This window comes from Chryseobacterium sp. CCNWLW53 (assembly GCF_037083525.1).
GTDB lineage: Bacteria > Bacteroidota > Bacteroidia > Flavobacteriales > Weeksellaceae > Chryseobacterium > Chryseobacterium lathyri.
The window spans coordinates 702,946-868,760 of the sequence record NZ_JBAOJR010000002.1 but is presented as its reverse complement, the minus strand read 5'-3'; the positions used below and the strand labels follow the sequence as shown (position 1 = coordinate 868,760).

The 165,815-nt window shown below is 36.9% G+C and carries 161 protein-coding genes and 1 other RNA gene (1 of these 162 running past the window's edge); 59 read left to right on the top strand and 103 right to left on the bottom strand.

What is annotated here, in order from left to right; genetic code table 11:
• Window positions 1-298 precede the first annotated feature (298 nt).
• Window positions 299-757: a hypothetical protein gene (locus V6R96_RS08985; RefSeq protein WP_336389749.1), complete on the top strand. Its 459-nt coding sequence runs from the start codon at window positions 299-301 to the stop codon at window positions 755-757.
• Between the two features lie 65 nt (window positions 758-822).
• On the opposite strand, the gene V6R96_RS08980 is transcribed toward V6R96_RS08985, so the two are convergent.
• Window positions 823-1,854 (bottom strand): aminotransferase class I/II-fold pyridoxal phosphate-dependent enzyme, encoded by a 1,032-nt coding sequence (locus tag V6R96_RS08980; protein ID WP_336378696.1) that lies wholly within the window; start codon window positions 1,852-1,854, stop codon window positions 823-825.
• 85 nt (window positions 1,855-1,939) lie between these two features.
• Between V6R96_RS08980 and V6R96_RS08975 the strand changes: the two genes are divergently transcribed.
• Window positions 1,940-2,593 (top strand): metal-dependent transcriptional regulator, encoded by a 654-nt coding sequence (locus V6R96_RS08975; RefSeq protein ID WP_336378695.1) that lies wholly within the window; start codon window positions 1,940-1,942, stop codon window positions 2,591-2,593.
• Window positions 2,594-2,631: 38 nt separating this feature from the next.
• Here the strand turns inward: V6R96_RS08975 and V6R96_RS08970 are convergent, their stop codons facing one another.
• The 4 genes from V6R96_RS08970 to V6R96_RS08955 all read right to left on the bottom strand — a co-directional run bounded on the left by V6R96_RS08970 (window position 2,632) and on the right by V6R96_RS08955 (window position 6,974).
• Window positions 2,632-3,798 (bottom strand): aminotransferase class V-fold PLP-dependent enzyme, encoded by a 1,167-nt coding sequence (locus V6R96_RS08970; protein WP_336378694.1) that lies wholly within the window; start codon window positions 3,796-3,798, stop codon window positions 2,632-2,634.
• Between the two features lie 135 nt (window positions 3,799-3,933).
• Window positions 3,934-5,073, bottom strand: coding sequence for a hypothetical protein (locus V6R96_RS08965; RefSeq protein WP_336378693.1), 1,140 nt, complete (start codon window positions 5,071-5,073; stop codon window positions 3,934-3,936).
• Between the two features lie 27 nt (window positions 5,074-5,100).
• Window positions 5,101-6,003, bottom strand: coding sequence for a TssN family type VI secretion system protein (locus V6R96_RS08960; RefSeq protein ID WP_111960989.1), 903 nt, complete (start codon window positions 6,001-6,003; stop codon window positions 5,101-5,103).
• Window positions 6,004-6,056: 53 nt separating this feature from the next.
• Entirely contained in the window at window positions 6,057-6,974 is a 918-nt protein-coding gene (locus V6R96_RS08955; protein ID WP_336378692.1) for a type VI secretion system baseplate subunit TssG, read from the bottom strand.
• Window positions 6,975-7,371: 397 nt separating this feature from the next.
• Between V6R96_RS08955 and V6R96_RS08950 the strand changes: the two genes are divergently transcribed.
• The 3 genes from V6R96_RS08950 (at window position 7,372) to V6R96_RS08940 (ending at window position 10,525) form a co-directional block, all read left to right on the top strand.
• Window positions 7,372-8,163: a S1/P1 nuclease gene (locus V6R96_RS08950; protein ID WP_111960987.1), complete on the top strand. Its 792-nt coding sequence runs from the start codon at window positions 7,372-7,374 to the stop codon at window positions 8,161-8,163.
• Between the two features lie 348 nt (window positions 8,164-8,511).
• Complete coding sequence (locus V6R96_RS08945; protein ID WP_099767369.1) at window positions 8,512-9,378, top strand: RNA polymerase sigma factor RpoD/SigA; 867 nt, start codon at window positions 8,512-8,514, stop codon at window positions 9,376-9,378.
• Between the two features lie 553 nt (window positions 9,379-9,931).
• A complete protein-coding gene (locus V6R96_RS08940; protein WP_336378691.1) occupies window positions 9,932-10,525 on the top strand; it encodes a hypothetical protein in 594 nt (197 codons plus the stop codon).
• Between the two features lie 114 nt (window positions 10,526-10,639).
• Here V6R96_RS08940 and V6R96_RS08935 read toward each other — a convergent pair whose 3' ends face one another.
• Window positions 10,640-11,206, bottom strand: coding sequence for a hypothetical protein (locus tag V6R96_RS08935; RefSeq protein ID WP_111960984.1), 567 nt, complete (start codon window positions 11,204-11,206; stop codon window positions 10,640-10,642).
• Window positions 11,207-11,636: 430 nt separating this feature from the next.
• Between V6R96_RS08935 and V6R96_RS08930 the strand changes: the two genes are divergently transcribed.
• Window positions 11,637-12,677 (top strand): glycosyltransferase family 9 protein, encoded by a 1,041-nt coding sequence (locus V6R96_RS08930; RefSeq protein WP_336378690.1) that lies wholly within the window; start codon window positions 11,637-11,639, stop codon window positions 12,675-12,677.
• A 72-nt stretch (window positions 12,678-12,749) separates the two neighbouring features.
• Entirely contained in the window at window positions 12,750-13,511 is a 762-nt protein-coding gene (locus V6R96_RS08925) for a lipopolysaccharide kinase InaA family protein (protein ID WP_336378689.1), read from the top strand.
• 59 nt (window positions 13,512-13,570) lie between these two features.
• Here V6R96_RS08925 and V6R96_RS08920 read toward each other — a convergent pair whose 3' ends face one another.
• The 5 genes from V6R96_RS08920 to kdsA form a co-directional block, all read right to left on the bottom strand.
• Window positions 13,571-16,360 (bottom strand): multicopper oxidase domain-containing protein, encoded by a 2,790-nt coding sequence (locus V6R96_RS08920; protein ID WP_336378688.1) that lies wholly within the window; start codon window positions 16,358-16,360, stop codon window positions 13,571-13,573.
• Between the two features lie 89 nt (window positions 16,361-16,449).
• A complete protein-coding gene (locus V6R96_RS08915; RefSeq protein ID WP_336378687.1) occupies window positions 16,450-16,923 on the bottom strand; it encodes a DUF3347 domain-containing protein in 474 nt (157 codons plus the stop codon).
• Window positions 16,924-17,038: 115 nt separating this feature from the next.
• Window positions 17,039-17,419 (bottom strand): HYC_CC_PP family protein, encoded by a 381-nt coding sequence (locus V6R96_RS08910; RefSeq protein WP_336378686.1) that lies wholly within the window; start codon window positions 17,417-17,419, stop codon window positions 17,039-17,041.
• 199 nt (window positions 17,420-17,618) lie between these two features.
• A complete protein-coding gene (locus V6R96_RS08905) occupies window positions 17,619-19,823 on the bottom strand; it encodes a TonB-dependent siderophore receptor (protein ID WP_111960979.1) in 2,205 nt (734 codons plus the stop codon).
• 44 nt (window positions 19,824-19,867) lie between these two features.
• The gene (gene kdsA, locus V6R96_RS08900) at window positions 19,868-20,677 is read right to left on the bottom strand and encodes a 3-deoxy-8-phosphooctulonate synthase (protein WP_111960978.1); all 810 of its coding nucleotides are present in this window, start codon (window positions 20,675-20,677) and stop codon (window positions 19,868-19,870) included.
• A 159-nt stretch (window positions 20,678-20,836) separates the two neighbouring features.
• Between kdsA and V6R96_RS08895 the strand changes: the two genes are divergently transcribed.
• The 3 genes from V6R96_RS08895 (at window position 20,837) to budA (ending at window position 23,428) form a co-directional block, all read left to right on the top strand.
• Window positions 20,837-21,739 (top strand): AraC family transcriptional regulator, encoded by a 903-nt coding sequence (locus V6R96_RS08895; RefSeq protein WP_336378685.1) that lies wholly within the window; start codon window positions 20,837-20,839, stop codon window positions 21,737-21,739.
• Window positions 21,740-21,809: 70 nt separating this feature from the next.
• Entirely contained in the window at window positions 21,810-22,592 is a 783-nt protein-coding gene (locus V6R96_RS08890) for a glucose 1-dehydrogenase (RefSeq protein ID WP_336378684.1), read from the top strand.
• A 2-nt stretch (window positions 22,593-22,594) separates the two neighbouring features.
• Window positions 22,595-23,428, top strand: coding sequence for an acetolactate decarboxylase (gene budA / locus V6R96_RS08885; protein WP_336378683.1), 834 nt, complete (start codon window positions 22,595-22,597; stop codon window positions 23,426-23,428).
• A 71-nt stretch (window positions 23,429-23,499) separates the two neighbouring features.
• Here budA and V6R96_RS08880 read toward each other — a convergent pair whose 3' ends face one another.
• From V6R96_RS08880 to V6R96_RS08870, 3 genes are all read right to left on the bottom strand, one after another.
• On the bottom strand, window positions 23,500-24,030 hold the full coding sequence (locus tag V6R96_RS08880) for a DUF1697 domain-containing protein (RefSeq protein WP_336378682.1): 531 nt from the start codon (window positions 24,028-24,030) through the stop codon (window positions 23,500-23,502).
• A 99-nt stretch (window positions 24,031-24,129) separates the two neighbouring features.
• Complete coding sequence (locus V6R96_RS08875; protein WP_111960974.1) at window positions 24,130-25,611, bottom strand: hypothetical protein; 1,482 nt, start codon at window positions 25,609-25,611, stop codon at window positions 24,130-24,132.
• A 105-nt stretch (window positions 25,612-25,716) separates the two neighbouring features.
• The gene (locus V6R96_RS08870) at window positions 25,717-29,202 is read right to left on the bottom strand and encodes a DUF2723 domain-containing protein (protein WP_336378681.1); all 3,486 of its coding nucleotides are present in this window, start codon (window positions 29,200-29,202) and stop codon (window positions 25,717-25,719) included.
• Window positions 29,203-29,424: 222 nt separating this feature from the next.
• Between V6R96_RS08870 and V6R96_RS08865 the strand changes: the two genes are divergently transcribed.
• The 5 genes from V6R96_RS08865 to V6R96_RS08845 all read left to right on the top strand — a co-directional run bounded on the left by V6R96_RS08865 (window position 29,425) and on the right by V6R96_RS08845 (window position 35,914).
• The gene (locus V6R96_RS08865) at window positions 29,425-30,462 is read left to right on the top strand and encodes a PLP-dependent cysteine synthase family protein (RefSeq protein ID WP_111961053.1); all 1,038 of its coding nucleotides are present in this window, start codon (window positions 29,425-29,427) and stop codon (window positions 30,460-30,462) included.
• A gap of 81 nt (window positions 30,463-30,543) precedes the next feature.
• A complete protein-coding gene (locus V6R96_RS08860) occupies window positions 30,544-31,815 on the top strand; it encodes a pyridoxal phosphate-dependent aminotransferase family protein (RefSeq protein WP_174772319.1) in 1,272 nt (423 codons plus the stop codon).
• Between the two features lie 75 nt (window positions 31,816-31,890).
• The gene (locus tag V6R96_RS08855; RefSeq protein WP_336378680.1) at window positions 31,891-32,778 is read left to right on the top strand and encodes an EamA family transporter; all 888 of its coding nucleotides are present in this window, start codon (window positions 31,891-31,893) and stop codon (window positions 32,776-32,778) included.
• Between the two features lie 64 nt (window positions 32,779-32,842).
• Window positions 32,843-33,625, top strand: a complete 783-nt coding sequence (locus tag V6R96_RS08850) for a hypothetical protein (RefSeq protein ID WP_336389748.1) — start codon at window positions 32,843-32,845, stop codon at window positions 33,623-33,625.
• A 99-nt stretch (window positions 33,626-33,724) separates the two neighbouring features.
• On the top strand, window positions 33,725-35,914 hold the full coding sequence (locus tag V6R96_RS08845) for a radical SAM protein (RefSeq protein ID WP_336378678.1): 2,190 nt from the start codon (window positions 33,725-33,727) through the stop codon (window positions 35,912-35,914).
• Between the two features lie 69 nt (window positions 35,915-35,983).
• Here the strand turns inward: V6R96_RS08845 and V6R96_RS08840 are convergent, their stop codons facing one another.
• Window positions 35,984-37,144, bottom strand: a complete 1,161-nt coding sequence (locus V6R96_RS08840; RefSeq protein WP_111961058.1) for a hypothetical protein — start codon at window positions 37,142-37,144, stop codon at window positions 35,984-35,986.
• Between the two features lie 610 nt (window positions 37,145-37,754).
• Between V6R96_RS08840 and V6R96_RS08835 the strand changes: the two genes are divergently transcribed.
• Window positions 37,755-38,369 (top strand): AraC family transcriptional regulator, encoded by a 615-nt coding sequence (locus tag V6R96_RS08835; RefSeq protein WP_157963386.1) that lies wholly within the window; start codon window positions 37,755-37,757, stop codon window positions 38,367-38,369.
• Between the two features lie 67 nt (window positions 38,370-38,436).
• On the opposite strand, the gene V6R96_RS08830 is transcribed toward V6R96_RS08835, so the two are convergent.
• The 3 genes from V6R96_RS08830 to atpD all read right to left on the bottom strand — a co-directional run bounded on the left by V6R96_RS08830 (window position 38,437) and on the right by atpD (window position 41,212).
• Complete coding sequence (locus V6R96_RS08830; protein WP_111957929.1) at window positions 38,437-39,258, bottom strand: hypothetical protein; 822 nt, start codon at window positions 39,256-39,258, stop codon at window positions 38,437-38,439.
• Window positions 39,259-39,338: 80 nt separating this feature from the next.
• The gene (locus V6R96_RS08825; protein WP_111957931.1) at window positions 39,339-39,620 is read right to left on the bottom strand and encodes a F0F1 ATP synthase subunit epsilon; all 282 of its coding nucleotides are present in this window, start codon (window positions 39,618-39,620) and stop codon (window positions 39,339-39,341) included.
• An 83-nt stretch (window positions 39,621-39,703) separates the two neighbouring features.
• A complete protein-coding gene (gene atpD / locus V6R96_RS08820; RefSeq protein ID WP_111957933.1) occupies window positions 39,704-41,212 on the bottom strand; it encodes a F0F1 ATP synthase subunit beta in 1,509 nt (502 codons plus the stop codon).
• A gap of 206 nt (window positions 41,213-41,418) precedes the next feature.
• Between atpD and V6R96_RS08815 the strand changes: the two genes are divergently transcribed.
• Complete coding sequence (locus tag V6R96_RS08815; RefSeq protein WP_111957935.1) at window positions 41,419-42,339, top strand: bifunctional riboflavin kinase/FAD synthetase; 921 nt, start codon at window positions 41,419-41,421, stop codon at window positions 42,337-42,339.
• Here the strand turns inward: V6R96_RS08815 and V6R96_RS08810 are convergent.
• Entirely contained in the window at window positions 42,336-42,689 is a 354-nt protein-coding gene (locus tag V6R96_RS08810; protein ID WP_336378677.1) for an MmcQ/YjbR family DNA-binding protein, read from the bottom strand. The two genes, V6R96_RS08815 and V6R96_RS08810, sit on opposite strands and share 4 nt — an antisense overlap.
• A gap of 97 nt (window positions 42,690-42,786) precedes the next feature.
• Here V6R96_RS08810 and V6R96_RS08805 point away from each other — a divergent pair, with 97 nt between their 5' ends.
• Window positions 42,787-43,443, top strand: coding sequence for an NAD(P)H-binding protein (locus V6R96_RS08805; RefSeq protein WP_111957940.1), 657 nt, complete (start codon window positions 42,787-42,789; stop codon window positions 43,441-43,443).
• A 120-nt stretch (window positions 43,444-43,563) separates the two neighbouring features.
• Here V6R96_RS08805 and V6R96_RS08800 read toward each other — a convergent pair whose 3' ends face one another.
• From V6R96_RS08800 to V6R96_RS08750, 11 genes are all read right to left on the bottom strand, one after another.
• Window positions 43,564-44,139 carry a glutathione peroxidase gene (locus tag V6R96_RS08800; RefSeq protein ID WP_111957942.1) on the bottom strand — a complete coding sequence of 192 codons (576 nt, stop codon included), beginning with the start codon at window positions 44,137-44,139 and terminating at the stop codon, window positions 43,564-43,566.
• An 84-nt stretch (window positions 44,140-44,223) separates the two neighbouring features.
• Window positions 44,224-44,886, bottom strand: coding sequence for a histidine kinase (locus tag V6R96_RS08795; RefSeq protein WP_111957944.1), 663 nt, complete (start codon window positions 44,884-44,886; stop codon window positions 44,224-44,226).
• 78 nt (window positions 44,887-44,964) lie between these two features.
• Complete coding sequence (kdsB, locus tag V6R96_RS08790; RefSeq protein WP_111957946.1) at window positions 44,965-45,687, bottom strand: 3-deoxy-manno-octulosonate cytidylyltransferase; 723 nt, start codon at window positions 45,685-45,687, stop codon at window positions 44,965-44,967.
• A 247-nt stretch (window positions 45,688-45,934) separates the two neighbouring features.
• Complete coding sequence (locus V6R96_RS08785; RefSeq protein ID WP_111957948.1) at window positions 45,935-47,188, bottom strand: pyridoxal phosphate-dependent aminotransferase; 1,254 nt, start codon at window positions 47,186-47,188, stop codon at window positions 45,935-45,937.
• A gap of 20 nt (window positions 47,189-47,208) precedes the next feature.
• Window positions 47,209-48,117 (bottom strand): hypothetical protein, encoded by a 909-nt coding sequence (locus V6R96_RS08780; RefSeq protein WP_336378676.1) that lies wholly within the window; start codon window positions 48,115-48,117, stop codon window positions 47,209-47,211.
• A 10-nt stretch (window positions 48,118-48,127) separates the two neighbouring features.
• Window positions 48,128-49,843 (bottom strand): phospho-sugar mutase, encoded by a 1,716-nt coding sequence (locus tag V6R96_RS08775; RefSeq protein ID WP_336378675.1) that lies wholly within the window; start codon window positions 49,841-49,843, stop codon window positions 48,128-48,130.
• Between the two features lie 72 nt (window positions 49,844-49,915).
• On the bottom strand, window positions 49,916-50,617 hold the full coding sequence (locus V6R96_RS08770; RefSeq protein WP_336378674.1) for a GIN domain-containing protein: 702 nt from the start codon (window positions 50,615-50,617) through the stop codon (window positions 49,916-49,918).
• Window positions 50,618-50,624: 7 nt separating this feature from the next.
• Entirely contained in the window at window positions 50,625-51,353 is a 729-nt protein-coding gene (locus V6R96_RS08765; RefSeq protein ID WP_336378673.1) for a DUF3667 domain-containing protein, read from the bottom strand.
• An 18-nt stretch (window positions 51,354-51,371) separates the two neighbouring features.
• Window positions 51,372-51,746 carry a hypothetical protein gene (locus V6R96_RS08760; protein ID WP_223559391.1) on the bottom strand — a complete coding sequence of 125 codons (375 nt, stop codon included), beginning with the start codon at window positions 51,744-51,746 and terminating at the stop codon, window positions 51,372-51,374.
• Window positions 51,747-52,118: 372 nt separating this feature from the next.
• On the bottom strand, window positions 52,119-53,069 hold the full coding sequence (locus V6R96_RS08755; protein ID WP_111957962.1) for a glycosyltransferase family 2 protein: 951 nt from the start codon (window positions 53,067-53,069) through the stop codon (window positions 52,119-52,121).
• A 16-nt stretch (window positions 53,070-53,085) separates the two neighbouring features.
• Window positions 53,086-53,685, bottom strand: coding sequence for a DUF4199 domain-containing protein (locus tag V6R96_RS08750; RefSeq protein WP_336378672.1), 600 nt, complete (start codon window positions 53,683-53,685; stop codon window positions 53,086-53,088).
• 130 nt (window positions 53,686-53,815) lie between these two features.
• Here V6R96_RS08750 and ffs point away from each other — a divergent pair.
• An RNA gene (ffs, locus tag V6R96_RS08745) (signal recognition particle sRNA small type) lies at window positions 53,816-53,913 on the top strand.
• A 103-nt stretch (window positions 53,914-54,016) separates the two neighbouring features.
• On the opposite strand, the gene V6R96_RS08740 is transcribed toward ffs, so the two are convergent.
• From V6R96_RS08740 to gyrA, 6 genes are all read right to left on the bottom strand, one after another.
• Window positions 54,017-54,703: a metal-dependent hydrolase gene (locus tag V6R96_RS08740; RefSeq protein ID WP_336378671.1), complete on the bottom strand. Its 687-nt coding sequence runs from the start codon at window positions 54,701-54,703 to the stop codon at window positions 54,017-54,019.
• 209 nt (window positions 54,704-54,912) lie between these two features.
• On the bottom strand, window positions 54,913-55,359 hold the full coding sequence (locus V6R96_RS08735; RefSeq protein WP_223559387.1) for an SRPBCC family protein: 447 nt from the start codon (window positions 55,357-55,359) through the stop codon (window positions 54,913-54,915).
• A 16-nt stretch (window positions 55,360-55,375) separates the two neighbouring features.
• Window positions 55,376-56,305, bottom strand: a complete 930-nt coding sequence (menA, locus tag V6R96_RS08730) for a 1,4-dihydroxy-2-naphthoate octaprenyltransferase (protein ID WP_223559386.1) — start codon at window positions 56,303-56,305, stop codon at window positions 55,376-55,378.
• A gap of 91 nt (window positions 56,306-56,396) precedes the next feature.
• Window positions 56,397-57,233 (bottom strand): 1,4-dihydroxy-2-naphthoyl-CoA synthase, encoded by an 837-nt coding sequence (locus tag V6R96_RS08725; protein WP_111957974.1) that lies wholly within the window; start codon window positions 57,231-57,233, stop codon window positions 56,397-56,399.
• A gap of 156 nt (window positions 57,234-57,389) precedes the next feature.
• Window positions 57,390-58,415, bottom strand: coding sequence for a tetratricopeptide repeat protein (locus V6R96_RS08720; protein WP_223559385.1), 1,026 nt, complete (start codon window positions 58,413-58,415; stop codon window positions 57,390-57,392).
• A gap of 28 nt (window positions 58,416-58,443) precedes the next feature.
• Window positions 58,444-61,032: a DNA gyrase subunit A gene (gyrA, locus tag V6R96_RS08715; protein WP_111957978.1), complete on the bottom strand. Its 2,589-nt coding sequence runs from the start codon at window positions 61,030-61,032 to the stop codon at window positions 58,444-58,446.
• 147 nt (window positions 61,033-61,179) lie between these two features.
• Between gyrA and V6R96_RS08710 the strand changes: the two genes are divergently transcribed.
• A complete protein-coding gene (locus tag V6R96_RS08710) occupies window positions 61,180-61,494 on the top strand; it encodes a DUF4286 family protein (RefSeq protein ID WP_111957981.1) in 315 nt (104 codons plus the stop codon).
• Window positions 61,495-61,537: 43 nt separating this feature from the next.
• Here the strand turns inward: V6R96_RS08710 and V6R96_RS08705 are convergent, their stop codons facing one another.
• From V6R96_RS08705 to V6R96_RS08695, 3 genes are all read right to left on the bottom strand, one after another.
• Complete coding sequence (locus V6R96_RS08705; RefSeq protein WP_111957983.1) at window positions 61,538-61,771, bottom strand: hypothetical protein; 234 nt, start codon at window positions 61,769-61,771, stop codon at window positions 61,538-61,540.
• A gap of 171 nt (window positions 61,772-61,942) precedes the next feature.
• The gene (locus V6R96_RS08700; protein ID WP_111957985.1) at window positions 61,943-62,437 is read right to left on the bottom strand and encodes a GNAT family N-acetyltransferase; all 495 of its coding nucleotides are present in this window, start codon (window positions 62,435-62,437) and stop codon (window positions 61,943-61,945) included.
• 5 nt (window positions 62,438-62,442) lie between these two features.
• Window positions 62,443-62,955: a DUF421 domain-containing protein gene (locus V6R96_RS08695; protein ID WP_111957987.1), complete on the bottom strand. Its 513-nt coding sequence runs from the start codon at window positions 62,953-62,955 to the stop codon at window positions 62,443-62,445.
• A gap of 128 nt (window positions 62,956-63,083) precedes the next feature.
• Between V6R96_RS08695 and V6R96_RS08690 the strand changes: the two genes are divergently transcribed.
• Complete coding sequence (locus V6R96_RS08690) at window positions 63,084-63,632, top strand: DUF3828 domain-containing protein (protein WP_111957989.1); 549 nt, start codon at window positions 63,084-63,086, stop codon at window positions 63,630-63,632.
• A gap of 49 nt (window positions 63,633-63,681) precedes the next feature.
• On the opposite strand, the gene V6R96_RS08685 is transcribed toward V6R96_RS08690, so the two are convergent.
• Window positions 63,682-63,816 (bottom strand): bacteriocin-like protein, encoded by a 135-nt coding sequence (locus V6R96_RS08685; protein ID WP_111957991.1) that lies wholly within the window; start codon window positions 63,814-63,816, stop codon window positions 63,682-63,684.
• Window positions 63,817-64,013: 197 nt separating this feature from the next.
• Here V6R96_RS08685 and V6R96_RS08680 point away from each other — a divergent pair, with 197 nt between their 5' ends.
• The gene (locus tag V6R96_RS08680) at window positions 64,014-64,493 is read left to right on the top strand and encodes a hypothetical protein (RefSeq protein ID WP_228452666.1); all 480 of its coding nucleotides are present in this window, start codon (window positions 64,014-64,016) and stop codon (window positions 64,491-64,493) included.
• 36 nt (window positions 64,494-64,529) lie between these two features.
• Window positions 64,530-64,910, top strand: a complete 381-nt coding sequence (locus V6R96_RS08675; protein WP_111957995.1) for a hypothetical protein — start codon at window positions 64,530-64,532, stop codon at window positions 64,908-64,910.
• Between the two features lie 46 nt (window positions 64,911-64,956).
• Here V6R96_RS08675 and uvrA read toward each other — a convergent pair whose 3' ends face one another.
• The 5 genes from uvrA to V6R96_RS08650 all read right to left on the bottom strand — a co-directional run bounded on the left by uvrA (window position 64,957) and on the right by V6R96_RS08650 (window position 72,934).
• Window positions 64,957-67,788, bottom strand: a complete 2,832-nt coding sequence (uvrA, locus tag V6R96_RS08670; RefSeq protein ID WP_223559381.1) for an excinuclease ABC subunit UvrA — start codon at window positions 67,786-67,788, stop codon at window positions 64,957-64,959.
• Between the two features lie 260 nt (window positions 67,789-68,048).
• Entirely contained in the window at window positions 68,049-68,978 is a 930-nt protein-coding gene (locus V6R96_RS08665) for a DUF3829 domain-containing protein (protein ID WP_336378670.1), read from the bottom strand.
• 27 nt (window positions 68,979-69,005) lie between these two features.
• Window positions 69,006-70,889, bottom strand: coding sequence for a type VI secretion system baseplate subunit TssF (locus V6R96_RS08660; RefSeq protein ID WP_223559380.1), 1,884 nt, complete (start codon window positions 70,887-70,889; stop codon window positions 69,006-69,008).
• A 25-nt stretch (window positions 70,890-70,914) separates the two neighbouring features.
• A complete protein-coding gene (locus V6R96_RS08655) occupies window positions 70,915-71,355 on the bottom strand; it encodes a GPW/gp25 family protein (protein WP_111958003.1) in 441 nt (146 codons plus the stop codon).
• Window positions 71,356-71,518: 163 nt separating this feature from the next.
• Window positions 71,519-72,934 (bottom strand): APC family permease, encoded by a 1,416-nt coding sequence (locus tag V6R96_RS08650; RefSeq protein WP_111958005.1) that lies wholly within the window; start codon window positions 72,932-72,934, stop codon window positions 71,519-71,521.
• A 143-nt stretch (window positions 72,935-73,077) separates the two neighbouring features.
• Here V6R96_RS08650 and V6R96_RS08645 point away from each other — a divergent pair, with 143 nt between their 5' ends.
• The gene (locus tag V6R96_RS08645; protein ID WP_111958007.1) at window positions 73,078-73,587 is read left to right on the top strand and encodes a DUF4920 domain-containing protein; all 510 of its coding nucleotides are present in this window, start codon (window positions 73,078-73,080) and stop codon (window positions 73,585-73,587) included.
• 81 nt (window positions 73,588-73,668) lie between these two features.
• Here V6R96_RS08645 and V6R96_RS08640 read toward each other — a convergent pair whose 3' ends face one another.
• A complete protein-coding gene (locus tag V6R96_RS08640) occupies window positions 73,669-74,778 on the bottom strand; it encodes a M14 family zinc carboxypeptidase (RefSeq protein WP_336378669.1) in 1,110 nt (369 codons plus the stop codon).
• Between the two features lie 839 nt (window positions 74,779-75,617).
• On the opposite strand from V6R96_RS08640, the gene V6R96_RS08635 reads away from it, so the two are divergent.
• Window positions 75,618-76,154, top strand: a complete 537-nt coding sequence (locus tag V6R96_RS08635; protein ID WP_336378668.1) for a helix-turn-helix transcriptional regulator — start codon at window positions 75,618-75,620, stop codon at window positions 76,152-76,154.
• A 61-nt stretch (window positions 76,155-76,215) separates the two neighbouring features.
• Here the strand turns inward: V6R96_RS08635 and V6R96_RS08630 are convergent, their stop codons facing one another.
• The 34 genes from V6R96_RS08630 to atpB all read right to left on the bottom strand — a co-directional run bounded on the left by V6R96_RS08630 (window position 76,216) and on the right by atpB (window position 108,790).
• Window positions 76,216-77,232 carry a T9SS type A sorting domain-containing protein gene (locus V6R96_RS08630; protein WP_336378667.1) on the bottom strand — a complete coding sequence of 339 codons (1,017 nt, stop codon included), beginning with the start codon at window positions 77,230-77,232 and terminating at the stop codon, window positions 76,216-76,218.
• A gap of 225 nt (window positions 77,233-77,457) precedes the next feature.
• Complete coding sequence (locus tag V6R96_RS08625; protein ID WP_223559376.1) at window positions 77,458-78,624, bottom strand: proline dehydrogenase family protein; 1,167 nt, start codon at window positions 78,622-78,624, stop codon at window positions 77,458-77,460.
• Between the two features lie 64 nt (window positions 78,625-78,688).
• Complete coding sequence (locus tag V6R96_RS08620; protein WP_336378666.1) at window positions 78,689-79,618, bottom strand: UbiA family prenyltransferase; 930 nt, start codon at window positions 79,616-79,618, stop codon at window positions 78,689-78,691.
• A gap of 10 nt (window positions 79,619-79,628) precedes the next feature.
• Window positions 79,629-80,555, bottom strand: coding sequence for a mevalonate kinase (locus V6R96_RS08615; RefSeq protein ID WP_111958398.1), 927 nt, complete (start codon window positions 80,553-80,555; stop codon window positions 79,629-79,631).
• A 204-nt stretch (window positions 80,556-80,759) separates the two neighbouring features.
• Complete coding sequence (locus V6R96_RS08610) at window positions 80,760-82,250, bottom strand: MFS transporter (RefSeq protein WP_111958019.1); 1,491 nt, start codon at window positions 82,248-82,250, stop codon at window positions 80,760-80,762.
• Window positions 82,251-82,356: 106 nt separating this feature from the next.
• Window positions 82,357-83,535 (bottom strand): acetyl-CoA C-acyltransferase, encoded by a 1,179-nt coding sequence (locus tag V6R96_RS08605; protein ID WP_336378665.1) that lies wholly within the window; start codon window positions 83,533-83,535, stop codon window positions 82,357-82,359.
• A 56-nt stretch (window positions 83,536-83,591) separates the two neighbouring features.
• Entirely contained in the window at window positions 83,592-84,005 is a 414-nt protein-coding gene (locus V6R96_RS08600; protein WP_336378664.1) for a hypothetical protein, read from the bottom strand.
• A complete protein-coding gene (locus V6R96_RS08595) occupies window positions 84,002-84,406 on the bottom strand; it encodes a hypothetical protein (RefSeq protein WP_336378663.1) in 405 nt (134 codons plus the stop codon). The genes V6R96_RS08600 and V6R96_RS08595 overlap by 4 nt, the downstream gene beginning before the upstream one ends.
• 149 nt (window positions 84,407-84,555) lie before the next feature.
• On the bottom strand, window positions 84,556-85,647 hold the full coding sequence (locus V6R96_RS08590) for a hypothetical protein (protein ID WP_336378662.1): 1,092 nt from the start codon (window positions 85,645-85,647) through the stop codon (window positions 84,556-84,558).
• Window positions 85,648-85,731: 84 nt separating this feature from the next.
• Complete coding sequence (locus V6R96_RS08585; protein ID WP_336378661.1) at window positions 85,732-86,448, bottom strand: hypothetical protein; 717 nt, start codon at window positions 86,446-86,448, stop codon at window positions 85,732-85,734.
• Window positions 86,414-86,968 (bottom strand): RNA polymerase sigma factor, encoded by a 555-nt coding sequence (locus V6R96_RS08580; RefSeq protein ID WP_111958047.1) that lies wholly within the window; start codon window positions 86,966-86,968, stop codon window positions 86,414-86,416. Before V6R96_RS08580 ends, V6R96_RS08585 begins: the two co-directional genes overlap by 35 nt.
• A gap of 117 nt (window positions 86,969-87,085) precedes the next feature.
• A complete protein-coding gene (locus V6R96_RS08575) occupies window positions 87,086-88,468 on the bottom strand; it encodes a nucleoside permease (RefSeq protein WP_111958049.1) in 1,383 nt (460 codons plus the stop codon).
• A gap of 20 nt (window positions 88,469-88,488) precedes the next feature.
• Window positions 88,489-89,088, bottom strand: coding sequence for a bifunctional nuclease family protein (locus V6R96_RS08570; RefSeq protein ID WP_111958051.1), 600 nt, complete (start codon window positions 89,086-89,088; stop codon window positions 88,489-88,491).
• A 188-nt stretch (window positions 89,089-89,276) separates the two neighbouring features.
• Window positions 89,277-90,224 (bottom strand): electron transfer flavoprotein subunit alpha/FixB family protein, encoded by a 948-nt coding sequence (locus tag V6R96_RS08565; protein ID WP_223559369.1) that lies wholly within the window; start codon window positions 90,222-90,224, stop codon window positions 89,277-89,279.
• 100 nt (window positions 90,225-90,324) lie between these two features.
• Window positions 90,325-91,071, bottom strand: coding sequence for an electron transfer flavoprotein subunit beta/FixA family protein (locus V6R96_RS08560; protein WP_336378660.1), 747 nt, complete (start codon window positions 91,069-91,071; stop codon window positions 90,325-90,327).
• A gap of 153 nt (window positions 91,072-91,224) precedes the next feature.
• Window positions 91,225-91,929, bottom strand: a complete 705-nt coding sequence (locus V6R96_RS08555; protein ID WP_336378659.1) for an SDR family oxidoreductase — start codon at window positions 91,927-91,929, stop codon at window positions 91,225-91,227.
• Between the two features lie 149 nt (window positions 91,930-92,078).
• Window positions 92,079-92,996, bottom strand: a complete 918-nt coding sequence (locus tag V6R96_RS08550) for a T9SS type A sorting domain-containing protein (protein ID WP_336378658.1) — start codon at window positions 92,994-92,996, stop codon at window positions 92,079-92,081.
• A 139-nt stretch (window positions 92,997-93,135) separates the two neighbouring features.
• Complete coding sequence (locus V6R96_RS08545; RefSeq protein ID WP_336378657.1) at window positions 93,136-94,515, bottom strand: dipeptidase; 1,380 nt, start codon at window positions 94,513-94,515, stop codon at window positions 93,136-93,138.
• 77 nt (window positions 94,516-94,592) lie between these two features.
• Window positions 94,593-95,258, bottom strand: a complete 666-nt coding sequence (locus V6R96_RS08540) for an OmpA family protein (RefSeq protein ID WP_336378656.1) — start codon at window positions 95,256-95,258, stop codon at window positions 94,593-94,595.
• A gap of 136 nt (window positions 95,259-95,394) precedes the next feature.
• Window positions 95,395-96,543, bottom strand: coding sequence for a class I SAM-dependent methyltransferase (locus tag V6R96_RS08535; protein ID WP_336378655.1), 1,149 nt, complete (start codon window positions 96,541-96,543; stop codon window positions 95,395-95,397).
• Window positions 96,544-96,665: 122 nt separating this feature from the next.
• A complete protein-coding gene (locus V6R96_RS08530; protein ID WP_336378654.1) occupies window positions 96,666-97,106 on the bottom strand; it encodes a DinB family protein in 441 nt (146 codons plus the stop codon).
• 5 nt (window positions 97,107-97,111) lie between these two features.
• Window positions 97,112-97,561 (bottom strand): hypothetical protein, encoded by a 450-nt coding sequence (locus V6R96_RS08525; protein ID WP_336378653.1) that lies wholly within the window; start codon window positions 97,559-97,561, stop codon window positions 97,112-97,114.
• A 13-nt stretch (window positions 97,562-97,574) separates the two neighbouring features.
• Entirely contained in the window at window positions 97,575-98,735 is a 1,161-nt protein-coding gene (locus tag V6R96_RS08520) for a methylmalonyl-CoA mutase family protein (RefSeq protein WP_336378652.1), read from the bottom strand.
• A 208-nt stretch (window positions 98,736-98,943) separates the two neighbouring features.
• Window positions 98,944-99,300: a septum formation initiator family protein gene (locus V6R96_RS08515; RefSeq protein ID WP_111958073.1), complete on the bottom strand. Its 357-nt coding sequence runs from the start codon at window positions 99,298-99,300 to the stop codon at window positions 98,944-98,946.
• A gap of 1 nt (window position 99,301) precedes the next feature.
• Window positions 99,302-99,916, bottom strand: coding sequence for a uridine kinase (gene udk / locus V6R96_RS08510; RefSeq protein ID WP_111958075.1), 615 nt, complete (start codon window positions 99,914-99,916; stop codon window positions 99,302-99,304).
• 119 nt (window positions 99,917-100,035) lie between these two features.
• Window positions 100,036-101,874 carry a T9SS type A sorting domain-containing protein gene (locus tag V6R96_RS08505; RefSeq protein ID WP_336378651.1) on the bottom strand — a complete coding sequence of 613 codons (1,839 nt, stop codon included), beginning with the start codon at window positions 101,872-101,874 and terminating at the stop codon, window positions 100,036-100,038.
• 129 nt (window positions 101,875-102,003) lie between these two features.
• Window positions 102,004-102,309 carry an ATP-dependent Clp protease adaptor ClpS gene (locus V6R96_RS08500; protein WP_111958079.1) on the bottom strand — a complete coding sequence of 102 codons (306 nt, stop codon included), beginning with the start codon at window positions 102,307-102,309 and terminating at the stop codon, window positions 102,004-102,006.
• 10 nt (window positions 102,310-102,319) lie between these two features.
• The gene (locus V6R96_RS08495) at window positions 102,320-103,678 is read right to left on the bottom strand and encodes a hemolysin family protein (protein WP_111958081.1); all 1,359 of its coding nucleotides are present in this window, start codon (window positions 103,676-103,678) and stop codon (window positions 102,320-102,322) included.
• 103 nt (window positions 103,679-103,781) lie between these two features.
• Complete coding sequence (gene atpG / locus V6R96_RS08490) at window positions 103,782-104,648, bottom strand: ATP synthase F1 subunit gamma (protein WP_111958083.1); 867 nt, start codon at window positions 104,646-104,648, stop codon at window positions 103,782-103,784.
• 73 nt (window positions 104,649-104,721) lie between these two features.
• The gene (gene atpA, locus V6R96_RS08485) at window positions 104,722-106,299 is read right to left on the bottom strand and encodes a F0F1 ATP synthase subunit alpha (protein WP_336378650.1); all 1,578 of its coding nucleotides are present in this window, start codon (window positions 106,297-106,299) and stop codon (window positions 104,722-104,724) included.
• An 18-nt stretch (window positions 106,300-106,317) separates the two neighbouring features.
• Window positions 106,318-106,857 carry an ATP synthase F1 subunit delta gene (atpH, locus tag V6R96_RS08480; protein ID WP_111958087.1) on the bottom strand — a complete coding sequence of 180 codons (540 nt, stop codon included), beginning with the start codon at window positions 106,855-106,857 and terminating at the stop codon, window positions 106,318-106,320.
• A gap of 2 nt (window positions 106,858-106,859) precedes the next feature.
• Entirely contained in the window at window positions 106,860-107,357 is a 498-nt protein-coding gene (locus V6R96_RS08475; protein WP_111958089.1) for a F0F1 ATP synthase subunit B, read from the bottom strand.
• Window positions 107,358-107,440: 83 nt separating this feature from the next.
• Entirely contained in the window at window positions 107,441-107,632 is a 192-nt protein-coding gene (gene atpE / locus V6R96_RS08470) for an ATP synthase F0 subunit C (RefSeq protein WP_040994829.1), read from the bottom strand.
• 57 nt (window positions 107,633-107,689) lie between these two features.
• A complete protein-coding gene (gene atpB, locus V6R96_RS08465) occupies window positions 107,690-108,790 on the bottom strand; it encodes a F0F1 ATP synthase subunit A (RefSeq protein ID WP_336378649.1) in 1,101 nt (366 codons plus the stop codon).
• 622 nt (window positions 108,791-109,412) lie between these two features.
• Between atpB and ffh the strand changes: the two genes are divergently transcribed.
• A complete protein-coding gene (gene ffh / locus V6R96_RS08460; RefSeq protein ID WP_048504315.1) occupies window positions 109,413-110,774 on the top strand; it encodes a signal recognition particle protein in 1,362 nt (453 codons plus the stop codon).
• Window positions 110,775-110,838: 64 nt separating this feature from the next.
• Here ffh and V6R96_RS08455 read toward each other — a convergent pair whose 3' ends face one another.
• The 5 genes from V6R96_RS08455 to V6R96_RS08435 form a co-directional block, all read right to left on the bottom strand.
• On the bottom strand, window positions 110,839-111,492 hold the full coding sequence (locus V6R96_RS08455; RefSeq protein WP_111958093.1) for a porin family protein: 654 nt from the start codon (window positions 111,490-111,492) through the stop codon (window positions 110,839-110,841).
• A gap of 83 nt (window positions 111,493-111,575) precedes the next feature.
• Window positions 111,576-112,238: an outer membrane beta-barrel protein gene (locus tag V6R96_RS08450; RefSeq protein ID WP_111958095.1), complete on the bottom strand. Its 663-nt coding sequence runs from the start codon at window positions 112,236-112,238 to the stop codon at window positions 111,576-111,578.
• A 412-nt stretch (window positions 112,239-112,650) separates the two neighbouring features.
• Window positions 112,651-113,148, bottom strand: a complete 498-nt coding sequence (locus V6R96_RS08445; RefSeq protein WP_111958097.1) for a hypothetical protein — start codon at window positions 113,146-113,148, stop codon at window positions 112,651-112,653.
• Between the two features lie 139 nt (window positions 113,149-113,287).
• Window positions 113,288-113,953: a porin family protein gene (locus V6R96_RS08440; protein WP_336378648.1), complete on the bottom strand. Its 666-nt coding sequence runs from the start codon at window positions 113,951-113,953 to the stop codon at window positions 113,288-113,290.
• Window positions 113,954-114,076: 123 nt separating this feature from the next.
• The gene (locus V6R96_RS08435) at window positions 114,077-115,033 is read right to left on the bottom strand and encodes a PhoH family protein (RefSeq protein ID WP_336378647.1); all 957 of its coding nucleotides are present in this window, start codon (window positions 115,031-115,033) and stop codon (window positions 114,077-114,079) included.
• Between the two features lie 138 nt (window positions 115,034-115,171).
• Here V6R96_RS08435 and V6R96_RS08430 point away from each other — a divergent pair, with 138 nt between their 5' ends.
• The 7 genes from V6R96_RS08430 (at window position 115,172) to rplI (ending at window position 121,195) form a co-directional block, all read left to right on the top strand.
• Window positions 115,172-115,999: an S-adenosyl-l-methionine hydroxide adenosyltransferase family protein gene (locus V6R96_RS08430; RefSeq protein WP_111958103.1), complete on the top strand. Its 828-nt coding sequence runs from the start codon at window positions 115,172-115,174 to the stop codon at window positions 115,997-115,999.
• 63 nt (window positions 116,000-116,062) lie between these two features.
• Window positions 116,063-117,379, top strand: a complete 1,317-nt coding sequence (locus V6R96_RS08425; protein WP_336378646.1) for a dihydrolipoamide acetyltransferase family protein — start codon at window positions 116,063-116,065, stop codon at window positions 117,377-117,379.
• 382 nt (window positions 117,380-117,761) lie between these two features.
• Window positions 117,762-118,115, top strand: a complete 354-nt coding sequence (locus V6R96_RS08420; protein ID WP_111958107.1) for a hypothetical protein — start codon at window positions 117,762-117,764, stop codon at window positions 118,113-118,115.
• A gap of 150 nt (window positions 118,116-118,265) precedes the next feature.
• A complete protein-coding gene (locus V6R96_RS08415) occupies window positions 118,266-119,618 on the top strand; it encodes a chloride channel protein (protein ID WP_336378645.1) in 1,353 nt (450 codons plus the stop codon).
• 213 nt (window positions 119,619-119,831) lie between these two features.
• Window positions 119,832-120,173 (top strand): 30S ribosomal protein S6, encoded by a 342-nt coding sequence (gene rpsF, locus V6R96_RS08410; RefSeq protein ID WP_034706729.1) that lies wholly within the window; start codon window positions 119,832-119,834, stop codon window positions 120,171-120,173.
• A 31-nt stretch (window positions 120,174-120,204) separates the two neighbouring features.
• Window positions 120,205-120,507, top strand: a complete 303-nt coding sequence (gene rpsR, locus V6R96_RS08405) for a 30S ribosomal protein S18 (protein WP_034706728.1) — start codon at window positions 120,205-120,207, stop codon at window positions 120,505-120,507.
• 169 nt (window positions 120,508-120,676) lie between these two features.
• Window positions 120,677-121,195, top strand: a complete 519-nt coding sequence (gene rplI, locus V6R96_RS08400; RefSeq protein WP_111958111.1) for a 50S ribosomal protein L9 — start codon at window positions 120,677-120,679, stop codon at window positions 121,193-121,195.
• A gap of 257 nt (window positions 121,196-121,452) precedes the next feature.
• Here rplI and V6R96_RS08395 read toward each other — a convergent pair whose 3' ends face one another.
• Complete coding sequence (locus tag V6R96_RS08395; protein WP_111958113.1) at window positions 121,453-122,256, bottom strand: AraC family transcriptional regulator; 804 nt, start codon at window positions 122,254-122,256, stop codon at window positions 121,453-121,455.
• Between the two features lie 137 nt (window positions 122,257-122,393).
• Here V6R96_RS08395 and V6R96_RS08390 point away from each other — a divergent pair, with 137 nt between their 5' ends.
• The 4 genes from V6R96_RS08390 (at window position 122,394) to V6R96_RS08375 (ending at window position 128,031) form a co-directional block, all read left to right on the top strand.
• On the top strand, window positions 122,394-123,731 hold the full coding sequence (locus tag V6R96_RS08390; protein WP_336378644.1) for a TolC family protein: 1,338 nt from the start codon (window positions 122,394-122,396) through the stop codon (window positions 123,729-123,731).
• 5 nt (window positions 123,732-123,736) lie between these two features.
• Window positions 123,737-124,783, top strand: a complete 1,047-nt coding sequence (locus V6R96_RS08385) for an HlyD family secretion protein (RefSeq protein WP_336378643.1) — start codon at window positions 123,737-123,739, stop codon at window positions 124,781-124,783.
• A gap of 279 nt (window positions 124,784-125,062) precedes the next feature.
• A complete protein-coding gene (locus V6R96_RS08380) occupies window positions 125,063-126,625 on the top strand; it encodes a hypothetical protein (RefSeq protein ID WP_336378642.1) in 1,563 nt (520 codons plus the stop codon).
• A 44-nt stretch (window positions 126,626-126,669) separates the two neighbouring features.
• Window positions 126,670-128,031 carry an aldehyde dehydrogenase gene (locus tag V6R96_RS08375; RefSeq protein WP_336378641.1) on the top strand — a complete coding sequence of 454 codons (1,362 nt, stop codon included), beginning with the start codon at window positions 126,670-126,672 and terminating at the stop codon, window positions 128,029-128,031.
• Window positions 128,032-128,067: 36 nt separating this feature from the next.
• On the opposite strand, the gene V6R96_RS08370 is transcribed toward V6R96_RS08375, so the two are convergent.
• The gene (locus tag V6R96_RS08370; protein WP_336378640.1) at window positions 128,068-128,640 is read right to left on the bottom strand and encodes a thioredoxin family protein; all 573 of its coding nucleotides are present in this window, start codon (window positions 128,638-128,640) and stop codon (window positions 128,068-128,070) included.
• Between the two features lie 80 nt (window positions 128,641-128,720).
• Here V6R96_RS08370 and V6R96_RS08365 point away from each other — a divergent pair, with 80 nt between their 5' ends.
• From V6R96_RS08365 to V6R96_RS08355, 3 genes are all read left to right on the top strand, one after another.
• A complete protein-coding gene (locus V6R96_RS08365; protein ID WP_336378639.1) occupies window positions 128,721-129,605 on the top strand; it encodes a lysophospholipid acyltransferase family protein in 885 nt (294 codons plus the stop codon).
• Between the two features lie 5 nt (window positions 129,606-129,610).
• Window positions 129,611-130,591, top strand: coding sequence for a glycosyltransferase family 2 protein (locus V6R96_RS08360; protein ID WP_336378638.1), 981 nt, complete (start codon window positions 129,611-129,613; stop codon window positions 130,589-130,591).
• A 163-nt stretch (window positions 130,592-130,754) separates the two neighbouring features.
• On the top strand, window positions 130,755-131,309 hold the full coding sequence (locus tag V6R96_RS08355) for a 3'-5' exonuclease (protein ID WP_111958131.1): 555 nt from the start codon (window positions 130,755-130,757) through the stop codon (window positions 131,307-131,309).
• 75 nt (window positions 131,310-131,384) lie between these two features.
• On the opposite strand, the gene apaG is transcribed toward V6R96_RS08355, so the two are convergent.
• From apaG to V6R96_RS08335, 4 genes are all read right to left on the bottom strand, one after another.
• Window positions 131,385-131,774 (bottom strand): Co2+/Mg2+ efflux protein ApaG, encoded by a 390-nt coding sequence (apaG, locus tag V6R96_RS08350; protein WP_111958133.1) that lies wholly within the window; start codon window positions 131,772-131,774, stop codon window positions 131,385-131,387.
• A gap of 77 nt (window positions 131,775-131,851) precedes the next feature.
• Window positions 131,852-133,108 (bottom strand): 2-oxoglutarate dehydrogenase complex dihydrolipoyllysine-residue succinyltransferase, encoded by a 1,257-nt coding sequence (gene odhB, locus V6R96_RS08345; protein ID WP_111958135.1) that lies wholly within the window; start codon window positions 133,106-133,108, stop codon window positions 131,852-131,854.
• Between the two features lie 41 nt (window positions 133,109-133,149).
• On the bottom strand, window positions 133,150-135,966 hold the full coding sequence (locus tag V6R96_RS08340) for a 2-oxoglutarate dehydrogenase E1 component (protein WP_111958137.1): 2,817 nt from the start codon (window positions 135,964-135,966) through the stop codon (window positions 133,150-133,152).
• A 124-nt stretch (window positions 135,967-136,090) separates the two neighbouring features.
• Window positions 136,091-137,131, bottom strand: coding sequence for an SRPBCC domain-containing protein (locus V6R96_RS08335; protein ID WP_111958139.1), 1,041 nt, complete (start codon window positions 137,129-137,131; stop codon window positions 136,091-136,093).
• A 241-nt stretch (window positions 137,132-137,372) separates the two neighbouring features.
• Between V6R96_RS08335 and V6R96_RS08330 the strand changes: the two genes are divergently transcribed.
• Window positions 137,373-137,507 carry a hypothetical protein gene (locus V6R96_RS08330; protein WP_262901789.1) on the top strand — a complete coding sequence of 45 codons (135 nt, stop codon included), beginning with the start codon at window positions 137,373-137,375 and terminating at the stop codon, window positions 137,505-137,507.
• Between the two features lie 45 nt (window positions 137,508-137,552).
• Here V6R96_RS08330 and V6R96_RS08325 read toward each other — a convergent pair whose 3' ends face one another.
• Genes V6R96_RS08325 through glgB form a run of 4 tightly spaced genes read right to left on the bottom strand, consistent with a single transcriptional unit; the run spans window position 137,553 to window position 142,790 of the window.
• Window positions 137,553-138,821, bottom strand: a complete 1,269-nt coding sequence (locus V6R96_RS08325; protein WP_336378637.1) for a glucose-1-phosphate adenylyltransferase — start codon at window positions 138,819-138,821, stop codon at window positions 137,553-137,555.
• Between the two features lie 14 nt (window positions 138,822-138,835).
• On the bottom strand, window positions 138,836-139,372 hold the full coding sequence (locus V6R96_RS08320; protein ID WP_336378636.1) for a hypothetical protein: 537 nt from the start codon (window positions 139,370-139,372) through the stop codon (window positions 138,836-138,838).
• Between the two features lie 4 nt (window positions 139,373-139,376).
• Window positions 139,377-140,783, bottom strand: a complete 1,407-nt coding sequence (locus V6R96_RS08315) for a glycogen/starch synthase (RefSeq protein WP_336378635.1) — start codon at window positions 140,781-140,783, stop codon at window positions 139,377-139,379.
• A 57-nt stretch (window positions 140,784-140,840) separates the two neighbouring features.
• The gene (glgB, locus tag V6R96_RS08310; protein WP_336378634.1) at window positions 140,841-142,790 is read right to left on the bottom strand and encodes a 1,4-alpha-glucan branching protein GlgB; all 1,950 of its coding nucleotides are present in this window, start codon (window positions 142,788-142,790) and stop codon (window positions 140,841-140,843) included.
• A 203-nt stretch (window positions 142,791-142,993) separates the two neighbouring features.
• On the opposite strand from glgB, the gene V6R96_RS08305 reads away from it, so the two are divergent.
• The 9 genes from V6R96_RS08305 to V6R96_RS08265 all read left to right on the top strand — a co-directional run bounded on the left by V6R96_RS08305 (window position 142,994) and on the right by V6R96_RS08265 (window position 152,672).
• A complete protein-coding gene (locus V6R96_RS08305) occupies window positions 142,994-144,115 on the top strand; it encodes an alpha/beta hydrolase-fold protein (protein ID WP_111958149.1) in 1,122 nt (373 codons plus the stop codon).
• 4 nt (window positions 144,116-144,119) lie between these two features.
• Window positions 144,120-145,535 carry a leucyl aminopeptidase family protein gene (locus V6R96_RS08300; protein WP_336378633.1) on the top strand — a complete coding sequence of 472 codons (1,416 nt, stop codon included), beginning with the start codon at window positions 144,120-144,122 and terminating at the stop codon, window positions 145,533-145,535.
• A 140-nt stretch (window positions 145,536-145,675) separates the two neighbouring features.
• On the top strand, window positions 145,676-146,887 hold the full coding sequence (locus V6R96_RS08295) for an ATPase (RefSeq protein WP_336378632.1): 1,212 nt from the start codon (window positions 145,676-145,678) through the stop codon (window positions 146,885-146,887).
• Window positions 146,888-146,916: 29 nt separating this feature from the next.
• Window positions 146,917-147,630: an alpha/beta hydrolase-fold protein gene (locus V6R96_RS08290; protein WP_111958155.1), complete on the top strand. Its 714-nt coding sequence runs from the start codon at window positions 146,917-146,919 to the stop codon at window positions 147,628-147,630.
• 58 nt (window positions 147,631-147,688) lie between these two features.
• The gene (locus V6R96_RS08285; RefSeq protein ID WP_111958157.1) at window positions 147,689-148,642 is read left to right on the top strand and encodes a RimK family alpha-L-glutamate ligase; all 954 of its coding nucleotides are present in this window, start codon (window positions 147,689-147,691) and stop codon (window positions 148,640-148,642) included.
• 32 nt (window positions 148,643-148,674) lie between these two features.
• On the top strand, window positions 148,675-149,793 hold the full coding sequence (locus V6R96_RS08280; RefSeq protein WP_111958159.1) for a carboxylate-amine ligase: 1,119 nt from the start codon (window positions 148,675-148,677) through the stop codon (window positions 149,791-149,793).
• A gap of 35 nt (window positions 149,794-149,828) precedes the next feature.
• The gene (locus V6R96_RS08275) at window positions 149,829-150,662 is read left to right on the top strand and encodes a glutamine amidotransferase-related protein (protein ID WP_336378631.1); all 834 of its coding nucleotides are present in this window, start codon (window positions 149,829-149,831) and stop codon (window positions 150,660-150,662) included.
• 182 nt (window positions 150,663-150,844) lie between these two features.
• Window positions 150,845-152,029 (top strand): hypothetical protein, encoded by a 1,185-nt coding sequence (locus tag V6R96_RS08270; protein WP_336378630.1) that lies wholly within the window; start codon window positions 150,845-150,847, stop codon window positions 152,027-152,029.
• A 145-nt stretch (window positions 152,030-152,174) separates the two neighbouring features.
• Window positions 152,175-152,672: a MepB family protein gene (locus tag V6R96_RS08265; protein ID WP_336378629.1), complete on the top strand. Its 498-nt coding sequence runs from the start codon at window positions 152,175-152,177 to the stop codon at window positions 152,670-152,672.
• Window positions 152,673-152,887: 215 nt separating this feature from the next.
• Here the strand turns inward: V6R96_RS08265 and cphA are convergent, their stop codons facing one another.
• Window positions 152,888-155,518 carry a cyanophycin synthetase gene (gene cphA / locus V6R96_RS08260; RefSeq protein ID WP_111958167.1) on the bottom strand — a complete coding sequence of 877 codons (2,631 nt, stop codon included), beginning with the start codon at window positions 155,516-155,518 and terminating at the stop codon, window positions 152,888-152,890.
• 196 nt (window positions 155,519-155,714) lie between these two features.
• Here cphA and V6R96_RS08255 point away from each other — a divergent pair, with 196 nt between their 5' ends.
• From V6R96_RS08255 to V6R96_RS08245, 3 genes are all read left to right on the top strand, one after another.
• Window positions 155,715-156,605 (top strand): cyanophycinase, encoded by an 891-nt coding sequence (locus V6R96_RS08255; protein ID WP_373426874.1) that lies wholly within the window; start codon window positions 155,715-155,717, stop codon window positions 156,603-156,605.
• 101 nt (window positions 156,606-156,706) lie between these two features.
• Window positions 156,707-157,549, top strand: a complete 843-nt coding sequence (locus tag V6R96_RS08250) for an isoaspartyl peptidase/L-asparaginase (RefSeq protein ID WP_336378628.1) — start codon at window positions 156,707-156,709, stop codon at window positions 157,547-157,549.
• Window positions 157,550-157,646: 97 nt separating this feature from the next.
• Window positions 157,647-157,883, top strand: coding sequence for a YtxH domain-containing protein (locus tag V6R96_RS08245; RefSeq protein ID WP_111958171.1), 237 nt, complete (start codon window positions 157,647-157,649; stop codon window positions 157,881-157,883).
• Between the two features lie 90 nt (window positions 157,884-157,973).
• On the opposite strand, the gene V6R96_RS08240 is transcribed toward V6R96_RS08245, so the two are convergent.
• The 6 genes from V6R96_RS08240 to V6R96_RS08215 form a co-directional block, all read right to left on the bottom strand.
• Entirely contained in the window at window positions 157,974-158,765 is a 792-nt protein-coding gene (locus V6R96_RS08240) for a class I SAM-dependent methyltransferase (protein WP_336378627.1), read from the bottom strand.
• A 68-nt stretch (window positions 158,766-158,833) separates the two neighbouring features.
• Window positions 158,834-159,478 (bottom strand): GNAT family N-acetyltransferase, encoded by a 645-nt coding sequence (locus tag V6R96_RS08235; protein ID WP_336378626.1) that lies wholly within the window; start codon window positions 159,476-159,478, stop codon window positions 158,834-158,836.
• 16 nt (window positions 159,479-159,494) lie between these two features.
• Window positions 159,495-160,034 (bottom strand): PH domain-containing protein, encoded by a 540-nt coding sequence (locus V6R96_RS08230; protein ID WP_223559329.1) that lies wholly within the window; start codon window positions 160,032-160,034, stop codon window positions 159,495-159,497.
• A gap of 194 nt (window positions 160,035-160,228) precedes the next feature.
• The gene (hisS, locus tag V6R96_RS08225; RefSeq protein ID WP_336378625.1) at window positions 160,229-161,578 is read right to left on the bottom strand and encodes a histidine--tRNA ligase; all 1,350 of its coding nucleotides are present in this window, start codon (window positions 161,576-161,578) and stop codon (window positions 160,229-160,231) included.
• A 123-nt stretch (window positions 161,579-161,701) separates the two neighbouring features.
• Window positions 161,702-162,157: an HRDC domain-containing protein gene (locus tag V6R96_RS08220; protein WP_223559328.1), complete on the bottom strand. Its 456-nt coding sequence runs from the start codon at window positions 162,155-162,157 to the stop codon at window positions 161,702-161,704.
• A 14-nt stretch (window positions 162,158-162,171) separates the two neighbouring features.
• Entirely contained in the window at window positions 162,172-162,504 is a 333-nt protein-coding gene (locus tag V6R96_RS08215) for a single-stranded DNA-binding protein (protein ID WP_048504355.1), read from the bottom strand.
• Window positions 162,505-162,675: 171 nt separating this feature from the next.
• Between V6R96_RS08215 and V6R96_RS08210 the strand changes: the two genes are divergently transcribed.
• The 5 genes from V6R96_RS08210 to V6R96_RS08190 are packed head-to-tail and all read left to right on the top strand — an operon-like array spanning window position 162,676 to window position 165,123.
• Window positions 162,676-162,873, top strand: coding sequence for a hypothetical protein (locus tag V6R96_RS08210; protein ID WP_336378624.1), 198 nt, complete (start codon window positions 162,676-162,678; stop codon window positions 162,871-162,873).
• A gap of 37 nt (window positions 162,874-162,910) precedes the next feature.
• Entirely contained in the window at window positions 162,911-163,219 is a 309-nt protein-coding gene (locus V6R96_RS08205) for a hypothetical protein (protein WP_336378623.1), read from the top strand.
• Window positions 163,220-163,235: 16 nt separating this feature from the next.
• The gene (locus V6R96_RS08200) at window positions 163,236-163,838 is read left to right on the top strand and encodes an HPP family protein (protein WP_336378622.1); all 603 of its coding nucleotides are present in this window, start codon (window positions 163,236-163,238) and stop codon (window positions 163,836-163,838) included.
• Window positions 163,839-163,842: 4 nt separating this feature from the next.
• Window positions 163,843-164,187 (top strand): hypothetical protein, encoded by a 345-nt coding sequence (locus V6R96_RS08195; RefSeq protein ID WP_111958185.1) that lies wholly within the window; start codon window positions 163,843-163,845, stop codon window positions 164,185-164,187.
• 27 nt (window positions 164,188-164,214) lie between these two features.
• Complete coding sequence (locus tag V6R96_RS08190) at window positions 164,215-165,123, top strand: TIGR01777 family oxidoreductase (protein ID WP_336378621.1); 909 nt, start codon at window positions 164,215-164,217, stop codon at window positions 165,121-165,123.
• Between the two features lie 47 nt (window positions 165,124-165,170).
• Here V6R96_RS08190 and V6R96_RS08185 read toward each other — a convergent pair whose 3' ends face one another.
• Window positions 165,171-165,527 carry a MarR family transcriptional regulator gene (locus V6R96_RS08185; RefSeq protein ID WP_336378620.1) on the bottom strand — a complete coding sequence of 119 codons (357 nt, stop codon included), beginning with the start codon at window positions 165,525-165,527 and terminating at the stop codon, window positions 165,171-165,173.
• 112 nt (window positions 165,528-165,639) lie between these two features.
• On the opposite strand from V6R96_RS08185, the gene V6R96_RS08180 reads away from it, so the two are divergent.
• Window positions 165,640-165,815 carry the start of an excinuclease ABC subunit UvrA gene (locus V6R96_RS08180; protein ID WP_336378619.1) on the top strand. Its footprint extends 2,077 nt past the window's final position, so only the first 176 of its 2,253 coding nucleotides appear in the window; the start codon lies at window positions 165,640-165,642; its stop codon lies off the right edge, out of view.

The following is a 165,815-nucleotide window of genomic DNA, read 5'->3' as shown; positions in this document are numbered from 1 at the left end:
GAATTTTTCTGGTTAGATAACTTAACGGAGGAAAACCTGATTTCCAAAAGTATCGCAGACGTTCTCTGCGACAAAGCGCCAAGAAGAAATAATAGGATATTCAATGATAATCATTCATTATATAATGCTCAATTAAAAGAATAATTTTCTTTTTTTATGTTTGAAATAAATTTTTATTTACTGTAAATAGTAGTTAATATTTAAATACTATTCCTAATTTAGTACATTGAAATTTGAATTTATAATAACATTAGGTATGAAAAAATTAATCTTACTAGGGTCATTATCGGTTTTTTTTATGAATTGTAATAAAAAAACAGAAACACCGGCTCCAAAAACTGAAACTGATACAGCAGCTGTCATTGAGCCTGTAGTAGACACACTTGGGCCAAAATCATTCTGCTATATTGGTGTTACAGGAAAAGACAGTGTTTTTGCCTCTATTGATGATAACCTGGGAACCATTACCGGAAAATTAGCTTATAAAAACAATGAAAAAGACAGCTCTAAAGGAGATATAACCGGCTTTAAATCAGGAGACACCCTGAGATTAACTTATGAATTTCAGTCTGAAGGAACAAAAAGCAAAAGAGATATCTTCTTTATTCAGAAAGACAATACTTTAACAGAGGGAATTGGTGATCATAAAGAGGAAGACGGACAGTCTAAGTACGCTGATGAAAAAAAGATCAGCTATAAGGACGGGCAAAAACTGGAAGCTGCAGACTGCAAAGTGGTTGTAAAAGCTTTAAAATAATATAAAAATTAATTATACTACATTATTGAAAAAGGTGGCCTTGAAATTCTCAGCCACCTTTTTTATTAAAGCTCTTTCCGGATGATCTCTATAAAACGTTCTACCGCTTCATCCCCTGTATTCCAGGAAGTAATAAGGCGAATGGCAGAAGAATTTTCATCCATCTTTTTCCAGACAAAAAATTCAAAATGTTCTGACAGGATTTTAATAAGATCATTATTCATAACAGGAAATATTTGATTTGTATAAGTATCGGCAAGAAACTCTACTCCTCTTTCTTTCAGGGCATTTTTAATCTTCATTGCCTGCTGGTTGGCATGTTTTGCCAGATCAAAATACAGATCATCTTTCATCAGTTCCATAAACTGAATTCCAAGAAGGCGTCCTTTGGCAAGTAATGCTCCTTTCTGCTTGATATTAAATGCAAAATCCGGTTGTAAAACCTGATTATTAATGACAATAGCCTCTCCTATCAATGCTCCGTTCTTTGTTCCGCCCAGGTAAAAAATATCCGTCAGTTCCGCTACTCTTTCCAGCGTAAGATCACTGATTTCAGAAGTAAGACCATGCCCCAGCCTGGCCCCATCCATAAACAGATACAGCCCGTTCTGGCGGCAAAAATCAGAAAGCTCTTCCAGCTCATCAGCCATATAAATTGTTCCCAGCTCCGTAGAATTTGATATATACACCAATTTTGGCATGACCTGATGCGGAATATTGCTGTGGCTTTCCAGTACCGGAACAATGTCTGAAGGCTTAAGTTTACCGTCTGCAGTTTCAATGCTTAAAACTTTGTGACCTGTAGCTTCAATAGCTCCTGTTTCATTATTCAGAATATGGCCCGGTGCTGCAGATATTACACATTGATATGGCCTCAGAACCGAAGAAATCACAATCAGATTGGCCTGTGTCCCTCCGGAGACCAGATAAACTTCTGAATCCGGCTTATTAATTTTTTCTTTGATCAGTTTTTTTGCCTGCAGAGAATATTCATCTTCACCGTATCCGGCCTGCTGCTCAAAGTTAGATTTTAAAAGTGCTTGTAGAATATTCGGGTGACATCCCTCGGAATAATCGTTTTTAAAAGAAAATTTCATAGGGTAAAATTAAAAAAAGTTAAAATAACAAGGCCCGATTTTACATAATATTTTGTTAGATTTGTATTGAAAATCATCTAACATTTTGAGAACAACATTAACAGAAGAAAATTATCTGAAGGCTTTGTTTCATCTAGTTGACAATGAGGGGAAAGTGACAATCAATGAGCTCAGCAAATTTTTAAACGTAAAAATGCCGAGCGTCAATAACATGATGAAGAAGTTTGCCGACAAAAAATGGGTTGTCTATGAAACATACAAGCCCCTGCTAGTGACAGAAAACGGAAAACGTGAAGCTGCACTGGTAGTACGCAAACACAGGCTTACCGAAATGTTCCTGGTAAAAAAGATGAACTTTGGCTGGGAAAATGTTCACGAGATCGCAGAACAGCTGGAACATGTCCATTCACAGATTTTTTTCGATAAAATGGACGAAATCCTGGATCATCCTAAATTTGATCCCCACGGAGAGCCTATTCCTGATAAAGACGGAAATATTATTGCACAGGATCTGCAAAAACTGAGTGCTTGTAAAGTTGGAGAAACGGTAATATTTGCTTCGGTTACACTTTCAGATGATGGCTTTTTAAGCTATTTAAATGAAAGAAAACTGCTTCTGAACACTAAGATCAAAATCGTTAAAATTGAGGATTTTGATAAATCAATGACCATAGAGATTGGAAATTCTAAAGAAATACTCAGCAGAAAAGCCTCAGAAATAATACTGGTGAAGAAATAGGATATGATGGTGGCTTCGGGATCCTCAGCCACCAGGTCCTAATATTCCAACATTTTTATCACACTTTCAATTTCATCAACAGTATTAAAGTAATGCGGCGACAGACGAATAGCCCTATCCAGGTTTTTCAATGTAAAATCAATGAGTGCATTGCTTTTATTACTTACTGAAAAATACACATTGTTCTCTTTCAGTATTTTATAAATATTTTCAATATTACCATCTGGGGCACAGAAAGTAACAATACTGCATAAGTTGTTGCCCTGATCCAATATTGTGAAACCCTTATTATGAAGCCCGGCCCTTAAACTTTCCGCCAGTTTTCTATTGTAGTTTTCGATATTCTGCAGACCAATTCCGTTTGCATATTTTAAAGCTTCTGTAAATCCTAAAAGCGAACTGATGGAAGTTTCCCAGTGTTCAAATCTTTTTGCAGTTTTAAGCAGTTTATAATCATCGAATTCTGTCCATTCTGCACCTGCCATGTCCAAAAATACCGGAGCCATATTCCTTTCTAAAACCCTGTCCGAAACATATAAAAATCCTGTTCCTCTAGGCCCTCGCATGAATTTCCTGCCTGTTGTAGTCAGGAAATCACACCCTATTTTTTCAACATTCACAACCAGCTGGCCAATGGACTGGCAGGCATCAACAAGGTACAATACATCATACTGGCGACAGATTTTACCTACTCCTTCCACATTCTGGATCAATCCGGAATTGGTCGGAATATGGGTGACCGCAACGAGTTTCGGATGGTATTTTTTGATTAGATGTTCAAGGTCTTCCAGATCCAGCTCATGGTCGGAAAGATTTTTCATCCTAATCAGCTTAACTCCCCGTTTTTTCTGCAGTGAAAAGAAAGCCATCTGATTCGAGATATAATCGTCATTGGTTGTAATAATACAATCCCCATCCTGAAATTCAATGCTGGACAGGGCTTTAGCGTAAGCATCGGTAGAACTGACCGTGAAAGCAATATTATCGGGTTGAGTATTGATGAGCCTGGCTGCTTCTGTATAGAACAGGCCGAGCCTACCCGTAGTCCTTTCTGCTGCACCATAAGCGCCATGCTGCTGTTCCAAAAAAATATAATCAGTCATTGTTTTAACTACAATTTCCGTCATCAATGATCCTCCGGCACTGTTTAAAAATATTTTATCTGCACAGCCAGCCGTGTCTTTTCTTATGGTATTTAGATCCATGTTCTATTTTATTTGGAAAATCTTTATTACCTATGTGAACTGATAACTTGTCGATTACATTCTACATCTTTTGATATTTTAAGCATAAAAAATCCCGAAAATTTCAGTCCGGGATTTATATTTTTAGTCATTTTATTAATCTAAAACACTCCAGCCTCTTTTTGGGTTGGTATTGGAAGAAACTTCCTGTTCGTTAACGATGATGTTTTCTTTTCTCTGACCGATATAGTCAAGCTCGCTTAATTTAGAGAAAATAATTTCCAGGCTGCGTAGCATCTGCTGAATATACAATAATGGCTCTCCGCAATTATGATGGTCATAATTAGTTTCTGCTACAATAGAAAGCTGATTCAATAAGGTATGCGGAGCAATTTCACTCCACTCCAGGCTATAGTTAAGCATTTCTTCCAGCTCTGCAGGAACAAGAAGCTGAGTTGAATTGTAAAGATGAAGGGCTAATTTTGCAAATGCTTCGATCAAAAATACAGGCGGCTGCCACGGAATAATGTTTCTGAACTGGAAATACATATCCCCAAAGGTATTCACCATGGTTGTACACAAAAATTTAACGTTCTGTGCCAATGCTGTATTTTGGTTTTTGTGAGATGCTTTCTGAATAATCTTAAAGGCATACTGCTGCAGGTTTCCTATTGATTTTGCATAGCTGCTGTAGTAATCTATCAACGCAGGATGGCTCTGGATAGAGGTACACGGCGGAATAAAATTAGAATCTACCTGTGCGATATTGGCTCTTAAATCTACTTTTCCGATAATAAGGTAATTTCCTCCGGAATAGCTGCTGTTCAGTGAAGTAACTGGAAGAAGCTCGATGTGATGATTCGGCTGTGCGTTTGGATGACGGGGCGGAATTTCCTCCGGGTCAATATCCCCAAAAGGTACCTTATCAAAAGGATTTACAGAAATCAGGATATAATAATCACCATCTGCCTGCTCCTCGCTCATAGATTTTGCCAGTGACTTCACGCTTACTCTCCTGTCGCTCAAATCGATGCGATAACCCGCCATAGTAACGGCGCTGCATCTTTTGATCACAAGTTGCACGTCATTGGTAGCAGTATTATGAACATCAAATATTGTTTTGTCCGTAAATTCATTAGAAATAGGCAAAAGTCCATAATTATATGTGTTGATTCCCAGTGAGCTGGAATCTCTTATCGTGTCAATTAAAAAATTATCCTGATCATTAAGGTGTCTCTGGGAAACTTTCATCCCGTCTACCCAATTGATCGCAAAATGCTTAATAGGCTGTATCATAGTTAATACTTTTTAAATTTTCTGTGATTATGATTTTTTCAATACTCCTTCTTCCTCATGCTGAATCACTCTTTTGCAGATTACCACTTCATTTTCTGAAATGCTATTCGTAGAGATATCCTGGTCGAAATCAATATATTTTCTAAAGCTGAAAAACGATTTTTTGGTGTAAAAAATCCAGTAATAAGGCTCTTTTTCTGTATCTGAAAGATGAATAATAGAATTGGGATTTTTATGATTATAGTCGTCCACTACCCTGTAGAACCAGTCTCCGAAAGTAACTCCGGTCGGAAGGGTTTTGGCTTTGATCCTAAATCTGTTTGCATCTTCAAGATTTTTGCTCAATTCAACATTTAATACCATTAATCGGTCAAAATCTGCCCCTTCAAAGTCCGGAAGTTTTTGGTCAGGAGAATATCTCCAGGTTTTATAGATATCAAAAGGAATGCTTATAAACTGTACGTAGCAGTAATAAAATACCATTGGAACAACAAAGATCAGCATACTTGTGGCAGCCATTACAGCATAGCCTGCGCCCTTACTTATCCAGTTAAAGATCAATGTAAATAAATATCCTCCGAAAGCAATACACGTTAATGAAAGTATGGATTCAAACAAAATGCTCATTCCTACAGAGTCAATATGCTTTCTGAAATACCTGTGCAGTAAATTAACATGAATAATACCAAAAATAAGATAAATAACCTGTGCAATAAGGTACCAGTAAGGATTAAAGAGGTTTTTTGCAAAACCAAAAAAGCCTGGTAATGCAAGACATAAACCGCACAGAAGGACATATATAATAATTACTTTAATTTTGATCGCAGGTTTGTTTCTTCTGATAATCCCAAGAATGACCATCAAAATCACTGCGATTAAAGGCATTAAAATATACCTTAAAAAAATACCTTTTACTGATGAAATTTCCATTAGTTTCTTTTCAAATTTATACTTTGTTGGTAGTTGTAAATATAATAATTATTTTAGAGAAATGTAGAGTATCCGAGACGGCTGGCATTTCTTTCATCGTCCTCAAGACTAAATGAATATTCCTCTTTTTCGGTAATAAAATTTTCCTCCACGTCTACCGTTACCGGAAGAAAATAATCATATAAAGCCTGCAGAATATTTCTGAACGGGCTTCCGGAAATATACTTTTTCACTTCTGTATAAGGAATCGGGCCTATGTTCACTACCCAGTTCCGCTGTCCGTCCATATGTCTTCCGCTGGGAATATAGGTAACCCCCAGTTTTGAGTTTCCTAACAGCATGGAATCGTCATTTCTTTCTATCCTGTCAATAATATTCGGGGCAAAAGTAACCTCCACCGGTACCTGAAGGAAAGCGGTAATACATCTTTCAAACCATTTTTTATCCCCTCTGATCTGGTGAAAGAAAGGTAAAATATAAATAAAAATATAGGCATTCTGCTTATCAAGCAATTTTATAAGAGGCCAGAGCTCGCTTACTGTGTCCAAAAGGGTATCGGTACTGCTTGAAATATCAAATTCAGATTCCTTAAGCAGAGAACTAATTTCCGTAAAAAAGACTTCAAGCTCGAAAGGACGGAAAAATTTCCTCGCATCCTCCTCCACTTTTTTCTGCTTCCGAATTTCACGCACCACAGAATCTACATTCTTTCTAGAAGCTCCCAGAGACGGCGGATGAAACAGCCCTTCCGGAAGATAGTCATAAATACCCTCTCTATAGGTTTCTATGGTGAACACTTCCTCATCAAATCCCAAATAGCTGCTTGAAATACTTTTGATATCCTTAAGGTAAGCCCTGTCATTGATCCCGATTCGTTCTATAAATATATTGCTTACTGCCCGCTGATACTTCAAAAGATTTACCGCTACGGCTTCAGCTTTGAAGTCGGTCTGCAACTTATTGTAATACATGTCTACAATATTATTCTCATGCATAGTGTTTCCTGTGATTATGACTTGTAAAGATAATATATCTCATAAGTTTGAAAAAATAATTTGGCAATAATTTTATTTTAAAAATACTAATTTATTGGCACTAAAAGGAATATTCCATGACAAATTCCGTAAAAATACGGTAATAACGGCTCATTCATGTTTGAGATCGCAGGTTTAAAGTTAAATTGATCAGCTGATAGGCAGACTTTTACACCTGTTTTTTCTGTATTTTTAATATTATTTAGAATTTTGTCCCCCATTTATTTATTTAGATTAATTTTTATTAACATTTTTTGAAACAAGAAAATGATGATAATTGATACAGGTTCGGAAACCGGGACGTATCTTTGCAGCTTGTAAAATGTTATTTATAATGAAAAGTATTTATTCTAAAATTCTGATTTTAGCATTCATTTCATCTTCACTTTATTCTTACGCATGGGGGCTTACAGGGCACCGCGTCATTGCAGAGATCGCAGAAAACCATCTGTCGGGTAAGGCAAGAAGAGAAATAAGAAAAATAATGGGTAAAGAACGTCTTGCCTATTGGGCAAACTGGCCGGACTTCATTAAATCTGATACTACAGGAGTCTGGAAACAGGCTTCATCATGGCATTACGTAAATATTGATCCTCAGTCAGATTTTAAAGCTTTTGGCCAAAACCTGAAAATGCAGGCAGGTCCAAGCCTTTATACTCAGATAAACACTTTATCCAGCCAGATTAAAGATGAAAAAACCTCAGAAAAGGACAGAAAAATTGCCCTGATCTTCCTTATTCATATTATGGGAGACCTTTCCCAGCCTCTTCACGTAGGAAGAGCCGAGGACCTTGGAGGAAACAAAATTAATGTAACCTATTTCGGAGACAAAACCAATCTTCATTCTGTATGGGATGGAAAACTGGTAGATTCACAGAAATACAGCTATACGGAATATGCCAATCTTTTAGACATCAAATCTAAAGAAGAAGTCAAGCAGATTCAGGCCGGAACCGTAGAAGACTGGCTGTATGATTCTCATAAAATAGCGAACAAAATCTACGCACAAACTCCAAACGATTCAAAATTATCGTACGACTATCAGTATAAATTCAATGATACGCTTGAAAGACAGCTTCTTTACGGAGGTCTTAGACTGGCCAAACTGTTGAATGATTTGTTTTAATGGTTTGAGTTTCCAGTTGCTGGTTGCTGATTAATAATTCAAATCATAAAAGGATTTTTAATTTTTTATGATTTATTCTTCAATATAAAAGCGGGATTTCGGTCTCGCTTTTTTATTAAGCCTGAGATTTAGGCTAAGATTAAAAAACTACCATTCAATCTTTATACCTGCATACCCCCGTCTGGTATCTGACATCTCTCATCCTGATTCATGGCTCTTGGTTCTTGGTTCTTTACCTTCAATCCTGACCTTCCATTACTATATTTAAAAAATAATTAAAACTGGTGTAACCTTTTTATCACTTCATACGTATAATATATAGTAACTCTTTTTTGAGGATAAAAATAGATGAGACAATTAAAAATCACTAAGCAGGTAACCAACAGGGAAACTGCTTCATTAGACAAGTATTTGCAGGAAATTGGTAAAGTGGAACTGATCACTGCGGACGAAGAAGTAGAACTGGCACAAAAAATACGTGCAGGCGACAGAGCAGCACTTGAGAAATTAATCAAAGCCAACCTTCGTTTCGTAGTTTCTGTATCTAAACAATACCAAAACCAAGGTCTTTCTTTACCCGATTTGATTAATGAAGGTAACCTGGGACTGATGAAAGCAGCAAAAAGGTACGATGAAACTAGAGGTTTCAAATTTATCTCTTATGCGGTTTGGTGGATTCGTCAGTCAATTTTACAGGCTCTGGCTGAACAGTCAAGAATTGTAAGGCTTCCGCTGAATAAAATCGGCTCCATCAACAAAATTAATAAGGCATACGCTCACCTTGAACAGGAAAATGAAAGACCACCTTCTCCGGAAGAATTGGCTGAAGTTCTTGACATGAGCGAGGAAGATATTAAAGAATCTATGAAAAACTCCGGAAGACACCTGTCCATGGATGCACCTTTAGTAGAAGGTGAAGATTCTAATCTTTATGATGTATTGCGTTCAGGAGAATCTCCAAGTCCAGACAAAGATCTGATGCTTGAGTCTCTTCAGATTGAAATCGAAAGAGCATTGAATACTTTGACGCCTCGAGAGGCTGATTTAGTAAGATTGTATTTCGGACTGAACGGGAAACACCCGATGACTTTAGAGGAAATCGGTGAAACTTTCGATCTTACAAGAGAGAGAGTTCGTCAGATTAAAGAAAAAGCAATTAAGAGACTAAAACATAATACCAGAAGTAAGATCCTTAAATCTTATTTAGGTAAATAATTTTTAGCGTAAAAAACAAGTAGCGGAGTCTGTTTTCAGGCTCCGTTTTTTATTTTTGTATTATGAATACAGATGTTTGCTTTTTGATCGGAGGAATTATTTTATTCTTTATCTTAATTAATGTCCTACTCTATTTTTATCATAAAATAGGCATGCACTTTTTTTCAGGATATAAAAGGCAGAAACTATACTTCAATCAAAAATATTGAAACAAATATTAAAAGCTATTCAAAAATAGGGGCAAAACTTACCTACTATAAAGCAGAAATCGTTTTTTTAGATCATGAGATCTTTATTATACCTTTTAATAAACCCATTTTACAATTAATCCATAGTCCTGAAAATTTTCCTTACGTTTCTCTACGATTTAATACTTCTTTTAAGGAAATACGAAATGATATACTGGAAATAAAAGGAGATACGGGCCTGGGAAATTTTAAAATTACTTTGAATTTTAAACACAAAAACTTTGATTTACATTCAGTTGTATAAAGAATGTAACAATCTTTAAAGTATGTTCAACTAATAAGAGATAAAACCAAATCTAAAAACTATGAAAAAAATACTTTTCGCCTCTGCTTTAGGCCTATCACTGCTTTCTTGTAAAGAAAATAAGTCCAGAAATGCTCCAGCTGTAGAAAATGCCGTTGACAATGCAGAATCATCTGTTTCCGGTTCATTAAAGAGCTATCGTAAAGGAAATATGGTTGACCAGATTTATCATGAACTGATCAAAAACGATCAAAGCCTGAAAACCCTGGATAACAGGATTATAGAAATAAATGAAGAAAGCAGTAAAGTTCTGGCCGTTTATGGTGAGACCCTCCAAAAATCCGAGTCTTTTTATGCTGATGCCTATTATCAAGCCGGTACCATTGAAGATTCCCTTTTAAAACAACAGCTTGAAAAAGAAATCAAAATAAGCTCCGACAATTACAACCAGAAAATAAGCAAAGTAAAAGAGTTGATCAACAAAGTGAATACAAACAATGATCACATCACCAATCTGTACACTGCGTTCAAAATCAGGAAAGCGCTTCTCGAAATTGAAAAATATCAAAATGCTCACCCGATGAAAACGGACAACCTGGAAAGCTTCATTAAGAAACAGGATCAATTACTGAGTGAGCTGAAAAATATAAAGTAATGGATTATAACCACCAAATTGCTAGATACGAAAGAAGTAACAGGTTCAATAGTTTCATAAAAAAGGCTGTCCGAAAAATGGGCAGCTTTTTTGTTGGCAATTTTCTCAAAAATATTATTTTTTTTCTTTATTCAATTTCTGATATTGTTTGAAATAGTTCGTGAATGATTCACTTTCCTTAGGATTTGACTTCTGCCAGGCCTTTAATGCCTCGTTCTGCTCTCTATAGTTAAGGAATGTTTGAGTATCTATGATCATATTTCCCTGTGTCTTTATTTCCTGCAGCACATCAGTTCTTATTTCCTGTTTCGTCCGGACACTCTCCTTATACCATTTCACTCCTGAAAGAGCACTGAAAATTCCAAGTCCCCATCCAGATAAAATAACAAATAGGGAAACATATAAAAGAGGCTTGTAATGGTTGAAATAATCTTTGTACGTTTCAAGCTGCCGAAGATCCTCCGGAGAAATTCCAACCTTTACATTTCCAACTTTTTCCTTAAGCTCTTTCAGATTTTGTTCTACGAAATATTCTGTTCGTTTTAGCTTTTCATCCATAATGGATACTCCGGAGCTCAGACTTTGAAATTCTTTGTACAAAGATTCCGTTTTGATCTTGAGTTGTTTCATTAGCTCCATAGAGTTGAGCCCTTCCGTACCAAAGTTTTGATTTTCTTCCATAATTGATTTTATATACTTAGGATAGAACTATGAAACCTCTGTAAAGCTTTTTTACAGCATCCGTTTCAGTAGCACTGGATTTTATGCAATTATTTTGATAAAATTTTAATCAAATTCTTATAAATAGTAAAATTAAATAATATAGCTGAAAATAAATATCACAAACAATTGAATACTATTAAAATAAAACTCATTGACAATTCAAAATTCAAATATAGCCGTTATCAATCACTAAAATATGGATTTTTTACGTTTAGTCTATAAATTAGATATAATAAATCACTTTAACATGAACATCAGTTAATATAGATCTATATATTAAATAGATTTAATAAAAAATCAATAATAAAGATATATTAAAATCTATTTGATACTTTTTATTTAAAATCGCTAATCCTGACAAAAACAAAATAAAATATCCTGGTCTTATATGAAAGTACCGAAAAAACTTAATGCCGTCAGAAGAAAATTCATGCACAGCATTACAAAAAATATAGGCAAATCAAGCTCTTCTACCGTAAATGCCCAAAACACAACGATAAAAAGAATATTAATCTCCCGTCCAAATCACAGACTAGGAAACCTTTTATTGCTTACACCCATTGTTCAGGAGGTTACCAATTCGTTTCCGAATGCCAGGATTGATCTGTTTGTAAAAGGAGGCATCTCTCCCACTGTTTTCAAAAACTATGGGAGTGTTGATCAGATTATCCAGCTTCCCAAAAAGCCCTTTAAGAATTTGTTTAAATATGTAAATGGCTGGTTTACTCTGCGTTGTAAAAAATACGATCTGGTGGTTAATTCTACAAACGGTTCGTCATCAGGAAAGCTATCCACCAGGCTGGCCAATGCCAAATACAAATTCTATAGCGAATGGGATGAGGAACTTCATCTGAAACATCCTGATTATGAGCACTCAGCGAAAAATGTGATATATAATCTGAGGAAATTCCTGACGCAATTGGGATTTAAAGAAAACACTAGCAAAATACCCTATTTAAATATAAAATTAGATCAGGATGAAATAGAGGATGGTAAAAAAAAGCTATTTCAAATCTTCAATAACAACAACAAAACAATCTGCCTGTTTACCAATGCTACAGGCGATAAATGCTATTCTGAAAACTGGTGGGGCTCTTTTTATGATCATCTGCAATCTGAATTTCCTGACTATAACTTTGTAGAGCTTCTGCCCGTAGAAAATATTTCCAAATTAAATTTTAAAATACCTACTTTCTACAGTACCGACATCCGGGAAATGGGCGGATTTATTGCCAATACCTGCATTTTTATCGCTGCTGATAACGGAGTGATGCATTTAGCAAGCGCATCAGGAACGCCAACGCTAGGTTTATTTTCCGTCACCAATGAAAATATGTACAAGCCTTACAATGATAAAAGCTTTAGCGTAGATACCAACCAGCTCAATGAAAATGAAATATCAGATCTGATAAAAAAAGCACTTCAATGATGACTATAGACCAATATAGAGCCGCATGAACTTAATGAAATTTGAATATATTAATACTGCCCAAATGTTACTATGAACCTTATCGTTGCAACAGATTACGCCCATTACGCAGCTGATGTGCTCCGTATTATAAAGAATTTTCAAAATGAAGGGAACTTAATAGGGCCCGGAACCAGAAATATTGTAAAGTGGATCATTATCAACAATATGACACTTAATTTTAAATCATTTAAACAGCATAATATAATTAACAGGCATGTTTACAAATTTTACCGGAAATCCAAAGCAAAACGCTCTTTCGAGTATGCCCATTTGCTGATCTCTAAAAATTTCTATACTCCGAAACCTATTGCATATGTGGAATTTCACGACTGCATTGGGTTAACAAACAGTTACTATATAAGCGAGCAGCTGGAAGACGGGTTTACATTGGAGGATGTATTTCTCAACAAAAGTTCCTTTGAAGACTGGCAGGAAATTGTTAAAGGATATACTTTATTAATCTATCAGTTACATGACCAGGGAATTGAATTCATTGACAACTCTCCCGGTAATTTTTTAATAAAGAAAATCGACAATGAATACCGCTTTTTTCTAGTAGACTTAAACAGAATGAATTTTCACGACAGATTTGAAATTCCTGACAGGTTCAAAAATTTTTCGCGGTTAACCAATGATCCGGAAATCCTGCAAATCATATGTAAGGAGTACTCACTGTTATCGGGAATATCGCAGGAACAATGTCTGGAACAAATTATTAAAGCTACAAACAGGCAAAAGACTAAGCGTAAAATAAAAAAAGTGTTGAAGTTTTATAAATATTTTCTAAAATAGTACTGCTTATAGAATTCTGGATAAAAACAAAAGGTTGCCAAAAAATGGCAACCTTCTTATTAATAGGTGAAAGTAAGTCCTGCTCCCCAACCCATTTCATTATCATAATTTCCTGAAACGGATAGCCATTTCTGTAAAATATATCTCAAACCGGTTGAGAATTCTCCGTCTGAGTTCAGAGAAAAATTTCCTCTTATTCTTCTGGAAATCGGAATATCTTCCCTGCTTAGTTCCAGCAATACTTTTCCGTTCTGGTCTACACTTGCATCTGCTGTAATCAGCATGGGTAAAAGATACTGTACCCCAACCATGAAAGCATATTTGTCTTTTGAAGCTTTCTGCTGTCCAAACCAGGTTTTCTTACCATGGAATTCCATGCCCATATCTTCGGCCATCTGTCTTTCCATGATCTCATGATTTTTTTGAATCCTGAAACCGGCATATGGAAGGGCCCATTGGAATTTCCCAAGGAATCTTCCGACTTTTATACTTCCTTCAAAATGATCAAAATCCCAGTTGGAATGAAACTCGTTCAGGTTGGCCCATCTCGGTCCGAACATAGTCATCGTTTCTGCATGTATTTTATTGCTTGCTATATCCAGCATAGCCATGGAACTGATCATTTTATTGTCTTTCAGAAAGTTTTTCCAGGCCAGTTTTCTGTCCGGTAACTGTGGATTGGGTTTTGAATTTTCATAGCTGAATATTCTTCCCATTCCGGCCATCATATGGTATAAAATATGGCAGTGGAAAAACCAGTCACCATCCTGATTCGCAGCAAACTCAATTGTATTGGTTTCCATTGGCATGATATCCACTACGTTTTTCAGCGGGGAATATTCTCCTTTTGAATTGATCAGTCTGAAATCGTGTCCGTGAAGGTGCATCGGGTGACGCATCATCGAATTGTTGTACATGGTAATTCTCAGAATTTCCCCTTTTTTTACAAGAATTTTATCTGTTTCCGTTACTGTTTTGTTATCCAGTGTCCACAGGTATTGATTCATGTTTCCTTCCAGGGTAAACTTTAGCTCTCTTACATTTTCATCAGGGAGAATAGTCTTTTCGGGAGATTTTAAAAGATTGTATGACAGCCTTTTGATCGATTTTTCTTCCTTCATATCCATTCCCGAATGTTGGGAATGATCTTCCTGCCTGCCTTGATCATCTTCTTTGGTTTTGACTCCCATCATTTCATTCATGTGCTTCATTGTCATTTTCCTTTGGCTTTCAGGAAGTTCGGGATACATCACTTCATTCATGTCCATCATCTGGTTGCCCATCGTCATATTCATTGGTTTCATATTCCCACTCATTTCCATCATTCCGTTCATCATTTTCATTCCTTCAAAAAGCATCAGCCTCGGCAGATTAGGCGCTTCTACTTTTTCACCGGAACCCAGCCACAGTGAAGCGTGTCCTACCCTGTCTTCCGATGTGGAACGGAATTCAAAACTTTTATTCTCAGGAATGGTTACCTCAATATCATAAGTTTCGGAAACCCCGACGATGAGACGGTCAACTTCTACCGGAACTACATCATTTCCGTCATTTCCTATTACTTTTATTTTTCCGCCACCGTAATTCAGCCAGAAATAGGTGGATGATCCGCCATTGGCAATTCTTAATCTCACTTTATCGCCGGCTTTCAGATTGGAATAATCAGAGCTTGGAAGTCCGTTGATCAGGAATTTATCGTAATAAACGTCACTCACATCCATAGCCTCCATTCTTTTCCATTCATTCAGGGCTTTTGTTCCAAAATTGCCGGATTTAATGGCTTCCCAATAACTCTGTACTGCATTTTTCTTAATCGCATACCAGTCTGTGTTGGCCATATGAAGTCTTCTTGCGATTTGCATCGGGTCTTCATCGCTCCAGTCTCCTAATAATACTGGTATTTCAGCATTATACAATGGTTTCGGATCTCCTTCTCTTTTATTAAATACCAGAATTCCGTTCATTCCGATCTGCTCCTGCAGTGCCTCATGGGAATGGTACCAATAGGTTCCGTTTTGGGATATTCTGAATTTATATAAATGAGTTTCCCCGGGTGTTACAGGTTTTGTGGTAAGGTATGGAACCCCATCCTGCTCATTGGGAAGGATCACACCATGCCAGTGAAGTCCTGTATTTTCTTTGAGCATATTGTGAAGATAGATCTCAGCTGTATCCCCTTCCGTAAAATATAAGGTGGGAGCCTGCAGTTTTCCGTTGATCGCAATCGCTCTTCGGTTTTTTCCTGTAAAATTGACAACCGTATCTTTTACATACAGATCATATCTCACTGTTTTTCCACCAAAAGTTACTTTTCCGTTTTCCGAGTTTCTTTTGAATACAGATTGATCTGTTTTCGTCTCTTCCACAACAGCATGCTGATGGTTCTCTTTTTCTACCAGTTCCATTCCGCATTTTGGACACTTTCCCGGTTTGTCTGAAGTAACTTCAGGATGCATGGGACAAGTGTAGACAGCAGCATGCTGAGATTTTGATTGAGACTTAGAAGCTTTAGGCTGAGGATTAAGTTTTGTTTCAGGTCTATCTTTTCTGACTTCCTGAACCTTTGGCTTTGCAATAACCTTTACCTTAGCCTTAGGCTGAATTTTAGTTTTATCCTTATGGGTCTTAATTTCTGCAGGCTTTTGTACTGCTTTCTTTTCGGGCTGTGGCGTAGCTTTCGGTTTTACCACAACGGTTTTCTTCACCAGCGTCATTTTGCACTTCGGACAATCTCCGGGTTTGGAAGATACTACCTCAGGATGCATGGGACAGGTATAATAGGTTTTCGTTGTTTGCGCGAAAGTAAAAACAGAGAACAAAAGCACCAGAAATATGATTAGCTTTTTCATAATATTCCGAACTTTAAAAAAGATGCATAAATTAAAGTAAAATATAACTTAAGATATACAACCTATTGTTTTAGAATTAAATACAATAATTATTTTATTTCTGACTTTACACTTCCGCAAGAAAGCATAGATTTTCCGTAGTAAGGATTAACGATTTGTTTTTCATCGCTTAACCAACTGGAATCAGCCATTGGGCAATATTGTACGTAAACCGGTTTTTCTGAAAGCTTAAATTCTTTTGTTAAAGCAATCATATTCTCAGAAAGGTTGGAAAAGGTTTCTCTCTGCGCTGTAATATTTCGGGCATCAGAGATTACTGTGGCATCTTTTCTTAAAATATTAAGGTTACCTTCAGAAACCATTTTATAATCAACTGCTGAGGCTGTTTTGATAAATTCTGCCGCTGCTTTTGAGGTTTTATCCGCATCGTCGGAAGCCAAAGCTGATTTAATGGCAATATAACTCTGATACAGTTTTGTAACCTGAGCGTCTTTTTTAGACTGTGCAGAAAGTGAAATGATTGAGAATAAAGATAATGCTGCTGTAATGATATACTTTTTCATTGTTTTAAATTTTAGAATTAATTTTTAATAAAGAATAATTGAAACGCATGATGCGTTGAGCCGTGTTGTCTACGAAGGAATGATCATCTGATTCATACCAGACAACAGACGGATCTTAAATTCTAAAATTACAATGATTGATATAGATAGGAACAGGCCTGTATTCAGGTGGCCCGTTGATTCTTATCTGGGTAAATTTTGTAGTCGAAAAAGATTTGTCAACAAAGAAAAACTGGTGTTGTGGTAAATCCGGAACAATCTGACTTAAAAAATTAATCATCAGCAGATCAGATTTCTGAGAATCATCTACTTTTACGACCTTAATTTCAGTTTTACAGCATCCTTTTTTTTCTTTGACACCACATTTGCCACAAATATCTGAGGTTTTCTGGCTTACAGAAACAAATTCCTCCATACAGAAATGTACGCTGAAAGCTGCTCCGGAAAAGAATCCAAAGTAGAAAATCGAAAACAATATGGCAAGAATCTTTTTCATTGATAAGACAAAGGTAAAAATATCCCGGACACCACTGTTATAAAATTCTGTATACTTGTTATAAAATTCTGCTTAATAAAAAAGCTTCTGAATATTCAGAAGCCTTTTTTATTTTTTACTCTCACTGATTTTACAGATTGATCAGATTTTAATTGTTTAGCAAATTCTAATTTCTAAAATCTAACTTCTAACCTCTATTCTACAGTTTGAATTCAAGTTTTACATTAAAGAAACGTCCTGTAAGACGTACCGGGACTGGATACATTACACTTGAATTATAATCTGTGATCCATTGATTGGCAACGGTATTATTAATGTTAAATGCATTGAAAACCTGAACCCCTAAGGTTAATTCTTCAAAATTACCCCAGAAACCGGAACGTTTTTTCTTGTCTTTGGAATCAATGAATACTTTTGAAAGTCCTAAATCCACTCTTTTATAAGCAGGTAATGTTTTCTGGTACTGGTAAGGATCGGTAAAAACAGGTGCGCCGTTCGGAAGTCCCATAGCATATACCAAGGTAAGGTTGACACGCATCGATGGAAATTTAGGCATATAATCCTGATAGAACATCGCAAATCTGAATCTCTGATCGGTAGGTCTCGGAATATTTCCTCTTCCGTCAATATTTTCGTATACCCTAGCATAACTTGCAGATAGCCACGAATCTACACCCGGAACAAATTCCCCGAATAACCTGGTATCAATTCCATAGGCATATCCTGAAGCATTATTTTTTCCTGAATAGCGGATTCTTACATTATCCATATAATAAGGAATCAGATCATCCATTTTCTTATAATAGGCTTCTGTAGTCAGCTTAAATGGTCTGTCATACATGTAGAACTCATAGTCGTTGGCAAGAATTAACTGTATGGAACGCTGAGATTTTATGTCGGAATTGAAATTTCCGTCAAGATCTTTGATCTCTTTGTAGAAAGGAGCCTGGTAATAGATCCCTCCGGAAAGTTTGAAAAGCATATCCGTATCCCAGTCAGGCTTTATCGCAAACTGAAATCTTGGTGAAAAGATCGTTTCTTTATTGAAGCTCCAGTTTGAAACTCTGGCTCCGGCATTAAGGAATACTTTGCTGGCTCCCCAGTAAAATTTCTGGGAATACTGTGCATAAGCAGACAGTCTTGAAGGTTCTATTTTATTTTTCCCTGCAATCTGGTAAAACAGCTCCAGATCTCCCGATTCTCCTGTCCGGGGATCATCAATAGGACGCGGAATACTGTATCCTGCATTGTCTACCAACTTCCATTCGTTGGTATTGTCATTCAGGTTTTCTTTTTCGTATTTAAATCCGACTTCAATGTCGGTATTAATATTCGGAGAAAATTTTGCTCTGAACTGTGTTCCGTAAGTTCTTACAAACAGGTCATTCCTCGCATGTTCTATCTGCCCGCCACCATCAAAAGAAGGGTTGGGTGCTCCTGTCACAATATCAAAAGTCTGGATCTCATAGCTTGAAGCAATAGAATAATATTCTTTTTCTCTGTTCTGATACGCAAAACTGTCCAATGTAAATTTCCATTGGTCCGAAGGCTTATAGTTCAGGGAAAAAGTTCCCATCATATTTTTGTACATATCCTGCTCCCTTCCACCATAACCAATGTTTACCGTAATTGGCTGCTGAAGGCTTCCAAAAGTGACGCTCTTGGCTTTTGGAACCATTTCATAATCATTCTTAGAGTAATACCCAATGAATGACATGGAGAATTTATCGTTGAGATGATAGTTGATATAAGACTGGAAATCCCAATAGGTAGGGTTAAAATCCGTATCCTCATTCAGGGTATTCAGGACAAGGTTAGTATTTCTGTATCTTCCTGAAAATAAAGCAGTCAGTTTTTTATTCTTAGAAGCCAAACCGGCTGTTAATCTTCCGCCAATCAAACTTGCTTCTCCTGAAAGTTCAAATTTTTCAGGTTCGCGGTAGTAAATATTCAGTGCTGAAGACATTTTATCGCCGTATTTCGGCTCGAATCCTCCGGCAGAGAAATTGACCGTCGAAACCATATCAGGATTGATGATACTCATCCCTTCCTGCTGTGAATTTCTGATCAGAAAAGGTCTGTAGATCTCAATATCATTGATGTAGATAAGGTTTTCATCATAGTTTCCGCCACGTACCATATATTGGGAAGACAATTCGGTATTAGAGTTTACGGAAGGAAGGGTTTTAAGAAGACCTTCAATTCCTCCCCCTATGGTAGCGATTCCTTTTGCATCTTTTGCGGAGATTTTTACATTGGTAATGTCATTTGTTTTCCCGATCACTTTTTTCTGGAAAACGACTTCCTCAATATCGGTTACTCTATCCGCAGTATCTTTTTTTCTGTTTTGAGAGAAAATAAGCACGGGAACCATAAGGCTTAGTGGTAAAACTAGTTTTTTCAAAAGAAATATTTTAAGAATTTCTAAAAATAGGGATTTTTTAACAATTACAAAATCGATTCTCTAATTCTTGTTAATTTCTGTAACAAATCTTCCAATAAATCTAATCTTAACATGTTGGCTCCGTCTGACAAAGCGGTTTCCGGTGTAGGATGGGTCTCAATAAAGATTCCGTCTGCTCCTACAGCAATCCCTGCTTTGGCTACCGTTTCTATAAGATCGGGTCTTCCACCTGTAACTCCGGAACTCTGGTTAGGCTGTTGCAATGAATGGGTAACGTCCAGGATAACCGGTGCATACTGTCTCATGGTAGGAATACCTCTGTAATCTACAATCAGGTCCGTATATCCGAAGGAATTTCCTCTTTCAATAATAGCCACTTTCTGGTTATTGGAGTCTGTAATTTTCTGAACAGCAAATTTCATAGATTCAGGAGAAAGGAACTGCCCTTTTTTCAGGGTCACACATTTTCCGGTTTCTGCCGCAGCCACTAAAAGGTCGGTCTGGCGTACTAAAAATGCAGGAATCTGGAGTACATCAACGTACTGTGCAGCCAGCGCAGCATGCTCATTTTCATGAATATCTGTTGTAGTAGGAATATTAAAGGTCTCTCCTACTTTTCTAAGAATTTCCAGAGATTTTTCTTCACCAATAGTTGTGAAAGAATCTACACGGCTTCTATTTGCTTTTTTAAAGCTACCTTTAAAAATATACGGGATATTGTATTTGTCTGTTAAGCTTATTACTTTTTCTGCTATTCTCAATGCCATATCTTCGCCTTCAATGATGCATGGACCGGCAATAAGGAAAAAGTTTTTTGAATCTTTGTGATGAATATTATCTAAATACTGGATCATTTTTATGTAAATTAAAAAGTTCAGTAAAAATACTTATAAAGTTTCAGAATCGGAAATTATTTGAAAGCTTTAACCATTCCTAGAATTAGGACGAAATTTTAATTATTCATCTACTTGAAATTGTCCTGCTTATGTTTTATTATTTTATAACTTTATACTATGAAACCGAGAGAAACTTTGGAAGAATTTTATATTCTGCACGGAAAAGAACATGATCAGGATGCTCACTGCAATGTATACCGCAGAGAGGATTTTGAATGCAGCAAGAACTTAAAACCTGTTTACCGCAGAGATTTTTATAAAGTATCCATGATGTGCAAAGGAACAGGCATATTAAGTTATGCTGATAAATTCATCAAAATTGATAAGCCTTCGATTGTATTTCTCAACCCGTTGGTCCCTTATTCCTGGGAGCCTACCTCTTCAGTACAGACCGGCTATTTCTGTCTTTTTACAGAAGAATTTGTAAGCTCTGAACTTAAAAATGAGAGTCTGTCTCAATCGGTTTTATTTAAAGCAGGAGGAGATCATGTGTTTTTTCCTGATGAAGCCAGCATACAACTGTTGAAAAATGTATATGAAAACATGCTGAATGAGGCTCAGTCGAATTATGATAATAAGTACAGCCTCCTCAGAAATTACATACAGATCATTATGCATGAGGCAATGAAGATACACCCACCTCAAACGTATGCTCAACATTCGAATGCTTCCGAACGCATCAGTATGTTATTTTTAGAACTTCTGGACCATCAGTTCCCGGTTAGTTTGGATAATGTCATGCTACTAAAAAATGCAAATGAATTTGCTACCCAGCTGAACATACATACTAACCATCTGAATAAAGCACTTAAAGAAGCAACAGGTAAAACTACCTCAGAATGGATTGCCGGACGGATCATGAAGGAAGCAAAATCTTTACTCCAGTTCAGCAATTGGAGTGTCAATGAAATTGCTTATTGCCTGGGGTTTGAGCATTCTTCCAATTTTATTATTTCCTTCAAGAAAAAGACGGGAGATTCTCCTAATCAGTTCAGAAAAAGAATCCTTTCCAAATCATAACCTTTGATTTGTTCTGCATAACTATTTTATTCCAGTACCGCCGAACTTTGTGTCATCTAAATAACAAATTATGACACATCCAACTTTTCAAGGAAAAACAGCACTCATTACGGGAGGTACTACAGGCATTGGGCTGGCTGCTGCGGAATTATTTTTAAAAAATGGTGCACAGGTCGTTATTGTCGGCCGTAGAGAGGAACAGGGAAATGCGGCTATAGAAAAACTGCGCTCAATAGATCACAAAATACATTTTGTACAGACAGATGTTTCAAAGAGCGATCAGGTTCAGCATCTGATTAATGAAACCGTCAGACATTTCGGAAAATTGGATGTAGCATTCAATAATGCCGGAATTGAGGGGCAGTTTTCAACGATTGACAATACCTCTGAAGAGGAATATGACAGGGTTATGAACATCAATACAAAAGGCGTATGGCTGGCCTGCAAATATGAAATTGAACAGTTTAAAAAGCAGGGAACCGGCGGAACAATTGTCAATACTTCTTCATGGCTGGCCAGAGGAGCATCTTCCGGTTCAGCCATTTATTCAGCAAGTAAAGCTGCAATAGATGAGCTAACAAAAGCCCTGACCATTGAAACGGCATCTGAAGGTATACGGATCAACAGTATCCAGCCGGGATATATCCGTACTCCCATGTTTGACAGATTTTTTCCGGGAGACAATGCTGACGAAGCAATAGAACCATTTAAAAAGCATGCTCCGATAGGACGTTTTGCAGCTCCTGAAGAAGTGGCGGAACTGGTTTTGTGGCTCAGCAGCCCTGCAGCTTCTTTTATAATGGGCGAAAGTATTCTGGTAGACGGAGGTTTAGCCATTGGAGGACAACGATAAAAATGAAAAATATCTTTTATTTCATTTTATGGGCAGCAAGTAATCACTTCAATGCCCAGCAGACGGATCACAGCAATTCTTTACTCAAAAATCCAGCAACAGATCACACAATGGAATCATTAAAACACAATCACCTGTACCAGTATGGGATTGCAGAGGCATTTATAGGCGGGCTTTACAAGGGAACACTTTCTCTGGAAGATTTGAAATCAAAAGGTGATTTTGGATTGGGAGCACCTGATATGCTGGACGGAGAGCTTACGATATTGGATGGAAAAGTATATCAAACGAAGGCTACAGGCCTGACTATTACACCCGGCGACCAGTTTAAAACATCTTTGATTTTTGTTACTTTCTTCAAACCGGATCATATTTTCACCATTAAAAATAAAGTAGATTATCAATCGGCTTTACGGGAAATAAGTAATATTCTTTCACATAAAAATTCAATGTTTGCCGTAAAAATAACGGGGAAATTTACCCATGTGAAAACCAGAGCTTTCCCTCCTGTGGAAAAAGAACCGTTTCCTGCTTTAACTTCTATTGCTGATAAACAAAAAATATTTGACTTTTCGGATACCGAAGGTACTCTGGTTGGTTTTTATCTTCCTGAATATTTAAACGGGATCAACGTCAAAGGTTTTCATTTCCATTTTATCTCATCAGATGGAAAGCAGGGCGGCCATGTCCTGGATTTTGAAGGTAAGAATTTAAAAGCAGCAGTAGCCGTATTGAAAAGTTTCAACCTTGAAACTTCTGACAATAAGGATTTCCAAAATTTTCAGTTTCAACAGAAAAATAATGAATCTTTAGAACGTTTGGAGCAGAGAAGATAATCCGGCTCCATTCAAATACTTTTTAAATCTTAAAAGCAGGTTTCATTAAGATAATATGGAGCCTGTTATTTTTATACTCCCATTTTTTTCAAAATCTTTTCGAAAGTATTAATGTTGCGGCTGGTGAATTGATCTTTAAGGCTTTTCTTTCCCAGAATTTTACCAAAAGAAGAATCTAAAGTATTTCCTTTCGGGACCTGCCAGTAAAATATTTCTCCAACAATCTCCGCTTTCTCGTTTTCAGTTTTGGAAGCAGCTTCGAATTCTGTCATCAAAACATTTTCTATTCCCGGATTTCCTACAAAAGCATAGATATGCAGATCATCCTTTTTCTCAAAAGGAATGCTGTTCCAGAAAACCTGTGTTTCTTCCTGCGATTTTATGAATAAGAAAGCGTCGTAAGAAAAACGATCAGACATTGCTTTTTCTAAAATTTTCTTTAAATCTTCTGTGTTTTTATCAGAAGTGAATACAATATTTCCCGAGGCTAATATTGAACTTACATCCAACATTCCGGCGTCTTTAAAAACCTGGCATACATCAGCCATTTTCATATTGGTTCCTTTTACGTTGACACCACGGAGAAAAGCACAGTATTTCATATTTTTAGGAATTAGATAAGTATTAGGTTGCAGGGTTTTAAGGTATAAGAGTTTGTACTTCTTCCCTCTTTTCCATCAATCTTTAAATTATTCAATCTTTTAATCATTCTTAATATATAAATTATAATCCGTTCCGGATGGCTTAAGATGATAAATCTTTTCCAGGATAGGATTATCGCTTTTCAGATTGTCTTTTATCCTGAATTCTTTCATTAGCTTATAATGTGTCTGGTAGTACACAGCATCATTTCCTTTAAATAAGTTCTTGTAGGAAAGAAGATATTTTGGTTTCCTGCTTTTTACGGTATTGATCCAGTAATGGGCTTTGTCTTTTTTTATTTCCGTCTGGATCTGCTTGTCTACCAATCCTACTTCATCAATCGTTTTTAATCCTGAAAAATAAGGTACATAGCCCGCAGGTTCCAAAAGTATCCACTGGCTTTTATCTTTCTCGAAAGTATCCAAAAACAGTCCTATCTCTCTGCGGTAATTCCACTCTCCATGTCCTGTGGCAATGGCATGCATAGTTTGGAAAGCCAGCATTGGAACTATATAAAATACTACTAATAAGGATAGCCATACATTTCTCCTCTCTTTCTGCTCCAAAACAAAAATAAGAATGGGAACAAAAAGCAACAGCTGTGGCACCCAATAGTACCAGTCAAATAAGCTTTTTTGGGAGATAAAAATAATTTGCTTTACCCAACCGAAAATAAAAATCATCCATAAGAAATAATTCCTCTTTTCTCTCTGTCTTACAAGATAAATAAAGCACAGCAACTCAAAGATTAGTATAATGATGGTTACCGGATTGAAGTTTCCGGGAAGTTTTAGCATTCCCCAGAAATTGCCGAAGCTTACCAGAAAGTAATTGAGGTTTTGTGCAAAAGTAAAATCATGTTCATAAAGAAGTTTTTTGGCCACAATGGTATTATTAACCAGCTCTCCAAAATACAGCCAGTTAAAAGACAATACAGATAAAACACCTAACATTCCTCCAAAGACATATTGCCATCTGATTTTTCTGTTCCAAAAAATATCGACAAGAAATACAATTCCAAGAAAAATAACCGTATCAATCCTTGTAAACATAATCAAAACCGGCAAAAGAATCAGTGCCCATCTTTTGTTTTTACTGAAACCGTAATACAGAAGCGCCATTTCCAGAAAGAAAAGTATCCCGTATTCCATTCCAAGAATAGAAATTTTAATGGAAGGCGGCAATATTCCGATTAAAAATATAAAAATAGCTTTATGCCACGCATTCTTAAGGGTCAGATGCGCAAGAAGCAATGTTCCTATGGTAAAAAGTATGGAATTGAAGGTCAACAGGGGTTCAATAAAATATTCTTTTCCTAAGATCAGATTGAATATATAAGACACAAAAACATACAGATGTGTGGTAGAAGCTGAAATTTTGGTCTCTCCGTTGAAACCTATTACACCATAATCTAACAGGTTTTGGGCTACCCTCCAGGTAATGAATGCATCTTCCTGAATATAGTGAGTCAATAAAAAAAGAAGTTTAAAAACAACCGTAAAAATCACGGCATAGATTGGGAGTCTATTATTTTGAGCCATCACGCATTTTTAATATCACAAATATAATCTTAAATTTATGAATCCAATGACAAAAAAAAACGGAACTAAAAGTCCCGTTTTTTAAAATATTTTATTAATATTTTTTTATTGTGTTGCTTTAATAATTGCTGTAGTGATCTGCTCCTCTTTTTCTTTTGAATAGGTAGAATCAAAAGGTTCCATCACATCGAACAAATACTGGTAAAAAGGTGAAATCTTCTGGATATTTTCAGATTCTTTCCTTGCCTTTTCTTTACCCATCTGCTGAAGATCTTTGAGGAAAGTGTTGAACTTCTTATCAATCGGTTCTATAGATTTTACCAGGTAAGCATATGCCTTTTCATCCTGTCCCAATTTCTTATAAGCATCTGTAACAGCAGCTACCACAAGAGAATATTCCATTGGTTTGGATCTCATCTGTCTTCTTGCAAAATTTTGATCAGCCGGTGAAAGACTCAGATAGTAATCGTACTCTTCAAAAATACCTTTTTTCAGGATTTCTGCCAGCTGCAGACCTTTTTTCTCCTGTCCTGCAATGATATATCCGGTGACCATAGAGCTTAATGAACGTGGATCATTAAATTTCTCAGCAGGAATTTCTTTTGAGGCAAGGTCTAATAATTCTATAGCTTTAGCTTTCTGTCCTTTTAACGCCAATGCTGAAGCTGCTCTGCTTGCTGACATTCTGTAGCTCATAATGTTCGAAGTAGCAGTTTCATCAAAATGAGTATTCAGGTCTTTAAAATTCCCCCATCTGAAGTTCTTCACAACATTATATAAAGAATTAGTATCCACTCTTCCCATATCTCCATCTGCGTTCTCCTTGGTATGGATAGGAACTAATCTATAGCTGAATCCATCAAACTGAAGGTATTCATTCAGGTAGAAAATATTTTCACTGTCATAAATTCCTCCTGATGAGAAGCTAATAGGACGCTTCCAGTCGAAATTGGCCAGCATATCCAGCATGATCAGGTTATTTTTATATAGCGTGTTTCCTTTGTAGGTAATCATGATCTGGTTCACTACATCCGGAAGATCCGCCTGGGTGATAATTCCTGCTTTTAATGCATTTTCTTTGTTAACCGGAAGAATGAACTTGTTTACCGGAAGAATATTATATTTCTCAAACTTTTCTTCCCCGAAGTACATTTTTAAAAGCTCATCTTTTTCGGGAGATTTGAATTTGATAAAGTCAACAGCCTCTTTCAATGTCAGTGAATCCTGTGTAAGGTATTTTCTGAAAGCTCCGAATTGTGTATCAGGGACACCCTGTTCTTTCAGCATAGAGAAAACTCCTTCCCAGTCTTCTTTCTTCATCATGTAGATCTGGTCGTTTACACCGTCTCTGTAGTCCTCGTGAGTCAGTTCACTTGGAATTCCTGCTGCATTATATGTTTTTCTCTTTACCTGATCTAGGTTCCACGGAGTTGAAGCAAGGGTAAAGTTAACCACCTTCACATCATCTCTGAATCTTTCCGTTTCCTGGATAGCCCATACCGGGTACGTGTCATTATCTCCATAAACGAATAAAATATCGTTTTTAGGAAGTGATTTTAATACTGAATAGGCATAATCATAAGCGGTATATCTGTTGCTTCTGTCGTGTACATTATAGTTCTGGAAACCCATCATAAAAGGGACACCCAATAAAACTACTCCTAAAGCGATGTTTGCTCCGTTTGATTTTATCTTAGACTGGATAAACCATAAGATAGCTCCGGCTCCAAGGCCAATCCATATTGCAAATGCATAAAAGGACCCCACCATCGCATAATCTCTTTCTCTCGGTTCGAAAGGTTTCACGCCTGTGTAGAAAATAATTCCGACACTTGTTAAAATAAATAATGAAAGCAGTGCATAGAATCTTCCAAAGTCCCTGTTAAGCTGGAAAAAGAAACCGATCAACCCTAAGATTAAGGGTAAAAAGAAGAATTTAACCGTACTTTCATTCTTGAATTTTGCAGGCATTTTATCCTGGTTTCCAAGCAGTGCATTATCGATGAAAGGAATTCCGGAGATCCAGTTTCCTTTAGTGTTTTCCATATTTCCTTCAAGATCATTTTGTCTTCCCACGAAGTTCCACATCAGGTATCTTACAAAATAATACCCATTCTGGAATGTAATGAAATAGTCCATATTCTGAGCCAGTGAAGGCTTCTGAACATTGATCAGGTTGTAAGGTTTCACTTTCAGGTAATCAGCTGCCGTAATGGATTTGTCTTCATATTTTGCTCTCAGTTCATCAAAGATCTGTTTTGCCTCAGGATTGTCTGCTACATCTTCATTGGCATAATTGAAGGTAAAGTCAGGAGCTCCGTACATAGAAATGTAGTTTGCCATTACGTCTTTATCTTCATTAAACATTCTTGGCATTAAGCTGATCTGAGACTGGCTGAATGTATAATTGAACCGGTCCCCGGTTTTTCTGTAAGTTCCGGTTTTTTCATCTTTTTCATAGATTTCTCCGGTTTTCTTCGTTTTGAAGCTTCCGTCTTCATTTTTCTCAATTCCGTTAGCATCAAGGAAAGCGGTATAGTTTTGACCGTAGATAGTCGGCCAATCACCGTACTGCTCCCTGTTATAATAGTCCAGCATACCAATGGCAGTATCAGGATCATTAAGGTTCATCGGTGGATTCGCATTCGCTCTGATAGGAATAACCATCCAGCATGAGAATCCAATGATCATATAAACCACTGACAATGCAGCCGTCTGATATATATTTTTCTTTGCTCTTCTGGCATATTTAATCAGGAGATAAGATATTACAACCATCAGAATAAATGCTACTATCGTTCCTGAATGGAAAGGAAGTCCAAGCCCGTTCACAAAGAATATTTCCAGTCTTCCGAACATCGTCATGATCAATGGGAAGATAATTTTGAAAACAATGATCAGGATTCCCAGTGTGATTGCGTTGGCCCAGATAAAGTTTTTCCAAGTAAATTTATAATTTCTTGCATAGTATACCAGACATACCGCCGGAACTGCAAGCATCCCCATCATATGAACCCCTACTGAAAGTCCTAATACAAAGAAAATAAGGATGATCCATCTTTCACTGTCTTTCGCCAGGTATTCATTTTCCCATTTGGTAATGAGCCAAACGAGTAAAGCAATAAACATAGAAGCCATAGAATATACCTCTCCTTCTACAGCAGAAAACCAGAAAGTATCTGAAAAAGTAAAGCATAATGCTCCTACAGCTCCTGCAAAAAGGATGGAGATTTCCTGGTGTTTTGTAATTTCATCAAAATCCTTGTTCAGCAGCCGTCTTACAAAATGGGTAATCGTCCAGAATAAAAATAAAATCGTCAGCGCACTAAACAATGCAGACATCGCATTAATTACGATAGAATAATTTTCACCTTTCCCTAAAGCAAAAATGGCTGCCACGGCACCCACAATCTGGAATAAAGCGGCTCCGGGAGCATGCGTTACTTCAAGTTTTACAGCTGAGGAAATATACTCGCCGCAGTCCCAGAAACTGAAATTGGGTTCTATGGTCGACAAGTACGTGAAAAATGCAATGACGAAAATCACCCATCCTAAAACGGTGTTCCATTGCCTAAAAGTCCAATTTTTCATAGTATTAAATCAATTACGCGAAAATAAGGCTTTTATACCATTCTGTGGTGTTTTTAACAAAATTTAAAAATTTTGGCGTAGTATTTGCGATTGTACTTCAGCTAAGATTGCAAATCAAAAAATAAATTTTGCTGAATCGCTGGCTTGAAATCAAACAAAAGTTTAGTAATTATTTATTTTTTTGTATTTTTGCGGTCAGATTTTTATTGAAAATAACAAATAATGAGTAATGTTTACGATAATATTCTTGGCCTAATAGGAAATACTCCTATGGTGAAGCTTAATACTGTTACAAAAGATATTCCTGCAACCGTTTATGCCAAGTTAGAATCATATAATCCTGGACATTCCACAAAAGATAGAATAGCACTTCATATTATAGAAAATGCTGAACAAAAAGGTTTATTAAAGGAAGATTCTGTAGTTGTAGAAACTACTTCAGGAAACACCGGATTTTCTATAGCGATGGTCTGTATTATTAAAGGATATAAATGTATTCTGGCGGTAAGCGACAAAACGAAGCCCGAAAAGATTGCCTATTTGAAAGCATTAGGGGCTACGGTATACATTTGTCCTGCCAACGTGGCTGCAGATGATCCCAGATCTTATTATGAAGTAGCTAAAAGAATAGCTTCAGAAACGCCAAATTCAGTTTACATCAATCAATATTTTAATGAATTGAATATTGATGCACACTACCAGACTACCGGTCCTGAAATTTGGGAGCAGACAGAAGGTAAGGTTACCCACCTCTTCGCCTGCACTGGAACGGGTGGAACATTGTCCGGTTCGGGTAAATTTTTAAAAGAAAAAAATCCGGATATCAAGATTATTGGTGTGGATGCTGATGGTTCTATCCTGAAGAGCTACCACGAAACAGGAGAAATCCATAAAGAAGATGTTCATCCTTATCAGATTGAAGGAATGGGGAAAAACTTGATCCCTGCTGCCCTGCTTTTTGATAAAGTAGATGAGTTTGTAAGGGTAAATGATGAAATGTCTGCCTACAGAACCCGAGAAATAGCCCTTAAAGAAGCTATTATGGGAGGATATACCACGGGAGCCGTAACCCAGGCGCTGATTCAGTATGCACAGTCTCACGAGCTTACCAAAGATGATATTATTGTCCTGATCTACCCTGATCACGGATCAAGGTATATTACTAAGGTATACAGTGACAAATGGATGGCCGAACAAGGTTTTGTAAATAACTGTGTACACAATTACGATGAAGTTTTCAAGACAGAATTCATTAAATAGATTTAAATAAACCACGATACAAATCAAGCCTTTTGTGTTTTACAGGAAAGGCTTTTTTACTTAAAATTACGATACAAAATGTTGGATATTTTTGAAAGAATAAAAGAAAATCCAGGACCTCTTGGACAGTTTGCAGATTACGGAGAAGGGTATTTCATTTTCCCGAGATTAGAAGGACCTATCGGCCCAAGAATGCAGTTTCAGGGAAAAGAAGTGATTTTCTGGAGTGCTAATGACTATTTAGGATTATGCAACCACCCCGAAGTGCTGGAAGCTGACGCTAAAGCCGCTGCAGAATATGGGATGTTCTATCCTATGGGAGCCAGGGCAATGTCCGGTGAAACAGAACAACACCTTCAGCTGGAAAGAGAACTGGCAGATTTTGTACAGAAAGAATCAGCATATTTATTGAATTTCGGCTACCAGGGAATGGTTTCTACTATAGATGCTTTAGTGAGCAGAAACGATGTGATCGTATATGATGTAGATTCGCATGCCTGTATTGTAGACGGTGTAAGACTTCACTCCGGAAAAAGATTTACCTACAGACATAATGATATTGAAAGTCTTGAAAAAAACCTTCAAAGAGCAACCAAAGTAGCGGAAGAAACCGGAGGTGGTATTCTTGTGATTACGGAAGGTGTTTTCGGAATGAGAGGTCAGCAGGGAAAACTTAAAGAGATCTGCGATCTTAAATCTAAATACAGCTTCAGACTTTTAGTAGATGACGCACACGGATTCGGGACTCTTGGAAAAACAGGAGCCGGAGCTGGTGAAGAGCAGGGATGCCAGGATCAGATTGATGTATACTTCTCTACTTTTGCTAAATCTATGGCTGGTTTCGGAGCTTTCCTTGCGGGAAATAAAGAAATCATCAGATACTTGAAATTCAACTTAAGATCTCAGATTTTTGCTAAATCTCTTACAATGCCAATGGTAATCGGAGGTTTAAAAAGACTGGAACTTTTAAGAACCAGACCGGAAATTAAAGCCAAGCTTTGGGAAAATGTAAATAAATTACAAAGCGGACTTAAAGAAAAAGGATTCAATATTGGAGATACAAACACCTGCGTAACACCAGTAATGATGCAGGGAACTCCGGTGGAAGCCACACTTCTTGTAAAAGATTTAAGAGAAAATTACAGGATTTTCACCTCTGTAGTGGTTTACCCGGTTATTCCGAAGGGAATGATCCTGTTGAGATTAATTCCTACCGCTTCCCATACGGATGCAGAAATTAATGAAACATTAGCTGCGTTTGAAGCCATTCATGATAAATTAGTAAGTGGTTACTATAAAGAGCAAGAACAAAAACTTCTGCAGGAGCAGGGTTTAAGTTTTAAGGCGATTTAATGAAAAGATAAAAACCACTGAAAATTTCAGTGGTTTTTTTATTACATATTCATCCTATCAAATTTGTGATTAAAAATGAAGTTCAAGGGTTATTTGTTAGGCATACTGTCGTCCGTCTCATTCGGGCTGATCCCTATTTTCATCCTGCCGCTGAAGCAGGCCCATTTCTCTATGGATATTACGCTGTTCTATAGATTTTTGTTTTCTGCCTCAATGGTTGGCGGATATCTGCTGTATTCCGGAGAAAGCTTCAGGATCAATAAAAAAGAAGCTCTTATCCTTGCTGTTCTGGGAGTCTGCTATGCCCTTTCTTCAGAATTTTTGTTCATTGGGTATGATTTTCTTACCCCGGGGATTGCCTCTACCGTCCTTTTTATTTATCCGGTTATTGTAGCTTTGATCATGTTTTTCTTTTATAGGGAAAAACTCACAAAACTTTCTATAATCTCTCTGTTTTTAGCTTTTGCAGGGGTTATTGTTTTATGCTTAAAAGAAAATGGTCTGGAGATTAATTTTGCAGGTCTTGGAATTGTGATGCTGAGCTCATTATTTTATGCACTTTATATGGTGATCGTTAATAAATCTGATCTTAAAGTATCAGGATTCAAGCTCTCATTCTACTCCATGCTTTGTACTTCAGCATTTTTTATGGTAAAAGCTTCTGCTGAAGGTGAATCTTTTGCCATCCCTTCCGTATCCATCTTTTTAAATTTTATTGTTTTTGCTTTTCTCACCACCGTTATTTCAAGTCTGTGTTTGGTGTATGCTATAAAATATATCGGGTCCACGCCAACTGCTATTTTAGGAGCATTGGAACCTGTGGTTGCAGTGATGGTAAGTGTCTTCATGTTTCATGAAAAATTTACGGTAAATCTTCTCATCGGTATTACGCTTATCCTTTTAGGAGTAACCTTTAATGTTATTGCAGACAACAGAAAGTCGAAGCTTACTCAGCTCACATAAAGTGACTGGCTGACAATTAACTGTTCTATAACAATTTTTTATATTATATTTACTCAACAAACTGATGAGCAAATACAATATGCGAATTATTCCGAAGATCGTTTTTTCTCTTATTACAAGAATATTTTTATGTACAGCTTTGTTGTTTTCGGAACCTGTATCATGGCAGTTTAGATTTCTATGCGTGATCATTTTTTGTATTCCCTGGATAAGATTTTTCATGAATGATTTTGACAGGAAAAATATTGATCTGTATCTTAGGTATAAGCTTCTGTTTCTTACCACCCCTGTTTTATATGCCCTTATCCTTTGGAAATTTTTTGAATGGTATCATTTCAGTTTAATTACCCAGTTAATTTTATTCCTTTTACCGGTAATAGTAAGTTTTTTTATTAAAACGAAAAGTAAAGATATTTCAGGCAACACTCAGAACATCCTACAGACAATGAGTTACTATTGTATTCCGTTCTTTTTAGCGGTCAATATATCTTTTGATTTTTCCAAACCATCATCGAAAGAATATTTTATTACCGATAAAGCCAGTCCTATAGAAGAAAAATGGGATTCAGAAGGTTACTATAAAATTACGAACTATCAGTTTAAGGTTATTCCAAAAGAAAAAATGAATACTATTGAAGTTAAGAAATATAACATTCCTGCCAAATATAAAAACAATTATGAATATTTGAATTCATATTATTTAAAAGAATCTCCAAAATCTCTTACCATATATGTAAACCGCAAAACGTATCATAAATTTGGAAAAGGAAATTATCTTGATATTGAAACCTACTCCGGATTATTTGGGATAGAATGTACCTATTATCATTGGAAACTTAAGCACTAATCACTAAGCTTTATAAAGAATTAAAAAATACTTTTAAACTTTCCTGCTTAGCTTTTTCATTTTAGATGAATTTAAAATAACTTTGCAAAAATTTCCTGTTTGAAAGATCTTCTTCTCATTACTCCGCCTTTTACCCAGCTCAATACTCCTTATCCGGCAACAGCTTATATAAAAGGCTTTCTGAATACCAAAAATATTTCCAGCTACCAAGCCGATCTGGGACTTGATGTTATTTTGGAGTTATTTTCGAAAAACGGACTTGAGAAAATTTTCAGCACAAAAATCAATCATCAGGAACTCTCAGAAAATTCACAACGGATTTATGCATTACGGGAAGAGTATTTAAGAACAATAGATCAGGTGATTCCTTTTTTACAGGGAAAAACCCCTACGCTGGCCAGACAGATCTGTAGCATGAATTTTCTGCCGGAAGCCTCCCGTTTCAACCAGCTGGATGATATGGATTTTGCATTTGGTAATATGGGGCTTCAGGATAAGGCGAAGCACCTGGCTACCCTATATTTAGAAGATCTTTCTGATTATATTATTGAAAATATTGATTCGGATTTCGGATTCAGCAGATATGCAGAACGTCTCGGAAAAAGTGCCAATTCTTTTGATGAGCTGTATTCAAAACTGTCAAATAATCCAACCTTTATTGACAGCTTTACCCTTAAAATTCTTCAGGAAAAATTAGAATTAGTTCAACCAAAATTGGTATGCTTTTCAATCCCGTTTCCAGGAAATCTGTATGCCGGATTCAAATGTGCCCAGTTCATTAAAAAAAACTATCCCCACATTAAAACTGCGATGGGTGGCGGTTTCCCCAATACCGAATTGCGGGAAGTAAAAGATCAGAGAGTTTTTGAATTTTTTGATTTTATCACTCTTGATGATGGTGAGCTTCCTCTCGAGCTTCTTTACAACAACTTGCATATTTCAGAAGAAATCGCAGAGTACAAGAGAACATTTTTAATTGAAAATCAAGAGGTTACTTATAAAAATAATTCTAAAAGACACGATTATAAGCAGGCAGATATCGGTACACCAGATTATACAGACTTAAAATTAGACCAGTATATTTCAGTGATTGAAATTGCCAACCCAATGCACAGTTTATGGAGTGACGGAAGATGGAACAAACTGACCATGGCCCACGGATGCTACTGGGGAAAATGTACATTCTGCGATATTTCTCTGGACTATATCAAAATCTACGAGCCTATTTCTGCTAAAATTTTAGTGGACAGAATGGAGGAGCTCATTAAAACAACAGGTGAAACGGGATTCCATTTTGTGGATGAAGCTGCACCACCGGCATTGATGCGGGAAGTTGCATTGGAAATTCTTCGCAGAAATCTTGTGGTTACCTGGTGGACCAATATCCGGTTTGAGAAAAGTTTCACCCGTGATTTATGTTATCTGTTAAAACTTTCGGGATGCGTTGCCGTTTCCGGAGGGCTGGAAGTGGCCAGCGACCGGTTGCTACAATTGATAGATAAAGGTATTTCTGTAGAGCAAGTTGCAAAGGTAACAAGAAATTTCACGGAAGCCGGAATCATGATTCACGCTTATCTGATGTATGGCTACCCTACTCAGACTGTCCAGGAAACAGTAGACTCTTTGGAAATGGTAAGGCAGATGTTTGAGATGGGAATTCTCCAAAGTGCTTTCTGGCATCAGTTTGCTATGACAGCGCATTCACCTGTCGGAATAAATCCTGAGGAATTTGGAGTGACTCCTCTGAAGCAGAAAATTCTGTTTGCCAACAATGATATTGATTTTAAGGATAAAACCGGAATCGATCACAGCCAGTTCAGCTTTGGATTGAAAAAATCTCTTTTTAATTATATGCACGGAATCAATTTTGAATTTCCGCTTCAAGAATGGTTTGATTTTAAAATTCCTAAAACAACAGTTCATCCTGATTATATTCATGACTGCCTTCTGGATGATACCCAATTCGGCTTTAAAGGCAACTCTAAGGTTGTTTTCCTGACTAAAAACGTAATCGCTGAGAATCGCATAAAAAATAAAAAGAAATACTCCGGTGCATATACGCTTCTTACATTCCATTTAAAAACCAACATTGTAAAGATAGATCTGGAGCAGGATAAAGCAGAATGGCTGATGAAAGTGCTGGAAGAAAATTCTATAGAAAACCCTAAAAAAGTTACAGCTCAACAGCTTAAGAATCAGTTTGAAGAAAATTTTGAAGATTTTGAATTATTCTGGTTTTCAAAACCAATTCAGCAGCTTAAAGATAATGGTGTGATTTTGAGTTTATAAATATTCATTAGAAAGCCTTATTTGTCAAAAAATAACAAATAAGGCATAAGATATAATAAATATTTGTGCTTAATTGGTAGAACGTACCTGCTCTATTCTAAGAAAGGCTTTTGTTGTCGTACAAGTACCTCCAGGACAATTTGTTGCATTTGCAGGCCCAAAATTTGCAGCTCCCATCATAAATGTTAAAATATACATAGTTTGATCTGATGCACTAGTAGTTGTCCAGGTATATCGTCTGTATTCCGGAGAACCAAAATAAATATCCGGATCTCCCCATGCATCAGTAATAGCTCCTCCCATACTTGTACCACTTCCTCCTCCGTTTCCATACCAAACACCTTGCGCCGGAAATGTCATCCCATTATTACCATATACAATCTGGCCATTTGTTACATATTCAGTTGCACCATTCCACATAATAGTTGGAGTACCGGTGTTACTTCTTATCTGTAAATCTGCTAGATCAAATCCGTTATTGGGAGGAGTATTAGAAACGACCACTCTTACCGAAAATTTTCCATCAGGGGAAGTCAGAATTCTATCATAACCTGTTGAAGGATCGTTGGTTAATTTTAGTGGTCCTATAGTTGCTGCAATTTTTATTTCTGCAATATCTTGTCCTCCTACTGTAGCATTGCAACTTCCCGTATAAAATGGTACTGTGGTGCTGTTAATAGGTATTGTAGTAGTTGTAGGAGAAGTAATGGTAGGCGTTCCTGATACAATAAATATGAGTTCTCCAGCTCCGATTGCTAATTTTCCTGCCTGTAATTGAAAACTTAATCCATTTACTGTAACAGGACTACCTCCAGGATAGGCTCCTCCATTTCCTCCAACATATGAAACCTTCAAAATACCCGTGAAAGGGACTCCTGTCGTATACATTGATGGACTTAATATTGCAGTTGTACAGTCTATATTGGAAACAGAGGGAGCTACAGAAGTAGAATTATCTATAATTCTCCACTCTGATCCATTCCAAAAATAATATCCTTTAGAAAGAGTGGTTCCGCTATTGTAAACCAATAAACCAGCAGCTTGTCCCAATGCTCCATCCAGATCCATCGTTGATGAAGTAAGATTAATTCTTGGTGCTAAAAATCCTTTATTGGATGAGACTACATCTAATACAGAAGAAGCGTCTGGACTTACAGTATTTATTCCTACATGTTGTGCAGAAATTAAAGAAACCGTAAAAATGGCAGTTGAAATAAATATTTTTCTCATTGTAAATTTGTATTATTTATTAAGTTAAAAATTATAGAATTACATTATGACTGATATTTTAGCTTTTGTTTTGTAAAACTATAGTAAAGTTTGGAATAAAAATGCTCATCTATAAGCGTAATACAGGTAATCATTTAACACTTATATTCCTATAAATCAACCTGATAAAAAATACATTTAAGTAATACTGAATAAATGAATAAAATAAATCCTATTTTAGTGTTTTAAAATGAGTTAAATACTGTTAATTTGTATTAAAATAGAAATAACTATGATCAAGTCTGATATATATAAAAAATCCGTAATAAATTTTATATATTCATACATTATAATTGGATTTGGTCTTCTTAGTTTATTTTGGCATATAAAATTGGAATATTATATACTAATTTTCTCACTTTTATCAATTATAGTAAATATTGTAATTTTAATATTCATATATAATCTTGAGTATAATATAATCCGATTATTCATAAAACCTTACTTGATATTATCTTCTATAGCGATATATTTTATTTTAATTTTATTTTGGAATCATAGTCCACTATCACTTATATGGTATCTTATTTTTCCAGTGGCAGTGTACCATTTCTACTCCATACGTACTGTTTTGTATTGGACTGTTTATATTGCGTTTCTAATTCTCCTTACGTTCTTTGGAAATTATTGTTTTGATGTTCCTAAACTGGCTATTTCAAAAAATAACCTATTCATTATTAATGTTTTTACATTACTGTCAGTAATTTATTTTATCTCGTTTTTCTTATACTATAAGCATAAAATTACATTTCATGATATTTCTGAAAATAAAGAAACAGATCATATTATAACTGAAAATGAACTAATTGTATCTAGGATTTCCAATTCTGAGGCTACTTATAAAAAAATTTATGATGATATTATTACTCTGTTTGAAAACGATAAAATATATTTAGATACAAACTTTAATATTTCTACACTTGCTGAGATTTTAAATACAAATGTTTCCTATGTTTCACGTACTATTAATTCTACAGCGGGTTCTAATTTCAATACTTTTTTAAATACTTATCGTATTCAATATATCAAAAAGTTGATGCACGATGATGATTATGACCGTTATAAACTAACCTACCTATATACTCAGGCAGGTTTTAAAAATCAATCGACGTTTAATAAAGTTTTTAAAGATTTAGAGGGAGTTACTCCTACAGAATATATTCAAAAGTTAAAAGAAAATATATAATAAAAACTCGCGAAAAATTAATTTTCGCGAGTTTTATATATTCATTTAAGATTAATAAAAAGAGTCTTTATTTCTCAGCTCCTTCCTTCTTAACCTGCCCTACAACTACTTTTTCCTGAATTTTAATAAAACTAGGATCCATAATAGCCAACCTTTCCGCAATTGCTTTATAAGTAGGAAATTTTAACAGAGAAGCCCTGCCGGACATTTCCCTGTAGATGGTAAAAATTTTTCCGTTAGCTGTTTTGATCTGCTTTGTTGTGGTAATATATTTTCCAATATATTTACTTTTAGCATCATATACCTCAATATCTATGAAGGTTTTATCGGTAATGGTATCTTCAGAACCAAAACTTACCGGAAGATTGGTAAAATATCCGACAGGAATGCCGTTGCTAATGATCTCTCCTACTTTATTAACTTCAATGTTGAGCTTATCAATTTTACTTCTGGTAGTATAGGCATCTTTGGTTTTGGTATCCAGCTTTCTTTTAGGAATATTTTTAAATATATCATCCAGGTTTTTAATATTGATTCCTTTATTATCAATAATCTTCAGACCTTTAATAGAAGTATAAACTGCTGATTTTTCCTCTCCGGAAAATGCTGACGGAGAAATATAGTCCATTTCTATTGTCTTATCCCTGTTGTAAACCCTGTTCAGTTTTATATAACTGTCTCTTACGGAATCCACTATACTTTTATCTACGAATTCTATGGTATACATCGGGGTCTCGTTCAGATCCATGAACGTATAGATACTGGATTTGTTGGAGATCTTGGCAACATGAACGCCATCAAGACTTATGATGCCTCTTTTGGTTTTGAAATTTTGGGCATTACACAAAATTGCCAGAACGGTAAAGAATATGATTGTACTTTTCTTCATAGAATCAGACTTTTACACAACATAAAAAAAGTGTAACCAAAGTTACACTTTCTTGAAAATATATTTAGCTTTTCATTTAATTATTCACAAAGGATGATTCCTTTATCATGATTAAATTCTACAACACCGCTTTTGATAGGGTAAGAAAAAACAGAATCTTTCTCATTTTCTTTAGTAAAGTTTTTAGCATAAGCTTCACCCACTGAAGATGTGAAAAGCTTTACTTTACCTCCGATCAAAGAAGAAACAATTGCTGCGTGATTTTTCATAATGTGGAATTCACCACTTTTTCCCGGCAACAATACAGAGTCTACTTCTCCTTCAAAAACTACGTATTCTGGTGTTAAAATTTTTATATTCATATTTCTTAGATTAAAGAGAAAAGAGAAAAGAAAAAAGAAAGAGACCATGTCTTTGTTCTTTTTTCTTTATTCTATTTATCTAGTTAAGCGTTTTCAGCTAACATTTTTTGTCCAGCCTCGATAGCTTCCTCGATGGTTCCTTTTAAGTTGAACGCAGCTTCCGGTAAATGGTCTAGTTCACCATCCATAATCATGTTGAATCCTTTGATGGTATCTTTGATATCTACCAATGATCCCGGAATACCTGTAAACTGTTCAGCTACGTGGAAAGGCTGAGATAAGAATCTCTGAACTTTTCTGGCACGGTAAACTACTGATTTATCTTCTTCAGAAAGTTCTTCCATACCAAGAATTGCGATAATATCCTGAAGCGCTTTGTATCTCTGAAGAATTTCTTTTACTCTCTGAGCACAGTCATAATGTTCATCACCGATAATTTCCGGAGCAAGGATTCTTGACGTAGAAGCCAATGGATCCACCGCAGGATAAATACCCAATGAAGCAATTTTTCTGTCTAGTACCGTAGTTGCATCCAAGTGAGCAAACGTAGTTGCAGGAGCCGGGTCAGTTAAGTCATCCGCAGGTACGTAAACTGCCTGTACTGAAGTAATTGAACCGTTTTTAGTAGAAGTAATTCTTTCCTGCATCGCTCCCATCTCAGAAGCAAGAGTCGGTTGGTAACCTACCGCTGACGGCATACGACCAAGAAGTGCAGATACCTCAGAACCAGCCTGTGTAAAACGGAAGATGTTATCTACGAAGAAAAGTACGTCTCTACCTTGTCCGCTTTCACCACCGTCTCTGTAGTACTCAGCCAATGTAAGACCAGAAAGTGCTACTCTGGCTCTTGCACCTGGCGGCTCGTTCATCTGTCCGAAAACGAATGCAGCTTTAGATTCTTTCATAGCTTCTAAGTCTACTTTAGAAAGATCCCAACCTCCGTTTTCCATAGAATGCATGAAATCATCACCATATTTAATAATTCCTGATTCAAGCATCTCTCTCAAAAGGTCATTTCCTTCTCTCGTTCTTTCACCTACTCCGGCAAAAACTGAAAGACCTCCGTGTCCTTTTGCAATATTGTTAATCAACTCCTGGATCAATACTGTTTTACCTACACCGGCACCACCAAACAATCCAATCTTACCCCCTTTTGCGTAAGGCTCAATAAGGTCGATTACTTTAATACCTGTAAATAAAACTTCTGCAGAAGTTGAAAGTTGATCAAATTTTGGAGCTGGTCTGTGAATTGGCAGACCACCTTCTTTAGAAATATTTTGAAGTCCGTCGATAGCATCCCCAACAACGTTGAATAGTCTTCCGTTCACAGCTTCACCAATTGGCATTGTAATAGGATTTCCGTATCCGATTACTTCCTGCCCTCTTTGAAGACCGTCTGTAGCATCCATTGCAATACATCTTACTGTATCTTCACCAATATGCTGCTCTACTTCTAAGACTACTTTTTCACCGTTTCCTTTTGTAATTTCTAACGCGTCATAAATACTTGGAATTGCTTCCACATCTGTGAAGACAACGTCGATTACCGGACCAATAATTTGAGAAATTTTACCTTTAATTTGGTTTGCCATTGCTAAATTTTTTCTTGGTGCAAATATAATGATTCTTCATAAACCTACAATTGGTAAAAAAAAGATTTTTATCATACTTTTTTGTTAATGTACCAATATAACAATTTACCAGTCTAGCAATTATTTCTCCGCAAAAAATATTGGTACATTGTTATATTGATACATTGTTACATTATGTATATATTTGCAGTCAAATTTTTTCCGTTTTGAAAGTTTTCAAGAATTTTAAAGATTATTCCTCCCAAAAGCCTTTAGCATTGTCTCTGGGAATGTTTGACGGAGTACATCTCGGGCACAAAAGTATTATCGATGAACTGATTAATGTGGGTACAGAGAATAATCTGGAGACAGCGATCCTTACTTTCTGGCCGCATCCGCGTTTTGTTTTTAACCCGAATGAAGATCTTAAGCTTCTGAATACGTTGGATGAAAAGAAACAGCTGATCGAAAAATACGGAATCAATCATTTGTTCCTGAAAGAATTTGATGAAGAATTCAGAAACCTTACAGGTGAAGAGTTTGTACGTCAGATCCTCATTGACAAACTGAATGTTAAATACCTTATTATTGGTTACGACCATTCATTCGGAAAAAATAAGAGCGGAAATTTCGAGCTTCTTCAAAAGCTTTCCAAAGAACTGGATTTTGTTGTTGAACAGATGGAAGCGATCAATCTCCACGAAAACAATATCAGCTCCACGAAAGTACGCAATGCTCTTCTGACAGGAAATATTAAAGAAGCCAATGAAATGCTTGGTTACTCCTACTCTGTTTCCGGAACCGTTGTTCATGGGAAAAAAATTGGAAGGACAATTGGCTATCCTACAGCTAACATTGATGCTGAATCTATTAAACTTCTGCCTAAAAAAGGAGCTTATATTGTAGAAACCGAAGTAAAAGGCCAGCAATATAAAGGAATGCTCAGCATTGGTACCAATCCTACTGTAAACGGAGAAAAATTAACCGTTGAAGTCTATATTCTTGATTTTGAAGGCGATATTTATGATGAAAAGATCACGGTAAGATTCAGGGATTTTCTTCATGACGAGATCAAATTCGAAGGCCTTGAAAAATTAATTGAGAGGTTGGATGAAGATAAAAGGCTGACCCGGGAGTTTCAATTCTAATTATTTATAATTTCTTCTTTTGCTTTTTTCGTTAATGAATTAAAAACCAATTCATAAGACTGATCTATTAACTTATAGATAAGATCTCTTTTCAAACCATCAACCATGACAGAATTCCAATGGGTTTTATTCATGTGAAATGCGCCTGTGATCTGCGGATGCTGTTCTCGGAGTTCTGCGCTCCACTCAGGGTCAGTTTTTACGTTGATGCTCAATGGCTGTCTTTCAAGTCCCATTAATAAAAACATTTTTGTCCCTACTTTCATCACAAGGGTTTCGTTATCAAAAGGAAAAGTTTCTGTAACTCCTTTTTTAGCCAGGCAGTAATCTAAAATTTCGTTGGCATCCATGGATTTTATAAATGATAAGTGATAATGATTATTGATATTAATTTCAAATGTAGTAAATTTAAGAAAGAAAATACCATCTATATAAATCACAAATATTATGAAAGCTTTGGTTATTGGCGCAACGGGCGCTACAGGAAAGGATCTGGTAAAACAGCTGCTCAGCGATAAAGAGTTTGAGGAAGTCGATATCTTTGTAAGAAAGCCTGTGGATATCCAGAATGACAAGCTGAAAGTTCATGTGGTTAATTTTGAAAAGCCGGAAGAATGGAAAGATAAAGTGAAGGGTGACATTGCATTCTCATGCTTAGGAACAACACTGAAAGATGCCGGAAGCAAAGAAGCCCAGAGAAAGGTAGATTTTGATTATCAGTATGAATTCGCCAAAGCAGCGAAGGAAAATGATGTGGAAGATTATATACTGGTTTCGGCATATGGAGCAAACCCCACATCTAAAATTTTCTATTCTAAAATGAAAGGTGAGCTGGAAGAGGCTGTGAAACAACTTCATTTTAATAAGATCACTATTTTTAAACCAGGAATGCTGGAAAGAAAAGATTCGGAAAGAACCGGAGAGGTTCTGGGTAGCAGAATTATAAAATTTGCCAATAAGCTGGGACTGCTGGAAAGTCAGAAACCTTTGCCTACTGATATTTTAGCAAAAGCTATGATTAATTCATCCAAAATAAAAAGTAATGGTTATTCCAGTATTAAACTTGGGAATATTTTCTGTTTTGCTGAGAAAAGCAACGACTAGAAGCAGACAACTTGAATTATAAGCGCTTCGACTCCGCTCAGCATGACATTTCTAATACTATCTGTATTTTTCTAAGCTGTCACACTGAGCGGAGCCGAAGTGTTGTTTTTATAATTTATCTTACTTCAAATGCTTCGTAATAGCATCGTCTGTAGGTTTTGTAGTACTTATGAAAGTATCGATCAGCTTTCCGTTTTCATCGAGCAGGAATTTCGTGAAATTCCAAAGGATGGTAGTGTTTTTTACCCCGTTTAAATCTTTTTCCGTTAAATATTTAAAGATAGGAGCTGTATCATCTCCTTTTACAGAAACTTTAGCCGCCAAAGGAAAAGTTACTCCATAATTTTTCTGGCAGAAAGCACCGATCTCAGTATTGGTTCCGGGCTCCTGACCTCCGAAGTTATTGGCAGGAAAACCTACAATAACCAGTTTGTCTTTATATTCTTCATACAGCTTTTCAAGATCTGCATATTGTGGAGTAAATCCACATTCTGATGCTGTATTGACAATAAGGATCTTTTTTCCTTTAAAGTCTGCAAAGTTAATCTCCTTACCATCAAGGCTTTCAACTTTAAAATCATATATTGTTTTTCCCATAAGTTCTTTGGTTTTAGATTGAGAAATTTCACTTTTCTGATTGGTACAGCTCTGTAAAAATGCTACAAAAGAAAGCAGCCATAAGAAAATCTTTTTCATTCTTATAATTTTAGTTGGCAGTTTTGCCGCGGTTATTTTCCAAAATATAATGCCGAATATTTTAAATAGGCATTATTTTCTTAATTAAAATTTAAATGTATTGGCAGGAAAAACTTTATTGACATCTATCCTGTTTAAGATCATAACGAAGTCTCCATCTTTTTTAGTACTTGAAGATTCAATTCTAAAAGGCATTGACAGATTTCCTACTTTCTTGTAATCGGCATATACCAACGTTTCATCTTTTTTGATTTCTTTTAAAAGCATATACGTTTTTACATCAAAGTAATAGATGTTCTTATTTACATTTTTGGTAAGCTCCACTTTGTGACAGTAGATCTCACCTACTTTTTCTTTTCCTGCATATTTAGCATCAAAACCTTTATTTTCCCAGTCAATGAAATCATTATCAAAGCTTTCAGGTATGTATTCAGGGTATACCTGAAGTTTGTTGGCTGCATAATTCATTGCGTATCCTCTAGTACCATCAAAACCTTCAATGGCTGTTTCCTTTCCACCGATACTGATCACCGTTTTGGTAAGATTGGGACGCTGCTGGTAAATTTTTATAGGGTATTCATCTTTGATCCCTAAAATCACTTTTCCCTGTAACAGTACTGAATTTAAAAGCTTCCAATTCGTTAATCCTCCGGACAGTTCAATATTTTTGTCTATAATTTCTTTTGCGGTCTGCGCAAAAGACAACTGCGAAAGTATCAGTACGAATACTAAAAGTAATTTCTTCATTAATCTTATTTATTTCAAATATAAGGGGAATTGCGCGAAAAAACAAAAGGTGATGAGCAATGCTTTCACCATCTATTCTCAAATTAATTTCCGTGCTTTTTCCAGATCTTCGGGAGTATCGATCCCCACTCCGATGAAATTGGTTTCTATTAACTTAATCTTCATCCCGTATTCCAGATAACGGATGCATTCTATTTTTTCTGATATTTCAAGTGGTTTCATTTCCAGTTTGGAGAACTGAAGTAAGGCATGTTTTCTGAAAGCATATACGCCAATATGCTTAAAATAGCTAATGTCATAAGAGATTTCCCTATGGAAAGGAATCACGGAACGGCTAAAATAAAGGGCAAAACCGTTGTTATCCGTAATAACTTTTACATTATTCGGGTTTTCAATTTCTTCTTTTTCTGTTAGTCTGATTTTTAATGAAGCCAGAGAAATTTCCTGGTTAGTATCATCCTTGAAAACGTCGATAAGCTGTCTTAACGGCTCTAATTTAAGGAAAGGCTCATCGCCCTGAACATTAATCACGATATCGCAGTCGATGTTCTGTACGGCCTCCGCAATACGGTCGCTCCCGGTTTCATGCTGTCCGGTCATAACGGCTTTTCCACCATTTTTCACAATTTCATCAAAAATAATTTCAGAATCCGTAGCTACAAATACTTCATCAAACAGTCCCGTCTCGGCAACATTCTGATAGGTAGTCGTGATCACTGTTTTTTCACCTAACATCTGCATCAGCTTTGCCGGAAAACGGCTTGCTTCGTAACGGGCAGGAATGACAGCTATGATTTTCATTTATTATAAATTATGAGTTATGAATGATTAATTGATATAATTTGCTAAAAAGATAATTCCTAATGTTGAATAACTCAACAACTTGGTTTCCAGGAACGGCCTTTTTGGAAGTTTCATTAATAAAAACTAAATTTTTTCCGTATTTCTTATCTTCAAAAAATCGCTTCGACTACGCTCAGCGTGACACTTAATAATAACTTATACCGTGCCGTGTTAAGTGTAGCCGAAGCATATATATTTTTCTTAATTATTTTAAAGCATTCAAAGCATTTTCAAGCTTTGGTAGCATTACTTTGATCTCGTCAACCGCTAAACCTCCCACAGAAGCACGGAACCAAGGCTCAGATTTTGCCTCTCCGAATGCTGAGAATGGTACAAGAGCAACTCCGGCATCATTAATTAAGTAGAATACAAGGTCAGACGAATTTTCAATAACAGATCCGTCCGGTTTTGTTTTTCCGATATAATCTAATCTGATGGTAAGGTACAGAGCTCCCATTGGTTCAATACTTTCCACTGCCAATCCTTTTCCTTTTAAGTCCTGTATTCCACCGTGAAGAACTTTTAAGCTTTCTTCCAGTTTTCCTTTAAAATCTTCTACGAAAACATTTACATTGTCAGGGTTTTCAAAGAATTTCGCGGTAGCTTCCTGTTCAGGCTTCGGTGCCCAGGCTCCAACGTGCGTTAACAGAGCTTTCATTTTATCTAAAATATGAGACGGACCGAATCCCCACCCTACACGTACTCCCGTTGCAGCAAGGCATTTGGAAATACCGTCGATATAAATGGTATATTCTTTCAATTCAGGGAAAAGAGAAACCGGATCTACGTGCTGTGCACCGAAAGTAAGATTAGAATAGATCTGATCATACATCAGGTATAATGGTTTTTCATCTTCCCCTCTTTTTCTGTTTTCTTCAAGAACCAATTCGCAGATAGCTGAAAGCTGCTCTTTTGTAAACATTGTTCCTGTAGGGTTCAGGGGTGAACACAGTGCCAAAAGAACTGCACCGCTTAAATGTGGTCTCAGATCATCTGCTGTAGGAAGGAAGTTGTTTTCAGGGGTAGTCTTAACTTCTACAGCCTCTGCAGAGGTAAGGTAAGCGTAATGGTTGTTGTTCCATGATGGTGTAGGATATACTACTTTATCACCTTCATCTACGATTGTTTTATACACCGCGTAGATCAACGGTCTTGATCCGGCAGTAATTAAAATATCGTTCGGTGAGTAATCCAGGTTCCATCTGTTTTTCAGGTCTTTGGAAACTTCTTTTCTTAAAGATAAAAGCCCGTTGGCCGGCGGATAATTTGTCAGATTATTCTGATATGCCTTCTGAATCTCTTCCTTCAGCAGTGCCGGGATAGGATAGAGATTAGAATTCAGGTCACCAATAGTAAGATTGGCAATTTCTGCTCCTTTTGCTTTTAAATCATTTACTTCATTACCAATTTTTACAATTTCAGAACCAATCAGGTTCGCCGCTAATTTTGAAACTTTCACTTTATTTTTATTTAAATTTACTAATAATCGTTTTCCACGTTCATTTTCTCACGAATCTGATCAACAGGTACCTGAGCATCAAAAAGAGCCAGAAATTCCTGAACCCTTTTTGCGGTATATGAATTAGGATATTTTTTTATAATCCTTTTATATTCATTCCTGTTTTCTTCGTATAATTTTCCGTCTGCTGTTTCATACGTTGGGGTATTGTCCATTCCGTACAGATAATCATGCAGGTAATTGTTGTAATCTTTTTTCACTGTTTTCAGGAGCTGGCTTTCGGGATATTTCTTCATAAAATTTTCCCAGAATATCAATCTTTCTCCCAGTTCTTTCCAACTAATGATCAATCCGGCATCCGCAGCATAGTTCTCTTTTGCTTCTATTGCCATCTGAGCAATATAAGAATTGTAGTCCGGGGTTACCTTATTTTTAAATATGGTAAAATAATGATCAGGCACAGACCAGATTTCGGTGTAACCTTCTCCTACTTCCCTGAACTCCAATCCTTCTTTCTTAAACTGAGCTGCGAGCTTCTTTATATTTTCCGGAAACTTGTAGCTGTCGCTGCCGGAATCATAATAATTGATATATTTATCCAGAATATCGGTATGCAGTCTGCTCAGGCCTTCAATATATTTATTCCTTACTTCAACGTAATCTTCGTACACCTTATTATTCTGCTCCGGACTTCCGGCTGCTATTTCTCTTTCTGTTTTAGATTGATAATACTGAAGCGCTTTTATATAATCCTCCGTTGTATTTTTTGGAGAATAGGCTGTATCAACTGGTTTAAAAAGATCTTCTTTTATTTCTGTTTTGGCAACTGAATCATTAACTGCTTTTACTTCTGTCGTTTTAGAAACCTCTTTTTTGCAGGAAAAAACAAGTACAGAAAGCATACAGACCGCAAAACTCTTTTTTATCATTCCTACAAATTTAGTCCAGCTTCAGATCTTTTCTTACGTCCTCTATTTTTGCTTCTAATGATTTTAATTTATCTTTAAAGTCAGCTTCAGAAGTAACCGTATCTTTTACAGAAATATAAAATTTAATTTTCGGTTCTGTTCCTGAAGGCCTTACGCAGACTTTAGTTCCGTCCTGAGTATAATAAATGAGTACATTCGATTTCGGAATATCATTCATTACTTTGGTTTCATTCTTTGAAACGGAGAAACTGGTCTGTTCTTTAAAATCCTTCACTTCTTCTACCAGTGATCCTGCCAATTCTTTCGGTGGGTTTTCGCGGAAGTTTTTCATCATGTTCTGAATTTCTTCAGCTCCTTCTTTTCCTTTTCTGACAATATTGACCAAGCCTTCATAATACATTCCAAGATCCTGATAAATCTCGATCATGTATTGGTACATTGTTTTCCCGTTAGCCTTACACCATGCTGCAATTTCGCAGGCTAAAACAATACTTCCACAGGAATCCTTATCGCGGACAAAATCTCCGGTCATAAAACCGAAACTTTCTTCACCACCGCAGATGAATTTCTCTCTTCCTTCTGCCTCACGGATCATTTTTCCGATCCATTTAAATCCTGTAAGTCCAACTTTACAGTCAACTCCGAATTTCTTTGCAATATCAAAGAAAATATCTGAAGTCACAATCGTAGAACCAATAAATTCCTTCCCTATAATCCTTCCCTGCTTTCTCCATTCATTTAAAATATAATAAGTAAGAATTGTATTCGTTTGATTACCATTCAGAAGCTGCATTTCGTCATCAAGGTTTCTTACGGCAATTCCTAATCTATCCCCATCCGGATCTGTTCCGATCACGATATCTGCATTGGTAATTCTTGCCAGATCCATAGCCATTTCAAGTGCTGCAGGTTCTTCTGGGTTCGGAGATTCTACCGTGGTAAAATTACCGCTCGGGATCATCTGTTCTTTTACAAGATCTATCTTTTTGAATCCTGCTTTTTCCAAAGCCTTTGGAACCGTAGTATAAGTTGTTCCGTGGATAGAGGTAAAAACAATATTTAAGTTCTCTTTTCCTACATTCTGATAGGTTGAATTTTCAATACAGGCATCAATATACACATCGTCCTGCTCTTCCCCGATCCATTCGATCAGGTCATCATTTCCGCTGAATTTAATTTCTTCGAATTTTACAGAATATACTTCATTGATAATTGCTTCATCATGTGGCGGAACAATCTGCGCCCCATCATTCCAATATACTTTATAACCATTGTATTCAGGCGGATTATGTGATGCGGTTAATACAATTCCCCCGTTACATTTTTTGTCTCTTACAGTGAAAGACAATTCCGGGGTTGGTCTGTGATCTTTGAAAAGAAGCACTTTAATTCCATTTGCGGTTAAAACATCGGCAACCAGTTTCCCGAATTCTTTTGAATTATGGCGTACATCGTAAGCAATGGCCACTTTAATTTCTTCTCCTTTAAACTGTTGAAGCATATAATTAGCCAGCCCCTGTGTAGCCTGACCTAAAGTATATTTATTCAAGCGATTGGTTCCTACTCCCATGACACCTCTCATGCCTCCTGTTCCGAATTCCAGTTCTCTGTAGAAAGAGTCCTCGAGATCCGGAGAATTGCTGTCAATTAAGGTTTGTACAGCATCTCTTGTTTCTTTATCGAATGTATCACTTAACCAAAGTTTCGCTTTTTCTAATGTTGTCATATGTGTATTTTGCTCTTTTATAGTTTTGTAAAGTTCCAGTTTTAAATTTAGCAGTTTTTCTAACCCTCCAAATTAATCCAATTTCTTATTTTCAACCTTGGTCGTCTTATCAATTTTGAATGCACGAATCGGGTTATTGTAGTAGATAAATTTTGCCGTGTTCTGAATATTTCCTTTTAAAGAATCTTTTACATTAACTTCTGCATAATTCCCATTTTTAGAATCGATATTCAGGTTCTCTATTTTCCAGTACGGCGCGATCAGACTTGCTGTGTCAGAGATCTTTATCACTGCATTTTTGGTAAGTCCCAAAAAGTTGGCGCGGCTTCTGTTCTGCATTTCTACTTCTGCTCTTCTCGTGTTCACTGAACCCATAAAAGTAGCATAATTTTTTAAATTAAGCCTAAAATTATCGGTCTTAATTTCACTTGAAATATTCATTTCTACAGAATCTGCCACTGAAACTTTTTCAAGGTTATATTTTGAATAGATGGTCACGTTATAAAAATCCACCCCTTTTGTTCCTCTATTTTCTTTGATAATAAGAGTCTTGTCTTTAACATCAACATCCAGATTACTGGCTACGTTTGGGTAAGTTTCGATCTCTACAAAATTTTTAGCCCCTCTGGCATAAAAGACACGAAATTTTCCTTCCAGGTCCAGGTTAACAAATTCTGAAACATCTACATCTTTCCTTTCAATATTTCCTTTCGGAGAAACTTTTCCACAGGAAACCGCCGCTACAAGTAAAAATGGGTATACTATTTTTTTCATATTCAAATTAAAGTATTCTATATAAAATCGCGATGATGACAAGGCTCTCTATTCCCATCAAAACATACAGTAATGATACTCTCCAAAGCAGACCAGGTTTTGAGTATGATTTTTTAAATGCATTCCAATACGTAACTGCCGGAAAGAGAATGAAAAGAATAAATGAAGCCTTCTCCAAAATACCGAAAATCTTCGCTGCGGGTTTCCACAGGCCTATAAGACTTACCGTATCATTAAACAAAAATATGATTAAAATTCCTAACAGGCTTACTGTTCCGATGATAAAATGCTCGGCAATATTCAATTTCATTCTTTTGAAAATGAAATAGGCATTGGTCCCGAGTATGGGAATGATGACAAAAAGGATTGTTTTGGAGTATCGGGAGAAAAATTCAAAGATTTTTGAGCTTTCTTTCTGAATTTCGTTCGGATTCAAATCCAAATAAAAATGCATGGTTAAGACATTGAATCCAAACAAAATAAGCAACAAAGAAAATAGATTATAGTACTTGATTCTTTTACCTGAAATATAATCCATTGCCATTCTGCCGGGTCTAAATAAAACATGCTTCAGGCTCCGGAAAAACCTTTCTTCTATATGCCAGATTGATCCTAAAATATCAGTTTTAATCAATGAACGAGGAGTTATTCTTGCTGTATCTGCCTTTTGCCCGCAATGAGAACAAAACTCATCGGAAATTTCATGACCACAATTCAGACAACTTTTTGGGTTCATTATAAAAATTCTTACATTTTATTTTTTTCTGTAAAACCAGGTTTTCGGATCCTTTCCTGCCGACAGCAATAAATAATTTTTGCTTAAGTAAGAAATATTCATTGCAACAGTATCCAGACCAGGATATTTCATCTTCAGTATTTTATTTTTTCTTTGATAACTTCCTTTTTCTTCCATTGAGGTAAAGGAATTGCCTTTATCAAAAGTCAAAGTTCCTGTTCCGTATCTGGAATTATTTTCTTTGGATTTTAAACTATCAATTTCAGTTACCACTCCATCATATAAATCTATGAATTCCCAGGAACCCAGAAGTTTTGATGATCCGCAGGAAGACAGTAAAAGAATAGAAAAACTTATTAAAATGAGTTTTACCGGCTTGTTTTGTGTTGCCAATTTTATAAATTACACACAAATATAAAGAAAAATAGCTTCGGAAATGGTTCTGCGATTGTGTTTTCTGCCAATATTTTATATTATCTGATTTGTTGAATTATATTGGCGTAATGGTTTGAGTTTTCGCAAGGGCGAGAGGGTTTTCACCTACTTTGTGCTGTCAAGGCACTAGGATTTATCTGCGATAAAATGGATTAATGCTCAAATAAACCCTGTTGAAAATCTTTGATTTCCTTGCGTCCTAACAATAAGTAATAATGTAAGGTCGCAAAGACATTTGTTCTTTCCAGTACAAAAAAAGACATAAAAATCCCCGGATAGTTTAGATCTTCCCGGGGATTTTATTAGTTTAATGATGGTGTATTTAACGTATTAAATCACTTCATCAATATTATAATTCTTATGTTCCCTGTTGGTTCTGATGATCATTTCTCCTAAGAATCCGGCTATGAAAAGCAGAGTTCCCATAATCATCATTGTCAGAGCAATATAAAACCACGGATTGTTTGTAATCAAATGTCCGTAAATTCCTCTTGCTACATCGATCAGTTTTGAAATTCCTAACCAAAGTGCCGAAAGAAATCCCACGATAAACATCACAGTTCCCACCGCCCCGAAGAAATGCATGGGTCTTCCTCCGAATCGACTTACAAACCAAAGGGTTACCAGATCCAGAAAACCTCTGATAAATCTTTCGGTTCCGAATTTTGAGGTTCCGTAAGGTCTTGCCTGATGCTGTACCTCTTTTTCCGTAATTCTTCTGAATCCCGCATTAGCAGCCAGTACAGGAATATACCGGTGCATATCTCCATATACATCAATTGATTTTACAACCTGCTTTTTATAGGCTTTCAGACCACAATTGAAATCATGAAGATAGACTCCCGACACTTTTCGTGCTGCTGCATTGAACAGTTTTGACGGAACATTTTTCGTCATTACGTTATCAAAGCGTTTCTTTTTCCAGCCTGAAACAATATCGTAATTATCTTCAGTGACCATTTTATAAAGTTCAGGAATTTCTTCGGGAAAATCCTGTAAATCAGCATCCATGGTAATCACCACTTCTCCGTTCGTTCTTTCAAAAGCAGCATGAAGAGCCTGAGATTTTCCATAATTCCTGGAAAACTTTATTGCATGGATCTGGGGATGCTGAACCTTCATATTTTCAATGATGCTCCACGACAGATCGGTACTTCCGTCATCTACAAACCAGATTTCGTAGGATAAGCTGTTGGAATAACAGACATTATCAATCCTTGAAAAAAGTTCTTCCAAAGAGTCCTCTTCGTTTAATAACGGAATAACTATAGATAAATTCATTTAATTTTAATAAAAATTATTCTTGATTTTCGGTTTCCTGATACACGGATCTCGTTCTGAAAAACGCTCCAAAAAACACTGACAAAACTACGTAAAATATAAGAATTGCTGCAAAATATCCTGAAAAATGACTGGCAGTAAGCATATCTTTTCCTTTAATGGCTTCCGGAGAAAAACTTGGCAGCCTTTCCTTGTACTTTTTGTCTAATTCATCAATGTCTTTTTGATGTTTCAGGATTTTTCTTGCAGACTGATACTCAGTATCCAATTCCGTTTTCTGTCTCTGCACATACTGGTAATTCAGCAGTTTTTTAGCATCAGTATCTACGAAATTAAGGAAAGCGTAAATGCTGAAAATAGAAAGAATTCCTCCGATAAACATCGGAATAAATGCTCTTGAGAACGCATCTTTAAAGCTTACGACCCTATTTTTGTTCCAGAAAGATTTTACGGACCAAAAAGCACCACCTGCATATAAAATAGGCAGAATAAATGCATTGATTTTCAGAGAGATGTCAAAATAATTGATACCTGAGAAAAAGTAATAGGCTACAAAAAAGATGATCATTGTAGCGATAAAAAGTATAATTCCTAATGTTGATGGACTTTTCGTCATGTTAGATTTTTTAGAAAAAGTTGAAAAATTATTGCCCTAAATTCCAGCCGTTTAGCTTTATTACTGCATTTTTTCGACTAATTTTCTTTAATAATATTTTGAAGTTTATAAATTATTCCTACCTTTGCAACGGCAAGTCCTAAACAACCAGCTCCTGAGAACCCTCCAGGGTGGGAACACAGCAAAGGTAATTGGTCGTAGCGGTGTGATTTAGGTAGCTTGCCATTTTTTTTGATTTAAGTTGAAGTAAGGTAATTGGAAGATTATCTTTTTTTGTTTCCATACTTTTCAGCATTTCCATTCTAATTTCCAGATTACCTTTCATTTTTATTTAAAATTCAAACTCCTCTCCCAGTTTAGGAAGAACAAGTTCTACATTTTTATCTGCAAAATGTTTCAATGCACTTTCATGGTTGATCTTAATGGCAGGGAATGTATCGAAATGGCATCCGATCACTTTTGGAGTTTTTAGTAATTCTGCTGCTGCAAAAGATGCTTTTCTTGGGCACATCGTGTAGTGGCTTCCGATGGGAAGGATAGACAGGTCAATATTCCCGAAAAGTCTTGGGAAAAGCTCCATATCAGCCATTACTCCGGTATCTCCGGCCAGATAAATGTTCTTACCTTCAGGAAGTCTGAAAATATATCCTACCGGAACGCCTCCATAGCTTCCATCCGGGAACGAACTTGTATGGTGAGCCGGTACCATGGAAATTTTAAGATCGTCGATTTTTGCCGATCCTCCTAAGTTCACATCGTCTTTGTTTTTTGCAGTTTTAAAATAAGCACAGACCTCAGGAACACCAATAACTGTTGCTTCCGGATGAAACTGTAACACTTCCTCTACATCAGCAATATGATCACCGTGAGCATGAGTCAATAAAATATAATCGATCTTCTGAGCCGATATATCAAAGCCGGATTCCGCTTTTTTGTAATTGTAAAAAGGATCGCTTAAAATTGTTTTGTCTTTGTATGTAAACAAAAAACAGTTTTGTCCTAAAAATTGTATTTTCATTTTAATGATTTATTAATTAATTTTTAAACATTCAAACACAAATAGCTCAAATATTTTTCACGAATAACACTATAAAATATTAGTGAAAATTTGTGCAAACATTGGTGTTATTTGTGTTTTATTTAAACGCAAAGAGTGCTAAGATTTTTAATAAACTAAATGTTTTTAAATTCGCAAAGGCGTTAACTCAGCGAAGGTTTTATGTCAGATTATTTCTGTGGAAATTTATCCTCAATCAATCTTAAATTAATTCCATGTTCTAAATAAGCTTTGCAACCATCGAGAACTGTCGTAAAACCGCCAGTATTATCATTAATTACTTTTAAAAGGTCTTCACCCGTCTGGCTGAACCCATAGCTTTTAATAACAACTAGAATTCCTTTCTCCATTTGTTTGAACTCATAATCTACATGTACTGACGGATCTCCCCACTCTGTTTTTATCAGCTGGTTTGGAATAATCTGGTGAACTTTTACTTCAGATTTTGCGCCATACATTTCCCACTCCCAGGTAATCGTTTTACCCTCCTCCAATTTTCCGGTAGATTTTGTAAACCAGAAATTGGTAGTCACTTCAGGATTGATAAATGCCTCAAAGACATCTTCAATCGGTTTTCTGATAAGCATTTGAGCTTCAACGTAGCTATTTGAACTCATAGTAATGGAAATTTATTTATTTAAAAAAATTAAGCCCAATTGCTGTAAGAACCGCCATGGTAAAGGTAAGGATACCCACCTGTTTCAAGAATGGATCCAAGTCTTTAGGCTCTTTTACAGACATGATTTTCCTTCTGAGCTTAGCAAATGGAATTAACAGGATCATTACAATGAAAACGTAATAGTTTTGAGACTGTATGAAACCATTTAATCCTAAAAATATAAGAATTAAGACCAAAGGAAGCTGTAACAGGACCATTTCGTAAATCATTGCATTTTTGAAACCTATCCTCAATGCAAAGCTGTTTTTCCCAGACAATCTGTCACTTTCTATATCTCTCATATTGTTAAGATTAAGAACAGCCATACTCATCATTCCTACTGCTGTTCCGGGTAATAGCATATCCCAGCTGAAAGTTTTTGTAAACAGAAAATAACTCCCGCAAACCGAAACTAAGCCAAAAAATACAAATACAAAAAGATCTCCCAATCCCATATATCCGTAAGGTTTTTTTCCAACTGTATAGCCAATTGCCGCCAGAATACAGGCTACTCCCAATCCTATGAAAATATAAAATTCATTCATATAATTGGGGATGAAAGCGATGTATAAGAGTGCAATTGTGGCAACAAAGGATAATGCAGAAAAAAGGATTACCGCATTTTTCATTTGCTTTGCCGTAATTTTTCCTGAAGCTACGGCTCTGGATTCTGCTTCATTTATTCTTTTGGCATCAGTTCCTTTTACGCCATCCCCATAATCATTGGCATAGTTTGATAAAATCTGGTATAAAAGGGTTACCAGAATCGCCAGAGCAAAAATTTTCCAGTCCCAGGTACCTCCTTCTCCGTAAAGTCTCCATTTTGCAATGAAAGCTCCCATTATAATTCCGCTTAAGGAAAGCGGTAAAGTTCTTAGCCTCGCGGCTTTTATCCAATCTGACATAAATATTTAGATGTTAGATAATAGAAGTTAGAAGTTAGATTTAAAAACCATATAAGTTTACTATCTAATTTCTAACCCCTAACTTCTTATTTTAAGATATCCATTGATTTTCTCCGAAGTCTGGCTTTCTTTTTTCAAGGAATGCATTTCTTCCTTCCTGCGCTTCTTCTGTCATATATGCCAAACGGGTCGCTTCTCCTGCAAACACCTGCTGGCCAACCATTCCATCATCTGTCAGGTTCATTGCGAATTTCAGCATTCTGATAGAAGTTGGTGATTTTGCTAATATTTCCTGTGCCCATTCATAGGCTGTATCTTCTAATTCGGCATGCGGGATAACGGCATTGACCATTCCCATTTCTAAAGCTTCCTGAGCAGAATAGTTTCTTCCTAAAAAGAATATTTCACGGGCTTTTTTCTGACCAACCATTTTCGCCAGGTAAGCGGATCCGTATCCACCATCAAAACTCGTCACATCAGCATCGGTCTGTTTGAAGATAGCATGTTCTTTACTTGCCAGAGTAAGATCGCATACCACATGAAGTGAATGCCCTCCTCCTACTGCCCATCCCGGAACAACAGCGATCACTACTTTCGGCATAAAACGGATCAGACGCTGAACTTCAAGAATATTCAATCGGTGTCTTCCGTCTTCGCCTACATATCCCTGATGTCCTCTTGCTTTCTGGTCGCCTCCACTACAGAAAGCCCAACCACCATCTTTGGCACTTGGACCTTCTCCTGAAAGCAGGACAACCCCTATTGAAGAGTCTTCATAAGCGTCATAGAAAGCGTCATACAGTTCTGAAGTGGTCTTGGGTCTGAAGGCATTTCTTACTTCCGGTCTGTTGAAAGCAATTCTTGCTACCCCATTACATTTTTTATAGGTAATATCTTCGTATTCTTTGGCGGTTTTCCACTCAATCATCTTATAAAAATTTTTCCCAAAGATACGGAATTACAGAGAATTTTCAGGGTGAAATTTAACGATAATTAAGGTGAAAATAAAAGCATATTTCAGATCAAAAAATAAAAAACCGGAACATTTCTGCTCCGGTTTCATTTATAATTTAACTAAGAATTATTATTTTGCTTTTGCTTTAAGCTCAGCTTCCTTAGCTTTCAGATCTTTAATTTTATCTGTATTTTTTGTTACGATATAGATCTCTTTTAATGCAGTAAGGGCATCAAGATTTTCCGGTGCTGCTTTGTACCATCCTTCAGCATATGGAAGTGCCTTAGTAAATCTTTCTCTTCTTGCATCGATTAGTTTAGTCGCTTCTTCAGGCTTATCTTTTCTTGTTGCGTTAATCTGCTCTACAATTTTGGAATCGTCTCCAATTATTGTATAAACAAGGTTCTGATAGGCATTATCAAAGTCAGGTTTAATCTCGATAGCTTTCTTGAATGATGCAAGTGCATCCTCCACTGTTGCAGGATTTTTAGACTGCATTACTCCAAGGTTATACCAGTTGGTAGCATCATTAGGATTTTTAGCCAGCTGCTCTTTAAGTGCTCCGATGAATTTTTCCGTATTTCCAGAATCATAATAAGCTGTAGCCTGAGCTTCTTTAAGTTTGGCATTATTTGGATATTTTGCCAAACCTTTTTCAATAATTGTCAATGCTTCATTAGGCTTCTTTGCGTTCATAAGCAAAGTCGTTAATGTTTCATACAGTTCCGGCTCAACACTTGGTGTTTGCTCTGTTTTGAAATCTGAATAATCAGGATTCTTTTTCATAAGCTCCCAAGTAGCTTTGTCTAAATTCACTACCTGACCAGACTTTTTCTCTTTCGCAGTATACGTTGTCTGAACTCCTGTAAAACCTGAATTGATAAGGTCTGTATATATTTTGATGGATTCGGTGCTGTTATTTGCCAAAGCATAGCTCAGACCTGCGTAATACATATATATCTTATCATCCTGGCCATTGGTTTTTAATAAGTTATAAACTTCTAAAAACTTAGGCGCGGCAACGGTATAATTTTTTGCATTATATGCATCCATTGCAGCTTTGTTCGCTTCCTGCAGCTTGGCATTTACATCGCCCTTCTGACCGAAAACGAAAGCAGAAGCTACGATTGCTATACCTAAAATGAGTTTCTTCATAATAACTATATTATATTAATTGTACGTTTTATTCTTCAGAATCAGAATTCTCATTTTCTCCGGCCGGGTTTTCTTTTTCAGCCTGTGGTTCTGTATTGTTTTCTTGGTTATCTGCTACAATTCCTGTCCCTTCTGCATTTTCTTCAGAGTCTTCTTCTGCTACCTCTTTATCCATTTCTACTTTTGCAATGGCTGCAATTTCGTCATTTTTCTTAAGGTTAATCATTTTTACTCCCTGGGTATTTCTTCCCATTACTCTCATTTCATCCATATTCATTCTGATGGCAACACCGGACTTATTGATGATCATCAATCCGTCTTCGTCTGTCACATTCTGAATAGCGATCAGATTTCCTGTTTTTTCGGTAATGTTCAGGGTAATAACTCCTTTTCCTCCTCTGTTGGTGATTCTGTAGTCTTCTACAGCAGTTCTTTTACCATATCCTTTTTCAGAAACCACAAGAACTGTCTCTTTTTCTACATCATTCACAACAATCATACCAATTGCCTCGTCATTATCGTCCATAGTGATACCACGTACCCCAATGGATCCTCTACCTACTTCTCTTACTTTTTCTTCAGGGAAACGGATACATTTACCATTTTTAGTTGCAATCATGATCTGAGAAGTACCATTGGTAAGGTATGCACCCAATAATTGGTCATTATCTCTGATTTCGATAGCATTAACCCCATTAACTCTTGGTCTTGAGTACGCTTCAAGAGAGGTTTTCTTAATGGTTCCATTCTTGGTCACCATCACTACACTCATTTGGTTTACGTATTCAGCGTCTTTCAGGTTATTGGTTCTGATGTAGGCTTTGATCTTGTCATCCTGCTCAATATTGATCAGGTTCTGTACTGCTCTTCCTTTGGATGTTTTTGACCCTTCAGGAATTTCAAATACTCTTAACCAGTAACATCTTCCTTTTTCTGTGAAAAACAGCATATACTGGTGGTTGGTCGCAGAAACAATATATTCAAGGAAATCTTCATCCCTTGTAGTTGCTGCTCTATTCCCTACACCACCTCTGCTCTGAATTTTGTATTCAGAAAGTGAGGTTCTCTTAACATATCCTGCGTGTGAAATGGTAAGAACTACGGCTTCATTCGGGATAATATCCTCAATAGACATTTCTCCTCCTGAATAGTCGATTGCAGTTCTTCTTTCGTCACCATATTTTTCTTTGATTTCAAGCAATTCTTCTTTGATGATCTCAAATCTTCTCGGTTCATTGGCTAAGATATCTTCCAGGTTCATGATCTCTTTCATGATCGTGTCATATTCATCACGGATCTTGTCAAGTTCCATTCCTGTAAGACGTGCTAATCTTAGATCAAGAATGGCCTGAGCCTGAATGTCAGAAAGTTCAAATGCTTCGATCAAGCCTTCTTTTGCTGCCTGAGGGTTAGCACTGTGACGGATAATAGAAATGGCTCTGTCTAAAGAATCCTGAGATCCTATCACTTTCATGAAACCTTCCAAGATGTGAGCTCTCTCTTTTGCTTTCTTAAGCTCGTACTGAGTTCTTCTCACAATCACTTCGTGTCTGTGCTCTACGAAATGGTGGATGATATCCTTTAAATTCAGCTGTTCCGGTCTTCCTTTAACCAGCGCAATATTATTAACGCTGAAAGAAGTCTGAAGTGCTGTATATTTATATAGTAAGTTTAGGACAACATTAGGAATAGCATCATTTTTCAGTTCGTAAACGACACGCAGACCATTTCTGTCCGATTCGTCTCTGATCTCATGAATTCCTACAATCTTGTCATCTTTTACGAGTTCCGCAGTTCTGGCGATCATATCAGCCTTGTTTACCTGGTATGGAACTTCAGTAACGATAATAGCATTTCTGTTTCCGATTTCTTCGAAATTCACTTTTGCTCTCAGCACTACTCTTCCTTTTCCTGTATGGAAGGCATCCCTTACTCCATCGTAACCATATATAATACCTCCTGTAGGGAAATCCGGCGCTGTAATATGGTGCATTAATTCATCGATAGTAATCTCTCGGTTATCGATATAAGCACAGATTGCATCAATAGATTCTGATAGGTTGTGCGGTGCCATATTGGTCGCCATACCTACTGCAATCCCGGAAGTACCATTGACTAAAAGGTTAGGAACTTTAGTAGGCAGCACGGTAGGCTCCTGCATACTGTCGTCAAAGTTATTCTGAAAATCAACAGTTTCTTTGTCCAGATCTGAAAGAATCTCATCAGAAATCTTTTTCAGTCTTGCTTCGGTGTATCGCATTGCCGCAGGCGGGTCTCCGTCCATTGAACCGAAGTTACCCTGCCCATCCACCTGGGGATAACGCAAGCTCCATTCCTGAGCCATTCTCACCATTGCATCATATACTGAAGAGTCTCCATGCGGGTGATATTTACCCAAAACATCCCCAACGATTCTTGCAGATTTTAAATATTTTCTATTAGAAAAAACCCCTAATCCATACATACCGTAAAGTACTCTTCTATGAACGGGTTTCAGGCCGTCTCTTACGTCCGGCAACGCTCTTGAAACGATAACCGACATCGAATAATCGATATAAGACGATTTCATTTCATCAACAATGTTGATAGGAATCAGTCTTTCTCCTTCTTTTTGCATAAACAAATTTATTATAATGACAGTCAGACCTTTAGCTGTGCGTCTGAAAATTATTTATTTCCAATTTTTATTAACGGGCTAATTTACGAAATTTTTACCGATTTTTGCACTAGAATTTATCCACAAAATCTTAAAAATTCATAAAATATGAGCTTATTGAGTATAACTTTCCACTGTACGAAAAACAATATCGAAGAATGGGAAAATTATATTGATGAAACACTGGTGCTGATGGCGGAAAACCTTATGGATGTCAATAAATATATTCTTTCTGAAGTACACAGTGATTATATTGAAGAGGGGAAGAATTATAACTTGCTTCTGATGTTTGACAATGATGATCTCAGAGAGGATTTTATCAAAAGTGAAATGCTCAACATTTCGGAAAGAATTGAGAAAAAATTCGGAACGGAAATAATGATCTTTAATACATTCCTGAATCCAAAAAAATCAAGATTTTAATACAAATCAAAAGCCCTGAAAAATCAGGGCTTTTTTATTTTTCTTAATCTCTGTGTCGTTTGTGTCCTTTGTTTTTATGATGATGACCTCTGTTGTCATAATCATAATAATACACTCGTTTTTTCACCTGTCCCGGAGCATAGTATCGTGCACTTCCTCCATACACTTTTTTAGCTTGTCCCGGCGGGAGTCTCCTTACATGATGATCATGCACCACACATGATGTCATCATAAACATAACGGTTAACACCCCTACAATTTTCATTAAACCTTTCATATTTTCCACTTTTTCAAATTTCAATAGGGAGATAACAAGGTTAGTGCCAAAGTACACCGGAGCATTTTTGAAAGGGAAGCTTACGGGGTTTGAAAGCCAATATTTTTAGAACAAAAGTGATTTATTTAATTAAAAATGAAAGATTTAAAGAATTGTCCGGTTCTCTTTTATTTATTCTATACTGTCACTTCGCTTTTCGAACAGTACGACATCTTTCCACTGTCCGTTTAGCTTTCCAATTTTTTTTCTGACTCCCACGGTTCTGAACCCGTTTTTTTGGTGAAATCTTATAGAAGCTTCGTTTTCGGGAAAGATGCTGGCCTGAAGAGTCCAGAAACCATGGCTTTCGCTGTCAAGAATCATCTTTTTCAGCAGAACTGATCCTAAGCCTTTTCCCTGATACGTGTTGTCAAAATAAATGCTCACTTCAGCTACTCCTTTATAACATTCTCTTTTGCTTACCGGCTTCAAAGCGCACCACCCTACTATTTCATTGTTTTCATTCTCAAGTACCCAACGGCAATCGTTGAAATATTCCATATTCCAGGCTTCGGCAGTAGGAACTTCTGTTTCAAAAGTGGATACCCCTCCGTCTAATCCCTGCTTATAAATTTCCAGCACTCTTTTTTCATCACCGGGAAGCATTTCTCTTAATTCGTAATTCATTCTATTTAATAGTATTTTCTTTTATTTTTTCTTTTGATTCTTGAATAGTGGGTCTGCTTTTCTTTCTCATCTTCTGAAATAACGCTTATATTACCATCAACTTCAAGAATAGAAAGCTTAACATCTCTTATTTTCTCCACGCCGTGTTCTCTTATGGCTTCTTCCAGCTCATCACGGGTGATCTTCACCCTGTTCAGAGCAGTCTGGTCTATTACCCCATCTCTGATCAGGATTACAGGGTCTTCTTCCATAAATGTTTCGAATTTCCGGTTGGAGAACATGAGCCGTTTTAGAATAAAGTTTGCCGCAAACAGAACGAGGGCTGCAATAAGACCACCCTGTAGAGAGGTATTCTGCCCCACCATTGCATTCTGAACCGCATTGGAAATAAGAAGGAGCAGAACCACATCTCCTGCATTAAGCTGGGAAAGCTGGTTTTTACCAAAGAGACGGATAGCGATCACCATAAAAAGGTAAACGCAAAGGGAACGTACTACAACATCAAGAATAGGATTCACAGATCATATTTAATAATCAAATGTATTAAATTTTATGATTGGCTGTTTAAATTATTTTTAGGCTTAAGAAACAAGCTGACAGAATAAAAGATGGCACATGATTTGACCATTGAATTTAAATTTTATTGATGAAAAAAATCTTTCTATGCTTAGGAATTTTTCTCTTTTTAGCAGCCTGCAAAAATAATGGATCCCGTGCAAATTCGGCCGAAGAAACCTCTGTTATACAAAAGGTCAACGAGCTTTACCGTTTATATGGAGGCTCAAATGATGCTCTTTATAATAAACCCTTCTCTGACAGCCTTTTTTCTCCGGAACTCAAAAGAACACTTGAAGAGGCTTTGAATGCTTCTAAAGCTGATATTGAAAAGGTAAAACACAGTGATCATCCGGATGAAAAACCATTATTGTTTGAAGGAGCTGTTTTTTCAAGCTTATATGAAGGATACAACAGTTACAAAATAAAATCCGTTGTTATCAACCCTTCGGGTACCTCAGCGGATGCGGCGGTTACTTTTGAATACATGATGTCTCAGCCTAAAGTTATATGGACCGACAAAGTACATTTGATAAAGTCCGGCCAGGAATGGAAGATTGATAACATCAGCTTTGACAGTATTGCAAATTCGAAAGATCTGAAATCAAGCCTGAAGAATTTTGCTCAAAGCGTGAAATAATCATTAAATCTGATCATAAAAAAAGCTGCTCTAAAGGCAGCTTGAATTTTTAAGGACATTGAGAAATATGGGCTTCACTACACACTGTTTTATTGAGTCTTTCACAAAATACACAATAAATTACAGGTGCACCCCCATACACTGATTTCAATTCATTCTTGTTAAGTTTCTTTAAATTTTTCATATTGTTTTAATTTGTTTGACAAATATAGAACGTTTTTCCTGAACATTTATTATGTTTTGCACTTAAAATCTTCATTATTTATAAAAATTTTAAGAAATTACAAACAATACTTTAATATCATATATCTTTATGGTGAAATATTATTTATAATATATTATGTATCTTTAAATAAACCAAAACAATAAAATAATATTAAAATGATCACACCAAAAGGAGCCCAGGTCGGGCAATTCGAACCAGCGAAAAAATCACTGATATCCAATGGCCTTCTTTCCGGGCAGGACGAGATGGCCAATTACAACAAGGGCGTATGCCACGATGTGGTAGCTTATGCCCTGTATATGAGAGGTGCAACCATATCTCCGGATGAACTTGTACAGTTCCGTGCACAGGGATGGCTCAATAAATTCAACTATCCTGCAGGCGATAAGTGGGATGGTTATGCTATAATTCCCAAAGGAAAAGCCATTGGTTTTTACAGACTAAGAGATAAAACGTGGTTCCATTCGGCTGTCACTACCGGAAACGGTGCGGAGATCAGATCCGTGAACGGATTTTCACTAGGTACGGCATGGTCTGTTCCTGTAGACATGAAATGGGTTCTGGGTAAAAAGAATGAAGACGGAACCTTCAACTACGACGGTACAAAAATAGAAGTTTATATATCCTCTCTATAATTGGTTTGATCAATCCATCTATCAAAGGAATTGTCAATGCTAAAACCTGTTAATATTGAAGAGCGAAAACCTGTATGGATCGCTCTATCTGATTTTTATCTGGATACAGAACTTCAGGATTTTAATTTTCAATATATTGTTAAAACAATTCTGGAAAGCCCGTATTCTTTTGACGATGTGAAAACCATTAATATATATGAAGTCTTTCCTGTTTTACAGCCCAATCTGTTACAGGCAGCAGGTGAATGGGCCGGATTTAATGAAAAATGGCTGCTGGAAGCCATTACAGATTACCTTAAAACAAAAACCGTTTCTGATAACGCAATGATCAGCACCAATTATAAAAAATATGCTTGGATGCAGGAAGACTATTGGCAGAAGCTTGAAAGCATTTACAACGAAATGCAGGAGAAATAAAAAAGCCACAACAAGTATTGTGGCTTTTTATATTCAATTTTAATTATTATTCTAATTCTCTTTTTAGAAACTTACCGGTCAAACTCTTCTTAGATTTCACAATCTCTTCAGGAGTTCCCTGAGCTACGATCTGGCCACCGTGTTTTCCTCCTTCCGGTCCTACATCGATAATATGGTCTGCCAATTTGATCACATCCATATTATGTTCGATGATGATGAATGAGTTTCCTAATTCTACCAGCTGGTTAATGGCATCCATCAGGATCTTTACATCTTCAAAGTGAAGCCCCGTCGTCGGCTCATCTAAAATATACAATGTATTTCCAGTCTGTCTTTTCGAAAGTTCTGTAGCCAACTTGATACGCTGTGCCTCTCCTCCTGAAAGTGTTGTCGACTGCTGTCCAAGCGTGATATAACCTAATCCTACATCCTGAAGGGTTTTTACTTTAGCAAAAATCTTAGGGATCGGCTGGAAGAAATCTACCGCTTCACCAATCGTCATATCCAGAACGTCGGAAATAGATTTTCCTTTGTAACGTACTTCCAGGGTTTCTCTGTTGAAACGTTTTCCATTACAGGTTTCACAATGTACGTATACATCGGGAAGAAAGTTCATTTCAATTACTTTCAGCCCACCACCCTGGCAGGTTTCGCATCTTCCGCCTTTTACATTGAATGAGAATCTTCCCGGCTTATAACCACGGATTTTACTCTCCGGAAGTTCAGCAAAAAGGTTTCTGATGTCTGTAAACATTCCTGTATAGGTTGCAGGGTTTGATCGCGGAGTTCTTCCGATCGGAGTCTGGTCTACGTCTACAATTTTATCAATATGATCAAGCCCTTCAATCTTTTTGTATGGAAGAGGCTCCTGAACGGCTCTGTAAAAATGTTTGTTCAGGATCGGATATAAGGTTCCGTTGATCAGGGAAGATTTTCCGCTACCTGAAATTCCTGTTACTACAACCAGTTTTCCTAACGGAATATCCAGGGTAACATTTTTAAGGTTATTTCCAGTAGCTCCTTTTAACAGTATATTTTTACCATTCCCAGCTCTTCTTTCCGCAGGAACTGCTATCTTTCTTTTTCCGTTGATATAATCTGCCGTAATGGTATCTGCTTTCAACAGGTCTTTCGGTTTTCCCTGCCAGAGTATTTCTCCACCAAATTTTCCGGCTCTCGGACCAATATCCAATACCTCATCGGCCTCCAGGATCATATCTTTATCATGCTCTACAACAATGACGGAGTTCCCAATATCTCTAAGGTTTTTCAATGAATTGATCAGTCTCTCATTATCTCTCTGGTGAAGCCCAATACTTGGTTCATCCAGAATATACAGAACATTCACAAGTTGTGACCCGATCTGCGTGGCAAGACGTATCCTCTGGGATTCTCCGCCTGAAAGGGTTTTAGAGCTTCTGCTTAAGCTCAGATAATCCAAACCTACATCCAGAAGGAACTGAAGTCTTGTTTCAATCTCTTTTAAGATTTCGTAGGCAATGATTTTATGTTTTTCTGAGAATTTATCTTTAACGTCGGATAGCCATTCTTTTAAATCGGATAAGCTTAAAGCATTTACCTCAGCGATATTTTTTCCGTCAATTTTAAAGCTTAAGCTTGCAGGCTGAAGACGGGTTCCGCCGCATTCCGGACAGGTTTCTTCAGTGGTAAAATGCCTTTCCAGCAATACTGCCTCGTAAGATTCTCTTTCTTCAATGATCTCTTCCATAAAAGTGATCAGACCATCGAAGCTTATTTTTATCTTTTTGGTAATCCCTGCGTATTTCAGATCTTTATTAAATTCCTTATGGCATCCGTTGTAGATATAGTCCAAAGCCTCGTCCGGAATATCCTTCATAGGTGTTGCCATGCCTAATCCGAAGATCTCAAGGATATTTTTGATCTGTGAGAGTATCCATTTGTTGGATTTAATATCTTCCAGCGGTAACAGTCCGCCCTGGTTAATGGAAAGCTTAGGGTTTTCAATAAAGTAATCTGTATTGATCTTTTTGATAGTCCCCAAACCTTTACATTCCGGACAGCTTCCTTTCGGAGAGTTAAAAGAGAATGTATTGGGTTCCGGAAGTGCCAGTGAATGTCCTGTTTCAGCATCCATCAGATTTTTCGAAAAATATTCTATATCTGTGCCTCCCAGTTTCTGGATTCCGATGATCCCTTCGCCCATCTCAATTGCGGTACGCAGGGATTTTTCCATTCTGGATTCGGAAGCATTTTCACCGATGATCCATCGGTCGATCACAATGTCTATATCGTGGGTTTTATAACGGTCCAGCTTCAGATCATATTCTATATCCTGCAGCTCACCGTCAATCCTTGCCTGACCGTAGCCTTTTTTTGCCATCTGTACAAAAAGCTCATGGTAATGGCCTTTTCTGGAACGTACTACAGGCGCAAGAAGCATTATTTTTTCGCCTTTATAATTTTCCTTGATTGTGTCCAAGATCTGGTCTTCCGTATAGCTTACCAACCTTTTTCCACTGGAAAGAGAGTATGCATCGGAAACTCTTGCATATAACAAGCGTAGATAATCATACAACTCAGTTACGGTTCCTACGGTAGACCTCGGATTTTTATTGGTGGTTTTCTGCTCGATGGCAATTACGGGAGAAAGACCTTCTATCTTATCTACATCCGGTCGTTCCAGACCGCCCAGAAACTGGCGCGCATATGCCGAAAATGTTTCGATATAACGACGTTGCCCTTCGGCAAAGATGGTATCAAAAGCCAAAGATGATTTCCCACTGCCGGAAAGCCCGGTAATTACTACCAGCTCGTTGCGAGGAATCTTTACATTAATATTTTTAAGATTGTGTTCACGTGCTCCGTAAACTTCTATATATTCTGTTGATTTACTCATAATTTGGGGTGATCCTGCCTGAAAATCACAATGTGCAAAATTACGGAATTTTATGGAATTGTATGAACCTGAAAGATTTTATTAAACTTTAATTTTAGTTAAATTTTTAAGGTTCTGAAATGATTAATTCTTCATGAATTTCGTTCATAAATTTTATTTATGCTCTGCGTGATACTGCTGATATTAACTATATTCCTATTCCCGCAAATAAAAAAGACTGATACATTGCATCAGTCTTCTGTTATAGGTTCATACCTTTTTTATTTCACAAATGAATTGTAGGAGTTCAGTACAGATTCATAGGAAGAATCGATCTGCTGGATATCGCTGTCTGAAATTTTTCCAGAGCCTTTAGCATCACGAATCAGTTTTCTGTAAGTATCCAAAAAGCTGGACGCACTTTTATTAAAGCTTTCAAACAATGTTTTTTTGTAAGAATACTGCGGATCTTTCACATTGAATTCTAATTTTGAATTGGCTTCTACTGCTTTGGCAAGCTCATCATATTTTTTCTGAGCTTCCGCTTCGTTGAATTTTCCTGAATACTGCTTATCCAGTACATCAATATTAGAGTCCAGGGAGTTCATTACGCTTTTGGAAGAGATGATATATTCTTTCATAGGATGGTCTTTCAGAACCACTTCTTCTGCCGCATCTGTTGCAGGTTTGATCTTCGCCACTACATTTTCTCCCGAGGTAAATAAAGCCTGGGCTTCGGTTTCAATATCCTTTGTTATGGCCTCTGCTTTTGCTCCTTTGTCATCTTTATAGTCTTCAGAATTCATATAGGATTTAAGCTCTTCGAACTTTTTCTCTATACTTTCCTTTTTAGCTTTATAGGTATTGAAATCGGCTTCTATTGCTGCCTTGTCTTTTCCAAAACCTGACGGTATTTCTTTGATCTTGCTGAATGAGTAATCCATAGAACCTATTACTGGCATTATCATGGCATTTCCGCCTTTTGCTTTCGCTACGGCTCCATCTGCGTATCTCAGAATACTTTCTATATGTTTGGATGTATTCTTATAAGAATCCAAAAAGTTGTTATTGAAATCGATGATAGCATTCGCTTCGTCAGCACCACCAAGGTTCAAAACGGATTTACCCAGTTTACTGACGTCTTTTTTACAGCTGATCACACTGACTGATGTGAAGGTCAGGGCCATAGCAAGGACAATAATCTTTCTCATATTTTATAGTTTAAGTTTAGTTATAATTTATATTTCGTCAAGATCAATATCTTCATTGCTTATTTTTACTACATATTCGATTCCGTCAATCGCTTTCGAAATGATTTGGTTTCTAAGGATATTGGCCATATTTTCCCAGTAGGCCCTTCCATAGAATGAATAATTCTGAGGAATGATTTCTATCTCAACGGTTCTTACAAAACCTTCTTTTGGGCGGTTGCTGATCATGGTTCCTCTTCTTACCCTTACTTCTTTTACCTCATCTTTCAGGACCATTCTGCAGTAGTTTTTAACATCTTCGAGAGAAATGATCTTGTCTCTTGTGGTTAGGGCATATCTGTAAGCCTGAATACTGTCTGTTCCTTTCTGTTCTTCAGAACCGCCTATAGTTTCTGTGAGGAGTACAACAGTCTGTGATTTTAATTGATTAGAAAGTTCTGTTCCGGGACGCATATGGTTGGCCAGTGTGCAGTGTGTCACCCAGAATGAGGCATATGTATGGTCTGTTTTTTCTACAGGCTCCATAATGACGTAATTCAGTTCCTGTCTGATATTTCTCTTCGCATTGTTCACTTTCTGAACCATCGTCTTCATTTTATCTGACATTTCACTTAGCACTCCTTTGACATTATCCCTGTTTAACAGTGAAAATGCAGCAATTTCATCTCTTGTCAGTTCCAGAACATTGGCGATCATATCTACGGCATTTCTATTGGTGAAACGCTCCATTCCGCCTTTTCTTACTGTATACAATCCTTTTTTAAGATCATCGGCAGGAGTAAAAGGAATCTCCGTATATTTTCTTCCGTCTCCATCCTGAACTTCATCCACATACAGGAAATGTTCGCCTTCGTCTGTAACGAGAGGAATATTGTTTCCCATGATATCCAGGCTGTATTCTGTCTTCTTCCAGCCTCTGTTGTAAATAGGGAAAGCATTCATTACAAATGAAAAATTATCTAAGATCTCCGCAGAAAACTGCGGCGGGAATTCAAAGGTAAGCCACAAATAGCGTTTGTCTCCGATCTGCTTTCTGATCTCTTCTTTTTCGTTGAGAAAGTCTAAATTTTGTGGCAATACGCCAGGCTCCGAAAAGAGGCTGCTTGAAAGTCCGGTGATCTCTATGAATTTATGACGGTAAATACTTTTGATATCTTCAATAACTTTATTCCGGATCGACTGTTCTCTGAACATCTGTTCGTATCCGTCCTGCTGGCTGTTCGTAAGATAACTCAATCCCTCTCTTACAAACAAAGGATTCCCATTACTGGTAACGGTAATATAAGGAAGCAGTTTGTAGACGAAATCTATATGCTCAAAAGCAGGATTGGAACAGAATACGCTGATGTATTTAGGGAAATTTTCAGTGGCATATCGGCTTACATCCACTCCTATTGTAATCTTTCTGTAGTCTTCAGGTTTTCCCTGAAATCTTGCTACCGGTATTTTATTCAGCCTGTCATCTACACTATAGCAGGTATTTCCTACAAACATTATTGCCGTCTGTATTTTATTAATTCTTACATTTCCTACGGGTGTAAAGGGAATATTAAGCTGTTTATCCGATTCTGATTTTACCGTTGATGTCATCTGCTTGCGGAAAAAGAATTCGGTATGTTCCAGTAGGACTTCCGAAGATTCGTAAGGCAACGTAAAGGCAACCGCATGGGCCGGAATCGGATGGGTATAAATGGAGGGTGTCAGAAGTTTTGCCAGTTTCTCAAGGATTCTTGCATTGACTGTCTGAATCTCGTTATTAGCCTTAAAAACTTCTGTACTGAATGCGTCTATCAGTAGTTTTACAAAAGGGTCCAGAGACTGCGGGCTTTTCAGTCCCCACACTTTGGTGGCGTTCTGAAGCATTCTTGCCTTTACAGATTCTTTGGAATATATATTTTGATCTAAGTTCATAATTTTTTCTTGCTGTTAAAAACAATTAGTCAATAGACATCGGGCTTAAAAATAATTCTGTAGAAAAACTGAAACGCTCTCCTGTTGCCTCCATTTTTGCATTGATGGCAATTCTTACTTTCTTTTTGATCTCTGTATGTTCTTTGGTATCGTAGCTGTGCTCTACAAATTGGATGTGGGCATCAATCTGCGGGTTCACGATGCGGGGCTCATATTCCTGAATCTGCCTTCTGAGGCTTTTAATGAAAACGCTCTCCCAAACGGCACTGGTGACTCCATTGTCGAATTCCAGATTCCATACGTCGTTTCCATAATTGTCATCATATCTGTTTTCGCCTTTTTTAGTGGTGATCAGCAACATGATATTGTGCGCAATGCTTTCGCCCATGTCGCAGATATCAATACTTCCTCCTTCAGTCATGAGTGTTGAAGGCACGAAAGGCATTCTGTAATTTGGTGTGTCCATAGTCAGCTTCTTATTTTACATAGTCTAGTTTTCTTAAAAAGAACTACCAAAATACACATTTTCATGAAATAAATATGAAAAGAAATCAAAAATCTCATTGAAAAAAGGGCTTCCAAACGAATTTGAGAGCCCTGATATATTATAGAAACGGTTGAATCTTAACCTATTGATCTGTCTGCTTTTTCCTGTTGATGAAATAATACACAGGAAGTCCCAGGAGCACCATTAAAAATCCGGGCCATGTATATTGCTGTTTGTAAATCAGGAGAAGTACACAAAACCCTGTTCCTATCAAGAGATAGATAATAGGCGTTACCGGGTAAAGCCATGTTTTATAAGGTCTTTCAAGGTCCGGCTTTTTGATTCTTAAATAAATAACTCCGAAAACCGTAATCATGTAGAACAGAACGATCACAAAGGAGATCATGTCCAGAAGATTACCATACTGTCCGCTAAGGCATAGCACCGAGGCCCATATTCCCTGCATCCATAAAGCATTTTCCGGAACTTCATTTTTATTATTTTTCTCTGCAGATTTAAAAAACATTCCGTCTTTTGCCATAGTTTGAAACACTCGGGCTCCAGCCAGAATCAGCCCGTTGTCGCACCCGAAGGTAGAAACCATTACAAGAACTGCTATAATGATGGTGCCTGCACTTCCGAAAATATTCTGTGAGGCTGCCACCGCAACCCTGTCATTGGCTGCAAAAGCAATACTGTCCCTGTCCAAAGCATTCAGGTATACATAATTGACTGCCAGATAAAGGATCATCACTGCAGAAGTTCCATAGATCATTGATTTGACAATATTTCTCTTAGGATTTTCAACTTCTCCGGAAACGAAAGTTACACTTTCCCAGGCTACCGAACTGAAAACAGATCCTACCATGGCTGCTGCGATGCCTCCGAGCAGGGTCATTCCACTAATTGGTTCCCAGCCTTCTTTTAGAAAATTACCGCTTATATCTTTTTTAAGGTTATTAAATGAATCAAAACCCAGGCTGAAATTTTCAGCTAAATGCGAAAAATCAACTAGAATAAATCCAACAGCAATTAAGCCCAGTAAAGCAATGATTTTTGAACCTGTAAATACATTCTGAAGCAACTTTCCGCTCTGTACACCTCTTGTATTAATATAAGTAAGTAAAAGGATAACGGCTATTGCCAGAATCTGTATCCATGTGATTTTGAATTCTCCACTCTGGAAAAGAGGAGCTGCATCATTCAGTGACGGAACCAGATAAGCGGTGAATTTACCGAAAGCCATTGCTACTGCGGCAATAGTTCCTGTCTGGATTACCGTAAACAGGCCCCAGCCGTACAGAAATCCCATCTTTTTCCCAAAGATCTCTTTGAGATAGGTATACTGCCCGCCAGCTTTTGGAAACAGCGCAGAAAGCTCTCCATAGCTGATTGCCGCTGCTACAGTCATCACTCCGGTAATGATCCAGACTACGATCAGCCAGAAACCGGATCCCAGGTTCCGCATCATATCGGCACTTACAATAAAAATTCCGCTTCCAATCATAGATCCCATTACCAGCATAATGGCGTCCCAAAGTTTCAGTTTTTTCTGCATAGTCAAGTATAGGCATCAAATATAAACAAATCTGAGATTGATTTTGATATTTGTTGAAAATTTACTGCATCACCTGCTTTTTATCAAGTTTTTATCGAATTGTTATTCAATTTTAATTAGTACTTTTGGAAAAAATATTAAAAATGAAATTCAAAGCTATATTATTTGCAGCAGCTGTAAGTATTTCTACTTTAGCTTTTGCACAGGAGACATCACAGAAAAAGTCTGGACCACCGGAAGGAAGTGCTATTGTAGGTGACGCATATGGAGCCGGAGTAACTTCAGAGTCTAAGGCCATCACAGTTGATAAACTGAGCAAAAAACTTAAGAAAGACAATAAAAAAGTTGAAAACGTAGCAGTTAAAGGAAAAGTAACTGATGTATGTGAGAAAAAAGGATGCTGGCTTACCATCCAGACTGAAGATAATTCTCAGTTTTTCGTAAAAATGAAAGATTATGCATTCTTTGTTCCAACAGCTTTAAAAGGTAAAAATGTTGTATTGGAGGGTACTGCAGAAAGAAAAGTAACTTCAGTAGACGAACAGAAACATTATGCTGAAGATGCTAAGAAACCTCAGGCTGAAATTGATGCCATCACGACTCCTAAAGAAGAGATCAGGTTCGTAGCCAATGGAATTAAAGTGGTAAACTAATCCTGTATATACTATCAAAAACGTCCTCAGGAAGTAATACCTTTTGAGGACGTTTTTATTTTATGAAAATCTTAAGCTTTTCTAATCTTCTATTGTAAATTCTACAGGCGCATCCAGTTTCGGATATTTGGTAGCAGATACAAATCTTTTCCCTGTACAGTCTATTTCCAGCCAGCCTTTTCTTTTTTTCACATCTCCCACTTCCATCACAAAAGGTACGAATGATATTTCATCCTTACCTTCTTCCATAATTTCGCGGTACTGAACTGCAACATCCAAAATGCATTCATGGTCTGTATTCAGCTTTACATTTCTGTAAATAATATCATAATGTGTTTCCTGGTTTTCGGGAATTTCAAGATATTTTTCCCACCCTTCTGTATCCGAATTCAGCTCACTGATTGCTTTTAAAGCATAATATAAAGCAACCGTATAGTATTTTCTGGTTCCTTTTCTTGTATAATCATCTACGAAATGTCCGCCCTCAAATAAAATAGTAGGCATTCCGGCCTTAATGAAGTTGTCGCCTGTAGAGGTAGGATAAAACTCATCAGAATATCTGCCGATCTGATTCGGAATTAATTCTTTTAAATGATCATACATTCTTCCAATTACAGCCATGCATTTCTTCCTGTTATCCGTTATCGTACGTTCTTCATTTTCAGAGGGAGCCAAAAAAGAAAGCGTTGCCGGATGTATTCCGTCTGTCGTAAAAATAGTCCTCTGTTCATGTAGGTTTAGTGCATAATCATATTTTTTTGAGGCCACTACTTTTTTAAGGAATTTAATTTCCGTACTCGATTCATTATGAAAATCTCTATTCAGGTCAATATCTGCAGCATTTAGTCTTGTCCATTTTTCTGAGCCATCAGGATTGAGCATAAAAATAAAATCCAGCCTGATTTTACTGAAAAGATCTTGCTTCATTTCGGAATTCTTATCCAAAGTTTCCAAAAGGTCAAGCATGGCATGACTGGCATTGGATTCATTTCCGTGCATCTGTGACCATGCAAGAACATTAATAGTTCCCGTTCCTAGGCTTAACTGATAAATAGGCTTGTCTAAATAGGATCTTCCAATCTCCTGAATATAATCGCTGAGATTGGCCTGTAAGTAAGAAAATAATTTTTCAGGAGAAATATAGCGGTTTGAGAAATTAGGATTCGGAGAATAGAGCTGTTCAAAATTCATTATAAATAATTTACAAGAGTCAAATTTAATGATTTTTAGGCAAAAAATATCAGTTAACATTTGTAACTTTATTAAACAATGACAACTGCCATTTTGTCTGTGGATAAGATTGTTAATTGAAAATATGATATTTATAGATATGTAAAACATTTAAATTCAGTAACTTATAAAGCTTACATCAATTACATTTAGAATCTTACTTTAAGTGAATAAAAGCCTATTAATCAGTAAATAGGTATAATATTGCTAAACAAGATTAATGTGGAAAACTTCGTTAATTAAATACATATACAAATGTAAATTGCTGTTTTTTTGTATTTATCCAAGAAATTCAATCTAAATTTAACTATCATATGACCTTCATTACTCTTATCAGAAAATAAGGATTTATTAGTAAACAAAGTTTTAATATATTTATCCATAAAATACTATTAATAAGTTACTTACGATTATAATTTACGTTTGTATACAGCAAATAAAGATCTTTTACTGCTTAAAATCTTTTATTTCTCAGTAAATATGCTATACTTCTGAATATATTTTAAAACACTACTAATCATTGATTTAGCATATAATTAATAGACAACCCCTGAATATTGGAGACCCAACAAAACAGAAGGTTTCAAAGTAATTAATCAAGGAAATTTATCAGCTTAAAATGGTGTTTACTTTGTTAAATAGAGTTATAGTGGAAAGAGAATTATTATAAACAGCTCTATTTAAGTTTATTATATCCATTTACATATGTATATTTATAAAATTAAACTTCGTTTACTTATGTAATTTGCATATGTGAATTTTATTATTTACATTTGTAACATAATTGACAACTTATTTTTATGAGTTTAAACGAAAGAATTTCAAAAGTTATTGAGTATTCCAACCTCAGCCCTTCCGAGTTTGCAGATGAGATTGATGTACAGCGTTCTTCCATTTCGCATATCACTTCCGGAAGAAACAAGCCGTCTCTGGAATTTATTATAAAGATAAAGTCAAGCTTCCCGGAAATCCTTTGGGACTGGCTGGTTACGGGTGAAGGTGAAATGCTGAAATCCGAATTACCGGAAGTAAAACCTGCTTCAGAAGAAAAACCGGAAGATGAAAAAGGGAAACCCACTCCGCTACCCGATCTGTTTACGATGATGAAGGATGATGAAGCTTTCGGAGCTGAAGAGGAATCTGATACTCTGAAAGAGAGCCCACGAGAATCGTTTATACCACCCCCATATAAGACTCAGGAAAATTTATCCAATTCTCAGCGATTAGAAAATACTAATGATAAAATATTAAGCCAAGTTATTGGTAATCAAGAAAATAAGATAAAAAGGATTGTACTCTTTTATGAAAACGGAAAATTTGAAAGTTTTGAGCCATAAAAAACCCGGTCAAAGAAAATGGCCGGGATAAAAAATAGTTGAAGAAGAAAACTAAAGCTTACTACTTTATTAGTTTTGTAATTTTTGTATGTCCCCCTTCATTCTTGATCTTCAGAATATAATTTCCTTTTGGCAAATCTGAAACACTATACTCTTCGGAACCTTTCAAGGTCCTTACTATTTTTCCGGAAACATCCATAATTTCCACACTGCTTATTCTGAGCCTTTCAGGATTATTGATTCTGAAATGGTCTTTTACCGGATTAGGATATACCTGGATCCTGTTGTCATACTGCATGGTTTCCTGTGTACCTAGCGTAGTCGCTGTAAATGTAATAACAAACGGCATATCTAAAGGGACATCAGGAGCTGAAGTAGGGTTTCCGGCATCAACTAGAGAAGTCCACGTTCCTAAAATGGCATCAAATTGTTTAGCATTAAAGGCAGGAAGTCCCCGGCTTCCAACAATTGTAACCGGTGGTAAAAAACCTGCATTAGCCATCACCACATTCTGCAGCTGGTACTTTATCCAGTATGTTCCGGCTCCCAGAGTAACAGGGGTATTGGCTGTTATTTTCCATATTTTTCTAGTGGTACCAGGAACTGCTGCTGCAGGTACGACAGTATTTCCAGTTCTGTACATGGTAGCATCTACTCCTGCAGAAAACCTGTTGGTAGTATCATCTCCAAATACACTTGTTGCCCCTGCTACGGAAGGGTCCGAATTGAATATGTTTACTCTTACTGTATTAAAAGGAGCCGTAGTTCCTGCATAATTCGTCTGATAGGCAAAAAAATCTATGGTTGTAATCTGCCACGAACTTCCGGCGGGAACAGTAAAATCATCAGCAAGAAAAAAACTCGCCGCAGCTGAACTGGATGTTCCGCCCAAACCAAGGCTGGTATTGGATTCTGTAGTATTTCCTGTATTATTCTGAAGTTCAGACCATGTGTATCCGGCAGGTGCTGCCGTTCCACTTTTAGAAGTAGCTCCGGTACTTAAACCTCCGTTATTATAGGTTTGTGCTATGCCAAAATTAGCCGCTATAAAGGCAGCAATAAGTAATGCTTTTTTCATAATATTAGTTTTTAATGGTTTCAATCAAATATAACCAATAACAATGAATAAAACAATATATATTAAATATTTATATTATATAATTAATAGATATGTAAATATTGTAAATTATAAACAATATCAAAATGATGGTACTTATAATAGATACAGTTCTTTTTCACATACATATAGCAAATTAAAAAGACCTGCAGTTTCTGCAGGTCTTTTTGTATATTTTATAAAATATTATTTCTTTCTTCTTTCCAATTCTTTCTTGATGAGACCTAGTTCTCTTCCGGTTTGTCCGGCTACAGAAGTGTTTTCTCTGGCTCTCCTTGTAAGATAAGGCACAACATCCTTTACTGGACCGTATGGAAGGTATTTAGCTACATTATAGCCTTTATCTGAAAGGTAGAAGGTAATATTATCGCTCATTCCGTAAAGCTGTCCAAAGTAGATGTGAGGATTTCCATTTTCAAGCGCCTTGGATTTCATTTTATCCATAACCAGTTCTGATGAGATCTCATTATGAGTTCCAAAGAATGCAGATACTTTATCCAGATGATTCATTACAAAATCAATTCCGGCATTATAATTCTTGTCCGAAGCCTCCTTATTAGGCTGTATAGGATCCGGATATCCTTTTTCTTCTGCTCTGGCTCTTTCCTTTTCCATATAGGCGCCACGCACAATCTTATATCCTATGAAATAGTTCTTTTCTCTGGCTTTCTGAAGATGAGCTTCCATATACTCCAGTCTTCCGGTTCTGTACATCTGGATGGTATTCCAAACAATTGGCTTTTCCCGGTTGTATTTCTCCATCATTTCTTCACAAAGTTGGTCTGCTGCATCCTGCATCCAGGTCTCTTCAGCATCTACCATTACTTTTTTGTCATGCTCATGGCAAAGACCGCATACCTCATCAAATCTTCTTACAACTCTTTTCCATTCCTCTTTCTGACTTGAAGTAAGTTCAGCTCCACTTCCTACCGCTTCATACAGGTCAATTCTTCCAAAAGCAGTCGGTTTGAATACAATAAAAGGAATAGCAGGATTTCCCACAGAAAATCTAATGATATCTTTGATCTCTTTACATACCGCATCAAAGGTTTCCTCATCCTCTTTACCTTCGATAGAGTAATCGAAAATACTTCCCACTCCTCTTTTGAAAAGCTGTTTTACCGCTTTCATACTTTCTTCACGGGTCTCACCACCACAGAACTGTTCAAACAAAGTACTTTTTACAATTCCGGTCACGAAAGGAAAATTATTGTGAACCGTAAAATTAAGAACAGAAGTTCCAAGACTGGTAAGAGCGGGCTGTTCAATCATTTTAAACATCCAGTACGCCTTTCTCAATTGTGCATCAGACTTGTCTGCAAATGCTACTTTAGTATCGTTAAAAATGGGCATTCCTTTTTATTAAATTTAGTTTTGCAAAGGTAATAATAACCTCAGTTTATTTAAAGAAAATTTTCTAGAATTTGCTTTCGATTCCGTTCAGGAGCATTGCCATAATTCCTACAAAAACCCAAAATCTTAATATATTGAGTGTGAAGAACTTACTCCTTCTGGTAGATTTAAGCAAAAGGTAAATACAGAAGATCATTACGAATAAGCCTCCGGTAAAGTAATATGCCATAAAACCTGATATCCCTGTTTTGGTGATTAGTTTCATGGAAACGGCCATTGTGGTAATCAACAGGGAAATGATTATGATCTGGGTATTTTTATTTTTAAAATAGTTGGGAATGGTTGTATATCCGAATGCTTTGTCTACACTTTTTGTAAGCATATCTTTCACAATATCGATACACAGAAGGATCAGAAAAAGGAAAATAGCCATCAGCAATACCTTTTTGGAAAAGGTTTCGTAATACACCATCATTCCGAAAAAAGGATAAAGGGTTAGGCTTACAAAAGTAAGATTGTTAATGATCAGTAACCGGCTTAACTTATGACTGTAAAACCACATGAAGAACTGGTATACAAGAAAAAAAACAAAAACCTTATGGGAAATCATCCATGCGACCCCAAGAGAAATCGCTGTCAGAGCAAGGTAAGCATACAAAAAATATTTCTGCTTGATAAAGCTTTGGATTCTGGTCCGGAACGGTTTTACCACATGGTCTTTTTCCAGGTCATAAAACTGATTGATGATTCCACCCGCCAGAATAGTTATAACGGTGCAGAAAATAATGCCATGTACCTTAAAATCGAAGACAAATTTACTGAACGTTTCATCCTGATTGAAGAGAAAAAAAGTAGATACATACAGGGCAAATGTATGGAGTGCCGCAACAAAAAAACGGGCACCTATCAGAAAACCCACGAATTGTGATAATCTGTAAAATATAGATTTAGAGATATAGTTTTTAGATTGGAAAGTTTCTTTTTCAGAATTCATTCCAACCTGTTTAAAATCTGTAAATCACTTCTTTTTGGAAGCCTTCAAGCATTTTTTCTGCTTTTGCATAGTCTTTAGTGAAACCCAGGATATATCCGCCACCGCCGCTTCCGCAAAGTTTCAGATAGTAGGCATTAGAGTCAAGCCCTTTTTTCCAGATGTTGAAAATACTTTCAGGAATCATCGGACGGAAATGTTCATATGCCCAATAGGAAAGCTTTTTCAGGTTTCTGAAGAAAGGATTCATGTCTTTTTTAAGGAAAGATTCAATGCATGCATTGTTGTAACGGATGAATTCTTCTTTCAATGTTTTTCGGAAACCTTCAGTTTTCATTTTTTCAAAGAAAATCTGTATCATAGGCCCTGTTTCTCCTGTAATACCGCTGTCGATAAGAAATATGGCTCCTTTTCCAGCTTCCCCTTCCGGGATGGAAACCCTATCGAGGTTTTCTTTATTCTCGATAAGGATCGGAAGGTTCATATAGCAGATCAGAGGGTCCATTCCTGAACTTTTACCATGGAAATAGCTTTCCATTTCTCCAAAAACGGTTTTTAATTTTTTCAGATTGTCTTTTGAGATTTGTTCAGGATCCAACTTATTGAGCGCATATTTTTCAAAAATAGCAGCTACCAAAGCTCCTGAACTTCCTACGCCGTATCCCTGGGGAATATTGGAATCGAAGAAAAGTCCGGATTCAATATCATTTTTAAAGCTTTCGATATCTAATTTAAAATCATCAGAAAGGTCAAGCGTTGCAAGGAAATCAGAGTATTTCTGCAGATGTTTGTTCGATTTAAGTTCAAATTCAGAACTCAAATCTGAGAATTTCAGGGTTCCTTTATAGAAACTGTAAGGTACTACAAGCCCCTGGGAGTCTTCAATCATCCCATATTCTCCAAAGAGAATTATTTTTGCATAAAATAGAGGGTTCGTCATTTTGACAATAAATCTTTTTGCAAAGTTAAAATTATTCCGCTGAATATAAGCAAAACTTAAGCCGAATTCCAATTTATTTAAGCAGAAAACGTTTTTCAGGCTTTTCTCACTACAAAGAGCGGAAAACCATTTTATCCGCAGACAGCAAAAAGCCTGAAAGATCAGGCTTTTATGATAGTTTAATTAATTTTTATTGATAGTTGATTATAAAGTATCTCTTTCTTTCCGCATATTAACTTTAAGAAACCGGATCAGAACAAGTCCTGCCGCGAAAAATAAAGTCATCGAAAGGGCTGCGATACGCATATTATTAAAATGTTCAATCAGTGTTGCAAAGATGAACGTTCCGATAATGATCGCAATTTTTTCCAATACATCATAGAAGCTGAAATATGTGGTATTTTCCATAGAGTCTTCAGGCAGAAGCTTTGAATAGGTTGATCTTGACATAGCCTGAAGTCCACCCATTACCAATCCTACTACTGCTGCCACTCCATAGAACTGATATTCTACCGTAGGATTTTCTTTGTTCAGGAAATAGGCCCAAAGACACGCAACAATCCAAAGTACGATAGCGATAGAAATCACGTTTCTGTTTCCTATTTTTCTTGATAACCTGGAGAATATAACTGCTCCGATAATCGCTTCGATTTGAATAACCAAAAGGGTTCCGATCAGTTTATCCTGAGCCAGGTTGATTTCACTTTTTCCAAATAACGTAGCCATCAGGAAAATAGTCTGCATTCCGACACTGTAAAAAAAGAAGCTGGAAAGAAAGAATTTTAGGTTTCTATCCTTAAACAATACTCCACCTACTTTGAAAAGCTCATGAAAACTTTCTTTGGCAATGTCTTTATAAAAGCTCATATTGTCTTTAAGAACCTCAAAGAAACCACCCTGTTCTTCATGTTTTTTAAAGATATTCTTATAATTTAAAAGAACAAGATCTTTAGGCAGTTTTTCTTTAACATCTCCAAACTGAGGAAGATGTTTGAAAGTATACTGGGAAAAACCAAACCACCATGCACCGGTCAACAGGAAGCTTATTCTTGTAAATAAAAGCTGCTGTGCCGCTCCTTTTGCAAAAACCTGAATAAGTACCAGACAGATCACCACAAGAACGACAGAGCCTATATATCCGTAAACATATCCTCTTGCAGACAGCGCATCCTGTTTATCCCGGGTTGCAATATCGGGCAAAAATGAATTATAAAATACCAAACTTCCCCAGAACCCGACACTCGCCGTAATACTGAATAGAAGGCCTAAAAATACATTATGCATTCCCGTAAACATAGCCAATCCCATACATGAAGTTGCGCCAAGATAACAGAAAAACTGAAGGAATGATTTTTTGTTTCCGATAGTATCCGCTAATGAGGATAGGAACGGAGAAAGCAGCACTACAATAAAAAACGATATGGTCAGTGAATATCCGTACACAGCATCCGGCTGGTATTCTTCTCCGAAAATCTTTATCATGTGCCTTACCGGAACATCAATCCATGATTTTGTTTCTTCCACATACTCCTTTTTCTCATAAGCAGTTGTCAGTATGGAATAGTAAATAGGAAAAATAGTAGAGGTAATAACCAATGAGTAAACAGAGTTCGCCCAGTCGTATACAGCCCAGGCTTTCATAATCCTTGGATTATTCTTTATGTTTTGAGGCTGTTGATTCTCAATTTCAGACATTTCAAATAAATATTAGTAGCACAAAAATAGAAAAACCATTAAGAAATCGATTAGAATTTAGAAAAATTATCGATTCCTTAATGGTAAAATATTCTTCGAGAGAATATTACATATTTTCAATCACGATAGCAGAAGCTCCTCCACCACCGTTACAGATAGCTGCAGCACCGTATTTTGCATTATTCTGCTTCAATACATTAATCAGTGTTACGATGATTCTGGATCCTGAACTTCCCAGCGGATGTCCAATGGCTACTGCTCCACCGTTTACGTTTACTTTGGACGCATCCAGACCTAGAATTTTGTTGTTGGCAAGCCCTACTACAGAGAATGCTTCATTAAATTCAAAGAAATCAATATCAGAAATTTCTAAACCTGCTTTTTTAAGAGCAATTGGTAAAGCCTTTGCAGGAGCAGTCGTGAAGTTTTCAGGCTCCTGAGCTGCATCAGCATAGGAAACGATTCGTGCTAGAGGCTTTAAGCCTAATTCTTCCATTTTTTCCTTAGAAACAAGGATTAAGGCAGAAGCACCATCATTTAATGTAGACGCATTGGCAGCGGTTACTGTTCCTTCTTCTTTCTTGAATACGGTAGGAAGCGTTGCAATTCTGTCAAAATTTACTGCTTTATACTCTTCATCTTCAGAAAAAATTACCGGATCTCCTTTTCTCTGAGGAATTTCAACAGGAACCACTTCTTCAGTAAATTTTCCTTCGCTCCATGCTTTTGCTGATCTTTTGTAAGATTCTATAGCAAAATTATCCTGATCTTCTCTTGAAATACTGTAATCTACAGCACATTTTTCTGCACAAACTCCCATATGCACTTTATTGTACACGTCTGTAAGGCCATCCAGCACCATTCCGTCCTGCATTTTGATATCGCCTAATTTAGTGGCAACTCTTGCATTATAGTAGTGTGGAACAAGCGACATATTCTCCATACCTCCGGCAACAATTACTTCTGCATCACCTGCCTTGATAGCCTGCGCTGCCATAGTTACTGCTTTCATTCCAGAAGCACATACTTTATTGACTGTAGTAGAAGGGGTCTCAACAGACAGCCCTGCACCCAAAGCCACCTGACGGGCCGGGGCCTGGCCTTCTCCTGCCTGCAGTACATTTCCCATATAGATCTCCTGAACATTCTTAGGATCAAGACCGATTTTATTTAATGCTCCTTTTACAGCAGCAGATCCCAACTTTGTAGCAGGAACGGTTGAAAGGCTTCCCATAAAACTCCCGATAGGTGTTCTTACTGCGGAAACGATGAATACTTCTTTCATGTGTATTATATTTACTTTTTTTAACAAATGCTGCCTTCCGACTGCATTATACTATTCTATTTTTTTGCTTTTATATAAATAACCTCATATTGGCTATTTTCAATTTTGGAATGTATTTTCAGGGCGTTATCCTGAGTTTCTACAATTTTATTGCTGAAAACATCTCCTATACGGATACGGCCATCATTGACTGTCTTATCCAGCACGATCGCTTTATAATTGCAGTCGTCCACAAAAACCAGAGAGGATTTTATGTAGTCTTTACCATTATTGAAATATTCGGTCTGAATATTATCTTTAATGGTCATATACCAGATTCCCGCGGGATAATTCGGGCGAAGGAATTTCCCTTCTCTTATATTTTTACATTTAGCCGGCTGATCCGGTTTGTCAAATGCTGTCTTTTGAGACTTAGCCTGAGAAAATATCAACATCAATAAAGCTGCTGATCCTAATTTTAAATGCTTCATATTTGTGTCCGTTGATTTATTTTTTTATTTCCTGCAGCGAAAACCATAAGGAAAGCGCCTAAAAATTCTATAACCCAGCCCCATCTCAGCTTTACAACTCCTGCAAAAGCTTCTCTCCATGATTTGAACGGCAGAAAGCTGAAGTATTCCAGAGACTGCATCTTTACGGCAACGAGTGTAAATGCAAATAACAGAATCAGCAACACTCCAAAGAACCTTACTACTTTCACACTGTTATTGACAATACCAAAAACTGCACATGCGGCAAAGATCCAGCATGCAATAGCCAGATAATGATCCAGTTTCCAGTAATTCCAGTTTCCAATAATGGGAACATGAACAAGAGGAAGAAAACTACCCGCCACCACTAATAATAATCCTAATAACTGAATATTTTTCATATTTACTAAAGTGCCAAAATACAAAAAAAAACACACTTTTAAACAGTGTGTTTTAAAAACGGATGATTCCTTTACAAACATTTGTTAGCCTCAATAAAAATTAATTAAAATTAAATTATTTTCAATAAATATTCGATTTTATTGCTGAATTAGAAAATGATATTTACGAATTCTATGCCGAGCTGAACTCCATATTTATTCTTCAGAATAGCCCTGTCATTGAATACGGGTGTAAAATCTTTCTGAACAAATACTTTAAGACCTCCATAACTGATCCCGAATTTTCCACCGACGATAAAATCGTTCACTCCATGCATTATTCTTTCTCTTTCTACAATCCTTCTGGAGTTTTCATTTGAATATTTTATGTAGTTCACACTTCCTACTTTCACACCGCCATAAATCCCCATTACCAGGCTCAGTTGTCTTTTTTTGTTATCAAGATACTGAACCCCGTCATATTCTGTATATTTTGGATTCAATACAAATCTTAAATCTACAGGAATGTATAGGTATGTAATGTTGAATTGGGTTTTCTTTAAATTCCCCCTGTCAAAATCATCTACGAACAAAGCGTTGTCTTCCTGCTTAAAAACTTTTCCGTATTTGGGAACATACTGGTCGAATCTGACTCCTAAACCAACCCGGTAAAATACAGGACTTTTAAAGCCTCCGATCTGGTCCTCATATCTGATTGCCATCTCTGAAGAGTTGATGATGGTGTTCCTGGTATCAGAATCTTTATTGTAAAAGTTAAAAGGTTCATTTTTTGAGGTCAGGCCTGCTCCCATTATACTGCCGGATAATTCTACCGTCTGTAAGGACTGTTTTGGATTTTTTGTCCCCTTTTGCCCCAATTTCATATTAAGACCATTAAATCCCAGCCACATTTCGTTTTTATTTGTACTGTCCCGATCCATAAAAACAGCATTTCTAACCATTTCTGTTGTCGCAGCCTGCAGTTCGCTTTGCTGGGCATCTACTTTTTCATTAATCGTTTGTTGATATTTTGAAGCAATTTCGGAGCGTTTTTTCTGCTTTTCCTCCGTTGTGATTTTATTATCTTTAAAATCTTTATCAACGATGTCCAGCTCTGCATTCATTTTGGATTTCTCTGAAACCACAATGCTGTCAATTTTTTTCGAATAGAGTTTAATCTGCAGATTCATATCCGGTTTTTCCTGAGCCGCACTGTATGTAAAAGCCATTACAGCAGCCATAAAGATCAACTTTGTTCTCATATTTATTTTATTAATTTTAAACAATATTTTAGCTCTGTCCCTGTTTCAGGCCAGTATTATTTGGATTTTATAAAAAATTCAGTTTTATTTGGATTCCAGATAGACCGTTACTCCCAAAACGGTTACATTGCCTACATTCGGAACAATATTATCAAATTTGAAAGCTCCTAATTTACGTTCATCCTTACTGGCTTTTTTCCGGGCTTTATCAAATTCTCTGCCCAAAAGAAGTTCATCAGGATTGATATAGTTTGATTTTGATTTCTTCACTTCTGCAAGTAAAGGAGGATTTGGCATCACAGTATTCTCCGCTTTTTCATTGTTAATGATATTATTTTCCGGTTGAATAACTATATTTTGCCCTTCTTTATGTTCGGCAATCTGAGTATCGTTCGATCTTCTTTCTCTTTTTGGAATTAATGCATGATCAGAACTAAATTTTTCCAGATTTTTGTTTACAATTTTTACTGTATTCTCCCGGATAGGCTCATTCGAAATAAGTCTTTGATCTTCCAAGCCTGCATTTATAGGATTTACTGTCTTTTTAAGAGTTTTTTTAACAATATAATCTGTTTGTTTACTCTCAAATTTTGTTTTATAATTGTTATAATAAATAAATGTTCCTGCAGAAATAAAGAGCAATACAGCAGCAGCATACTTCCACCACTTAAAAGACCGGTTTAACGGCATATCAGGTGTATTATCCAACTTCTGGTCTAATTTATCCCAAAGATCTTCAGAAGGCTTAATTTCGAGTCTTTCGTAGTCAGACTTTAACTGTTTCAGTATCTCTTTTTTCATTTTCTTCTGCTTTTAAAAATTCTGTAAGCCATTTTTTGGCTTTGCTTAGCTGGCTTTTACTTGTTCCCTCTGAAATATTCAGCATTTTTGCGATTTCCTGATGTTTTTTTTCTTCAAAAACATATAGATTGAAGATCAGCCTATACCCTGCCGGCATCTTTAAAAATATTTCTTCAATATTGATTTCTTCCAGCCGTTCATTTATATCTTCATCAGAATACTCGTCTGCAATTTCTATATCGGCATAAAGAATATTCCTGTTCTTCCTGACAAAACTGATAGAATCATTGACAACAATTTTTCTCAGCCAAAATGGAAAGCTTTTCCAGTCTCTGCATTCGTCTAGCTTGGTAAAGCATTTCATAAACGCGCTGATCAGGATATCTTCTGCATCATGAAGATTATTCGTATAAGAATTTGATATGGCAAGCATTTTAGCCGAAAACATTTCGTAAAGAGCCTTTTGGGCCATCCGGTCCTGCTTTTTAGCCAGTAAAAAATTCTTTTCGAGGTTCTCCATGTATCGGTTTTCTAACTATAAGACGGAATTTATTCTAAAAGGTTGCCTGAAAATAAAAAAAATTGCACTTTCTTTCAAAAAGTGCAATTTAATATTTTAATAATCAGATCAGTAGAATTAGTGTTTTACTGAAGAAACTTCTTCCGGATTGTGTTTATGTCTGAATAAAACAGCAAAGAAAATGGCCAGGATCAATGCATAAATTGCAAATGAGAGCCATATATTCTGCCAGTCTTTTACCATGACCACAGATGAAAGCGTTCCGTCAGCATTCACTGCTGAATTGAAGCTGTTTTTAAGGATTTCCAGGAAAGTAGGATTATCAGCTGTTGTGTCAAGATAAGCAGATAAATCCGAAGCATTCGTAAATTTGTGCGTGAAAAATTTATCGATAGCCCAACCTGCAATATAGCTTCCGAAAAGAGCACCAAAACCATTGGTCATCATCATAAATAATCCCTGAGCAGATGATCTTATCTTTTTATCAGTCGTTGTTTCTACGAAAAGAGAACCGGAAATATTAAAGAAGTCAAATGCCATTCCGTATACGATGCATGAAAAAATGATCAGTGAAAGCCCAAATCCATCAGGAACCCCATAAGCAAAGAATCCGAATCTAAGCACCCAGGCCAACATAGACATCAACATTACTTTTTTAATTCCAAATTTTCTTAGAAAGAATGGGATTGCCAAAATAAATAGTGTTTCCGAGACCTGCGAAATCGACATGATAATCGTAGACCTCTGTACTACAAATGAGTCTGCATATTTGGGGAAGTGTGAAAATTCACTTAAGAATACATCTCCGTAAGCATTAGTCAGCTGAAGTGCTGCTCCCAAAAGCATTGAAAACAAAAAGAACAAGGCCATTTTATAGCTTCCGAAAAGCTTAAATGCATTAAGGCCTAATTGTTCAGATAATGGAGCATTTTTATCAATCAGCTTCTGAGGCGGACATTTTGGTAAAGTCAGAGCATAGATTCCCAGAAATATCGCAATAGCCCCGCCAATATAAAACTGTCCTTCTGTAGCCTTGTTTCCTGTAAGATTGGTAATCCACATCGCTACAATAAACCCGATAGTTCCCCACACCCGGATAGGCGGAAAATCTCTCACGACATCCAGATTACTGTTTTTCAGGATCGTGTAAGAAATAGAGTTTGCCAGGGCAATGGTAGGCATATAAAAGCACATCGCCAGAAGCATTAGCCAAAAGAAAGAATTAGGATCTGCGGAATGAGGCAATACAAAAAGGATAACCCCATAAAGGATATGCAGTACAGAAAATATACGTTCTGCATTCACCCAGCGGTCGGCAATAATCCCGGTAATGGTCGGCATAAAAATAGAAGCTATTCCCATGGTTCCGAAAACGGCCCCAAACTGGGTTCCGTCCCAGTGTTTTGTACCGAACCAAAAATTAGCCATCGTAATCAGCCATGCTCCCCAAACAAAAAACTGAAGAAAGCTGAGGATGGTAAGTCGTAATTTTAAATTCATAGTTTAGTATAAGTGTTCTTTTAATCAATTCTCTTTTTCCTCCTTTTAATTTCTTCCTGAATTTCCAGAGCGGTATCAAAATCTTCTTCCTTTACGGCTTCATCCAGTAATTTTTGCAGCTCTTCCATAGATACTGCTTTTAAATTATCTTCAGACTGCTCGGTTTCGGAGAACGGCTGTTCTTCTTTTGAAACATCTTCCAGCTCAAGAAGAATTCCCGCTTCATTAAGTACCTGCTGAGTGGTAAAGATAGGCGCATCAAATCTTACTGCCATTGCTACCGCATCAGAAGTTCTTGCATCCAGGATCAGCTCTTCATTATTAGCTTTATTTTTGAAATTAATATTAGAAAAAAATACGCCGTCTACGATCTGGTAAATAATCACTGAAACCAATTCATAATGGGCAGAAACTATAAATTTTGTGAATAAATCATGGGTAAGCGGACGGGGCGGATGGATGTCTTTTTCCAGTCCCAGCGAAATAGACTGAGCCTCGAAATTTCCTATAACAACAGGTAATTTTATATGTGATTCTTCATGTTCCAATAACAAAGCGTAAGCCCCCGATTGGGTCTGGCTGTACGATATTCCGCGAATAATTAGCTGCTTATAATCCATAGCTACAAATATAAATTAATTTTTTATTGTAGGTTTCACTTTTAGACAAAAATAAAAGCCCGGAAGCCGAGCTTTTATGCTATTGTTGATAAGTGTCAAAAGTCAATAGTGAATTTTGCTTCGCAAGTGAATTAATTTATCTGAAAAATTGACAAGCGTAGCGTATTGACTATTAACCATTCACTATTCTATCCTTTAATTGCTTTAATTTTCTCTGTTAATGCAGGAATAATCTGGAATGCATCTCCTACTACTCCATAATCCGCAGACTTAAAGAATGGTGCTTCAGCATCATTATTAATAACTACGATGGTTTTAGAAGAGTTTACCCCGGCTAAGTGCTGAATAGCTCCGGAAATACCTACTGCAATATAAAGATTAGGTGAAATTGCTTTTCCTGTCTGTCCTACGTGCTCTGTGTGAGGTCTCCATCCGATATCAGAAACCGGCTTGGAACATGCAGTAGCAGCCCCAAGAACATTAGCAAGATCTTCAATCATTCCCCAGTTTTCAGGACCTTTCATTCCTCTTCCTGCAGAAACTACCACCTCTGCTTCTTTAAGGTCTAATTTCCCTGAGCTCTGCTCGTGAGAGATCACTTTAGTATCTTCATTAGCTACTGATAGATTTTTAACTTCTTCTGATCCTGATACAGCGCTTTCTTTTACACCGAAAGCATTTTGAGAAACTGTGATGATCACCCCATTTCCTTCAGCTTTTGCATGCATAAACCCTTTTCCTGAAAAAGCTTTTCTTTTTACCTGGAACGGAGAAAGGCTTTCAGGAGCTTCCAGTACATTGGTAATCAAAGAATAGTTCTTCATTACTGCAAGCATAGGAGCGATAGAAGAAGCATCTGTAGTGTGAGGGAAAACGATAGTGTTTCCGTCTGCCACTTCACTTACAGCCTGAGCGAATGCCTTTGCTGAAAAGCTTTTAAGACCTTCATCTTTTACATTGATAACGTTTGATGCTCCATATTTGTACAATAAATCTGAAGAATCTGTTGGGTTTACAGAGATTGCCGTAACGGTATCTCCCGCCTGGTCTGCAACTGCTTTAGCATAAGAAACGGCTTCAAAAGCTGCTTTTTTGTAAACTCCATTTATATTTTCTGCGTATACGAATACTGCCATTTTTTTTAAATTTAAAGATTAAAAAATTTAAGGATAAAAGATTGGAAATCAGATCAGGGCTCAACATATGTCCCTGTTTCAGCTTCTTTCTTTTAAATTTTTAGATTACTTTAGCTTCTTCGTGAAGTAATCTTACCAATTCATCCAAATTGTCAGGAGAAACCATTTTTACAGCAGCTCTTGGCGGCACGCTGTCATAAGTTACTCCCTGAACTTTCACCTCAGAAGAAGCCGGCTCTACTACCTGTAAAGGCTTCGTTCTTGCAGACATGATCCCTCTCATATTCGGGATGATAAGATCTTTTTCATCTACCAATCCTTTTTGTCCTGCGATTACAGCAGGTAATTTTACTGATATCGTTTCTTTTCCGCCTTCAATTTCTCTTACAGCTGTAGCTTCGCTTCCGTTTATATCTAAACCTACAGATGCATTGACGAAAGGCTGATTTAACAGCTGAGCGACCATTCCTGGTACTGAACCTCCGTTGTAATCGATAGATTCTTTTCCGCAAAGGATAAGGTCATATCCTCCGTTCTGAGCTACGGCAGCGATTTCTTTCGCTGTAGAATAGCTGTCTTTAGGATCAAGGTTTACTCTCACGGCATCATTGGCACCAATAGCTAATGCTTTTCTGATCACTGGTTCTGTAGCAGCATCTCCTACGTTGATCACTGTTACAGTTGCACCCTGAGATTCCTGAAGTTTAACTGCTTTTGTCAACGCAAATTCATCTAAAGGATTGATTACCCACTGAATTCCATTTTTGTCGAAGGCAGATTTATCTGCCGTAAAGTTAATCTTGGAAGTAGTATCCGGAACACTACTGATACAAACTAATATTTTCATGTGTACTATTTTATTTTTTCCCTTTTAGGCATAAAAAACCTTAGTGTTTTATGCTGAGATTTTGTTACATTTTACGTTGCTAATATAATTAAAAAATATATTATGCATGCATAATACTTATTTTTTTACTATTCAATACATTAAATGCATTTACTAGGCTGGTTTTGTTGCCCTAAACTCTATTTTGCTAGGCAAAACACGTGGATTCATTTTTAAAATATCCAGGACCAGATTCCCCATATCTTCGGGCTGGATCTTCCAGCTGTCTTTTTCTGAGGGAACATTTCCGTTAAAATTGGTAGCTACCGATCCCGGCATAATAACCGTCGATTTGATATTGTATTTTCTCAGATCAATCATTGCCGCCTGAGTAAATCCTACGACTCCAAATTTAGATGCATTGTAACCTGTTCCGTTTTCAAAGAAATTGGCACCTGCCAGACTCGAAATCGTGATATAATAGCCTTGCGTCTTTTTTAATTCTTTCACAGAAGCTTTTAATGTGTAGAATACGCCTGTCAGATTGGTTTCTATCATATCATTCCACTCTTCGGCAGTCAGTTCATCTACAGGTTTGAATATTCCCAATCCTGCATTGGCAATTACAAAATCCAGCCTTCCGAATGTCTCAGTAATATATTTTACAGCCTCTTCTTCACTTTCAAGGCTTCTTACATCTGAAACAATCCCCAAAACATTCTTTGAATATTTCTTAAGTTCTTCTTCAGCTTTTTCAACATCATCTCTTTTACGTCCTGAAAATGCTACTGAAAAACCGTTTTCCAATAATATTTTCGCTATTCCGAAACCTATTCCTTTGGTTCCTCCAGTTATATAAGCTACTTTATTTTCTGACATATTATTAATTTTAATGCTCTAAAATAACAAAAACGCTTCAATTGAAGCGTTTTATATAGACTAAGATTTGTCAGGTATTTCTATAATTAATCTATAACAAAATAATTTATCTGAAAAATAATGAAAACTAATTTCATACAAAACTCAACCTATTTTTTTATAAATTTCTCAGAGAAATTACCATTTTCAGTTCTAATATTGATGAGATAAGTGCCAGCAGGAAAACTTCTAACATCAATTTTATCATTTTCTACCATCGACTGAACCTTTTTGCCAGCCGCCTCATAGATTTCAATGTTTTTTATCTTAGAAGAAGCATTTATTTTAATAAAATCTGAAGCAGGATTAGGATATACAATTACCTTATTCTTATTTACAGTACTATTTGCTACAGATAATAATGCCTGGTTATATACTTTAACATTATCAATATAGGCTGTTCCGTCTGCATTATCGTGTACGAAACGCAACTGGTTTATATCCATTGATTCTACTGCAATACCGGAATAGATCAAAATCCCGTTCAGATAGTATTTAACATCTGCAGCGGTTCCTACAACTGCAATATGGTACCAGGAATTCGGCTGCCACGTTCCCAATGCAGTGTCCATTACAGGATTTCCTGATAGTGTTTTCAGAACTTTAATTCCACCGGAATTATCAAAATCGAGTCTGACAATATATTTTTCGTCAGCGCTGCTTACTCCCTGAAAGCTAAAAATCGATCCATTAAGCTGGGACATATTGATATCGAAAGAAACCGTAAAACCGTTGTAGGGAAGCAATACAGGAAGATTATCAAATGCGCCGATGATAGGAATGGATTGGGTTCCATAAGTGTTTTCTTTTACAATCTTCAGAGAATTAATTCCGTCTGATGCATTATCCATAGAAATGATCTGGTTAAGCACGTTCGGGGGCATATCACCGGTTGGCGTGCTGATCCAGGTCCCCTGACCATGGATATTCCCGGTATAAAATCCATCTGAATATTCAAACGAAATGATCTGCTGCGCAAAGGAAAACACTGAAAACAAGCAGAATGCGACAGAGTAGTTTTTTTTCATAGTAATTATTTTAGGTTGAACTAAAAATAATCACATACATTAACTAAAAAAATATCATTTGATAGGGATATTACCATAAAAAAACGTAAAGCGCTCCGATTTTGGAACGCTTTACTGAATATGATTATAAAATATTTAATTATTTTGAATAGTTCTCGAAGAACAGCGGAATACTTTCAATTCCTTTATAGAAATTAAACAGCCCGTAATGTTCATTCGGTGAGTGAATTGCATCTGAATCCAGCCCAAAACCCATTAGCACAGACTTAGCGCCCAATACCTTTTCAAACATCGCCGTGATCGGGATACTGCCTCCACTTCTGTAAGGAAGAACTTCTTTACCAAATGCAGTTTCCATAGCCTTCTTAGCCGCTAAAAACTCTTTAGTATCACTTGGTAAAACATATGGCATTCCTCCGTGGTGAGGTGTTACTTTTACTTTAACATTCTCAGGAGCAATTTTTTCAAAATATTTTGTGAATTTTTCCGTGATCTCTTCAGGAGTCTGATAAGGAACCAGACGCATTGAGATTTTAGCAGAAGCTTTGGAAGGAATTACTGTTTTAGCTCCTTCTCCTGTATATCCTCCCCAAATACCATTACAGTCTAAAGTAGGACGGATAGAGGTTCTTTCAAGCGTTGTATAGCTTTTTTCACCTTCCACTCCATTGAGTCCGATAGATTTCTTGAATTCTTCCGGATTGTCTTTCAATTTCTTCATATCTGCTCTTTCAGCATCTGATACGGTTTCTACATTATCATAAAATCCGTCTATGGTAATATGTCCGTCTTCGTCGATCAGTTTAGCAATCATTCTGGAAAGTACGTGAATCGGATTAGGAACGGCTCCTCCATACAATCCTGAATGAAGATCTCTGTTCGGTCCTTCTATTTCAACTTCTACATAGCTTAAGCCTCTTAAGCCAGTTGTAACAGTTGGCTGTTCGTTGCTGTAAATATGAGTGTCGGAAATTAAAATACAGTCGCAAGATAACTTTTCTTTGTTTTCGTTAACGAAATCTCCCAAGCTTACGGATCCTACTTCTTCCTCACCTTCCAAAATAAATTTAACATTACAAGGAAGAGAGTTTGTCTTCATCATCGCTTCAAAAGCCTTTAAATGCATAAAAAACTGTCCTTTATCATCCGCAGAACCTCTTGCAAAAATGGCTCCGTCAGGATGAAGTTCTGTTTTTTCAATATAAGGTTCAAAAGGTGGTTTTGTCCAAAGCTCCAAGGGATCTGCCGGCTGAACATCATAATGTCCGTATACCAATACTGTTGGCAAATTTTTATCTAAAAGTTTTTCTCCAAAAACAATAGGATATCCTTTGGTTTTACATACTTCTACATTGTCAGCCCCTGCATTTTTAAGATATTCTGCAACAACATCCGCACATTTCAAGACGTCATTTTTATAAGCCGGATCTGCAGAAATAGAAGGAATTCTCAATAACTCAAATAATTCATCCACGAAACGCTGTTTGTTTTCATTGATGTAATTTAATGTCTCTTGCATTTTAAAAATTTGTTTCGTTAAAAATAAAAAAAATGCCCTGCTTGAGCAAGACATTCATATACTTTATTGTATTTAAATTATTTTGTAAATCTTACAGACATTTTTCTGTCAGACGCTCTTTCTGCATCAGATGCTTTTGCATCCACTTTTGCAAACTGGCTTCCATATCCTTCTGCTGAGACAATCTGTCCTCCGGCACCTAAAGCGGTAAGCTGAGCTTTAATGAAATTGGCTCTGTCCTGAGATAATTTCACATTTTTAGGTTCATCTCCGGTTTTATCAGTATAACCGCCAATTTTAATTTTTGCATCCGGGTAAGCTTTCAAAATTTTAGCAAGATTACTCAACTGCTCCTGAGAACCAGCTTCCAACTGATTGGCAGAACCCATTTTGAAGTTAACATTATCAAAGTCATACCATACATTTTTCAATCCATCTTCTGTAGCAGAAGCATATTGTCCGGATTTCAGGTATTTTACAATGCTGTCTTCCATTCCGTTAGCAAAACCTTTCAGAGCAACCCCATTTAAATCAATAGAAACCTGAGATCTCTTCTCAGCATGTTCAGAACCATGTCCTGCAGCAGCTTCATGACCGTGTGCTTCACCTCCACCCTGTGCATCATCGGAATATCTTTCTACTCCTTCTTCCAGTTTCAGAGTATTCTTGTTTCCTCCTGCCTGGATCTTTTTACAGCTTACGGCTACTGTTGCAACAGCTAAACATATAATGAATTTTTTCATATGTAAAATTTATTTTTTAAATGTCATATGGAATCGCATTATTTTAGCCGGTTATCATATTTTAACAGCAAGCGATTTCATGCTTAAATTTTTGATTGCCCAAAAGTAAGAAATCCTGCTTTTTTCGGCAACATTTTTATACTGATTTTAAAATAATTTTCCCTTTTTTGGATTGTGTAAAAATAAGGTAGCCTTCGCCACCGTCTTTTATTCCATATTTCTTTTTGATATCTTCAGGTTTTAAAGGATAATTCTTTGAAATGATATTAAACTGCTCTTTCTTTTTAATCTGCTTAGATTCAACAGATTCCATTTCTAAAACTCTACCGGGAAAATCATTAATTTTCTGATATGAAGTATAGAGATGGGTATTGGGATGAAGTTTTTTAAGCCCGAATCTTTCTGAGACCAGATTAAAAACTCCGGCTTTTAAAATACTGTTATTAGGAATATAGATGAACTTTTCAGGCTCGGAATACACAGGTTGAGCATTGTCCTCTTCTCCAAATACGAACTTAAAATCAGGTTCCCCGCTTTCCAGGTTGATACAATTTACTGTAATGCCATTTCTTTTTTCATTGGATAAAAAAACAACGGCTTCTTTTACATCATTTTTCAGGGCTATTATTTCTATCCTGAAAATATCTGGCAATACCGAAATCAGATATTTTAAATCGATTAACGGTGAAAGTTTTATAATCACCTGATCTGCAGTCGCAAGAAGAACGTCTTTAATCTGCAGGATATCCGGCGAAAGATCTTCAAGCAGAAATACTTTATTTTTATTGTGGTCTCTTCTTGCAGGATCTAAATAAATAACATCAAAATATTCTTTATTCGTACTCAGAAAGTCTTCCAGATTTTGATTGATAAAAGATGCTTTTCTGCCTAAAATTCCCCAATTATGTTCTACTATATTCAGTAATTCGAGATTTTTTTCCACGAGAGTCACCTCATTGAAATTCCCAGAAAGATAATAGGCATCGATTCCAAAACCGCTGGTCAGGTCCACGAATCTATTCCCTTTAAGGATCTGCGACTTGTAAAGTGCCGTTGTTTCCGAAGAAGCCTGCTCTAAATTAAGTTGCGGCGGAAAAATAATTCCTTCTTTCAGCAGAAACGGAAATTTCTTCTGTGCCGTCTGTTTTCCTTTGATCTGCTGGACAATTTCCAGCATGGAAACATTTGGAAACGGGGATTTTTTTAACAGAAGAGAATGCAGGTCTGTATTCAGATTTGCATTGATATAGTTTTGAATTTCTTTGTTTAATAATTTGTTTTCCACAGATTTCCTGGAATTTTCAAATTTTATAAATGAATAATATAAATGATTATAAAATACTTCGACTCCGCTCAGAGTGACGTTCTACAACTGATCATTATATTTTTCAAGGCAATACCTAGATTTTATCTTTTATAAAAAATATAATCTGTCAGTAACGGATCAATACCGCTTTGTTTTAGAAGGGAATTGATCTGGCCCCGATGATAGGTTGAATGGTTCACGGCATGAAACAGCATTTCAAAAATACTATTTTCAAATTTTATTCCTCTTGAATTTTGGTATTCCACTCTTTGATCCATATCGGATTTTTGAATGATATCAATACTTTTCAGAAAATTCTGCTGATTAATTTCATCAAGAGACTCAAAAGGGTTGACCTGCCAGACTTCAAATGAGTTTTCGCCCAATATCCGTGAATTCCAGATCTGCTGGGCATTCAATATATGATTGATCAGATTGATTGTTTTTTCATCAACTTTCGATCTATTCTCTGAAATATATTTAATCATTTCTTTGTTGAAATGATGGGTGTATTCAAAAAGGTCAATCAGTTTTTCTTTCATTACTTTTAGTTTGACTCTTTATGCATTATAATTGTATTGCGGGATAATGGATCTAAAATTTTAGGATCTTCATTATCAAAATCTATAAAAAATAAAAATTCCTTTTCATTAGTAAATTCAATAAGTCCCTTTAAAAATTGAACTTCTTCCAACTGTCCTTCCTGATTATTATAAGAAGCAATCAGTTTAAACCTGTAAGGTTTTGCAGAAAAATCAACATCATATTGAACATAACCTTTTTTACCCTGATTAGGGCCGTCCGGAATTGTATAATCTCCGCCATCGATTACCATTCCACTGTATTCAACATACGTAAAACCATCCGGAAAAAAAGTAAAAGATCCCTTATTATTTTTATCATCTGTTCCCGTCCATTTTCCATATAAATCTTTTACAGATTGTGAAAAACATGTTCCAAAAAACATTAGAAGAAGAAATATCCAGCTTTTTCTCATGATAATCCTAATGTTATTCAAACATTTCAGCCCAACGTACAGCTCTAATCTCTTTTTCGCTGTAAAGATCTTCAATGGACCTTTTAACGTCTAATTTGGGGTATAAATTCACTCCTATCAGCTTTATTTTACCTTCTTCCACCCATCTTTGCTCTTCAACAGCATGATCGTAGATCTTTTTCTGAATGATTCCCTGTTTCAAAAGTTCCAGATACCCTCCTGCCTCTTCTATTTCAACAAATAATGCCCAGGATTTTTCTGCCATCTGACGGGTAATATCTTCAACGTAATAACTTCCGTTCGATGCATCCTCAAATACATTAATGATGCTTTCATAAGCGAGAACAATCTGCTGCTTAAAGGAAATCTCTTCGGAATTATCAGTGCTTCTGTTTACAAGATAATTATTGCTGAACACCGCATCTGCTCCTGCAATCATTGCGGATGCCAGTTCTAGTGTCGAACGGATCAGATTATTTTCACTGTCTGCAACAGCCTTATTCCTTAAAGATGTCTCTGCAAAAATATATGGCGTTTCATTTAAACCATATTCTTTGGAAAGTTGGTTAAAAACTATTTTAAAAGCTCTCAGCTTAGCCATCTCAAAGAAATAATTCCCACCCACTGCTATTCTGAAAATCAGTTTGTTCAAAATTTCAGAGCCATACACTTCAGCAAGTTCCTTGGTTTTCGCCAGCGCAATTCCCAACTGCTGGTAAATGGCAGCTCCGGCATTCTGATGAAGCGAAATATCAACACAGATGTTTCTTCTGAAGTCTTTTGATAAAAGTTCTTTAGTCAGCTGGTCATCAATGATGCCTTCATTTTCTTTAAAAACATCAATCAGTGAAAAATACTGGTCTTCTTCTTTCGGGCTGATATGACCGGCAAGGTCTTTATTATTGACAAAAATTGTTTTTTGCTCAAGGTTTTCTACGTTGTGGTCTAAGACAAATGCAAATACATCTTCTTCCAGGCTTTCGTGATATCTTGCTACGAGATGGGTATTTTCCTCAACTTTTGGCAGGTTTGCCAATGGTTGCTGAACTTCACTGTAAAAAGGTTTTACATCAATTCCTTCCAGATTTTCCTTATTTAAGATGGAATAAATGTCTTCTGTTTTAAGCTGTTTTTTTACTAAATTTTCCCAGTTTGGAAGTATATCTGCTGACATTGGCTGTTTATTATGGGTGAATGGTGAATTTTGCTTTGCAGGCAATGGTAAAATTATTAAAATTGACTATTAACCATTGATAATTCACGATTACGTTTATCATTTTTATGTGAATGGTGAATTTTGCGTCGCAAGTCAATGGTGAGTCATGAAAATTGACTATTGACCATTCACAGCAAAGCTAATTGACTTTCACATTTCAAATTTCTTATTTTTTAGCACTATTTGTGCTGTCTACTACCAAAATGAAGATCTCTTCATCCGGTTTTTTCATAAAATAATTTTCTCTTGCGTATTTTTCTTTTTCCGACTTATTGTTCATCAGCTTTTTATAAAAAGTATCATTTTTTTCGTACTCTTTTTTATAGTATTCAAGCTGGTCTTCATATCGGCTGATCTCACCGTTCAGTTCATTAATAACAAGGAAAGAGGTTTTATCAAAGAAAATCATCCAGACCAAAAACATACAGATTGTAATGGTATATTTATTCAGAACATATTTCTGGATCATTTTAAATGTTTCAGATTTCGGCTGAATGTCTTTAATAAGTTTGTTTTCTTCCATTTTAATGTTTTCTCAACGAATTTTTAATAACAGTAGTTAAAAAATCAATCGCTACGGAATTCTGTCTCATATTCGGAATGATCAGATCTGCGTCATTCTTGGATGGCTCAATGAATTCCTGATGCATTGGCTTCAAAGTGGTCTGATAACGGTGAAGGACTTCACTCAGATCTCTTCCTCTTTCCTGAGTATCCCGCCTGATTCTTCTGATCAGTCTTTCGTCTGAATCTGCATGAACAAATACTTTTAAATCAAATTCTTTCAGCAGTTCTTTGTTCGTCAATACCAGAATACCTTCTACTACCAATACATTTTTAGGTTCTACAGTGACGTGGTCGCCAGTTCGGGAATGGGTTACAAAGCTGTAAATGGGCTGTTCTATAGACTCATTGTTTTTTAAAGCTTTTACGTGTTTTATCATTAAATCGAAATCTATAGACTTTGGATGGTCATAATTAAGCGCCTCTCTCTCGGTCAGTGTCAGATTCGGGTTATCGTGATAATAATTATCCTGAGAAAGGATATTCATTCCTTCAATATCAAGCTGTTGCAGTATCTTATCAACAACTGTAGTTTTGCCGGATCCTGTTCCTCCAGCAATTCCTATTACAAGCATTCTTTTTTGTTTCTTTATAGTTGGTACAAATATACTATTTTAGATGAATGCAAGTAAAACAATCCCGCAGAATTTGGTATAACAAAAAATCCGATGTCTGGACACCGGATTTAAAGTTTTTATTTTTTAATGAATTTTGCAGATAAATTAATTTCTTTTACGGTCAGGATATAATTTCCGGACGGAAGGTTTGAAACATCAATTCTGTTGCTGTTATTCTTTATCGTTGTTTCCATTACTTTTCGGCCTTCCATGTTATAAATTTCGGCTTTTTCTTCTTTGTTCCCTTTCAACAAAACGATAAGAACATCAGAAACCGGGTTTGGATATACTGAAACTGGGTTTTCTTTAACTGTTTCTTTGGTACCCAGTGTACAGCTATATTCCGGAAGAACATAGCCTGCAGCTGTAAATTCCTCTGTCATAGCGGTGATATCATTACAATTGAACCCGAACTGTCCCAGCATATCAATACTGGCCTGTCTTACGGCAATGGCCGCATTTTGCTGGTTTGTTGTTGAAGTTGTTAAATTCAGTCCTTCTAAAAACGCTCTGTCCGTTTTCTCTTTTCCTATTCTGTTATAAATTCTCATCAGTGCCGCAGACCAAATCTGTGCTTTATCATAATAGGATCCGGATCCCGGATATGTCATTGTAGTATTGGTTATTCTGCCATCCCAGAAAGAATTATGACCGTCCCAGCTGAACATCCAGTTGTATTCCGGAGCAGATGTAGACCATTGATTTAAGCTTCTGCTGTAAGACTGTGCCCAGTAATCGCCGCATCCTTCGCTCAGACCGTCTGCATTGGAAATTCCTCCTGCCAGCCAGTGATGAATTCCGTGTCCCAATTCATGTAAAATTACATCAGCATCTTCAGCATCGTCTACACCGCCTTCACCAAATCCAAGTGACTCACTTCCTGTCAGATAATGAGAGTTATCCTGACCACTAAAACCATGCGGATCAAATCTTAATACCCCATTGTTTTGTGAAGGTTTGCAGACAATTCCTAAAGTTACATTGATGTATCTTAAACTATTATCAAGGTGCCAGTAAGCATTCACTGCTTCAAATCCATCATCACTTCTGTTAAACAAAAACTGATTGGTAGACTGTGTAAAAATTCCTTTTGCAGGTGCCTCTATCTCCTTAATTTCTGCATACGTTCCCTTTAAGGTATAAATTCCGCCTGTAAAATCAATTTCAGGAATTGTCACTAAAGTTCTTGCAGCATCCAGACTGGCGTTGGTAGCGTCGTTATTATCTACAAAATCACCTGCATAAGCTGATCCTGTTTTAGATAAAGGATCCGGTTGAAAAATGTAGGCACTTCCAGTTACCAAAGCCTTCTTTGATGTTACTTTTTTATCTTTTTTCTTATGAAGTGAATCATTTTTATCATGATGTTTTACAGAAATGTCTTTCATGCTGATCACATCACCTGTTTTTGCATCCACAATGGTTTCCCAGCTGCCGGGATTATCAAAAGAGCTGATCAGTACCCTGTAAACCAGTTTTGTTTCTCCTGAATCTGTAATGTAGATAAACAGCTTATTTTCTTCATAGGTAATCTCTCCTTTTGACCGGGAAGCTCTATGGGCTTTTTTAAGCGCTTCTGAAGCAGACACAGAGGGAACCGTATCAGTTTCTTTCAGGTTTTTCTTCAAACTTTCTGTCCCTGTATAACTTATTTTACCGGATTTGTTGAAATGGACCACAATTTCAGACTGAAAAACAGGAACGTCTTTTATCATCTGCTGAAATCGCAGGGTTTCTCCTGTATTGCTTTTGCGTACTGAGCTTAATGTGAGTCCGCTGAATCCCGGAATTCCTAAATTTCTTGAGTTTTCTTTGATCCAGTTTTTAGCCGGAGCTTCAAAAGATGATTCCTGAGCATGTAATGCGGAACAGCATAATATACTCCCAAGAACCAGCGAAGTAATTTTTTGTTTCATTTATTTATATTTAGAGTGTGTCTTAATTGCTAATATAAATAAATATGACGAAATTTTTCACCAATAAGTGTATATTCTCTAAAAAAACATGCTTTTAATAAGAAACACTGCCAATTGGCAGTGTTTTGTTTATACTATTTCGCTTGTTAATTCTCTCGAAAGCAGTTTCTCATGCATGGGCTTAAGGAGATCCATAGAACCTGTTTTTACTGTGCATTTGCCTTTGTAATGGACGAGCATTGTACATTGCTCCGCCTGTTCCAGGGTATGCTTGCAAATCTCTATCAGACAGTCTATCACATAATCAAATGTGTGAATATCATCATTATGGAGAACTAGTTTATATACTTCATCTGTGTCATCCAAAACCAATACTTCTTCTTCATATTGACGTTTTGGATCTTCGTAATCTTTTATGCTGTTATAAAAAATCATTTCTACCTTTTTAAACTTCCCCTATTTTATCGGCCAGGTCATTAAGTACATTCGGGCCTTCGTATACTAATTCTACGAGCTCTACACTCTTATTATTCATTTTCAGAATCTTGAAATGATAATTTTCCAAATCAAATTCGTCGTTTTCCTCCGGAATATCTTCCAGTTCATGCAGAATGAATCCTGCGAGTGAGTTGTATTCGCTTTCTTCAGAAAGAGGTAATTTTTTAGGCAGATATTCGTTGATTTCATCCAGTGGCTGCGTAGCCTGAACCCAATAAATATTATCTCCTATTTTATCTACCAGCTTATCTTCATCATCTTCTTCATCCTGAATTTCTCCTACAAGCTCTTCCAGAATATCTTCCAGGGTAATAATACCTTCTGTTCCTCCAAATTCATCAATAACTATTGCAAGGTGCTGTTTTTTCTGCTGGAAGATTTTCAGGAGGTCCGAGATCTTTTTGCTGCCCACAACAAAGAATGCATCACGCATAAGATCTTTAAGGTCCTCATGGTTAAGGTCTCCTTTTCTCTTTACAAATTCCCTGATAATCTCTTTGGTATAGAAAATCCCAATCACATTATCTATGGAATCAAGATACACGGGAATACGCGAATAGCCACTATCCATAATCTTGTTGATAATTTCATTGATATCTTCTTCAAAGTCAATAGACGTGATATTCTGTCTTGGAACCATGATCTGCTTGGCGGAATGATCTGTAAAATCAAATGCATTTTTAATGATCTCATAATTCTCTTCTTCAATCTCGCCACTATCAGCACTCTGCTTTACCAGAAGCTGAAGTTCTTCGGTGGAATGAATTTCCTGTTCGGAAGCCGGATGTATCTTAATTAATCTTAGAAATGTATTCGACATCAGGTTCATCAACCAGATAAATGGTTTGAAAACCGTGTAAAAAACTCTTAATGGAACTGCTGTAGCCATTGTAGTCGCTTCCGACTTTCTAATTGCAATAGATTTCGGGATAAGCTCACCAAATACAATATGCATCACAGTAATTAATACGAAACTTGTCACCACTGAAATTGTGGTAATTGTTGTCTGGGTAAGCTCCACATTCAAAGAGTGGAAAATACTTTCAACTACGTGGTGCAGGGCACTTTCACCTACCCAACCCAACGCAAGAGATGCCAGGGTAATACCAAGCTGTGTAGCAGACAGGTATTCATCAAGGTGCTTGATAATATGCTCCGCCTGTTTTGCCATAGAGTTACCTTCGGCTGCTTTTAACTGGATCTGTGAATAACGAACCTTAACAATTGAGAATTCTGCGGCTACGAAAAAGCCATTTAGTAAAACAAGAAATAAGGCTAGCAAAAGCCTGACTATATCCGAGTCCATTTAGAAGTTGTATAATATTTTAGTTTACAAAGATAGATAAAATATAAATAACAAAAAAAGCATCGATAATATCGATGCTTTAATATTATGTTAAAATAATTCTTTACGAATTTTTCAAAGCTTCTGCTCCGGAAACGATCTCTAAGATTTCGTTTGTAATGGCAGCCTGTCTTGCTTTGTTGTAGAAAATGACAAGATCATTTTTAAGTTCCTGCGCATTATCTGTAGCTTTGTGCATTGCTGTCATTCTCGCGCCATGCTCAGAGGCAACTGAATCTAAAACTGCTTTGAAAACCTGGGTTTTGATCGCTTTAGGGATCAAATTATCAAGAATTTCATTTCTGTTCGGCTCAAAGATATAATCTGTTTCCACCTGAGTTTCTTCAGCTTTTTCAGCCATAGAAATCGGAAGAAGCTGTTCAGTAGTTACTTCCTGAGTAGCAGCATTAACAAATTTGTTGTAGATTAAATAAACTTCGTCAAATTTACCTTCTTTAAAGCTGTTCATTACTCCTTCAGTAACATGAGATACTGTATCAAAGTTTAAGTTGTCAAAAACAGCACTTTCATTAGAGTATACCGTACGGGTTCTTCTTACCGCATCAAAAGCTTTTTTACCGATGGTAAGCACTTCAACTTCGTATTGAGACTTATCTCTAAACTGGATGTTAAGCTCTTTTACGATAGATGAATTGAAAGCTCCTGCAAGACCTCTGTTTGAAGTAACAGCGATGAAAAGAATCCTCTTCACTTCTCTTTTTTGAGCATAGATAGAAACCTGATCGGGATCAGAGCTAGAATTTACATTCTGGATGATTTCCTGCAGTTTTTCAGAATAAGGTCTTAGCATTACGATGGCATCCTGTGCTTTTTTAAGCTTCGCAGCGGAAACCATTTTCATAGCACGTGTAATCTGCATCGTAGATGAAATTGACGTAATTCTACCTCGTATTTCTTTTAAGTTTGCCATTAATTTGGGTTCAAAGTTTATGGTCTAAAGTTTAAGGTTTAAAACGGATTCTAAACCTTAAACAATGAAGATTTTAGTTATATTTAGAAGCTAAATCGTTAGCCGCCTGCTTAAGAACGTTGGTAATATCGTTGTCGATTTTACCTGCTTTAATAGCCGCCATTGTGTCAGGGTGCTTAGATCTTAGGAATTCGATATATTCAATCTGGAATTCTTTTACTTTTTTGATCGGAACGTTTCTCAATAAGTTCTCAGTTCCAGCGTAGATCATAGCCACCTGGCTGTCTACAGGAAGTGGAGAGTTTACCGGCTGCTTAAGGATCTCAACGTTTCTTTCTCCTTTAGAGATTACCGCTAAAGTAGAAGCATCAAGGTCAGAACCGAACTTAGCGAACGCTTCCAATTCTTTATATTGAGCCTGGTCTAATTTAAGAGTACCAGATACTTTTTTCATTGATTTGATCTGAGCATTACCTCCTACTCTGGATACAGAAATCCCTACGTTGATCGCAGGACGAACCCCTGAGTTGAATAGATCAGACTCCAAGAAGATCTGTCCGTCTGTAATAGAGATTACGTTAGTCGGAATATATGCAGAAACGTCACCAGCCTGAGTTTCGATAATTGGAAGTGCAGTTAATGAACCGCCACCTTTTACGATTGGTCTTAATGAATCTGGCAAATCGTTCATCTGGCTCGCGATTTTGTCGTCAGCAATAACTTTCGCTGCTCTTTCCAATAGTCTTGAGTGAAGATAGAAAACGTCTCCAGGATAAGCTTCACGGCCCGGTGGTCTTCTCAATAGTAGAGAAAGCTCACGATACGCAACCGCTTGCTTGGATAGATCATCATAAACGATCAATGCTGGTCTACCAGTGTCTCTGAAGAACTCACCGATAGATGCTCCAGCCATAGCAGAATATACCTGCATTGGAACCGGATCGGATGCGTTAGCCGCAACAATTACAGTATATGCTAAAGCTCCTTTGTCAGAAAGGGTTTTAACGATTTGCGCTACAGTAGAAGCTTTCTGACCAATAGCAACATATATACAATATACAGGCTTACCTGCATCAAAGAACTCTTTCTGGTTGATGATCGTATCGATCGCAACGGTAGTTTTACCGGTCTGTCTGTCACCAATAATAAGCTCTCTCTGACCTCTTCCTACAGGGATCATAGAGTCAATCGCAACGATACCTGTCTGTAAAGGCTCAGTTACCGGCTGTCTGAAGATAACCCCAGGCGCTTTTCTTTCCAATGGCATTTCGTATAAATCCCCAGTAATAGGACCTTTACCATCGATAGGGTTACCAAGAGTATCTACTACTCTTCCTAACATACCTTCTCCTACTTTGATAGAAGAGATTCTGTTTGTTCTTCTTACTGTATCTCCTTCTTTTACTAATTTACTTTCCCCAAGTAGAGCAACACCCACGTTGTCTTCTTCAAGGTTAAGTACAATACCTTCTACATCACTAGAAAATTTCACCAACTCTCCGTATTGTACGTTTTCTAACCCGTATACACGAGCAATACCATCACCGATGGTTAAAACTGTACCTACTTCCTCAACGTTGGATTGAGTATCGAAGTTGGCCAATTGCTGTTTTAAGATCGCAGATACTTCTGCCGGATTTATTTCTGCCATTGTATGGTTGTTTTTTCTTTAATTTAATTGAAAATCTTTTTTAACCTGGTTAAGTTTTGTCTTTACAGATGCATCGATCTGCTGATCACCTACTCTTAAAATGTAGCCTCCTAAAATATCTGGCTTCACATTTAAATTCAGATCAAAGTTTGAATCTGATTTTACTAGATTGGTAGATCTTAGAATCTGATCAAGGTTCTCTTTAGAAAGCTGAGTCGCTGTAGTAAGAGTTATTCTCTGTACTCCATTGATATCCTCTACTTTATTGATGAACTCCTGAGCGATATTTTTCAGTTGGTTCTCACGTCCGTGCTTGATCACTAATCTGATCAGGTTCTGTGAAGAAACTGAAAAATCTTTAAAGATCTGGTCTGCTACCTCTATTTTCTTTTTTGCATCAATGTAAGGTGTAAGGAAGAATTTATTCAAATCTGCAGATTGAGACATGATCTTCTTTACATCTTTCATTTCAGAAAATACAGCAGCTGTCTGACCTGTTTCATTGGTGAAATCAAGCAGTCCCTGTGCGTATCTTTTAGCTACTTTAGATGTAAGCATTCTTAGTTAAGGTTAGATTTGTTTAAATAATTTTGAACTAATTCGTTTTGAGCTTCGTTGTTATCCAACTTCTGCTTAAGGATAGATTCAGCAATGTTTACAGATAAAGCACCGATTTGAGTTTTGATGTCTGCCATAGCAGCATTTTTCTCAGCATTGATTGTCTGTTTAGCTGCTTCAATCATTTTATCTCCTTCATTTTTAGCAGCATCTTTAGCTTCACCTACGATTCTATCTTTAATTTCTCTGGCTTCTTTAAGGATAGCATCTCTTTCGATTTTAGCTTCACGAATAATTCTTTCGTTATCTTCTTTTAAAGTCTCCATCTCTTTTCTTGCTAATTTAGCTTGATTAAGAGCATCAACAATAGAAGTTTCTCTGTCATTGATTGATTTTAAAATAGGTTTCCAAGCAAATTTGCCTAACAAAAATAATAATGCTAGAAAAATAACAGACTGGATAATAAATAATCCTGATGAAAACTGGTGAATTAATTCCATTATATAAATGTATAAATAATTATTACTTTTTTTAAATTAACATTGCTGCAGCCAACCGCTGCAACAATGTTTTTTTGTTGGGCTTATGATGCAAATAACGCAGCAAATGCAACACCTTCAACTAGTGCAGCTGCAATAAGCATAGCAGTTTGGATTTTTCCAGATTGCTCAGGCTGTCTAGCGATAGCTTCAAGAGCAGCAGCTCCGATTTTACCAAGACCGATACCTACACCAAGTACGATAAGACCGCCACCAATAATTCTAGGGATTTCCATAATAAATATAATTTAAAAAATTGTTTTTAATATTTTAAGCTTCAAACTTGTTCTTTATTAATGAGCAGCGTGATGTTCGTGCTCGTGCTCTTCTACAGCCATTCCGATAAACAGGGCAGAAAGCATGGTAAAGATATAAGCCTGAAGGAATGCCACTAATACTTCAAGTATATAAATTACTAAAGTTAAGAATGGGAATGCTACTCCGGCAATCCAGTTTTTGAAAATATAAATTGAACCAATTAGCGTCATTACAACGATGTGTCCGGCCGTCATGTTGGCAAAAAGACGAATCATCAATGCAAATGGCTTAGTAAGTGTTCCTAATAATTCGATCGGCAACATAATGAATTTCATTGGAACTGGAACTCCTGGCATCCAGAAGATATGTTTCCAATAATCTTTATTAGCAGAGAATGTAGTAATTAAATAAGTAAGGATCGCAAGGAAGAATGTCATGGTAATATTACCTGTAACATTAATTCCGAAAGGCATTAAACCTAAAACATTTAAAAGTAAAATAAAGAAGAATACAGTTAATAAGTATCCCATAAATCTTTTATACTTATGTCCGATGTTCGGAATAGCAATCTCGTCTCTTACAAAAATAATCAAAGGCTCTAAAAATCTTGCAGCTCCTGTAGGGACAACAGATTTCTTATATGACCTTGCCATTCCTGTAAACAGTACAAACATTAAAAGCGAAACTAAGAAAATGATAAGTACACTTTTAGTAATTGAAAGATCTAAAGGCTTTTCGTTTGTAGGATGACCATCTTTATCTAAAGTTAAAGTTCCTGCAGCATCAGTCTTGTAGATTTTTTCGTGGTGCAATTTATAATAAGAACCATCTACTTCAGTTGTTTCACCATGCATGAAACCTTCTTTACTGTTGCTCATGAAAGCGTGAAAACCATTATCATAAAAAATAACAGGAAGAGGAAAACCAATGTGGTGCCCATCTTTATCCACCATCAATGTAAAGTCGTGAGCATCCAACAAGTGATGAGTGATGAACTCCTTGTTTTCTTTAGTTGCTTTGTCTTTCTCGGAAAGCTCTTGAGCAGGAGCCGCCCCGGCAGTGGCCTCACCGTGCTGTGCAGACACTAAGTTTAATACAAAAATACTGTAGAATAAAACTGCGAATTTCTTAAACATTGATAGGTTTTTTTCGTTGTGCAAAAATATAATATTTTTTCTATTTTCAATAAATAATTTTACTGTTTTTTGTCATGATTAATCAGCTTAATTGCATAGTATGTAAGCAATGTCGTCAGGACGAAATATGGTAATATAAAATGAAATTTATAGCCCGGAATCACTTCAAAGTTTAATTTCTTACGAATTAAATACATTAAACCAAACTTTAATAAGATAAGACCAATTACTGACATTCCTAAAAACTGTGGTACAGTTCTATTAATTAAAATAACCAAAGTGATCATCATCATAAACATGACACTTAAAAAAAGATAAAACTTAACAATAATAATCTCATCTAAGTGAAAAACAAATTTCCAAAGGGAAAAATGGATCAGAAATGTTAAAAAGAATAATACCGTAACCAGGATATTAGGATTTACTTTCATTATAAAAACTTATTTTCAACCTTGTCAATGCTAAGGTTTATTTTAACTGATCACAAAAATAGACTTTTTCTATCGAATTTCACATGAATTGATTTTTATCATTTTTTCTATATATATAATATTACGTATCGTAAGACTTTGGATATGCTTAAAAATTCCTTATTTTTGCAAACCTATAATTTACAATACATATGTTTAATAGTTTACAGGATAAATTAGACAAGGCTCTACATAATATTTCCGGACGCGGGAAAATCACAGAAATCAACGTGGCGGAAACCGTAAAGGAGATCCGTAGAGCGCTGGTAGATGCCGATGTTAACTATAAAGTTGCAAAAGATCTTACCAAAAGAGTTCAGGATAAAGCTTTAGGACAGAACGTTCTTACTTCCCTTACACCGGGACAGCTGATGACAAAGATCGTCCATGACGAGCTGGTAGATCTGATGGGAGGTTCTCAGGAAGGAATCAATCTTTCAGGAAAACCTACCGTAATTCTTATTGCAGGTCTTCAGGGTTCGGGTAAGACTACTTTCTCCGGAAAACTGGCCAATTACTTAAAAACAAAAAGAACTAAGAAACCTTTATTGGTTGCCTGTGACGTTTACCGTCCTGCGGCAATTGACCAGCTTAAAGTATTGGGTGGTCAGATCGGGGTTCCGGTATTTACAGAAGAAGGTTCTACCAATCCATCTACCATTGCTGAAAATGCAATTAATTTTGCTAAAGCAAACGGTCATGATGTAGTGATCGTCGATACCGCAGGACGTCTTGCGATTGACGAGCAGATGATGAACGAGATCAAATCTGTACATTATTTCATCAAGCCTCAGGAAACCTTATTCGTAGTAGATTCCATGACCGGTCAGGATGCTGTAAATACAGCAAAGGCATTCAACGATGCCCTGAACTTTGACGGTGTTGTTCTAACGAAATTAGATGGTGATACGAGAGGTGGTGCTGCTTTAACGATCCGTTCTGTAGTTGAAAAACCAATCAAATTCATCTCTACCGGTGAGAAAATGGAAGCTTTAGATCTTTTCTATCCGGAAAGAATGGCAGACAGGATCTTAGGAATGGGAGATGTAGTTTCCTTAGTAGAAAGGGCCCAGGAACAGTTTGATGAGGAAGAGGCTAAAAAGCTTCACAAAAAGATCGCTAAAAACGAATTCGGATTTGATGATTTCCTTAAACAGATCAACCAGATCAAAAAGATGGGTAATATGAAAGACCTTATGGGAATGATTCCGGGGGTTGGAAAGGCAATCAAAGATGTTGAGATCAGTGACGATGCTTTTAAACACATTGAAGCAATCATCTACTCTATGACACCTGACGAAAGAAGAAGACCTTCTATCATTAATACCCAGAGAAAACAGAGAATTGCAAAAGGTGCAGGAAGAAAGATTGAAGATGTGAATCAACTGATGAAGCAGTTCGAACAGATGGGCAAAATGATGAAGATGATGCAGGGACCTCAGGGAAAACAGATGATGCAGATGATGAGCAAAATGCCAAATATGCCAGGCATGGGCGGAATGATGGGGAAATAAAAACAACAAAGCCTAAACAAAAAGTCATAAAAAAACTCTCAGAAATTCTGAGAGTTTTTTATTTTTATTTGAATTTATATCCTATTCCGATCTGGAAGAAATTCATTTTCAGCTTTTCATCGTTTACTGGATCTTTGATCATATTGGTCAGTCCGAAACTGTAACGGGCATCTACAAATAATCCTTTGTATACGTTATAATCAGCCCCTAAAACCAAACCGAATTCAGCAGACTTAAGGTTATCATCAAAGTTCTTTTCCAGGAATTGTTCACCTTCATTTACAGCCTGTGGATTTGCCATTCCTCCTGATACGTCAATATTTACTTTCGTGTTGGTTCTGAAGCTTACAAAAGGTCCTGCGTATACTCCAAGTTCAGGGGTAGCATAATATCTTGCAGTTACAGGAACTACAATTCTGTTGAAATTGAATTTTTCCGTAACAGTAATTCCCATTGTTGAAACTTCAACTTTCCCACCCAGGTTTGCATACTGAACTTCTCCCTGCACAGCAAATTTATTATTGAATTTATGCTCTACCAAAGCGCCTACATAAAAGCCTGATTTAGATTTCAAGCCTCCACTTACGCCTTCAAATGCATCAAGATCGTCATTTGAATTCAGTTTTGATAATGCATACCCTGCTTTTACACCGAATTTTGTCTGCGCATTCATTCCTGCACAAAAAGCAAGAGCTGATGCCAATAAGATTTTTTTCATGGTTATTTTATTTTAAAAAAGTTTTTAAAGATAAAAAAGCCCTAAAATAATTAGGGCTTCTATTTTTACAAATGCTTTGTTAATTACTTAGCAAATACATATTTAACTCCGAAAGTTACAGAAGATAAATTCAAACCGAACTTATAGTTGTTTACGCTCTTAGCACCATCAACGTCTAATTTAGAAGTGTTGTATCCAAATTCACCGATAGTAGCTTCAATGCTCCAGTTTTTGTTTAAGAAATAATCTAAACCTGGCTTAACGTTAACACCGATTGAAGTATAGTTAGCTTTGTCAGAAGTAGACGCAGTGTTCGTAGTTGATCCTATTGTAGTAGTTGTTGTAGCTTCGTCTTTAAATTGTCCGAATTCCATTGGAACTTCTAATTGACCGAAGATATATAATTTGTCAGCTAAAGTCCAATATTTTCTTACGAAAGGAGCAACAACAAATGCAGATTGAGTACCTTTAGTTTCAGAAACAAAGCTACCACCTGCAATTGATCCAGTTGTAGTTTTAGTAACTTTATCACTTGCATAACCTACTCCTAAACCTACAGCAAGGTTAGTCCCTACAAAGTATCCTGCAGTTGGAACGATTCTGAAGCTTTCTACTTTAGTATCATTGTTGTTGTTTTCTTCCTGAGAATAACCAACTTGTCCTGAAATATATGCAGTTCCTTTTGCAATTTGAGCATTAGATAAACCGAAAAGTGCAACAGCACCCGCTAATAATAATTTTTTCATTTTAAAAAATTTTAATACTTTCTGAGGGCAAATTTACAGTGGCTCTCGCTAATATTAAAATTTGTTAACGTGATTAATATCATCGATAAACATTGGTGTTTTCCGAAAATAAAGCATATTCATTACAGGATTTTGATTTTTTCACAATATTTAGAATAAAAAAATTACAATTTTTCAATAACAGCGAAAAATACTTAGTTTATTTAATTTTACCATTTTCTTTAAATTATGTTTTTTTTCCATAAACATCATGAATAATAAGATTATAAACCGTTAATATTTAACATATTAGTCTTAATATTAAGCAAATATTTATACCTATAGACAATTTTTCTTCTTTATTAAGTATACATTGTAAAAAAGAAACTCCGGCCTTTAACAGCCGGAGTTCTGAATTATTTTCTACTTTTTCTTATTTGATGAAGAAGTTGTATCCAATATTAATGGCACCTACGTTCCAGTTGGCTGTATACCATCCGTAGTCACGCTTGTTGCTGATTGTCTGGTATCCTAAATAAAGTTCACCTGTAGACATCTGGTATCCAAATTTAGGCTGAGCATAGAAACCACCATCTACTCCATCTTTTGTAGAAATTCCGTATCCAAGATCCAATCCTACAAAGATAGGAGCTCCTGAGAATTTATATTTACCGGAAACTGCTACAGGAATAAATCCGAAATCATCAAAGTTATCTTTTCCAAAGAAATGTGAATACCCTGTGGTAACTCCAAGATCAAGTCCTTTTGTAATGTTCCACATATAGGCAGCATCCACTCCTAATGTAAATGAAGAAGCATCACCAGCATCACCTACCGGAACACCGATGTGACCTCCCAGTTTAAAACCTTCCTGCGCCTGTGCAGCACCGCCTAGCAGTGCAAAAGCACCTAGTAAAAATAGTTTTTTCATTTTTTAAATAGTTTGATTGATGTTGCAAAATTACTAAATATTTTTATTATTAACATAAAATTAACGGGAGACGTCTCTTAGAAACAAAAGAAGCGGGCCTAAATTGGCCCGCTTCATATTTTTAACAAGTTCTTAAAAATTAGTTTCCTCCGAATTTGAACCCAACACCTACCTGGAAGAAGCTGTTAGTCAGTTTTCCATCTCCGGAATCCTTAGCTAAGTTAGAAACTCCCATGTTGTATCTGGCGTCAAAAAACAAACCATTTTCCAAAGCATACTCAGCACCCAGGAAAGGAGCAATATTCAAAGTGTTAACCTGGTCTTTAATGTCTCTCTCATCGTCTGCAGAGATTTCGAATCCTGGAATCATTCCCAAACCAAGATCTGCTACAGTTTTTGTTTTTGCAGAAATGATAAGTCCGAAACTTGCTCCGGCAGAAACTGATAAACCTTCAGTAATGAAGTATTTAGCAGAAACAGGAATCAAAATAGTCCCGAAAGTGGTCTTGTTCTTAATGTTAAAGAATGTACCTGCTTCATCCTCATCTTCCACTCTTTCAGTAATTTTACCTCCTAGTGGCGAGTATAAAACTTCACCCTGAAGAGCAAATTTATCACTTAGTTTATGCTCTACCAAAACACCTGCATAGAAAGTGTGTGAAGGATCTGTATTTTCAGAATTCCCGTCGTCTTTAAATTTTAAAGTTGAAAGTGAGTAACCGGCTTTAGCCCCGAATCTTGTTTCTTGAGCGCTTAGATTAGCGCTAACTACAGCCGCCGCTGCAATAAGTAAAAATTTTCTCATGATTATTTTTTAGTATTCGGTCACAAAACTAAGTTTTTTTTTTAGAACACCAAATAGTGAGTAAAAATATTATCACAAACAATTAATACTAAATGTAAAAACATTCGGTTCAAGCAGTTCCAATTAATCCTTCAGTCTCTTGTCCTCTTCGTTGTATGCCAGGATGATCTTTTTCACAACAGGATGTCTTACAACATCTTCTTCAGTAAGGTGTACAAAACCGATTTCTTTAACATCTCTAAGAATTCTCATAGCTTCTTTCAATCCGGATTGTTGTTTCGGCGGCAGATCGATCTGGGTTGGATCTCCTGTGATGATGAATTTAGCATTCATCCCCATTCTTGTCAGAAACATTTTCATTTGGGCATGAGTTGTATTCTGTGCTTCATCAAGAATTACAAAGGCATCATCCAGCGTACGCCCTCGCATAAAAGCCAACGGAGCGACTTCAATCACTTTCTTCTCCATAAACCCTTCCAGTTTTTCATGAGGGATCATATCTCTAAGCGCATCATATAAAGGCTGCAAATACGGATCCAGCTTTTCTTTAAGATCTCCGGGTAAAAATCCAAGGCTCTCTCCTGCTTCTACCGCAGGTCTCGTCAGGATAATTCTTTTCACCTCTTTATCTCTCAAAGCTCTCGCTGCCAAAGCCACACTGGTATACGTTTTTCCGGTTCCCGCAGGTCCTATCGCAAAAACCATATCTTTTTTCTCGGTTTCTTTTACCAGTTTCTTAAGATTGGTAGTTTTAGCTTTAATGATCTTACCGTTGACCCCCTTTACAATAATATCCTGGTCGAAAATCAGTTGTTTTTCATTCTCGTCCTTAATATTCAGGACATTCTCAACGTCTTTTAAAGCGATAGAATTGTTTTCAGAGATAAATTTTACAAGATTATCCAGTTTCTGTCTGAGTATATCTAATGCTTCCTGATTACCCATTGCAAAGACAAAATGGTCTCTTCCGGTAATCTTAAGGGTAGGAAAGCTTGATTTTAATAAGTTGAAATATTGGTTATTAACGCCATAGAAGGTCTTTACATCGATGTCTTCTAAATCATATGTTAATTCAAACATGCAGTATTTTATTTTTATTAGATTTTAAAATTAAAGCTTTTTTTCAAATTTATATCAATTCTTTTCTACAATCTTTTGGGGCTTTCTTTTTATTTTAAATAACTTTGCAGGAAACACTATTTATTCTATCAACGATCCATGTCAATTATTACCCTTACTTCGGATTTCGGAAATTTAGATTACAGAGTTGCCGCTGTGAAAGGCAAAATTCTGTCTTTAAATTCTAAGGTTAATATTGTTGATATAACCCACGAAATTCAAGCTTTCAACCTGATACAGACATCATATATTGTACGCAACGCCTATAAATATTTCCCTAAGGGGACAATTCACATTCTTTCTGTAGACAGTTTTTACAACAGATCCAGAAAAAACATTCTTTATAAGGCAGACGGCTCCTACTTTTTAGCAGCAGACAACGGACTTTTAAGCCTTGTCTTTTTTGATATAAAACCGGAAGCGATATACGAAATCACTTTGAACAACCGCTTCGATGATGTGGTAAACTTTACTTCCACCGATGTTTTTGTGCCTGCAGCAGTACATCTTGCGAATGGCGGACTTCCAGAAGTAATTGGCCGGAAAATAGATTCGGCAAAGGAACTTCTTTTTCCGAAACCTGTCTTCAATGAATCTGAAAAAATGATCATTGGAGAAGTAACCTATATTGATAATTTCGGAAATATAATCTCAAATATCAGTAAAGATTTTTTTGAAAACACAGGCAAAGGAAATGAAGGCTTTACTATAAAATTCAGAAATTTAACACTTTCAAGGGTATATTCCAGCCATACGGAAGTGGTTTCCGACTGGGAAAGGGAAACAGAATTCCACGGACAGTCGGCAGCGATCTTCAATGATAGTCAGCTTTTGGAGCTCACCATCTATAAAGGGAGTAAAAAAAACGGGGCTAAAAGCCTGTTTGGGCTCAATGTAGGCGAGAATATCTACGTTGAATTTGTCTAAGATTATATATTCCATAAAAAAACCGATTTTTTTTATATATTTGTCAAAATCTAAAAATTAAAAATGGCAGAATACAAATTATTGCTTCCTTCCATGGGAGAAGGTGTTATGGAAGCGACAATTATCACTTGGTTATTCAATGAAGGTGATAATGTAAAAGAGGATGATTCCGTAGTTGAAATTGCAACAGATAAGGTAGATTCAGACGTTCCGACACCGGTTTCGGGGAAAATTGTAAAAATCCTGAAACAAAAGGACGAGGTTGCTAAAGTTGGTGAGGCCATTGCCATTTTAGAAATTGAAGGAGAAGGCGGAAATACAGCTTCAGAAGAAGTACAAACAGAAACTCCGGCAGCCGCTCCGGATACAGAAACTTTAAAAGCTATTGAAGAGCCGTTACAGGCTGCAGCTTCCAATGTAGAGTTTTCAGGAGACCTTTACCTGTCACCATTGGTAAAATCAATTGCACAGCAGGAAAACATTTCTGAATCTGAGCTTAAAACGATTAAAGGAAGTGGTTTAGAAGGAAGAATCACAAAAGAAGATATATTAGCATACGTTTCCAACAGAGGAAACCAGCCGGCTCAGCAGGCTGTTTCTGCACAACCAACAACTCCGGCAGCGCCAAAAGTTCCGGCTTCAGCACCGGTTTCTACGGTTCCTGTAGCAGCAGGTGACGAGATCATTCCAATGGACAGAATGAGAAAGATCATTGCTGAAAACATGGTAAAAGCAAAACAGATTGCTCCACATGTTACTTCTTTCATCGAAACAGACGTTACCAACGTTGTAAAGTGGAGAAACAAGCATAAAGATATTTTCGAAAAACGTGAAGGAGAAAAACTGACTTTCATGCCAATTTTCGTGAAAGCTGTAGTGAAAGCTATCCAGGATTTCCCAATGATCAATGTTTCTATTAACGGTGAAAATATCATTAAAAAGAAAAATATCAATATCGGTATGGCTACAGCTCTGCCGGACGGAAACCTTATCGTTCCTGTAATTAAAAACGCTGATCAGTTATCGCTTTCAGGCTTAGCAAAAGCGATCAACGATTTGGCGTACAGAGCGAGAAACAAAAAACTAAGACCGGAAGATACTCAGGGAGCAACGTATACCATTTCTAACGTGGGAAGTTTCGGAAACCTTATGGGAACTCCTATTATTCCTCAGCCTCAGGTCGCTATCTTAGCTATTGGTGCTATCGTTAAAAAGCCTGCAGTTCTTGAAACTAAAGACGGTGATGTAATTGCCATCCGTCAGCTGATGTTTATGTCTCACTCTTATGACCACAGAGTGGTAGACGGATCTTTAGGAGGGATGATGCTGAAGCATGTTCATGATTATCTTCAGAACTGGGATCTGAATACAGAAATTTAATACCTGATAACTGATAAGGGACTCATTATTTAAAGGTCATGCGGAACTTATCAAACATCTTACCATACAAAACCTCCGAAAAATCCGGAGGTTTTTTTACTATTAAAAGATTATCTGTACATTTGAGTTAAATACGAAACTAACCATAAAACACAATAATCTTAATAAAACATCACAACCCCATCTTAAATATGAAAGAAGTAACTTTAATTGCAATTATTTCATTATGCATCATCATTGCCACTTATTTTGTTGAATTTATCATAGGATTTTTCAACATTAATGATATCATGTACGTATACCGTGTTTGTGGCGTAATAAGCCTTCTGGGCTATGTCGGCATCTTACCTTTCTTTATTAAGCTCTATCAAAAACAGCGATAATGGATAATGAGCTAAGAGAACTTTTTGAGATCAAAGAAGATGATCATACAATATTTGTTTCAGAAAAGAAGCCAAATACTGCAAAGCATATTCTTATTCGTCTTGCCATATTTATAGCCGGAACTATAGGTTTTACAGCTGTGATATTTAATGCTAACGGCTGGGACGTTTTAGGTTACCTGATAATTATGTTTGCTTTTCATGCTATCTGGTTTTTTTGTATTCTTATTGAAGCACTCATCCTGCACATCAATAATAAATACATCCTCAGGAATGCCAATCTGAAATTTTCGGCTGTTGTACTGATTCTTTATTGTGTAGCCTATATTGCTATTTTCAATCCACAGTATTAATCATTGCTTTTATCAATACAATATAAAAGCTTCCTTTTGGGAAGCCCCTATATGTATTTATCTCAAATCCGTGGGAACTTTTTTAATAGGATTTTTTAATACCATCTAATTTCCCTATTTTTCGGTTTAATAAAATGTCCCAGTCCACAAATGCTGAAAATTTTCTCTCTCATCCGAACAGGCCTTAAAAAGTCTTTTGACAATATCCGCAACGAGCAGCTGAAAAACAATCTGCTGCAGGCCATTCCCTTCTGGATCGGTTCAGTGATCACCGGCTTTTTTGCGGTGATGTATGCTAAGATATTTGCATGGGGAGAACATCTGTTGCATTTCATGATGAACTGGCATTCGTGGATGATCTTTATTATTGCTCCCATTGGTTTTGTCCTTTCATGGTGGCTGGTGAAAGAATTTGCTCCCAACGCCAAAGGCAGCGGTATTCCGCAGGTGATGGCCGCTGTAGAACTTGCCAATCCGAAGGAACATACCAAAATCAGGAGCCTTTTAAGTCTTAAAATCATCGTTTTTAAAATTATTTCATCTGTCATTCTGGTAATCGGAGGTGGTGCTGTAGGGCGTGAAGGACCTACCATCCAAATTGCCGGTTCTGTATTCAGAAAGGTCAATGAATACCTTCCGCACTGGTGGCCGAAAATCTCAAAGAAGAACATGATCATGACCGGTGCAGCGGCAGGACTTGCAGCAGCATTTAATACGCCTTTAGGAGGAATTGTATTTGCCGTAGAAGAACTTTCCAAAACACATATCAATTACTTCAAAACTGCTTTATTTACGGCAGTGATTATTGCGGGCTTAACAGCCCAGACTTTAGCGGGATCCTATTTATATTTAGGCTATCCTAAAACCAATGATGTATCTCTGATGGTTATGTTTCCGATTATCCTTGTCGCAGGAACTTCCGGAATCCTGGCCAGCCAGCTTTCCGTAATGATGCTTAAGATGAGTGACTGGAAAAAAAGAAAACTTAAAACAGATAAAGCCAATATTATTTTTCTGGTGCTTTGCGCACTGTTTATTGCTTCCATAGCATATTTTATCAACCGCGAGATTCTTGGATCCGGAAAAGAAATCATGGAACGTGTGCTTTTTACTAGCGACAAACATGAAGAATGGTATGTCCCAATCTTAAGAATGCTTGGCCCTGCCCTGTCTTTTACCTCAGGTGGTGCAGGAGGAATTTTCGCCCCGGCCCTGAGTGCGGGTGCCAGTATAGGATCTGTAATCTCCGGGGCCATTCATTTGACGCCCAACGAAACCAATGTAGTAATCCTCGCAGGAATGGTAGCTTTTCTTACCGGAATTACAAGAGCTCCCTTTACTTCCGCTATTATCGTACTTGAAATGACGGACAGACATTCCCTGATCTTCCACCTGATGCTGGCAGGAATGGTCTCTTCCATTGTTTCTATTTTAGTAAGCAGACATTCTCTGTATGATGTGATCAAGGTAAATTTTCTGACGGAAATCAGAGAGAAAGATTAATAGAATCATTATATTTATTAGCGATTCCTGTTATTTTTTGGTTTGAAGTTAGCAAAGGAATTAAAAAAAAACAGAGTATCAAATTTCTCACTGTCAATTTTAAACTAAAAAACAGCAACCTGTAACTGTCAACTATTTCGCACAACTGTTGTATATTACAAATATATTTTCTAATTTTGCACCTCGAAATAATTAACAAATTCATTTAACATTATGAACAATTACGAAACTGTTTTCATTTTAACTCCCGTTCTATCTGATGCTCAGGTAGAGGAAGCAGTGAAAAAATTTGAAGATCTTTTAAAAGAAAAGAACTGTGAAATCGTTGCCAAAGAAAACTGGGGATTAAAAAAACTAGCTTATCCAATTCAATTGAAAAAGAATGGATTCTACACTTTAATCGAGTTTAAAGGTGAAGGTACTGTAGTTGCTGATTTAGAATTAGCATTCAAACGTGACGAAAGAGTAATCCGTTACCTGACTACAAAACTTGACAAGCACGCTGTTGAGTACGCTGTAACTAGAAGAACTAAAATCAAAGCGGCTAGAGCTTAATTATTAACCCTATTTTAAAAAAAGACAAGACATGGCAATAGACGAAATGGCTAAACAAGCCTCAGCTGGAGGAGAATCTGAAGTAAAATTCCTTACTCCACTTGATATCAATACAAAATCTGAAAAGAAATATTGTAGATTCAAAAAATACGGAATTAAGCACGTTGATTACAAAGATGCTGATTTCTTATTACAGTTTGTAAACGAGCAAGGTAAAATCTTACCAAGAAGATACACTGGAACTTCTTTAAAATACCAAAGAAAAGTTTCTGCTGCTATCAAAAGAGCAAGACACCTTTCTTTACTACCTTACGTAGCTGACTTATTGAAATAAGACAAAAAATAAATAAGAGAAGAGGACAACCTCTTCTTTTGTTGCTGAATAAATAATTTAATTCTAACTTGATTTTAGATAAGAGATCTAAGATTTCAGATAAACAGACATTGTCTTCCATCTAATTTCTAATTTCCAGCATCTAAATTCTAAAAAAAGGACAACAACAATGGATATCATCCTAAAAAAAGACGTAGAAAACTTAGGACTTGAGTTTGATACAGTAAGCGTAAAGCCTGGTTATGCAAGAAACTTCTTACTTCCTCAAGGAATTGCACTTTTAGCAACTCCTAAAAACAAAGCAGCTCTTGAAGCTACTTTAGAAGCTAGAAAAGAAGAAGAAGCTAAATTAATCGCTGCTGCTAACGCTGTAGTAGATCAGTTAAAGAAAACTTCTGTTACTATTCCTGCAAAAGTAGGTTCTGGCGACAAGTTATTCGGATCTATCAACAATGCAGATCTTTCTGCTGCTCTTGCTAAAGCTGGAGTTTCTGTAGAGAAGAAATACATCAAAATCCCAGGGAACACTATTAAAAGAACTGGTAAAGTTACTGCAAACATCAGACTACACAGAAATGTTGAGTACAACTTTGAATTCGACATCGTATCTGACGCTCCGGTAGAAGCTCCTAAACCAGCTGCTCCTAAAGCTAAAGTAGTAGAAGAAACTCCTTCTGAAGAAGCTTAAGATTCTAAAGAGATTTTCTCAAATATATAAACCACTTCCTTTGAAGTGGTTTTTTTTGTATTTGTTGTATTAATATCTTTTTAACTACCCCGTCTTTTTGCGTTGCAAAAATCCACCCCTTCAAGGAAGGAGAATTAGGGTCAGGAAAAGCTTGAGGTAAATATTTATTTCTTTTCCCATTGAATTCCTCAACGCTACTCTATATCACAAATCACGGAACCTCCAAAAAACTCTCAAACTCTCCTACTCTCCACAACCTACTTATCTCCTTTCAGTTTCTGCTGATATTCTGTAGGCGGTACCCCAATTACTTTTTTAAAGATATTACTGAATGAAGAAAGGCTGTTATAGCCTACCATCATCGCTATTTCGTACATATTGTATTTGCCTTCCAACATTAATTCCAGTGAACGGGTGATTCTCAGCGCCCGTAAAAAACGGACGTAATTCATGCCTAAAATCTCTTTAAACTTCCGAGAGAGAGTTCTGGTGCTCATTCCGAATTCTTTCGCCGTAGATTCAATGGTAAGAGGTTTTTCAAGGTTAGCATGGATGTATTTGGCAATCTTCAGAAGGGTTTCATCTTTTGGAAAAGGATGCTGAACCGGAAAAGCCAGCTTTTTATCTCTTTTTTCGGGAAGAATTCCTTTTAAGGCTTTAAGGAAATAATATTTAGCACCATCATTTTTTGTGATTTTCCCATCCCAGTCTTTGGTATACAAGATCATTTCCCTGAGCAAGTGACTGACCGAATAGATATTAATTTCATCAAAGAAGCCACTTTCATTCTCCTCTTTTTTAAAATAAAAATTGTATAAATCTACTTTTGGGCTGGTTGAGAAAATATAATGCGGAGTTCCTGCCGGGATCCACATAAAGCATCTTGCCGGAAGATACCAATGTTTAAGATCCGTAAAAACATGAACGATTCCGCCTTCTGCATATACCAACTGGGCAGAACTGTGATGATGAATATCTGTGGTAACATCTCCTGTAAGCACATTATACACATAAAATTCTGCATCATCATCTTCTACCGCTTTAAAATGGCTGTCATTCATACAATAAAGGTATAAAGAAAATTTTAAATTGGCGTAAATGAGCAAATCTTTTTCTGCTTTCACAAATCAGGTCCCATACTTCGCATCGTAACTTTGCAACATCAAAATCATTTTAGCAAAAATCCTTTAATTAAATTATGAATATGATATTTAACGCATGTAAATATCAGTGCATGACGTTGTGCTTACTGCTTACAGGCAGTTTTTTACACTCACAAATGATCGATTATCAGCATATCAGCCTTCAACAGGCTATTGAGACCGGTTTGAAAAACAACAAAAATATACAGATAAGCCACTTAAAAAAGGAAATGTCTGTCACCAGGGAAAAGGATCTTGCCATGGAAAAACTTCCGGATATAGAATTTCACACCAGCTATAGTCAGGTAACTAATCTTTTCCAGCATCAAAACGGCATTTTCAATAAAGCCACGAAATATGATGTTATTAACGGGATGTATGATTTTACGCTTTCGGCATCAATACCTGTGTATATGGGTGGGAAAATCAGGAATTCAGAGAAAAAAGCTTCTATTGATACCGAAATTTCAGCCTTGCAAACCCATCAGGATGAAAGGCAGCTTAAAATGGAGATCATTACTGCTTTTCTTCAGATCCATCATTTAAAGGAACAGCAAAATCTTATCAATGATAAAATGAAAGAGGATTCTGTAAATATAAAACAGGTAAAAGCTTTAAAAGCCAATGGAGTTGTTACGGTAAATGAAGTTCTGAGAACAGCTTTACAGCTTTCCAACCATACTATGAGCTGGACAGAACTGGACAACGATATACAAATTGCTGAACACAAGCTTAAAACCATCCTTTCTCTTCCTGAAAACCAGGAAATGCATGTAGATACGGAGGATCTTATCTCCGACAGAGCTACGATTCCCTATATTGATGAACTGACAGAAACTGCTTTAAGTAAGAACGAATCCGTAGAAATGACCCACAAAAATCTTTCGTTAAAAGAACTGGATCAAAAAATTATAAAAGCAAATTATTTACCCAAAATTATGGCAGGAGGAGAATACTTTATCAAATATCCCAATATGATGTTTTTCCCTCCTGAGCCCTACGCCTACCGTTTGGGAATGCTTGGAGTGAATCTTACTTATCCCATCGAAAATCTGTATAAAAACAAATACAAGATGCAGGAAGCCCGGGAAAATATTGATCTGGCAAAGCTCCAGATTGAAGAGAATGATGAAAAGGTAAGACATACCGTTTATGAAGCTTATAAAAAATTCGAAGAAACCGATCAGAAAGTGAAGATTGCTGAAGAAGCCATTGGCCAGGCCAAAGAAAACTACCGTATTGTAAAGACAAAATATGCGAATAAACTAAGCCTGATCACAGAACTCATCGATGCAGATAATGCTTATCTGGAAGCTGAATCCAATCTTATCTCCGTAAAAATTAACCGACAACTAAAATATTATCAACTCCAGTACACGATTGGAAACTTATAAAAACTATGGCAAAGAAACAACTGACACAAAAGGAAAAAAGAATCAACAAGTCAATTACACTTCTGGCCTGGATCCTGATCATCAGCGGCATCACAGGCATGGTAAGTTTCTATCTCTTCTCAAGAAAAAACGTCACCACAAACGATGCTCAGATCGAACAGTATATTACCCCTGTTTCCAGTAAGGTTTCAGGATTCATTAAAAGCATACGTTTTGAAGAAAACCAGTTCGTGCACAAAGGAGATACCTTGATTGTTATCGATAACAGGGAATTTGTCAACCAGGTAAAAATGGCTGAGGCCAGCCTTCATGCCAATGCAGAAAACATCACAACCATTGAAAGTGGGGTTAATACAAAGAAAATTGATTCAAAGATTATTGATGCCAAAATAGCTTCAGCAAAAATTGATATATGGAGAACGGAACAGGATTTTAAGAGGTATAAGAACCTGGTTTCTGAAGACGCCGCTACCGAACAGCAGTTTGAGAATATAAAAGCCTCTTACGAGCAGGCCAAAGCCAATCTTTTAGCCTTAGAACAACAGAAAAATTCAGTAAAAGCTGGTGCTAATGAACAGCAGACCAAAGTTGCCCCGGTAAAAAGCCAGATCCAGCAGAGTTCCGCAAATCTTAATAATGCCAGACTTTTTCTTTCATATACTGTGATCACCGCTCCGTACGATGGCTGGGTAGGCAAAAAAACAATCCAGGAAGGACAGCTGATCAAAGAAGGCCAGGCTCTGGTACAAATGGTAAGCAAAGAAAAATGGATCATTGCCAATTATAAGGAGACCCAACTCGGCCAGATTGATACAAAACAGGAAGTAACAATTACTGCAGATGCCTATCCTGAAATTGAGTTTAAAGGAAAAGTAGTTTCCGTATCGCCAGCATCAGGCTCACAGTTTTCTCTGGTAAAGCCTGATAATGCTACGGGAAACTTTGTCAAAATCGAACAGAGATTTCCGGTAAAAATCATTCTCAATACCAATCAAAATAACGAAAAACTGCTTTCCGGAATGAATGTCCTGGTGAGCGCGAAGAAGATATAAAGTTTTTGTGTGGGAGGGTTTTAAGCTTTTAGAATTTTAGAGTGAAAGATAGTAAACAAATCCAATTTCTACATCAATAACAGCCAGATTAGATTTTTTTAGCGGAAAGACGGGACTGCAGCGACAGGCTTTTGGTTATTCTTTAGCGTTTGTCATCTTACCTTTTACTTTTACATTCTGCTCTTTGTCTTTCCGCATTTTATTTCGATGAAAAAGTGAAAAAATATCTATGCCTTCGTATTAAATTAATAATCACCAATTATCGCATTTACACATCTTATGCAGCATAATACAGTTTATCACAAATGGGTCCCGCAATGGCTGAAGCTGCCGCTTCTGGTGTTGGCTCTATTTCCCCACCTGATGTTGTTGTCGCTTTTGCATTCCAATAGCGCCTTCACTTCTTCTTTTATGGATGTAGATTCAGATGACATCCAGTATTTATTGATTCTAATGTATGGAACCTTTGTGGTCACTCTTTTGGTTTTACAGAGGTTTATGGCTTATTTCAGCGTTAAATATTATGTTTTGCTGATGTCTTCCATTTCTGTGATCATTCTTTATGCCCTCTCGGTTACCAACAATTACCAGGTCATCCTGGTCATAAGATTTCTGGAAGGCATTTTCGGGCTGCTGGAAGGCGCTATTTTTCTCCCACTGATCATTGCTGAATTGAAAACCAAACACGCTAAGGTAATAGCCTATCTTTTCATGTATACCATCATGCTCACAGGAGGAACAGTCACTACATCACTACTTAAATCAAGCATTGAAAATTATGATTTCCGGCATATGATCTTGATGATGGTTTATTTTCATGTTTTTGTCCTGGTTATCGGAATCGCTCTTTTCAATACCAACCGGTTTTTTCCTAAAATGCCGCTTTATCAACTGGACATCACAAGTTGGTTCCTGTTGTGGGCCTGTCTTCAGTCAGGAGGGTATGCCATCATTTACGGAAAAAGACTGATGTGGTTTGAGTCTGATACCATTATCATGTGTCTTTTTATATTTCTTCTTTCAGGAGGATTGTTTATGCTGAAGCAAAGGAATTCCAAAAGACCGATCTTTCATTTTGAAGTATTCAGCTCAAAGAATGTGATTGCCGGGATGATCCTTTTTTTTATTTTTTATCTGATCCGTTCCGGCCTGAACAATGTTTACAGCATTATGGCAACGGTCTGGAAATGGCCATGGGACTATATTGTCAACATTCAATACTGGAATGTGGCAGGGACGTTTATTGGTATTTTTTTATCGGGGATCTGCCTGATGCGTGGCATTTCTTCAAGGATTGTTTTTTTTACCGGATTTTTGCTGCTGGCAGTAGACTGTGCATGGTTTACGTATACATTTTATCCGGACACTACCCTTTCTACAATCTGCCCGCCTTTACTTCTGCAGGGAATTGCTCAGGGCTTACTGTTTACGCCCCTTGTTTTCTTTCTTATTTCCGGAACGCCGGAAGAATATCTCTCCAATGCAACAGCTTTAGGAACTACAACCCGTTTCTGGACCACTGCTATCGGCTATGCTTTAATGCAGAACCTGATGCTTTTTTTAACCTTAAAGCATTCTGATACTTTAAGCTTTAATCTTACAGATACCAATCCGGTTTTTTACAGTCAATGGAACCAGATATTCGGAGCTCAACTCTCTAAACTGCCCGTGAATGAGTCTTTATCAGTGACTGCCGGAGCCTTTAAAGCAAAAATAACAGCCCAGTCGATCCTCCTTTCCAATATGGAAATTTTCACAGGACTGTTCTGGCTGGCATTGATCACGGCGTTTGCTTTACTGCTTTACCACCCTATGAAAATTGCGGTGAGAAATATTATGTGATTTTAGGCCGAAAATTTGCTGTACTTTCCGAAATTTGAATTGTAATGGGAATTCAGGAAATCGTAGATCATCAGAAAGCTTTTTTCAAGACACAGCAAACGAAGAATATCAAGTTCAGAAAAATGTATCTTGAAAAGCTCCGTGATATTATTATAAAGAATGAAGAGCTTTTGTATGAAGCTGTTTACAAAGATTTCGGCAAATCAAAGTTTGATACTTTTACCACAGAGATTTCCTTTGTTTTGAATGATATTAAGTATTATCTGAAGAATTTAAATGCACTTTCAAAACCTAAAAGAGTCAGGACCAACCTGGCCAATCAACTTGGAAAAAGTAAAATTTATCCAGAACCTCTAGGAAATGTTCTTGTTATAGGTGCATGGAATTATCCTTATCAATTGTCGCTTTCCCCTGTAATTGCTGCGCTGGCAGCAGGAAACTGTTGCGTTTTAAAACCAAGTGAAATTGCAGAAAACACAATGAAGGCAATGGCAAAAATCATCAATGAAAATTTCCCTCCCGAATATCTGTATGTGTATGAAGGCGGTATTGGTGAAACCACAGAGCTTTTAAAGTTAAAATTCGACAAAATATTCTTTACCGGAAGCACTAAGGTTGGAAAGATCATTTATCAGGCTGCTGCAGAACATTTAACGCCTGTTGTGCTTGAATTGGGCGGAAAATCGCCCGCTATTGTAACCAAAGATGCAGATCTTGAGGTAGCTGCCAAAAGAATTATATGGGGGAAATTCCTCAATGCCGGACAAACCTGTGTAGCACCGGATTATCTGCTGGTCGAAGAACCTATCCATGAACAGTTTTTGGAAACACTGAGAAAGTATATTATGGAATTTAAGTACGGATCGGACTCTGAACATTATACAAGAATTATCAATCAAAGAAACTTCCAACGTTTGGTAAAGCTAATCGATAAAGAGAAAATTTACTTTGGTGGAAATTTCGATGAAAAGAACCTATTTATAGAGCCTACCCTTCTGAATAATGTAAGCTGGGAAGATGATGTTATGCAGGAAGAAATTTTCGGCCCAATACTTCCTGTTATTAGCTTTACCAATTTTAATTTGGTTCTTACTACCATCCTGGAGTTTGAAAAACCGCTGGCCGCTTATCTTTTTACCCGGAATTCTGAAGAAAAAGAAGCGTTCACCACGAAATTGTCGTTTGGTGGAGGATGCATTAATGATGTGATCATGCATTTAGGAAATGACCGTCTTCCTTTTGGAGGGGTTGGAAACTCAGGTATTGGAAGTTATCATGGAGTATATGGTTTTGAGGCATTTTCTCATCAGAAATCCATTCTTGAAAAAGCAACCTGGGGCGAGCCTGATATAAAATATCCGCCTTATTCAGATAAAAAATTAAGCTGGATCAGGAAACTGCTGTAAATAAAAAAACCGGGAAGAATTTCCCGGTTATATTTTTTATGACTTTGGAGCCCACTGGTCAAAGAACTCTTTTACTTTTTCTTTGCTGTATCCTTTTCCTTCTTCAAGAACAGAACTGTCTTTTAAAACATGAATCATTTTTCCGTTTTTATCCAAAACTATGAAAAAAGGATAGCCAAGCTTTTCTTTAATGTCCACATATTTAGCAAAAATTTTTTCATTTTTATTTTCCGGGGAATAATTCAAATGATAATACAGATAGTTTTTATCTACAGTTTCCTTCAACTCAGGAGTGTTTTGAACAAAATTATTAAAGCGCAGGCACCAGATACACCAGTTTCCTCCGGCCTGAATCACAATATTCTTACCTTCTTTTTTAGCCTGAGCTACTAGCTTGTTAATATCAGCTTCAGCATTAGCTTTAGGATCATAAGGTTTGGGAAGTTTTGCTTTTTCTTCTGCTGCTTTCTTCTTCGCATCCAGCTCTGCATGATCAGGTTTTACCAGAAGGGCATTATCCTGCTTTCTTGCTTCCGGTACATTTTTGGTTTCCTGAGAAAAAGCAAGTATGCTTAGTCCAAGAAAAGCTATGATCGACAATTTTTTCATAACATAAAAATAAAAAAAATAATACTTATTGCAAGCAAAAATAGAACCATAATTTTATTATCACTAGATTTGCATGTTTTATGAATTTCCTAATCAAAATATTATATCTCATTTCTAAACTTCCGCTTAAAGTATTGTATATTTTTTCGGACGTTATGTTTTTCTTAAATTATTATCTGGTAGGCTATCGCAAGAAGGTAATTACGCAGAATCTCCAAAACTCTTTTCCTGAGAAGTCTGAGGAAGAAATAAGAATTATAAGAAAGAAATTTTATCTTAATTTTTCAGATTATCTTGTAGAAACCATTAAATCTTTCAGTATTTCTGAAACGGAATCCCGGGTAAGAATGCAGCACATCAATCAGGAAGCATTCCATGAAGCTAAAGCAGAAGGAAAAAATGTGATCATGCTTGCCGGACACGTTTTTAACTGGGAATGGATGAATGCTTTCGCAAGAATTATTCCGCAGAAACATTGCCATCCGGTATACAGAAAAGTAAACAGTGATTTCTGGGAGAACCAGATGAAAAAAGTTAGGAATAAGTTTGGGAATGAAGCTCTGGAAGCCAATGAAGTGATCTTGAATATCTTCAGGTCTAAAAATGATGGTGAATCGGCTTATATGTTTGTAGCGGATCAGACCCCGCATGTTGCCCACGTCAATTACGGATTAGAGTTCCTGCACCAGAGAACCCCTGCATTTATAGGATACGATAAGCTGGCTACCAGAATGGACCTTGCCTTCATTTACTGTGAAATGAAGAAAGTAAAACGGGGATACTACCAGGTAAACTACCACAGGATCTATCCTGACGGTGAAAAGTTTACGGAACATGAAGTGGTAAGAAAATTTCATAAGCTTCTGGAAAACACTTTACATAAGCACCCGGACAATTATCTCTGGTCACACAGAAAATGGAAGTACCAGGATTCTATTAAATCGTTTGATGCTGAAAAAATATAATCCTGATGCCTAAAAATTTAGCAGTTGTTATTTTAAACTGGAACGGTAAAAACTGGCTTGAAAAATTTCTTCCCAGTGTTGTTGGTTTTTCCCAGGATGCAGATATTTATGTGATAGACAACCTTTCTACCGATGATTCTATAGAATTTGTACAGACTCATTTTCCTATCGTAAAAATCGTTAAAAACAATCAGAATTATGGTTTTGCAGGGGGGTATAATGAAGGTTTAAAGGAAATAAAAAACGAATATTATTGCCTTCTCAATTCTGATGTGGAGGTTACCGAAAACTGGATCAATCCTGCCTTGAATCTGCTTGAAAAAGATCCTTCTATCTCGGCCGTACAGCCTAAAATTTTATCTTTCAACAATAAAAAGCAGTTTGAATTTGCCGGTGCTGCCGGAGGTCTTATTGACAATCTGGGCTACCCCTACTGCCGGGGACGTATATTTGACGACCTTGAAGAGGATAACGGCCAGTATGATGATGAAACAGAGATATTCTGGGCTTCAGGATGTTGCTTTTTTGTTCGTTCAAAAGATTTTTGGGAGCAAAATGGTTTCGATGAAAGGTTTTTTGCTCATCAGGAAGAGATTGATCTTTGCTGGAGACTGATTAATTCCGGGAAGAAGATCTTTTATACGGGAAAATCAAAAGTATACCATGTAGGGGGCGGAACCCTGAATAAGCAAAGTGCACAAAAGACTTATTTAAACATCAGAAACAATCTTTCTATGATGTTGAAAAATCTACCATTTCCTAAACTGATAGGGCTCATATTTTTCAGGCTGTGCTTAGACGGAATTGCAGGAATTTATTTCGGACTCAAGAATGGATTTCCACACCTTTGGGCTGTGGTAAGGGCTCATTTCGGATTTTATGGGCAACTTCCAGGAACATGGAAACTTCGTCAAAGGCATCAGAAAAATACATTCTACCAGTCGAAGTGGCTGATCTTCAGACATTTTTTAGGTGGAAGGAAGTAGGGATTAGGGATTAGAGAAATAAAGTACAATATCTGACGCTTAAAGGAGTATAGTATTTTACAGGAAAAATTCTTAACTTCAAAAACTTTAACCCTTGAATGTTAAATAAAACCAGCATCTAACCAATCAGCAACACATAATTCTTAACTCATCACTCAAAAAAATGGATTTCTGCGCAATAGATTTTGAAACAGCCACTCACGAAAAAAGTTCAGCGTGTGAAATGGGCATATGTGTTGTTCAGAATTCCAAAATCGTAGAAACGAAAACCTGGCTGATCAAACCGCCCAGTTTCCCTTATTTCAGCAGATTTAATATTGGTGTTCACGGGATAACTCCGGAAGACGTGCAGGATGCTCCTACTTTTGATGAGATCTGGTATGAAGCTGAAGAAATGATGTATGGCACCCTGATGATCGCGCATAATGCAAGCTTTGATGCAGGGGTTTTAAGGGGCTGTTTTGAGCATTACGGCATGTTTACCCCAAAACTGAATTACCTTTGCAGCATTCAGCTGGCTAAAAAATCATGGAATTATCTTCCGAAATACGGTCTGAAACATCTGGCGGAACATCATCAGATCAACCTTAACCATCACCGGGCCGGGGACGATGCAGAAGCCTGTGCAAAAATTGCCCTGCTGGCTTTTGAAAAATTAATTATTACTGAAAATGAAGAAATACACGAGTCTTTTCTAAAGTATATTAAAAAATTATAACTTAAAAAGCCTCTACTACCGACTGCTATTCACAATCATTATTTTATTTCCTACACCATCTCAAAAGGAATACTCCTAATTGCTTAACACTTCAGAGAGCAGGTTGAATTTTGGAATCTCAATTTCAAAAGTTTCCTGGGTATCCATGTTTTTAACAAGGTATTTTCCGCTCATATTTCCTACTCCGGACCGAAGCATCACATTGGAGAAATAAGCAAAATTTTCGCTTACAGGAATCTCTGGTGTCAATCCTATTACACCATCTCCTGTAATCTCAGTGTATCCAAAGCCTACATCGAAGATCAGCCATTTTCTTTTCAGTACTTTAATCGGAAAGCTGCCGTCATTTTCTATCGTAATATTATACTTGAAGACGTAACGGTTTTCAGATGGATAACTGTTTTTACTATCATATTCAGGTATTACTGAAACTTTGATATTGGAAGTCATTTTTGAGAACATCATCTTAGTATTTCTTTAACAGATACAAAAATCTCGCCTTTTTAGGGCGAGATTGTGTTAATATTAAAATTTCTTAAAATTTATAATCCAAGACCTTTTCTTTCGTCACCTCCCATTAGTATTTCAACAGGGTTGTCGATACCTTCTTTTACCGCTACAAGGAATCCTACAGATTCTTTTCCGTCGATAATTCTGTGGTCATAAGACATTGCCACATACATCATTGGTCTGATCACTACCTGTCCGTCAACCGCTACCGGTCTTTGGATAATGTTGTGCATTCCAAGGATAGCAGACTGCGGAGGGTTGATGATTGGTGTAGACATCATAGATCCGAAAGTACCACCGTTTGTAATAGTGAATGTACCTCCAGTCATTTCATCAACTGTAATTTTACCGTCTCTTACTTTAGTTGCAAGATCTTTGATATTGGCTTCAACTCCAGCGAAAGACATGTTTTCGGCGTTTCTCAATACCGGAACCATTAATCCTTTAGGACCTGAAACCGCGATTGAGATATCGCAGAAATCATAGTTGATCTTGTAATCTCCGTCGATAGATGCATTTACATCCGGATACATCTGTAATGCTCTTGTCACCGCTTTTGTAAAGAAAGACATAAAGCCTAGTCCTACTCCATGTTTCTGAGCAAATTCTTCTTTATATAGTTTTCTTAGTCTGAAGATTTCAGACATGTCAACTTCATTGAAAGTTGTCAACATGGCTGTTTCGTTCTTTACAGAAACTAATCTTGAAGCGATTTTTCTTCTTAGAACTGAAAGTTTAGTCGTCGTTGTAGTACGAGCTCCTGTTGCCGTAGAAGGGCTTCCTCCTAAAGCAGGAACAGCAGCTAATTCTGCATCAGTCTTAGTGATTCTTCCGTCTCTTCCGCTTCCTGAAACCTGTCCAGCCTCAATACCTTTCTCATCAAGAATCTTTTTAGCTGCAGGAGACGGAGCTCCTGTTGCATACGTTTGTGGAGCCGGTGCCGGAGCAGCTGGTTTTGGAGCTTCCTGTTTAGCTGGTTCAGCAGCTTTTGGAGCTTCTTCCTGTTTTGGAGCTTCTGCAGCCGGTGCGCTTGCGCCTTCAGGTTTTGCAGCATCCATATCAATTAAACAAACTACCTGGCCAACCTGTACTACATCACCCTCTTCTGCTTTTAACGTGATTACACCGCTTTGTTCTGCAGGCAATTCAAGAGTTGCTTTATCTGAGTCTACTTCTGCGATTGGCTGATCTTTTTCTACATAATCACCATCTTTCACAAGCCAAGTTGCAATTTCAACTTCTGTAATGGATTCTCCCGGTGAAGGAACTTTCATTTCTAAAACTGACATATTGAGTATTTTTTATTTTTTTAATTGGGTATTATTCTTAATTACGCTGTAACGGGTCTTTTTGCTGGAGCATCATCTCTGTCGAAAACTCTGTTGATCACTGCATTCTGGTTTTTCTCAAACATTTTGTGGCTTCCCGGAGCTGGAGCACCGCTTGGTACCGGAGCTACTACCTGGATTCCTGTGTCTCTGAAGTTTCTCAGGATATAAGACCACGCTCCCATGTTTTCTGGTTCTTCCTGAGCCCAAACCAATTGTGTTCTGTTACTATACTTGCTGAAGATCGTTTCTAATGCATCTGCCTGAAGCGGATACAGCTGCTCCAATCTTACCAGTGCAATATTTTCACAGTTAAGCTCTTCTTTCTTCGCTAATAATTCGAAGTATAATTTACCTGAACACAATACTAATTTTTCTACTTTTTTAGGGTCTGCTGTAGGATCGTCCAAAATCGGCTGGAATGAACCGTTTGCAAAATCTTCCAGTGGAGAAACCACTTTCGGATGTCTCAACAGAGATTTAGGGCTCATTACGATCAACGGCTTTCTGAATGTCCATTTAAGCTGTCTTCTTAATAAGTGGAAGTAGTTAGCAGGTGAAGTGATATTGGCTACCACCATATTTTCGTTCGCACAAAGCGTTAAGAATCTTTCTAATCTTGCTGAAGAGTGTTCTGCACCCTGACCTTCTGAACCGTGAGGTAGTAACATTACCAATCCGTCCTGAATCTTCCATTTTTCCTCTGCAGCAGCCAGATACTGGTCAACGATGATCTGAGCACCGTTCACAAAGTCTCCGAACTGAGCTTCCCAGATCGTCAGTGTATTAGGAGAAGCCATTGCATATCCGTAGTCGAAACCTAAGACTCCGTATTCTGAAAGGTGAGAGTTGAATACATCAAATCTGCTTTCTGATACATGTCTTAATGGGATATATTCTTCTTCTGTATCTTCAGTTTTCACCACCGCATGTCTGTGGGAGAATGTTCCTCTCTCTACATCTTCTCCGGAAATTCTCACATTATGCCCTTCCACAAGAAGTGTTGCATAGGCCAACCATTCTCCAAGAGCCCAGTCTAATGAATTTCCTTCGATAGCCTTAACACGGTTATCAAACAGTCTTGTAATTTTATTGATGAACTTTTTATCAGCAGGAAGAGATGACATTTTAATCGCCAGCTCTTTAAGTTTAGCCAGGTCATATTTTGTATCTACAGGAATCTGAACTGCCCCTCTTTTTCCGATTGGATAATTGGTCCAGTCTTCTGCCATGAAAAGATCCATTGCATTTTTTTCGATCTCTTTGGAAGCATCAAAGTCTTTATCTAAAAGTGCTTTGAAATCTGATTCCATTTTTGCAATAAGATCATTGGATGTAATGCTGTCCTTAAGTAATTTATCTTTATAAATTTCTCTTGGATTAGGATGTTTAGAAATTAGTTTATACAAATTAGGCTGTGTGAATCTAGGTTCATCACCTTCATTGTGTCCATATTTTCTGTATCCTAATAAATCGATATAAACGTCTTTACCAAATTTCGCTCTAAAATCTGCTGCAAAATGCATGGCATGAACTACCGCTTCAGCATCATCTGCATTAACGTGCATTACAGGTGATTCTGTTACTTTTGCAATGTCTGTACAGTATGTTGAAGATCTGGCATCAGCATAGTTTGTGGTAAATGACACCTGATTGTTGACAACGATATGAACAGTTCCTCCTGTTCTGTACCCTTCTAAGGTCATCATCTGAGCTACTTCATATGCAATTCCCTGTCCTGCAATAGCACCGTCACCGTGGATCACGATAGGAAGAATTTTGGAACCGTCTCCTTTGTATTTGTCATCTATTTTCGCACGGCAGATTCCTTCTACAAGAGCAGCTACGGTTTCAAGGTGAGACGGGTTCGGGGTAAGGTTGATGGCCACTTCTTCTCCGGAAGCGGTTTTCACTTTTTTAGATGATCCTAAGTGATACTTAACGTCCCCTGAGAATACATCCTCTTCAAATTCTTTTCCTTCAAATTCTGAGAAGATTTGCTTATAAGATTTTCCGAAAATGTTTGATAAAACATTCAGTCTTCCTCTGTGGGCCATTCCTAATACCACTTCATCCACTCCAAGTTGAGAAGATCGTGAGATCAGCTGATCCAATGCGGGAATTAATGTTTCGCCTCCTTCCAGAGAGAATCTTTTCTGTCCTACAAATTTTGTGTGAAGATAGTTTTCAAAAGCTACTGCCTGATTCAATTTTAATAAAATCTCAGTTTTCTCATTGGCAGAAAGGCTTGGGTGGTTTTCGTTCACCTGAAGCCACTTCTTAATGAAATCTTTTTCTTCAACATTGTTGATATACGTATACTCTACCCCGATAGAATCGCAGTAGATATTTTCCAAATGCTTGATCAGGTCCTGTAATGTAGCAGGCTCTTTCATTCCTGTTTCAACAGCACAGTTGAATTTTGTGTTTAAATCCTCCTTGCTCAAACCGAAGTTCTCGATGTCTAAAGTAGGCGTATAATGTCTTCTTTCTCTGACAGGATTTGTTTTTGTGAACAGGTGCCCTCTTGTTCTGTAAGCCTCGATAAGGTTTACTACCTTGAACTCTTTTTTGATGTGCTCAGGAACTTCTCCGCCGGCTACTGCCTGAGAGATCTGCTGTACTGCCGGAGCAGCATTGGCCGGAGCCTGGATATATTGGATGTTATCGTCATCTCCATAGTTCTCCAAAGCAAAATCAAAGCCTTGAAAAAAGGCTTTCCATGATGGCTCTAAAGAATCCGGGAATTTTAAGTACTGTTGGTATAAATCCTCAATTAACTGAGAATGAGCTGCGTTTAGGAATGAAAATCTGTCCATTATTACAGTTTATCTATTATTAAAATTTATTTGTAGAATTAATCTTCAAATTTAATAAAAAAAACCGAGTTAAGACAGCCTGAAACCGTTAAAAAAAATTAAGAAAAAAATAATCGAAAAAAAATCACTTAAACACTGATAATGAGAGCTTAATATTCACCTCCTGCCCTTCAATCGGACGTTCAATAAAGGTCTGCCGGATATCTCCGAAGCGCATCTCGTCTTTTTTAGCCTTCTGAATCAGCTGCTGAACCGCCCGTATTCTGCCCTCGTAGCTTCCTTTGTAGTACATCACATAATTTTGAGAAGGATTTACAGTCCGGAAATTGAAATTATTATCCGGAACTCCTATCTTTTTGGAAAGAGGAATTCCCAGGAAATAAGAAACTTCTTTGTCTTTGTAATTATCGGCATCGGTAATCAGTACCGGGAAGCCAAATTCATCGTCTTTTTTACCGAGATCCATTGTGACATAGTTATACACTTTGCTGTAATTCATAACGATGTTTTTATACAGTGCTTCTTTCTTATTGGATGCACTTACATTGATGCCCAGCAACAGCTTATCTTCCTCGTTTTCCACCATGAGACTGTCATACTTGATGGAAGCCATCTGATTGTCTTTTTCCACTTTATTGCCCAAAACATTTTTCAGATTGACCATGCTTTTATTAATATTTTCGGCAAACCGGTCTTCTGTCCAAAAATTTTCCACTCTTCTGAATACGGAAAGTTTAGGTGTATGCACATACCAAGTAATCTTTGTTTTGTCCGCAGAAACAGGCTTGAACTGAACATCCACTACCGTTGGGCTTTCATTCCTGTCTTCAAAAAGCTGGTATCTCAAGCTTTTAGCAGGATTTTCATACCGGATGAACATTTCTCCGTCCGTATCATTTTTCGGATCTACATAGCTTATTGCACTTCCCTGACCTTCATAAGGGGTATAATAATCGATATCAATTGATGGTGAACTTGTAAAAAAATTGTTCCAGCGGGTAAAATGCTGGAGATTATTAAACTGGGAAAAGACTTTATCTATGGGATAATCGACTTCTTTTTCTATCTTAAAATCCTTGTTTTCGTCCACGAAAAAATACATGGAAGCAGCATAGGCTCCTACCACAAGAACAAGAATTACGGCTATTATTTTAAAAAAACGCATCACGCAAAAGTAAGACAAATAAAAAAAGTAACCAACATCTCAGTTATTTTGAAAAATTCATTTCTAAAATAAGCCACATTACAAAAGTGAATTATTCAATTTTTATTTTTGAAAAAACTGCATTATAATTGGAAATTTCAATTATTAATTTATTATTTTATAAAAATAACTCCACTTTTAAATATCGAAATAACGGTATATTTTTTGATGCGTGAAAAAGCCTAAAATTAAATATTTTTCTATGAAGAAGTTATTTGTATTTCCTTTGATTTTACTTTTTTCAACGGGTTTTTCTCAGTATTCAATTTCAGAAATTCCTGAAGACGGCTATCTTAATAAAAGAAGCTTATATATACAGAAAGAGGAGACCCAATAATGTCTCCTCTTTTATGTATAGCTAGTCAACTAACCATATCTTTCATTATCCGATATGGGTTCCCGAAGGAAGAACAGCTCCTTTTTTCACCACTACAATTCCATCCTGTACGGAATGGGTTCCGTAATCGCCATCCGGAATATGCTTTCCGCCGATAATTTTTACATTGTCGCCGATATAGCAGTTTTTATCAAGAATAGCCATTTCAATATAGCAGTATTTTCCTATTCCCATGTTCGGGTACCCGTTTCTGTCATTAAGCACAATTTCGGTAGTATTCTGGTAGAAATCAGCTCCCATTACGTAAGAATTGACAATCGTACTTCCTTTATCTATTCTGGTCCTGTTCCCAATCACTGAATTCTCAATCTTATCGGCCATGATGATGCATCCATCCCCGAAAACAGCTTTGCTTACGTATGAACCGTTAATTTTGGACGGCGGAAGCATCCTTGCTCTTGTATAAATGGGTGAAGAGGAAAAAAGATTAAACTGCGGAAAGTCCTGACACAGATCCAGGTTGGCTTCGTAGAAAGATTCTATGGTTCCGATGTCTGTCCAGTAGCCTTCATACTGGTAGCTCAGTGTTTTGTATTTTCCGATAGAATTTGGAATAATATCTTTCCCGAAATCATCCCCGGCTCCATCTTCAAACATTTTTTTCAGTATGGTTCTCGTGAAGATATAAATTCCCATCGAGGCCAGATATTCTTTTCCCTTACGCTTGTTTTCTTCTGAAACTTCAGATTTTAAGCCATCCAGAATATCATATTCCGGTTTTTCATAGAAAGATGTAATGTTTCCGTCGTCGTCAGACTTTAAAATTCCGAATCCTCTGGCGTCTTTTGCCACCACGGGAATAGTAGCAATCGTCACATCACCTCCGTTTTTAATGTGAAAATCGAGCATTTCCCTGAAATCCATCTGATAAAGCTGGTCACCGGAAAGGATAAGAATATAGTCGTAATCATATTTTTCCAGATGCTTCATCGACTGGCGGACCGCATCTGCTGTTCCCTGGTACCAGCTGTCGTTTTCCACGTTCTGCTCAGCAGCAAGAATATCTACAAATCCTTTGCTGAAAATGTCAAAGTGATAAGAATTCTTGATATGTGAATTTAAGGAAGCTGAATTGAACTGCGTTAAAACCAGGATCTTATTGAGTCCCGAATTCAGACAGTTGGAAATAGGAATATCTACCAGCCTGTATTTTCCTGCAATAGGAACTGCCGGTTTGGATCTTGAATATGTTAACGGGAATAATCTTGTCCCTCTGCCGCCTCCCAAAACAATGGAGATTACATTTCGTTTCATAGGTATCTTGCGTTTTATTGAATTAAATTTACTGTTCTATTCTTAGTGTTTACTGCTAATCTAAAGCACTCTTTATTTTCATATTTGAGTTCATTATTATACACAATGACCCTAAATTCGCCTTCATTATTAAGTTCAAATACTTCTTTGTCTACGTTATAGACCTCAATGTAATGCTTTTTAAGCTCTTTCCTGAACAATTTACTCGTGATCAGAACATCCATGACATCTACATTCTTCATGGTGAAATCCTGCATATCTTTATCATATGCTGCATGCCAGTCTTTACCATACTTTCTTTCTATTGCAGCATAGGTCCTTTTGTTAATGGCATTTACGGCTCTTTCTTCTTCAGGGCTTATCATACAGCCTGATACAGCATAATGCTTAATTTTCCATTTTTCAGATATTCCATCCATAGTCTCCTGTGCTCCCATTTCAGGCAGTCCGTATCCATAAATCCAATAATATCCGCCATGATAACTTCCTTCATCTTCTTTACATGAAGAAAGCAGGATCATGATGACAAAAAGAAAACCGGAAACTTTCATCACATCAGTTATTATATAAAGCTATATATTTTTCCGCAGATTTCTCCCATGCAAAATCAAATTTCATGTTGGCATGGATAAGATCTTCCATAATTCCTTTTTGGTTATAAATTCCCAATGCCCTGTTCATGGCATGTACTATATCGTCTACTCCCGGATAGGTAAAATTTAATCCCGCTCCTCCGGTTGAAATGTCTTCCACTGTATCTCTGAGGCCTCCGGTATATCTTACAACGGGAACTGTTCCGTACCTCATAGAATACATCTGGTTTAGCCCACATGGCTCCACGCGCGACGGCATCAGCAGAAAGTCCGCGGATGCATAAATCTTATGGGAAAGGTATTCTTTATACCCCAGATCCAGCGCAAAATTGGTATATGTGTATGCATATTCTTTAAGCTTGTTTTCAATATAAGCATTTCCAGAGCCCAGGATCATAATATTCAGTGCACCATAACTCTGCTTAATGCTTTTCCAGACTACATCCGGCAGGAAATCTGCTCCTTTTTCGGTAGCAAATCTTCCTATAAAGGCAAACAGAGGAAGTTCCGGCTTCAAACCATATTCTTTGCAAAGCTTTTCTTTATTTTTCTTCTTTTGGGCTACCGCATTTTTAATATTAAAATTAAAATCCAGCATCGGATCGGTTTCAGGGTCCCATACTTCCGTATCAATCCCGTTGATGATTCCGTATGCTTTTCCGAACTCCTGGCGCACCAGGCTTTCCAGTCCGCGGAAACTGATAAACAGTTCTTCAAGATAACCTTCAGAAACAGTTGTAAAAGCATCTGCACATTTGATCATGCTTGCCAGCGGGTTGATGAGTCCGTTCCAGTCCATTAACCCCCATTTGTAGGAATCAAAATGAGGCATATAATTCGCCATATTCCAGCTCATCATTCCCTGGTACTCTCCATTGTGGATGGTGCCGATAGTTTTTACCCCTTTTAAAAATTCAAATTCAGGACAGTGCTGCGTCATAAAAGGGACTAACCCTGTATGATAATCGTGGCAATGCAATACATCCGGACGGATCTTCATAGCACTCAGCCAATGAAGTACCCCATGCTGAAAGGCTAAAAACTGGAAACTTTCATCCTGATATCCGTAAGGGCTTTCCCTATCTAAAAGTCCGGGAATTTTCACCATATACAATTCAAATCCTAAAGCATCTGTTTTCTCCTTCATGACCTGAACCTGAAGCATATTTTCTCCCTGATGAATAAAGCCATCAAAAACTATGTCAAACTCATGATCATGAACAAAAGATTTATTATACCAGGGCATAACAACCTTGGCTTCTATTCCCTTTATTTTGTTCTGATATTTCGGCAGCGCTCCCACAACATCTGCAAGACCACCTACTTTTGCTACCGGATAACATTCTGTACTTAAATGATATATTACCATAATTTCACTGTCATTTATATTTCATCAAACCCTATTGTAGTCCTCAGCATCTAATGATTATTTCTTGTGTTGTTTTATTCTCTGTAATTTATATTTTTTATCTTTTTTCTGTCTTAAAACAATTCCTGCCATTGGTGGAAGTTTTACCGTGACAGATTTTGGATGCCTCATCCATTCTTCCTGCTTTTCACCCAGAATATCAGCATCTACACCGCTTCCGCCATATTTCTGGTCATCAGAGTTGAAAATAACCTCCCAATGAGTCCCTACATTAACTCCGATGGTATATTCTAAAACCTGTGGAACCATGTTGAGAACGACCATCAATACATCATCCCTTCTTTTGCCTTTTCTAAGATACACATAGACTGAATTCTCGAGATCATCCGCTTCCACCCACTCAAATCCGTTTTTATCAAATTGATTTTCATAAAAAGCAGTTTCGTTCCTATATAAATGATTTAGATCTTTGACTAAACTTTGCATTCCTTTATGAACCGGATACTGCAGCAGATGCCAATCAAGGCTTCTGGTAAAATTCCATTCACCGGTCTGGGCAAATTCGTCCCCCATAAAAAGAAGCTTGGCTCCCGGATGAGTGTACATGTAGACATATAGGGTGCGGAGATTGGCAAATTTCTGCCATTCATCACCCGGCATTTTATAGATCAGGCTCGCTTTTCCGTGTACCACTTCATCATGCGACAGCGGCATCATATAATTTTCGTTATACATATACACGGATGCAAAAGTGATTTTATGATGGTGGTATTTCCTGTTTTCCGGAGCTTCTTTAAAATAATCCAGCGTATCATGCATCCATCCCATCATCCATTTCATTCCGAAGCCTACCCCGCCATCATGAACAGGTTTTGTAAGCATAGGGAAATCCGAACTTTCCTCAGCTATCGTAACAATACTGTCTCCAAATTCTTTATAAACAGCCGTATTGAATTCCTGCAAAAAAGCTTTGGCTTCAAGATTTACATTTCCCCCTTCAATATTAGGCTCCCATTCTCCTTCGTTCCTTGAATAATCAAGATGAAGCATAGATGTGACTGCATCTACACGAAGTCCGTCTGCATGATAGCGTTCCAGCCAGAACATCGCATTCGAGATCAGGAAAGATTTCACTTCATTTCTGCCGTAATTGAAAATATAAGACTTCCAGTCAGGATGAAACCCTTTTCTGGGATCTTCATGTTCATAAAGGTAAGAGCCATCAAAACGGTGCAACCCGTTGGCATCTCCCGGAAAATGAGACGGTACCCAATCCAAAATAACCCCAATATCATTTTTGTGAAGCTCATTGATCATAAACATCAGATCCTGCGGCGAACCGAAACGTGAGGTCGCTGCATAAAAGCCGGTAATCTGATACCCCCAGCTTGGATCATACGGATATTCCATGACAGGCATGAATTCTACATGCGTAAAGCCCATCTCCTTTACATAAGGAACTAATTTCTCAGCAATATCACGGTAATTCAAATATTTATCCGGAGCATCACCTTGTCTTACCCAGGAACCTAAATGCAGCTCATACACAGATAGCGGCGCATTCAGACTGTTGCTTTTCCAGCGCTTTTCCATCCATTCCTCATCACTCCATTCGTACCAGGTTGTAGAAACCAGCGAGGCTGCCTGCAGATTTTGCTCCCAACTTAAAGCAAAAGGATCACTTTTCTCCAGAATTTCACCTCTGGCAGTTTCTACAGCATATTTATATAATGTCCCCCAGGTAAGTCCGGAGATAAATCCTTCCCAGATTCCCGATCCGTCCCACCGCGGAAACAGAATATGATCTTTATGATTCCAGTTGTTGAAATTCCCTATAACGGAAACTTTTTTTGCATTAGGAGCCCAAACCGAGAAATAGACACCTTTTACACCCTCTTTTTCAACAGAATGTGCTCCAAATTTCCCATACAGCTTATAATGCCTGCCTTCTTTGAAAAGGTAGATATCATGATCTGTGAACAGCGTATAGGTTTTAACAGAATTCATCAAGATATAGTTATACTTTATTTTTCTTTGAAACTACGAAAATTCCCCACAATAACGATTAATAATTAATCAAATAATTATTATGTTAATTTCCCGATTTTGGGCACAAATATCAAATATATTATTTTTTATATTTATCTTTTTATGATTTTAAAACAATCTTTTTTATAAATTTAGCTTCAAAATTATATTAAACACATAGGATGAGGTTTGAACTTTATACTGAAGAAAGCGACGACAGAACGGTATACATCACCGGAAATTTCAACAATTGGAACCCAAGAGACTACAATTATCAGCTTAAACAGCTGGATCCGCACAATTATTTTATAGAGATTGACAACGAAATACTTCCGAATACCGTAGAATATAAATTCACAAAAGGAGGCTGGGAAAATGTGGAGCTCGATAAATACGGAAACATCACTCCAAACCGGAAAGCTGAAAAAACATCCGGGAAAACATCTGATATTATAGAAAAATGGAGGCTCAACTGGGGACCTTTTAAAAAGGAGTTTTTCCCGATTGCAGAAGTTATTTCGGAAGAATTCTACATTCCACAACTAGAACGGTACCGGAAAATCTGGGCGGTATTGCCTTACGACTATTATGTATCCGATAAAAGTTATCCCGTGCTTTATCTTCAGGATGCCCAAAATCTTTTCAACGAAGGAAGTGGGTACGGAAACTGGGAAATTGATAAAAAGCTGTCTATTTTAGCGGAATATGGACGTGGTGATGTTATTATCATTGCAATAGAACACGGCAGTGAAGAACGTATCAAGGAATATATCTTTGACAATGACAATATTGCGAACGGCTCGGAAGGAAAAAAATACATCCGTTTCATTACAGATACTTTAAAGCCTTTTGTGGATGAACACTACCGCACGAAAAAAGACCGTGACAATACAGGAATCGGGGGCAGCTCATTGGGCGCGCTGATCAGTATTTACAGCGGATTTCTTTATCCTGAGGTTTATTCTAAACTGTTGATCTTCTCCCCTTCACTTTGGGTGGAACCTAACAATAATTTTCCGATGATGAGCTTCAGGGTTCCTTTTAAAACCAAAATATACCTGTATGGAGGTGGTCAGGAAGGTTCCAAAATGGTAAAAAGAATCCATGTTTTTGAAGAATATTTAAAGCGTTGGGAAAAGAAGAATCTTTTTGACTTTGAATTCAGGACCAGCATCAATCCGGAAGGAACCCACAGTGAATTTTACTGGTCCCAGGAGTTTCCCAGAGCCATTGAGTGGCTGTTCTATGATAACACGGAAAATCCGGTAGAAGTAAAACCACAACAACAGAGCATTAAAAATTAAGCTTATGAAACTGATCAACAAAAAAAATAAAAAATACACACAGGTTTTTCACCTTTTTACAGAAGAAGAATGGAAAAAATCCAGCAAAAATTACAATAAAAACATCTCTTCTTTTTTCTCCGGAAAGAAATATGAGGTTTTCATTCATACTGATGAGGAAAGGATCATGTATCTGATCGGTTTGGGCAAATCCACGCTGCAGAATTTTGAGGTTCAGCAGGTAGCCGTTAAATTCTCACAAACACAAAAAGACAAGCTTCAGGCTGTCCCTAGTCTCGTTTTAGCAGATTTTCTGAATGAGAAACAGTTCGAAGAGTTCGTAAAAGGTTTACTTTTTGGAACATACAGCTATCCTTTTGATAAAAAGCATGCTTTCTGGAATCCAAGATTTGAGATCCATTTTGAAAATTTAAGCCAGAAAAAACTAGATACAATCAGCTCAAAAGCCGAAGCGCTAGCCAACGGACAAACAACCTGTCAGGAATGGTTGAATAAGCCGGCCAATCTTAAGAAACCTGATATATTAAGTCTGTTTCTGAAAAATATGGCCAAGAAATATGATTTAAAATATACTGTATTCAATAGAAAAAAATGCGAAGAATTAGGCCTGGGCGCTTATCTGTCGGTTAACCAGGGAAGTGCTTATGATGCCGCTTTCACCATTATCGAATATAAAACTACCGTTAAAAATGCCAAAACATTTGGTTTAGTCGGGAAATGTGTCCTTTTTGATACAGGAGGTATTTCTCTGAAGAACCCGGACAATATGCATTACATGAAATCTGATATGGGAGGTGCCACGGCAGTTATCGGAACCCTGATCTATGCAGCAGAAATGAAGCTTCCGGTGAATATTGTTGCCGTACTTCCTATCACGGATAATGCCATTTCTGAAAAGGCTTTTCTTCCAAGCGACGTTATTACGGCCTACAACGGAAAAACAATTGAAGTACTTAATACGGATGCAGAAGGCAGGATGATTCTCGCTGACGGACTTTCTTATCTTGCCAGAAACTATAAAACGGATTTTCTGATTGACCTTGCTACCTTAACAGGAAGCTCTGTAAGAATGTTCGGCGATACCTGCGGAGCCATGTTCTCCAATCATGATGAGCTGAAAATCCTTCTGGTAAAAACCGGAGACAATACCAACCAAAGAGTATGGAATCTTCCTTTATGGGATGTATGGAAAGATGATATACAGTCTGACGTTGCAGATCTGAAAAACATCTCTATGAAACCTATCGGTGATTGCATCATAGCCGCTAAATTTCTGGAGCAGTTTATTGAAAACCATCCTAAATGGGCACATCTGGATATTGCAGGAGTTGCTTTCGGAAGTACGGGATATTCAAAAGAAAAAGCAGCAACCGGCTTTGGAGTACAGCTGCTGGCCGATTTAATTGAAAATTATCACTAAAAATTAGTTTTTTTCAAAATTTCTCTGTATACTTGAGTATGTATTTTCAAAAACGCAGTTTATTGTGATTTTTAACATTAATTAATCAATAAAAAATTGCTTTTATTTTTGATAATTTACTAAAAACTAAAAAACATTATATGGAGGAGAAAACAATAGTATGTATTTCGTGCTATTACAAGGGCTATGACTTCATGGACGAAATGAAGAAGCTCGGTAATAAAATTATCTTGATAACATCAGAAGGCCTTAAAGAAAAAAACTGGCCATGGCATGCTATTGATGAGGTATTTTATATGTCTGAATTAAAACCTTCTGTCTGGAATCTGGATCATCTGGTCCAGGGATTTTCACATCTCATGAAAACCAGGAAAGTAGATGCTGTAGTGGCCCTCGATGATTATGATGTGGAGAAGGCTGCATTGATCAGAGAAACATTCCGTATTCCGGGAATGGGACAGACTACACACCGCTATTTTAGGGACAAGCTGGCTATGCGCCAGAAAGCGAAAGATTCGGGTATCAATGTTCCGGAGTTTACAGCTGTTTTTAACAATGACGAAGTAAACAGCTTTGTAGAGAAAGTCCCGGCTCCCTGGGTATTAAAACCCCGCTCAGAAGCATCAGCATCAGGGATTAAAAAATTTTCGTCCAAAGATGAGCTCTGGAACGAACTGAATGCCCTTGGTGAAGAGCGACATCTGTTTCTGCTGGAAAGTTTTAAACCCGGAGATGTCTATCATGTGGACAGTCTGACTTTTAATAAAGAAATTGTATTTACATCTGCTTCCAAATACCTTGCACCACCTATGCAGGTTTCTCATGAAGGTGGTGTATTCAGATCCAAAACCCTGGGAAGATATTCTGATGAATTTAAAGCCCTTGAAGAAGTCAATGCCAAAGTTCTTTCCAGTTTCGGATTAATGAACGGAGCTACCCATACTGAATTTATCCGTGGAAAAGCCGATGGAAAATGGTATTTCCTTGAAACATCCTCCAGAGTTGGAGGCGCACACATTCCTGATCTTGTTGAAGCCTCCAGTAATATTAATATCTGGCGAGAATGGGCCAAGATTGAAGATGCCCTTCTGCGTGGAAAAAGCTATCAGGCTTCGAAACCTACAGGTTACTATTCAGGTCTCATTATTGCCCTGATCAAAGATAAAGAGCCTGATTACAGTGTTTTCAGCAGCGAGGAAGCTGTGAAGTTCCTTCCGATCGATCATCATGTAGGAATTGTTTACAAATCCAGCGATCCGGACATTATACAGCAAAGACTAGACAGTGCTGCCGAAAAAATCCAGGCGGAAATGCTGAATATTCTGCCGCCCAAAAGTAAACTGACAAGCTAAACACAATATATAATAAAAGAAACTGATCAATGCCGCATATAGAACATACAGATTATTATTCAAACATATTAGGAACAAGTCTTAAAGTGGAGGTTACAGGACATTACGGATATCCCATCGTTATGTTTCCAACTTCCCAGGGACAATACACCCAAAATCACGACTTTCATCTCAACGGAAGTATCAATTGGTTTATAGAACAGGGAAAAGTAAAGCTTTATAATATCCAGACGATTGACAGCTGGAGCTTTTATGATGAAAAAATTTCGCCTCAGAAAAGGATAAAGAATTATGAGCTGTATGTACAGTTTCTGATTCAGGAATTTATCCCCTATATCCAGAAAATTCATAAAACACACCGTGTTGCTGTGGCAGGAGCAAGTTTCGGAGGTTATCATGCCGCTAATTTTGCTTTCAGGTTTCCGGACGTGGTTTCCCATCTGTTCTGTCTTTCCGGAGCATTCAGCATCAGGAATTTCATGGACGGATATTCAGATGAACTCGTATATTTTAACTGCCCGAGAGAATTTGTAAAGAATGACGAGGCATGGAAATACAAACATATGCACATTGTACTGAGCACTTCTGACCAGGACATCTGCAGGGATAAAAATATTGAAATGGCAGAGATCTTAAGCTCGAAGGGGATCGATTTCTGGTACGATGAGAGAAAATGGATCAATCACGACTGGCCGTTATGGAGGATGGTATTTCCTACTTTTATAGGGACTTTTTTCTCATGAAACCGTACATTTAATAAGATAAAATAATAAAACATATACCAATTTAAAAACAGAAATTATGGCAAAAAAAGTGGGAATTCTATTCGGTATGGAAGACACATTTCCTTGGGCGTTTATCGACAAAGTGAATGAGCTGGGCGGCGGAGAAATCATTGCTGAAGCAGTAAATATCGATAAACTTGAGCAGGGAGCTGATTACGGCTATGCAGTCATTATCGACAGAATTTCGCAGGATGTTCCTTTTTACAGGGCTTATTTGAAAAATGCAGCACTTAACGGAACTTATGTAATCAATAATCCATTCTGGTGGAGCGCCGACGAAAAGTTCTTCAATAATGCGCTGATGACAAAACTTGGAATTCCGCTTCCTAAAACAGTACTCCTTCCTTCGCACGAAAGACCTACAGATACTTCGGAAACATCATTCAGAAACCTGAAATTTCCTCACGACTGGGAATATATTTTCAATTATGTAGGGTTTCCTGCCTATATGAAACCTCATGACGGCGGCGGATGGAAAAGTGTATACAGGGTAGAAAATCCTGAAGATCTATGGGAAAAATTAAGCGAAACAGAACAGCTTGTGATGATGGTACAGGAAGAAATTGTTTTCGATGATTATTACAGGGTTTACTGTCTGGGCAAAAAATATGTTCATATTATGCCTTACGAACCACGTAATCCACATCACTTAAGATATGCCACGACACATCAGACCAAAGGAGAGGAACTTGAAAAACTGTTAAAAACAATTCATGATTACACTATTACCATGAATGAAGCTCTAGGCTACGACTTCAATACGGTAGAGTTTGCCATCAGAGACGGAATTCCATATGCGATAGATTTCTGTAATCCGGCTCCTGATGCAGATAAAAACTCGGTAGGTGAAGAAAACTTTGCATGGATTGTAGAGCATTCTGCTAAACTGGCCATTGAAAAAGCAAAAGAATATGTTCCTGGAAAACCTAACATCTCTTGGGGTACGTTTGTAAAAGACTCCGTAAAATAAACATTAAAAAAATAAAAAAACACGAAAAAAAAATGCATCAGTTTACTATAGGAATCGAGGAAGAATATCAGATCATTGATGTTGAGAGCAGAGACTTAATATCTCATGTTTCAAAGATCATTGAAGGGGGCAAAGCTGTTTTAAGTGAAAATCTAAAACATGAAATGCATGAATCAATGATCGAAATGGAAACCGGAATCTGCCAGAATATCAAGGAAGCCAGAACGGAGCTGACTAACCTGAGAAGACATTTAATCAATACAGCTCATGAACAGGGACTTCGGGTTTCCGGAGGTGGAACCCATCCTTTTTCTAACTGGGAACATAACACCATCACCAACGGTGAGCGGTATAACAAGATCGTGGATGATATGGGAGATGTTGCCCGCGGAAATTTAATTTTCGGGCTCCATGTCCATATTGGGATCCCTAACCGTGAAGAAGGGGTAAGGATTCAGAATGTGATGCGTTATTTTCTTCCACACGTCTATGCACTTTCTACCAACTCACCTTTCTGGATCGGAAGAAATACAGGATTCAAGTCTTACAGACAGGAAATTTTTGTAAAATTCCCAAGAACCGGTATTCCCAGCTACTTCAATTCACTGGCTGAATTTGACAGCTATGTAGAACTTCTTGTAAAAACCGGAACTATAGATAATGCCAAGAAAATCTGGTGGGACCTGCGTGTCCACCCATTCTACCCTACCATTGAGTTCAGAATCTGTGACATGCCTTTAAGGATAGAGGAAACAGTTTGTATGGCTGCCATTATGCAAAGTTTAGTAGCAAAAATCTATAAACTTCACCAGCAAAATTTAAGTTTCAGAAGCTACAGAAGATTATTGCTAAACGAAAACAAATGGAGAGCATCTAAAAGCGGTATTGAAGCCCATCTGATTGATTTCGGAAAAGAAGAATCCGTTCCTTATCCACATCTGCTGAAAGAACTCCTGGAATTCATTGATGATGTAGTAGATGACCTGGACTGCAGAAAAGAGGTTGAATATGCCTGGACCATCCTGGAAAACGGAACAGGAGCCGACAGACAGCTTAAAGTATTTAATGAAACCGGAGATCTTACCAAAGTAGTAGATTATATGATCTCTGAAACGGAGTATGGCATAACACATGGCGAAACGGCTTCGTAATATTTTTGGTAACTTTGCAAAAAATATGAAGTAGTATGAAAGATATTCGAATCGCTCTGGTTGATATGAACAACAACCATGTCAATCAAGGCTTTAGAAATATTAAAGAGATTTCAGAAGCATTCCAACAAAGTTCTGAAGAAAATGTGACGATTAAAACATTTGATGTAAGGTTTAAGAATGAAATGCCCAACATTGAAGATTTTGACATCTTTATTTCTTCTGGCGGACCTGGAAATCCACACAGAGAAGGTTTGGAATGGGAGGACAAGTATGCCGCTTTTCTGGATGATATTTTAAAGCATAATAAACATAATGAAGATAAAAAATATCTGTTCCTGATCTGCCATTCATTCCAATTGGCAAGTATTCACTGGAAGCTGGGAAATATCTGCAAAAGAAAATCTTATTCTTTCGGGGTAATGCCGGTTCATAAAACAGACGAAGGCAAGCAGGAGTTTTTGTTCAAAAATCTCCAGGATCCTTTTTATGCTGTAGATTCCAGAGCGTACCAGTTTATTGAGCCGGATATGGACCGTTTTGATGAGTTGGGAATGAAAATCACGGCTATCGAGAAATTCAGACCACATATTAACCTGGAAAGAGCTATAATGGCTGTACGTTTTTCAGATGAAATATTCGGAACACAGTTTCATCCGGAAGCTGATCCCAAAGGCATGATAGAAAATCTGAAAGACGAAAAGAATAAAACAGCAATGATTGAGAACTTCGGCATGGAGAAATACCTTGAAACTGTAGACAGAATAGATGATGAAGACAAGATTATCCTTACCAGAAGCCAAATCCTTCCGAGATTCCTTCAGTCTGCAAAAAAAAACATTTTAAAGGAAAGTGAAGCTTTGGCTTAAGCTTATATAATAGATGCTTCGACTTTGCTCAGCATGGCAATGCTGAACAAATAACAGTCAGTATTAGAGATGTTATGCTGAGCGAAGTCGAAGCATTATTAATAAGATATGGCAATAACCATAACAGATTAAATCGGACAGAAATGTTCGATTTTTTAAAATAAAAACCACAAAGAAAAAATATGATCCCAAAATACAGAAAACAGTTTAACCAGGAATTTTCGCAGGAAAAATATGATCAGCTTAAAGAAAGCCTTGCCCAGAAAGGAAATATTGCACCGGCATTCAGAATTTCAGAAAGCCCGCTCTTTCTTACTACTGAGTTTAAAAACAAACTTCTTGACGCAAGCGAAAGTATTATTGACCAGATAAAAGCACTTCCTGCCGAAGTACTTTACAAGGCTGTTCCGGATAACTGCAGAGTGCCGAATGACACACTTCAGCCTCACTTTTTTACCATTGATTTTGGGATCTGCCGAAGCGAAAACGGACAAATTGAACCTCAACTCATAGAACTGCAGGCATTTCCTTCTTTATATGCTTTTCAAAAAGTATTTGAGGACACATTTTGCGAGGTTTACCCATTTCTTTCTGAGATCAGAAATACAATGCCGCATTCTGAGTTCAAAAGTCATTTAAAAGAGCTGATTATAGGTGATGAGGACCCTGAAAATGTTATTCTCCTTGAAATATTTCCAGAGAAACAGAAAACAGCCATTGATTTTGCTCTAACAGAACAATTATTGGGAATAAAAACAGTTTGCCTGACTAAAGTAAAAAAAGAAGGCAGAAAGCTGTTTTATGAAAACAACGGAAAAACTGTTGAGATCAAAAGGATCTATAACCGTGTCATTTTTGATGAACTGGATAGAATTCCGGATCTGAAAACCGGGTTCGATTTCCGTGATGATATTGATGTTAAATGGATCACACACCCTAACTGGTTCTTTAAGATTTCAAAGTTTCTTCTTCCGATTCTAAAGCATCAATTCGTTCCGAAGAGCTATTTTCTTCACGAATTCCCCGAATCCGAAAGTCTGGATAATTTTGTATTGAAACCCTTATTTTCATTTGCAGGAAGCGGAGTGAATTTAAATCCTACGAAAGAAATTACTGAGGCTATTGAGGATAAGGAAAATTATATCTTACAAAGAAAAGTAACTTATGAACCAATTTTTGAAGATATCAACGGAGAGTTTTCAAAAGCTGAAATCAGATTGCTTTACATCTGGCACGAAAATGACGAACGTCCTATTCTCCTGGAAAACTTGGGAAGAATGACTAAAGCTGCGATGGTAAATGTGGATTTTAACAAGAAGGATGCCATATGGATCGGAAGTTCTAATGCATTTTTTGGAGAGGAGTAATTGACAAATCAAAAAACAGGATAGTAAACAAAACCCAATTAATACAACAAATCCTTCTGCCTTCAGGAGGATTTGCTATTTTTGCAATGCTTAGTCTCTATGTTAGCTTACAGAAAAGCTTATGGAGCAATAAAAAATGATATTCATGAATCTTAAAAATGTCGATGAACTGATTTTTCAGCCGCTTGGACTGAAACTTTTAAATGTAGAAGAAGATATAGAAACCCAAGAGTATTCAGGTTGCAGTTTAGGCCTAAACCAACTGAATATTAAATTCCGTACAGCAAAGATAACACCAACTAAAACAGGCCAGTTTGTGACTATCTGGAAACGTAATGAAAAGGGAGAAACAGCTCCGTTTGATTCCAATGATCTGTTTGATTTTTATTTAATTTCAGCTTCCACGGACAATGATAAAGGAATTTTCATATTTCCTAAAGAAGTTCTGATAGAAAAAGGAATTTTGTCCCATGATCAAAAGATTGGTAAAAGAGGAATCAGAGTATATCCAAACTGGGATCCCACGGAAAATAAGCAGGCAAAAGCGACTCAAAAATGGCAGGTAGAATATTTTCTTGATCTTTCACAGGATACGGAATCGTATCTTAAAAAAGCGAAACTACTATTTGATTTGAAATTTTAGAGTTGCAAAAAAGCTTTATCAGCGGGTTCGCCGCCTCGTTTACATTCCTTAAAGTACAACCTGCTTTTCATAAAGCTTTGTGTTAAAGAAACCTTTTGCAGATTAAACAGATTCTGCAGATCTAGTTTGCTGAATAGGATGAAAAAAGTAAATGAAAATTTGTTTAAAATAAAAAACGGCTGAAAATTCAGCCGTTTTTGTATAAATCATTTATTTTATGAATTTTTATCGTCTTCCATAAGCTCGCGTGCCTGGTAATCCTGTACCAGATCGATTGCATTGGAAATAACGTCACTTAAAGCAGTGATAAAGGTTCCTTCTTCAGCCATTCCCATGGCATGTTTTAAAGCTTCAATTTCTTTAGGTATAATCTCATAGCTCACATCTCTTCCGGCTTCATTAATACCATCGATGATCAATCCGTTGATTTCTTCTTCCGTTCTTCCTCTCAGGTGTTTTTCGTTTCTGATGATGATATAATCAAACATCCTTCCGGCAATTTTTCCGCATTCTCTGATATCACCATCCCGTCTGTCTCCTACTCCTGAAATAATGCCTATTTTCTTGGTAGATTCTACATTTTTAAGGTAATCTTCTATTGCCTGGTAGCCTGAAGGATTATGTGCAAAATCAATAAGAACCTTAAAATTCTTAAATTTAAAAATATTCAGTCTTCCCGGTGTAAGCTGCGCACTCGGAATAAAAGTTCTTAAGGAATTGGAAATGTCTTCGATTCCGAAACCGTAGAGATAGCTTGCCAAACTAGCAGCTAAAACATTTTCGATCATAAATCTGGCCTTTCCTTCCATGGTGATCGGGAAATCTTTAGCCTTTCCTATTCTAATCTTCCAGTCGCCTTTTTTAATCGTCACGAAACCTTCTTCATAAATGCAGGTAATTTTCCCTTCTTTGGCAAATTTTACGATATGGGGATTACTTTCATCCATACTGAATATCGCGACATTGCTGTCCAGATCATTAATGATCTTCATGGAATATTCATTATCAGCATTCAGGACGCTCCAGCCATTTTTCTTTACACTGTCCAGAACAACTCTTTTTACTTTCGTCAGGTCTTTTAGATTGTGAATATCATTCATTCCTAAATGATCCTCTTCGATATTCGTCAAAACCCCGATATCACATTGTGAAAATCCTAAGCCTGAACGCAGGATTCCGCCTCTTGCTGTTTCCAGAACAGCAAATTCTACCGTAGGATCTTTCAGAACAAACTCAGCAGAAAGCGGTCCTGTAGTATCTCCTTTGGAAAGCATTGTATTTTGTATGTAAATCCCGTCAGAAGTAGTAAAGCCTACTCTGTAACCATTGCTTTTTACAATATGGGAAATCAGTCTTGTTGTTGTTGTTTTTCCATTGGTTCCTGTCACGGCGATAATGGGAATGGTGAACGGCTTCCCCGGAGGATACAACATATCAACTACCGGAGCAGCTACATTTCTCGGTAAACCTTCGCTTGGCGCCAGGTGCATTCTGAATCCGGGAGCAGCATTTACTTCAATAATGGCTGCGCCGCTTTCTTTAAGAGGCTGAGTCAGGTTTTCTGCCATAATATCGATGCCGCAGACGTCCAGACCTATAATTTTGGAAACTCTTTCAGCCATGGTGATATTCTCCGGATGCACCATATCAGTAACATCTATGGAAGTGCCCCCTGTAGAAAGATTAGCCGTTGATTTCAAATAAACCACTTCTCCCTTCTGAGGGACAGTTTCAAGGGTGTACTGAAGCTTTTCAAGAAGTTCCAATGTATCTTTGTCTACTTCTATTTCGGTAAGCACATTTTCATGGCCATAACCTCTTCTCGGATCTCTGTTTTCTTTATCGATCAGTTCCTGAAGATTCAGTTCCCCATCACCTACTACATGGGCGGGAACTCTCCTTGCTGCCGCAACCATTTTATTGTTAATCACCAGAACCCTGAAATCATATCCTGTAATATATTTTTCTACAATGACTTTTCTGGAATATTTCTGGGCATGTTCCAATCCTATTTTTGCAGCTTCCCAATCGTTTACATTAATAGAAGAACCCTTTCCGTGATTTCCATCCAATGGTTTTAGTACAATGGGATAGCCTATTCTTTTTATAACGCTGTCCAGACCTTCTTCATCCATCACCAGATCTCCGATAGGAACAGGTATAGCAGCATCATGGAGCATTTTTTTTGTCAGTTCTTTATTACATGCAATATCTACCGCAATTGAGCTTGTTTTTCCTGTAATGGTAGCCTGGAAACGCTGTTGGTTTACCCCATATCCAAGCTGCACCAAAGAATTTGTTCCCAATCTTATCCATGGAATTTTTCTGGAAACAGCCTCTTCCACGATACTTCCCGTAGAAGGCCCCAGGCGGACACGTTCTCTGATCTCCTTCAATTTCTGTATACAGGCATTAATATCGTATTCTTTATTATCTATTAAAGCCTGGGCTATATTTACAGCTTCTTCAGCAGCATAAATGCCTGCATTTTCTTCAATATAATTAAAAACAACATTGTATATTCCCGGTGATTTTGTTTCGCGGGTTCTTCCGAAGCCTACATCCATACCTGCCAGCGTCTGTATTTCCAACGCTATGTGTTCTATGACATGCCCCATCCAGGTTCCCGTTTCTATTCTGTGAAAGAATCCACCTTCTACTCCTTCTGAACACCTGTGGGTAAACAGAGAAGGGATCAGCTTTTCAATTCTTTCTCTGAAACCGTCGATTTTATTGGTAGGATAATTCTCCATTTCTTCAAGATCCAACCTCATCTGTATCAGCTTCTTTCTTCTGATACTCCAGATGTTTGGGCCTCGCAGTGCCTGTATCTTCTCAATTTTCATAATCTATTTGCATTTTATCAGTTAACAATAACTCCTTCAAAAATCAAAGATAATGTAAAACCCTAAACCAAACTATACCACATTTAAAGATTCCCAAAAAAAAATTAAAAAAAATTAACAATTCTAAAACATTAAAAATCATTAAAATGTGGCATGAATTTCGCCAAATGTTAATTATTTTTTAAATTTGCACACTATGATGAGACCCGTTGGAAAATTAATTATTATCGGAGGAGCTGTAAACAAAGGAAGCTTTGCAGAAACCGATTTCGACCAGAACATTGAAAAAAACCTTAACTTTTTTGAAAGAGGAATCTTAAGAAAGATCATTAACGAATCTAAGCTTAAGGAAAATTCTGTCATCGAAATTGTAACCACAGCCTCCCAGATCCCTCAAATTGTAGGCACGGAATACAAAAAAGCTTTTGAATTTCTTGGCGCCAAAAATGTAAATATTCTCGATATCCACAACCGTGAAGAGGCCAATTCTGATGCTATGGCAGCCAGAGCTAATGCAGCAGATGTTGTGATGTTCACCGGAGGAGATCAGCTTAGACTGACTTCTATTCTTGGTGGAACAAGATTTCACGATACTATATTACTGAAATACCAGGAACAGGATTTTATCTATTCAGGGACTTCTGCCGGTGCGGCGGCGGCTTCTGAAAATATGATCTACCAGGGAAGCAGCTCTGAATCTCTTTTAAAGGGAGAAATTAAAACAACGCAGGGGCTGGGTCTTATAGATAATGTAATTATTGATACACACTTCGTACAGCGTGGCAGAATCGGACGTCTTTTTCAGGCTGTAGTCAACAATCCGAGAACATTGGGAATAGGACTGGGTGAAGACACCGGACTTTTTATCCATAATGATATTATGACAGCTGTAGGTTCAGGGCTGGTGATCCTGGTAGATGGAAGATTTATTAAGGATACCAACCTTACGAATATCAACCTGGGTGAACCTATTTCAATCGATAATCTTACGGTACATGTTATGTCTATGAATGATCATTACGACCTTACCACAAAGAAACTTACGATCGAAAATTCACAGTTCAACCCTATCCCGCAGGATAAATAAAAGTTAACGGTCAATGGTGAATAGTGAATTTCACCGGTTAAAATTTTATCGTTATCTTTAAAATTGACCATTGACTTTTCACAATTGGCAAATACAATCTTATGAAAATCATTATCCACGGCGGTTTTTTCTCTGAAAGCGATCAAAGTCATGAAGTAAAGACGGCAAAACAAAATTCTTTAAAACAGATTGTCCAAAAGGCTTTTGAATATCTTCAGACGCATTCTGCTTTTGATACGGCAGCTTATGCCGTTTCTCTTCTGGAAGATGATCCATTGTACAATGCAGGCATCGGCTCTCAGATACAAAGTGACGGTGTAATCCGTATGAGCGCAGCAATTATGGATGGAGAAACGCAGAAGTTAAGCGGTGTAATCAATCTTCAGGATGTAAAGAATCCGATTTTCGTCGCAAAAGAGCTAATCAAAGAGGATGACAGGGTTCTGGGTGGTAATGGTGCTAAGATTTATGCCTCTGAACATGGTTTCGAGAATTTCTCAACGGAGATTCCCCAAAGAAGAAGTGAATATGAAGCTAAACTTAATAATGGCGGTAAAGGAACGGTAGGCTGTGTTGTTCTTGATAAAGACGGAAAGTTGGCAGTAGCAACCTCTACAGGCGGGAAAGGCTTTGAGATTCCTGGAAGGATTTCAGATTCGGCGACGGTGGCTGGAAATTATGCCAATTCAGTTTGTGCAGTAAGCTGCACGGGCGTAGGAGAAGATATTGTAAGCAATGCCACTGCTGCAAAGATTGTAACGAGAACTACTGACGGAATGAGTCTGGAACAGGCTTTTAATAAGACATTTGAGGAACTTCAGACCATAGATGGCTTTGCAGGGGCTATCGCTATTGATAAAGACGGAAATATCTACCATCAGGATTCTTATCCTACGATGGTCTTTGCAAGTTTTGACGGAGAAGATTTTCAGGTCTTTCAATAATTTTAACATTTTTTTATTATCCTATTTAATTTTTTGGCACGTATTTTACATGTTTACTAGTAACAAGTTTTAATATAAATCATTAAAAATAAAAATCATGGGAAATAAAACAAAAGGGCTATTGGCCTTACTAGGGGTAGGTGCTTTAGCATATTGGAAATACAAGAACTCTACACCTGAAGAAAAGCAGGCTGTAAAAGATAAAATCAATACTGCAAAAGACAACCTGAACAAATGGGGAAATGACGTGAAGAACAAAGCCAATGATGTTGCATCCCAAGTTCAGAATAAAGTAGACGAAGCTAAAACAAAAGCTGAAGATTCTTTAAGCTAAAAACAGATTAGTTTTTTTAACATTCATATATGAAAAGTCATCGTAATCTCAGGATTATGATGACTTTTTATTTTAAATGATACTGTAAAATTAATTTTTATATCCTTTCAAAGCATAAACCAACGGCAATTTATTATCAAACTTTGAAATCCGCCATTTCCCTTTTTCAAATTCTTCCACATGGTTGAAACACGGATAAGGTGACCAGTCAAATTCCTGGAATTTTTCCAGTTGTATATCATGATTTATCAGATTCTGCAGCACTTCAGCTAAAGAATGGTTCCACATCACATACTGCTGAACAATATCTGCAGATTGATCAGCATAGGTTCCTTCGTAGGTTTCTACAATAGGTTTTTCATTAAAATAATTGTAGGCAACTTTCGTAAAATCATCATCAAACATCCAGACGGCAGGATGAAATTCCGCCATTATAAATTTTCCACATGGTTTTAAATAATGGCTGATGACCTCTGCCCATTTATCGAGGTCAGGAAGCCAGCCTATTACTCCGTAACTTGTATAGACGATATCAAATTTCTGATCAAGAATCTCCGGAAGGCTGTATACATCCGAACAGATAAATTCTGTATTGGTACCACATTGCTGTGCAAGCTCTTTTCCTGCTTCAATAGCTTTATCAGACAGGTCTATACCAATAACCTGAGCTCCCATTCTTGACAAGGAAATAGAATCCTGTCCGAAATGACATTGAAGATGCAGAATATTTTTACCTTTTATATCTCCTAGAAGCTCCAGCTCTATCGGATTGAGTGAGTTTCTTCCTTTCAGGAATTCATCTACAAAATAGAAATCCGATTTCAGGTGAGGATCTACTTTGGCATTCCATGAGTTTTTATTGATTTCCAGGTAATTTTCCATGGTGTTTGCTTAATGCTAATTTAGAAAATGTTTTGAGATTATTTTACTTAATACTTATGTACAAACAATCAAATTCCGGGAATAACAATGGATGTATAAGAACTGTAAAGCTCCCACCCCATTGTTTCATAAAGTGATTTTCCCTGCTCTGTTGCTACTAAAAAATTGTTATGAATACCATTTGATACTGCAATTTTCTCGAGTTCATGCATTAGAAAAGTAGCGAGTCCCTTTCTTTGATGGTTTTCTGCTGTTAGAATTCTGTCATAAACTGCCAGATCATCTGCAAGCACAATTCTGCCTATGCAAGCCAACTCCCCATTTTCATCAATAATCTTAACCGCTGTTGTGGAATTGTAGTTTTCATATTCAAGCCGATAGCTTTCGCCCAGGCTTTTCCGTGAAATATTCATCGGACTGGAACAGAACATCATGTATCCGGGAGGCTGAATTATCCATTTTTCTGATACCCTATTTTTTACCTCATCCGGAGAGGCGCAAACCTTGAGGTAAATCCAGGGTTCATCAATCTGTTTTGAGAGTTCAATGAAATCATCATTGATCTCAGGAAAAACATATCTTATTTTCTGCTTTTCTTCTCCTACTTCTACTTTAAAACCGGATTTGTATCTTACCGGAAGAGGAAGTTTTCTGGACAATGACCATGCCCTCAACCATTTCTCTATAATATTATAAGGCACGATGTCCATCATGGTTTGCTCGTTATATTTACAAAGGCTGGTTCAGCAGTTTCTTTTTCTGTTCTGCAAATTCTTCTTCACTTAACACTCCACTTTCTCTGAGTCTCCCCAACTGTTCCAATTGATCTAAAACTGATGGTTCTGATTTACTTTGAAAATATTCTTTAGGACGGGCCATAAAGTCCCTTACTTTTTCACAAAATAATTCTGCATAATATTTTCCAACATTATCAATTTCAAGAACATTATCCGAAATATGAATATCTATGGAAGCCAGCATTAAGGATTTCTCGTATTGTATAGAACTTACTTTATCGTAAGAAAAATCTTCTACCTTCAGCCCATACATGAATTCTTTATCCACAAAAATAAGTCTTCTTTCCGTTGCTACTAAGATGATATGATGATTAGTCAGTTTATTTCTTCCTTCAATTAAATACACAATTCTTTCATTCTCCGAAAGGACATCCGGTAACGCATGAATTTCTTTTCTGGCAAAAATAGTGGGATTGATATCTAATATTTCCAGTTCATCTTTTATTTCGTCAAGTCTTGATTTTTCACTCATTATTAGCTTTTATAAATGGTAGATATTACAAATTTAATTTTTTTCTAAAATAGGGAAAGACATAAGTCTATTATTTTAAAAATAAAATTTAACAGTCATTCTTACAAAAGCATAACTCGCACAAGTATTAATACCAGTAAATGCAAAAGCATTATCGATTGATAATGCTTTTTAATTTTATATTTTCCAGAATATTACCCTAAAAACTCTTCCAAAGAAACTGTTTTCTGTTCTCCAGCTCCCAGATCCTTAAAAGTAACTGTTCCGTTTTTAATTTCTTCTTCTCCTAAAAAAACAAGGTTTTTAATTCCTTTCTTTTCAGCGTAGGTAAACTGTTTGTTAAGCTTTGCATTTTCAGGGTACAGCTCAGCAGAAATTCCTTTTTCTCTTAGCTGCATAATCAGTTTTAAAGCTTCTACCGTTTCTTCTCCTCCGAAGTTAGCAAAAAGGTATTCTACTTTCATTGAAGCTTCTTCAGGGAAAAGATTAAGCTCTTCCATCACCAGATAAACCCTGTCCAAACCAAACGAGATCCCGATTCCCGGAATATTTTTAACTCCGAAAACCTCTGTAAGGTTGTCATATCTACCACCACCACCGATGGATCCCATTGCCACCTCATCCGCTTTCACTTCAAAAATAGCCCCGGTATAATAATCTAAACCTCTGGCCAGCGTAATATTGAATACCAGATTCTGCATATCTACACCAAGGTTCAGAGATTGAGAAAGGACAAATTCAAGTTCTTCCACTCCTTTAAGTCCAATTTCACTGTCAGCAAATTTTTCTTTTAACTGAAGAAGATTTTCCAGCGCATCATCGGACTGATTAAATAAGAACTCCAATTTATCAATAGATTCCTGAGAAATTTCTCTTTCCAGTAATTCTTTAACAACTCCTTCTTTTCCTATTTTGTCCAGTTTGTCAAGAGCTACAGTAAATTCAATCAGTTTATCAGTAATACCTGCATATTCTGCCAGACCGGAAAGGATCTTTCTGTTGTTCATATGGATGGTAACAGGAATTTTCAGATCGGAGAATGATTTCAGATATAGCAGAACCAAATCCACTTCCTGTAATAAGCTTTCGCTTCCTACCACATCTGCATCACATTGGTAAAATTCTCTGAATCTACCCTTTTGTGGACGGTCTGCTCTCCATACCGGCTGAATTTGGTAACGTTTGTAAGGAAATGTCAGCTTACCATGATTCATCGCCACGAATCTTGCAAAAGGTACGGTAAGGTCATAGCGGAGCGCTTTATCTGAAATTTGAGAAATAAGTTTCTGATGATTTTTATTATCCCAGTCTTCCTGATTCACTTTTGAAGCGTATTCCCCTGAGTTCAAAATTTTAAAGATCAATCGGTCACCTTCTTCTCCGTACTTTCCTGTCAAAGTAGAAAGATTTTCAAAGCTTGGGGTTTCTAGTGGCTGAAAACCGAACAATTCAAAATTATTCTGTAAAATATTAATAATATATTTTCTTCTTGAAACTTCCTGTGCTGTAAAATCTCTCGTTCCTTTTGCTAAACTTGGCTTCATTTGCTGTATGTCATTTTGATAGATGCAAAAATAAGGAATTGAAAGGACTTTTCCGAAAGATAAAAAAGCTGAGGGAGATTTCTCCCTCAGCTCCTGATACATCATCATTAAGAAGTTCAAAAATCAGACACTTTCAAGAATCTCTAAAATCTCTTCACCATAGTTTTCAATCTTATGTTTTCCGAAACCTTTGATCTCAAGCAGCTCTTCTTTTTTAGCAGGTTTATACTTAGCCACAGACATCAGTTCTTTATTGCTCGCGATAAAATAAGTGGGGAGATTCTGTTCTTTCGCCTTCTCAGATCTCCAGTATTTCAGGGCATCTAAAATTTTCTCTTCATCGGAGTTTAAAGTATCATTATCTGCAGAGTACTTTACTGCCTTTGGTTCCTTCACTGTATTTTTGGCTGTTTTCAGCTCTTCAAAATACAGGATTACGGACCAATAACATTCATCGTTTACAAAAGCGGTTTCCACTTTTATAATTTCGTTCACGTCAAGAAAATCATCAAGCATTTTTTGATCTCTATGAAGAAATTCCTTGGAAAGTCTGATTTTAAAAACTTTTACATTCATCATTTGTGTTTTTAAAATTATTTACCTCCTAAAAGCAGGATCTCATCGATTCTGATCTCGGTTATATAACGCTTAACGCCGTCTTTGTCATCATACGATCTGTAGGTAAGTTTTCCTTCAATTGCAATTTCTTTTCCTTTGGGTACATACTTCTGAAGGATTTCAGCTGTCTTTCCAAAAGCAATCAGATTATGCCATTGTGTTTCTTCCACTTTTTCGCCTTTTGCATTCGTGTAATGATCGCTGGTGGCTAGCGACACGCTTGCTTTTACATTTCCGCTTTCGAAGTTTACTGTTTCAACTTCTTTACCTGTGTAACCAATTAATGTTACTTTGTTTCTTAGTGACATAACTTTAAAATTTTTAAGATTAATAATTCAGATAAGAGACGTTCACTGTCTTTCTCAAATCTCTGTTGCAAAGATTGTTACACCAAAGCATCTTAGTCGGTTATAAACTATTTAAATTCATTTGTATTCGTTTGTTGTCGAGTATTTCCGTATCTTTGATCAAATCAAGCTATGAAAAAGGACATCACTATTTTTGAGTTTCCTTTAAATCTTGGGCTCACTAAAAAGGAGCATGAGATAGAAACGGGAGTAAGAAAACTTCCTGCATGGCTCAGGAAATTTGGTTTTCATAAAGGAATAAATCCCATATACTGGATCCTGATTATGATACAGAAGGGCTTTATACCCAACCTTTCATTGAAAATTTAATTCAAATTATAAATAAACCGACTGAAAAAAATTAAATATGAAAAAGATTACCAGAATATGGCATGGAGTTGTCAATGCTGAGAAGGCGGATGAATACCTTAAATACGTTGAAGAAACAGGTATTTTACAATATAAAAATACCCCAGGAAATCTATCTACAAAAATACTGAGAAAAAAAGATCAGGAAATTTGTCATTTTTTTACTGTTACCGAATGGGACTCTTATGAAAGTATCAGGAAATTTGCAGGAGATGATTATGAAAAGGCAAAATATTATCCTGAAGACAAAAGATTTTTAGTGGAATTTGAGGAAAATGTCAATCATTATGAAACTTTTGAATACTAATTAATAGAAAGAAATTGTGAAGAAAACAATAAAAAGAACGTTCAGGGTTTCGAAATATGTGATTTACCGAGAAACACTGGTTGATTATAAAGAGCATTTCTGGTCTTTTTTAGGAGCATTTGTCGGGATCGGAATTATTGCATTTATTCAGTCCCATACTTTGGCTGCCACTGAGAACATCTTCCTCATCGGTTCCTTTGGTGCATCAAGTGTTCTGATCTATGGGGCCATTCAGAGTCCTCTTGCCCAGCCCAGAAATTTAGTGGGTGGACATGTTATTTCAGCGCTTGTGGGAGTTACGGTTTATAAAATCGTTCCTGATATCATATGGCTTGTTGCACCTCTGGCTGTAGCTTTTTCTATTGTCTTGATGCAGTATACAAAAACCCTTCATCCGCCCGGAGGAGCAACAGCACTGATTGCAGTGAGTTCTACAGGAAAAATTCCGGACCTTGGATATTGGTATGTACTTTCTCCGGTTTTATCAGGCTGCATCATTCTTTTACTCGCAGCTCTTTTATTCAACAATATAACTCCGAACAGAAGCTATCCTTCTCATACAAGTTTTAAACGGTTATTAAGAAAAAAACATGAACATTCACACAAAATGAAAAAATAAAAGCATGAACTGTCTCGAATGTGGCGAAAAAATTATCGGGAGGTCTGATAAGAAATTCTGTAATGATGCCTGCCGGAATGCCTACAATAATAAGCAGAACAAAGATTCTACCAATCTGATGCGGAATGTGAACAACAAACTCCGCAGAAATTACCGTATCCTTATGGAACTGAATACAGATGGCAAAGCGAAAATTGCAAAATCAAGGATGGATGGCTTAGGTTTTGATTTCGATTATTTCACAAATCTGAAAGTTTATAAAAATGGCTCTGAATACAGGTTTATTTATGACTACGGCTATAAGCTTCTGGAAGATGATTTTGTACTCATTGTAAAGAATCAGACATAATTCCCTACTTACCCTAAATATTCAATTATGAAAGAAATTGTTCTTATCACCGGTGCCGGCGGAATGATCGCACAGAAACTCTCAAAAAAAATAGAAAACGAATACACCGTGCGATTTCTGACGCGAAAGAAAAAGCAGGAGAATGAATTTGAATGGGATATTAAAAACGGAACAATGGATGAATCTGCTCTTGAAAATGTTTCCCACATTATTCATCTGGCTGGCGCCAATATTTCAGAAAAACGATGGACCAAGGAAAGAAAGCGTGAACTGATATCCAGCCGTGTAGATTCTGCAGGACTTCTTTTAAAAACTGTAAAAAAGAAAAAAATACAGCTTAAATCTTTTATTTCCGCTTCTGGAATCAATTATTACGGAACGGTAACAACAGAAAAAGTTTATACTGAAAAAGATCCTCCCGGAAATGACTTTCTGAGTGAGGTTGTGGTTTTGTGGGAAAGATCGGCAGATGATTTCAAAGAACAAAACATGGCAGAAAGGGTTGTGAAAATACGGACAGCCGTTGTTCTTTCTAAAGACGATGGGGCACTGAAGAAAATGGTTCCCACTATAAAATACGGCATCGGGTCTGCTTTAGGAAATGGAAAACAATACATGCCGTGGATTCATATTGACGATATTTGCTCTATTTATCTGACAACCCTGAAAAACTCTGATATGGATGGGGCTTACAACGCAGTTTCTCCTCAGCATACTACCAATGAGAATTTAACGGAAAAAATAGCTGAAGTCCTGAAAAAACCTTTATTTATGCCTAATGTACCTGCATTTGTTTTAAAACTAATGTTTGGAGAGCTGGCAGATGCTTTACTGGAAGGCTCACGGGCTTCTTCACAAAAAATACAGGATACAGGATTCCAATTTAAATTCCCTGATCTGAAGGGAGCTCTGGAAAATCTTCTGAAAGAGAAGTAATTTAGAAACAAAAAAAGTATTATATACATATCCTAGTGAAGTCACACTCAGACTTTCAAATTTTCCAGAACCTTATTAAGCAAAGCTGTTAATGTTTCTAATTCTGTTTTATCTAAGATAGCAGAAGCCTGATCGGCTACTGTTTTTCGGAAATCTTCAGAATTATTGATCAGAAACTTACCTTTTTCTGTTGCTGAAAGATTAAATATTCTTCTGTCGGAAATACTTTGTTTCTGTTCAACCAGCTCATTACTGATCAGGAATTTGATCTGTTTTGATATGGCTGCCTGGCTGACCTTAAATGCTACAGCAATCTGTTTTCCGGTAACCTGATCCTTCCGGTATATATATTCTATAATATTGTAATGCGTTGCAGTAACACCGCTGATGTTCCCCTTGTTCATATTAGCCAATATAAAACACTGAAGATCAGTAAACGTATTAAAAAATTGATTCTTTTCTATTTCCATAAAAATACTTAACTTAGTTAACTATTAACAAAGTTAATGAATTATTATGAAAGAAATCATCATCACTCACGCAAGACAGAATAATCTGAAAAATATTTCATTACGCATTCCAAAAAATAAAATAACGGTCTTCACAGGAGTTTCAGGATCCGGAAAATCATCGTTGGTATTTGAAACGATAGGTGCCGAAGCCCAACGCCAGATTAATGAGACCCAAAACAG

What these genes read in the sequence shown, in the direction of transcription:
- V6R96_RS08985 (WP_336389749.1), top strand. Translation starts at nt 299, where the DNA reads ATGAATTGTAATAAAAAAACAGAAACACCGGCTCCAAAAACTGAAACT.
- V6R96_RS08980 (WP_336378696.1), bottom strand. Translation starts at nt 1,854, where the DNA reads ATGAAATTTTCTTTTAAAAACGATTATTCCGAGGGATGTCACCCGAAT.
- V6R96_RS08970 (WP_336378694.1), bottom strand. Translation starts at nt 3,798, where the DNA reads ATGGATCTAAATACCATAAGAAAAGACACGGCTGGCTGTGCAGATAAA.
- V6R96_RS08965 (WP_336378693.1), bottom strand. Translation starts at nt 5,073, where the DNA reads ATGATACAGCCTATTAAGCATTTTGCGATCAATTGGGTAGACGGGATG.
- V6R96_RS08960 (WP_111960989.1), bottom strand. Translation starts at nt 6,003, where the DNA reads ATGGAAATTTCATCAGTAAAAGGTATTTTTTTAAGGTATATTTTAATG.
- V6R96_RS08955 (WP_336378692.1), bottom strand. Translation starts at nt 6,974, where the DNA reads ATGTATTACAATAAGTTGCAGACCGACTTCAAAGCTGAAGCCGTAGCG.
- V6R96_RS08950 (WP_111960987.1), top strand. Translation starts at nt 7,372, where the DNA reads ATGAAAAGTATTTATTCTAAAATTCTGATTTTAGCATTCATTTCATCT.
- V6R96_RS08945 (WP_099767369.1), top strand. Translation starts at nt 8,512, where the DNA reads ATGAGACAATTAAAAATCACTAAGCAGGTAACCAACAGGGAAACTGCT.
- V6R96_RS08940 (WP_336378691.1), top strand. Translation starts at nt 9,932, where the DNA reads ATGAAAAAAATACTTTTCGCCTCTGCTTTAGGCCTATCACTGCTTTCT.
- V6R96_RS08935 (WP_111960984.1), bottom strand. Translation starts at nt 11,206, where the DNA reads ATGGAAGAAAATCAAAACTTTGGTACGGAAGGGCTCAACTCTATGGAG.
- V6R96_RS08930 (WP_336378690.1), top strand. Translation starts at nt 11,637, where the DNA reads ATGAAAGTACCGAAAAAACTTAATGCCGTCAGAAGAAAATTCATGCAC.
- V6R96_RS08925 (WP_336378689.1), top strand. Translation starts at nt 12,750, where the DNA reads ATGAACCTTATCGTTGCAACAGATTACGCCCATTACGCAGCTGATGTG.
- V6R96_RS08920 (WP_336378688.1), bottom strand. Translation starts at nt 16,360, where the DNA reads ATGAAAAAGCTAATCATATTTCTGGTGCTTTTGTTCTCTGTTTTTACT.
- V6R96_RS08915 (WP_336378687.1), bottom strand. Translation starts at nt 16,923, where the DNA reads ATGAAAAAGTATATCATTACAGCAGCATTATCTTTATTCTCAATCATT.
- V6R96_RS08910 (WP_336378686.1), bottom strand. Translation starts at nt 17,419, where the DNA reads ATGAAAAAGATTCTTGCCATATTGTTTTCGATTTTCTACTTTGGATTC.
- kdsA (WP_111960978.1), bottom strand. Translation starts at nt 20,677, where the DNA reads ATGATCCAGTATTTAGATAATATTCATCACAAAGATTCAAAAAACTTT.
- V6R96_RS08895 (WP_336378685.1), top strand. Translation starts at nt 20,837, where the DNA reads ATGAAACCGAGAGAAACTTTGGAAGAATTTTATATTCTGCACGGAAAA.
- V6R96_RS08890 (WP_336378684.1), top strand. Translation starts at nt 21,810, where the DNA reads ATGACACATCCAACTTTTCAAGGAAAAACAGCACTCATTACGGGAGGT.
- budA (WP_336378683.1), top strand. Translation starts at nt 22,595, where the DNA reads ATGAAAAATATCTTTTATTTCATTTTATGGGCAGCAAGTAATCACTTC.
- V6R96_RS08880 (WP_336378682.1), bottom strand. Translation starts at nt 24,030, where the DNA reads ATGAAATACTGTGCTTTTCTCCGTGGTGTCAACGTAAAAGGAACCAAT.
- V6R96_RS08875 (WP_111960974.1), bottom strand. Translation starts at nt 25,611, where the DNA reads ATGGCTCAAAATAATAGACTCCCAATCTATGCCGTGATTTTTACGGTT.
- V6R96_RS08870 (WP_336378681.1), bottom strand. Translation starts at nt 29,202, where the DNA reads ATGAAAAATTGGACTTTTAGGCAATGGAACACCGTTTTAGGATGGGTG.
- V6R96_RS08865 (WP_111961053.1), top strand. Translation starts at nt 29,425, where the DNA reads ATGAGTAATGTTTACGATAATATTCTTGGCCTAATAGGAAATACTCCT.
- V6R96_RS08855 (WP_336378680.1), top strand. Translation starts at nt 31,891, where the DNA reads ATGAAGTTCAAGGGTTATTTGTTAGGCATACTGTCGTCCGTCTCATTC.
- V6R96_RS08850 (WP_336389748.1), top strand. Translation starts at nt 32,843, where the DNA reads ATGAGCAAATACAATATGCGAATTATTCCGAAGATCGTTTTTTCTCTT.
- V6R96_RS08840 (WP_111961058.1), bottom strand. Translation starts at nt 37,144, where the DNA reads ATGAGAAAAATATTTATTTCAACTGCCATTTTTACGGTTTCTTTAATT.
- V6R96_RS08830 (WP_111957929.1), bottom strand. Translation starts at nt 39,258, where the DNA reads ATGAAGAAAAGTACAATCATATTCTTTACCGTTCTGGCAATTTTGTGT.
- V6R96_RS08825 (WP_111957931.1), bottom strand. Translation starts at nt 39,620, where the DNA reads ATGAATATAAAAATTTTAACACCAGAATACGTAGTTTTTGAAGGAGAA.
- atpD (WP_111957933.1), bottom strand. Translation starts at nt 41,212, where the DNA reads ATGGCAAACCAAATTAAAGGTAAAATTTCTCAAATTATTGGTCCGGTA.
- V6R96_RS08810 (WP_336378677.1), bottom strand. Translation starts at nt 42,689, where the DNA reads ATGGATGCCAACGAAATTTTAGATTACTGCCTGGCTAAAAAAGGAGTT.
- V6R96_RS08805 (WP_111957940.1), top strand. Translation starts at nt 42,787, where the DNA reads ATGAAAGCTTTGGTTATTGGCGCAACGGGCGCTACAGGAAAGGATCTG.
- V6R96_RS08800 (WP_111957942.1), bottom strand. Translation starts at nt 44,139, where the DNA reads ATGAAAAAGATTTTCTTATGGCTGCTTTCTTTTGTAGCATTTTTACAG.
- V6R96_RS08795 (WP_111957944.1), bottom strand. Translation starts at nt 44,886, where the DNA reads ATGAAGAAATTACTTTTAGTATTCGTACTGATACTTTCGCAGTTGTCT.
- kdsB (WP_111957946.1), bottom strand. Translation starts at nt 45,687, where the DNA reads ATGAAAATCATAGCTGTCATTCCTGCCCGTTACGAAGCAAGCCGTTTT.
- V6R96_RS08780 (WP_336378676.1), bottom strand. Translation starts at nt 48,117, where the DNA reads ATGATAAAAAAGAGTTTTGCGGTCTGTATGCTTTCTGTACTTGTTTTT.
- V6R96_RS08775 (WP_336378675.1), bottom strand. Translation starts at nt 49,843, where the DNA reads ATGACAACATTAGAAAAAGCGAAACTTTGGTTAAGTGATACATTCGAT.
- V6R96_RS08770 (WP_336378674.1), bottom strand. Translation starts at nt 50,617, where the DNA reads ATGAAAAAAATAGTATACCCATTTTTACTTGTAGCGGCGGTTTCCTGT.
- V6R96_RS08765 (WP_336378673.1), bottom strand. Translation starts at nt 51,353, where the DNA reads ATGAACCCAAAAAGTTGTCTGAATTGTGGTCATGAAATTTCCGATGAG.
- V6R96_RS08755 (WP_111957962.1), bottom strand. Translation starts at nt 53,069, where the DNA reads ATGAATTTATCTATAGTTATTCCGTTATTAAACGAAGAGGACTCTTTG.
- V6R96_RS08750 (WP_336378672.1), bottom strand. Translation starts at nt 53,685, where the DNA reads ATGACGAAAAGTCCATCAACATTAGGAATTATACTTTTTATCGCTACA.
- V6R96_RS08740 (WP_336378671.1), bottom strand. Translation starts at nt 54,703, where the DNA reads ATGAAAATACAATTTTTAGGACAAAACTGTTTTTTGTTTACATACAAA.
- V6R96_RS08735 (WP_223559387.1), bottom strand. Translation starts at nt 55,359, where the DNA reads ATGAGTTCAAATAGCTACGTTGAAGCTCAAATGCTTATCAGAAAACCG.
- menA (WP_223559386.1), bottom strand. Translation starts at nt 56,305, where the DNA reads ATGTCAGATTGGATAAAAGCCGCGAGGCTAAGAACTTTACCGCTTTCC.
- V6R96_RS08725 (WP_111957974.1), bottom strand. Translation starts at nt 57,233, where the DNA reads ATGATTGAGTGGAAAACCGCCAAAGAATACGAAGATATTACCTATAAA.
- V6R96_RS08720 (WP_223559385.1), bottom strand. Translation starts at nt 58,415, where the DNA reads ATGAAGAAACTCATTTTAGGTATAGCAATCGTAGCTTCTGCTTTCGTT.
- gyrA (WP_111957978.1), bottom strand. Translation starts at nt 61,032, where the DNA reads ATGCAAAAAGAAGGAGAAAGACTGATTCCTATCAACATTGTTGATGAA.
- V6R96_RS08710 (WP_111957981.1), top strand. Translation starts at nt 61,180, where the DNA reads ATGAGCTTATTGAGTATAACTTTCCACTGTACGAAAAACAATATCGAA.
- V6R96_RS08705 (WP_111957983.1), bottom strand. Translation starts at nt 61,771, where the DNA reads ATGAAAGGTTTAATGAAAATTGTAGGGGTGTTAACCGTTATGTTTATG.
- V6R96_RS08700 (WP_111957985.1), bottom strand. Translation starts at nt 62,437, where the DNA reads ATGAATTACGAATTAAGAGAAATGCTTCCCGGTGATGAAAAAAGAGTG.
- V6R96_RS08690 (WP_111957989.1), top strand. Translation starts at nt 63,084, where the DNA reads ATGAAAAAAATCTTTCTATGCTTAGGAATTTTTCTCTTTTTAGCAGCC.
- V6R96_RS08685 (WP_111957991.1), bottom strand. Translation starts at nt 63,816, where the DNA reads ATGAAAAATTTAAAGAAACTTAACAAGAATGAATTGAAATCAGTGTAT.
- V6R96_RS08680 (WP_228452666.1), top strand. Translation starts at nt 64,014, where the DNA reads ATGATCACACCAAAAGGAGCCCAGGTCGGGCAATTCGAACCAGCGAAA.
- V6R96_RS08675 (WP_111957995.1), top strand. Translation starts at nt 64,530, where the DNA reads ATGCTAAAACCTGTTAATATTGAAGAGCGAAAACCTGTATGGATCGCT.
- uvrA (WP_223559381.1), bottom strand. Translation starts at nt 67,788, where the DNA reads ATGAGTAAATCAACAGAATATATAGAAGTTTACGGAGCACGTGAACAC.
- V6R96_RS08665 (WP_336378670.1), bottom strand. Translation starts at nt 68,978, where the DNA reads ATGAGAAAGATTATTGTCCTTGCTATGGCCCTGACCTTCACATCAGTC.
- V6R96_RS08660 (WP_223559380.1), bottom strand. Translation starts at nt 70,889, where the DNA reads ATGAACTTAGATCAAAATATATATTCCAAAGAATCTGTAAAGGCAAGA.
- V6R96_RS08655 (WP_111958003.1), bottom strand. Translation starts at nt 71,355, where the DNA reads ATGGACACACCAAATTACAGAATGCCTTTCGTGCCTTCAACACTCATG.
- V6R96_RS08650 (WP_111958005.1), bottom strand. Translation starts at nt 72,934, where the DNA reads ATGCAGAAAAAACTGAAACTTTGGGACGCCATTATGCTGGTAATGGGA.
- V6R96_RS08645 (WP_111958007.1), top strand. Translation starts at nt 73,078, where the DNA reads ATGAAATTCAAAGCTATATTATTTGCAGCAGCTGTAAGTATTTCTACT.
- V6R96_RS08640 (WP_336378669.1), bottom strand. Translation starts at nt 74,778, where the DNA reads ATGAATTTTGAACAGCTCTATTCTCCGAATCCTAATTTCTCAAACCGC.
- V6R96_RS08635 (WP_336378668.1), top strand. Translation starts at nt 75,618, where the DNA reads ATGAGTTTAAACGAAAGAATTTCAAAAGTTATTGAGTATTCCAACCTC.
- V6R96_RS08630 (WP_336378667.1), bottom strand. Translation starts at nt 77,232, where the DNA reads ATGAAAAAAGCATTACTTATTGCTGCCTTTATAGCGGCTAATTTTGGC.
- V6R96_RS08625 (WP_223559376.1), bottom strand. Translation starts at nt 78,624, where the DNA reads ATGCCCATTTTTAACGATACTAAAGTAGCATTTGCAGACAAGTCTGAT.
- V6R96_RS08620 (WP_336378666.1), bottom strand. Translation starts at nt 79,618, where the DNA reads ATGAATTCTGAAAAAGAAACTTTCCAATCTAAAAACTATATCTCTAAA.
- V6R96_RS08615 (WP_111958398.1), bottom strand. Translation starts at nt 80,555, where the DNA reads ATGACGAACCCTCTATTTTATGCAAAAATAATTCTCTTTGGAGAATAT.
- V6R96_RS08610 (WP_111958019.1), bottom strand. Translation starts at nt 82,250, where the DNA reads ATGTCTGAAATTGAGAATCAACAGCCTCAAAACATAAAGAATAATCCA.
- V6R96_RS08605 (WP_336378665.1), bottom strand. Translation starts at nt 83,535, where the DNA reads ATGAAAGAAGTATTCATCGTTTCCGCAGTAAGAACACCTATCGGGAGT.
- V6R96_RS08600 (WP_336378664.1), bottom strand. Translation starts at nt 84,005, where the DNA reads ATGAAGCATTTAAAATTAGGATCAGCAGCTTTATTGATGTTGATATTT.
- V6R96_RS08595 (WP_336378663.1), bottom strand. Translation starts at nt 84,406, where the DNA reads ATGAAAAATATTCAGTTATTAGGATTATTATTAGTGGTGGCGGGTAGT.
- V6R96_RS08590 (WP_336378662.1), bottom strand. Translation starts at nt 85,647, where the DNA reads ATGAGAACAAAGTTGATCTTTATGGCTGCTGTAATGGCTTTTACATAC.
- V6R96_RS08585 (WP_336378661.1), bottom strand. Translation starts at nt 86,448, where the DNA reads ATGAAAAAAGAGATACTGAAACAGTTAAAGTCTGACTACGAAAGACTC.
- V6R96_RS08580 (WP_111958047.1), bottom strand. Translation starts at nt 86,968, where the DNA reads ATGGAGAACCTCGAAAAGAATTTTTTACTGGCTAAAAAGCAGGACCGG.
- V6R96_RS08575 (WP_111958049.1), bottom strand. Translation starts at nt 88,468, where the DNA reads ATGAATTTAAAATTACGACTTACCATCCTCAGCTTTCTTCAGTTTTTT.
- V6R96_RS08570 (WP_111958051.1), bottom strand. Translation starts at nt 89,088, where the DNA reads ATGGATTATAAGCAGCTAATTATTCGCGGAATATCGTACAGCCAGACC.
- V6R96_RS08565 (WP_223559369.1), bottom strand. Translation starts at nt 90,224, where the DNA reads ATGGCAGTATTCGTATACGCAGAAAATATAAATGGAGTTTACAAAAAA.
- V6R96_RS08560 (WP_336378660.1), bottom strand. Translation starts at nt 91,071, where the DNA reads ATGAAAATATTAGTTTGTATCAGTAGTGTTCCGGATACTACTTCCAAG.
- V6R96_RS08555 (WP_336378659.1), bottom strand. Translation starts at nt 91,929, where the DNA reads ATGTCAGAAAATAAAGTAGCTTATATAACTGGAGGAACCAAAGGAATA.
- V6R96_RS08550 (WP_336378658.1), bottom strand. Translation starts at nt 92,996, where the DNA reads ATGAAAAAAAACTACTCTGTCGCATTCTGCTTGTTTTCAGTGTTTTCC.
- V6R96_RS08545 (WP_336378657.1), bottom strand. Translation starts at nt 94,515, where the DNA reads ATGCAAGAGACATTAAATTACATCAATGAAAACAAACAGCGTTTCGTG.
- V6R96_RS08540 (WP_336378656.1), bottom strand. Translation starts at nt 95,258, where the DNA reads ATGAAAAAATTCATTATATGTTTAGCTGTTGCAACAGTAGCCGTAAGC.
- V6R96_RS08530 (WP_336378654.1), bottom strand. Translation starts at nt 97,106, where the DNA reads ATGAAAGAAAAACTGATTGACCTTTTTGAATACACCCATCATTTCAAC.
- V6R96_RS08525 (WP_336378653.1), bottom strand. Translation starts at nt 97,561, where the DNA reads ATGAGAAAAAGCTGGATATTTCTTCTTCTAATGTTTTTTGGAACATGT.
- V6R96_RS08520 (WP_336378652.1), bottom strand. Translation starts at nt 98,735, where the DNA reads ATGTCAGCAGATATACTTCCAAACTGGGAAAATTTAGTAAAAAAACAG.
- V6R96_RS08515 (WP_111958073.1), bottom strand. Translation starts at nt 99,300, where the DNA reads ATGGAAGAAAACAAACTTATTAAAGACATTCAGCCGAAATCTGAAACA.
- udk (WP_111958075.1), bottom strand. Translation starts at nt 99,916, where the DNA reads ATGCTTGTAATAGGAATTGCTGGAGGAACAGGATCCGGCAAAACTACA.
- V6R96_RS08505 (WP_336378651.1), bottom strand. Translation starts at nt 101,874, where the DNA reads ATGAAACAAAAAATTACTTCGCTGGTTCTTGGGAGTATATTATGCTGT.
- V6R96_RS08500 (WP_111958079.1), bottom strand. Translation starts at nt 102,309, where the DNA reads ATGATTTTTTATAACAGCATAAAAGATTACGAAGATCCAAAACGTCAA.
- V6R96_RS08495 (WP_111958081.1), bottom strand. Translation starts at nt 103,678, where the DNA reads ATGGACTCGGATATAGTCAGGCTTTTGCTAGCCTTATTTCTTGTTTTA.
- atpG (WP_111958083.1), bottom strand. Translation starts at nt 104,648, where the DNA reads ATGGCAAACTTAAAAGAAATACGAGGTAGAATTACGTCAATTTCATCT.
- atpA (WP_336378650.1), bottom strand. Translation starts at nt 106,299, where the DNA reads ATGGCAGAAATAAATCCGGCAGAAGTATCTGCGATCTTAAAACAGCAA.
- atpH (WP_111958087.1), bottom strand. Translation starts at nt 106,857, where the DNA reads ATGCTTACATCTAAAGTAGCTAAAAGATACGCACAGGGACTGCTTGAT.
- V6R96_RS08475 (WP_111958089.1), bottom strand. Translation starts at nt 107,357, where the DNA reads ATGGAATTAATTCACCAGTTTTCATCAGGATTATTTATTATCCAGTCT.
- atpE (WP_040994829.1), bottom strand. Translation starts at nt 107,632, where the DNA reads ATGGAAATCCCTAGAATTATTGGTGGCGGTCTTATCGTACTTGGTGTA.
- atpB (WP_336378649.1), bottom strand. Translation starts at nt 108,790, where the DNA reads ATGTTTAAGAAATTCGCAGTTTTATTCTACAGTATTTTTGTATTAAAC.
- ffh (WP_048504315.1), top strand. Translation starts at nt 109,413, where the DNA reads ATGTTTAATAGTTTACAGGATAAATTAGACAAGGCTCTACATAATATT.
- V6R96_RS08455 (WP_111958093.1), bottom strand. Translation starts at nt 111,492, where the DNA reads ATGAAAAAAATCTTATTGGCATCAGCTCTTGCTTTTTGTGCAGGAATG.
- V6R96_RS08450 (WP_111958095.1), bottom strand. Translation starts at nt 112,238, where the DNA reads ATGAAAAAATTATTATTAGCGGGTGCTGTTGCACTTTTCGGTTTATCT.
- V6R96_RS08445 (WP_111958097.1), bottom strand. Translation starts at nt 113,148, where the DNA reads ATGAAAAAACTATTTTTACTAGGTGCTTTTGCACTGCTAGGCGGTGCT.
- V6R96_RS08440 (WP_336378648.1), bottom strand. Translation starts at nt 113,953, where the DNA reads ATGAGAAAATTTTTACTTATTGCAGCGGCGGCTGTAGTTAGCGCTAAT.
- V6R96_RS08435 (WP_336378647.1), bottom strand. Translation starts at nt 115,033, where the DNA reads ATGTTTGAATTAACATATGATTTAGAAGACATCGATGTAAAGACCTTC.
- V6R96_RS08430 (WP_111958103.1), top strand. Translation starts at nt 115,172, where the DNA reads ATGTCAATTATTACCCTTACTTCGGATTTCGGAAATTTAGATTACAGA.
- V6R96_RS08425 (WP_336378646.1), top strand. Translation starts at nt 116,063, where the DNA reads ATGGCAGAATACAAATTATTGCTTCCTTCCATGGGAGAAGGTGTTATG.
- V6R96_RS08420 (WP_111958107.1), top strand. Translation starts at nt 117,762, where the DNA reads ATGGATAATGAGCTAAGAGAACTTTTTGAGATCAAAGAAGATGATCAT.
- V6R96_RS08415 (WP_336378645.1), top strand. Translation starts at nt 118,266, where the DNA reads ATGCTGAAAATTTTCTCTCTCATCCGAACAGGCCTTAAAAAGTCTTTT.
- rpsF (WP_034706729.1), top strand. Translation starts at nt 119,832, where the DNA reads ATGAACAATTACGAAACTGTTTTCATTTTAACTCCCGTTCTATCTGAT.
- rpsR (WP_034706728.1), top strand. Translation starts at nt 120,205, where the DNA reads ATGGCAATAGACGAAATGGCTAAACAAGCCTCAGCTGGAGGAGAATCT.
- rplI (WP_111958111.1), top strand. Translation starts at nt 120,677, where the DNA reads ATGGATATCATCCTAAAAAAAGACGTAGAAAACTTAGGACTTGAGTTT.
- V6R96_RS08395 (WP_111958113.1), bottom strand. Translation starts at nt 122,256, where the DNA reads ATGAATGACAGCCATTTTAAAGCGGTAGAAGATGATGATGCAGAATTT.
- V6R96_RS08390 (WP_336378644.1), top strand. Translation starts at nt 122,394, where the DNA reads ATGAATATGATATTTAACGCATGTAAATATCAGTGCATGACGTTGTGC.
- V6R96_RS08385 (WP_336378643.1), top strand. Translation starts at nt 123,737, where the DNA reads ATGGCAAAGAAACAACTGACACAAAAGGAAAAAAGAATCAACAAGTCA.
- V6R96_RS08380 (WP_336378642.1), top strand. Translation starts at nt 125,063, where the DNA reads ATGCAGCATAATACAGTTTATCACAAATGGGTCCCGCAATGGCTGAAG.
- V6R96_RS08375 (WP_336378641.1), top strand. Translation starts at nt 126,670, where the DNA reads ATGGGAATTCAGGAAATCGTAGATCATCAGAAAGCTTTTTTCAAGACA.
- V6R96_RS08370 (WP_336378640.1), bottom strand. Translation starts at nt 128,640, where the DNA reads ATGAAAAAATTGTCGATCATAGCTTTTCTTGGACTAAGCATACTTGCT.
- V6R96_RS08365 (WP_336378639.1), top strand. Translation starts at nt 128,721, where the DNA reads ATGAATTTCCTAATCAAAATATTATATCTCATTTCTAAACTTCCGCTT.
- V6R96_RS08360 (WP_336378638.1), top strand. Translation starts at nt 129,611, where the DNA reads ATGCCTAAAAATTTAGCAGTTGTTATTTTAAACTGGAACGGTAAAAAC.
- V6R96_RS08355 (WP_111958131.1), top strand. Translation starts at nt 130,755, where the DNA reads ATGGATTTCTGCGCAATAGATTTTGAAACAGCCACTCACGAAAAAAGT.
- apaG (WP_111958133.1), bottom strand. Translation starts at nt 131,774, where the DNA reads ATGATGTTCTCAAAAATGACTTCCAATATCAAAGTTTCAGTAATACCT.
- odhB (WP_111958135.1), bottom strand. Translation starts at nt 133,108, where the DNA reads ATGTCAGTTTTAGAAATGAAAGTTCCTTCACCGGGAGAATCCATTACA.
- V6R96_RS08340 (WP_111958137.1), bottom strand. Translation starts at nt 135,966, where the DNA reads ATGGACAGATTTTCATTCCTAAACGCAGCTCATTCTCAGTTAATTGAG.
- V6R96_RS08335 (WP_111958139.1), bottom strand. Translation starts at nt 137,131, where the DNA reads ATGCGTTTTTTTAAAATAATAGCCGTAATTCTTGTTCTTGTGGTAGGA.
- V6R96_RS08330 (WP_262901789.1), top strand. Translation starts at nt 137,373, where the DNA reads ATGAAGAAGTTATTTGTATTTCCTTTGATTTTACTTTTTTCAACGGGT.
- V6R96_RS08325 (WP_336378637.1), bottom strand. Translation starts at nt 138,821, where the DNA reads ATGAAACGAAATGTAATCTCCATTGTTTTGGGAGGCGGCAGAGGGACA.
- V6R96_RS08320 (WP_336378636.1), bottom strand. Translation starts at nt 139,372, where the DNA reads ATGAAAGTTTCCGGTTTTCTTTTTGTCATCATGATCCTGCTTTCTTCA.
- V6R96_RS08315 (WP_336378635.1), bottom strand. Translation starts at nt 140,783, where the DNA reads ATGGTAATATATCATTTAAGTACAGAATGTTATCCGGTAGCAAAAGTA.
- glgB (WP_336378634.1), bottom strand. Translation starts at nt 142,790, where the DNA reads ATGAATTCTGTTAAAACCTATACGCTGTTCACAGATCATGATATCTAC.
- V6R96_RS08305 (WP_111958149.1), top strand. Translation starts at nt 142,994, where the DNA reads ATGAGGTTTGAACTTTATACTGAAGAAAGCGACGACAGAACGGTATAC.
- V6R96_RS08300 (WP_336378633.1), top strand. Translation starts at nt 144,120, where the DNA reads ATGAAACTGATCAACAAAAAAAATAAAAAATACACACAGGTTTTTCAC.
- V6R96_RS08295 (WP_336378632.1), top strand. Translation starts at nt 145,676, where the DNA reads ATGGAGGAGAAAACAATAGTATGTATTTCGTGCTATTACAAGGGCTAT.
- V6R96_RS08290 (WP_111958155.1), top strand. Translation starts at nt 146,917, where the DNA reads ATGCCGCATATAGAACATACAGATTATTATTCAAACATATTAGGAACA.
- V6R96_RS08285 (WP_111958157.1), top strand. Translation starts at nt 147,689, where the DNA reads ATGGCAAAAAAAGTGGGAATTCTATTCGGTATGGAAGACACATTTCCT.
- V6R96_RS08280 (WP_111958159.1), top strand. Translation starts at nt 148,675, where the DNA reads ATGCATCAGTTTACTATAGGAATCGAGGAAGAATATCAGATCATTGAT.
- V6R96_RS08275 (WP_336378631.1), top strand. Translation starts at nt 149,829, where the DNA reads ATGAAAGATATTCGAATCGCTCTGGTTGATATGAACAACAACCATGTC.
- V6R96_RS08270 (WP_336378630.1), top strand. Translation starts at nt 150,845, where the DNA reads ATGATCCCAAAATACAGAAAACAGTTTAACCAGGAATTTTCGCAGGAA.
- V6R96_RS08265 (WP_336378629.1), top strand. Translation starts at nt 152,175, where the DNA reads ATGAATCTTAAAAATGTCGATGAACTGATTTTTCAGCCGCTTGGACTG.
- cphA (WP_111958167.1), bottom strand. Translation starts at nt 155,518, where the DNA reads ATGAAAATTGAGAAGATACAGGCACTGCGAGGCCCAAACATCTGGAGT.
- V6R96_RS08255 (WP_373426874.1), top strand. Translation starts at nt 155,715, where the DNA reads ATGATGAGACCCGTTGGAAAATTAATTATTATCGGAGGAGCTGTAAAC.
- V6R96_RS08250 (WP_336378628.1), top strand. Translation starts at nt 156,707, where the DNA reads ATGAAAATCATTATCCACGGCGGTTTTTTCTCTGAAAGCGATCAAAGT.
- V6R96_RS08245 (WP_111958171.1), top strand. Translation starts at nt 157,647, where the DNA reads ATGGGAAATAAAACAAAAGGGCTATTGGCCTTACTAGGGGTAGGTGCT.
- V6R96_RS08240 (WP_336378627.1), bottom strand. Translation starts at nt 158,765, where the DNA reads ATGGAAAATTACCTGGAAATCAATAAAAACTCATGGAATGCCAAAGTA.
- V6R96_RS08235 (WP_336378626.1), bottom strand. Translation starts at nt 159,478, where the DNA reads ATGATGGACATCGTGCCTTATAATATTATAGAGAAATGGTTGAGGGCA.
- V6R96_RS08230 (WP_223559329.1), bottom strand. Translation starts at nt 160,034, where the DNA reads ATGAGTGAAAAATCAAGACTTGACGAAATAAAAGATGAACTGGAAATA.
- hisS (WP_336378625.1), bottom strand. Translation starts at nt 161,578, where the DNA reads ATGAAGCCAAGTTTAGCAAAAGGAACGAGAGATTTTACAGCACAGGAA.
- V6R96_RS08220 (WP_223559328.1), bottom strand. Translation starts at nt 162,157, where the DNA reads ATGATGAATGTAAAAGTTTTTAAAATCAGACTTTCCAAGGAATTTCTT.
- V6R96_RS08215 (WP_048504355.1), bottom strand. Translation starts at nt 162,504, where the DNA reads ATGTCACTAAGAAACAAAGTAACATTAATTGGTTACACAGGTAAAGAA.
- V6R96_RS08210 (WP_336378624.1), top strand. Translation starts at nt 162,676, where the DNA reads ATGAAAAAGGACATCACTATTTTTGAGTTTCCTTTAAATCTTGGGCTC.
- V6R96_RS08205 (WP_336378623.1), top strand. Translation starts at nt 162,911, where the DNA reads ATGAAAAAGATTACCAGAATATGGCATGGAGTTGTCAATGCTGAGAAG.
- V6R96_RS08195 (WP_111958185.1), top strand. Translation starts at nt 163,843, where the DNA reads ATGAACTGTCTCGAATGTGGCGAAAAAATTATCGGGAGGTCTGATAAG.
- V6R96_RS08190 (WP_336378621.1), top strand. Translation starts at nt 164,215, where the DNA reads ATGAAAGAAATTGTTCTTATCACCGGTGCCGGCGGAATGATCGCACAG.
- V6R96_RS08185 (WP_336378620.1), bottom strand. Translation starts at nt 165,527, where the DNA reads ATGAACAAGGGGAACATCAGCGGTGTTACTGCAACGCATTACAATATT.